This window comes from Nocardia sp. NPDC019395 (assembly GCF_040632335.1).
In the GTDB taxonomy this organism is placed as follows: Bacteria; Actinomycetota; Actinomycetes; order Mycobacteriales; family Mycobacteriaceae; genus Nocardia.
In genome coordinates, this window is the sequence record NZ_JBEYBT010000008.1 from 1 (window position 1) to 218,924 (window position 218,924).

Here is a 218,924-nt window from a genome sequence, read left to right on the forward strand (position 1 = left end):
CGGCGCTCAGTCGCTGCGCTCCTTCGCTCTGGTCGCTCCAGAACGAGACGGGCCCCGAACCACCAACGCGGACCGGCCGCATGCGGGAAACGGGGTGAGGTTGCATGCGGGCGGACTGGCGGTAGGGGATCAAACGCGCCTGCGGCGGCGGCGAGTTCGGGCGGTGGTGAGCACGGGGGCTTGGGGGCGCTCGCTGTGGTTGGGTGTTCACCTGGTGATTCCCATCTTTGGGAAGAAAGTTACGGGGGGTTTTCGGGGGCTGGGTATGGTCTCGGCGCAGGGGATCTCACCCGGTTTACCGGGACGAACCACTGTGGAGAGACAGCTTGACGCAAATCGCAGGACCGGGGATAGAACTCGTCCGCAGCGCCTTCTCGCTCATCGATATCGAGCCGTAATGAGCTCACATTCTTATACCGCTGGGACAGCCCGAATTCAGGAGCAAGAGTTTTGACCCGACCGCAGACCTCGATTATCGACAGCCCGTACCAGCAGTCCATCGCCCAATACTGGAATGCCGAAAAGAATCCGGTCAATCTGCGCCTGGGTGAAGTGGACGGCCTCTACCACCACCACTATGGGATCGGGGCGGTGGACTGGTCGGTCCTCGACGCAGCACCGGATGTCCGCGAGCAGCGGGTCGTCGAGGAGCTGCATCGGCTGGAGACGGCTCAGGCCGACTTCCTGCTCGACAATCTCGGCACCGTCGCGGGCGAGGACCGCCTGCTGGATTCCGGATGTGGTCGCGGCGGCAGCAGTGTGATGGCGCACCAGCGTTTCGGCTGCGAAGTCGACGGCGTATCCATTTCCCAGACTCAGGTTGATTTCGCGAACGAGCGGGCAGGCGAACTCGGCATTGCCGGAAATGTCCGGTACCACTTGAAGAACATGCTGGAAACCGGCTTCGACACCGGTACGTTCCAGGGGATCTGGAACAACGAGAGCACCATGTATGTGGACTTGTCGTTGCTGTTCGAGGAGTACCGGCGCCTGCTGCGCCGCGGGGGCAGATATGTGTGCATCACCGGGTGCTACAACGACACCTACGGTCTGCCGTCGCGGGCGGTGAGCACGATCAATGCCCATTACATCTGTGATATCCACCCGCGCAGCACGTATTTCAAAGAACTGGCGGCGAACAGAATGGTGCCCGTCAGTGTCGTCGATCTCACCGCGGCGACGATTCCCTATTGGGAGTTGCGAGCGAAGTCGTCACTGGCCACCGGTATCGAGCAGGCGTTCTTGGACGCCTACAAGGATGGCAGTTTCCAGTATTTGCTGATCGCGGCCGACCGCGTCTGACCATCAGGGGGCAGGCAACAAAATTCGGGCACGAATAGACAGGAATCGGCATGACAGCAATCACACGGTCGCATCTTTTCATCGGCGGGAAGTGGACCGGCCCGTCGTCGTCGCGACAGCTGACGGGCATCAACTCCACGACCGAAGAGGTCCTCGGCATCGTGCCGGAGGCGAACGAAGCCGATGGTGATGCGGCGGTCGCGGCGGCCAGGGAGGCGTTCGACCATTCGGGATGGGCGACAGCGGATCCGGCCGAGCGGGCCGCGACGATGCGGCGCTTCGCCGATGCCATCGACGCTCGTCAAGAAGAGATAGCCCGCCTGATAACTCAGCAGGTCGGGATGCCCATCGAGCTCGCCCGCCTGTTCGAGACATCCTTCCCGCCGACCCTCCTGCGTTACTACGCCGAGCTGGCGGCATCGACGAACTTCGAGGAACGCCGGCCGTCGCCCATGGGGTTCGATTCGCTGGTGCGCCGTGAGCCGGTGGGCGTCGTCGCGGCGATCACGCCGTGGAACTTCCCGGTTATCGCCGCGATGATGAAGATCGCCCCGGCGCTGGCGGCCGGCTGCACCATGGTTGTCAAACCTTCGCCGGACGCGGCGCTGGACTCGTTCCTGCTGGCCGAGGCCGCCGAGGAAGCCGGGTTCCCGCCCGGGGTCATCAATTGGGTCCCCGGCGGGTCCGAACTCGGCGCCCACCTGGTGAGCCATCCCGATGTCGACAAGGTCGCGTTCACCGGATCGTCCGCCATCGGGCGCAGTGTCGGCGAAGCGTGTGGCCGGCTTCTGCGGCCCGTGTCGTTGGAGCTCGGCGGCAAGGCGGCAGGCCTCGTCCTGGATGACGCGGATCTGGATATCGTCATCCGGGATCTGCCGCTCGTATCGATGGCCAACAGTGGGCAAGCATGCGCCGCGGTAACCCGGATCCTGGCCCCGCGCAGTCGTTATGACGAGGTGGTGGATGCCCTCGCGGGGTGGGCGTCCTCGCGAGTCATCGGCGATCCGCTGGATACCGACACACAGATCGGACCGGTCGCGACGGCCAGGCATCGGGACCGGATCGAAGCGCATATCGCCAAAGGGAAGGCCGAAGGCGGCCGGATCGTCGCCGGTGGCGGCCGGCCCGCTACGCGGCAACGCGGATGGTTCGTCGAGCCGACCGTGTTCGCCGATGTCGACGAGAACGCCACCATCGCCCAGGAGGAGATCTTCGGGCCGGTCCTGGCGATCCTGCCCTACGACGGGGACGACGAGGCCGTTCGTATCGCGAACAATTCCGAGTACGGCCTCGGCGGTGCCGTCTGGTCTGCCGACACCCAGCGCGCACAGGGCCTGGCCCAGCGGATGCGCACCGGCTCCGTCAGCCTCAACGGCACCCTCATCGATTTGAACGCCCCGTTCGGTGGCTGGAAGAACAGCGGTTTCGGGCGCGAGCTGGGCCCCGAGGGCATGGACAACTACCTGCATACCAAGTCCATCTTCCTGCCCTGATACCACCGGAGCGCGGGCAGACGCCGTCGCCCGGCCCGCGCTCCGGAAAAGGGGCAGCCTCCGCCATCTGCCTCATATCTGGAGGACCGACCTGTGGACACCTCACCACCGGCGAAAACGGATGTCTTCGTACCGGTGCCCTATCGGCGGGCAAGTGACCCGCCGTTCGATCCCGCGCCGGAATTGCTGCGGTTGCGGACCGAGGAAACCATTACTCAACAGCGCGCACCCAATGGAGACCCGGTGTGGGTGGTGGTTCGACCCGCCGATGTCCGTCAGGTGTTGAGCGACCCGCGTTTCAGCACAGCGAGGACCCCGCGCACTGTCACCCGCCCCCGGGCGACAGGAAAAGCGTCGATCGCGAGTCCGACCCGGCAGCCGGGCGCGATCGCGGGGATGGATCCTCCTGAGCACACCAAGTTCCGCCGTATGGTCAACTCCGCTTTTTCACCCCGCCGCACAGCGCTGATGCAGGCCCGGGTAGCGAAAATCGTGGAGCAGCGGCTGGATGCGATCGAACGGACGGCATCCCCGGTGGACCTCGTATCCACCTTCGCCCAGCCGGTCGCCTCCCAGACCGTCTGCGAGCTGGTCGGGCTCGGCGAAGAAGACCAGAGGCTGTTCGAGGAGATGGCCAACCAGGCTTTCGATCGAACGCTGAGCCAGGAAAAGATGGCGGGCATCTTCACCACGATGTGGGAACGCCTCGCGGCACTGGTCGCGCAACAGCGGAAGTCTCCGGATGACACGCTGCTCGGCGCTCTCGTCCGCGACCACAGCGACGACCTGACCGACGCCGAACTGATCGGGCTGGTCAACGCGGTGCTGATTGCGGGCCACGACACAACGGCGAGCATGCTCGGGCTGAGCGTTCTCCTGCTGCTCCGGCATCCAGCGGATCTCGCCAAGATCAGAGACGATCCACAGAGCGTGCCCGGTGTCGTCGAAGAGATGCTCCGATATCTGTCCGTGGTGCAGACCGGGCTGGTTCGAACGGCCACGGAAGATGTCGAACTCGGTGGCGCGAAGATCAAATCAGGCGACTACGTGATGACATCGCTCGTCATCGCCAACCGTGACGACAGCATGGGCGAAGACCCTGATCGGTTCGATACCACCCGCGGCTCCGCGAACCACCTGGCGTTCGGTCACGGAACCCACTTCTGCCTCGGGGCCACCCTGGCCCGGCACGAACTGGGTATCGCTCTTCCCGCCCTTTTCCGGCGCTTCCGCCGGCTGGAGCTCGCGGTCCCCTTCGAAAGCCTGGAATTCCGCACGTTCTCCACGGTGTACGCCGTGCAGGCATTGCCGGTGACGACGACGATCCCCGACGGAGAAAAATGACGAAGACCCCACGAATCGACAAATGGTTCTATCCGGACGAGCTGGAAATCGATCTCGAACCCTATGGGGTACAGCGCGAGAAGATCGCCGAGATAGTGACACAATCCTGGGAGTTGAACCGGTGCATCGTTCCGGAGTTCTCCAACTGGGATCGCTATATGGCGCTGACGCGGCTCGGGGTCATCGCCTATGTCGCCGATTACATCGGGCGAGCCATCGATGTCGTCGACGACGGCCCCTGGATCGGGTACGACATCGAAAGAGAATTCGACATCCTGTTCGGCGGGTCACCGATCCGCGACGAGATGGCGAGGGAATTCCGGTCCGCCGTTCTGGTTATGACCGAAAAGTCCAGTGAACGACGTTCTTCTACGCTCTACCGCCGCTACGCCGACGCGCTTTCTCATTCTGCCGCGGACTATTTCCGGCTTCGTGACTGCGACGGGATGATCAGGTTCTACCTGAACGCCGCCATAGCCTGCAACGACAGCGATCGCTGGCTGACCGAAGACGAGAACGCCATTATCGCGGAAATCGCGATCACCCTGTTCGATTCCATCTCCTTCTACAAGCATCGCGCGGAAGGGGAGATATGCAACTTGTTCGCATACGCCGATCCCGAACTCCGCGCTACGGCCTACAAGGCATGCCGGGAAACCCTGTGGGCCCTCGATCCCCATTGGTCGCAGACGGCCGACCGGCGATGCCTCATCAATTATTGCCGGTATCTCGGAGGCCCGGTTCATATGCTGATGCGCAGATATCGGTACGTCGAGGAGGGAATGACTCTCGGCATGCCGGAATCCGAGGCAATCGTCGACGACGCCCGACGCAATGTGAAACTCTGGTACCGCAACGACCCGGTGGCCGAGACGGTTTCCGACCAGCGTTACGAAGCAGTCATGGCCCGGCCTCATCTACTCTTCGACGGACTTGCCGATATCCTCGATCGCCCGGCGGCAGAGAAATGCCACGCATGCGAACGCAGCGAGTCCTACGGTATCGGCGATGTCGGCAAATTCTCCGGGGTAATACTCTGCGGACAATGCCGGAAGAACTGGGGCGCATACCTGGAGGCCTTCCCCGACCGGGCGAGAAATATCCTCCCGCTGGCAACCCCGAAACTCACGTGAGAAGCAGCCACATATGACCGACCTCAACTCGGCGCGAACGGACGCTGCCGATCCGGAATCCGGCACGCGACCCGAGGCATTCGGCGGATCAGCGAAAGCTCGAACATGGCATCTCGGACTGTATGCCCCCGCCCCGATGCGGGACGACGAAAGACTCGGCGCGGAAGTAAACGAACGCCTGGTCGAGTGGGCTCGGGAAGTCGGAATCTACGCCGAGAACCTCGACTACTTCCGGTCGTGCCAGTTCGGCCGCCTCGTTATGCTCACCTGTCCGTACACCGACGACCCCGACCGGCTACTGCTCGTCGCGCGCTGGATGGCGGCGCTGTTCGCCACCGACGACTATGTGGCCGACGACGAACGATTCGGCGCCGTCAACGAGCTCGTCGCCGAACGTCTCACCTTCGCCATGTCGGTTATGGACCCACCGCACTACGTGGGCGAATACGCGGCCGAGATCGAGGCGCATACACACGACCACCCTGTCCTGCGCGCGCTCTCGTCGAGCCTGGGGTATATCGCCCGGTACGCGACCCCCTCCCAGATGGCAAGGATCCGGCAGGAAACCCTCGCCTTGTTCTTCACCTGGACCGCCGAAGCGATGTGGCGAATTTCCGGCCGGACTCCACCCCTGTGGGAATTTCTCGCGGAAAGGCAGCACAACAGCTTCCTGGCGGCGATGTCGGCGATCGATGTCGTGAACGGATACGAACTTCCGGCCAACGTCTATTCGCACCCGCGGGTCCGGCACGCTGTCCGGCTGGCGGCCGACGCGGTGACGCTCGTCAACGATATCTACTCCGCACCCAAGGAATCGCAAACAGCGATCGGAGATTTCAACCTTCCGTCGATCATTGCCCGTGAGCGGCGCTGCTCCCTGCACGAAGCAATCGAGCGCAGCGTCGCGCACGACAACGAGATCGTGCGGGCATTCGAAGCCGCCCGCCGAGACCTGGAGCCCGGCGCCCCACCCGAACTGAAACGGTTCCTGGAAGAGCTGTGGGCGTGGATCGGGGGCAGCCGGGAATGGCACAGCAGAAGCGCCCGATACCGGGTCGCGACTGGCCGGGCGCAGGGGTGAGCTGAATTTTTGGCGCCGCCTGCGGCGTCGCGGGTTCGGGGCCCCCTTGGTCTCGTTCTTCACTCCCGACGCTCAGTCGCTGCGCTCCTTCGCTCTGGTCGCTCCAGAACGAGACGGGCCCCGAACCACCGAGGTCGACCGGCCGCATGCGGGAAACGGGGGTGGGGGTCGGATGCGGACCGACTGGCGGTAGGGGAACAAACGCGCCCCAGGGCGGCGGCGAGTGAGGGCGGGAGGTTCGCAGGGGTGAGCGCGGGTCTTGCGGGACAAGGTTGGCTCATCGTGGGGCGGGCTGTGTTTGGTGTGGTGAACCGTGGAGGTGGTAGGCGGGGCAGTTCGGGAAGGTGCTGTGTTTTTTGGCGCCGCCTGCGGCGTCGCGGGTTCGGGGCCCCCTTGGTCTCGTTCTTCACTCCCGACGGTCGGTCGCTGCGCTCCCTCCCTCTGGTCGCTCCAGAACGAGACGGGCCCCGAACCACCAAGGCGGACCGGCCGCATGCGGGAAACGGGGGTGGGGGTCGGATGCGGACCGACTGGCGGTAGGGGGACAAACGCGCCCCAGGGCGGCGGCGAGTGAGGGCGGGGAGGTTCGCAGGGGAAACGGGGTGAGGGTCGGGGCTGATCTGGCCGGTGGCTTTGCTGGTCGGGCACGGAGATCGGACTTCTGGTGCAGGCGCTCCGGGGGGTGGGGAGCCTATGGTTGTCGCCGTGCGGGTTCCCGAGGAGATCGATAAGCAGGCCTGGCGGGCGGTTATCCGGGGGCGGCGGGTACAGGTACCGGAATCCGTGCGGGCGGCGGAGGCCGCGGCGCTGGCCGATGCGGCCGGTCGGCTGGGCCCCGCGGAGTGGGTGTGTGCCTATGTTCCGGTGCGCGGTGAGCCGGGGTCGGTGGCGATCGCGGAGGCGTTGCGGGCGGCGGGCAGCCGGGTGTTGCTGCCGGTGACCCGGGAGCCCGGTCCGCTGTACTGGGGCGAGTACACCGGCGCGGACACCTTGCGCCCGGCGCGCTATGGGCTGCTCGAACCGGCCGGGGCGGTGTTGGCGCCGGAAACCGTGGCGTCCGCCCAGCTGATCTTGGTGCCGGCGCTGGCGGTGGATCGGCGCGGAGTTCGCCTCGGCCAGGGCGCCGGGTACTACGACCGGACGCTCGGCCTCGCCGACCCCACCGCGCGGCTGATGGTGGTGGTGCGCGACGACGAGGTGGTCGAGTGGCTTCCCGAGGAACCGCACGATATCCGCATGCAGTGGGTGCTCACCCCCGGGAGCGGGGCGAAGCCGCTGGATATGGCGCCGGACTGAGGCCGGATATGGTCCGGGACACATCCGGGGCCGCGCGGGAATCAATCGAGGATTGGCACTGTTGGCACTGTGGCCTGTAGAGTGCTAATTCACGAATACTGCGGAGGACCCTGTGCCAACCTATTCATACGCGTGCACCCAGTGCGACAACCGCTTCGATATCGTTCAGTCCTTTACCGATGACGCACTCACGGTCTGCTCGGAGTGCTCCGGGGCGTTGCGCAAGCTGTTCAACTCGGTGGGCATCGTCTTCAAGGGTAGTGGCTTCTACCGGACCGACAGCCGTAGCGGCTCGTCGACCGCCAGCGAGCCGGCGAAATCGGACAGCTCGAGCTCGTCGGGGTCGTCTTCCGGTTCCGGTTCGGACAGCGGCTCGTCCGGTACCTCCTCGGCGCCGGCCGCCGCCGCCAGCTGAGCCGGTAGCCCGGCACCTCGACAGGGTGCTTGCCGAGACTGATTCATCCACAGCCCGTGGGTTGTGCACAGCTGCCCACAGAGCCGCGCCCGGACCGAGATAGCACTCCTACGCTCGGTCCATGAGTCGCATACGCACTCGCCCCGGTGTGAATGCCAGGGGCCGGCTGGGTTCCGGGGATACCTGGCGCGAAGCATTCGACAACCGGCCCCCCTGGGCGGACGCGGTACTGTTACGGCGCGTTCTGGCTGCCTTGTGCGCCGTCGCGGCCGCGGTCCTGTTCCTCCGCGATGATCCCGAACGGGTCCGCGTCTCCGTCGTCGTCGCCGCCCGTGACCTCGCTCCGGGCCATCTACTGGAGCCCGCCGATCTACGGCTCACCGAGCTCTCCCCCGGCGCCGCCCCCGATGGCGCCGCCCGCGACCCCGGCGCACTGACGGGCGCGGTGCTCACCGCGGCTCTCCGGTCCGGTGAGGTGCTCACCGATGTGCGGATCGTCGGGCCACGCTTGGCCGAAGTCGCGACGGGTGCCCCGGATGCCCGGATCGTGCCGATCCGGCTGGCCGATACCGCGATCACCGGAATCCTGCGCGCCGGCGACAGGGTGGATGTCGTCGCCGCCGACACCACGGACCCGGTCCGTGCCACCACACTGGCCACCGATGCCGCGGTTGTCCTGGTATCCGGCTCGCCCACCGAACCCGGCGCGGGCCGGACAGAGCGCGTCGTACTGGTCGCTCTGGACGCGCGCCGAGCGGCAGCCGTCGCCGCGGCCTCGCTGAGCAGCGCGCTCACCGTGATCTTCCACTGACAACCGAAGAGGCCCGCCGCACGATGTGCGACAGGCCTCTCCAGGTACTCGGACCCCGGCCGCGAGGTGTCGGGCCGGGTCAGCGGAGCGAGATGTATCAGCCCAGACTGAAGGGCTGGCCCCACAGCGTCACGACGGACATGACGTTATCGGTCTCGACCTTGACCTTGACGAAGGACCGCGCCTGCGCGTACCCGCCGCAGCCGCTGAGGCCGATGGTGGTGTCGGACCAGGTGACCGAACCGCTGTTGCCCTTGAACTTGTTGTTGGTCGCGTGATCCTCGTTGCCGTAGTCGTCCGGCTTCTCGACATCGAGGACGTAGAAGGCCTTGGCCTGGCCGGGGCCGAGGGTCAGATCGCCGCCGACCTCACCGCTCGGGCTGACCTCACCGGACTCGCCGTCGATATCGGCGCTGGCACCGGCTTCGCCGCCGCCGCCGTCGATGTTGACCTGGCAGCCCACGACGTAGCCGGGGTAGATCTTGCCGCCCACATCCTCACCGCCGCCGGCGATCTCGACCTGCGCGCTACCGGAGGCCCAGGCGTTGCGGTGCACGGGGGTGGCGCCCATGGACGGGCTGATGTTGGCGGACTCGCCGACCATGCGGACCGTGACCACGGTGCCGTCGGAGAGCGTTTTGACGATTTCGCCGCCGGGCAGCGGGATGAAGGTGTCGGCATTGGCGGCGCCGGTGGAGAACAGGCCCAGCGCGACCGTGGCGGCCGCACCGACACCGGCGAGGCGCGCCAGATTCTTACGGTTGAACATGTGCAGATGCCCCTCTGGGGTTGAATTCGCTACAGCGAGAGTTGTGGTGGGTGAAGCGGTGTCAGCACGTCAGCCGATGCTGAACGGCTGCCCGTAGAGGGTGGTCTTCGAGTAGTGGTCACCGATGATCTCGACCACGGTGTAGGCCCGGGCCTGCGCATAGCCGGCGCAGCCCTGGATCTCCATCTCCACGTCCTGGTACTCGACGGAGTAGCGACCGGGCTTCTCGATGTCCTTGTAATCGACCTGGACGAACTTGACCTCGCCCGGTCCGAGCTCCAGGCCGATCGAACCGCCGACGCTGCCGCCGCCGACCTCGAGGCCACCGGATACGCCCAGGCCGATCGCGTCGTCGGCGATGCTGACCTGGCAGCCGACGATATAGCCGGTGTTGATCTGCGAAGCGCCGTGGGTCGACGAATTGTTGGTGCCGTCCTCGCCGGTCGGGCCGTTGTTCGGGCCGGCTTCGCCCTCGGGCGTCACCGAGACATCGGCGGCGGCGTTACCCGAGACCCACACGGTCCGGCCCGCGCCGTTGGCCGCCATGGACGGCGAGACGACTGCGTGCTCACCGGTGCGGGTGATCTTGACGCCGGGGCCCAGTTTCTCACCGTCCGGCAGCGGTACGAAGGTGTCCGCATTGGCGGCACCGGTGGAGAACAGACCCATGGCCACAGCGGCTACGGCGCCCACGCCCAAGGCGCGCGCGCCGTAGCGCAGACCGGTGGTGCGGTTCTTGCTCATATTTCCCCTCATCAAGGTTTACAGCGACACCCGACATCGCAGCGATCGACGTCGGGGCGGCCCAAGAACAGGCTTCATAGAGCTTGGGTTACGGCTGTAGCCACCAGATGAACCCGAAACCACACAACCGGTGAACACTTGCCTACCGTGCCACCGACTCGGTGTGGCATCAGGGTGATTCTCAGGTAACGGGAAGGTGACGGATGCTGGGAAAACGCAGCCCTGACACCGGATTTCCGGGAATGCCGAAATAAGAGACAGGCCCGCCGCGAGTGCGGCGGGCCTGTTTCCGTGCCAGTATGGCGGTTTGGTCTGCGATCAGCCGAGGCTGAACGGCTGACCCCACAGGGTCACGTAGCTGATCACGTTCGAGGTCTCCACCTCGACGCTGATGAACGACCGCGCCTGCGCGTAGCCGCCGCAACCGCTCAGGCCGATGGTCTGGTCGGACCAGGTCACCGAACCGCTGTTGCCGTCGAAGCTGTTGTTGGTGGCGTGATCCTCACTGCCGTAGTCGTCAGCCTTTTCGATATCGAGCACGTAGAACGACTTCGCCTGGCCGGGGCCTACAGTCAGGTTGCCGCCGGTTTCGGCGCTCGGGCTGACGGCGCCTTCCGTATCGACTTCGGCACTGGCACCGCCCTCGGCACCGCCGCCGTCGATATTGACCTGGCAGCCCACGACATAGCCGGGATAGATCTTGCCGCCCACATCCTCGCCGCCGGCGATCTCGACCTGCGCGCTACCGGAAACCCACGCATTGCGGTGCACCGGGGTGGCACCCATGGACGGGCTGATATTGGCGGACTCACCGACCATCCGCACGGTCACCGTCGTGCCGTCGGACAGCGTTTTGACGAGTTCGCCGCCGGGCAGCGGCACGAAGGTATCGGCATTGGCCGCTCCGGTCGAGAACAGACCCAGGGCGATGGTGGCGGCGGCGCCGACGCCGGCGAGGCGCGCCAGTTTCTTTCGGTTGATCATGGTTGGATCCTTCGAGGGGAAAGCTCGCGGATTACGCGAGATGAGGTTCGTTTCGATACGACGTGGACGCCCGGCTCAGCCGATGCTGAACGGCTGGCCGTACAGGGTCGTCTTCGAGTAGTGGTCGCCGATGATCTCGACCACCGTGTACGACCGCGCCTGCGCGTAACCCGCGCAACCCTGGATCTCGATCTCGGCATCCTGGTACTCGACCGAGTACCGGCCGGGCTTGGTGATGTCCTTGTAATCGATCTGGACGAACTTGACCTCACCCGGGCCCAGTTCCACGCCGACCGAGCCGCCGACGTTCCCGCCGTCCAAGCTGAGTCCGAGGGAACCACCCAGGCCGATCGCATCCTCACCGATACTCACCTGGCACCCGACGATGTAGCCGGTATTCAGCTGCGAAGCGCCGTGGGTCGACGAATTGTTGGTGCCGTCCTCGCCGGTCGGACCGTTGTTCGGGCCGGCTTCACCCTCGGGGGTCACCGCGACATCGGCGGCGGCGTTACCCGAAACCCAGACGACCCGGCCCGCGCCGTTGGCCGCCATGGAGGGCGAAACGACAGCGTGCTCTCCGGTGCGGGTGATGGTCACGCCCGGACCGGCTTTCTGGCCGTCCGGTAGCGGCACGAAGGTATCGGCATTGGCGGCGCCCACCGACAGTAGGCCTACGGCGACAGCGGCCGCGGCACCGATACCCGCGATCCTGGCACCTTTACGTACCCCGTCGGTGCGGTTCTCGCTCATATTTCCCCTCATCATTTTCGGACAAACTGCAGACCTTCGAGTCCCGACACAGGGATCTCCGGCTTCGACCAGTGTTTCGCTCGTTTGTTACCTGCAGATGACTCGTTGTTATTTCGATGCAACGTCACAAATCGGACATTGCACACGAAAGCGACCGACGGACCCCGAATCTTTGCCCGCCGGACCACCTTTGCGGTGGTCGACGCATCGAGGTTAAACGGTCGATAACAGATTCGACAAAGTTTGTTTTCGCTATACATTGATGTGATCTATTTCACATCTACGTATAGGCACGCGTGCATCCGCAGGCCAGATGCCGTATCAGATAACCGGAGTACGCACGTCAGGACGGAAAAAATCCGTAAATGGATCGCGCCAGCGACCGGCGGGCGCAATAAATGAACACTGTCCCGGCAGCCCGCCCGGAAATCTCGATGATCGGAGTACTGGACAATCCCGCTCCGACCGCGCCGTTACCCCTTCGAGATAGCGCATTCATACCGTATTAAAACGGAAAACCGTTAAGCGCCAACACAATTGCGGATCAGTCCGCACTGCCGTGATGCGGCGGGACCTGCGACCGCAGCCATTCGTCGCCATCGCGATCAGACGACGAACCGTCGTCCCACTCATCGCGTGTGGTACTCGGAAACACCTCGCCGAAAACCCGGTCCACACGCGCGAGGTCCCCCGCCCGGCGCCCTGCCCGGCGGGGGACCTCGGGGGTCTCACCCTCACTCATACTGCTCGCCCCGGCTCATTCCAGTAGGCCGGACAGCTCACCGATCACGCGACTCGCCAACGGACCCAGCGTCGCCATCCCGTCGCGTACCGCGGCCCGGGTGCCCGGCAGGTTCACCACCAGGGTGCTGCCGGAAATACCGGCCAGCCCCCGGGAGAGCCCGGCATCCAGCGAACCCGCCACGCGACCGGACGCCCGCAACGCCTCGCTGATTCCGGGCAGATCGCGGTCGAGCACCTCGGACGTCGCCTCCGGCGTGACATCGCGCGGCGACATCCCGGTGCCGCCGACCGAGATCACCAGGTCCACACCGCCGATAACGGCGGTATTCAAGGCGTTCCGGATGGCCACCTCGTCCGCCTCCACCGATACAGACGCATCGACCAGGAACCCCGCCTCGGTGAGCAGTTCGGTGACCAACGGCCCGAGCGAATCCTCACCACCGTGCGCCGTTCGGTCGTCGACGACCACCACCAGTGCGCGCCCCGCCACAGGAGCATCGATTTCCATACCGCTCACCGTAGCGTCGACATCCGGCCCCGCGTGGCCGCCCCCGGTCACCAGCTGCATCATCTTGCTCCTTCCACCGCGGCGGCGGCGAGAGTCACCTCGACAGTCTCGGATCTGCCGCCCTTCCCATCCGAATACGTCACTTTCACCTTGTCCCCGGGTTGTTTGGACCGCACCGCGGCGACGAGCGCGTCACCCGAATCGATCGTGCGATCATCCAGCCCGGTCACCACCGAACCCGCCGGAATACGGGCCTGCGCGGCGGGACCGTTCGGCGTGACATCGAGAACCTGGGCCCCGTGCACGGATTCGTCACGCGAGACCGTCATCCCGATCTGAGCGTACGTGGCATGACCCGTTTTGATCAGCTCATCGGCAACACGGCGGGCCTGATCCACCGGAATAGCGAAACCGAGCCCGATCGAACCGCTCTGCTGTCCGGCGGCCCCGGACGACCCGAGACTCGCGATCGCGGTGTTGATACCGATCAGCCGGCCCTGGCCGTCCACCAGGGCACCACCGGAGTTCCCGGGATTGATCGCGGCATCGGTCTGGACCGCGTCGATCACCGGATTCGCGCCGGTGGGGTCACTACCGCCCTCACCACTCGTGGACACCGGCCGGTTGAGCGCCGAAACGATACCGGTCGTCACGGTACCGGCCAGCCCCAGCGGCGAGCCGACGGCGACCACCGGCTGCCCGACCTGCAAACCGGCCGAACTGCCCAGCTCGATGGGTTTCAGATCTGTTTTCCCACGGGCCTGGATAACCGCCAGATCCGATACCGGATCGGCACCGACGAGGGTCGCCGGAGCGGTGCTGCCGTCGGCGAAGGTCACCTGCATATCGCCTTTGGCCCCGCCACCGGACGCCACATGGTTATTGGTCAAGATCAGGCCGTCCGAGGACAAGACCACCCCGGAGCCCTCCCCCTGCCCGCGGTTGCTCGCCACTTCGATCATCACGACGGCCGGGGTGACCTCCTGTGCGACGGCCTGCACGGAACCAGCGGGCGCGTTGGCGGCATCCTCGACCTTCGGCGCGGGCGCGTCCAGCGCGTTCGTCACGGCCGGACCGTCGCCGGAGTCGCTCACCAGGGCGCCCACCACGCCGCCTACACCGCCGCTGACCAGTGCGAGGGCGATCGCGCCCGCCACCAGGCCGGTACGGATCGAACTCTGCCGCGGGGCGGGCGGGGAGCCGGCGGCGAAGAACTGGCCGGTATCGCCCGGCGGGACACCACCGGGCGGTGGCCCATAAGGGTGGCCCACGGCGGTATATGAGGCTGTATCGGAGGGTGGAGCACCCGGAAAGGGCTGCCCACCTGGGTACGGAGCGCCGCTACCGTGCGGTGGTACGGCGGAGCCGTCCTCCGGCCCGGGCCCAGGCGCCGCGGGGGGCTGGGAAGGGGGCATCGAGGGTGGCACCGGTCCGTCTGCCGGCCGGTCCGGACGATTGGTGAAATCCTCGGTCATAGTCTCTCTATTCTGCTCATATTCGCTGTCCAGGGTGCAGAAGGCGACTGAGAACGCACTGAGATTGTGTTGTGTGTTTGCCGCGCTGGTTCGCGGAGGGGGGTCGACCGGGGGTGGGGGTGAGGGTGAGAAAGCCGATCGGTCGGTGAGGTGAAGAGCTGATGAGTTCGTGAAGGTGAGGAGCGGGGGCAGTTCGTGAAGGTGGTAAGCGGGCAGTCCGTGAAGGTTCTGTGTTTTTGGCGCCGCCTGCGGCGGCGCGGGTTCGGGGCCCCCTTGGTCTCGTTCTTCACTCCCGGCGCTCAGTCGCTGCGCTCCTTCGCTCTGGTCGCTCCAGAACGAGACGGGCCCCGAACCACCAAGGCGGACCGGCCGCATGCGGGAAACTGGGGTGGGTTCACATGCGGACAGACTGGCGGTAGGGGCATCAAACGCGCCAGGGGCGACGGCAGGAACAGGGCGGGGGCGGATGCGGGACAGACTGGCGGTAGGGAATCAAACGCGCCTGGCGGCGGCGGAGGGCTCGGCAATGAGGCCGGCCCTGATCAAACGCGCCGGGGGCGATGGCGGGAACAGAGTGGGGTCGCATGCCGGCTGGCCGGCGGGTAGGTGGATCAAACGCGCCGGGGGAGACGGCGGGAACAGAGTGGGGTCGCATGCCGGCTGGCCGGCGGGTAGGTGGATCAAACGCGCCGGGGGAGACGGCGGGGACGGGGTGTGGGGTTGTATGTGGACTAACTGGCGGTAGGGGGGCAAACGCGCCTGGCGGCGGCGGAGAGCTCGGTAATGAGGCTGGGCCTGATGAGACGCACTCGCCGGAGGCGCGCGAACTTACTGGCGGTATTCCTCCGGGGGTGGGTTTTCGCCTGGGAGGACGATGCGGATCAAGGCTCCGCCGCGGTCGGAGGTGTCGATGGCGATCGTGCCCCCGTGTTTGGTTACTACCTGTTTCACGATTGCCAGGCCCAGGCCCGAACCGGGCATGGAGCGGGACACCGTGGTGCGATAGAAGCGTTCGAAGACCAGTTCGCGTTCGGCGGGCGGAATTCCGGGGCCGGCGTCGTCGACTGATAATTCGAGCAGGCCGCGTCCGGTTTCGGACATCCGCACCCGGACTTGTTCGCCGGGCGGGTTCCATTTCGCCGCGTTGTCCAGCACATTCAGAATCGCGCGTTCGAGTGCCGCGTCGTGGCCGTATACGAACCAGGGCCGCAGTTCGGCGTCGAAGGCGACGGCGCCGCGGCGGCGGACCCGTTCCAGGGCCCGTTCGGTCACCTCACCGAGATCGACTCGCTCGTACACCGTTTCCGGGGCGTCCTCACGGGCCAGGTCCACCAGATCGCCGACCAGGTTCGACAGTTCCTCGATCTGGGCCATCACATCCGAGCGCAGTTCGGCCATATCCTCCTCGGGGATAGTCGGCGCGTCGGGACGGCTCGACGCGATGAGCAGTTCCGTATTGGTACGCAGCGATGTGAGCGGGGTGCGCAATTCGTGGCCGGCGTCGGCGACCAGCCGGCGCTGGCGGTCCCGGGATTCGGTCAGCGCCCGGAGCATTGTGTTGAAACTTTCGGTCAGCCGGGCGAGTTCGTCGTCGCCGGTGACCGGGATCGGGGTCAGATCGTCGGTGCGGGCGATCCGCTCGGTCGCGGCCGTGAGACGGGCGATCGGCCGCAAACCGGTGCGGCCGACTGTCGTCCCGGCGCCGGCGGCGAGCACCACGCCGCAGGCGCCGACCGCGAACAGCAGCCACGCCAGGCGGTCGAGCACCTCCCGGGTCGGTTCGAGTCGCTGCGAGATGACCAGGGTCACCCCGGAATCCATCCGTTCGGCGAGCACTCGCTGAGTGTTGTAGGTGCGCAGCGAGGAATCGCGCTTCCCCTGCGCCACCGCTACCTCCTCGGTGCCGATGGGAGGTGTGGTCGGCTGCGGTGGCAGGTATACGGGGATGCTCGCGGGCTTCTCCGCCTCCGAGGGCGCGACGGGATAGATCAGCGCGACGCCGATATCGTTGGAGAACAACGTCGCGACACCGAGTGACTGGAACGCCATATTGTCGATATCGCCGCTGATCATGGTGGCCGCGCGGGCATGCAACTGGGCGTCCACCTGACCGTAGAGGGCCCGGGCGACCATCGCGTAGGCGGCGATCGAGGTGATCGCCACGAAGATCGCCACCAGGGAAGCGGCCAGCAGGGTGACCCGCCACCGCAGGGAGACGGTGCGCGTCAACGGGGTCGGCGGACGCATGGGCGAGGGCTCGTCCGGCCGGGGCCCGCCGAGCGTAGCGACCGTATGCTTCTTGGCCGCGGAACGTGGAGTACGTGCCATATCCGCGCTTACGGAGGCGTTTCGCGCAGCACGTAGCCGACGCCGCGGACGGTATGGATGAGGCGGGGTTCGCCGTCGGCCTCGGTTTTGCGGCGCAGATAACCGATGTAGACCTCCAGCGCGTTACCGGAGGTCGGGAAGTCGTAACCCCATACCTCCTCGAGGATCCGGCCCCGGGTCAGCACTCGGCGCGGGTTGGCCATCAGCATTTCCAGCAGGGAGAACTCGGTCCGGGTCAGCGATATGGACCGCGTGCCACGCGATACCTCCCGGGTGACCGGGTCCAGGGAGAGATCGGCGAAAAGCATCGTCTCGGAGATCTCGCCGGGGTCGGGTGCGCGCCGGCGTAGCAGGGCGCGCAACCGGGCGAGCAGTTCTTCCAGCGCGAACGGTTTGGGTAGGTAGTCGTCGGCGCCGGCGTCCAGGCCGGCGACCCGTTCGGATACCGAATCGCGGGCGGTCAGCACCAGGATCGGCAGGTCGTCTCCGGTACTGCGCAGCCGGCGGCAGACTTCCAGTCCGTCGAGTCTGGGCATCATGACATCGAGTACCAATGCGTCCGGTCGGTCGGCGGTCGCCTTCTCGAGGGCATCGATACCGTCCACCGCCAGATCGACCGTGTAACCGTTGAAGGTCAGTGATCGGCGCAGCGATTCTCGCACCGCACGATCGTCGTCGACCACCAGAATGCGCATTGCACCAGTTTGACGGCAACGACTGAGAGGCTACTGAGAGGCCCCGCCGCGTGTCCTGATCACCGCGGCGACCTGGGAATTCATCCGGTTATCGGACCAGCGATTACCGATCTGTGATATGTCACGAAACCTGTTCCCCATGCGCTTTATTCGGGGTATAACCATCTGAACGCCCCGATTGCCGACGGCTACCATGCACGGTATGTTCCGAGCGGTAAAAACTAGACCTCTGGTCGGTTCGATGGCATTCAACCATAACTGAAACGGCCGCGCACCAAATAGAGGTCGAACGTGATGCGGAGGCGACAGAGGCGGATGGAAACACCGCGACCGTGGCAATTCAGCCTTTCCAACTGGTCGGTCACCCGCAAGGTCGGCATCGTCCTGGTGTTGCCGGTCGTCCTGGCAACTCTCTTCGCGGTGTTGCGGATCAACAACGAGCTGCGCACCCTCGAACAGCTCAATGCCGCGACCGAGCAGTCACGGATCATCGGGCCGATCGCCGACTACAACGCTGCCGCCGAGAACCTGGCGGTGAGTGCGACCACGCGCAGAAGCCCCGATATGGAAGCGCAGGCGACCGCGGCGCTCGCGCAGTTCGATTCGGCCCACCAAGCGCTGGAATCCGCGCTGGACGCCAACCAGATCCGCCCCGAGGTTTCCCGTGAGCTCGCCTCCGCGCTGACCCTCGGCGCGACCCTGCGCAGCGGACTCAGCACCGGGTCCGGCGCGATGATCGGCGACCAGGCCGATGAGATCGCCGTTCGTATCGGTAACGCGCTGGCGCAGTCGCCCACGGTCAACGATCTGTCGATCCAGCGTTACTTCCTGCAGGTGAGCGCCGTGCAGAACGCGCGCCGCTCGCTCACCGCACAGCGCCTGGTGATCAGTTCGCCCACCGCCGAGGACAATCCGACCATGCGCGCCCGCGTCCTCACCTCCGGTGGCGCCGAGCTGACCATGATCCAGCAGTACGGCCAGATCATGCCGGACGTGGCGGGCAATACGCGCCCCCTGCTGGACGCGGTCCAGACCCGGTTGGCGATTTTCAGCCAGGGCACCCAGGGCGCGCTCGCCGATCCGGCCGCCCGGGATTCGCTGGATACCAGTTCCCAGGCCTACGACCGCACCACAGATCAACTGACCGCCACCATCGCCGGCGCCCTGCACCATGCGACCGTCTCCGCGCAGAACAGCGCCCTGCGAGAGACCGCGCTGCTGATCGGCGCCCTGCTGGGCGGTCTCACCCTGGCCCTGGCCGTCGCCCGGACTCTGGTCGTTCCCGTCCGCCGGCTGCGTCGCGACGCGCTGGAAGTCGCCCATGTTCGCCTGCCCGAGGAACTCGAACAGGTGCGCGGCGGTGCCGAGACCCCGGAAATCGAACCGGTCGGCGTCCACGGCACCGAGGAGATCGGCCAGCTGGCACGCGCTGTCGACGAAATGCATCAGCAGGCGCTCAACCTGGCCGCCGATCAGGCCCGGCTGCGCGTGCAGATCGGCAATATGTTCGAAACCCTGTCCCGGCGTAGCCAGAATCTGGTCGAACAGCAACTCGGCATCATCGAGGAACTGGAACACGACGAGGACAATCCCGGGCGGCTGCAGAGCCTCTTCCGGCTCGACCACCTCGCCACCCGCATGCGACGTAACGGCGACAACCTGCTGGTTCTGGCCGGAACGGCGCTGCGCCGCGGGGCTCTCGAATCGGTCCCGCTCTCCGATATGCTGTGGAGTGCCGTTTCACAGGTCGAGGACTATCAGCGGGTCGAGATCGGGCATGTCCCCGAGGGTGTCGTGGCCGGTGAACCCGCCGTCGATATCGAGCATCTGCTCGCCGAGGTCATCGATAACGCGTTGCGTTATTCGCCGCCCAATACGCCGGTGGCGGTGACGGTCTCCCGCGCGGTCGACGGTGGCTATCTGATCGAGGTCACCGACCGCGGACTCGGTATGGCCACCGAGGACCTGCAGGCGGCCAACGCGCGGCTGGCATCCGGCGGTGAGATCAATATCGAAACCGCCCGCCGGATGGGCTTGTTCGTCGTCGGCCGGCTGGCCAAACGCCATCAGATCACGGTCGGCCTGCGCCGCACCTCGACAATGGCGCAGCAACCCGGGATCACGGCCAGCCTGCACCTGCCGGGCCTGCTGGTATCGCCCGACACCGGTGCGGACAACCTCAACACGCTCACCGCGGATTTGTCCCTGGCGCCCCCGCCCCGGCTGCAACAGCCACCGCCGCTACAGTCGCAGCCCTCCCAGCTCCAGCCACCCCCGCAGCCGCGACAGCTCATGCCGGTGCCCAGCCCGCCGGCCGCGGAGCCCTGGCCCCCGCAGCCGGAGCCCTCGGTACGGCCGTTGACCCCGGCCCCCACCGCGTCGGGGGTCGGCACGACCACGTCCGGGCTGCCGCAACGCCGCCCGGCCGCCGGCTATCCGGCCGGAGCCGGCGCGGGCAACGGCCGGTCCAACGGTAACGGCTCGGACGATACGTTCTCGGCGTTCGACCCCGTCCAGGAGCCGGAACCCGAACATGACGAAGCTCCGAGCGGATTGTGGTCGGAAACCTACAAAACCCAATCGTTCCCGGCACCGGTGGAGCCCGCCCGCACCGGATCCGGCCCGGCGAACGAAACCCCGTCATCGCTCACCGCACGATCGGGATTGCCGATCCGCCGCCCGGGAATGGATCATGAGGATACGTTCGGACGCTCCGAGCAACGCCTCGACGAAACAGTCTCGAGCACAACCACATCCTCTCGGCTGCAGCCGGTCGGCGCCGCGACGCCCACCCCGATCTACCAGCGCATGGTGTCGGAATGGCTGGTCGAGCCGGCGTCCACTCAGGAGCAGCCGCGCCAGGACTGGACTTCGCCGGCCGATCACGGCTGGCTGGCCGCCGAGGACGCGGCCACACCGAGTTCGGACTCCAGGACCGCGAACGGACTCCCGATCCGCCGGCCGGGCGCACAGCTCGTGCCCGGCGGGCTCGCCCCCGTCGAAGACGAGGCCCCGCGGAATCCGGCGGAGATCCGGAGCAATCTGACGAGACATCTGAGCGGGGTCCGCAGTGGGCGGGCCGACGCACAGCACAATGACGGAGGGCTTGCATGACCACCCCGAAGAGCAGCACGGACGAGAATTTGAACTGGCTGGTTGCCAGATTCACCCGCGACGTCCCGGGAGTCTCTCATGCGGTCCTGGTCTCCGCTGACGGCCTGCTGCAGGCCGTCAGCCCCCATCTTCCGGCGGACCGCGCCGAACAACTGGCCGCGGTCACCGCGGGTCTGGCAAGCCTGTCCACCGGTGCGGCCCAACTGTTCGACGGCGGCAAAGTGATGCAGTCGATCGTGGAGATGCAGCGCGGCTATCTGCTGGTGATGAGTGTCGGCAACGGGTCGCATATCGCGGTGCTCGCCAACAAGCAGCACGATATCGGCCGCATCGGCTACGAAATGGCTCTGCTGGTCGACCGTGTCGGCGCGGTGGTCAGCGCGACCGCCCGATCCACAGTCTGAACGCCATGTCCCAATTCGGCCAGGGTATGCCCCACTTCAACACCGGCGGGCCCGACTACGGGCCCGGTGCGAACAATTTCGGCCCGGGAGCGCAGCAGTACGGCCCTGGAGCGCAGCCGTACGGCCCCGGATCCGCGCAGTACAACACCGGTACTTATCGTTTCCACGGCGACCCGCAGCCGAACAATCCGGGCAATCCGCGGCGGGCCGGGCGAGTCCGCCCGTACGCCCTCACATCGGGCCGCACCCAGCCGGCTGTCGATCTGCCGATGGAGGCGGTTATCGAAACCATCTCCTATCATGCACAATTCGATTGGCCGTCCGGTGATATCCGGGCCGAGATCCTGCGGCTCGGAACCCACCAGCTGTCGGTCGCCGAAATCGCGGCACATCTCGACCGTTCGCTCGGTATGGTCCGTGTCGTTATCGGTGATCTCGTCGTGGACGGCAACCTGCGAGTGCATTCGACTTTGACCGAGCAGGCGAGCTACGACGAGCGCCGGTCGCTGATGGAGAGGACATTGCGTGGACTCCGAGCCCTTTAGCAAGACTCAGGGTGGTGCCGCGGCGGAATCCGACACCCGCGTCGCGTCGACCAAGATCGTGGTCGCGGGCGGCTTCGGCGCGGGAAAAACCACCTTCGTCGGCGCGGTTTCCGAGATCGTGCCGCTGCGCACCGAAGCCATGGTCACCAGCTTCTCCGACGGCGTCGACAATCTGGAGGATACGCCGGATAAGCAGACCACCACCGTCGCCATGGATTTCGGGCGGATCATCCTGCCCGGCAATCTGACGTTGTACCTGTTCGGCACGCCCGGCCAGCGCCGCTTCTGGTTCATGTGGGACGACCTGATCCGCGGCGCCATCGGCGCGGTGGTGTTGATCGACACCCGCCGCCTGGAAGACAGTTTCGCCGCCGTCGATTTCTTCGAAGCGCGCAATCTGCCGTTCCTGATCGCGGTCAACCGTTTCCCGAACGCACCGCGGTTCGCCATGGCCGAACTCCGGGAGGCGCTGTCGGTGCGCGAGGGTGTACCGATCGTCGATATCGACGCCCGCGACGCCAAGGAGGTCCGCCAGGCACTGGCGGCCGTTACCGAGTACGCGATCAACCGGTTGAAAACACAGGAGTACGAGGGAGTCGCCCGGCATGGCTGAGGTGCTGGCCGCGGAGACGGTCGCGACCGTCGATCTTTTCACCATGGGCTACTGGCTCACCCTGCTGACCGCGCTGGTTTCCGCCGTCGGCATGTTCGTCGGTTTGGCCTGCGCGATCAACGGACGCCGATCGGTGCGGTTCCGGCCGATCTGGGTGGCCGCGTCGGCCGTCTCTATCGGCGGTGTGGGAGTGTGGCTGGCCAGCACGGTTTCCCTGCTGGGAGTGTCGATTCCGGGCACCCTGCTGCGCTACGACGTCTCCGACCTGACACTGTCCCTGGTTTTCGCTGTGCTGGCGGTCTTCGTCGGACTGCTGCTCGCGGGCCGTGAATTCGATCTCAAGCGGATGGCAAGCGCCGCCGCGGCCCTCGGGGTCGGTTTCGGGATCATGTTGTGGCTGCAGTTGTCCTCTGCCGATATCCAGGGGTCGATCTCGGTGACCTGGTGGCTCTATCTGGTGGCTGTCGCGATCGGCGTGGTCGCCTCATCGCTGTGCGTCTGGCTGTTTCAGCGGTTCCGCTTCCCGGCCGCGCGGCTGGGCTCGATCGTGATGTTCGCCGCCGGCGTCGCCGCGTTCTACTTCACCGGTATCTCGAGCCTGGAGTTCCAGCCGGATACCGGGGCGCAGCCCGCCGAGGGGATGGAGTTGTTCGGCTATGCCTTCCCGATGCTGGTTATCGGGCTGCTCGCACTGGCCGTTCCGATCACCGCTGTTCTGGTAGCGCCCGAGCGGCGGGACGAACAGCCGGCACCGCGGGAACGGACGACCCCGCCGTCCGCGCCGGACGGCGGCCCGGCCGGGGGGAATTCGGGTGGTGCGGGACTCGGTGAGACGCCCCGCCCGTCCGCCACGGCCGCCCTGGCACAGCGTGCCCGCCCACTGCCCGAACCCGCTCACTGATCCGGCCGGGAACAGGTCACGTGCTCGTGGACCAGGACACGCTGCTGCGGGAGCTGTGGGCGCAGCTGAGTGCCCTGCGCACGGAGGTATCCGAGCTACGCGTCGAGATCAGCGAAATGGAGGCGACCGTAGCCGATCTCGCTACGCGAGTGGATCATCCTGATCGTGTCCGGTTGCCCTGGCCGGTTACGCTGATGCTGCTACCGGCCGCACTGACCCTCGCGCTGCTGCGGCAGCTGGACGAGCTGACCCGGGCGTTGTCGACGGAATGCGACGAGCAGCGGCGGGACGTATCGCCAGTGCGGGGCGAAAGCCCGTAAAAATGGCGATGAGCGGGTCTCCCATCTCTGGGAGACCCGCCCTCACGCACGAGGATAACCGGAACCGACCGGCGAATCAGCAGTCCGGCAAGTTTTTCTCCCCGTCACGGCGCCGAGGTACGGAATTGCCGGACCGGGCAGGCCACCGGTTCGCTATCGGTCAGCTAGCGATAATCACAGGTTGTGACCTTTGTCGAGATTGCCGATAGATTGCTGATAGTCGGCAAATTCGGACGTATACGACTGCTACAGCGGCGGATTCATATCCAGGGGGCATGACAATCTACCGGCGTTTCGGGTCGAACAGCCCGCGCCGCGCGGCCGCGGCCAGGCGACGCGGCACCCGGTGCACGACGCCGTCTACCGTCACCGGAACCAGATCCGGTGCGGTGGCTTTCCAATTCGACCGCCGGCTACGGGTATTCGACCGCGACATCCGCCGTTTGGGAACTGCCATCTCAACTCTCCTTCCGGGCACGCTCGCCCGTCTCGGTAACGCGCCCGTCACCGGCGGCGGGACGCCGCTCGTCCGGTTCACAAGGGTCCGCGTGCCACTCACCGAACGGATCCGGCCACTGGGCCACCAGGTGCGGAGCCCGTTCGACCTGCAGTAGTTCGGCGTCGTCCACCAGCGCCCAGTGCAGGGCCTGCCGGATCTCCTCCGGGTCGGCGGCATACACCAGGATCACCAGCGAAATATCGCGGTCGCCGAATCGCTCGTCCCAGCGCACCCCCGCCATGGCCAGGCGGTCGGGTTCGGCGGCGGCACATTCGTCCTCCGGCATTGCCGCCAGCCAGCGGCCCGCGCCGCCGATCCGGAGACCGCCGCCGGCCGATTCCAGCCACACCACTTCCTCCGGCTGAGTAGCCAGCCATACCCGGCCGCGGGCGGTGACCACACCGTCGAAGAGCATGTCCAGCGCGCCGTGCAGCCGTTCCGGATGGAAGGGCCGGCGTGCGGTGAACTCCATCAGTTCCACGCCGTACTCCGGCCCCAGCGGGGGCCGTCCGCGCAGGAGCGGAGCGTGCGCGTCGAAGACCCGCCCGCGGCGCGATTCCGCGGGAACAAGCGTCAGCAGCGCATCGACCGCGCCGGGAGTGACCGCGGCATCCGACTCCGCCCACAGCACCGGAGCCAAGGGGGCCAAGCGCGACAGCACCGCACCCAACCGGGCCCGCTCCAGCGATTCCACGGCCGCACCCCCGGTCACGACCAGCGCATCGGCGAAATCGACCTGCCCGACGGCCAATTGGGCTACCGTGCGATCGTCGTCGGCCCACGCCCAGCCGAGTTCCCCGAGCGTTTCGTCGCCGGTAGCGGCGGCCGGCCAGGTCCGCGCGTCGATCGCCGTCACCACGGCCGCCACCCGTACATCCCGGGCGGCCGGCCCGTCGACCCGGCCGATGATTCCGGCGACCGGGACACCGGCGATTCCCTCGCATACCGCCTCGGCCTCGAAGGCGGGATCCAGGGCGAGCACGATGCGGTGCACCGAATCCCGGGCGGCGAGGGTGCACAGCAGCGGCAGCAGATCCGCCTTCAGCGTGCACGACACACAGCCGTGGGCCAGTTCGTGTACCGATTCCGAGGTCGTACCACTGTCATGCACGGTACGGCGGACGATTCCCTGTCCGAGTTCGCTGAGATCGTGGCGGACGATCACAGTGCCGGCGGCCGTCCCGAGGGCACCCGCGACGCGATCGACGGTTCCGGCCGGATCGCCGTGCAGGCCGGCGACCAGCACGACCGGAGTGCGGCGGTCGCGGTGATCGTCAGCTTCTGATGGTTGTGCGGAGTTCGACACCACTACCCTTTCGGTAATGATTTTCATTTACGACTGGCTTCACGCTACAGTGTGGCCTCACCGTTGTCGAAAACGATTATCATCATGATTCGACACGGTTGCCATCTTCTCCGTCGAAGGGAACCTCGTGTCGGCACACTGTCAGGTCACCGGCCGCAGACCAGGATTCGGCAAATCCGTCTCGCATTCGCACACCCGGACCAGCCGCCGCTGGGACCCGAACATCCAGCGCAAGACCTACTACCTGCCCAGCGAAGGCCGCCGGATAACTCTGCACGTCTCGGCCAAGGGCATCAAAACCATCGACCGCGACGGTATAGAGGCCGTCGTGGCCCGTATCCGTGCCCGCGGCGAACGCATCTGAGGACCGCTATGGCATCGAAAGCGACCGAAATCCGTCCGTTGATCAAGCTGCGCTCTACTGCGGGCACCGGATACACCTACGTCACCCGTAAGAACCGCCGCAACGACCCGGACCGGATGGTCCTGAAGAAATACGACCCCGTGATCCGCAAACATGTCGACTTCCGGGAGGAGCGCTGATGGCGAAGAAGTCGAAGATCGCCCGCGACGCCCAACGCCGCGAGGTCGTGGCGCGATACGCCGAACGCCGAGCCGAACTGAAGGAACTGATCCGCAGACCGACCACCCCGGACGAGGATCGCCTGGCAGCTCAGGCCGCCCTGCGCAGCCTGCCGCGTAACGCCAGTCCGGTACGATTGCGCAATCGGGACACCGCTGACGGGCGACCGCGCGGTTACCTCCGGAAGTTCGGCCTCTCGCGTGTGCGCGTACGTGAGATGGCTCATCGGGGAGAGCTGCCCGGTGTGCACAAATCGAGCTGGTAGACCCACTGATCTCGTGAGTTAGGAGCCGATCGTATGGCAGTCAAACGAGGCCCGTCGAAGAAAGCCCGCGCCGAGCAGGCCCGCCGGCCGAAGAAGAACCCGCTCATCGCGGCGGGTATCGAGACCGTCGACTACAAGGACGTGAATCTGCTCCGCACGTTCATCTCCGAACGCGGCAAGATCCGCAGTCGGCGGGTCACCGGTCTGACACCGCAGCAGCAGCGGCAGGTCGCGATCGCGGTGAAGAACGCCCGCGAGATGGCCCTGCTCCCCTTCACCAGCCGCTGAGTTCCGACCCCCGCACCCGAGTGCCCGGGGCCGCACACCGCGGTCCCGGGCACTCGCACGTCGGGGCGACGACGCACGGGCCCGCGACGCCGGGCCCGGCCCACTAGAGTCGTGCCCATGAGCTCATCGCGCGGGATTCTGGCGCTTCTGGCCATCTGCACCGCGCTGTCGGTCACGGCCTGCGGCGATACCGATAAGACCGGCGCGGAGCCGGGGCCGACCCCGGGACCGTCGGCCGCCCCCAGCCCGGAACGGCAGCACAGCACCCCGACCGAGGACCCCGGCGCCGACCCCGGCCGGATCTTCACGGCCGACCCGTCGATCGTCGGTGCCCATCCCGTGCCGTTCACCTCGTGGACCCGGGTAGCCGAGGATCGGATCGCCATCCATTTCGAGACCGGTGTACCCGAGTGCTACGGGGTGGACGCCTCCGTCACCGAATCCGAAACCACCGTCACGGTGGAACTCCGCAGCGGCAGCCGCGCCGATTCCACCGACAAGATGTGCGTGATGGTGGCGGTATTCGGAACGCTGGAAGTCCAACTGGACGCCCCGCTGGGTAACCGCCAGGTACTCAGCGCGGTCTGAGCCGCAGCCCCCGGCAGCTGCCGACAACGCAATTCACCGAGGCGCCCGGAAGGTTTCGGCCCACACCCCGACCAAACACGCCCAGCCCGGAAACTCGGCCCACACCCGTCCCGAACGTGCCCAGCGGCGGCGCCGAGTCTTACGAGGCGCTCAAAGGTTTTGGCCGTCCCTGCCGTCCGTCCTCGAAGCGCATGCGGCGCAGCCGCGAGTCTCGAGGGCGGACGGCAGGGACCAGGGGGCCAAAACCCGCGCCGCCGCAGGCGGCGCCAAAAATACAGCTCAGTGAGCGAAGTGGCGGGCGCCCGTGAAATACATGGTGACCCCGGCCGCACGCGCGACATCGACGGTCTCCTGGTCCCGGACCGAGCCGCCGGGCTGCACGATCGCGCGAACACCCGCCTGGATGAGCGTTTCCGGGCCGTCCGGGAACGGGAAATACGCATCCGAAGCGGCAACCGACCCCTTGGCACGATCGCCGGCCCGCTGGACCGCGAGCCCGACCGCGTCGACCCGGTTGACCTGTCCCATCCCCACCCCGACCGACGCACCGTCGTGCGCGAGCAGAATGGCGTTCGATTTCACTGCCCGGCAGGCACGCCACGCGAACGCCAGATCGGCGAGGGTTTCCGCATCCGCCGGCTCACCGGCCGCCAGCGTCCAACCGGCGGGATCGTCGCCGTCGGCGTCCAGCACATCGCGCTGCTGGAGGAGAGCACCCCCGCTGATGGGGCGCAGTTCCGCGCCCGCGCGCCGCGGCGGTTCGGCGATCAGAATGCGCACGTTCTTCTTGCGCTGCAGTACCTCCACCGCGCCGTCGGCGTAGGAGGGCGCCACGATCACTTCGGTGAATATCTCCGCGACCTGCTGGGCCATCTCCACGGTGACTTCCAGGTTCGCCGCGATCACGCCCCCGTAGGCACTCACCGGGTCGCAGGCATGGGCCTTACGGTGCGCCTCGGCGATATCGGCGCCCACGGCGATTCCGCAGGGATTGGCGTGTTTGATGATGGCGACGGCGGGTCCGGTGTGGTCGTGCGCCGCGCGCCAGGCGGCATCGGCGTCAACGTAGTTGTTGTACGACATCTCCTTGCCGTGCAACTGCTGTGCCTGCGCCAGCCCACGATCCCCGGAACCGCTGGTGTAGAGAGCGGCCCGCTGATGCGGATTCTCGCCGTAGCGCAGCACCGACGAACGCTGCCGGGTCTCACCGATCCAGGCCGGGAATTCCGTTTCGCCGGAAGAACTTCCGGTCAGCGTCTCCGCCATCCAGGTCGCGACAGCCACGTCATAGCTCGCGGTGTGCTGGAAAGCCTTGGCGGCCAGCGCGGTACGTTCGGCCAGGGTGAACCCGCCGTCGGTGACCGCCTTACGCACCTGGTCGTAGTCGCCGCTGTCGACGACGACAGCCACCGACGGATGGTTCTTCGCCGCGGCCCGCACCATCGACGGCCCACCGATATCGATCTGCTCGACACACTCGTCAGGGGAGGCTCCACTGGCGACGGTCTCGCTGAACGGGTAGAGATTCACCACCACCAGCTGGAACGCCTCGACACCCAGATCGGCGAGCTGGGCCAGGTGTTCGGGTTTGCGGGTGTCGGCGAGAATTCCCGCATGCACCCGCGGATGCAGGGTCTTCACCCGGCCGTCCAGGGTTTCCGGGAAACCGGTCAGATCCTCGACCTTGGTCACCGGAACGCCGGCGTCGGCGATCCGCGCCGCCGTCGATCCGGTGGACACCAACTCGACCCCCGCCCCGTGCAGCGCGGTCGCCAGCTCCACGAGCCCGGTCTTGTCGTAGACGCTCACCAGCGCCCGGCGGATCGGCCTACGTTCACTCACCGGATAACTCGCTCATCTGGGATCACTGCCTTTCGTCCATCGGAGACAATTCCGCGGGTGGCGACGGCGGCGACAACCTCCACCAGTAACCGTCGCTCGACAACTTTGATGCGCTCGTGCAGGCCGGCCTCGTCATCGTCCGGATGCACGAGCACCGGTTCCTGAGCCAGGATCGGTCCCGTATCCACACCGGCATCCACCAGGTGCACGGTGCTACCGGTCACCCGGACCCCGTAGGCCAGCGCGTCGCGGACACCGTGCGCGCCCGGGAAGGCAGGAAGCAGCGCCGGATGGGTGTTGATGATCCGGCCGCCGAAACGATCCAGGAAAGCGGGACCGAGCAGCTTCATGAAACCCGCGCATACCACCAGATCGGGCGCATACCCGGCGACCGCGTCGGTGAACACCGTGTCCCAGGCGCCGCGATCGGCGTAGTCGCCGGTCGAGATCCGGAACACCGGGATACCGGCCGCCGCGGCGTGCTCGGTGGCGGCGCACTCCCGGTCCACGCCCACGGCCCGGATACGAGCCGGATATGCGGGATCCGCGGCCGCTTCGATCAGCGCGCGCAGCAACGACCCGGTTCCCGAAGCCAGTACAACCAGGCCGGCCGGGGCGGAATCGTTGGGTTCCGGGGCGGTCAGAGCTCTACTCCTGGAGTTCGAAGGGTCGGTGGGCGGTAGCTGCCCGGTGGCGGGGACTGGCCCGCGAGCACGGATAGAGCCTAGTAGACGCGGCCGAGGGCCGATCCGGCGGCAGTCGCTCGCCCACCGTTTCGCCTCGGTACCGCGTTAGCGGCGGTCCCGGGTCTCATCCTCCGAAGGATCCGGTTCGACCACTTCGGCATCCACGATCTCGGTATCGGAGTCCACGGAATCGGCCAGCGGGCTAGACCCGGACGCGTCCGGGTGCCCGTCGACAACTTCGACATCCAGCGGTGGTTGCGGACCGACCGGATCCTCGCGGGGACCGTCCAGCAGATCCGCGTAGCGGTCGGCGCCCGCCGCCCCGGTGTCCGCCGGAAGTTCGGGGAGCTGTCCGGACGGCAGCGCGGCCACCTGGTACCGGTAATCGTCGTCGTCGGTGTCGTCACCGTCGTCGGCGTCGTCTGGGTCGAACAGGGCATCGGGATGCCGCAGCAGCGGGGTCGGGAACGAGACGAGGAAGGTGCGCGCGTAGAGCAGGCCCGCATATCCGGGGACGGCCAGCCAGGCGAACACCGCGAGCGCGAAGACCGGCAGTTCCACTCCCAGCCGGCCGAAATTCCCCAGATCGCCGCCGGACAGGGCGGCCAGCGCGGTGAGCGCGGCACTTCCCATCCCCGCCGCGGCGAACAGGGCCCACGGGGCGGCCGGCCGGTCATAACTGACCCGGGCCGATTCCACCCCGGCGTACACACCGATCGCGGCCGGAACGATCAGCAGAACAGCCCACCAGATCGCCGCCGGTCCGGTCGGGAGCGCCGCCAGCACGGGGACCGCGGGTACCGGGCCGCCGACCACCGTGAACACCCCCGCGGAGGCGTCACCGAACTGGACTCCCGGGCCCACCAGCACTCCGACACCGGCGATCACCGCGTTCGGCAGATACAGCAGCGACAACAGAGTCAGGCCCAGTACATCCACGAAGTTCTCGGCCGCGCCGTAGGTATCGCCGACCCGGGACCAGTGCACCAGCAGGCCGAGCACGATCATGATCGCGGCGGCGGCGAGCAGTCGCAGCACCGCGCGGCCGGCGATATAGGCCGCGGCGATAGCGTCGTAGGGCAGCCGCTCGAAAATCCGTTCCCGGCAGCGGAAGACGACCCCGGCGCCCGCGGCGAGCGAATGCAGCAGAAATACCCACGCGAAAGCGGCCAGCGGGTTCGGACGTTGCAGCGCAATGGATCCCGAGGCATCCTCGGTCACCGCCAGGCATACCGCGGTGATGAGCAGCGGCCCCCCGGCAGCGGCCCCGAACAGCCAGCCGACCTCGGCGCGCGTGGGCTCGGAATCGGTGGCCGCCACCGCTTCCCGGGCGGCCGCCCCCAGGAGCAGAGCCGTGGGCAATACCGGCAGGAGGCTCAGGGCAGTGGTGCCGATGGTCAGCGGCACCTGATGTACCGCGAGCCAACCGGCGGCGACGGCACCGCTGAGACCGGTGAGGTCGCTGCCCGCGGTGAGCAGTGTCGCAAGCATCACGACCACGATGGCGGCGAGCGCGAAGGCCGCGGGCCGGAACGCGACGTAGAGCAACGCCCGGGCGCGATCGGGCGGAAGTGCGAGCGGACCCGGTTCACCAGCCTGCCGCGCCGCGTTTCGGCGCGCTCCCCGAAACGGTCCGGTCGACGAGGTACGCGGGGTACTCATGGATTTCAGCGTGGCAGCTGCCCCGGGGCGGGCGCCTCAGGCGCGCCGCACCGGAGCCTGCCGAGGGTCACTTCTGGTCGTCGGACTGACGGAACGCACGAGTGGCATCGGCCGCCGGATCGGAGGGCTGTTCCCCACCGAAGGGCGCAGCGGCCTGCTGCTGCGGCTGGCCGTAACCCGGCTGCTGTTGCGGCTGCTGCGCGTAGGGCGACTGCTGCTGACCACCGGCATACGGCGACTGCTGCTGCCCGTAACCCTGTTGCGGCTGCTGACCGTAGCCCGGCTGCTGACCGTAGCCCTGCTGACCCGGCTGCTGACCGTACGCCTGCTGCTGACCCGGCTGCTGGCCGTAGGACGGCTGCTGCTGCTGGCCACTGGTGTACTGCTGCTGCTGGCCATAAGCCTGCTGGCCCTGGTACTGCTGCTGCTGGCCGTAGCTCTGCTGCTGGCCGCTGGGATACCCGGTCGCGGCCGCCGGACGGGGCGCCGGGGCGGAGAGGATCCCGGACTCGAACAGCACGACGGCCACCGCGAGGCCGGCCTGCACCAACGCGAGGACCAGGATCAGATACAGCCCGATCTCGGCCTTGGCGCCCTCCGGCAGGCTGAACAGCTGGAAAAGAACGGTGAGGAACGTACCGGTGGCGACAGCCGCAGAAACACCCACCCAGTTCTGCTTCGGCAGCAGCGACAGACCCGCGAGCAGACCGGCGATCAGCAGCAGGCCGCCGATCGAAGCCTCCTGGTACTCCCACAGGTTCAGGCTGGTATCCGCCGACGACGGCAGATCCATAGAACTGTCCGCACCCACATAGGCCAGGAAGCCGAGCAGGAAGGCCAGGACGCCCACCGCGGCGACGCCGATGGTCAGGAAGAACGGCAGTCCTTTCCCGCCGGCCCCAGCGGCACTCGCACCACCGGCCGCCTGCTGGCCGGGATTGGGCGGAACGGAGGGCGGAACGGGTGCGTTGTACCCGGAGCCCCCGGTCGGGTATGACATGTCGTCATCTCCTAGGTCGAGTCATACGTACTTGACGGCTGATTTTCCCTTTGAACGCTACTGCACGCACGGGCGCAGGTCATCCTGTCCTGATTGCGCCTGTGTCTCCTTGCGCCGCCTGCGGCGTTGCCAATTGACGACCGGCCTGATGCGGGGAAGCTGGGTGGGGTCGCAAAGTGGCGGATACGGGATTGCGGGCAAGGTTGACCGGCCGTGAAGGTGAGAAGCGGGGCAGTTCGCGAAGGTGCTGTGTTTTTGGCGCCGCCTGCGGCGTCGCGGGTTCGGGGCCCCCTTGGTCTCGTTCTTCACTCCGCCGCTCCTCCGCTTCGCTCCCCCGCTCTGTCGCTCCAGAACGAGACGGGCCCCGAACCACCAAGGCCGACCGGCCGCATGCGGGGAAACGGGGCGGAGTCGCATGCGGAGAACTGGGGTGGAGTCGCATGCGGGTGTCCCCTGTTTCTGAACATGCGGTGGGTCGCATGCGGTGGTCGGGGCCCGCCCCGTGTCTGCAGCGACCAGAGGAAGGGAGCGCAGCGACCGACCGGCGGGAGTGAAGACACGGGGTTAATAGGGCCCCGACCCTGCGACGCCGGAGGCGGCGCCAAAAACACAGCAGCCTTGGCGGACCGCCCACTCTCTCACTTCCAAAGGCTAGGTCCACCACCCCAGATGCACCGCGCACCAGCACCGCACCAATGAGGCCGCCCGCGTAAACGCGGACGGCCCCTCGAGTACCGGTGGTTTCCCCGGTCAGGCGCTTACAGCAGCCTTCTCCAGGATCTCGCGCGCCAGTGCGGCGGTTTCGGACGGCGTCTTGCCGACCTTCACACCGGCGGCCTCCAGCGCGTCCTTCTTCGCCGCGGCGGTGCCCGACGAACCGGAGACGATGGCGCCCGCGTGGCCCATGGTCTTGCCTTCGGGCGCGGTGAACCCGGCGACGTAGCCGACGACCGGCTTGGTGACATTGGCCTGGATGTAGGCCGCGGCCCGCTCCTCGGCGTCGCCACCGATCTCACCGATCATCACGATCAGCTTGGTCTCGGGGTCCTTCTCGAACGCCTCGATGGCGTCGATATGGGTGGTGCCGATGACCGGGTCGCCGCCGATGCCGATGGAGGTCGAGAAACCGAAATCGCGCAGCTCGTACATCATCTGGTAGGTCAGGGTGCCGGATTTGGAGACCAGTCCGATCGGGCCCTTGCCGGTGATGTTGGCCGGGGTGATCCCGACCAGCGATTCGCCGGGGGTGATGATGCCGGGGCAGTTGGGGCCGATGATCCGGGTCTTGGAGCCCTTCTCGACGTTGTAGGCCCACGCGTAGGCGGTGTCCTGCACCGGGATGCCCTCGGTGATGACCACGAGCAGCGGGATCTCCGCGTCGATGGCCTCGATGATGGCGTCCTTGGAGAACTTCGGCGGCACGAACGCGATGGAGACATCGGCGCCGGTCTTCTCCATGGCCTCGGCCACGGTCCCGAACACGGGCAGCTCGATCGCGTTGCCGTCCTTGTCGGTGTGGGCGACGGTGGTGCCCGCCTTACGCGCGTTCACACCGCCGACGACCTGGGTACCGGCCTTCAGCATCAGCGCGGTGTGCTTGGTGCCCTCGCCGCCGGTGATGCCCTGGACGATGACCTTCGAATCCTTGTTGAGGAAGATTGACATAGTTCTGTGTGTCCTTTACTGGGCGTGCCCTAGTAGGTCGACTCAGCGGGCCGCGAGTTCGGCGGCCTTGTCGGCGCCTTCGTCCATGGTCTGCGCCAGCGTCACCAGCGGGTGCGCGGCCTCGGCGAGGATCTTGCGACCCTCTTCCACCCGGTTTCCGTCCAGGCGGACCACCAGCGGCTTGTTCGCCTCGTCGCCCAGGATCTCCAGCGCCTTCACGATGCCGTTGGCGACCGCGTCGCATGCGGTGATACCACCGAAGACGTTCACGAAAACGCTCTTCACCTGGGAATCGTTCAGGATGACGTCCAGGCCGTTGGCCATGACCTCCGCGGAGGCGCCGCCACCGATATCGAGGAAGTTGGCCGGCTTCACGCCCTTGTGGCTCTCGCCGGCGTAGGCGACGACGTCCAGGGTGGACATGACCAGACCGGCGCCGTTGCCGATGATGCCGACCTCGCCGTCGAGCTTGACGTAGTTGAGGTCGTTCTCCTTGGCCTTCAGCTCCAGCGGATCGGTCGCGTCGGTATCCGCGAACGCCGCATGGTCGGCGTGCCGGAAGTCGGCGTTCTCGTCCAGGGTGACCTTGCCGTCGAGCGCGAGGATTTCGTCCTGCGGGGTGCGCACCAGCGGGTTGACCTCGACCAGGGTGGCATCTTCGTTGACGAAGACCTCCCACAGCTTCTGAATGGTCACCGCGGCGGCGTCCAGCACGTCGGCGGGCAGATGGCCCTGTTCGGCGATCGAGCGTGCGAACGCGAGATCGACACCCTTGACCGCGTCGACCGGGACCTTGGCCAGCCGGTCCGGCTTGGTGGCGGCGACCTCTTCGATCTCCATACCGCCCTCGACCGAGCACATCGCCAGGTAGGTGCGGTTGGCGCGATCGAGCAGGAAGGAGATGTAGTATTCCTCGGCGATATCCTTCGCCTCGGCCACCAGGATCTTCTTGGTGATATGTCCCTTGATGTCCAGGCCGAGGATGTTCTGCGCGTGCGTGGTCGCGTCGTCCGGGGTGGCGGCGTACTTCACGCCACCCGCTTTACCGCGGCCACCGACCTTCACCTGCGACTTGATCATCACCGGTTTGCCGATTTCGGTCGCGATCGCTCGCGCGTCCTCGACCGTGTCCGTGACGCGGCCTTCCGACGAAGGCACTCCGTGCTTTACGAAGAGCTCCTTCGCCTGATATTCGAAGAGATCCATGTATTCACCGTCTCGTCTGCGTTGCTATGACAACGTCTTTGTTGGCGGCCCGACGTCGGTAGCGGGTCGTTCGGACTCTAACCACTCATAAGGACGGCCGATCGGGCACGTTCATCCTAAGTGGCACAGGTCACGGCCCCGGCCGCGGGGAGGCCAAACGCGCAGGCCATGACTACCGGCGAGTAGCTTTTCGCCCGATTCGCAGGCGGCGCGGGGAAGCGGTCGGCAAGACCCGCCCACTCGGAATCCGGGATCACCACACGAAGTTCGCGACGGTGAGCCGTTACGGGCCCCAAAAGTGATCAATGTCACAGCAACGTTTGAAATCGTCCTACCGCTTGCCGCGTCGCAATCGTTTCGTTACCGTCGAAGCCGTCGATGTCACAGCGCGATCACGAGCGGTGCCCAGGCGTGGTTGCTTGCGCATCCGGATATCGCGCGAGTAGAGATCTTCGTGATGTTGCTCCCGTGAGCAGGTTGAGAGAGGACGGCAGCTTGACGCAGCACACCGCTCCGCAGTCGCAGAGCCGTTCGGCATCGGTCTTCCCGGCACCCCGCCCCGCCACCGGCGGGCCGGCCTGCGGCACCTACCCCCGGATGTGGATCCGCTGATGAATCACCGCGGCACCCTGGATGCCCAGCACAACGGACACCGTCGCCGACCCTATGACGATCGTGCGCAGGCCCCGGAAAGCCCACAGTCCTTCAACGCCTTCGGCGTCCCCGGTGACAGCAGGTCCCGCAGGCGCCCGCTGAGCACCGCCGCGGCCTCCGCCGCCGCCGACTCGCAGCGCAGCACCGCCGACGATTTCTGGTCGGCCAATCAGGGCTGGGCAGATTCCGGCAACGGGAACGCCGGCCGGGCCTGGCCCGAGCCGCAGGCCAGCGGCTGGTCCGAACCACAACCGGCCAACTGGTCCGAGCCGCAGCCGGCCGATTGGTCCGAGCCGCAGAGTGCCAACTGGTCCGGCGGCAACTGGAACAACGACAACGGCTGGAACCGCGGCGATAAACCCGCCTGGCACAGCGATCCGAACTGGAACACCCACCAGAGCTGGACCGAGGCACAGAACTGGTCCGAGGAACCCGCCCCCCGCGACCACGCCGAACCCGCCCAGTCCCAGCAGCCGACCACCATCGCCGAGGCATTGGCGAACGGTCCCGCGGTCGCCGATCCTCCCGTCGATCCGCGGCAGCCCCGGTCCCGGGGCGCGCACCGGGTAGCGGCACCGCCGACCGCGCTCAAGGGCAGGGCCGCGGTGGTCGCGGTCGCCGCCGGAGCTGTCGTCGCGGCCGGACAGTGCGCCACCGCGGACCCCGGGAACCAGAAACAACAGCAGGCCACCGATTACGAGGCCGCCGGATCGGTGCACGAGATCGCCGCCCAGTCGGCATCCGCGGAGGTCCCGGCCGCACCCGGCGCCACTTCACCGCAGATGCTGAGCGGGGGCGCCCCGCTCGATACCGGCCGTTTCGGTGAGATGCTGGCCAACGGCGCCGAGTTCGCGCAGGATCTCGCGCGGGCCGAGGAAGCCAAGTACCGGCCGCTTTTCGCCAGTTTCGCCAGCGGCTCCTACACTTCCGGTTTCGGTGCCCGCTGGGGTGTACAGCATCTGGGCGTGGATGTGGCCGGGCCGATCGGTACCCCGATCTACGCGGTAGCCGACGGTGAAGTCATCGACGCCGGCCCGGCTTCGGGTTTCGGTATGTGGGTGCGACTTCAGCACGCCGACGGCACCATCACCGTCTACGGGCACGTCGACACGACCACGGTATCGGTCGGTGAGTACGTGCTCGCGGGCGATCAGATCGCGACCATGGGCAATCGCGGTTTCTCCACCGGGCCGCACTGCCATTTCGAGGTCTGGCTGGGTGGCAGCAACAAAGTCGATCCGATCCCCTGGCTCGCCACGCGCGGTATCAGCCTCGTCGGTCCCGGCGACTGACCGAGGTCCCGGTACCGGACAGCGGTCCGGCGTATTGGTTCATGGCCCGTTCAGGGCGCGGCGGCGATCGCCAGTCCGATCAACGCGATCACCTTGGCGACCTCCAGCCCGATGTACCAGTAGTGCGCGCCCGAACGAGGTAGCTCCTCACCGGCGAGCACTCGATCCGACCGGCGGGAAAGCGGTGGACGCACCACCGCTACCTGAAGCACCAGAATGCCGGCGGCGATTCCCAGCCACACCCATACCCCGACGGCCGGTCCGAGTACGGCCGCGGCCGCAATCAGCATCACCGCGAATACCGATTCCACGGTGTTCAACGCCCGGAACACCAACCGGCCGATACCCAGCCCGAGTTCGGTGGTCACGCCCGGCGCGCGGAACTTCAGCGGCGCCTCCAGAAACGAGATCGCCAGCACCATACCGAGCCAGAGCATCGGCAGGAACCACACCAGATGCTGCGCAACAGACTTCACAACCGAAATCTACCGCGCCACCCGGCCCGCCGGCCTAGAGCTTGGTGATGGTCTGGCTGAACTTCGGGATGAGCCGGATGGTGCCGTTGGAGCCGAAGTCGATCGTCACACTGGCCATATCCCCGACCCCGTCGGCCGCGACGACCCGGCCCAGACCGTACTTGTCGTCACTGACACGGTCGCCGACGGCCAGCGACAGCCCGATATTGTTGCGCGTGACCGCACGCCGGCTCTCCCGCGGCCCGGGCCGCGGTTCGCGTGATTGCGGCCAGCCACCGGTCCAGTCGTCCCCGGATTCCGCTGCCCGACGCCGGCCGTACTGCGTGGGAGCCGACGAACGCTTCGGTTCCAGCCGCTGCCAGTCGATGAGATGATCCGGAACCTCCTGCAGGAACCTGGACTCCGGATTGAACACCGGCTGTCCCCACCCCGAACGGACCACGGCCCGGGTGAGGTACAGCCGACGGCGCGCACGGGTTATCCCCACATATGCCAGGCGGCGCTCTTCGGCCAGTTCGGCCGGATCGCCGAGGGCCCGCAGATGCGGGAATTGACCGTCTTCCCAGCCGGTGACGAAAACGACCGGGAATTCCAGGCCCTTGGCCGTATGCAGGGTCATCAGGGTCACCATGCCCGAACCCTCATCGGGAATCTGGTCGGCATCGGCTACCAGTGACACCCGTTCCAGGAACGCGGCCAACGACCCGGGCTCCGGCTCACCCTCACCCGATTCCGGCACCAGCCCTTCGGCACGGGCCGCCTCGACGGCGTTGCGTGCCTCGGAGCTGAATTCGCGGGCCACGCTGACCAGTTCGTTCAGGTTGTCCAGCCGGGCGCCGTCCTGTGGGTCGTCGGAGGCTTCGAGCTCCGCCCGGTACCCGGTCCGATCCAGCACCGCCTCGACCACCGCGCCGACATCGGGAAAATCGAGTTCGTCCATCTCCCCCGCGGCCCGGATCTGCTCCAGCAGCTCGACGAACCCGGCGATGGCGTTACGCGCCCTGGTGTTCAGCAGCGCCACTTCGCCGGCGGCGGCGTCGCGCAGGGCGGCGGCGAAACCGATACCGCGCTGCTCGGCGTGTACCGCCACGCACGCCTCGGCGCGATCGCCGATACCGCGGCGCGGGGTGTTGAGGATGCGGCGCAAACTCACCGCATCGTCCGGGTTCTCGAGTACGCGCAGGTAGGCGACGATATCGCGTACCTCCTTGCGCTCGTAGAACCGGACACCGCCGACCACCTTGTACGGCAGGCCCATCCGGATGAAGATCTCTTCCAGGGCACGCGAATTGTTGTTGGTCCGGTAGAACACGGCGATATCGGAGTAGCCGACCTCGCCCGCATCCACCAGCCGGTCGATCTCACGGGCGACGAAAGCTGCCTCGTCGTGCTCGTTGTCCGCGACGTATCCGGTGATCAGCTCACCTTCACCGGCATCGGTCCACAAACGCTTGTCACGACGGTTGGTATTGCGGGCGATCACCGCGTTGGCGGCGGACAGAATGTTCTGGGTGGAGCGGTAGTTCTGCTCCAGCAGAATGGTTTCGGCATCGGGGAAATCACGTTCGAATTCCTCGATATTGCGGATCGTGGCACCGCGGAACGCATAGATGGACTGATCGGCGTCACCGACCACACAGAGTTCGCTGGGCGGTACGGACCGCGATCCCGGAGAGTCGGTATCCGATGCGGCCGCCGCGCCCGCATCGCTATCGGCCGCTTCGGTGGCGGCCGCCGAATCCGCGGCGCCGTGCCCGACCAGTTCCCGCACCAGCACATACTGCGCATGGTTCGTGTCCTGGTATTCGTCGACCAGCACATGCCGGAAACGGCGGCGGTAGTATTCGGCGACCTCGGGATGTTTCTGCAGTAGCCCGACGGTCTCACCGATGAGATCGTCGAAGTCCAGCGCATTCGCCGCCCGCAGCCGCCGCTGATATTCGGTGTAGACCCGGGCGATGACGCGGGGCAGGTCGGCATCGTCGAACTCGGCGTCCGAACTCGCCTGCTCCGGGCCGATGAGCTCGTTCTTCAGATTGGAGATACCGGTGGCCAGCATGCGCGCGGAGAACTTCTTCGGATCCAACTCCAGATCCCGGCCGATCATGGTGATCAGGCGGCGGGAATCGTCGGCGTCGTAGATGGAGAAGTTCGAGTTCATCCCGGGCAGCAGCGCCGACTGGGTGCGCAGAATGCGCACACAACTGGAATGGAACGTCGACACCCACATGCTCGCGGCCCGCGGACCGACCAGGTCGACCACCCGCTCCCGCATTTCCGCGGCGGCCTTGTTGGTGAAGGTGATAGCCAGAATCTGGCCGGTGGTGACCCCGCGCGCGGCCAGCAGATACGCGATCCGGCGGGTCAGCACGGCGGTTTTACCCGAACCGGCACCCGCCACGATCAACAGCGGGGATCCGGTGTGCAGAACGGCGGCACGCTGGTTCGGGTTGAGCCCCTCCAGTAATTCCGCGGTGTCCCCGGACCGGCGCTGCGCCGACTCGGCGCGCTGCGCGGCCTGCTCGGCCTGAACCCGCCGCTGCAATGCCGCCAGCCCGCCCTGTGCACCACTCTCCCGGCCGTCCTGCCGCCGGCCGGCCGGATCTTCCAGCCCGGGTAGCGTCGGCGCATCCTGGCCACGCTCGTTCGCGCCGGGCGCCGAACGGGCGACGCCGGAGACCTGAGCGCGAGAAGAATGCGAGTCCGAACGAGATGCTGCCGCCGTGGTATCCATCGTTTGTTCACGCTACCGCCGTGACCCGACTCTTTCGAACACTAGGCCGAAAAGCCCCGGATAACCCGTAGCCGCTCCTGGTCGGCCCGGCGGCGGCGGGACAGATCGGTTCGACGAGGCCGAACCCCGGAGGTGCCAGAGGTGGGGACCACAAAACTTTGCATACTTTCGGGGGCGTGGCAAACTGGCAGCATGGTTTGCCCTTCAGCGAGACAACCGCTCCGGCTGTGTGCGCAGCGGGACCACAGCCCGGGCACCTGAGGCCCATCGGGGCCAGGTAGGGGGTAACGGCACGACCAGGCCCACCAGGGCCTTTTCACTGTGTAAGGACTCTGGACCGGTAACAGGAAACAGCTCGCCTCCGATCCAGGTTCTGACACGAGGAGATGAACAATGAGCACACCCGCTACGACGACCGGCTCGGAATCGACGACCGGCTCGGAATCGGAGCTCCCTCGGACCGAAGCCGAGATCGAGAAGCTTCGTAAGGAAATCGACCAGCTCGACGCGCAGATCCTCGAGGCGATCAAACGCCGGACGGAGGTCTCGCGGGTCATCGGACGGACCCGGATGGCATCCGGCGGCACCCGGCTGGTGCACAGCCGGGAGATGAAGGTCCTGGAACGCTTCAGCGAACTGGGCCAGGAAGGTCATACGCTGGCGATGCTGCTGCTGCGCCTCGGCCGCGGCCGGCTCGGCCGGTAGAACCATACGCGGCGGCCCGCAGACCGCCGCATTCCCGCGAACCGCCCCGGGTGAGGATGCCCCGGGGCGGTCGTACGTCCAGGATCAGGTCATCGCGATGTACTTGGTCGACAGGTATTCCTCGATCCCCTCGATACCGCCTTCCCGGCCGAAACCGGAGGCCTTGACGCCGCCGAAGGGGGCCGCCGGATCCGAGATCACGCCACGGTTCACCCCGACCATGCCGCTCTCCAGTCCTTCCGCGACCCGCAGGGCCCGATCGAGGTCCCGGGTGTAGACGTAGCTGACCAGCCCGTACTCGGTGTCGTTGGCCGCGGCCAGGCCCTCTTCCTCGGTATCGAAGGCGATGATCGGGGCGACCGGCCCGAAAACCTCCTCGCGAAGAATCCGCGCGCCGGCGGGGATATCGGTCAGGATGGTCGCGGGATAGAACCAGCCCGGGCCACCCGGGGCCTTACCGCCGGAACGCACGGTCGCGCCGGCGCCGACCGCGTCGTCGACCAGGTCGGATACCGTGGTGAGCTGTTCTTCGCTGACCAGCGGGCCCAGCGTGGTATCCGAATCGGTACCGGGCCCCATCCGGACCTGTGTGTTCATCGCGGTAACGAATTTATCCGTGAACTCGGCCAGCACCCCGCGCTGCACATGGAAACGGTTCGCCGCCGTGCACGCCTCCCCGCCGTTGCGCAATTTCGCCAGCATGGCGCCTTCGACGGCGGCGTCGATATCGGCGTCGTCGAACACCACGAACGGCGCGTTCCCGCCGAGCTCCATCGATGTCCGCAGCAGGCCGTGGGCGGATTTCTCCACCAGCGTCCGGCCGACCTCGGTGGATCCGGTGAAGGTGAGTTTGCGCAAGCGGGGATCGTCGAGCAGCGGCTGGGTCACCGCACCGGACCGGCGGGAAGTGATCACCGAGAGCACCCCCTCGGGCAGCCCGGCCTCGGCGCAGAGTTTCGCCAGCAGCAGCATGGTGAGCGGGGTGGCCGATGCCGGTTTCACGATCATGGTGCAACCGGCGGCCAGGGCGGGACCGATTTTGCGGGTGCCCATGGCGAGCGGGAAATTCCACGGCGTGATGGCCAGACACGGGCCGACTGGTTGTTTGTGCACGAGGATCCGGCCGGTACCGGACGGGGCATGCAGATAGCGGCCGCTGATCCGCGCCGCCTCTTCACTGAACCAGCGGAAGAACTCGGCGCCGTAACGCACCTCGTTACGGCTCTCCGGCAGCGCCTTGCCCATCTCGAGGGTCATCAGCAGCGCGAAATCCTCCGCCCGGGCGGTGATCCGTTCGAACACCGCCCGCAGGATCTCGCCACGCTCCCGTGCCGGTGTCGCGGCCCAGCCGTCCTGTGCGGCGGCAGCGGCGTCCAGCGCACGAACGGCGTCCTCGGGGGTTGCGTCGGCCACCTCGGCTATCACGTCACCGTTGGCCGGATTGTGCACCGGAAAGGTGCCACCGCCGGTGGCGTCGGCGGGGCCGCCGATCCACAGCTGCTTCGGTACGGATTCGAGTACTTCGGTTTCTGAGGCCATAGACCTCAGCCTAGGCCGGGAATGCGCGGATATCGCTGGCTCGCAAAGACAACATCCGTGCCTGTGGAGCCGGCAGGTGGGGTCGGGGTGGTTGGGTATCGGGTGATCGTCCGTGAAGGTGGGAAGGCGATCAGTCCGCCAAGGTTCTGTGTTTTTGGCGCCGCCTGCGGCGTCGCGGGTTCGGGGCCCCCTTGGTCTCGTTCTTCACTCCGCCGCTCCTCCGCTTCGCTCCCCCGCTCTGTCGCTCCAGAACGAGACGGGCCCCGAACCACCAACGCTGACCAGCCGCATGCCGGGAAACGGGGCGGAGGACGGATGCGGACCGACCGGGGGTAGGGAAACAAACGCGCCCGAGGCGGCGGCGAGGTCGGGCGGGCGGCGCGGTCGGGGCCCTGCTCCCCCCTTCACGAACCGCCCCCCACTTCTCACCTTCCCGGCCCGACGGACCGAAAACCACTAGGCTCGACCAGTGTGAGCGTCGACATCACCGCATCGGCGGCATGGCGGAAATTGCAGGATCATCATGATGCGATCGCCGCCGTCCAGCTACGGGACCTGTTCGCCGAGGATCCGGCGCGGGGCCGTGACCTGACATTGACCGCCGGCGATCTGCTGATCGACTACAGCAAGCACCGGGTGAGCCGGGAAACCCTGCGGCTGCTGGTCGAGCTGGCGGAGGAGGCCGGGGTCGAGGCCCAGCGCGACCGGATGTTGCGGGGCGCGCATATCAACACCTCCGAGGATCGCGCCGTCGGGCATACCGCGTTGCGGCTGCCGGCGGGGATATCGGCGACCATCGACGGCGAGGATGCCGGGGCCGCGGTTCACGAAGTGCTCGACCGGATGGGTGGGTTCGCCGATTCGGTCCGTTCGGGTCAGTGGCGCGGGGCCACCGGGGAGCGGATCCGCACCGTGGTCAATATCGGTATCGGCGGTTCGGATCTCGGGCCGGTGATGGTGCATCAGGCGCTGCGGCACTACGCGGATGCCGGGATCGGCGCGCGTTTCGTATCCAATGTCGATCCGGCCGATCTGGTGGCGAAACTGGACGGCCTGGACCCCGCGACCACCTTGTTCGTCGTCGCCTCCAAAACCTTCTCCACCCTCGAAACCCTGACCAACGCGACGGCCGCCCGCCGCTGGCTGGTGGCTGCTCTCGGCGCGGACGCGGTAGCGAAACATTTCGTGGCGGTCTCCACGAACGCCGAACGGGTGGCCGAGTTCGGGATCGATACCGCCAATATGTTCGGTTTCTGGGATTGGGTGGGTGGCCGGTACTCGGTGGATTCGGCCATCGGGCTGTCGGTGATGGTGACGATCGGTCCCGACCGGTTCGCCGAATTCCTGGCCGGAATGCATACGATGGACCGCCATTTCGAGACCGCGCCGCCGGCGGCCAACGCGCCGGTACTGCTGGCCCTGCTCGGTGTGTGGTACTCGAACTTCTTCGGCGCCCAATCCCGGGCTGTGCTGCCGTATTCGAACGATCTGGCCCGGTTCCCGGCTTATCTTCAGCAGCTCACGATGGAATCGAACGGTAAGTCGGTGCGTGCCGACGGCACCCCGGTCACCACTTCCACCGGCGAGATCTTCTGGGGTGAGCCGGGTACCAACGGCCAGCATGCGTTCTATCAACTGCTCCACCAGGGGACCCGGCTGATTCCGGCCGATTTCATCGGATTCGCCCGCCCGACGGATGATCTGCCCACCCGCGACGGCACCGGCAGTATGCACGACATCCTGATGAGCAATCTGTTCGCGCAGACCAAGGTGCTGGCGTTCGGGAAATCCGCCGGCGAGATAGCGGCGGAAGGTACTCCCCCGGGGTTGGTACCGCACAAGGTTATGCCCGGTAACCGGCCCAGTACGACGATCCTCGCCCCGCAGTTGACTCCTGCCGTGCTGGGTCAGTTGATCGCACTCTACGAACATCAGGTGTTCGTGGCGGGGGCGATCTGGGGGATCGACAGTTTCGATCAGTGGGGTGTCGAGCTCGGTAAACAACAGGCGCTGGAGCTGGCGCCGCTGCTCACCGCGCCGGATGAGCCCGAACCGCAGGATGATTCGTCCACGGACGGCTTGATCCGCTGGTATCGCGCCAACCGCTGATCACCGCGGCGCTCCCGGGACCGGCCGCCCCGGTTGGCCGGCGTCTTCGTAGATCACGGGATCGGCGGCAAGCGAGGTTCGCCGCCCGCCCGGCTACCACGGAACGATGGGCAGACCCACGCGTCCCGCGGTGCGCTCCGCGAGCCGGTGGAGTCCGGCGGGATCGGGTATCCGCGCGGGGTCGAGGCTCATCAGTGTCAGCAGGTAGTCGTCACGGAATCGGCAGAGATATCCGGATATCCGGGTGCGCGGGCGACCGGCGTAGGTGAGGCCCGGATGGATGGCGCGGGTTGCGACACCGGTGCAATCGTGCGGCCCGAGGGCGTGCAGCGCGGGTGGTATGACGCCGATATTCGAGCACAGGATATCGCGCTCCCCGGCGCCTCGGGACAGCTGATACGCCGTGCGATCCGGTACGAGATGCAGGAATTCCTCCGGGAGACCCGCCGGACTCGATATCCGGCGCTCGTAGGCGGCCCGGCTCTTCACCCGGATATCCGCCGGGCTGTCTCCCGGCGCGACCACGATCTCCGTCATCGCGAGATCGTTACCCGTCCGGGGCTCGTCGCGGGTATCCACCGGCAGGCTTGCCACGATGCCGCGCTCGGGAAACCCCGCGGCCCACAATGTATTCGCCACGAACCAGATGAACAGGCTGTTGGCCGTGCCACCGCCCGTGGCCGCGATGCGCTCCCAGTCGCGGGCCGGACACCGCAGGACCACCCCTGACACCGGCAGTTCGACGCTCGGCTCGGACGGGCCGCCGAGCCCGGGTTCCTCCGTATGTCCGGGCCCTGTCGATATTTCGGCGCGGCCGGCTGCCGAGCCGGTTCGGCCGGGCCCCACCGATCCGGTGCTGCCCGTACCGGCCGGACGCCGGGCCCAGTTCCGAAGAGCGCGAACGGTACCGGATAAGACCGTGGCCCAGGTTTCGGCGGCATCGGCCCAATCGGAATCCGGACCCCCATCGGGATCCGGCGGTTCGAACGGATCGCCGGCCCGGCCCGGCCCGGTATCGGACGTGGTACGCGAACCACCGGATGCCCGCAGCGCTTGTTCGACCGCGATGATCAGGCCCTTCGCGTCGGCGAGGACATGCGAACAGGTCAGCGCGATGATCGTGCCGCCGTCGGTGAGCGGCGCTGCCGACAGCCGCCAACCGGGTCCGCGCCGCGGGTCCAGATCGGCACCCCGGCCATCCGCCCAGGACAGGATTTCGTCCGGGGCGAGCGCTACCGGGCCGAGGTCGAGCGGGTGAGCGCGGTCATTGGACTGCCAACGGTCCCGGGCTCCCGGGACCTTGCCCGGGAGCACCCGGCGGCCGAGCGAGCCCGTGCGCAGGGCATCGTGCAGCCGGCGCAGGTGCGCGGGATCGACCGCATCGGCTGTACGCCACAACCCCTGGAGCGCGATGGGCGTACCCATACCTTGATGAGTCCGCAGGAAGATACCGTCGATAACGGTCAGCCGGCGCATGTGCCCAGGCTAATCATCGGTCCGCGATTCCGTCCGGCCGCACGTCCGGGGATCGCACCAGCTCCAGCCTCCCACCTGCGACCGAAACCGGCCGGTCGCGATCCCGCGGACCCGTTGTCGTGATCTGGACCGCATAATCGATGGATGCCCACGCACGAAGTTCGCAACCAGGTACCGCCGATCACGCCGTTCGAGGTCTCCCGGGACCCGGGATTGCTGGCCGGACTGCACCGGGAAGGCGCCGGATGGGCCGAAGCCGAAGTACATGAGCTCGGGATGCTCGCCGGTAGCGAGCGGGTCCAGGAGTGGGGCCGGCTGGCCAACGAGAACCCGCCCGTCCTGCGCACCCACGACAGGTACGGCAACCGTATCGACGAGGTGGAGTTCCATCCGCACTGGCACGATCTGATGACGGTCGCGGTCGAGCACGGCCTGCAGGGCGCGCCGTGGGCCGATGGCCGGCCCGGGGCACATGTGGCGCGAGCCGCGAAATTCTATGTCTGGGGCGCGGCCGATGCCGGGCATATGTGCCCCATTTCCATGACCTACGCGGCGATTCCCGCGCTCCGGCACAACCCCGATCTGGCTGCGAAGTACGAACCGCTGCTCACCGCCCGCACCTACGATTTCGGGCTGCGTGAACCGTCCACCAAGGCGGGTCTCATCGCGGGTATGTCGATGACCGAGAAGCAGGGCGGCTCCGATGTCCGGTCCAACACCACCGCCGCGACCCCGCGCCCGGACGGTTCGTACCGGATCCTCGGACACAAATGGTTCACCTCGGCGCCGATGTCGGATATGTTCCTGACCCTCGCGCAGGCACCCGGCGGGCTGTCGTGTTTCCTGCTGCCCCGGGTGCTGCCGGACGGGTCCCGTAACCCCATCCGGTTGCAGCGGCTCAAGGACAAACTGGGCAACAAATCCAACGCGTCGGCCGAGATCGAATACGAGGACGCGACCGGCTGGCTGATCGGCGCGGAGGGCGCCGGGGTGAAAACCATCATCGAGATGGTGAACATGACGCGGTTGGACTGCGTGATCGGCTCCTCGATCGGGATGCGGCTGGCCGCGGTGCACGCGGTCCATCACGCCCGGTACCGCTCGGCCTTCGGTGCCGCCCTCGTCGACCAGCCCGCTATGCGCAATGTGCTGGCCGATCTGGTGATCGAATCCGAGGCCGCGACGACGGTCATGCTGCGGCTGGCCGGTGCGACCGATCGGGCGACGACCGATCCGGCCGAAGCGGCGCTACGCCGGATCGCGCTGGCGGTGACCAAGTACTGGGTGTGCAAACGCGCGCCGGTCCATGCGGCCGAGGCGCTGGAATGTCTCGGCGGCAACGGTTACGTCGAGGAATCCGGGATGCCGCGGCTGTACCGGGAGGCGCCGCTCATGTCGATCTGGGAGGGTTCGGGAAATGTCGCCGCGCTCGACGCGCTGCGCGCCATGGGCACGCAGCCGGAGACCGTGGAAGCGTACTTCGCCGAGGTGGCGAGCGCCCGGGGCGAGAACCCGCACCTGGACCACGCGATCGACCGCGTCGGGAAGGAATTGGCCGATCACAGCGATATCGAATACCGGGCACGCCGGGTGGTCGAGCTGATGGCGCTGGTATTGCAGGGCGCCCAGCTGGTCCGGCACGGCCATCGGGCGGTGGCGGACGCCTTCTGCGCGTCGCGGCTGGGCGAGGACTGGGGCGCCGCGTTCGGCACTCTGCCGGTGGGTGTGGATACGGGGGCGATCATCGAACGGGCTTTCGCCGGATAGGAGGCGAAACCGCGGCGCGGACACCCGTTAGGGTGGGCCGTCCGGGCAGGTCGGAGCTCAGCGAGTCGGCGGCGCGATCTGCCAGTGCTGTTCGAGGGCGGCCGCGATATCGGGCAGGACTGTCACCGGAATTTTCTTGTGCCGCAGGATATCCCGAACCTCATTGATCTGTTCGCGCTTGCGCAGATCATAGGCGCCCGATACCGGCCCCGATACCGGCGGAATGGACAGCAGGACCAATTCGCTGTGGGGTTCCGCCCCCGCGGTCAGATCGAGCGCGAGCGACCACCGCGACCGCTCGTCGAGACCGAAGCGACCGGCGACCACCCGGTCCCATTCGATATCCGTTACCGACCACGGCGTGCGCCGATGGATGGCCTGTTCGGTCAGCACGACGGCATCCCGTTTGAACAAAGCGACCAGAGCCGCGACGGCGAGGACCGCCCCGAGTACCGCCCCGGTGAACACTCGACCGAGCCCGAACAGCAGCACCGTCGGTACCGTGACGGCCACGACGACCGCCAGACCGGCCAGGCTGTAGCCCAGCGCTCGCTCGGTGGGCACCACACCCGCGTGCACCATTCGCATACCGACTCCGCTCACCCCTGGAACTGGTGTTATCGGCCACACCGTACCGGATGTCCGCACCGGCGCCGGGGCGCGCTCACCGGTCAGCGCAGGGCGACGGCAGCCTCGGCGGAGTTGACCTGGAAGGTCATGCTCTGCTGGAAGTACAGCTGCACGGTTTCGGCATCGTGGCCGAGGTAGCCGATGGACAGGTCCTGTCCGAGGGTCAGGTCGAAGTCGCCGCCGCGGGTGGTGAGCACGAACGCACCATCGATGGCCGGCGCCCAGATGATCTCCCCGTCGGGGACCAGGCGCTCGATATGGGTGCGCAGTGGGTGACCGTGATTCGAGGTCTCACTGACCTTGGTGTACAGGTCGGCGCTGAGCAGCACCGAATACGGCCCGTCGACGCCGGCGAGCCGCAGCTGGCTCACTGCCAGGGCGATCACCTCCGGCACCCCGAAGACATCTTCGGGGAGTGCGATGGCCCGGTTCGACGAGGCTTCCCGGATCCCGGTGATCCCGGCGGCGGCATAACCTTCGAAAACGGCCCGGTCCTCGGCGAAGGCGACTCGGCGGGCGGCATCCTTGACCGGGTCCAGGTCGGTGTCCTGAGCGCCGCGCTCGACATTGTCGAGCTCTTCCCGCGACAGTGTGAACGGCACCCGCAACTCGACCAGCGGCGCGACCACCCGCTGCCGGGCCGCGACCCCGTCGTGCGGGGCGGCGATCGGCGTGGTGTGGCCGAGACCGCGGGCCGAATAATCGGCGCCGTGCGGGCCGGACAGGTCGACCACCCGGCGGCCGGCATTGTGCCGTTTGAAGGTCCGCGCGGACTCCTCTTCGATAACGGCCCAGGCCGCGTCCGTGATCGGCGCGAGCTCGCGATGGAGATTGTTCATACGGTGCTGCTCCTTTTCAACGTGCCGATACCGAGGGAACCATCCGCGACCCGTGGTGGGTCCGGCTCCGCCGCTGCCCCGCCGACCGGCTCGGCCGCCGTTGCCTCGTCCGGCGGCGCGGGCAGATCGTCGAAGAAATCCTGCGGCGGAACGAAGAACAAGCCGCCGGTGACGGCGGTCGAGAAATCGAGGATCCGATCGTGGGTGGCCTCGTCGGTGCCGAGGAACATCCGTTCGAGCATGATCTCGGTGGTCCGGGGTGTCGCAGAATAGCCGACGAAATAAGTGCCGAACTCGCCGTCGCGGATACTGCCGAAGGGCATATTGGCGCGCAGGATCTCACGCTCGGTGCCGTCGGGCTCGATCACCTGGTTCACCGCGATATGTGAGTCGGCCGGCTTATCCGCCTCGTCGAGTTCGAAATCCTCGAGTTTGGTCCGGCCGATGACCCGCTCCTGCTCCTGTACCGGCAGGTCGCGCCACGCCGTCAGATCGTGCAGGTACTTCTGCACGATCACATAGCTGCCGCAGGTGAACTCCGGGTCGGCGGTGCCGATCAGCGCGGCCGCACCCGCCGGTGAATCCGGGAAGCCCCCTTCGGGGTTCTCGGTACCGTCGACGAAACCGAGCAGATCGCGCTGTTCGAAATAGCGGAATCCGACCGTCTCGTCGACGATCGTGCCCACCCCGGCCAACCTGTCACCGATGGCCATGGCCAGCTCGAAGCAGGCGTCGTGCGCTTGGGCACGGATATGGAAGAGCAGATCGCCCGGGGTGGCCGGAGCGTGATGGCGCGGCCCGTCGTATCCGGGGAATTCGTGCAGTTCGGCCGGGCGTGGTCCGCCGAACAGCCGATCCCACGCCGCCGATCCGATACCGGTGATACAGCCCAGGCCCGCGCCCGGCAGCCGGAACCCGATGGCCCGGCGCAGACCCGGTAGTTCGGCGAGAAGATCCCGCGCCGCCGCCTCGCCGCCGGGGTCGATGGTGGCGACGAGGAAATGCGCGGCCGGGGTGAGCGGTTCGAGGATCGGCTGCGGCTGCCCCATAGGCGATCACACTACCGGCGAACCGGCCCGGGCCCGGGAAAGCCGGGCGGCTACTTGGCCACGGTCAGCAGGAACGCGACATCGTCGATCGCCTGCACGCTGTGCCGCGCTTTCGGCACCACCAGCAGATCGCCGGTCGAACCCTTCCATTCGTTCGCGCCGCTGTGCAGAGTGAGACTGCCGGAGAGAACCAGCAGCGTGGCCTCCCCCTGGTTGTCGTGTTCGGCCAGGCTCTGGCCCGCGCACAGTCCCACCACCGTCTGCCGGAGCGAATTGGCGTGACCACCGTAGATGGTCTGGGAACTACGGCCACTGGTGACGGTCGCGGCCGTTTTCAGCTGCTGCCGGGCCACCGCTGTCAGCGATTTCTTGTCCATGAACCGCCTTTCGCCTGCGCCTACCCGCGACCGGGCTGATGATCACGGGTCGTATCGCCGAGTATGCCCGACCGGGCTCCGGCATTCCGGCGTTTCCCCGAGGCTGTGCCCCTATTGCCGCTCGAAGCGCCGGGTCCGGTAGCGCAGCCCGCTCTCGGATTCCAGCCAAGCCTCCGGGTCGGCGGAACGCCATTCGGGACCGAACTCGGGGGCATAGGCGTCACCGTGCACCTCGGTGTCCACCTCGGTGATCAGCAGCTCGGTCGCGTACGGCAGGGCGTGCCGGTAGATCTCGCCACCGCCCATCACCCAGGTGGTGGCGGGCGCGGCCAGATCGAGTGCGGCCTCCACCGACCCCGCGGTTTCGGCGCCCTCGGCCGACCAGTCCCGTTGCCGGGTCACCACGATATTTCGGCGCCCCGGCAGCGGACGGAATCGGGCCGGCAGTGACTCCCAGGTCCGGCGGCCCATCACGACGGTGTGGCCCGTGGTGATCTCCCGGAAGCGGGCCATATCCTCCGGGACCCGCCAGGGAATGGTGTTGTCCACACCGATCACACCGTCGGGTGTCTGCGCCCAGATCATGCCGATAACGCGCCCGGGGCCGGCCGAGGCGATCACACCGCCACCGGAGCCTTGATCGCCGGATGGTGCCGGTAATCCAGCACACGCACATCCTCGTACCGGTAGTCGAACAGGGATGCCGCGGGGGCGAGCTCCAGCGCCGGGAAGGGATACGGGGCCCGGGTCAGCTGTTCGGTGACCTGGTCGCGGTGGTTGTCGTAGATATGACAGTCACCGCCGGTCCAGATGAAATCGCCGGGTTCGAGTCCGGTCTGCCGAGCGACCATCACGGTGAGCAGGGCATAACTGGCGATATTGAACGGCACCCCGAGGAACAGGTCGGCACTGCGCTGATAGAGCTGGCAGGACAGCCGGCCGTCGGCGACGTAGAACTGGAACAGCGCGTGGCAGGGTGCCAGCGCCATCCGGTCCAGTTCGGCCACGTTCCAGGCCGAGACGAGCATCCGCCGGGAATCCGGATCGGTGCGCAGGGTGTGCAGTACCTGCGTGATCTGGTCGATATGCTGCCCGCCGGGGGTCGGCCAGGAGCGCCACTGCACCCCGTACACCGGCCCCAGCTCACCGTCGGCGTCGGCCCATTCGTCCCAGATGCTGACCCCGTGTTCCCGTAACCACTTCACATTGGAATCGCCGCGCAGGAACCACAGAAGTTCGTACACGATCGATTTGAGGTGCACCTTCTTGGTGGTGATCAGCGGGAAACCGGCCGCCAGGTCGTAGCGCAGTTGATGACCGAAGACGCTCCGGGTCCCGGTTCCGGTGCGGTCCGCCTTGGCGGCACCCGATTCCAGCACCCGCCGGAGCAGATCCTCGTACTGGGTGTCCGGAGCGCGACGCGGGTCCGGTACCTGGCTGTTCGCTGCGCTGACCACGCGCCGAGCTTACTTCCGCACCGGCCCGGGCACGAACGAGGACTGCCGGAGTGCCGCACTTCACCGCCCTGCGCCCCTCGATACGACGCTGAGCCGAACGACGGCCACCTGCCGGCGGCAGCCGCCCCGGGGACCGCCCGCCTGCCCGGCCTGCCAAGCTGACCGCATGCGGAAGCTGTATGTGATCGGTATCGGCGCCGGTGACCCCGACCAGGTCACGGTGCAAGCCGTCAAGGCCCTCCGGGAGGTCGACGTTTTCTTCGTCATGGGTAAGGGCGCGGAGAAACAGCAGCTCGTGGATGTGCGCACCGCGATCCTCGACGAGCACGCCGGTCACACCTACCGCATCGTCGAAATACCCGACCCGCCCCGCGACCGAACCCCGGACGACTATCGGGCGACCGTGCTCGACTGGCACGAACGCCGTTCGCTCCTGCTGGAGGACGCATTCGCCGGCGCCGAGGGCGTGGGAGCGATCCTGGTATGGGGTGATCCGGCCCTCTACGACAGCACTCTGCGCATGGTGGAACGGGTGCTGGCCCGCGGCGCGCTGGAATTCGACTACACCGTGATCCCCGGGGTGACCAGCGTGCACGCCCTCGCGGCCCGGCACCGGACAGTTCTGCACCGGATCGGCGAAGCCGTGCACATCACCACCGGCCGGCGACTGCGGGAAGAGGGCCTGGGCCACGGGTCGACAGTGGTGATGCTGGACGCCGATTGCGCGTTCACCACAACACCCGCCGATACCTACATCTGGTGGGGCGCCTACCTCGGGATGCCCGACGAGACCCTGATCCGCGGCTCGGTCGGTGAGGTGGCCGGCGAGATCGCCCGGCGACGTGCCGAGTTGCGCACCCGCAAGGGCTGGATCATGGATATCTACCTGCTGCGCCCCGCGGCATCACCCGAAACGGGCCACGGTGCCGAATGACCAGGTAAACGGGCCGGGGCCCGTAGCATGGTCGGCATGACCGAACAGGACATACTCGGGCGGATCCAGGAACTGGTCGACCACGAGCACGACCTGCGGTCGCGGGCCTCACGCGGGGAGCTCGATCCCGACGTGGAACGGCGCCGACTGGCCGAACTGGAGGTCATGCTGGACCAGTGCTGGGATCTGCTGCGTCAGCGGCGCGCCCGGATCGAGAGCGATAAATCACCGGATGAAGCGCAGCCGAGACCCCCGGGGCAGGTCGAGGGCTACCTACAGTAGGAGTCCAGATGACCGAAATAGTTTCCGGCGCAAGCGAATACGATGTCATCGTATTGGGTGGAGGCCCGGCCGGCGAGAATGCCGCCGCCTATGCGGTGGCGGGCAGCGATCGCACCGCGGCCATCGTCGAACGGGAACGGGTCGGCGGCGAATGCTCGTACTGGGCTTGTGTTCCCAGCAAGGCGCTGCTGCGGCCGGGACATGTACTCGCGGCCGCGCGCGGTCTGCCCGGTGTCGAGGGCCGCGGCCCCGATGTGGCCGCGGTACTGCGGCGGCGCGACGAGTTCGTCCACGCCCGCGACGGCGACCACGATGATTCGAGCCAGCTCGATTGGGCGGCACAGCAGGGTATCGACGTGATACGGGGCGCCGGCCGGCTCACCGGCGAACGCACGATCCGGATCGGCGAGCGCGAACTGCGCGCCCGCCGGGCCGTAGTTCTCGCGACCGGGACCCGGGCCGCCGTACCGGATATCCCCGGACTGCGCGACGCCTTGCCCTGGACCTCCCGTGACGTGACCAACCTGCACGAAATCCCCAAACGGGTCGTGGTGATCGGCGGCGGGGTGGTCGCCTGCGAGGCGGCGACCTGGTTGTCGGTACTCGGCGCCGAGGTCACCGTCCTGGTCCGCGGAGACGGGCTGCTCACCGGTGTCGAAGCCTTCGCCGGGGAAATGGTGGCCGCCGCGCTGACCGGCCGGGGGGTAACAGTCCAGTTCGGGACCAGCCCCGCCCGAGTCCAGCGACCCGCCGCCGCGAACCATGGGGAGGGCAGGATCCACGGCGGCCCGGTCACTGTGCACGCCGTAGGGCCCGACGGCGAATCGACCCTGCTCGCCGACGAGATAGTGGTGGCGGCCGGCCGCACCCCGAACTCCGGCGACCTGGGGCTCGAAACCGTGGGGCTGGACGCCGGTTATGTCGAGGTGGACGATCAGTTGACGGCGACGGGAGTCCCCGGCGAATGGCTGTATGCCGTCGGCGATATCAATCACCGTGCCGCGCTGACCCATATGGGCAAATACCAGGGGCGAGTATGCGGTGACGTGATCGCGGCCCGGGCCGAGGGCCGGTCGCTGACGGCCCCGCGACACCGGGCCAGTGCCGATCATCGCGCCGTCCCGCAGGTCGTTTTCACCGACCCCGAAGTCGCCGCGGTCGGTCTCACCGCCGCCGCGGCCCGGGCGGCCGGACACGATATCCGCAGCGTCGGACTGGATATCGAGGTCGCCGGGTCGGCACTGACCCGCGACGATTACCGCGGCCATGCGGCGCTGGTGATCGACAACACCACCGACACCGTGCTCGGCGCCACGTTCGTGGGGCCCGATATCGGGGAGCAGTTGCACGCCGCGACGATCGCCGTGGCCGGCCGGGTCCCGCTGGACGCGCTCTGGCACGCGGTACCCGCGTTTCCGGCGGTGAGTGAATTCTGGTTACGACTGTTGGAGACCGATCGGTCGTCGTTACCATCGGCAGATGAGCGTAACCGAACAGATCACGACCACTGACGGGGTCGTCCGGGGTGGCCGCGGGCGCCGCGTGAGGTATTGGCGGTCGCTCCCCTACGCCGCGCCGCCCGTCGGTGACCTGCGGTTCCGGGCGCCCCAGCCGGTGGCGCCGTGGAGCGATGTCCGCGACGCGACCTACTTCCGCGCGGCGGGGATCCAACCCCGGTTCGGCGTGCGGCTCGGCCCGCGCAAGCAGCAGGAGATGAGCGAGGATTCACTGACACTGAATGTCGTGGCTCCCGTTACTCCCGCGGTGCGGCCGCGACCGGTCATGGTGTTCATCCACGGCGGCGGCTATCTGTTCGGCACATCGGCGCTGCGTCTCTATTCCGGAGTACAGCTGGCGGCCGACGGCGATGTGATCGTGGTATCGATCAACTATCGGCTGGGCGCCTTCGGGTACGCCGATTTCTCCGGATTCTCCACGCCGGACAGTCCCTACGAGTCGAACCTGGGGCTGCGCGACCAGATCGCCGCGCTGCGCTGGGTTCAGCGCAATATCGCCGAATTCGGCGGTGATCCGGACAATGTCACGATCTTCGGCGAATCGGCGGGCGCGCACGCGGTATTGACACTGCTGGCCACGCCGTCGGCGGCCGGGCTCTTCCACCGCGGTATCGCGCAGAGCCCGCCCGCGGACTGGGGTCTGACGGTTTCCGAAGCCGGCGAATTCGCCCATCGGGTCCTCAACGAACTCGGTATCGCCCCGCAGAGTGCGAATCACGCACTACGCGAAGCGGATCCGCACGATATCCGCCGCGCCTTCAATCGGGCATCCAATGCGGTCATGGCCGAGTACCCGGGTTTCTTCCCGGCCGCTCCGGTGGCCGACGGAGATCTGCTGCCGCGCACCCCGATCGATGCGTTCGCCGAGGGGCATACGCACCGGGTCCCGCTCATCATCGGTACCTGCCGTAACGAGGGCGCGCTGTTCAACCGGTTCACCGATACGCTGCCCACCCGTCCCGAACGCCTCAAACGCGCACTCTCGGTGGCCGGGCCGGACCGCTATCCGCGGGTGTTCTACACCTACCCCGGTTTTCCGGGTGAGGCGGCGGCCATTCGCGCGGGTGGCGACTACTTCTTCTGGCGGCCTTCGCTCGAGGTCATGGAGGGTCACAGCCGCCATACTCCTACCTACGCCTATCGCTACGATTTCGCGCCGAGACTGCTGCAGTTGTACAAGCTGGGCGCGACCCACGCGACCGACCTGCTCCCCACCTTCGGCGCCGTCTACGAACCGTGGAGCCGCGCCCTCACGGTCGGCGGAAGCCGCCGCGGCCTGCTCGCGGTGACCCGCCAGTTCCAGGACAACTGGCTGAATTTCGCCCGGACCGGTGAACCCCTGCCCGCCTGGCCGCGCTATACCGAGCAGGATCGCAGCACGCTCATCATCGATGATCCCGGGCGAGTGGAGAACGACCCCGACAGCGCCCAGCGCGAACTGTGGGCGGGTGTGCGGGCTCCCCTGCTGGTGCCGGCGGGTGCCACGGCGGCAGGGGTATCCGCGGGCGGCGCCGCGCGGCCGGAAGAATCACCGGAGCGCGGCGGCGAGGACGACGGCTCGCTGCTGGGGAAGATCAGTTCGGCGAACGCCGAGGGCGCGGCCACCACGGCCGCGACCGCGATCGTGGAAAGATTCGCCGGCGGCGCCGAGGAACCCGGGTCCGACGCCGAACGGGAAGCCGAATCGGATACCGGCGACCCGAGAACCACCGACTGAACGGCCGCTACTTCAGCAGGCGTGACATCCGGCGATCGGCCAGGACCTTGCCGCCGGTCTGGCAGGTGGGGCAGTACTGGAACGACCGGTCCGTGAACGCGACCTCACGGACCGTATCCCCGCATACCGGGCAGGGCAGTCCGGTACGGCCGTGCACCCGCATACCCGAACGTTTCTCCCCCTTGAGACGTGCCGCGTCCTGACCGACCGACCGGGTGACAGCGTCCAGCAGAACCGTACGAAGGGCGTCGTACAGCGCCGATACCTTTGCCTCCGGCAAGGTTTTCGCGGTGGCGAACGGGGATATGCGCGCGGTGTGCAGTATCTCGTCGGAGTAGGCGTTACCGATACCGGCGAGCACCGATTGGTCGACCAGTACGTTCTTGATCCGGCCGGATGCCGCGCCCAGTAACGCGGCGAACTCCGCCTCGGTCACGGCGAGGGCGTCCGGTCCGAGCCGGGCGATTCCCGGTACGTCCGCCGGGTCGTGCACGATATAGACCGCCAGCCGCTTCTTGGTACCGGCTTCGGTGAGGTCGAAGGCTGGAGTCGCCCCTTCCGGAGTGAAGAAATGCACCCGCAACGCCAAGGGCCCCCGACCGGGTTTCGGCGGGCCGGCACTCGGATTATCGGTCCAGCGCAGCCACCCGGCCCGGGAGAGATGGGTGATCAGCCACAACCCTCCGCAGTCCATGCCGAGGAACTTCCCCCACCGCCCGGCGCCCGTGACATCCCGGCCCGACAGGGCCGTCACCGGCGGGTCGAAGGTTTTGATCGCGCTCAACGCCGCGATATCGATACGCCCCACCACGGCACCGGCCGCATGCTCCCGCAAGAACTGCGCCAGCGCCTCCACTTCCGGTAGTTCGGGCACGGGATCAGGCTACCGGGGTGGTGTGACATCCGCGGCGTCCAAACGCCGGGTGAGCCCGGTGCTCATCACCGTGACCAGGGTTCCGATGAACACCAGATCGAAGGCCATCTGCACCGTGGTGCCGATTCGGGCCGCCTGCCCGGCGGCGTGGATATCGCCGAACCCGACGGTTCCCAGGGTCGCGACGGTGTAATACAGCGCGTCGGTGCGGGTCCGCATCTCGGTGAACTGGCCGGGGTCGCGCAGTTCGAGCACGTAATAGAAGAGCGCGAAGAACACCACCACCAGCGAGACCAGGAAGAGCAGACCGTCGACCCGGTGCCCGGTGTCCCGGCTCGCGATCAGGAACTGACCGATCCGCCGGTACGCGAGCCACGCCAGCCCGGCCACACCGGCGGTGAACGCCAGCACCGTCACCACGCGCAGGGGCCAGTAACCGGGAAAATCGAACCCGACCGGAACGAAATAGTAGAACAGCAGAGCAGACACCACAGTGCCCGCGTTACGCCACAGATGCGCCCGGCCACTGATCCGTCGAGATGCCATGTCGTCATAATCGGCCGGAATCCCGGATTCGCCCGGCGGGCACGCCGGAGAGCGAAGGGATTCGTCGGGTGGGCCGACGCCACCTGATCAACCTCACGGATCGCGAAAACACAGGTCACCGGCTCGTGCAATACTGGTCGAGTCAGTCGATCACTGTGCGCAGAGCGAGGGGTTATATGACCGCCGACCCGATGCCGACGGAACACCAGCCGTCTCAGGGTTGGCCGGTGCCGCCACCCGAGGGCTACTTCGCCGAAGACCTCGACCGGCTACCCGATCTACCCTCGCATACCGAACTGATCGACGGGAGCCTCGTTTTCGTGAGCCCGCAAAAGAAGTTCCACAGGCGTGTCGTGGATTTTTTCCGCCTGGGACTCAGGCGCCAGGCACCGGAAGAATTCGAAGTAGACCGCGAAATGACCATTACGCTCAGCGACCGGCAGCGGCCGGAGCCCGATGTATTGGTCACAGCCGCGGCGGCGGACACCGGACTCGACCAAACGGACTATAAGCCCGCTGACGTTCTGCTCGTCATCGAGGTGGTCTCCCCCGACTCCGTCGAACGGGACCGCAAACGCAAACCGCAGCTCTACGCCGAAGCCGGTATCCCGCATTTCTGGCGGGTGGAGAACGTGGACGGCCGGGCCGTTGTCTACGTTTACGAACTGGATCCGGCCACCGCGGCGTATGCCCTTACAGGTATCCATCACGACAAACTGCAGATCACGGTGCCGTTCGAGATCGAACTGGACCTGACCAGGGCCACCGAGCCCTGATCGGCCGGCCCGCGATCGAGGGTCAGGGAAGCAGGGCTGCCGGGGCGATAGTGATCTCGAAAGGATCGTGGAGCGTCGCCGTATCGCCGGCAGTTACCCGATGGGTCTGTTCGTAGACCTGCTCGGAACCCAGTGTGTGAGCGAACAGGACCGGCAGCTCCTCGCCCGGTAACCGACCCTTGAACGAGTTGATCTCGAACCGCCAGTAGTGCGGAATTCCGGCTTCGGCGTATACCACCGGTTTGGTCATCCGATCCGCCAAGGTGGTGGATCTGGAAACCACTTCGACGGCCAGGTGCACCTGCTCCACCGGTATCCCGCGGTCGTCCCAGGAGATCGGCCCCTCGGCCACGATCAGGTCCGGGATGGGCTCATCATCTCCGATGAGCACGCCGACACCTTCGAGGACCACCCAGTTCACCGGTACAGCATCGTCCAAGATCCGGCCGAGCCGCCTGATGAGCCATTGGTGGCGTGGTTCGGGAGCAGCGTTCACGACGAGCTGACCGTTCAACACCTCGTATCGCAAGCCGTCTTCCGGCATACGGTCAAGATCGGCCGCAGTCCACCGGTCAAGTCCCGGGGGCATTGCCGTCGGACACCTCCAGGCTGATTCGAGACCGCGTCTCTCCGCGGGTACTACGTGGAGTCTATCCTGCGTTTTCGTGCGGATCCGACGGTCCGTTCTCCTTTCCGGACGGTTTACCGAGCCGGATCAGTAGCCGTGGAGCGATCACCGAGAACGCTTCCGCCGTAGTCATCTCCTCATGCGTGGCGGTTACCGCGTACTCGGCGACTTCACCGGATACGTAGGGCCGCCAGAGATCCGCTGTGGGTCCGGGCTGTTCTACGCCGGGGGTCGGTATATCGGCGCGGAAGAAGTCGACGACACCCTGGTAGATCCCCGGCCGGTGGTCGGCGATCAGTTCCGCGGACCGCACCGCCGTCCGGTACACCCCGCGAAGCCGGTCCACCGGCAACCGCAGCAGCTCCGGCGGGATCAGCTCGTGCAACCGGGCCAGTTCCGCATCACTGAGTTCACCGACGTCCTCACCTGTTTCTCCGGTGACGATGCCCTGCTCCACGAGCGCCGCGCGGACCGCGGACTCGAAGACGCCGGGATCGACGGCCGGGTGACTGTCGAGCATCGCCAGCATCTCGACCTGTTCGCCCGCCGCCTGCAGTTCGGTAGCGACGGCGTGGGCCAGGACCCCGCCCAGCGACCAGCCGAGCAGCCGGTAGGGGCCGGTCGGCTGAATCCGCCGGATCTCGGCCAGGTAGCGGGCCGCGATTTCCGCCAGCGAGGCCGGGGCGTAGCCGGTTTCGGAGTACGCGGGCGACTGCAGACCGTATATGGGCTGATCTTCCGGAAGCAGCCGGGTCAGCCCGGCGAAGCTCCATGCCAGCCCGTCCCGGGCGTGGATGGCGAAGATCGGGGTCGCGTCACCGGTTTCCCGGATGGGCAGGACCACCCGCAGCGCCGCCTCGGACAGTGCTTCGGCTTCGGCCGGTGCGGCGAGCCGGGCGGCGAGGCCGCCGACGGTCGCGTCGGTGAACAACCACTGCACGCTGATATCGATACCGGTCTCCACGGCGAGCCGGGCCACGACCTTGGTCGCGAGCAGCGAGTTGCCGCCGAGGGCGAAGAACGAATCGTCGACCCCGACCCGGTCCACGCCCAGGACATCGGCGAAGATCTCGGCGACCGTGTATTCCAGCGGCGACCTGGGTGCGCGGAAATCGGCAGCGTCGAATACCGGTTCGGGTAGCGCGCCGCGGTCCAGTTTCCCGGCCGGGGTCAACGGGATCCGATCGATCACCATGATCGACGACGGCACCATATACGAGGGCACCTGCCGCCCGGCGAACTCACGCAATTCGGTCGCATCGACCGAATACCCCGGCACGGTAACCACATACGAGACCAGCGATACGGCTCCCGCCGCGCTCTCGTGGCCGATCGTGACCGCGAAATCGACGGATTCGTGCACCGTGAGCGCGGCGTCGATCTCGCCGAGCTCGATCCGGAAACCGCGAACCTTGACCTGGAAGTCGTTGCGGCCCACGTACTCCACTGCCGGATCACCGGCACCGTCGCGCCGCCAGCGCACGATATCGCCGGTGCGGTACAACCGCGACCCGGGGCCGCCGAACGGATCGGCGACGAAACGCTGCGCGGTCAGACCCGTCCGGGCGTGATAGCCGCGGGCCAGTTGGATACCACCGACATACAGTTCGCCGACCACTCCTTCGGGCACCGGGTTCAGCCGGTCGTCGAGGATCAGGGCGCGCGTCCCGCGCACCGGACCGCCGATGGTCACCGGATCACCGATGGACAACGGACCACTGATATTCGTGGCGACGGTGGCCTCGGTCGGCCCGTACGCATTGTGGAACCGGCGCTCGACCCCACCGGCGGGCACCGTGGACCATTTCGCCACCAGATCCGCCGAAACGGCCTCACCACCGGCGATGATGACCCGCATCCCCGCCAGATCCGCGGGATCCAGCGACGCCAGCACCGACGGCGTGATCAACCCGACGGTGACACGCTCACGGGCGATCAACTCACCCAATTCGGCACCACCGTAGACGCCCGGCGCAACCACCACGAGAGCACCCGCCGAACCCACCGCGAGCAGCAATTCCAGGATCGACGCGTCGAACGACGGCGACGCGAACGCCAGCGCCCGCGAGCTCGAATCGAGCCGGTACCGCTCGACCTGCTCGGCACTGAAATTCGCCAGCCCGGCATGCGTGACCACCACGCCCTTGGGCAGACCCGTGGAACCCGAGGTGTAGATGACATAGGCGGTGTTCGCGGGAGTCAGCGGCCGCGCACGATCCACATCGGTGACGGGGCCGGCCGGATACTCCGCCAGCGGCATTTCGTCGAGTACCAGCCAGTCCACCGAATTCGGCAGATCCGGTCGCACCGCCGACACCGTCACACCGACCCGCGCGTTCGAATCGCTGAGCATATGCGCGATCCGGTCCGCCGGATACGTGGGATCGACCGGTACGAACGCCGCACCCGATTTCGAGACCGCCAATTCCACCAGCACCGAATCCGCCGACCGCGGCATCGCGACCGCCACCAGATCCTCGGTACCGGCGCCACGGCCGATCAGCGCCCGGGCCAACCGGTTCGAACGCTCGTCGACCTGACCGTAGGACAACCGCTCGTCCCGGAAGATCAGGGCCGGTGCGGCCGGATCCACCGCCACCGCCGCGGCGAACAGTTCCGGCAGAGTACCGGCCGGTACCGCGGGGCCACCGGAACGCGATCCCAGCTCCGCGCGCTCGGTGGGGCTCAGGAACTCCGCCTCCCCCACCGGCAGCCGCGGCGCGTCGACCAGGTGGTCGATCACCCGCAGCAGTCGCGCGGCCAGCGTTTCGACGACGGTCGCGTCGAACCGGCTGTGCAGGTACTTCAGCATGATCTGGACCGTGCTGTCGGCCGACACCACCAGGGTCAGCGGATAGTGGCTGTTATCGCGCGTCCCCACACCGGTGATCGACATACCGTCGATATCGCTGGTGGCGGCGACCGCGGCGGCGTCGGTGGGATAGGACTCGAAAACGAACAGGCTGTCGAACCGCACCGCGGTCCCGGCGGCCCGTTGGATATCGGTCAGCCCGAGGTAGTGGTGTTCCAGCAGCGCGGCTTGTTCCCGCTGCAGTTCGGTGAGCAGGTCGCTGGTGGATGCCCGATGATCGACCCGCACCCGCACCGGCAGGGTGTTGATGAACAGACCGACCATGGATTCGATCCCGGGCAGCTCCGCGGGACGGCCGGATACCGTCGCACCGAACACCACATCGTCACGACCGGTGATCCAGCCGAGCAGCACACCCCAGGCGGCCTGCAGCAGGGTGTTCATCGTGATCCCGAGATCGGCGGCGCGCGCGGCGAGTTGCCGGGTGCGGTCCTTGTCGATCTCCGCGAGGTAGGTGCCCATCTCGTAGTTCTCCGGCGACACCGGCTCGGGTGCCAGCACCGACGGTTCGGTGAACCCGGCCAGCGCGTCGCGCCAAGCCTGCTCGGACGCGGCCCGGTCCCGGGTGGCGAGCCAGGACAGGAAGTTCCGGTACGAGGCCACCCGCGGCAGGGCGGAGGTATCCCCGCGCAGCGCGTACAGCACCAGCAGCTCCCGCATGAGCAGCGGCATGGACCAGCCGTCGAGCAGGATGTGATGGGTGGTGATCGCCAGTTGCCAGGTGTCCTCGCCCAACCGGACGAGGTGGAACCGGATCATCGGCGGCGCCGACATATCGAAATGGTCCGCTTGATCGGCGGCCAGCAGCCGGCTCAGTTCGGCCGCGCGTTCGGGCTCCGGCAGGTCACGCAGATCGATATCGCGCCACGGCACCGAGACGGAGTCGAGGACCACCTGCACCCACTGGCCCTCGGTATCGGCGACGAACGCGGTCCGCAGGTTGGGGTAGCGGCCGACCATCGTTTCGGCGGCCCGGCGCAACCGGGCCGGGTCCACGATCCCGGCCAGATCGACCGTCGACTGCATGGTGTAGACATCGTGACCGTCGCCGACGAGCTGAGCGTGGAACAGCAGGCCCGATTGCAGCGGCGACAGCGGCCAGACCTCGGTCAGCGCCGGATAACCGCGCTCCCATCGTTCGATATCGGTTTGCGAAACCCGCACCAGCGACATATCGGACGGGGTGAAACCGCCCGCCTCCGGCCGGCGGATATGGCCGGCCAGCCCGGTGAGCGCGGCGACCCACAGATCCGCGAATTCGCGCGCCGCGGCCTCGGTGAGCAACCCGCTGGGGTAGGCGAACGAGGCACTCAGTACCGGGCCGTCCGCGCCGGAGTTGACGATGGCGTTGATATCCAGCACCCCGTTGGCGGGCATATCGCGGTCCATATCCGCGTCGACGGGGCCCAGATCGGCGGTCGGCATCCAGCCGAGTTCGGCCAGTTCTGGGGTGATCTCACCGGTGGAGACCCGGCCCAGATAGTTGAAACTGATCTGTCCCGGCACCGATTCCGGTAGCCGCGCACCGGTTTCGGGGTTCAGATAGCGCAGCAGTCCATAGCCGAGGCCCTTGTCCGGTACGGCGAGCAGTTGCTCCTTCACCGATTTCACCAGGGCGCCGAAGGCCGGCCCTCCCGCGAAGGCGTCGTCGAGATCGATTCCCGGCAGTTCCAAGCGCACCGGATGCACAGCGGTGAACCAGCCGACGGTGCGGGACAGATCGGCACCGGGCACCACGGTCTCTTCGCGGCCGTGGCCCTCGAGTTTGACCAGCGCCGCCGCGTCCGGACCGGCACCGCGCCAGCGGGCGAGGGCCAGTACGAGCGCGGACAACAACGCGTCGTTGGGGCCGCCGTGGTAGCGGGCACCGGTCGTCGTCAGCACCGCCTCGGTGATATCGGCGGGCAACGAGATCTCGAACCTTTCGACCGTCGCGTTGGTATCGACGGCCGGATCGAACGGGCGCCCGCCCAGCAGCGGGTCGGGGGTCGACGCGACCTTCTGCCAGTACGGCAGTTCCGCGACCCGGGCGGGATCGACAGCGGATTCGGCCAGCCCGTGCGACCAGCGCCGCAACGAGGTCCCCACCGCCGGCAACGCCACCGGCTGCCCGGCCGCGATCTGCGACCAGGCCGACGCCAGATCCGGGATGATGATGCGCCAGGACACACCGTCGACCACGAAGTGGTGCGCCACTAAGAGCAGCACATCCCGCCGCTGCCCGCGGAAGGAGAACCATACGAACTGGGCCATCACCGCGGCGGCCGGGTCCAGACGACCCAGCGCGGCGTCGAATTCGGCGGATGCGCGGCGGATGAGTTCGTCTTCCGCGATCGACTCGTCGAGTTCGACCTTCCGCACCAGTGCGTCGATATCGATCGCGCCCGGCGCGAGTGCCTCGAATGCCGGCGCCCCCTCGGTGGTCCACAGCCGGGTGCGCAGGGCGTCGTGATGGTCGAATACCGCGGCCAGCGTGCCGATCAGGGTCTCGCGGTCGATATCGGCCGGTAGCCGCAGCATCATCGGCTGCGAGAACCGCTGATAGGAGTTGTTTCCGCGCAGAATCTGGGACATGACCGGCAGTACCGGCATCGCACCGACCCCGCCGCCGGGCAGCTCCGCCGGCAGCTGTTCGTCCGCGCTACCGAGCGTGGCGATCTCGGCGAGCGCGGCCACGGTCCGCCGCTCGAATACATCGCGGGGTGTGAAGACCACGCCGCGGCCCTTGGCCCGCGACACCAGCTGGATCGAGAGGATGCTGTCGCCACCGAGCGCGAAGAACGAATCGTCCACCCCGACCCGGCCCATGCCCAGAACGTCGGCGAAAACCTCGCAGATGATCGTCTCGACCTCGCCGACCGGGGCCCGGAAGGACTGTGCCGCCAGCACCGGTTCCGGCAGGGCTTTACGGTCCAGCTTGCCCACCGGAGTCAGCGGGATCTCGTCCAGCATCATGATCACCGACGGCACCATATGCGCCGGCAGCCGATGCGAGACGAATTCGGTCAGGGCGCCGGTATCCACCGCACGGCCCGGCACCGTCAGCACATACGACACCAGAATCGTCGCGCCCGCGTCCGTTTCCCGGCCGAGTGTCACCGCGTAGTCGATATCCGGGTGCGCGGCCAGCGCCGTATCGACCTCACCCAGTTCCACCCGGAACCCGCGGATCTTGACCTGGAAGTCCGAGCGACCCACATAGTCCAGTTCCCAGTCCACGGTCGGCAACGCCTCGTTACCTGCCCGCTTACCCGGATCCGCGTACCACCGCACCACATCGCCGGTGCGATACATCCGCGAACCCTCGAAACTGAACGGGTTGGCGACGAACCGGTCGGCGGTCAGGCCGGGCCGGTTGTGATAGCCGCGGGCCAGCGCACCGCCGGCCAGATACAGTTCACCGGCTACGCCCGGCGGTACCGGATTCAACCGGGCGTCCAGGACCAGCGCGGACATCCCGTGCACCGGGTCGCCGATGGTGACGTGTTCGCCGGGAAGCAATTGCGCGTACGAGGAGATGATCGTCGTTTCGGTGGGCCCGTAACCGTTGAAGTACTTCCGTCCCGGTTCCCATTTCGCCAGCAGTTCCGGTGTGGTCACATCGCCACCGACCGATACCACTTCGAGCGCGTCGAGACCCGCCGGATCCATCGTTCCCAGTACCGCGGGCGTGATGATGGTGTGGGTGACCTCTTCGGTCCGCAGCAATTCGGCCAGGTCGGGGCCGCCGATGATCTCACCCGGAACCACCACCAGCGTCGCGCCGACAAAGCCGGTGCACACCCATTCCAGCACCGAGGGATCGAAACTCGGCGAACAGATATGCAGGAACCGGTGTCCCGGCTCGAGCTGATACAGATCGACGGCGACATCGGCGAGACCACCGATACCGGCATGGGTCACCACGACGCCCTTGGGCAGACCGGTCGAACCGGAGGTGTAGATGACATACGCCGGATGCCACATCATCAGCGGCGCGCTCCGCTCGGCATCGGTCACCCGGCTGTCCGGCTTCGCCGCCACCCGCGCCCGGAACTCCGGGTCGTCCAGCCGCAACCACTGCACCGCACCCGGCAACCGGTCGACGAACTCGTTACCGGTCAGGCCGAGAACAGCACCGGAGTCGGTGAGCATATGGCGTATCCGGTCGTCCGGATAATTCGGATCCACCGGAACATGCGCACCACCGGCCTTGGCTACCGCCCAGAACGCCAGCACCATTTCGTAGGACCGCGGGAACGACAGCGCCACAATCCGTTCCGGGCCGACACCGTGATCGATCAGCACCCGGGCCATCCGCGACGATTCCGCGTCCAGCTCCCGATACGTCACCGACCGGCCGCGGTAACGAACCGCCACACCGTCCGGATTCACCCGGGCACCGTGCGTGAGGATTTCCGGCAACAGGCCGGTCGCCATCACCGCGTCACCGTGGATATGGGTGAGCAAACGGTATTCGGAGTCGTCGATAACCGGCAGATCACCGATCGGCGCTTCCGGGTTCCGGCCGACGGCGGCCAGCAGGTGCAGGAACCGGCGGGCGAAGACCGCGACGGTGTCCTCCTCGAACAGATCACGCGCGAAGGAGAACTCCGCCGCCATTCCCGCACCCGTTTCGACAACGCGGAGCGAGAGATCGAATTTGGCGGTCTCGATATCGAAATCGACACCGGCGACGCGCAGCCCGGGCAGTTCGAAATCGGATACCGGCAGGTTCTCGAATGACAACGCCACCTGGAACAACGGATGCCGGGCGGTGGAACGCTCCACATCCACCGCCTCCACCAGCCGCTCGAACGGCACATCCGAATGCGCGAAGGCCTGGAGATCGGCTTCCTTGGTCGCCTCCAGGAACTCACCGAAACTCGATTCGCCCCGGACATGCGAACGCAACACCAGGGTGTTGACGAACATCCCGACCACATCATCGAGTTCGGCTTCACCACGCCCGGCGATCGGTGTCCCCACCGCCACATCATCGGTGGCAGATATACGCGCCAGGAACAGCGCCAGTACGGCATGCACCACCATGAACACCGTGGTGTTGTGTTCGGCGGCCAGCCGCTTCACGGCATCGTGCAACTCCGGGTCGATCGAGAACGGCACGGTGCCGCCGGCGAACGACTGAACATTCGGGCGCGGCCGGTCACCGGGCAGGTTCAGCTCATCCGGCAGACCGGCCAGCGTCTTACGCCAGTAGTCGACCTGCGCGCTGACCAGGCTGTCGGGATCGTCCTCGGAGCCGAGGATCTCGCGCTGCCACATGCTGTAATCGGCGTACTGCACCGGCAGCGGCGCCCAGCCGGGCGCGGAGCCGGCGGTGCGGGCGGCGTAAGCGGTCATCACATCACGTGTCAGCGGCGCCATCGACCAGCCGTCGGCGCTGATGTGATGGACGACGAACACCAGGACGTACTCGCCTTCGGCCGGACGGAACAGCGCCATCCGCAGTGGGAGTTCGGTCGTCACATCGAAGCCGGCGGCCACCATCTCCGAGATCCGATCGCGTAAATCGTCCGGCGCCACCGGAAGTGGTGCCAGGTCCGGAACCGCCTGTTCGACCGGTAACACCAGCTGGTACGGTCGCCCGTCCCGGGAGGGGTACACGGTTCGCAGGGTTTCGTGCCGCTGCGCCACATCCGCCACGGCCTGCCGCAATGCCGTCACGTCGAGATCTCCGGAGAGCCGGATCGCGACCGGAATATTGTAGGCCGCCGAATCGGTGTCGAACTGGTTGAGGAACCACATTCGCTGCTGCGCCAGCGACAACGGCACGAATTCCGGCCGCGGACCCGCGACCAATGCCGTGCGCCCGCCGGCACCCGCGTGCTGTTCGACCCGAACCGCCAGCGCACCGACCGTGGGCGCCTCGAACAGCACCCGGACCGGCACCCGCGTATCCAGCGCCTTACCCAGCCGGGCAACCACCTGGGTCGCGACCAGCGAGTTACCACCGATGGCGAAGAAGTCGTCGTCCACACCGGCCCGGTCCAACCCGAGCACTTCGGCGAAGACCCCGGCCACGATCTCCTCGATCGGCGTCGACGGCGCCCGGAACTCCCGCGATTCGAAAACGGGCTCCGGCAAGGCTTTACGATCCAGCTTCCCGTTGATGTTCAACGGCAAGGCCTCGAGCTCCACAAAAGCGGACGGCACCATATACGACGGCAACTGCCTGCCCAGCTCCGACTGGAGCAACGACTGATCCAGGCCCGACGCACCGTCCACCGGCACCACGTACCCGACCAGCCGGTCCCCGGTCCGCGGATCCGATTTCGCCACCACCGCGGCCTGACCGACCTCCGGCAACGCCAGTAGCGCGGCCTCGATCTCACCGAGCTCGATCCGGAAACCACGGATCTTGACCTGGAAATCGGTACGACCCCGATACTCCAGCTCACCGTCCCGATTCCACACCACGAGATCACCGGTGCGATACATCCGCTGCCCGGGCACGAACGGATCGGCGACGAACCGCTCCGCGCTCAGATCCGAGCGGCCGAAGTAACCCGCCGCGAGCTGCGCCCCCGCGAGATACAACTCCCCCGATACACCGTCGGGCACCGGCGCCAACCGGGAATCCAGCACATACACACGCGAATTCCATTGCGGCACACCGATCGGCACGGAAACCACATCAGCAGTGCTGACGCGGTGCGTGGTGATCGATACCGCGGCCTCGGTCGGACCGTACAAATTGAACAGCTCGGTCTCCGGGTGCTCGCTGCGCATCCGCTGCGCCGTCGCGGCGGGCAGTGCTTCACCGATCGCCAGCACCCGCCGCAACGAACCCGGCACCCCCGCTTCGGCGGCCGCCAGGGCATCCAGCATCGACGGCACCACCGTCAGCGTGGTCACCCGCTCCCGAGCCATCAACGCATTCAGATACGACGGATCCCGATGACCCTCCGGCGATGCGATAACCGTCCGGCCGCCACATACCGCCGCGAGCCAGAACTCCCATACCGACAAATCGAACGTCGCCGCCGTCTTCAGCAGCACCGCATCCGATGAATCCAGCACGAAATCGGCTGTGACATAACACAACTGATTAACGATCGCCGCGTGCGATACCGCCACGCCCTTCGGGCGCCCGGTCGAACCCGACGTGAAGATCACATACGCCGTGTTCGACGACCGCAACGGGATAACTCGTTCCACATCGGCAACCGCCGACGCGTCGAAGCCGGCGAGATCGAGGCTGTCCACAACCAGCACCGGCACATCGACCGCCGGGACATTGCCGTCGACGCCGAACCCGGTGGCGGTATCGGTCAGCACACAGACCGGTCCCGCGGCGGCCAGGATGTATTCGCTGCGCTCGGCAGCCTGGTCCGGATCGACCGGCACATAGACACCACCGGCAGCCGATACGGCATACATCGCGACGACCAGGTCCACCGACCGCCGCAACGCCAGCCCGACCCGAGCTTCGGGACCCACGCCCTGCCCGATCAGATACCGCGCCAACCGGTTGACCCGCGCACCCAGCTCCGCGTACGACACCGGAGAACCATCAGCAGCCACCAACGCCACCGCGTCCGGCGCCCCGGCCACCGAATCATCCAGCAGCGACACCAGCGTCGCAGCGGAATCCAGCTCCTGGACAGTCGAATTCCGCTCGTCCAGCAGCAGCGCCCGCTCGGCCGGACCCACGATTTCGAGGTCCCCGACCGGCACCCGCGGATCCGCCACGATCTCCGACAACAACCGGGTGAACCGGTCGGCGAATCCCTGCACCGTTGCCCGATCGAACAACGCTGTCGCGTAGGTGATCGAGCCGGCTATCCCCTGCGGCGTGCCCGCGTCGTCGTAGCCGTCACCGACGATGAGATGCAGATCGAACTGCGAGACCTCGGTATCGAAATCCACACCCGATACCGTCAGACCCGGCAACTCCAGGCTCGACTGCGCCAGGTTCTGGAACGAGAAACCCACCTGGAACAACGGATGCCGCGCCGTCGAACGAACCGGGTTCAGCACCTCCACCAAGCGCTCGAACGGCACGTCCGCGTTCGCGAACGCCGCGAGATCCACCTCCCGCTGACGACTCAGCAGACCGGTGAACGACTCCCCACGATCCAACTGCGTCCGGAACACCAGAGTGTTCACGAACATACCGATCAAATCGTCGAGGGCCTGCTCACCACGACCCGCCACCGGCGTACCGATAGTGATGTCGTCGGTACCCGACAACCGCGCCAGCAGTACGGCGAGCGCCGAATGCACCACCATGAACAATGTGGCACCCTGCGACTGCGCGAGCCGCAGCAAACCGGCATGGATCTCGGCATCGACCTCGACCGCCACACGGCCACCGGCATAGGACTGCACCGCCGGACGCGGCCGATCCGCCGGCAGATCCAGCTGATCCGGCACCCCGGCCAGCATCGACTGCCAGTACCCGATCTGCTGGGCCGCCAGCGACTCCGGATCCGATTCGTCGCCCAGCAGTTCCCGCTGCCAGATACTGAAATCGGCGTACTGCACCGGCAACGGCGCCCAGCCCGGCTCCCGGCCGTCCGCGCGCGCCGCGTACGCGGTCATCACATCGCGGGTCATCGGACCCACCGATACGCCGTCACCGGAAATGTGGTGCACCACCATGGCCAGTACGTATTCACCGGCCGCGTCGGCCACTTCGAACAACGCTACCCGCAACGGCACCTCGGCCGTCACGTCGAAACCGGTCGAAGCCAGCTCCGTAACCGCCGGGATCAACTCGCCGGTGCTCACCGACCGGATCTCCAGCCGCGGCGCGGCCTCACCGGCCGGCAGAACGACCTGCACCGGACCCGATTCGGTCTCGGGGTACACCGTGCGCAACACCTCGTGCCGCGCCACCACATCCGCGACCGCCGCGCGCAACGCTTCCACATCCAGCGCACCGGACAACCGGATCGCCAGCGGAATGTTGTACGCCGCCGAATCACCGTCGAACCGGTTCAGGAACCACATCCGCTGCTGCGCCAGCGACAACGGCACAGACTCCGGACGCGGACCGGCGGTGAGCGCGAGGCGGTCACCCGAATCCCCGATCTCGGCGAGCTGTTCGGCGAGGCCGGCCACGGTGGAGGCCTCGAAGATCATCCGGGCGGGGACCCGCGCGTCCACGATGACACCCAGCCGGGCCGCCGCCTGGGTGGCGATCAGCGAATTACCACCGAGATCGAAGAAATCGTCGTCGGCGCCGACCGGGTCCGCCGGCCGCAGCAGATCGGCGAAGACGGCAGCGACCTCTTTTTCCAACGGGCTCCCCGGCTCGCGGTACACCCTGGTGCGCAGCTGCGGTTCGGGCAGCGCGCGACGATCCAGCTTGCCGACCGGCGTGAGCGGAATCCGGTCCAGCACAGTGATACTCGCCGGAACCATATGCGCGGGCATCCGGCTCGCGGTCAGTGCGAGCAGTTCGTCGATATCGACGGTGGCGCCGCGGGCCGGATGCACATAGGCGGCGAGCACGGTGGCGCCACCGGCACGCTCGTAGCCGACGGTGACGGCGAAGTCCACCGATTCGTGTTCGGCCAGTACCGCGTCGATCTCGCCCAGTTCGATCCGGAAACCGCGGATCTTCACCTGGAAATCGTTACGGCCCAGGTACTCCAGTGAACCGTCGGCCGTCCAGCGGACCAGGTCGCCGGTGCGGTAGAGGCGGGAGCCGTCGTCCGCGAACGGGTTGGCGACGAAACGCTCCGCGGTCAGCCCCCGCCTGTCGTGGTAGCCGCGGGCCAGCTGGGCGCCCGCCACATACAGTTCGCCCGTGACTCCGGTGGGCAGCGGTGCCAGCCGTTCGTCCAGTACGTATTCGGTGGTGCCGCGGGTCGGCGTGCCGATGGTGACCGGTTCGTCGGGTTTCAGCGGCTCGCTGATATTGACCACAATGGTGGTCTCGGTCGGACCGTATCCGTTGTAGAACTCGCGAGAGCGACCGTCCGACAGGGTGCCGGCCCAGCGACGCACCAGTTCCGGCGGGCAGGCTTCGCCACCGACGATCACCACCCGCAGATCGTTCAGACCCGCCGGATCGACAGAGGCCAGCGCGGCGGGCGTGAAGACGGCATGGGTCACCTTCTCCTCGCGCATCAGGCCGGCCAATTCGTCACCGCCGTACACGGTGGGCGAGGCGACAACCATGGTCGCCGCCGCCCCCACCGCCAGCAGCAACTCGAAAACCGAGGCGTCGAAGGACAGGGAGACGAAGTGCAGGGTACGAGCGGTGGAGTCGACCCGGAAACGTTCCCGCTGTTCGGCGCAGAAACCGGCCAATCCGGCCTGGGTGACCACGACTCCCTTCGGAGTGCCGGTCGAGCCCGAGGTGTAGATGACATAGGCCGGGTGCTCGACGCGCAGCGGCCGCACCCGCTCGTCGAAGGACACCGGTTCGGCGGGGTACTGCGTGAGCCCGGCCGCGAATTCCGGATCGTCGATGGTGAGCCAGCCCACCTCGGCGGGCATCTCGGTGATGTATTCCCGCACGGTCAAGCCCAGGACGGCGCCGGAATCGGTGACCATGTACGTTTTGCGGTCGATCGGATAGTTCGGGTCCACCGGCAGGTATCCGGCGCCGGTCTTGGCGACGGCCCAGATCGCGACAACCGATTCGATCGAACGGGTCACCCCGATCGCGACCAGATCCTCCGGACCGATACCGCGGGCGATGAGCAGGCGGGCCAGGCGATTGGAACGTTCATCCAGTTCCGCGTAGGTGAGCCGCCCGAGGTTGCCGGTGGCATCCGCGTAGCTGACCGCGGTACCCGTCGGGTTGGTCTCGACCGCGGTGGCCATGAGCTGGGGCAGGGTGATCCCGCGAGGACGCCGGGTACGGGTGGGCCGGGTGCGCGCCGTTCGGGTCATTCCTGGATCTCTTCCTGCCGCTGGTCACACTGCTCACCGATAACCGAACCCATCAACCCTGCCTTGTCTGCCTTGCGCGCTTGCTGGGGGGTGCACCCGCGGCGGCGAACCGTGCCGGCCACCGCCGGACCGCGCGAAGAGCGCAGCCGTCCGCCGCCGGGTTCTCCGTCGTCCATCATTACATGGGTAGCCGACGCCGATCTGTTACCACCGACAGCTCGGAACCTCGCCGAGACGATCCCGACGCCCGGCGTCGTCCGCACCGGGCGTCGGGATCGCGGGGCCGCACCCCGCACCGCTCAGTCGAGTGACTCGGTCAGCTCGAGCACATGTTCCACCTGCGCCCACGACCCGTCCGGCCGCCCGGCCTCTTCGAGGACGAGCCCGGACAGATCCTCCAGGGCGTCCGGGTCCAGCGCCGCGAGACCCGCCCGGTCGATCCACAGGTGCGTGACCCACTCGTCGGCGAGCGCATCGCTGGTCACCTCGGGGACCAGTACCACGGCCGCCCCGGCGGCGCCCGCCGCCACGATCTCCACGACCGCGGCCGGACCGTCGGTACGCCCGAACCGGAAGGTCCGGGATTCGTAGGTCAGCTCGGTGGCCGTGTGCACCTCCGCGACCAGGGCCGCCAGCGCGTCGTAGGACACGATACGGCCGTCCGCCGCCGCGTACGCCGGATCGCCGCCCTGCAGCGGGCGGACCCGGTGCGCGTAGGTGACCGGACGCGGCGACTCGGCGGCGATCGCATCGGCGGTCGCCGGATCGTCGAGCACCAGCCAATCCACCGCGGGAGCCTCGGGCCGCGAGCCGTCGGCGATTCCCGCCGCGACCGTCAGGCCCGCCGCCGTCGCGGCCTCGACCGCATCGGCCGGGACCAGCGCGGCACCCGTTTTGAGCACCGCCCAGGTCGCGACCGCCGCGTCCACGCCACGCTCGAGCCCGACCACGATCCCGGTGCCGGGCCCGTAACCGCGCGCGATCAGGACGCGGGCCAGCCGGGACGATCGCGCGTCCAGCTCCTGATAGGTGACCTCGTTATCGCCCCATACGACAGCGGGGCCTTCGGGATCGTCCTCGACCGAGGTGCCCAGTGTCTGTGGCAGTGCCGTACCCGATGTGGCCACCGGCGCCACCTGCTGTGCGGGCGCGGCCATCCGGTCGCGTTCCGCGCTGTCGAGGATATCGATATCGCCCACCCGGATCTGTGGATCGGCGGCCACCGCGGCGAGGATGCGTTCGAACCTGCGGCCGAAGGACTGCACGGTCGACTCGTCGAACAGCTCCGCGGCGTAGGTGAACACGGTCAGCAACTCACCGAAGCCGCCGTCGGCGTCACGCCGGGGATCGATACCGATTCCCAGATCGAATTTCGCGGCGAGCACACCCCCGTCCAGCGCCTGCACGGTGAGTCCGGGCAGGTCCAGCGCGGCCTGCTCGGTGTTCTCGAACGACAGCACCACATTGAGGAGCTGGTTGTGCGCGGCCGCCCGGTCCGGCAGCACCGCCTGCACCACGCGCTCGAAGGGGACGTCACCGTTGGCGAAGGCCGACAGATCCGTTTCCCGGGTGTGGTCGAGCAACTCGGCGAAGGTCATCGTGGGCTCCACCCGGGTGCGCAGCGCCAGCGTGTTGACGAACATACCGACCAGATCGTCCAGCTCACGTTCACCGCGTCCGGCTATCGGGGTACCGACGAGGACATCGCCGGCGTTCGTGAGCCGGGACATCAGCACCGCCACCGCGGCATGCATCACCATGAACATCGTCACGCCGCTCGCCCGCGCGGACTCGTCCAGCGACCGGTGGATATCGGCGTCCACGGCGAACCCGGTGGCTCCACCACGCATCGACGGTATCGGCGGACGCGGCCGGTCCAGCGGCAATGCGACCTCACCGGTGACCCCGTCGAGCTGCTTCTGCCAGTACGCCAGCTGTGCGGCCGCGACCGAGTTCCCGTCGGCTTCGTCACCGACCACCGCGCGCTGCCAGATGGCGAAGTCCGCGTACTGCACCGGCAACGGTGCCCAGCTCGGCACCTCACCGCCGGACCGGGCCAGATAGGCCGTCGCCAGATCCCGTGCCAGCGGCGCCATCGACGCACCGTCGGCCGCGATATGGTGCGCGACCAATGCCAGCACATATTCGCTGGGGCCCGTGGTCAGCAGCAGCATCCGTACCGGTGCCCGGTCGGTGACGTCGAACCCGGACGACAGCAGCTCGGTGATCCGCGCCACCGGGTCATCGGTGGTCGCGATCTCCAGACCGCCCTCGAGTACCTGCCCGACCGGCAGGATGTCCTGGTAGGGCACCTCGTCCGGCCCGACCGGGTAGCGGGTACGCAGCGATTCGTGGCGTTCCAGCACATCCGCCACCGCCTGCCGCAACGCTTCCACGTCGAGGTCGCCGGTCAGCTGGATGGCCAGCGGGATGTTGTACGCGGCCGAACTCGGATCGAACTGGTTGATCAGCCACATCCGCTGCTGTGCCAGCGACAACGGGACGAACTCCGGCCGCGGACCGGCCACCAGCGCCCGGCGCCCACCCGAACCGGCCTGCTCCTGGATCCGCGCCGCCAGCGCGCTGACGGTGGAATCCTCGAACAGCGCCCGCACCGGCACCTGCGTATCCAGCGCCTTACCCAACCGCGCGGCCACCTGCGTCGCCACCAGCGAGTTACCGCCGAGTGCGAAGAAATCGTCATCCGCGCCGACGCGATCCACACCGAGCACCTCGGCGAATACACCCGCGACGATCTCCTCGATCGGCGTCGAGGCCGCCCGGAACTCCCGCGCCTCGAACACCGGTTCCGGCAACGCCTTACGATCCAGCTTGCCCGAGGTGTTCAACGGGAACGCGTCGAGCACGACCACCGCGGCCGGAACCATATAGACCGGCAGCACCTCGCGGACCGCATCGAGCAGCTCCGCCTGCGCGATCTGCCCGCCCGGCGCCGGCACCACATAGGCCACCAGCTGCTCGCCGAGCTGCGAACCCGCCACCGTGACCACGGCCTGGCTCACCTGCGGCTGCGCCAGGAACGCCGACGCGATCTCGTCCAGTTCGATCCGCTGGCCACGGAACTTCACCTGGAAGTCGGTACGACCCAGGTATTCCAGCACCGGTTGCGATACCTCGGAGCCGTCGGCCGAGGTGCCGGCCCGCCGCCACCGCACCAGGTCACCGGTGCGGTACATCCGCTGTGCGGGATCGAACGGGCTCGCCACGAAACGATCGGCACTCAGATCCGGGCGAGTGACATAGCCACGAGCCAACTGGTCACCCGCGAGATACAACTCACCGACAACGCCCTCGGGCACGGGCCGCAACCGCGAATCCAGCACGTACACACGCGAATTCCACTGCGGAACACCGATCGGCACACTGGTGGTCTCGTCACCGGTCGCCTGCCAATACGTGATCGACACCGCGGCCTCGGTCGGACCGTACAAGTTGTGCACCGCCGCATCCGAGATCGCCTGCATCGCGGTCACGGTCTCCGGCGGCAACGCCTCACCGATCACGAACACATGCTCCAGGCTCGGGATCGAACCCGCCTCGGTATGCGCCGCGAACACGGTCAGCATCGACGGCACGAAATCGGTCACCGTGACCTGCTGCTCGGCAATCGTGCGGGCGAGATACTCCGGATCCCGGTGACCGTCCGGCGTTGCGACGACGAGCCGGGCACCGGCCGCCAGCGGCAGGAAGTAGCCCCACAAAGAGACGTCGAACGTGGTCGCCGTCTTCTGCAGGTACACATCCGAGGTACCCAGCGGATACTGCGACAGCATCCACGCGACCTGATTCGCGATCGCCGAATGCGAAACCGCCACACCCTTCGGACGACCCGTCGAGCCCGACGTGAAGATCACATACGCCGTATTCGACGGCCGCAGCGACGCCGGCCGCTCGGCATCGGACACCCGCGAGGCGTCGAAACGACTCGTATCGAGAGTGTCCAGTACGAGCACCGGTATATCCGAGCCTTCGGGCACCGCGGCGGAATCCGCGGTCGTCGTCAGCACACACACGGGTGCGGCGGTATCGAGGATGTACCCGATCCGCTCCGCCGGATGCGCGGGATCCAGCGGCACATACGCACCACCGGCCGCCACCACGGCATACATGCCGACCAGCAGGTCGATCGACCGCGACACCATCAACCCGACCAGCGACTCCGGCCGCACACCACAGTCGATCAGATACCGCGCCAGCCGATTGACCCGCGCATCCAGCTCCGCATAGGTCAGATCCGTACCTTCGAACGACACCGCCACCCGGTCCGGGAACTCGGCCACCGCGCGGGCGAACCCATCGAGCAACAGCTCCGGCGCCAGCGCGTGCTCGGTCGCGTTCCACTCCGCCAGCACCCGCGACCGCTCGACGGGGCCCAGGATCTCCACGTCGCCCACCGGCACCGACGGGTCCGCCGCGATTTCGGACAGCAACCGCACGAACCGGTCGACGAACCCGGCCACCGTGGCCTGGTCGAACAGTGCGGTGGCGTAGGTGAAGTACCCTCCTACGCCCACAGCGGAGCCGGTCTCGTCGTAGTTGTCACCCAGGATCACGTTCAGATCGAACTGCGAGATCTCGGTATCGACATCCACAGCCGATACGGTCAATCCCGGCAGCTCCAGACTGGACTGCGCCAGGTTCTGGAACGAGAAGCCCACCTGGAACAACGGGTGCCGCGCCTGCGAACGCGCCGGATTCAGCACCTCCACCAAACGCTCGAACGGCACATCCGCATGCGCGAACGCCGCGATATCCACCTCACGCTGACGACCCAGCAGATCCGCGAACGATTCACCACGATCGAGCTCGGTCCGGAACACCAGCGTATTCACGAACATACCGATCAGATCATCCAGCGCCTGCTCACCACGACCCGCAACCGGCGTACCGATCGTGACGTCATCACTACCGGACAGCCGGGCCAGCAATACCGCCAGCGCCGAATGCACAACCATGAACAAAGTCGCATTGTGCTGCTGGGCCACCCGCAACAGACCGGCATGGGTCTCGGCGTCGATCGCTACCTGCACTCGGCCACCCGCGACCGACTGCACCGCCGGACGCGGCCGATCCACCGGCAGATCCAGCTGATCCGGCACACCCGCCAACGCCGACTGCCAGTACCCGATCTGCCCGGCCATCAACGACTCGGGATCGGATTCATCGCCCAGCAGTTCCCGCTGCCAGATGCTGTAATCCGCGTACTGCACCGGCAACGGCGCCCAGCCCGGGGCTTCACCTGCGGCACGCGCCGCGTAGGCGGTCATCACATCCCGGGCCAGCGGGCCCACCGACGAACCGTCGGCCGCGATGTGATGCACAACCATCGCGAGCACGAACTCGTCCGCCGGATCGTCGATCTGGAACAACCCGACCCGCAACGGCACCTGCTCGGTGACGTCGAAACCGGCCGACACCAACTCCGATACCGCCGACACCACATCCGCCGCGGCCACCGACCGTATCTCCAGCTGTGGCACCGCGTCACCGACCGGCAATACCACCTGCACCGCACCGGAGTCGGTGTCCGGATACACCGTCCGCAACACCTCGTGCCGTGCCACCACATCGGCGACCGCCGCACGCAACGCGTCCACATCCAGCGCACCCGTCAACCGGATGGCGAGCGGGATGTTGTAGGCCGTCGACTCCTGATCGAACCGGTTGAGGAACCACATCCGCTGCTGCGCCAGCGACAACGGCACAGACTCCGGACGCGGACCGGCGGTGAGCGCCAGACGCCCGCCGGAGCCGGCATGCCGCTCCACCCGAACCGCCAAACCAGCCACCGTCGACGCCTCGAACAACGCCCGCACCGGCACCGTCGTATCCAACGCCTTACCCAACCGAGCCGCCACCTGCGTCGCCACCAGCGAATTACCACCCAGCGCGAAGAAATCATCATCCGCACCGACCCGGTCCACACCGAGCACCTCACCGAACACCCCCGCCACGATCTCCTCGATCGGGGTCGACGGCGCCCGGAACACCCGAGCCTCGAACACCGGCTCCGGCAACGCTTTACGATCCAGCTTGCCATTCACATTCAACGGCAGCGCATCGAGTTCCACGAACGCCGACGGCACCATATACGACGGCAACCGCTCGCCCAGCTCCGTCTGGATACCGGCAATATCCAGATCGCCACCTGCGGCGGGCACGAGATAGCCCACGAGCCGATCCCCGGTCCGCGGATCCGACTTCGCCACCACCGCGGCCTGCGCGACCTCCGGCAACGCCAGCAACGCGGCCTCGATCTCACCCAGCTCGATACGGAAACCACGGATCTTGACCTGGAAATCGGTACGACCCCGATACTCCAGCTCACCGGCACGATTCCACACCACGAGATCACCCGTGCGATACATCCGCGCACCCGGCGCGAACGGATCGGCGACGAACCGCTCCGCACTCAAATCCGAGCGACCGAAGTAACCCGCCGCGAGCTGCACACCGGCCAGATACAACTCACCCGCAACACCGTCGGGCACCGGCGCCAACCGCGAATCCAGCACATAGACACGCGAATTCCATTGCGGCACACCGACAGGCACCGAAACTACGTCGGCAGTGGTGACGCGGTGCGTGGTGATCGACACCGCCGCCTCGGTCGGACCGTACAAATTGAACAACGCGATCCCGGAATGCTCCGACAGCATCCGCTGCGCCGTCGCCGCCGGCAGTGCTTCACCGATCGCCAGCACCCGCCGCAACGAACCGGCGATACCCGCATCGCTGCCGAGCAGGGCGTCCAGCATCGACGGCACCACCGTCAGAGTGGTCACCTGCTCCCGAGCCATCAACTCGTTCAGATACGACGGATCCCGATGACCCTCCGGCGAGGCGATAACCATCCGGCCGCCACACACCGCCGCGAGCCAGAACTCCCACACCGACAAATCGAACGTCGCCGCCGTCTTCAACAACACCGCATCCGAGGCATCCAACCCGAACTCCGCGGTGATATAGCGCAACTGATTCACGATCGCCGCATGCGGCACCGCCACACCCTTCGGGCGCCCGGTCGAACCCGACGTGAAGATCACATACGCCGTGTTCGACGACCGCAACGGCGCCGATCGCTCCACATCAGCAACCGCGGAAGCGTCGAATCCATCGAGGTCGGCAATATCCAGCGACACCAGCGGCACATCAGCGGCGGTGCTGAATCCGGTCTCGGTAGTCGTCAGCACACAGACCGGTGCCGCGGTATCCAGAATGTAGTCCGTGCGTTCGGCCGGCTGGTCCGGATCCAACGGCACATACACACCACCGGCAGCAGCCACCGCGTACATCGCGACAACCAGATCCACCGACCGGCGCAACGCCAGCCCGACCCGATCCTCCGGACCCACACCCTGACCGATCAGGAACCGCGCCAAACGATTGACCCGCGAACCCAACTCCGCATACGTGACCGGCGAACCATCAGCAGCCACCAACGCCACCGCATCCGGATCTCCGGATACCGAATCATCCAGCAACGACACCAGCGTCGCCGACGAATCCAGCTCCCGCACAGTCGCATTACGGGCCTCGAGCGCCTTGCGCTCGGCCGGAGCCAGAAGCTCCAGATCGCCCACCGGTACCGAGGGGTCGGCCACGATCTCGGCCAGCAGCCGGACGAACCGAGCCACGAACTCCTCCACCGTGGCCCGATCGAAAAGATCCGTCGAGTAGGTCAGCGACCCGCCGATACCCTGCGCCGCGCCTGCTTCGTCGTAGCTGTCCCCGACGATCAGATGCAGGTCGAACTGCGAGATCTCGGTATCGACCTCGAGACCCGAGACCGTCAGGTCCGGTAGCTCCAGGCTGGACTGCGCCAGGTTCTGGAACGAGAAGCCCACCTGGAACAGCGGGTGCCGCGCCGTCGAACGCGCCGGATTCAATACCTCGACCAGGCGCTCGAACGGCACATCCGCATTCGCGAACGCCGCGATATCGACCTCACGCTGACGGGCCAGCAGATCCGCGAACGATTCACCACGATCGAGTTCGGTCCGGAACACCAGCGTGTTCACGAACATACCGATCAGGTCATCCAGCGCTGCCTCACCACGACCCGCGACCGGAGTACCGATGGTGATGTCCTCGGTACCCGACAGCCGCGACAGCAGCACCGCGAGTGCCGAATGCACGACCATGAACAGGGTTGCGCCCTGCTGCTGCGCCACCCGCGCCAGTCCGGCATGGATATCGGCATCGATCAGCACCTCGACCCGGCCACCGGTGAACGACTGCACCGCCGGACGCGGACGGTCCGCCGGGAGGTCCAGCTGGTCGGGTATACCGGCCAGCGCCGATTGCCAGTATCCGACCTGTTTCGCCGCAAGCGATTCCGGATCGGACTCGTCGCCCAGCAGTTCCCGCTGCCAGATGCTGAAATCGGCGTACTGCACCGGCAACGGCGCCCAGCCCGGAGCCTCACCCGCGGTACGGGCCGCGTACGCGGTCATCACATCGCGGGTCAGCGGTCCCACCGAAGCGCCGTCACCGGCGATGTGATGGATCACCATCGCCAGGACGAACTCACCGGCTCCGGTCTCGGTATCCGCCGCGGAACCACCGGCCGCGTCTTCCACTCGGAGCAGCGCCACCCGCAGAGGCACCTCGCCGGTCACATCGAAACCGGTCGAAGCCAGCTCGGTGACCACCGGGATCAGCTCGTCGCCGGTCACCGACCGGACCTCCAGCCGCGGCACGGCCGCGCCGGCGGGCAGTACCACCTGTACCGGACCGGAATCGGTCTCCGGGTACACCGTCCGCAGCACCTCGTGCCGCGCGACCACATCGGCGACCGCGGCACGCAACGCGCCCACATCCAGTGCGCCCGAGAGCCGGATGGCCAGCGGAATGTTGTACGCCGCCGAATCACCGTCGAACCGGTTCAGGAACCACATCCGCTGCTGTGCCAGCGACAACGGCACCCGCTCCGGGCGCTCGCGCGCAGCGAGAACGGGCAGGTTACCGCGACCGGCGGCGGATTCCGCGGCAGCTGCCAGCGCGGTCACCGTGGACGCTTCGAACAGCATCCGTACCGGAACCTGCGTATCCAGCGCCGCACCCAGCCGCGCCGCGACCTGCGTCGCGATCAGCGAGTTACCACCCAGCGCGAAGAAATCATCGTCCGCACCGACACGCCGCACACCCAGCACATCGGCGAACACACCCGCCACGATCTCCTCGATCGGCGTCGAGGCCGCCCGGAACTCCCGCGCCTCGAACACCGGGGCGGGCAACGCCTTACGATCCAGCTTGCCCGACGTGTTCAACGGGAACGCATCCAGTTCCATGACCACCGCCGGGATCATGTACACCGGCAACACATCCCGCAGCGCATCCAGCACCGTCGAGGACACGATCTGTTCCCCGGGTGCGGGCACCACATAGGCGACCAGCTGCTCACCCAGATCCGACGCAGCCACCGTCACCACCGCCTGGCTCACCACCGGCTGCGCCAGCAACGCCGACTCGATCTCACCCAGCTCGATCCGCTGACCACGGAACTTCACCTGGAAATCGGTACGACCCAGATACTCCAGCACCGGTCGCGTCTCGACCCGGCCGTAAACCGAGGTTTCGGCCCGAGTCCACCGCACCAGGTCGCCCGTGCGGTACATCCGCTGCCCGGCATCGAACGGGCTCGCCACGAAACGATCCGAACTCAGATCCGGACGGGTCACATAGCCGCGAGCCAACTGGTCACCCGCCAGATACAACTCACCGACCACGCCCTCGGGTACCGGATGCAACCGCGAATCCAGCACATACACACGGCTGTTCCACTCCGGCACACCGATCGGCACACTATTGGTCTCGTCACCGGTCGCCTGCCAATACGTGATCGACACCGCGGCCTCGGTCGGACCGTACAAGTTGTGCACCGCCGCATCCGAGATCGCGTGCATCGCGGTCACGGTCTCCGGCGGCAACGCCTCACCGATCACGAACACGTGCTCGAGACTCCGGACAGCCTCGGCCGGCGTATGGGCAGCGAATACCGAAAGCATCGAGGGCACGAAGTCGGTGACCGTCACCCCCTGCTCGGCAATCGTGCGCGCCAGATACTCGGTATCGCGATGACCGTCCGGAGTAGCGACGACCAAATGCGCACCCGCTGCCAGCGGCAGGAAGTAGCCCCACAAAGAGACGTCGAACGTCGTCGCCGTCTTCTGCAGGTACACATCGTTGCGGCCCAGCGGATACTCGGCCAGCATCCACGCGACCTGATTCGCGATCGCCGAATGTGGCACCGCCACACCCTTCGGGCGACCCGTCGAGCCGGACGTGAAGATCACGTACGCCGTATTCGACGACCGCAACGGCGCCACCCGATCACCATCGGCAACCGGTGTGGATTCGTACGAATCGAGATCGAGGGTGTCGAGGGCCAGCACCGGCGCACTCGTGTCCCCGGGGACCGCCGCCGCGTCGGCGGTAGTCGTCAGTACACACAGCGGCGAAGCGGTATCCAGGATGTACCCGATCCGCTCCACCGGATGCGCCGGATCCAACGGCACATACGCACCACCCGCGGCCACCACCGCATACATCCCCACAACCAGATCCAGCGACCGCGACATCAGCAAACCGACCAACGTCTCCGGACCCACACCCTGCGCGACCAGATACCGCGCCAAACGATTCACCCGAGCCGAGAACTCCCCATACGACAGACTCGTCCCCTCGAACGACACCGCCACCCGATCCGGATGCGCAGCCGCCGCCGCAACAAATCCGTCCAGCAACAACTCCGCCTGGACCGCGTACTCGGTCGCATTCCACTCCGCCAGCACCTCGGTGCGCTCGACCGGAGCCAGGATCTCGAGATCACCGACAGCCGTCTCCGGCGCGGCCACGATCTCCCGCAGCAACCGCGCGAAACGATCCGCGAAGCCCTCGACGGTGGTGTGGTCGAACAACGCGGTGGCATAGGTCAGATAACCCGCCACCCCCAGCGGCGCGCCTGATTCGTCGTAGGTATCACCGAGCAGCAGGTTCAGATCGAACTGCGAGATCTCGGTATCGACCTCGACACCCGAGACCGTCAGGCCCGGCAGTTCCAGATTCGACTGTGTCAGGTTCTGGAAGGTAAGACCCACCTGGAACAGCGGATGCCGTGCCTGCGAACGGGCCGGGTTCAGGACCTCGACCAGGCGCTCGAACGGCACATCCGCATGCGCGAACGCCGCGATATCGACCTCACGCTGCCGGGCGAGCAGGTCGGCGAACGATTCACCGCGATCGAGTTGTGTCCGGAACACCAGGGTGTTCACGAACATACCGATCAGATCGTCCAGCGCCCGCTCACCGCGACCCGCCACCGGCGTACCGACGGTGATGTCATCGGTACCGGACAACCGCGACAGCAGCACGGCGAGAGCGGAATGCACCACCATGAACAGGGTCGCGTTCCGCTGCTGGGCGACACGCACCAATCCCGCGTGGGTTTCGGCATCGATCTCGACCCGGACCCGGCTGCCCGCGAAGGACTGCACCGCCGGACGCGGCCGGTCGGTCGGCAGATCCAGCTGATCCGGCACACCGGCCAATGCCGACTGCCAGTAGCCGACCTGCTGCGCGGCGAGCGACCCCGTATCGGCTTCGTCACCCAGCAGCTCGCGCTGCCAGATGCTGTAGTCCGCGTACTGCACCGGCAACGGTGCCCAGCCCGGGGCCTCCCCGGCGGTGCGCGCGGCGTAAGCGGTCATCAGGTCCCGGGTCAGCGGAGCCATCGACAACCCGTCACCGGCGATGTGATGGATCACCATCGCCAATACGAACTCGCCGGGCGTGCCGTCGATCTCGAACAGCGCGACCCGCAGCGGCACCTCGTCGGTCACATCGAAACCGGCCGATGCCAGCTCCGATACCGCCGCTACCACGTCACCGGCAGCGATCGAACGAACCTGCAACCGCGGCGCCGCACCGGCCGGCAGCACCACCTGCACCGGACCCGACTCGGTCTCCGGATACACCGTCCGCAACACCTCGTGGCGGCCCACCAGGTCGGTGACCGCGGCACGCAACGCGTCCACACCCAATGCGCCCGAGAGCCGGATCGCCATCGGCAGGTTGTAGGCCGCCGACTGCTGATCGAACCGGTTCAGGAACCACATCCGCTGCTGCGCCATCGACAACGGCGCCGCCTCGACACTCTCGCCCGAGACCAGGTTCCGGGTCGGACGCGGCTGCGGCACCAGGGCTATCCGGCCACCCGCGCCGGCCTGCTCCTGGATCCGCGCCGCCAACGCCGAAACAGTCGCGGCCTCGAACAGTGTCCGTACCGGGACCCGCGTATCCAGCGCGGCACCCAACCGGGCCGCGACCTGCGTCGCGATCAGCGAGTTACCACCCAGCGCGAAGAAATCATCATCCGCACCGACACGCCGCACACCCAGCACATCGGCGAACACACCCGCCACGATCTCCTCGATCGGCGTCGACGCCGCCCGGAACTCCCGCGCCTCGAACACCGGCGCCGGCAACGCCTTACGATCCAGCTTGCCCGACGTGTTCAACGGGAACTCGTCCAGTTCCATGACCACCGCCGGGATCATGTACACCGGCAACACATCCCGCAGCGCGTCCAGCACTGTCGAGGACACGATCTGTTCCCCGGGTGCGGGCACCACATAGGCGACCAGCTGCTCACCCAGATCCGACGCAGCCACCGTCACCACCGCCTGGCTCACCACCGGCTGCGCCAGCAACGCCGACTCGATCTCACCCAGCTCGATCCGCTGACCACGGAACTTCACCTGGAAATCGGTACGACCCAGATACTCCAGCACCGGCGAACCATCGACCTGCTGCCAGCGCACCAGGTCACCCGTGCGGTACATCCGCTGCCCGGCATCGAACGGGCTCGCGACGAACCGATCCGAACTCAGATCCGGACGGGTCACATAGCCGCGAGCCAGCTGATCACCCGCGAGATACAACTCACCCGTCACACCGGCAGGTACCGGCCGCAGTCGCGAATCCAGTACGTACACCCGTGAATTCCACTGCGGCACACCGATCGGCACGCTGGTGGTCTCGTCACCGGTGGCCTGCCAATACGTGATCGACACCGCGGCCTCGGTCGGACCGTACAAGTTGTGCACCGCGGCATCGGAAATCGCGTGCATCGCGGTCACGGTCTCCGGCGGCAAAGCCTCACCGATCACGAACACATGCTCGAGCGACGGAATCGAGCCCGCCACAGTCTGGGCGGCGAATACGCCCAGCATCGAGGGCACGAAGTCGGTGACCGTCACGCCCTGCTCGGCAATCGTGCGCGCCAGATACTCGGTATCGCGGTGACCGTCCGGAGTAGCGACGACCAGATGCGCACCAGCCGCCAACGGCAGGAAGTAACCCCACAAAGAGACGTCGAACGTCGTCGCCGTCTTCTGCAGATACACATCGTTACGGCCCAGCGGGTACTCGGCCAGCATCCACGCGACCTGATTCGCGATCGCCGAATGTGGCACCGCCACACCCTTCGGACGACCCGTCGAACCCGACGTGAAGATCACGTACGCCGTATTCGACGACCGCAAAGGCGCGCGCCGATCGGCATCGGTCACCGCGACCTCGGCATAGGCGGACACGTCGAGCGTATCCACCGTGACCACCGGGACGTCCGTGCTCAGGCCGGCACCGTCGGCCACTGCCGCCACATCAGCGGTAGTAGTCAGGACACACAGCGGCGAAGCGGTATCCAGGATGTACCCGATCCGCTCCACCGGATGCGCCGGATCCAACGGCACATACGCACCACCCGCGGCCACCACCGCATACATCCCCACAACCAGATCCAGCGACCGCGACATCAGCAAACCGACCAACGTCTCCGGACCCACACCCTGCGCGACCAGATACCGCGCCAAACGATTCACCCGAGCCGAGAACTCCCCATAAGACAGACTCGTCCCCTCGAACGACACCGCCACCCGATCCGGATGCGCAGCCGCCGCAGCAACAAATCCGTCCAGCAACAGCTCCGCCTGGACCGCGTACTCGGTCGCATTCCACTCGGCAAGCACACGAGTGCGTTCGACCGGCCCGAGTACGTCCAGGTCTCCCACTGCCTTCGCGGGGTCTGCCACGATCTCACGGAGCAACCGCGCGAAACGATCCGCGAACCCATGGATCGTGGCGGGATCGAAAAGGTCCGTCGCGTAGATGAAATTGCCCGTGACCCCGGCCGCTCCCCGGCCGGCCGGACCCATCCGCTCGCTCAGCTCGAGCTGCAGATCGAATTTCGCTGTCTCGATGGGTGATTCGAGACCGCTGATCGTCAGACCGGGTAGTTCACCGGCGATCTGCGGATTGTTGTTCTGCAGCGACAGCATCACCTGGAACAGCGGGTGCCGTGCCTGCGACCGGGCCGGGTTCAGGACCTCGACCAGGCGCTCGAACGGCAGATCCGCGTGCCCGAACGCGGCCACATCGCCGCTGCGCACCGTCTCCAGCAGTTCGGCGAAACCGGCGCCGGAATCGACCGGTGTCCGCAGCGCGAGGGTATTGACGAACATGCCGATCAGATCGTCGAGCGCGCGTTCACCACGCCCGGCCACCGGGGTGCCGACGACGATATCGGATTCACCGGACAACCGGGACAGCAGCACCGCGAAGGCGGCGTGCACGACCATGAAGAAGGTCACCCCGTGGGCTCGGGCGAGCTCCACCAGGTCGGCGTGCACGGCGGCGTCGATATCGAAGGCATAGCTGGCGCCCAGCCCGGAGGCCACCGCGGGGCGCGGCCGATCGGCCGGGAGATCCAGCTGCTCCGGAATACCGGCCAGCGCCTCGGACCAGTAGGTGACCTGCGAGGCGATCACCGACTTCGGATCGTCCTCCGAACCCAGTACCTGACGCTGCCACAGCGTGTAATCGGCGTACTGCACCTCGAGCGGCCGCCAGCCCGGTTCGCCCCCGTCCATCCGGGCGCTGTAGGCGGTGATCACATCGCGGGCCAGCGGTCCCATGGAGAAACCGTCCGCCGAAATATGGTGCACGACGAGAACCAGGACGTGCTCGGTCGGATTCACCTCGAACAGCCGGACCCGGAACGGCACATTCGCGGTCACATCGAAAGTGGCCGATACGAACTCGGCGACCCGCGCGGGCAGCTCGGCTTCGGCTACGTCCACCGGCGTCAGATCCGGGATGACCACCGAGGTCGGCACCACCTGCTGGAACGGTGTCCCGTCCGCCTCCGGGTAGAAGGTACGCAGCGATTCGTGCCGTGCGAGCACATCCGCGATCGCGATCTGCATGGCCTGCCGGTCCAGCAGGCCCGACAGGCGCACCGCGATCGGCAGATTGTCGGCGGCCGATTCCGGGTCGAAGCGGTTCAGGAACCACATCCGCTGCTGCGCCAGCGACAACGGCACCCGCTCCACGATCTCACCCGAGGCCAGCACCTGGGTCGGCCGCGGTTGCGGTACCAGCGCCACTCGCCCACCGGCACCGGCGTGGGTTTCCGCGCGGGCGGCCAGGGCGGCCACCGTCGATGCCTCGAACAGCACCCGCACCGCCAGATCGGTATCCAGCGCTTGCGACAACCGGGCCGCGACCCGGGTCGCGCTGAGCGAGTTACCGCCCAGAGCGAAGAAATCGTCGTCCGCGCCGACCCGCTCCGCACCGAGCACCTCGGCGAAGGTCGCCGCCACGATCTCCTCGACCGGGGTCGAGGGTGCCCGGAACGCCCGGGCCTCGAACACCGGCGCCGGCAGTGCCTTGCGGTCCAGCTTTCCGGACGCGTTGAGCGGCAGTTCACCGAGTACCACGAAGGCGGCCGGGACCATATAGGACGGCACCTGCGCGGACAGGTCCTCGCGGACGAGTTCGATATCCAGCTGCTGGCCCTCGGTCGGAACCAGGTAGCCGACGAGCTGGTCGCCGGTATGCGCATCACTACGCATCACCACCACGGCCTGGGCGACCTCGTCGATCGCGTGCAACGCGGTCTCGATCTCGCCCAGCTCGATCCGCAGACCACGCAGTTTCACCTGGAAGTCCGTGCGGCCCAGATACTCCAGCTCACCCGCCGCGGACCACCGGACCAGGTCGCCCGTGCGATACATCCGCTCGGCGGTCCCGAAGGGATCCGCCACGAACCGATCCGCGCTCAGGTCCGGACGTGCCACATAACCGCGTGCCAGCTGTGTACCCGCCAGATACAGCTCACCGGCCACGCCCACCGGTACCGGACGCAGACGACTGTCCAGCACGTAGACCCGGGTGTTGAACACCGGCGCACCGATCGGCACCGACACCGTGTCCGCGTCCGTCACCTCGTGGAACGTGACGTCCACCGCGGCCTCGGTCGGGCCGTAGAGGTTGTGCAGCGCGGTACCGGTCAGTTCCCGCAACCGCTGCGCCGGTTTCGGCGCCAGCGCCTCACCGGAGGAGAACACCATCCGCAGTGATTCACACCGCGACCCGCCACGCGCCGAATCGGACAACGCGGCCACGAATACCGACAGCATCGACGGCACGAAATGCGCCACCGTGACGCCTTCGGCCTCGATCACCTCGGCCAGATAGCCGGGATCCCGGTGGCCTTCGGGCTTGGCGACCATCAGCCGGGCACCGATCTGCAACGGCCAGAAGAACTCCCACACCGACACATCGAACGTCGCCGGCGTCTTCTGCAACACCACATCACGCGACCGCAACCCGTACTGCGACTGCATCCACACCAGACGATTCACGATCGCCGCATGCGAAACCGCCACACCCTTCGGCCGGCCCGTCGAACCCGACGTGAAGATCACATACGCCGTATTCGACGACCGCAACGGCGCCACCCGATCCGCATCGGTCACCGCGGTATCGAGGTAGCCGGAGAGATCCAGCTTGTCGATCCGCACCTGCGCGGTATCGATGGGCAGATCGTCGCCGGAGGTCAGCACGCAGACCGGATCCGCGGTGCCCAGAATGTATTCGGTGCGCTCGGCCGGATGATCCGGATCCACCGGCACATACGCGCCGCCGGCGACGGCGACCGCGTACATCCCGACGACCAGGTCGATCGAACGACGCATGCCCAAGGCCACGAACGATTCCGGGCCCACGCCACGGTCGATCAGCCAGCGCGCGAGCAGGTTCACCCGCGCCGAGAACTCGGCGTAGGACAGGGTCTCCTCGCCGAAGGTCAGCGCGGGCGCGTCCGGGGTGCGGGCGAGCTGCGCGTCGAACAGTGAAACCAGGGTCGCGGTGGAGTCGACGGCGTGCGCCGTATCGTTCCACCGGCGCAGCACGAGATCGCGTTCGCCGCTGTCCAGCAGGTCGATCTCGCTGATCGGCCGGTCCGGCGCGGCGGTGACCGCGGTGAGCACCCGCACCAGCCGGTCGGCGATGCGCCGCACGTCCGGTTCGCCGAATATGTCCCGCAGGTACCCGGCGCGGATCCGCAGGGTGCTGCCCAGCGTGGCGACCAGGGTCAGCGGATAGTGGGTGGCATCGACCGCGCTCAGCCCGGTCACCGCCATCCCGTCGATATCGGTGGCCTGGGCCTGGATACCGTCCGCGTCCACCGGATACGACTCGAATACCAGCAGGGTGTCGAACAGGGTCGCCATCCCGGCCGTGGCCTGGATATCCGCCAGACCCACATAGTGGTGATCCAGCAGATCGGCCTGTTCGGCCTGGGTCCGGGTGAGCAGCTCACGCGCGGGCTCACCCTGATCGAAGCGCACCCGGACCGGGACGGTGTTGATGAACAACCCGACCATGGTCTCGACACCGGTCAGCTGCGGCGGACGACCGGAGACGGTCGCGCCGAACAACACATCGTCACGGCTGGTCATACTGCCGACGAGAACCGCCCACGCCACCTGCAACACCGTGTTCGCGGTGATACCGAGTTCGGCGGCGAGCGCGGTGATCCGCGCCGTGGCCTCGGGGTCGAGTTCGAACACGTACTCGCCGGAGAGCGTGTCGATCTCGTGTGCGGAGTCCGCGCCCCCGGTTTCCGGCCGGGTGAGCAGCGTCGGTTCGCTCACCCCGGACAGCGCCTCGTTCCAGGCCGCGAGCGATGCCTCGTGATCCTGCCGATCGACCCATTCCAGGAAGTTCCGGTAGGAGCGGGCGGCCGGCAACGCGGTGGTGTCGGAGCGAACCGCGTACAGCGCCAGCAGATCCCGCATGAGCAAGGGCATGGACCAGCCGTCGAGCAGGATGTGATGGTTCGACACCGCGAACTGCCAGGTATCCGCCCCGGTCTTGATCAGGGTGAACCGGATGAGACCCGGTTCGGTGAGATCGAAGCGCCGCAACCGGTCGGCCTCGACGAGGTCGGCGGACTCACCGGTCGCGGAGCGGTCGTGCTCGGTCCAATCGATCCGCACCCCGTGCAGAACCACCTGCACCGGGTTGCCCGCACTGTCGGTGCGGAAGACCGTGCGCAGGATCTCGTAGCGATCGACCAGCGCCTGCGCGGCCGCTTGCAGGCGATCCGCGTCCACCCGGCCGGTCAGGGTGAGCACCGCCTGCGCGGTGTACACATCCACTGAGGTGGCGGCGACCTGCGCGTGGAACAACAGCCCGGCCTGCAGCGAGGACAGCGGCCACACATCGGCGACCGGCATCGGGTACCGCGCCTCGATACTGTCGATATCGCGCTGCGACAGCGCGACCATCGCGAAGTCGGACGGTGTGTGCCCGCCCGCACCCGCGGATCCGGCATGGTGGGCGACGGCTTCCAGCGCGCGCACCCACAGGTCGCCGAATTCCCGGGCCTCGTCCCGCGACAGCAGCGTGGACGGGTATCCGATCCGCGCGGTCAGCGCGTCACCGGCCACGACGGCGTTGATATCCAGCGGCGCCATGGCGGGCATATCCGGGTCGTAGGCGACGTTCAGTCCGGCCAGAGTGCCCGTCGGCAACCACCCGAAACCGTGCATCTCGTCGGGGATCTCGCCCCCGCCGACGCGGCCCAGGTAGTTGAAGTTCACCTGGCCGGGCATATCCCGCGGCAGGTCCGCCGCGGTCTCGCGGTTCATATAGCGCAGCAGGCCGTAGCCGACGCCCTTGTCCGGAACCTCGAGCAATTGCTCCTTCACGAGCTTCAGCGCGGCGCCGAGCTCCGGGCCGCCGGCGAGCGCGGCCTCGATATCGATTCCGGCGGGTTCGAACCGGACCGGGAACAGCGCGGTGAACCAGCCGACCGTACGGGACAGATCGGCCCCGGGCGCGACTTCCTCTTCACGGCCGTGACCCTCGAGCCGGATCAGCAGCGGGTCGTCGATCCGGGACCCGGGCACGCGCTGCGCCCGCCAGGCGGCGGTCGCCAGGACGAGGGCGGTGAGCAGGCCGTCGTTCACACCACCGTGGAACAGCGCCGGCACCGTGGTGAGCAGGGCCTGGGTGACCTCCGGGGATACCCGCACCGTGTGCGTATCGACAACACCGGCGGTATCCACCGACGGATCCATCCGGCGGCCGGTGAGCGACGGATCGGCAGTGCCGGCGACAGTCCGCCAGTACTCCAGTTCGGTCAGCCGCTCGGGGCTGTAGGCGTTGCGCTCGAGCGCGTGTGCCCAAGCCCGCATGGAGGTGACCGGCGCGGGCAGCTCGGGGATCTGCCCCGCACTGTGCGCGACGGCGGACAGAACGAAATCGGGTACCAGTACACGCCAGGACACACCGTCGACCACGAGGTGGTGCGCGATGACCACCAGATGACCCGGCCGGTCGCCGGTATCGGGTTCCAGCCAGACGAACCGGACCACGACACCGTTCGCGGGGTCGAGCCGGTCCAGCGCGGCATCGACGGCCGCCGCCGCGATCGCGAGCAGTTCCTCGTCGTCGGCGGAGCCGTCGAATACGGTGTGGTCGATCAGCTCGTTCACTTCGACGCTGCCCGGCTCGGTCGTCTCGACAACCCAATCGCCGTCCGCGGCATACAGTTTCGCGCGCAGCATATCGTGCCGGTCGAGCACCGGGCCGACGACAGCGGCGATGGTTTCCCGGTCGATACCGACCGGCAGTTCCAAGGCACTGAGCTGGTGGAACCGCCCGAAGGACCCGGACCGTTCGGCCATGAACCGCACGATCGGGGTCAGCGGCAGGGTGCCGATACCGCCGCCCGGCAGTTCGACGAGCGTGCGCACCTCGGTATCGGCTTCCGCGGATTCGGCGATCGAGGACAGCCCGGCCACCGTCCGCTGTTCGAAGACCTGCCGCGGCGTGAAGACCACACCGCGCGCCTTGGCCCGCGACACCAGCTGGATCGAGACGATACTGTCGCCGCCCAGGGCGAAGAACGAATCGTCCACACCCACCCGGTCCACGCCCAGCACCTCGGCAAAGACCTCGGCGATGGTCTGTTCGATCGGGGTGCGCGGACCGCGGAACGCGGTCTGCGCCTCGAAGACGGGCTCCGGAAGGGCCCGGCGGTCGAGCTTTCCGGCCGGGGTCAGCGGGATCGCGTCGAGCACCATGATCGCCGCCGGCACCATGTAATCCGGCAGAGTTTCGCCGGCGTGCGCGGTCAGCGCCGCGACGTCGACCGTCTGTCCGGGCGCGGCCACCACATACGACACCAGCGACGTCGCGCCCGCCGCGGTCTCATGACCGGTCGTGACCGCGAAATCGACAGCGGCGTGCGACGTGAGCGCGGCATCGATCTCGCCCAGTTCGATACGGAACCCGCGAACCTTGACCTGGAAATCGTTGCGGCCCACGTACTCCACCGCCGGATCACCGGCGGCGTCACGGCGCCACCGCACCACATCGCCGGTGCGGTACAGGCGCGAACCGGCCGCACCGTAGGGGTCGGCGACGAAGCGGTCCGCGGTCAGACCGGCTCGCGCGTGGTAACCGCGTGCCAGCTGCACACCACCGACATACAACTCACCGGCCACACCTTCCGGCACCGGATTGAGCCGGTCGTCCAATACCAGCGCCCGCATCCCCCGGACCGGACCACCTATGGTCACCCGATCACCGGGTCGCAGAACCCCGCTGATATTCGTGGCGATCGTCGCCTCGGTCGGACCGTAGGCGTTGTGGAACCGGCGCTCGGATCCGTCGCCGGGCGCGGTGGACCACCTCGCCACCAGATCGGCCGAGATCGCCTCGCCACCCGCGATGATGACCTGCATACCGGCCAGATCGGCCGGGTCGAGCGAGGCCAGCACCGACGGCGTGATCAAACCGGCGGTGACCCGCTCGCGGGCGATCAGCTCACCGAGCTCGGCGCCGCCGTAGGTACCGGTCGGCACCACCACCAGGGCTCCCGCCGACCCGACGGCGAGCAGCAGCTCCAGGATCGAGGCGTCGAAGCTCGGTGAGGCGAATGCCAGTGCCCGCGAGTTCGAATCGAGCCGGTACCGCTGTACCTGTTCGGCACTGAAGTTCGCCAGACCCGCATGGCTGACCACCACGCCCTTGGGCAGACCGGTGGAACCCGATGTGTAGATGACATACGCCGTATTCGCGGGAGTCAGCGGCCGCACCCGATCCGCGTCCGTGACGCGATCGGCCGCGTACGGGTCGAGATCGAGTTCGTCGAGCACCAGCCATTCCACCGAATCCGGCAGATCACCGCGCACCGCCGATACCGTGATACCCACCGGTGCACCCGAATCGGTGAGCATATGCTCGATCCGCTCCGCCGGGTACGCCGGATCGATCGGCAGGAACGCCGCACCGGATTTGGTGACCGCCCATTCGGCCAGCACCGAATCCGCCGACCGCGGCACCGCCACGGCCACCAGGTCCTCGGCACCGGAACCGCGCGAAATCAGCAGCCGCGCAAGTTGGTTCGACCGCGCGTCGAACTCGCCGTAGGAGAACCGCCGCCCCTCGAACACCACGGCGGGAGCCGCCGGATCGAGGGCCACGGCATCGGCCAGCAGGTCCGGCAACGTCCGCGCCGGCACCGCCGGACCGCCCGAACGGGCCAGGATCTCGGAACGTTCGGAGGTATCGAGCAGCTCGAGGTCACCCAGCACCACATCCGGATCGGCAGCGGCCGCCGACAGCAACCGCCGGAACCTGGCGATGAGCGTATGAGCCGTCGACTCGTCGAACAGTTCGGTGGCGTAGTTCAGCAGCAGGAACATACCGCCGGAACCGTTGTCGGTCAGCGTGAACTGCAGGTCGAAACGGGCGACGTCATCGGCGAAATCCAGTCCGGAGATCTCGAGCCCGGCCAGCTCCAGCACCGGCTGTTCGTTGTTGTGGAACGACAGCGCCACCTGGAACAGCGGATTCCGGGCCTGCGAACGTTGCGGAGCCAGCAGGTCCACCAGTCGTTCGAACGGCACCTCCGCGTGTCCGAACGCGTCCAGGTCCGCCTGCCGGGCCCGATCCACCAGTTCCGCGAACGTCGAACCCGAACCGACGTCGGTCCGCAACACCAGCGTGTTCACGAACATACCGACCAGATCGTCGAGCTCCCGCTCACCACGTCCGGCTATCGGCGTACCCACCGCGATATCGTCCGAACCGGACAACCGCGCCAGCAACGCCGCCAACCCAGCGTGCAGCACCATGAACATCGAGGCACCGCGAGTCCGCGCCAGCGCGTTCAGATTCCGCACCAGATCCGCGTCCAGCTCGCCGCGCACGGTGGCACCATGCATCGACGCCACCGCCGGACGCGGCCGGTCGGTCGGCAGAACCAGCTCGTCGGGCAGATCCGCCAGTGTGTCCTGCCAGAATTCGATCTGCCGGGCCATCGGCGAGGCAGGATCGTCCTCGGCGCCCAGTACCTGCCGTTGCCACAGGGTGAAGTCGGCGTACTGGACCGACAGCGGGGCCCAGCCCGGGATCTCGCCCTGGGCGCGGGCGGCGTAGGCGGTCATCACATCGCGCGCGAGCGGCGCCATCGAGAACCCGTCACCGGCGATGTGATGGACCACCACGACCAGCACGAATTCCTCCGGCGCGACGGCGAACAACCGCGCCCGCACCGGGACGGCCTCGGCCACGTCGAAACCGATCGCCACGAACTCGGTGACCTTCGCCGTCACCTGATCCGCCGGCACCTCCACCGGTTCCAGCGCCAGCTCCACCTGATCGGCGGGCAGGATCTGCTGCACCGGCCGGTCACCGTGCTGCGGATAGCGGGTCCGCAGCGACTCGTGCCGGGACACGACATCGCCCATCGCCGCATGCAGGGCCGTCACATCCAGCGCACCGGTGAGCCGGATCGCCATCGGCAGGTTGTAGGCCACCGACGCGGTGTCGTACTGGTTCAGGAACCACATCCGCTGCTGCGCGTACGACAGCGGCACCACATCCGGCCGCGGCCCGGCGACCAGCGGCGGCCGCGCATCCGTACCCGACTGTTCCACCCGCGCCGCCAGCGCGGCCACGGTCGGCGCCTCGAACAGGGCGCGCACCGGCACCTGGGTGCCGAGCGCCGCGCCGATCCGAGCCGCGACCTGCATACCGACCAGCGAGTTACCGCCCAGTTCGAAGAAGTCGTCGTCCGCGCCGACCCGATCGGCACCCAGGACGTCGGCGAACGTCGCCGCCACGATCTCCTCGACAGGTGTCGACGGCGCCCGGAACACCCGCGCCTCGATCACCGGCGCCGGCAGCGCGCGGCGGTCGAGTTTGCCGCTGGCGTTCACCGGCAGTTCGTCGAGCACCACGAACGCCGCCGGCACCATATACGACGGCAACTGCCCGGCCAGACCGCCGCGCAGCGCGTCGACATCGACCACGGCGCCGGCGACCGGCACCACATAGCCGACCAGCTGATCACCCGTCCGGGCATCACTACGCAGGACCACCACGGCCTGCGCGATCTCGTCCACATCGGTCAGGGCGGCCTCGATCTCACCGAGCTCGATCCGCAGGCCGCGCAGCTTCACCTGGAAATCGGTACGGCCCAGGTACTCCAGCTCACCACCGGCAGTCCAGCGCACCAGGTCACCGGTGCGATACATCCGCTCGGCCGTTTCCAGCGGGTCGGCGACGAACCGGTCGGCTGACAGGTCCGGCCGCGCCATATACCCGCGCGCCAACTGGGCGCCCGCGAGATACAGCTCACCCGCGACACCGACGGGTACCGGCCGCAACCGCGAATCCAGCACATACACCCGGGTGTTGAACACCGGCGCGCCGATCGGCACCGTGACGGTGTCCGCATCCGTCACCTCGTGGAACGTGACGTCGACGGCGGCTTCCGTCGGACCGTAGAGGTTGTGCACCGCGGTACCGGTCAGTTCCCGCAACCGCTGCGCCGGTTTCGGCGCCAGCGCCTCACCGGAGGAGAACACCATCCGCAGCGAACCGCACCGCGCGGAGTCCGTCCCGGCCAGCGCGCCGACGAATACCGTGAGCATCGACGGCACGAAGTGGGTAACCGTGACGCGTTCGGTATCGATGATCTCGGCCAGATAGACCGGATCACGATGACCGTCCGGCTTGGCGACCACCAGCCGGGCACCGATCTGCAACGGCCAGAAGAACTCCCACACCGACACATCGAACGTCGCCGGCGTCTTCTGCAACACCACATCACGCGACCGCAACCCGTACTGCGACTGCATCCACACCAGACGATTCACGATCGCCGCATGCGAAACCGCCACACCCTTCGGACGACCCGTCGAACCCGACGTGAAGATCACATACGCCGTATTCGACGACCGCAACGGCGCCACCCGATCCGCATCGGTCACCGCGGTATCGGCGTACCCGGACAGGTCGGTCCGGTCGACAACCACGACCGGACGTCCGGTCGTGCTGAATCCGTCGGCCGCACTGGTCAGTACGCACACCGGCTCCGCGGTAGCGAGCACATAGTCGATCCGCTCGGCCGGCTGCTCCAGATCCAGCGGCACATAGGCACCGCCGGCGGTGACGACCGCGTACATCGCGACCAGCAGATCCACCGACCGCCGGATACCCAGCGCCACCGGGACATCCGGGCCCACACCGAGTGAGATCAGATGCCGCGCCAGCCGGTTCACCCGCCCGGCGAACTCGGCGTAGGACAGAACTGTCCCCTCGAACGCCACCGCGGGCGCGTCCGGCGTGGCAACGGCCTGCTCGGCGAACAATCCGGCCAGTGTCGCCGCCGGATCGACGGCACGCCGCGGGCCGTACCCGTTGCGCAACACCGACGAGACTTCCAGCGCGTCCAGCAGCGGAAGGTCACCCAGCGGCCGCTCGGGAGTCTTGACGACAGCCCTGAGCATCCGGGCGAACCGGCGCCCGAACTGCGCCACCGTTTCGCTGTCGAACAGATCGGTCGCGTAGGTGAAGGTCGCCACCATCCCGGCGGCGCCTTCGGCCGCGACCCGCTCGCTCAGATCGAGCTGCAGATCGAACTTGGCCGTCTGCACCGGCATCTCGACGCCGCTCAGCGCCAGACCCGGCAGTTCCGCACCCGGAGCGGGTGTGTTCTGCAGGGAGAGCATCACCTGGAACAGCGGGTTGCGCGCCTGCGACCGCACCGGGTCCAGGATCTCCACCAACCGTTCGAACGGCAGGTCGGAATGTCCGAACGCGGCGATATCCGTACCCCGCACCGAGCTCAGCAGCTCGGTGAAACCGGCTCCGGAATCGACGGGTGTCCGCAGCACCAGCGTGTTGACGAACATCCCGATCACATCGTCGAGAGCGCGTTCACCACGACCCGCGATCGGGGTACCGATCACCACATCGGTCTCGCCCGACAACCGCGACAACAGCACCGCGAATGCCGCGTGCACGACCATGAACAGCGTCGCGCCTTCGTCCCGCGCCAGCTCGGTCAGCCCGGCATGGGTCTCCGCGTCGATCTCGAAGGTATGCGTCGCGCCCCGGCCCGAGGCCACGGCGGGCCGCGGCCGATCGGCCGGCAGATCCAGCTGGTCGGGGATACCGGCCAGTTCCGCGGACCAGAACGCGATCTGCGAGGCGATCACCGAACCGGGATCGTCCTCCGAGCCCAGCACCTGACGCTGCCACAGCGCGTAATCCGCGTACTGCACCTCCAGCGGGTGCCACCCGGGCGCATCACCTTCCACCCGCGCGATATACGCGGTGACCACATCGCGCAGCAGCGGCGCCATGGAGAAACCGTCGCCGGAGATGTGATGGGTGACGAACGCGAGCAGATGCTCGGCCGGGCCCGTCCGGAACAGCCGCGCCCGAAACGGTGCCGCCGACGTGACATCGAAACCGGCCAGCACCAGCCCGGACAGATGGCCGGCCAATTCGTCGTCCCCGACGTCCACCGGTGTCAGGTCCGGCACGACCTCGGTGACCGGCGCGATCTGCTGGAACGGTGTGCCGTCCACGTCCGGGTAGAACGTGCGCAGCGATTCGTGCCGCGCCAGCACATCGGTCACCGCGGCCTGCAATGCGGCGGTATCGAGCGTGCCCGACAGCCGTACCGCGACCGGAATGTTCTCCGCGGCCGATTCCGGATCGAACCGGTTGAGGAACCACATCCGCTGCTGCGCCAGCGACAGCGGCACCCGCTCCACGATCTCACCCGACGCCAGCACCTGTGTCGGACGCGGCTGCGGCACCAGGGCCACCCGCCCACCGGCACCGAACTGCGATTCCGCGCGCGCGGCCAGGGCAGCCACCGTGGGCGCTTCGAACAGCACGCGTACCGGGACATTCACGTCCAGCGCCTGTCCGACGCGGGCGGCGACCTGGGTCGCGATCAGCGAATTACCACCCAGGGCGAAGAAATCGTCGTCGGCACCGACGCGGTCCACCCCGAGGACATCGGCGTAGACACCGGCCACGATCTCCTCGATCGGCGTCGAGGGCGCCCGGAACTCGCGCGCCTCGAACACCGGTTCCGGCAGCGCCTTACGATCCAGCTTGCCCGAGGTGTTCAGCGGGAACGCGTCCAGCACCATCACAGCCGACGGCACCATATAGGTCGGCAGGACCTCGCGCACTGCCTCGAGCAGCTCCGCGGATTCGACCTGCGCGCCCGGGGCCGGCACGACATAAGCGACCAGCTGCTCGCCCAGCTGCGAGGGCGCGACCGTCACCACGGCCTGGCTCACCTGCGGCCGGGCCAGCACCGCCGATTCGATCTCACCCAGCTCGATCCGCTGTCCACGGAACTTCACCTGGAAATCGGTGCGGCCCAGATACTCCAGCACCGGCCGGCCGTCGGCCCGGCGCCAGCGCACCAGGTCACCCGTGCGGTACATCCGCTGCGCGGGATCGAACGGGTTCGCCACGAACCGGTCCGCGGTCAGATCCGGACGGGTGACGTAACCGCGGGCGAGCTGGTCGCCCGCGAGGTACAGCTCACCCACGAGACCTTCGGGAACCGGCCGCAGCCGCGAGTCGAGCACGAAGACCCGCGAGTTCCATTGCGGCACACCGATCGGGACACTGCCCGATTCGTCGCCGGTGGCCTGCCAGTAGGTGATGGATACGGCGGCCTCGGTCGGACCGTAGAGGTTGTGCAGTGCCGCATCCGAGATCGCGTGCATGGCGGTGACGGTTTCCGGCGGCAGGGCTTCACCGATCACGAACACATGCTCGAGCGACGGGATCGAACCCGCCTCGGTATGCGCCGCGAACACCGTCAGCATCGACGGCACGAAATCCGTCACCGTCACGTTCTGCTCGGCGATCACCCGGGCCAGGTATTCCGGATCACGGTGACCGTCGGGTGTGGCCACCACGAGCCGGGCGCCGGCGGCCGTCGGCAGGAAGTAACCCCACAGCGATACGTCGAATGTGGTCGCGGTCTTCTGCAGGTACACATCGTCGGCGCCCATCGGGTACTGCGACAGCATCCACGCGACCTGGTTCACGATCGCGCCGTGCGAAACAGCCACACCCTTCGGACGACCCGTCGAACCCGACGTGAAGATCACATACGCCGCATTACCCGGCCGCACCGGCGCGGACCGATCCGCGTCTGTCACAGGCGAACCGTCGAAACCGGACGTATCCACCACGTCCAGCTCCAGTACGGGCACACCTGTCCCCTCGGGAACGGATCCGGCGTCGGACGTAGTGGTCAGCACACACACCGGACGCGCGGTCTCGAGCACATACCCGATCCGCTCCGCCGGATGATCCGGATCCAACGGGACATACGCCCCACCCGCGGTGACCACCGCGTACATGCCGACGACCAGATCCAGCGACCGCCGGACCACCAGGCCGACAAGCGATTCCGGACCCACGCCTTCGGCGATGAGCATCCGGGCCAGACGGTTCACCCGCGCCGACAGCTCGGCGTAGGTCAGTTCACCGCCCTCGAAGGACACCGCCACCCGATCCGGATACTGCGCCACCGTCCGGGCGAACCCGTCGAGCAGCAGCCCCGGCTCGACCGCATGATCCGTGGCGTTCCACCGGCGCAGCACCGCTTCGCGCTCGGCCTCGTCGAGCAACTCGATATCACCGACCGCACCCGCGGGATCGGCGACGATCCCCTCGAGTACCCGCACCAGCCGATCGGCGATCAGCCGGACCCCGGCCTCGTCGAACATATCTCGCCGATAGCCCGCCCGGATCCGCAAGGTAGCGCCCAGCGAAGCGGACAGGGACAACGGGTAGTGCGTGGCATCGACCGCGTCCAGGCCGGCCACGGCCATACCGTCGATATCGGTGGCCTGCGCCTGGAGCCCGTCGGCATCCACCGGGTACGACTCGAATACCAGCAGGGTGTCGAACAACGCCGCCATACCGGCCGCGGCCTGGATATCGGCCAGGCCGACATAGTGATGATCCAGCAGATCGGCCTGTTCGACCTGGATCCGGGTCAGCAACGACGTCACGGATTCGTCCCGGCCGAATCGCACCCGCACGGGGATCGTGTTGATGAACAACCCGATCATCGACTCCACCCCGGGCAGCTGCGGCGGCCGGCCGGAGACGGTGGCACCGAACAGGACATCCTCCCGGCCGGTCAACCGCCCGAGCAGTACCGCCCACGCGACCTGCAGCACCGTGTTCGGAGTGACTCCGAGTTCGGCGGCCAGGCCGGTCATCCGGGCGGTGGCCGCCGTATCCAGCTCGAACTGGTACTCCGCCGACAGCGCGGTGATCTCACGCGCGGAACTGCCGCCCGCCCCGCCCGGGCGGATGAGCGACGGCTCTTCGACCCCTGACATCGCGGCTTCCCAGGCCGACAGCGATGCCCGGTGATCCTGGCGGGCCACCCAGTCGAGGAAGTTCCGGTAGGAGCGAACCGCCGGTAGCGCGCTGTTGTCGCCGTGTACCGCGTACAGCATGAGCAGGTCCTGCATGAGCAGCGGCATGGACCAGCCGTCGAGCACGATGTGATGGTTCGACACCACGAACTGCCAGGTATCGGCGGCGGTTTTGATCAATACGAACCGAATCAGCCGCGGTTCGCTCAGATCGAACCGCCACAACCGGCCCGCTTCGATCAGATCATCGGCATTACCGGTGGCGCTGCGATCGTGCTCGGTCCAATCGACCCGCACATCGTTCAGCACCACCTGCACCGAATTGCCCTCGTGATCGGTGACGAAGGCGGTGCGCAGGTTCTCGTACCGGTCCACCAGTGCCTGTGCCGCCGCATGCAATCGCGCGGCGTCCACCCGGCCGGTCAGTGTGAGCACCACTTGCGCGGTGTACACATCCACCGACTCCGCGGCCAGCTGCGCATGGAACCACATACCGGCCTGCATCGAGGACAGCGGCCACATATCGGCCACCGGCATCGGGAATCGCCGTTCGATTCCGTCGATATCGCGCTGCGACAGCGCGACCAGACCGAAATCGGACGGGGTATGCCCACCCGCACCCGCGGAGTTCGCGTACCGGGCGACGGCCTCCAGCGCCCGCACCCACAATTCACCGAACTCGCGAACCTCATCGGCCGCAAGCAATGTGGACGGGTACCCGATCCGCGCGGACAACGTGTCACCGGATACCGCGGCATTGATATCCAGCGGCGCCATGGCCGGCATATCCGCGTCGAGCGCCGCGTCCACGGCCAGGTCATCCGCCGGCAGCCAGCCGAAATCACGCATCCCCGCGGAGATCTCGCCCGCACCGTACCGGCCCAGGTAGTTGAAACTCACCTGTCCTGGCAGGGCCGCCGGCAACTCGCCCGCGGTCTCCCGGTTCATGTACCGCAGCAGACCGTAACCGATCCCCTTGTCCGGCACCGCGAGCTGCTGTTCCTTCACCGCCTTGAGCGCCGCGCCCAGTGCGGGGCCCCCGGCGAGCGCTTCCTCGATATCGATACCGGTCAGCGCGAACCGTACCGGGAAGATCGTGGTGAACCAGCCGACCGTGCGGGACAGATCGGCCCCGGGCACAACCTCTTCCTCACGGCCGTGTCCCTCGAACCGGATCAGCAGCGGATCATCGGACGCCGCCTCCGGGGCCCGCCGGGCCCGCCACGTGACCGTCGCCAGCACGAGTGCGGTGAGCAGGCCGTCGTTCACCCCACCGTGGAACAACTCCGGCACCGTGGTGAGCAGGGTCTGAGTGACCTCGGGTGATACCTCCACCGTATGGATATCGACCGCGCCGGCGGTATCGACCGCCGGATCCATCGCGCGGCTGGTCAGCAACGGATCCGGGGTCTCGGCCACGGACTGCCAGTACTCCAGTTCGGCGATCCGCTCCGCGCTGTGCGCCTTCTCCTCGATCGCATGTGCCCAGGTCCGCATCGAGGTGCTCGGCGCGGCCAGTTCCGGCTCCTGCCCGGCACTGTGCGCACCGGCGGAGAGCAGGAAATCGGAGGTCAGGATGCGCCACGACACACCGTCGACCGCCATATGGTGCGCGACGACGACCAGGTAGCCCGTCCGATCCGCCGTATCCGGTTCCAGCCATACGAACCGGACCACCACACCGTTCGCGGGGTCGAGCCGGTCGAGTGCGGAATCGACAGCCTCCGAAGCGGTTTCGAGTATCTGCTGTTGATCGGCGGTGGCGTCGAACACCGTGTGATCGATCAGCGCGGCCACGTCGACCGAGCCCGGCTCGGCCGTCTCCACGACCCATTCGCCGTCCACGACGATCAGCCGCGCACGCAACATATCGTGCCGGTCGAGCACCGGTCGCATCACCGCGGCGATGGTCGCCCGGGTAACGCCGACCGGCAGGCTCAATGTCGTCAATTGGTGGTAGCGCCCGAAGGAACCGGGCCGCTCGACCATGAACCGCACGATCGATGTGAGCGGCATCCGGCCGACACCGCCACCCGGCAGCTCGGCCAAGGTCAGCGCGCCTTCGGCGGCTTCCCCGACCTCGGCGACGGAGGCCAGCCCGGCCACCGTCCGCTGTTCGAACACCTGCCGCGGCGTGAACACCACACCGCGGGCCTTCGCCCGGGACACCAGCTGAATCGAGATGATGCTGTCGCCGCCGAGGGCGAAGAACGAATCATCGACCCCCACCTGGTCCACGCCCAGCACCTCGGCGAACACCTCGGCGATGACCTGCTCCACCGGATTACGTGTTCCACGGAACGCCGCGCCGGAGGCGAAAACCGGTTCCGGCAATGCCTTCCGGTCCAGTTTTCCGTTGATGGTCAGCGGAATCCGTTCCAGCACCACCACCGCGGACGGAACCATGTACGAGGGCAATCGCTCCGCCGTACCGTCACGCACGGTGTCCTGTTCGAGCGCGGTACCGGATTCGGGCACCACATAGGCGACGATCCGCTGATCGCCGGGGCGATCCTCCCGGACGATCACGGCGGCCTGCGCGACACCGGGCTGCGCGAGCACCACGGCCTCGATCTCACCGAGCTCGATCCGGAACCCGCGCACCTTCACCTGATCGTCCGCGCGACCCAGATACTCGAGTTCACCGGAACTGTTCCAGCGCGCCAGGTCACCGGACCGATACAGCCGGGCACCCGGCGCACCGAACGGATCGGCCACGAACCGCGCCGCGGACAGTTCCGCCCGGCCCAGATAACCGCGCGAGAGCTGCCCACCCGATACATACATCTCACCCGGCACCCCGACCGGGACCGGTTGCAGCCGGTTGTCCAGCACATAGGTCTTCAGCCCGGCCAGCGCCCGGCCGATAACACTTCCGGCCGCCTCGGCGACAACAGCCGCGTTCAGGGCACGGTAGGACACATGCACGGTGGTCTCGGTGATCCCGTACATGTTCACCAGCAACGGCGACGCGTTCTCCATGTCACCGGCGGTACCGTCACCGTGCCGGGCAACCCAATCGGAGAGCCGGCGCAACTCCAGCGCCTCGCCGCCGAAGACCACATAACGCAACGCGAGCGCGGCGGCATCGCCGGCCGCACTCCGATCGGCCTCGGCCAGCTGATAGAACGCGGACGGCGTCTGATTGAGCACCGTGACCCGCTCGGTCCGCAACAATTCCAGGAATTGCTCCGGCGAACGCGTGGTGAAGTAGTCCACCACCACCAGCGTGCCGCCGAACAGCAGCGGGCCCCACAGCTCCCACACCGAGAAATCGAAGGCGTAGGAGTGGAACAGCGTCCACACATCGTCGGGTCCGAAACCGAACTCACGATCGGTATCGGCGAACAACCGCACCACATTCCGGTGGGTCACCGCGACGCCCTTCGGGCGCCCGGTCGAACCGGAGGTGTAGATGACATAGGCCGTGTTGTCCGGACGCAACGGCGCGAGCCGATCGGCATCGGTCACCGGAGCATCGCTGATATCGCCACCGGACGCATCGGGGATCACCTGCGGCAGGTCCGCCGGGAGATCCACCGTTACCGTGGCGTCCCGCACCACGGCTTCCGGCCGCGCGTCGGCGAGCACATACGCGATCCGATCGGCCGGCGAGTCCGGGTCCACGGGCACATAGCCGGCACCGGACTTGATCACCGCGAGCAGCGCCACCACCAGGTCCAGTGAGCGCGGCAGCAACACCGCCACCAGTGATTCCGGTCCGGCGCCCGCGGCGATCAGCCGCCGCGCCAGCGCGTTCGCCCGCCGATCCAGTTCGGCATAGGTGAGCCGTTCGGATTCGAACTTCACCGCGGTCCGCTCCGCGTGCCGACCGACGATCGTATCGAAAAGACTTGCGAGAGTGATAGTTTCCGGATCGCCGACCGGAGCTCCGCCGAGGGCGAACACCTCCGGTTCGGCATCGGCACGCGTACTCACCCAGTGGCGCAGTACATTCGACCGCTCGATGTCGTCGAGCACATCGATATCACCGACCGCGATCTCCGGATCATCGGCGATCGCGCGCAGGATCCGCACGAACCGCTCGCCGAAGGTCTCGACAGTGGCCGTGTCGAACAGATCCGTGGCGAAGGTCAGATAGCCGCTCAAGCCGTCGGCGGCGCCCGCGGCCTCGTAGGTCTCACCCAGGGTCAGATTCAGATCGAACTGCGATACCTCGATATCGGCGTCCACACCCGATACGGTCAGCCCCGGCAACTCCAGGGACGACTGTGCCATGTTCTGGAACGTGAACCCGACCTGGAACAGCGGATGCCGCGCTGTCGACCGCTCCGGGTTCAGCGCCTCCACCAGACGCTCGAACGGCACGTCCGCGTGCGCGAAGGCCTGGATATCCACCTGCCGCTGCCGCGCCAGCAGATCCGTGAACGATTCACCACGATCCACTTCGGTCCGCAGCACCAGCGTGTTCACGAACATACCGATCAGATCGTCGAGCGCCTGTTCACCACGGCCCGCGACCGGTGTACCGATCGTGATGTCGTCGGTACCGGACAGTCGCGACATCAGCACCGCCCAGGCGGAATGCACCACCATGAACAGAGTCGTGCCCTGCTGTTGCGCCAACCGCGACAGCCCGGCATGGATCTCGGCGTCGATACCGATCGCTACGCGACCACCGGCATACGACTGCTCGTCCGGGCGCGGATGATCGGCCGGCAGGTCGAGCTGATCCGGAATATCGGCCAGCGCCGTGCGCCAGTACGCGATCTGCTCGGCCGCCAGCGAATTCGGATCGGCCTCGTCCCCGAGCAACTCGCGCTGCCAGATCGCGTAATCGGCGTATTGGACCGGCAACGGCGCCCAGTCCGGTGCCGTACCCGCGGCCCGCGCCGCGTACGCGGTCATCAGATCTCTCGTCAACGGCTGCATCGACACACCGTCGCCGGCGATATGGTGCACGACCGCGGCGAGCATGTATTCGTCTGTCGCACCGTCGATCCGCAGCAGCGTGATCCGCAACGGAACCTGCTCGGCGACATCGAACGACACCGTCATCAGCTCGAATACCGCGGCCTCGACCTCATCCGCGGCCACCGTACGCACATCCAGCTCCGGTATCGCACCGGAAACCGGCAGAACCACCTGCACCGGACCGGATTCGGTCTCCGGGTAGACGGTGCGCAGAACCTCGTGCCGGGCTGCCAGATCACCGACCGCCTGCCGCAACGCCGGAATATCCAGCCGCCCGGTCAACCGGATCACCATCGGGATGTTGTAGGCCTTCGAACCGGAATCGAACCAGTTCAGGAACCACATCCGCTGCTGCGCCAGCGATAGCGGGATCCGCTGCACGACCTCACCCGACGGCAGCACCCGCGTCGGGCGCGGTTGCGGAACCAGCGCCGCCCGGCCACCCGAACCCGCCTGTTCCTCGATCAGCGCGGCCAGCGCGGTGACAGTGGACGCCTCGAACAGCGTCCGCACCGGCACCTGCGTATCCAACGCCGCACCCAGACGGGCCGTGACCCGGGTGGCGATCAGCGAGTTACCACCGAGCTCGAAGAAATCGTCATCCGCGCCGATACGCTCGATCTCGAGTACTTCGGCGAAGATATTCGCCACGGTCTCCTCGGCCGGCGTCGACGGCGCCCGGAACTCCCGCGCCTCGAAAACCGGTTCCGGCAGGGCCTTACGGTCCAGTTTGCCGACCGGCGTCAACGGGATCTCGTCGAGCACCATGATGACCGACGGCACCATGTACCCGGGCAGCCGATCCTCGAGATGAGCGGTCAGCGCCGCGGTATCGACCGAATATCCGGGCGCGCCGACGACGTACGACACCAGCGAGACCACGCCCGCGGCACCCTCGTGACCGAGAGTTACGGCGAAATCGACGGTTTCGTAGGAGGTGAGAGCGTTGTCGATCTCGCCCAGTTCGATCCGGAAACCGCGGACCTTCACCTGGAAATCGGACCGGCCCACGTACTCGAGCCGGTATTCGGGTGCACCGGAGTCGAGTTCACGGGAGGTCCAGCGCACGACGTCACCGGTGCGGTACATCCGCTCGCCCGGCGCGTACGGGTCGGCCACGAACCGGTCCGCGGTGAGACCGGGGCGGTCGAAATACCCGCGGGTCACCTGGATACCGGAAACGTACAGCTCACCCGCGACACCGTCCGGTACCGGCTGCAGCCGGTCGTCCAGTACCAGCGAACGGATACCGCGGTTCGGCCCACCGATGGTGAGTGCCTCACCGGGAACGAGCGGTTCGCCGATATTGACCACGATGGTGGTCTCGGTGGGACCGTAGACATTGTGGAAGGCGCGGACCGGGCCGTCCGGGCCACCCAGCGGAATCGCCCATTTCGCCAGCAGTTCGGGCGAATACGCCTCACCACCGACAGCCAGCACCCGCAGGCTGTCCAGATCCGCCGGATCGAAGGTGGCCAGCGCGGCCGGGGTGATGAACAGATGGGTCACCTGTTCGTCCCGGATCAGCTGATAGAGCTCGGCACCGCCGTAGGTCCCCGGCGGCACCACGACCAGCGCGCCACCGGAACCGATCGCCAGCAGCAGCTCCATCATGGAGGCGTCGAAGCTCGGCGAGGAGAAGTGCAGGGTCCGGGTATCGGAATCCATCCGGTAACGCTGCACCTGTTCGGCGCTGAAGTTCGCCAGGCCGGCGTGCGGAACCACGACGCCCTTGGGCACACCGGTGGAACCGGAGGTGTAGATGACATAGGCGGTATTCGCCGGTGCCAACGGCCGCACCCGGTCGGCGTCGGTAACGGGTTCGGCCGGATACCGGTCGAGATCCAGCTCGTCGAGCACCAGCCAGTCCACCGAATCCGGCAGATCCGCACGTACCCGCGAGACCGTGACGCCCATCCGCGCACCCGAGTCGGTGAGCATATGGGCGATCCGCTCGGCAGGATAGGTCGGGTCGATCGGCACGAACGCCGCGCCGGATTTGGTCACCGCCCATTCGGCCAGTACCGAATCCGCCGACCGCGGCACGGCGATCGCCACCAGATCCTCGGCGCCGAGCCCGGCCGCGATCAGCACCCGCGCCAACCGGTTCGAGAACATATCGGCCTGGCCATAGGTCCAGCGTTGATCCGCGAACACCAGTGCCGGTGCCGACGGATCCACGGCCACCGCCGCGGCCAGCAACTCCGGCAGTGTACGAGCCGGCACCGCCGGACCACCGGTCCGCGTCACGGCCGCCGCACGTTCGGCCGGGTCCAGGATCTCGACCGCGCCCAGCACCACATCCGGGTCGGCGGCGATCGCCGACAGCAGCCGCTGCCAGCGGATCAGGAAGCTACGCGCGGTCGCCTCGTCGAACAGCTCGGTCGCGTAGTTGAGCGACAGATCCATTCCGCCCGCCGCGTTCTCGGCGAGCGTGAACTGCAGATCGAACCGTGCGATATCCTCCGCGAGTTCCAGCCCGGACACCTCGAGCCCGGCCAGATCCAGCACCGGCTGCTGCGCGTTCTGCAGCGACAGCGCGACCTGGAACAGCGGGTTGCGGGCCTGCGAACGCTCCGGCGCCAGCAGATCCACCAGCCGCTCGAACGGCACATCGGCATGACCGAACGCGTCGAGATCGGTGTTCTTGGCCCGATCCAGCAGATCGGTGAAGGTCTCCCCCGAATGGACAGCGGTCCGCAACACCAGTGTGTTGACGAACATACCGACCAGATCATCGAGAACCTGTTCGCCGCGACCCGCGATCGGCGTACCGACGGCGATATCGTCGCTGCCGGACAACCGCGCCAGCAACGCCGCGAGTGCCGCGTGCAGCACCATGAAGATCGAGGCGCCCCGCTCGCGGGCCAGCTCGTCCAGGGTCCGGGTCAGCTCGGCCGATAGTTCGTCGTGCACCGTGGCACCCCGCAGCGAGGCCACCGCGGGACGCGGCCGATCGGCCGGCAATGCCAGTTCGTCGGGCAGATCGGCGAGGGCACGCTGCCAGAACGCGACCTGGCGCGCCATCGGCGAATCGGGTTCGTCCTCGGCTCCCAGCACCTGCCGCTGCCAGAGCGTGAAGTCCGCGTACTGGACAGCCAGCGGTTCCCAGTTCGGCTCACTGCCCTGGGCGCGCGCCGCGTACGCGGCCATCACATCGCGGGCCAGCGGCGTCATCGAGAAACCGTCCGCGGCGATATGGTGCACGACCACGACCAGCACATGCGCGTCGGGTGCGGTTTCGAACAGCCGGATCCGCACCGGTACCGCGGCGGCCACATCGAAACCGGTGGCCACGAACTCGGTCACCGCCGACACCACATCGGCCGCGCCGACCACGACCGACGTGAGCGCCGGCGCCACCTGCTCGGCGGGCACGATCACCTGCACCGGGGTCCCGTCCAGCTCCGGGTACCGGGTGCGCAGCGATTCGTGCCGCCACATCACATCGGCCACGGCCGCACGCAACGCCGCGACATCCAAGGGCCCGGAGAGCCGGATCGCCATCGGCAGGTTGTAGGCCACCGACGAGGTGTCGTACTGGTTCAGGAACCACATGCGCTGCTGTGCGTACGACAGCGGAACCAGCTCCGGCCGCGGACCCGCGACCAGCGGCTGCCGCGCGCTCTCACCGGCCTGTTCGGCGCGGACGGCCAGCGCCGCGACCGTCGGCGCCTCGAACAGCGCGCGCACCGGCACACTCGTGTTCAGCGCCTTGCTCAGCCGGGCCGCCACCTGCGTCGCGACCAGCGAGTTACCGCCCAATTCGAAGAAATCATCGTCCGCGCCCACGCGTTCCACGCCGAGCACCTCGGCGTAGGTCGCGGCCACGACCTCCTCGATCGGAGTCGAGGGCGCCCGGAACACGCGCGCCTGGAACACGGGCGCCGGCAGCGCCTTACGATCCAGCTTGCCCGAGGCGTTCAGCGGGAATTCGTCGAGCACCACGAACACCGAGGGCACCATGTAGGACGGCAGCCGCTCCCGCAGATGGACCCGCAATTCCTCGGTATCGACGGTCCGGCCGGTATCGGGCACCACGTAGCCGACGAGCTGATCCCCGACCTGCGCGTCGCTGTGCACCACGACCAGGGCCTGTGCCACCGAGTCCGACTCGGTCAGCGCGTACTCGACCTCGCCCGGTTCGATCCGCAAACCGTGCAACTTCACCTGGAAGTCCGACCGGCCCAGATACTCCAGTTCACCCTCGGAGTTCCAGCGGACCACATCACCGGTCCGGTACATCCGCTCAGCGGCACCGAACGGGCTGGCGACGAACCGCGCCGTGGTCAGATCGGGGCGGCCCACATACCCGTGCGCCAACTGCGCACCGGTCAGATACAACTCACCGGGCACACCCGCCGGAACCGGCCGCAAGCGTTCGTCCAGTACGTAGGCCCGGGTGTTGAACACCGGCGAACCGATCGGCACCGCACCGGTATCGGCAGCGGTCACCTCGTAGTGGGTTGCGTCGATCGTGGTCTCGGTCGGGCCGTACAGATTGTGCAGGCGGGCCGGGGACCGCTCCGACAGACGCCGGGCGATATCGCCGGAGAGCAATTCGCCGCCGACGAAGACATTCCGCAATCCGGCCCACAGCTCGGGATCGGTCTCTGCGAGGAACACCGACAGCACCGACGGCACGAACTGGGCGGTTGTCACACCTTCCTCGGCGATCAGCCGGGCCAGATACACCGGATCCCGATGCCCCTCCGGCCGGGCGACGACAAGGCCGGCTCCGGCCTGCAGCGGCAGGAAGAATTCCCAGACCGAAGCGTCGAAGGTCGCGGGAGTGCGCTGCAACATCATGTCACCCGCGCCGATGCCGTACTGCCCGTGCGACCACACCAGGCAGTTCACGATCGCCCGGTGCGGCACCGCCACACCCTTCGGGCGCCCCGTCGAACCCGACGTGAAGATCACGTACGCCGTGTTCTCCGGGCGCAGCGGCCGGTGCCGATCGGAATCGGTCAGCGGCGCATCGGAGTATCCGGACAGGTCCAGGCGGTCGATCCGTACCTGATGCCCGATCGCCGAGTCCAGGTCGTCTCCGGAAGTGAGCACACATACCGGGCGCGCGATATCGAGGATGTGCTCGGTCCGGTCGGCCGGCTGATCCGGATCCAGCGGCACATAAGCACCGCCCGCGGCCACCACGGCATACATACCGACCACCAGGTCGACGGACCGGCGCATACCGAGGCCCACATACGATTCCGGGCCGACTCCCGCGTCACGCAGCCACCGGGCGAGCCGGTGCACGCGCAGCGCGAACTCGCCGTAGGACAGACGTGTCCCCTCGAAGATCACCGCGGTCGCGTCGGGCGTCCGGGCCACCTGCGCCTCGAACAGCGAGACCAGAGTCTTCGTCGCGTTGTCCGCGGCCTCGGCCAGCGCGGTTTCCACCGCGAACTCGGTGGCGTTCCACTGGTCCAGCACCAGCGACCGCTCGCTGCGGTCCATGATCTCGATATCGCCGACCGCCACTTCCGGGTGGTCGCTCACACCACGCAGCACCCGGATCAGGCGCCGGCCGAAATCGACCGCGAAACGCTCGTCGAAAAGGTCTGTGGCATAGACGATATCGACGTCCATGCCCGACCCGTCCGACGTGTCGTTCAAGGTCAGCTGCAGATCGTACTTCGTGGTGGACGAATCGAGCGCGAGGCCGGTCATGTTCAGGCCCGGCAGGTCCAGCTGCGAATCGCCGAGGTTCTGGAATGCCAGCATCACCTGGAACAGCGGCTGCCGCGACTGCGACCGCACCGGGTTCAGCACCTCGACGAGCCGCTCGAACGGCACATCGGCGTGCGCGAACGCGTGCAGATCGCGATCGCGCACATGCGCGAGCAGCTCCCGGAACGAAGCGCCGGTATCGATCTGGGTCCGCAACACCAGGGTGTTGACGAACATGCCGACCATATCGTCGAGCATGCGGTCACCACGCCCGGCGATCGGTATACCGATGGCGATATCGCTGGTTCCGCTGAGCCGCGCGAGCAGGGTGGCGAAACTGCTGTGCACCACCATGAACAACGTGGTGCCCTGGGCCTTGGCGAGCTCGTTGAGCTCGGCGACCAGATCTCCGGGGAGCACGAACCGGTGGGTCGCCGCTTGTTCGCTGGCCACCGCGGGCCGGGTGCGCGTGGACAACCGGAGTTCGTCGGGCAGACCGTCCAGCTCCGCGCGCCAGAAGTCGAGCTGCCGGGAGGCCAGCGACGCCGGATCGTCCTCGGAGCCGAGCAGTTCACGCTGCCAGATCGCGTAGTCGATGTACTGGACGGGCATCGGCAGCCAGTCCGGGGCCCGGCCGGCGCTACGCGCCTCGTACGCGAGCATCAGGTCACGGCTCAGGGGATGCATCGAGAAGCCGTCGGCCGCGATATGGTGCACCACCCCGACCAGGACATGGTCGTCGGCGCCGAGGCGGTAGACCCGCATCCGCACCGGCAGATCGACGGTCAGATCGAAGCCCAGGCAGACGAATTCGGCGATCGACGAGAGCAGTTCCTCGGCGAGCCCGTCCGCGACACCGGCGCCGACCGCTATCTTCTCCACATCCGGAACCGCCTCGGCGGGCGGCAGCACCTGCTGATAGCCCACCCCGTCGTGCGAGGGGTAAACCGTTCGCAGGGACTCGTGGCGCGCGATCACATCGCCGACCGCCTCGATCATCGCCGGGACATCGAGGGTGCCACGCAGCCGGAGCGCGATCGGGATATTGTCGACCGCCGACTCCGGTTCGAAGCGGTTGAGGAACCACATCCGCTGCTGCGCCTGCGACAGCGGCGGACGCTCGGTCCGGGGGCGGGGCGCGAGCACGGGGCGCCCGCCCGCACCGGCCTGCTGCTCCACCCGGGCCGCCAGTGCGGCCACGGTCGAATCCTCGAAGAGCATCCGCACGGGCACCTCGGTGTCGAGTGCGGCACCGATCCGGGCGGCTACCTGGGTCGCGATCAGCGAGTTACCGCCGAGCGCGAAGAAATCGTCGTCGGCGCCGACTCGTTCGGTGCCGAGCAGCTCGGCGAACACCTCGGCGACGATCTCCTCGATCGGCGTCGAGGCGGCCCGCGATCCCGCGGATTCGAATACCGGCGCGGGCAGCGCCCGGCGATCCAGTTTTCCGTTGATGGTCAGCGGAATCCGGTCCAGCACGACGAGCGCGGAGGGAACCATATAGGACGGCAGTCGCTGTCCCGCGCCCTCGCGGATCGCCTCGGTATCGAGATCGGCGGCGGTCTCCGGCACCACATAGCCGACGATCCGGTGATCGCCCGGCTTGTCCTCCCTGACGATGACCGCGGCCTGCGCGATACCCGGCTGCGCGAGTACCGCGGCCTCGATTTCGCCGAGCTCGATCCGGAATCCGCGCACCTTCACCTGGTCGTCGGCGCGACCCAGATATTCGAGTTCGCCGGAGCGGTTCCAGCGCGCCAGGTCACCGGAGCGGTACAGACGTGCCCCGGGTTCGCCCAGCGGGTCGGCCACGAACCGCGCCGCGGTGAGATCCGGGCGCTCCAGGTATCCGCGAGCCAGCTGCACACCGGAGACGTACAGCTCACCCGAGACACCCACCGGCGCCGGCCGCAGACGGTCGTCCAGCACATAGACCTTCAGCCCCGCCAGCGCGCGACCCACCACGCTGCCGGCCGCACCGGCGATGGTGGCCGCGTCGAGGGCGCGGTAGGACACGTGCACCGTGGTCTCGGTGATGCCGTACATATTCACCAGCAACGGCGACGCGGTCTCCCGGCCGTCGATCAGCTGCGTGCGCCCGGCCGTACCGTCACCGTGCCGTTCGACCCAGTCGGCGAGCCGGCGCAGTTCCAGTGCCTCGCCGCCGAACACCACATAGCGCAGGGCCAGCGGACGATCGTCGGCCGCGCTGCGATCGGCATCGGCCAGCTGATAGAACGCCGACGGCGTCTGGTTCAGCACCGTGACGCGTTCGGCGCGCAGCAGTTCCAGGAATTGCTGCGGCGAACGCGAGACGTAGTAGTCGACGACAACGAGGGTGCCGCCGAACAGCAGCGGTCCCCACAGTTCCCAGACCGAGAAATCGAACGCGTAGGAGTGGAACAGCGTCCAGACGTCCTCGGGCCCGAACCCGAACTCACGCTCGGTATTGGCGAACAACCGCACCACATTCCGGTGCGGTACCGCGACACCCTTGGGGCGGCCGGTGGAACCGGAGGTGTAGATGACGTAGGCGGTGTTGTCCGGCCGCAGCGGCGCGATCCGGTCGGCGTCGGTGATCGGGCCGTCGTCGGCGTCTTCGATATCACCGGCTTCCACCGCGAAACCGTCCACCGCGACCCGGGACACACCGGCCGGAAGGTCCACCTGCACAGCGGAATCCAGCATCACGGTCGCCGGGCGCGCGTCGTCCAGGATGTACGCGAGCCGCTCCGCCGGCGAATCGGGATCGACCGGAACATAGCCGGCGCCCGATTTGATCACCGCGAGCAGCGCGACGACCAGATCCAGCGAACGCGGTAGCAGAACCGCGACCAGTTTCTCCGGGCCGGCGCCCTCCGCGATCAAACGCCGTGCCAGCACGTTCGCCCGGCGATCCAGATCGGAGTAGGTGAGCCGATCGTCACCGAACTTCGCGGCGATCCGCTGCGGATGCTCGCCGGCGGCGGCCTCGAAGAGGCTCGCCAGAGTCGCTGTCGCGGGCAGATCGACCGGTCGGCCGTCGACGCTGAACACACCCGGAGCGGCGTCGGCACGCATACCGGTCCAGCGCTCGACCACGTTCGTACGCTCGGATTCGCCCAGCAGATCGATATCGCCGACCGCGATATCCGGATCCGCTACCACCGCGCGCAGGATCCGCACCAGCCGATCCGCGAATTCGGCGACGGTCTGCGGATCGAACAGATCGGTGGCATACGCCCACTGCATGAGCAGGCCACCGTCTGTTTCCGCCGCCGTTCCGACGGTGAGCTGCAGATCGAATTTCGCCAGACCCGGATCGAAATCGACGATATCGAGGTCGAGTCCCGGTAGTGCCAGGGTCTGCATATCGGCCGCCGACGCCGCTTCGAACGTCAGCGCCACCTGGAACAGCGGGTGATGCGCCTGCGAACGGCGCGGGTTGAGAATATCGACGAGCCGCTCGAACGGCACATCGGCATGTCCGAAGGCCTCCAGATCGGTGCGCTGGACTCCGGCCAGGAACTCCGTGAACGACGCGCCCGGGGAGACCTCGGTACGCAGCACGAGAGTATTGACGAACATACCGATGACATCGTCCAGCGCCTGCTCGCCGCGACCGGCGATCGGGCTTCCGATGGCGATATCGGCACTACCGGACATCCGGCTCGCCCAGGTCGCCAGCGCCGCGTGCATCACCATGAACAGGGTGGTGCCGTGCGCGCGGGCCAGCTCCTCGAGCGCCGCGCGCAAGGGTGCGTCGACGGTGAAATCGTGTACCGCGCCGATATTGGACGCGATTTCCGGACGCGGCCGGTCGGCGGGCAGCTCCAGCCGATCCGGCAGATCCCGCAACCGCTCGCTCCAGTAGGCGATCTGCCCGGCGGCAACGGATTCCGGATCGTCTTCCGAACCGAGCACCGCACGCTGCCACAGCGTGTAATCGGCGTACTGGATCGCCAGCGGTTCCCAGCCGGGGGCCAGGCCGCGGCAGCGGTTGCTGTAGGCGACAACCAGATCACGCAGCAGCGGACGGACCGAGAAACCGTCGGTGCTGATGTGGTTGGCGACGAAGACGACGACGTGCACATCGTCGGCCAGTCGCAACAGGGTCACCTGGAACGGCGGCGCGGTCGTGACATCGAAGAACACACCGGCCAGCTGCAGGATCCGGGCATCCAGCTCCGATTCCGAGACGGGCTCGGGGGTGAGATCGAAATCCACCTCGTCGACCGGCAGCACCCGCTGTACACCGACTCCGTCGATATCCGGGTAGACAGTGCGCAGGACCTCGTGCCGTTGCATCAGATCGACCACGGTCGCGGTCAACGCCTCGAGATCCAGTGCCCCCGTGAGCTTTACAGCCACCGGGATATTGTTGACCGCCGAACGGTTGTCGAAGCGGTTGAGGAACCACATGCGCTGCTGAGCCAGCGACAGCGGCACCCTCGTCACGACCTCGCCCGAGGGCAGAACCTCTGTCGGACGCGGCTGCGGCACCAGCTCCGCCCGTCCACCGGCGCCGATATGCTGCTCCACCCGGACAGCCAGACCGGCCACCGTCGAAGCGTCGAACAGCGCCCGCACGGGCACCGTGGTATTCAAAGCCTTACCCAATCGCGCCGCTACCTGCGTCGCGATCAGCGAGTTACCGCCGAGTGCGAAGAAGTCGTCGTCGGCGCCGACCCGCTCCACCCCTAGAACATCGCCGAACACACCCGCCACGATCTCCTCGACCGGAGTCGACGGCGCCCGGAACACCTGAGCCTCGAACTCCGGCTCCGGCAACGCTTTACGATCCAGCTTCCCGGACGCATTCAGCGGGAACTCGTCCAGCACCACGAACATGGCCGGAACCATGTAGGCCGGCAACCGGTCGGTCAGGTGCGCGCGGAGAGCATCGGTGTCGATGACCGCGTCCACGGCGGGCACCACGTAGCCGACGAGCCGATCACCGGTATTCGGATCCGATTTCGCCAGTACCACCGCACGCGCCACCGCGGCGTGCCCGGTCAGCGCGGCCTCGATCTCACCGAGCTCGATCCGCTGGCCACGCACCTTCACCTGGAAATCGGACCGGCCCACGTACACCAGATCGCCGGTGGCGGTCCGGCGCACCACATCGCCGGTGCGGTACATCCGCGACCCCGCGCCGTCGAACGGATCGGCCACGAAGCGGTCCGCGCTCAGATCCGGGCGTCCGACGTAACCGCGCGCCAGCTGCGCGCCCGCCAGATACAACTCGCCCGTGACACCCGCCGGTACCGGCCGCAACCGCGAATCCAGCACGTACGCCCGCGCGTTCCACACCGGGGCACCTATCGGGACCGCGCCGGCGATATCGCCGGCGACCGGGGCATGCGTGGCATGCACGGTGAACTCGGTCGGGCCGTAGAGGTTGTACAGCGCCACATCGGTCACCCGGCGCACCGCCGCGACCACATCACCGGTGAACGCCTCACCGGCCACGAACAGCATCCGCAGCGATGCCAGCGCACCCGGATCGACGGCCGCGCTCTCGGCGAACACCGACAGCATCGACGGGACGAACGAGGTTGCCGTCACCCCTTGTTCGGCGATCACGGCGGCCAGATAGACCGGGTCCCGGTGACCGTCCGGCGCGGCGATCACCATCCGCGCACCGGTCATCGACGGCGCGAACAACTCCCAGAGCGATACATCGAAGGTCGCGGGTGTCTTGAACAGCACCACATCGTCGCGATCGAGACCGTATTCTCCGGCGATCCAGGCGATCTGATTGGCGATCGCCGCATGCGATACCGCCACCCCCTTCGGCCGGCCCGTCGAACCCGACGTGAAGATCACGTAGGCGGTATTCGACGGCCGCACCGGTGCGATCCGGTCCGCATCCGTTACCGGCGCGGAATCGAAACCACTGGTATCGAGGGTGTCCAGCGCCAGTACCGGCACACCTGTCCCCTCGGGAACAGCCGCGACGTCATCGGCGGTGGTCAGCACACATACCGGTGCCGCGGCATCGAGGATGTAGCCGATCCGCTCGGCCGGATACGCCGGATCCAGCGGCACATACGCACCACCGGCGGCGACCACCGCGTACATCCCCGCGACGAGGTCGATCGAGCGCGATACCAGCAGGCCGACCAGCGTCTCCGGACCCACACCCCGCGAAATCAGCAGCCGGGCGAGCCGGTTCACCCGCTCGTCGAACTCGCGGTAGGTGAGCTCCTGCCCCTCGAACGACACCGCGACCCGGTCCGGATACGCCGCGACCGTCCGGGTGTAACCATCCAGCAGCAGCTGCGCGTCCACGACGGAATCGGTCGCGTTCCATTCGGTGAGCACCCGGGTCCGCTCGGCCGCGCCGAGCAACTCCAGATCGCCCACCGGTGCGGACGGATCGGCCACGATCTCGGTCAGCAACCGCACGAGCCGGTCCGCGAACGCTTCCGCGGTGGCGTGGTCGAACAGATCCGTGGCGTAGGTCAGCGTGCCACCGATACCCGCCGGCGCACCGCTGTCGTCGTAATCGTCCGCGACGACCAGGTTCACATCGAACTGCGAGATCCCGGTATCGATATCCATCCCGGATACCGTCAGCCCCGGCAATTCCAGATTCGACTGCGCCAGGTTCTGGAATGCCAGACCCACCTGGAACAACGGGTGGCGGGCCTGCGAACGGGCCGGGTTCAGCACCTCCACCAGACGTTCGAACGGCACATCCGCATGCGCGAACGCCTGGATATCGATCTGCCGCTGACGGTTCAGCAGCCCGGTGAACGACTCCCCGCGATCGACCTCGGTCCGGAACACCAGCGTGTTCACGAACATACCGATCAGATCGTCGAGGGCCCGCTCACCACGACCCGCCACCGGCGTACCGATCGCGATGTCATCGGTACCCGACAACCGGGACAGCAGCACCGCGAACGCCGTGTGCACCACCATGAACAGCGTCGCGCCCTCGGCGCGAGCCAAGGTGTTCAATGCCGTGTGCAGCTCGGCGTCGATCTCGATCGGAACCCGGCCGCCGACATACGATTGCACCGCCGGACGTGGCCGGTCGGCGGGCAGATCCAGCTGTTCCGGCAGTCCCGCCAGGGCCGAGGTCCAGTAGTCGATCTGCGCGGTCGCCAGCGATTCCGGATCGGCTTCGTCGCCCAGCAATTCGCGCTGCCAGATGCTGTAATCGGCGTACTGGACCGGCAACGGCGCCCATCCCGGCGTTTCACTCGCGGCCCGCGCGGCGTACGCGGTCATCACATCGCGCGCCAGCGGTCCCATCGACGAACCGTCCCCCGCGATGTGGTGTACCACCATCGCCAGCACGAATTCACCGCTGACGCGCTCGGCCGCGGCGATACCGTCGGCACCGTCGGCCGAGGCCGAATCGCGCACTTCGTACAGCGCCACACGTAGGGGCACCTCGGTGGTCACGTCGAAAGTGGCGGTCGCCAGTTCCGAAACCGCCGAAACCACATCGCCGGCGGCAATCGTCCGCATTTCCATCGTGGGCGTGGCCTGCCCGACCGGCAACACCAACTGCACCGGACCCGATTCGGTCTCCGGATACACCGTCCGCAGCACCTCGTGCCGTGACACCAGATCGAGGACGGCAGCCCGCAGCGCCGCCACATCCAGCGCACCGCTCAACCGGATCGCCAGCGGAATGTTGTAGGCCGCCGAATCACCGTCGAACCGGTTCAGGAACCACATCCGCTGCTGCGCCAGCGACAACGGCGCGGCCTCGACGGTCTCACCCGAATCCAGTACCCGTTCCGGACGCGGCTGCGGTACCAGGGCGGCTCGTCCGCCGGCACCGGCGTGTTCCTGGATCCGCGCGGCCAGCGCGCCGACAGTCGACACTTCGAACAGGGCCCGCACCGCGACATCGGTGTTCAACGCCTGCCCGAGCCGGGCGGCGACCTGCGTCGCGATCAGCGAGTTGCCGCCGAGCGCGAAGAAATCGTCATCCGCGCCGACCCGGTCCACACCGAGCACCTCGGCATAGACCCCGGCCACGATCTCCTCGACCGGTGTCGACGGCGCCCGGAACTCGCGGGCCTCGAACAACGGCTCGGGCAACGCTTTACGATCCAGCTTCCCGGAGGTATTCAACGGGAACGCGTCGAGTACCACGACCGCGGCGGGCACCATATACGACGGCAGAACCTCACGCACCGCATCCAGCAACGCGGTCTGCGCGATCTGCTCACCCGGCGCGGCCACCACATACGCCACCAACTGCTCACCCAGTTGGGTGGCCGCGACGGTGACGACAGCCTGACTGATCTGCGGCCGCGACAGGAACGCCGACTCGATCTCACCCAGCTCGATCCGCTGACCACGGAACTTCACCTGGAAATCGGTACGACCCAGATACTCCAGCACCGGCACACCATCGACCTGCGCCCAGCGCACCAGGTCACCCGTGCGGTACATCCGCTGCCCGGCATCGAACGGACTCGCCACGAAACGATCCGAACTCAGATCCGGACGGGTCACATAACCACGCGCCAGCTGATCACCCGCGAGATACAACTCACCCGTCACACCGGCAGGTACCGGATGCAACCGCGAATCCAGCACATACACACGGCTGTTCCACTCCGGAACACCGATCGGCACACTATTGGTCTCGTCACCGGTCGCCTGCCAATACGTGATCGACACCGCGGCCTCGGTCGGACCGTACAAGTTGTGCACCGCGGCATCGGAAATCGCGTGCATCGCCGAAACGGTCTCCGGCGGCAACGCCTCACCGATCACGAACACATGCTCGAGCGACGGGATCGAGCCCGCCACAGTCTGGGCGGCGAATACGCCCAGCATCGAGGGCACGAAGTCGGTGACCGTCACCCCCTGCTCGGCAATCGTGCGCGCCAGATACTCGGTATCGCGATGACCGTCCGGAGTAGCGACGACCAAATGCGCACCCGCCGCCAACGGCAGGAAGTAACCCCACAAAGAGACGTCGAACGTGGTCGCCGTCTTCTGCAGATACACATCGTCCGCGTCCAGCGGATACTGCGACAGCATCCACGCGACCTGGTTGTTGATCGCCGAATGCGAAACCGCCACACCCTTCGGACGGCCCGTCGAACCCGATGTGAAGATCACATACGCCGTATTCGACGGCCGCAGCGACGCCGGCCGCTCGGCATCGGACACCGGCGACTCGTCGTACCCGCTGACATCCAGCTCATCGAGTGCCAGTACCGGCACATCGGTACCCTCGGGCACCGCGGCGGAATCCGCGGTCGTCGTCAGCACACACACGGGTGCGGCGGTATCGAGGATGTACCCGATCCGCTCCGCCGGATGCGCGGGATCCAGCGGCACATACGCACCACCGGCCGCCACCACGGCATACATCCCGGCCACCAGGTCGATCGACCGCGACACCAGCAACCCGACCAGCGACTCCGGGCCCACGCCCTGAGCGATCAGATGCCGGGCCAGCCGATTCACCCTGGACGCGAACTCGCCATAGGTGACCTCGGCGCCCTCGAACACCACCGCGATACGGTCCGCGTGCTCCGCCGCGGTCCGGAAGAAACCGTCCAGCAGCAGCTGCGGCGGCAGCAGATGATCGGTGGCATTCCACTGCGCCAGCACTCGTGTGCGCTCGACCGGATCCAGGATCTCGAAATCGCCCACCGGCACCGAGGGGTCGGCCACGATATCGGCCAGCAACCGGACGAACCGGTCGACGAACCCTTGTACCGTGGCGCGATCGAACAGATCGGTGGCGTAGGTCAGCCGGCCGGCAACACCTGCCGGTATCCCGGCGGCGCTGTAGTCGTCGCCGAGGATCAGGTTCAGATCGAACTGCGAGATCTCGGTATCGAGATCCACGCCGGAGACCGTCAAACCCGGCAGCTCCAGCACGGAAGCAGAGAGGTTCTGGAAGGCCAGTCCGACCTGGAACAGCGGATGCCGCGCCTGCGAACGCGCCGGATTCAGCACCTCCACCAAACGCTCGAACGGCACATCCGCATGCGCGAACGCCGCGATATCCACCTCACGCTGACGACCCAGCAGATCCGCGAACGATTCACCACGATCGAGTTCGGTCCGGAACACCAGGGTGTTCACGAACATACCGATCAGATCATCCAGCGCCTGCTCACCACGACCCGCCACCGGCGTACCGATCGTGATGTCGTCGGCACCCGACAGGCGCGACAACAACACAGCCAGCGCCGAATGCACGACCATGAACAAAGTCGCATTGTGCTGCTGCGCGACCCGCATCAAGCCGGCATGGATCTCGGGATCGATACGCACTTCGACCCGGCCACCCACAAACGACTGCACGGCCGGTCGCGGCCGATCCGCCGGCAGATCCAGCTGATCCGGCACACCCGCCAGCGCCGACTGCCAATACTCGACCTGCCCGGCGGCCAGCGATTCCGGATCGGATTCGTCGCCCAGCAGTTCCCGCTGCCAGATGCTGTAATCCGCGTACTGCACCGGCAACGGCGCCCAGCCCGGAGCCTCACCCGCGGCGCGAGCCGCATAGGCGGTCATCACATCCCGCGTCAACGGACCCACCGATGAACCATCGGCCGCGATGTGGTGCACCACCATCGCCAGGACCCATTCATCCGGGCCCGTGCTCAGCAGCAGTACCCGCACCGGCGCCTGCTCGGTGACGGAGAACCCGACCGACATCAGCTCGGCGATCCGGGCCACCGCATCATCGGTGGTGACGACCTCCAGACCATCGGGCAGTACCTGCGCGACCGGCAGGACCTCCTGGTACGGAAGCTCATCGGGACCGACGGGGTACCGAGTCCGCAGCGATTCGTGCCGCTCCAGCACATCCGAGATCGCCCAGCGCAACGCTTCGACGTCGAGTTCGCCGGACAACTGGATGGCGAGCGGGATGTTGTAGGCCGTCGACTCCTGATCGAACCGGTTGAGGAACCACATCCGCTGCTGCGCCAGCGACAACGGCACAGCCGTCACAACCTCGCCCGATGCGGTGATCCGCGTCGGACGCGGCTGCGGCACCAGCGCACTACGCCCGCCGGAGCCGGCATGCCGCTCCACCCGAACAGCCAAACCAGCCACCGTCGACGCCTCGAACAGCGCCCGCACCGGCACCGTCGTATCCAACGCCTTACCCAACCGAGCCGCCACCTGCGTCGCCACCAGTGAGTTACCGCCCAGCGCGAAGAAATCATCATCCGCGCCGACCCGGTCCACACCGAGCACCTCACCGAACACCCCGGCCACGATCTCCTCGATCGGGGTCGACGGCGCCCGGAACACCCGAGCCTCGAACACCGGCTCCGGCAACGCCTTACGATCCAGCTTCCCGTTCACATTCAACGGCAACGCATCAAGCTCCACAAAAGCCGACGGCACCATATACGACGGCAACCGCTCACCCAGCTCCGCTTGGATCCGGGCAACGTCCAGCCCCGCACCGGCAGCAGCGGGGACCAAGTAGCCCACCAGCCGGTCCCCGGTCCGCGGATCCGACTTCGCCACCACCGCGGCCTGCGCAACCTCCGGCAACGCCAGCAACGCGGCTTCGATCTCACCCAGCTCGATCCGGAAACCACGAATCTTGACCTGGAAATCCGTACGACCACGATATTCGAGCTCACCCGCACGGTTCCACGCCACGAGATCACCCGTGCGATACATCCGCGCACCAGATGTGAACGGATCGGCGACGAAACGCTCCGCACTCAAATCGGAGCGACCGAAATACCCCACAGCGAGCTGCGCACCCGCCAGGTACAACTCACCCGCAACACCGTCAGCAACAGGGCGCAACCGGCTATCGAGCACATACACGCGCGAATTCCACTGCGGCGCACCGACCGGCACCGACACCCGATCCGCCTCGGTCACCCGGTGCGTCGTAATCGACACCGCGGCCTCGGTCGGACCGTACAGATTGAACAACCCGACCGCCGGATGCTCGGCGAGCATCCGCTGCGCTGTCGCGGCAGGCAATGCTTCACCGATAGCCAGCACCCGCCGCAACGAACCGGCGACGCCTTCATCGCTGCCGAGCAGGGCGTCCAGCATCGACGGCACCACCGTCAGAGTGGTCACCCGCTCCCGAGCCATGAACTCGTTCAGATACGACGGATCCCGATGACCCTCCGGCGAGGCGATAACCATCCGGCCACCACACACCGCCGCGAGCCAGAACTCCCACACCGACAAATCGAACGTCGCCGCCGTCTTCAACAACACCGCATCCGAAGCATCCAACCCGAACTCGGCGGTGATATAGCGCAACTGATTCACGATCGCCGCATGCGACACCGCCACACCCTTCGGGCGCCCGGTCGAACCCGACGTGAAGATCACATACGCCGTATTCGACGACCGCAACGGCGCCGCCCGCTCGGCATCGGTGACCGGCCCCTCGGCGAAACCACCGAGATCCAGATCGTCCAACGCCACCACCGGCATATCGCCGTCGGCACCGAACCCGGTAGCGGTATCGGTCAGCACACAGACCGGTGCCGCGGTGTCCAGAATGTATTCAGTGCGTTCGGCCGGCTGATCCGGATCCAACGGCACATACACACCACCGGCAGCAGCCACCGCATACATCGCGACAACCAGATCCACCGACCGGCGCAACGCCAGCCCCACCCGATCCTCCGGGCCCACACCCTCCGCAATCAGGAACCGCGCCAAACGATTGACCCGCGAACCCAACTCCGCATACGTGACCCGCGCACCATCAGAAGCGACCAACGCCACCGCATCCGGAGCCGCACCTACCGAATCATCCAGCAACGACACCAACGTCGCCGACGAATCCAGCTCCCGCGCAGTCGCATTACGGGCCTCGAGCGCCTTGCGCTCGGCCGGAGCCAGAAGCTCCAGATCACCCACCGCGGTACCCGGCGCCGCGACGATCTCACCCAGCAACCGGACGAACCGAGCCACGAACTCGTCCACCGTGCTCCGGTCGAACAACGCCGTGGCATAGGTCAGATGACCGGTCACGCCCTGCGGCGTACCCGTCTCGTCGTAGGAATCACCGATGATCAGGTGCAGATCGAACTGCGAGATCTCGGTATCGATATCGACACCCGAGACCGTCAGACCCGGCAACTCCAGGCTGGACTGCGCCAGGTTCTGGAACGAGAAACCCACCTGGAACAACGGATGCCGCGCCGTCGAACGAACCGGGTTCAATACCTCGACCAAGCGCTCGAACGGCACATCGGCATTCGCGAACGCCGCGATATCGACCTCACGCTGCCGGCCCAGCAGATCCGTGAACGGCTCCCCGGCGTCGAGCTGAGTCCGGAACACCAGGGTGTTCACGAACATACCGACCAAATCGTCGAGCGCCTGCTCACCACGACCCGCCACAGGTGTACCGACAGTGATGTCGTCAGCGCCCGACAGCCGCGACAGCAGCACCGCGAACGCCGAATGCACAACCATGAACAACGTGGCGCCCTGCTGCTGCGCCAACCGCATCAGCCCGGCATGGATCTCGGCATCGATCTCGACCTGCGCCCGGCCACCGGCATAGGACTGCACCGCCGGACGCGGCCGATCCGCCGGCAGATCCAGCTGATCCGGCACACCGGCCAGCATCGACTGCCAGTACCCGATCTGCTGGGCCGCCAGCGACTCCGGATCGGATTCGTCACCCAGCAGTTCCCGCTGCCAGATACTGAAATCGGCGTACTGCACCGGCAACGGCGCCCAGCCCGGCTCCAGTCCGGCCACCCGCGCCGTGTAGGCGGTCATCACGTCCCGCATCAACGGGACCGCCGACGAACCGTCGCCGGCGATATGGTGCGCCGCCATCGCCAGTACGAACTCGCCCGCGGCGTCCGCCCGGGTGGAATCGTTGATCTCGAACAACGCCATCCGCAACGGCACTTCGGCGGTTACGTCGAAACCGGTGGAGACCAGCTCCGCTACCGCCGGGACGATATCTTCCGCGGCGATCGAACGCACGACCAGCTCCGGTACCGATTCGGCTGCCGGAAGCACCACCTGCACCGGCCCGGATTCCGTCTCCGGGTACACGGTCCGCAGGACCTCGTGCCGGGCCACCACATCGCCGATGGCGGCATGCAGGGCGTCCACATCCAGATCGCCCGTCAACCGGATGGCCCACGGAATGTGGTAGGCAGCCGTCTGCTGGTCGAACCGGTTGAGGAACCACATCCGCTGCTGCGCCAGCGACAGCGGCACCCGCGCCGGACGCGGACCGGCCACCAGCGCCTTCCGCTCACCGGATCCGGCCTGCTGTTCCACCCGTACGGCCAGTGCCGCCACGGTGGAGGCCTCGAAGAGCATCCGCACCGGGACATGGGTGTTCAACGCGCGGCCGAGCCGGGCCGCGACCTGGGTGGCGATCAGCGAGTTACCGCCCAGGGTGAAGAAGTCGTCGTCCGCGCCGACGCGCTGGATTTCGAGGACATCGGCGAAGGTGCCCGCCACGATCTCCTCGATCGGGGTCGACGGTGCCCGGAACGCCCGGCTCTCGAAAACCGGTTCCGGCAGGGCCCGCCGGTCCAGCTTCCCGGCGGGTGTCAACGGGATCTCATCGATCACCACGATCGACGCCGGCACCATATGCGACGGCAACCGCTCGCCGGCGAACTCCCGCACCTGCGCCACATCGATCGAGGCATCCGGCGCGGCCACCACATACGACACCAGCGATACCGCGCCCGCGGCACCCTCGTGCCCGATCGTCACCGCGAAATCCACACTGCCGTGCGCGGTCAAGGCCGCGTCGATCTCGCCCAGCTCGATACGGAAACCGCGGACCTTCACCTGGAAGTCGTTGCGGCCCACATACTCCACCGCCGGATCACCGGCACCGTCACGCCGCCAGCGCACCACATCGCCCGTGCGATACAGCCGCGAGCCCGGCGCACCGTACGGATCGGCGACGAAGCGATCGGCGGTCAGCCCCGGCCGGGCGTGATAGCCACGCGCCAGCTGGATACCACCGACATACAGCTCACCTGTCACCCCTTCGGGTACCGGGTTGAGCCGGTCGTCGAGAACCAGGTTCCGCATACCGCGTACCGGACCGCCGATCGTCACCGGGTCGTCCGGCAACAGGGCACCACTGATGTTCGTGGCCACGGTCGCCTCGGTCGGACCGTAGGCATTGTGGAACCGGCGGACGGCTCCGCCCTCGGCGGCGGTCGACCACCGGGCCACCAGATCGGCCGAAACAGCTTCACCGCCGGCGATGATCACTTCCATACCCGCCAGATCCGCCGGATCCAGCGACGCCAGCACCGACGGCGTGATCAACCCGACCGTGACCTGCTCGCTCGCGATGAGCGCACCCAGTTCGGCACCGCCATAGGTACCGGTCGGCACCACCACCAGCGCACCCGCGGACCCGACCGCGAGCAGCAGCTCCAGGATCGAGGCGTCGAAGCTCGGCGATGCGAACGCCAGCGCCCGCGCGCCCGGCGTCAACCGGTACCGCTCCACCTGCTCGGCACTGAAATTCGCCAAACCGGCGTGACTGACGACCACGCCCTTGGGCAGACCCGTCGAACCCGAGGTGTAGATGACATACGCGGTATTCGCCGGAGACAGCGGACGCACCCGATCGGAATCGGTGATCCGATCGGCGGCGTATCCGTCCAGATCCAATTCGTCCAATACCAGCCAGTCCACCGAATCCGGCAGATCGGCCCGCGCCGCCGATACCGTAATACCCACCGGGGCACCGGAATCGGTCAGCATATGAGTGATCCGGTCGGCCGGATAGGTCGGATCGATGGGCAGGAACGCCGCACCCGACTTCGATACGGCCCATTCGGCCAGCACCGAATCGGCCGACCGCGGCACCGCCACCGCCACCAGGTCCTCCGGACCCACACCGGCCGAGATCAGTAGCCTGGCCAGCCGGTTCGACCGCTCATCGAACTCGCCGTAGGAGAACCGCTGTCCGTCGAACACGACAGCCGGCGCCGATGGGTCCACCGCTACCGCTTCCGCCAGCAGCTCCGGCAGGGTACGGGCGGGTACCGCCGGACCACCCGAACGGGACAGGATCTCGGCGCGCTCGGCCTCGTCCAGAATATCGACCGCACCCAATTGGTAGGTGGGGTCGGCGACCACCGCGGACAGCAACCGCACGAACCGATCCGCGAAGGCCCCCACCGTCGCATGATCGAAAAGATCCCGGGCGAAGGACAGTTCACCGAGGACACCGGTTCCGCTGTCCTCACCCATTCCCCGGAAAGCGAGCGACAGGTCGAATTTCTCGATACCGATCTCGAAATCGACCGGCGCGACCCGCAGGCCCGGCAATTCGAAATAGGTCAGTGGGAAATTCTCGAACGACAGCGCCACCTGGAAGAACGGATGCCGCGCCTGCGAGCGAGGGGGGTTCAAGACCTCCACCAAACGCTCGAACGGCACATCCGCGTGGGCGAACGCCTGCAGATCCGTTCGCCGGACCTGAGCCAGGAGATCGGCGAAGGTCATACCGGGCGCGACGCGGGTCCGCAACACCAGGGTGTTGACGAACATGCCGACCAGGTTCTCCACCGCAGCGTCACCACGTCCGGCGATCGGAGTACCCACGGCGATATCGGAACCGCCGGTAAGCCTGGCCAGCAGTACGGCCAGGGCACTGTGCATCACCATGAACGGCGAGGCGTTGTGCCGATGACCCAAATCGACTACGCGGCGCCAGATCTCGGGACTCACCACGAACGAATAGACGCCGCCACGGAACGACGAGACGGCCGGTCGCGGCCGATCCGCGGGCAGTGTCAGCTCATCCGGCAGATCGGCCAGTTCCCGCTTCCAATACTGGACCTGGCTGGAGATCAGCGAGTTCGGGTCGTCCTCGGAACCCAGCACTTCACGCTGCCACAGCGCGTAATCCGCGTACTGCACCGACAGATTCGCCCACGCGGGCGATTCCCAGCTGATACGCGCCGCGTAGGCGGCCATCACATCCCGCGCCAGCGGTCCCATGGACCAGCCGTCGGCGGAGATATGGTGCACCACGATACCGAGCACGTATTCGGAATCACTGATCTCGAAGAGCCGGGCATGCAGTGGCACATCATCGGTGACGTCGAAGGCCATCGTCGCCAGCTCGACCAGATGATCGATGAGACGGTCCTCGCGGGTCCGGTACGGAGTCAGGTCCGGGACGACCTGCGCGGCGTCCAGGATCACCTGGACGGGTGCGCTCCCGGTCTCCGGGAACACCGTGCGCAGCGATTCGTGCCGGTCGATCACATCGATGACCGCGACCTGCAACGCCGCCACGTCGAGTTCGCCGGACAGGCGGATCGCGACCGGGATGTTGTAGGCGGCCGAATCGGTATCGAACTGGTTGAGGAACCACATCCGCTGCTGCGACAGCGACAGCGGGATCTGCTCGGGCCGGCTGCGCGCCACCAACTCCTGGCGCGCACCCTGACCGACATGCGATTCCACCCGGACCGCCAAACCGGCCACCGTCGGTGCCTCGAACAGTGTCCGCACCGGAACAGTGGTATCGAGTGCCTTACCCAACCGGGCCGCGACCTGGGTCGCGACCAGCGAGTTACCGCCCAGCGCGAAGAAATCGTCATCCGCGCCGACCCGATCGATACCGAGTACCTCGGCGAAGATATCGGCGACGATCTCCTCGATCGGCGTCGATGCCGCGCGGAACTCCCGAGCCTCGAACACCGGCTCCGGCAACGCCTTACGATCCAGCTTGCCGTTCACGTTCAACGGCAACGCATCGAGCTCGACGAACGCCGACGGCACCATGTACGACGGCAACCGCTCGCCCAGCTCCGACTGCACACGGGCGAGATCCACACCCGCACCGGCGGCGGGCACGAGATAGCCGACCAGCCGGTCCCCGGTCCGCGGATCCGATTTCGCCACTACCGCGGTCTGCGCGATCTCCGGCAATGCCAGCAGCGCGGCTTCGATCTCCCCCAGCTCGATCCGGAAACCACGAATCTTGACCTGGAAATCGGTACGGCCCCGATACTCCAACTCACCGTTATGGTTCCAGGCCACGAGGTCGCCCGTGCGATACATCCGCACACCCGGTGTGAACGGATCAGCGACGAAACGTTCAGCGCTCAGATCAGCACGCCCGAAATATCCGTGCGCCAACTGAGCACCGGCCAGATACAACTCGCCCGCAACACCGTCAGCAACCGGACGCAACCGGCTATCGAGCACATACACGCGCGAATTCCACTGCGGCGCACCGACCGGCACCGACACCCGATCCGCCTCCGTCACCCGATGCGTCGTAATCGACACCGCCGCCTCGGTCGGACCGTACAAATTGAACAACGCGATCCCGGAATGCTCGGCGAGCATCCGCTGCGCCGTCGCCGCGGGCAGTGCCTCACCGATCGCCAGCACCCGCCGCAACGAACCGGACAGTCCCTCATCGCCACTGAGCAGCGCGTCCAGCATCGACGGCACCACCGTCAACGTCGTCACACTGTCCCGAGCCATCAACTCGTTCAGATACGACGGATCCCGGTGCCCCTCCGGATCAGCGATAACCATCCGCCCACCGGAAGCCACACCGGCCCAGAACTCCCACACCGACAAATCGAACGTCGCCGCGGTCTTCAACAACACCGCATCCGAGGCATCCAACCCGAACTCGGCGGTGATGTAGCGCAACTGATTCACGATCGCCGCATGCGGCACCGCGACACCCTTCGGGCGTCCGGTCGAACCCGACGTGAAGATCACATACGCCGTATTCCGGGCACGCAACGGTGCGACCCGCTCGGCGTCAGTGATCTGGTCCTCGGCGAAGAAGCCACTGAGATCCAGATCGTCCAGCACCACCAACCGCGCGATATCGCCCGTGATTTCGGCGTCACTCGTGGTCAGCACACAGACCGGTGCCGCGGTGTCCAGAATGTATTCGGTACGTTCGGCCGGCTGGTCCGGATCCAAGGGCACATACACACCACCGGCAGCAGCCACCGCGTACATCGCGACAACCAGATCCACCGAGCGCCGCAACGCCAGCCCGACCCGATCCTCCGGGCCCACACCCTGACCGATCAGGAACCGGGCCAAACGATTGACCCGCGAACCCAACTCCGCATACGTGACCTGCGCACCGTCAGCGGCCACCAACGCCACCGATTCCGGAGCCGCAGCTACGGCATCATCCAGCAACGTCACCAGCGTCGCCGACGAATCCAGTTCCCGCGCAGTCGCATTACGGGCCTCGAGCGCCTCGCGCTCGGCCGGGGCAAGAAGCTCCAGATCACCCACCGCGGTGCCCGGCGCCGCGACGATTTCGGACAGCAACCGGATGAACCGGTCGATGAACTCTTCCACCGTGGCCCGATCGAAAAGATCGGTGGCGTAGGTCAGATACCCGGACACACCCAGCGGCGCCCCGGTCGCGGTGTAGTTGTCCCCGATGATCAGGTGCAGATCGAACTGCGAGATCTCGGTATCGATATCGAGGCCCGAGACCGTCAGGCCCGGCAGCTCGAGCTGAGTGGCTTCCACGTTCTGGAACGAGAAGCCCACCTGGAACAGCGGATGCCGCGCCGTCGAACGCGCCGGATTCAACACCTCGACCAGGCGCTCGAACGGCACATCGGCATTCGCGAACGCGGCAATATCGATCTCACGCTGACGGGCCAGCAGATCCGCGAAGGATTCCCCGCGATCCAGCTGCGTCCGGAACACCAGCGTGTTCACGAACATACCGATCAGGTCGTCCAGCGCTGCCTCACCGCGACCCGCGATCGGGGTGCCCACCGTGATGTCATCGGTGCCGGACAGCCGCGACAGCAGCACCGCGAGTGCCGAATGTACGACCATGAACAGAGTCGCGTTGTGCTGCTGCGCAACCTGCAGCAGCGCGGCATGGGTCTCGGTATCGATCCGCACCTCGACCCGGCCACCCGCGAACGACTGCACCGCCGGCCGCGGACGGTCCGCCGGGAGATCCAGCTGATCCGGTATTCCCGCCAGCGCCGATTGCCAGTATCCGACCTGTTTCGCCGCAACCGATTCCGGATCCGATTCGTCACCGAGCAGTTCCCGCTGCCAGATGCTGTAGTCCGCGTACTGCACCGGCAGCGGCGCCCAACTGGGAACCTGCCCCGCGACCCGGGCCACATACGCGGTCATCATGTCCCGCATCAGCGGTCCCGCCGAAGACCCGTCACCGGCGATGTGGTGCACGACCATCGCCAGCACGAACTCACCGGGCGAATCGCTCACCTCGAGCAGCGCCACCCGCAGCGGCACCTCGACGGTCACATCGAACCTGGTCACGGCCAGCTCCGATACCGCCTGGATCAGTCCATCGCCGGTGACCGACCGCAACTCCGGCCGCGGCGCCGCGTCACCGGGCGGCAGGACCACCTGCACCGGCCCGGACTCGGTCTCCGGATACACCGTCCGCAGCACCTCGTGCCGCTCCAGCACATCACCGATGGCCATCTGCAACGCGTCCACGTCGAGATCACCCGACAGCCGGATGGCCAGCGGAATGTTGTAGGCCGCCGACTGCGCGTCGAAACGGTTCAGGAACCACATTCGCTGCTGCGCCAGCGACAGCGGGATCTGCTCCGGGCGCGGCTGCGGTACCAGCTCCCGGCGCGCACCGGCGCCGGCCTGCGACTCCACCTGCGCCGCCAAGGAGGCCACCGTCGGCGCCTCGAACAGCACCCGCACCGGCACCTGGGAATCCAGCGCCTTACCCAGCCGCGCGGCCACCTGGGTGGCCACCAGCGAGTTACCGCCGAGTGCGAAGAAATCGTCGTCCGCGCCGACGCGATCCACGCCGAGCACCTCGGCGAACACACCCGCGACGATCTCCTCGATCGGCGTCGACGGCGCCCGGAACTCGCGTGCCTCGAACACCGGTTCCGGCAACGCCTTACGATCCAGCTTCCCGGAAGTGTTCAACGGGAACGCGTCCAACTCGACCACCGCGGCCGGGACCATGTAGACCGGCAGCACCCCACGGACCGCGTCCAGCAGTGCTGTCTGCACGCTGCGCTGTCCCGGGGCGGGCACCACATAAGCGACCAGCTGCTCACCCAGCTGGGATCCCGCCACCGTGACCACGGCCTGGCTCACCTGCGGCTGCGCCAGGAACGCCGACTCGATCTCGCCGAGTTCGATCCGCTGGCCACGGAACTTCACCTGGAAATCGGTACGACCCAGATATTCCAGCACCGGCTGCGATACCCCGGAACCATCGGCCGAGGTGCCGGCCCGCTGCCACCGCACCAGGTCGCCCGTGCGATACATCCGCTGCCCGGCATCGAACGGGCTCGCCACGAACCGATCCGAACTCAGATCCGGCCGGGTCACATAACCACGCGCCAGCTGATCACCCGCGAGATACAACTCACCGACAACGCCCTCGGGTACCGGATGCAACCGCGAATCCAGCACATACACACGGCTGTTCCACTCCGGAACACCGATCGGCACACTATTGGTCTCATCACCGGTCGCCTGCCAATACGTGATCGACACCGCGGCCTCGGTCGGACCATACAAATTGTGCACCGCCGCATCCGAGATCGCCTGCATCGCGGTCACGGTCTCCGGCGGCAACGCCTCACCGATCACGAACACATGCTCGAGCGACGGGATCGAACCCGCCTCGATATGCGCGGCGAACACCGACAGCATCGACGGCACGAAGTCGGTCACCGTCACACGCTGCTCGGCGATCACCCGCGCCAGGTACTCCGGGTCCCGATGACCGTCTGGAGTAGCGACGACCAGATGCGCACCCGCTGCCAGCGGCAGGAAGTAACCCCACAAAGAGACGTCGAACGTCGTCGCCGTCTTCTGCAGATACACATCGTCCGCGTCCAGCGGATACTGCGCCAGCATCCACGCGACCTGATTCGCGATGGCCGAATGCGTAACCGCCACACCCTTCGGGCGACCGGTCGATCCGGACGTGAAGATCACATACGCGGTATTCGACGGCCGCACCGGCGACAGCCGATCCGCATCGGTCACCGGCGACGAGTCGTAACCACCGACATCGAGAGTGTCCAACGCCAGCACCGGCACCCCGGCGATCTGCGCCGCACCGCTGCCCTCGACCCCACCGTCACCCGCGGCGACGGCCTGCGCATCGGCAGTAGTGGACAGCAGACAGACCGGTCCCGCGGTATCGAGGATGTAACCGATCCGCTCGGCCGGATGCGCCGGGTCCAGCGGCACATACGCACCACCGGCCGCCACCACGGCGTACATACCGACCACCAGGTCGATCGAACGCGAAACCAGCAGTCCGACAAGGGATTCCGGCCCCACGCCCTGCTTGATCAGATGCCGCGCCAACCGGTTCACCCGGCCGGAGAACTCCGCATAGGTGAGCTCGGTGCCCTCGAACGAGATCGCCACCCGGTCCGCGTGATCAACCGCGGCCCGCTGGAACCCGTCCAGCAACAGTTCCGCCGCGACCGGGTGCTCGGTGGCATTCCACTCATCCAGCACCCGCGCCCGCTCGACGGGAGCGAGAACCTCCAGGTCACCCACCGGCACCGACGGCTCGGCGACGATATCCCCGAGCAGCCGGACCCACCGGTCCACGAACCCCTGCACCGTGCTCTGATCGAACAGATCGGTGGCGTAGGTCAGGAAACCCGCGACTCCCTCGGGTTCGCCCGCCGCACCGTACGAGTCGCCGAGGATCAAGTTGAGATCGAACTGCGAGATCGCGGTATCGATATCCAGACTCGATACCGTCAAGCCCGGCAATTCCAGCCCGGTCTGGGCCAGGTTCTGGAACGTGAAGCCGACCTGGAACAACGGATGCCGCGCCGTCGAACGCGCCGGGTTCAGCACCTCCACCAAACGCTCGAACGGCACATCCGCATGCGCGAACGCCGCGATATCCACCTCGCGCTGCCGCGACAGCAGATCCGCGAACGATTCACCGCGATCGAGTTCGGTCCGGAACACCAGCGTGTTCACGAACATACCGATCAGATCATCCAGCACCTGCTCACCGCGACCGGCGACCGGCGTACCGATCGTGACGTCGTCACTGCCCGACAGCCGCGCCAGCAATACCGCGAACGCGGTGTGCGCCACCATGAACAACGTGGCGCCCTGCGACTGCGCCAACCGCAGCATCCCCGCATGGGTCTCGGCGTCGATCTCGACCCGCACCCGGTTCCCGGCATAGGACTGCACCGCGGGACGCGGCCGGTCCGCCGGGAGGTCCAGCTGATCCGGCACACCCGCCAGTGCGGATTTCCAGTACTCGATCTGTGCGCTGACCAGGCTCTGTGGATCCTCCTCCGAGCCCAGAACCTCGCGCTGCCACATCGCGTAGTCGGCGTACTGCACGGGCAACGGCACCCAGCCCGGTACTTCTCGCCCGGCACGCGCGGAATACGCGGTCATCAGATCGCGGGTCAGCGGGCCGGCCGAAGATCCGTCACCGGCGATATGGTGCACCACCATCGCCAGCACGAACTCATCCGCGCTGCCGGCGTCGTTCACCTCGAACAACACCACCCGCAGCGGTACTTCGGCGGTGACGTCGAACCCGGTGGTGGCCAATGCGGTAACCGCCGCGGCCATATCCGCGGCGGCGACCGGGCGCACATCCAGTCGCGGCAGGGCCTCCGCCGCCGGTAGTACGACCTGCACCGGCCCGGACTCGGTCTCCGGATACACCGTCCGCAGCACCTCGTGCCGCGCCACCAGATCCGCGACCGCCGCACGCAACGCGTCGATATCCAGATCACCCGAGAGCCGGATGGCCAGCGGAATGTTGTAGGCCGCCGACTGCGCGTCGAAACGGTTCAGGAACCACATCCGCTGCTGCGCCAGCGACAGCGGCACCGCTTCCACGAGTTCACCGGACGGCAGTTCCCGGGTCGGCCGCGGCCGCGGCGCCAGGGCCGGGCGGCTACCGGAGCCGACCGCTGCCTGGATCCGGGCGGCCAGCGCGGAAACAGTGGATGCCTCGAACAGCATTCGCACCGGCACCCGGGTATCCAGGGCCGCGCCGAGGCGGGCCGCGACCTGGGTCGCGACCAGCGAGTTACCGCCGAGCGTGAAGAAATCGTCGTCGGCGCCGACCCGCTCGATATCGAGGACCTCGGCGTAGACGCCGGCCACGATCTCCTCGATCGGAGTCGACGGCGCACGGAACTCCCGGACCTCGAACACCGGCTCCGGCAACGCTTTACGGTCCAGCTTGCCGCTCACATTGAGCGGGAACTCGTCCAGCACCACGAAAGCGGACGGCACCATATAAGAGGGCAGCTTCGTCCCCAGGAACCGAGTGAGTTCCGCGGACTCGGCGCGGTGTCCCGAAGCCGGGACCACATATCCGACGAGATGCTGGCCGGTAGCGGTATCGACCACGAGCACCACAGCCTGTGCCACCGCGGGGTGGGCCAGCAGATCGGATTCGATCTCGCCGAGTTCGATCCGCTGACCACGGAACTTCACCTGGAAATCGGTACGTCCGAGGTATTCGAGGACACCGTCGGCACGCCAGCGCACGAGATCGCCGGTGCGATACATCCGCTCGCCCCGGCCACCGAACGGGCCCGCGACGAAACGGTCGGCGCTCAGGTCCGGCCGGCCGATATATCCCCAGGCCAATTGCCGGCCCGATAGATACAGCTCACCCGGTGCGCCGATCGCGGCGGGACGCAGGCGGGAATCCAGGACATGGACCCCGACATTCCATTCCGGTACACCCATCGGCACCGAACCCGTCGTGGCGCCGGTGGCCTCCCAATGGGTGACGGTGATCGCCGCCTCGGTGGGGCCGTACAGATTGTGGATCCGGGCCGTGGAGATCGCCTCCATGGCGGCGACGGTCTCACCCGGCAACGCCTCACCGGCCACGAACAGCAGGCGTAGCGATTCGACCTGTTCGGCAGCGGTATAGGACGCGAACACCGCCAGCATCGACGGTACGAAGTCGGTCACGGTGACCCGGTGCCGGGCGATGGTCTCGGCGACATAGACCGGGTCGCGGTGGCCGTCCGGGGTGGCGACGATCAAGGTGCCGCCGGACATCAGCGGCAGGAAGTAACCCCACAGCGATACGTCGAATGTGGTGGCGGTTTTCTGCAGGTAGACGTCATCGGCGGTGAAGCCGAATTCGTTCAGCATCCACAACTGCTGGTTGACGATGGCGCGATGGGTCACGGCGACGCCCTTGGGCCGGCCGGTGGAACCCGAGGTGTAGAGAACGTAGGCGGTGTTGTCCGGCCGCAGTGGCGCGCGCCGCTCCGCGTCGGTGATCGGGGCGTCGGAGTAACCGGAAGTGTCCAGGGTGTCGAGCGCGACGGCGCGCACCTGATCCGGAAGCACCACCTCGTCCGCGGTGACGGTCAGCACACAGACCGGTGCCGAACTCTCCAGCACATAGGCGGTGCGGTCGGCGGGATGATCCGGGTCGATCGGGACGTAGGCGCCACCGGCCCGCAGCACCGCGTTCATGGCGACGACCAGGTCGAGCGAACGGCGCATCCCCAGGGCGACCAGCGATTCCGGCCCGACACCGTCGTCGATCAGTTTGCGTGCCAGCCGGTTCACCCGGGCGCCGAACTCGCTGTAGGACAAGCTCGTTCCGGCGAACTCGACGGCCGTGTTCTCCGGCGTGCGCGCGAGCTGGGCGTCCAGCAACGCGGGCAGGGTCGTATCCGGGACGTCGTGGGCCGTATCGTTCCACGTCCGGGTCGTCTGCTCGGTTTCGGCGGCGGTGGTGATATCGAGCCCGCTCAGCGGTTGCGCGGGATCGGCGGTGAGGAACCGGTCGAAGAACTCGAGGAACCGGTGGTGGTGGGCCCGCGCTTCGGCGTCGGTGTACAGGTTCGGGTTGGTCTCGAAGTCGATATGCGAGCGCGTCCCGCCGACCGACTGGTAGAAGTTGACGCCCAGGTCTTCGACGCTGCCGGTGGACAGGAGCTGGATGCCGCCGACCATCTCGCCGAGCCGGACCTCGTCCTGGAACAACATGATGTTCACCCAGGGACCGAAGAACTGCGTGGTGACCATTCCGCCGTCGGCGGAATCACGGCGGATGTCCTCGTGCCGGTAGCGCTGATGGCGCAATGCGCCCGATACCTCGAGCTGTACCTGTTTGCGCAGATCGGCCACGGTGGTCTCGGGGCCGACGTGCAGCCGCAGCGGCACGATATTCGACGACGCCGCGCCGGAGCGGCGCATGAGCGCGGTGGTGCGGGCGGTCACCGGCAGGCTCAGGATCACATCCGACACACCGTTCCAATGCGCCAGATAGGTGGCGAACGCCGCCAGCAACTCCTGGGCGGGCGAGGAATCGTAACGCCGCACACACTCGGTGAGCAGCGCGTTGCGCTCCTCGCTGAGCGCCGCGTTCGAAACCCCGTTGCGGGCGGAGGGAGCGGCCGAGCGCCCGGCCAGGCTGATCCCTTCCTCCAGACCGGCGACCCGTTCGCGCCAGTACTGCTTATCCGATTCGAACCGGGCGCTGTCGCGGTAGGCGATCTCCTGGTCGTAGAACTTGGTCAGCTCCGCGGCCTTGGTCGGCGCCGGCTCGGTCCCGGTGCTGTAGGCGCTGTACAGCTCGGCGATCCGGTTCACGAAGTTCATCGCGCCGTAGCCGTCGAGCGCGATGTGATGGGCGCGCGTGTACCAGTACCAGTGGTCGTCGGCCAGTTGCAGCGCGGAGGAGTGGACGAGCCGGTCCTCGGTCAGTTCCAGTGGACGGCTGTATTCGGCGCGCATCCATTCCTGCGCGGCCGCCACCGGATCCTCGGCGTCCCGCAGATCGACATACGAGACCCCGTCGTACTCGTCGATGGAGTAGTCGACGAACTGCAGCGGTTCGCCGTCCTGTTCGACGATGCGCAGATAGCCGGACCCGAGGTCGCGCGAGGCACCCCGGCTCGCGCGGCTGAGCGTGTCGACATCCAGTTCACCGTGAAGTTCCACGTACTGCGCGATATTGACCGGTACCTGCGGATCGACGTGCTGGGCGTACCAGATACCCAGCTGTGCGGGCGACAGAGGGAACAGGTCCCCGCCGGCGGCTGCCGCGCCACTCTCCGTACCGTTCCCGCCGTTGTCCAGCCGGTCCAACCGTAACCTCGCTTCCGGAACGCACGCGTGCGCTTCCCGTCACCACCCGGATGCGACGCGCACCGCCGCTAGCACGACGTCCGCTGTTCCAGGCCCACTTCTCGTTCGATCAGGCAGAAATGTCCATCGGAAGTATCCGTTTATCGGGCCGAGGGTGTTACATCGGACGCCCGGTACCACCCGGCGGGTTCGATGCCGTATGACACCGCTTACCCGCACCCACGCGCCGATTCCTGACCACCGATCCAATCTACCGTCGCGCCGCCCCCGCACCAACCGTGCTCCGCAACGGCGGCCCTGCCCAGGCGCTATATCTCCGTACCGGCCGCGAGGGTCGCGCGCCGGTGCGCGAACCGCGCGTTACCCGTTCAGGTGCGCGCGATCGCGTGCCGGGTCGTACAGGTGTGATTGCGCACAATCCGTCCCCCGCTCGAGCGCCCAGCCGACCAGGATCACCGCCGCGCGCCGCAGCCCGGCCGCCTCGACCTGATCGGCGATCCCGGCCAGTGTGCCGCGCAGCACGAGCTCGTCCGGCTGGCTGGCGCGATAGACCACCGCGACGGGGCAGGCCGCACCGTAGTGCCCGGCCAGTTCCACCGCCAGCTCCCGGATGCGGGTAACGGCCAGATGCAACGCCAGCGTCGCCCGGGTACGTGCGAATCCGGACAGCGCCTCGGTGTCCGGCATCACCGTCGACCGGGCCTGGACCCGGGTCAGCACCACCGACTGCGCGATCTCGGGAACAGTCAGCTCCGCCCCCACCAACGCCGCCGCCGCGGCGTATGCCGGGACACCCGGGGTGATATCCCACGCCACCCCGGCAGCGTCGAGCCGGCGAGTCTGCTCGGTGAGCGCCGAATACAAGGAGGGATCACCGGAGCACAGCCGGGCCACCTCCGCGCCCGCGGCGTCCGCCCGCACCAGATGCTCGGTGATCTGGTCCAGATCGAGCCGCTGGGTGTCGATGAGTTCTGTGCCCGGAGCGCAGTGGGCGATCACCTCCGGGTCCAGGTAGGTCCCCGGGTACAGGCATACCGGACACCGCCGCAAGAGGTCGACCGCACGCACGGTCAGCAGATCGGCGGCCCCGGGCCCGGCACCGATGAAGTGGACCGTCATGGGTCGAGCATAGGACCGGCGACAGCCCGGCCGGCAGTCGACCGCACCTCACCCCGGGCCGGTCACCCGACGCTCGTCGGATTCGGCGACGTTGCCACCGCCGGTTCCGATGGCCGGGATCACCCGACGGCGTCGAAGAAAGCGATGACCTTGGTCGGCTGCACCCGGACCAGGAGTTCGCCGGGGACACCGTTACGGCGGCCGAACTCGTCGGCACGGGCCGTCCCCATATAACGGCCACCGATCGCGGTCGCGGAGCGCAGCAGCTCGGCCGGGTCCTCCGAGAAGGTGACCGTGCCCTGGATCTGCACCGCCCCGTAGGGCGGCTCCTCGAGATCCACCACCATCGCGATCCGGGGGTCCCGCCGCAGCGCCTTACCCTTCGCGGTGTCCTTACCCGTATTGAAGACGATCTCGTCCCCGTCGAGCAGGAACCACACCGGGGTCACCAGGGGCCGCCCGTCGGCGGCGGTGAAAGCCACCTTGGCGGTTCGGGTTCCGTAACTGAGGAATTCGCGTACCGCGGGATCGGAGAGTGAGGCCATAGCGCAACCCTAGGCCGGGTTCCGCTCCGCGCCCGGGAGTCACGCGGCGCGTCGGCCGGCCGGCCCTGTCTTCCGGAGACAAAAGCCCAGCTCCGCCCGACCGGGCCGGTAGAACCCGGCGGACAGCTCTTCCCACTGATCGGACACCACACGAACGAACCGGGCGGAATCGCCGATACCGCGCCCCCGGCCGCGCGATACTCCGAGTGGCCCCGATGCCGGTTTGCGGGCCGCAGCTTGTGAGGAGTTGGCGATGAGCGTGGTGGACGGGGCGAAGCGGGCCGACGGGACATCGCCGCCCGATCGGAGCGGATTGCGGCGAGTGGTCGCCGCGTCCATGGCGGGCACCGTGGTGGAGTGGTACGAGTTCTTCCTGTACGGCACCGCCGCGACGCTGGTGTTCAGCAAGATCTTCTTCCCGGAATCCGATAGCGAACTCGACGCGATCCTGAAGGCCTTCCTCACGTACGCGGTGGGTTTCGCTGCCCGGCCGCTGGGCGGGATCGTCTTCGGCCATTTCGGCGACAAGTACGGCCGCAAACGACTCCTGCAGTTCAGCTTGATCCTGGTGGGTGCGGCCACATTCCTGATGGGCTGCCTGCCCACCTACGGCCAGATCGGCTATCTGGCACCGGCACTCCTGGTCGTGCTGCGATTCCTGCAGGGTTTCGCGGTCGGCGGGGAATGGGGCGGCGCTGTTCTGCTGGTGGCCGAGCACAGCCCGAACAAGAGTCGCGGTTTCTGGGCCAGCTGGCCGCAGTCCGGTGTACCCGGCGGAAACCTGCTGGCCACGATCGTCCTGCTGGTCCTCACCACCATCCTGTCCGACGACGATTTCCTCTCCTGGGGCTGGCGGATCGCGTTCTGGCTGTCGGCCGTGGTGGTGCTGATCGGCTATTACATCCGCACCAAGGTGACCGACGCGCCGATCTTCACCGCGGCACAGAAGGAAGCCGAACAGGTACGGACCTCGTCCTTCAGCGCGATCGAAGTCCTGAAGCGGTATCCGCGGGGTGTCTTCACCGCGATGGGCCTGCGCTTCGGCGAGAACATCATGTACTACCTGGTGGTCACCTTCACCATCACGTATCTGAAGGTCCAGCACGATATGTCGACCAGCGACATCCTGTGGTGGCTGCTCGCCGCCCATGCCGTACATTTCGCGGCCGTCCCGCTGGTAGGCGCGCTCGCCGACCGGATCGGGCGGCGCCCGGTCTACCTGGCCGGCACGATCGGGGCGGGCATATGGGGTTTCGTCGCCTTCCCGATGATGGACACCGGAAACGGGTGGATCATCACCGCGGCGATCATGCTCGGCCTGATCGCGCACGCGTTCATGTACGCCCCGCAACCGGCGATCATGGCGGAGATGTTCCCGACCCGGATGCGGTACTCCGGCGTATCCCTCGGCTACCAGGTGACCTCGATCGTCGCCGGTTCCCTGGCCCCGGTGATCGCGGTGAAACTGCTGGACACTTTCGACTCCTCGGTCCCGATCGCCATCTACCTGGCGGCGGCGGCCGCGGTGACCGCGGTCGCAGTGCTGGCCGCACGGGAAACCAAGGGCTTCGACCTGGCCGATATCGACCGGGCGGACGCGGCCCGCGATACGGCGGCGGCCATCCGGCTGTAATTCGGTTCACCGCGGCGGCGGCACCGGAGATCACGTACCCACGTCGGCCGGACGTACCACCGGCCGCGGGAGTTCCGCGTCGAACAGACCTCGGGTCACCGGCCGACGAAGTGGTCGGCGACCCCCAGAGCACCACCGAACCCGACCGCCGCCGCGGTGAGCACACCGAAGATCCGCACCCAGATGTCGTGGCCGGTAACGGTGAATACGGGGACGCAGGTCGCGACCAAACCGAAGGCGCAGGATGCGACAAGGAGGATCCAGCCGCGACGGGTGGTGAGCAGATCGTGCCAGTCGAATTGCTCGAGCCAGTAGAGAACCGCGACCCCCGCCGCGACCCCGGCTCCCGCGGCCCCGGCCATAGGGCAGCCGCTCCCGCGCGCGACGATGCCGTAGACCAATCCGGCCAGTGTCGCTATCACGAACCATCCGAAACCCTTGGGGCTCACCAGGCCTGCGCCGCCGCTGACCCGAGCGGCACCCGTTCGGTCACTGCCGTTACCGGGATCCCGAGCACCGGGATCGGCCCCGGAGCCATTTGCCGTTGTCGTCATCGTTACGAAACGGATCCTTCTCGTTCGAGCGCCGTCCCGGCCCACGATCAGCAAGCCCTTGTGCGCACCTAGATCGTACAGCACCAACGGTTCTATGAATCACTACCGATTCGACGGGATGCGCGCGGCCGCCAGCACAAACCCGAACAGCCCGCGCCGCACGCGGACTCGACCCGAAAAGCAGAGGGTGGGACCACTTCCGTGGTCCCACCCTCCGGCGGTCGCGTACTCCGGCATCAGAGTTGCCGGGCGGTCACTCATCCCCCGACTGACCCTCGGCCGCTTCCCTTATCTCCTTGGCGTAGGCGAGCAAACGCTGCTTCTCCGCCTCCATCTCCCGCTCTATCTCCGCGGGGTCCAGGGCATTCCGTAGCCCGTCGAGGATGAACTCGCGCGCCAGCTCGGCGATCGAAATCTTGCGCAGGTTCGCGTAGCTCATCAATGTCCGGTAGTCCTTCGGGCGCAGCCGGATACTGAACGTGGTGTTCCCCGGGACGCCGTCTTGCGCTCCGGACGCTCTGGATCTTGCACTATCAGCCATCGAAGCTCCTATGAGAGAGGCAGAACGACGATTGCCGTTCTCACCGCAAAACACTTCGGTGCGCGAGTGACAATGGATGTGTCATAGGTTCCCCTCTATTCGTTTGAGATCGACGATTACAGCCACCGACAGATCCGATCCACAGAACCGTAGCACCTGTGCACCTTAAGTGGTCCCAGTATGGAGAAGCACAACAAACGGCCCTATACCGTGCGGAATACGGCTGGGGCCGCCCGCATGACGGCCCGGCAAATACGACATTCGACACGGCCGCACCGGAATCCGAATCCCGCCGAGCGTCGACCAGGTCCGTTTATGGGCACCGGAATCACGCCCGCCACGTGACGTAAGTCATGGCTGCCGCTGCGGCCACCACCTCCGGCCACCCAGCGACCGGTCGCGATTCGCATCGCACGTTTAACGCCGGCCGAGATTCCCGCCGAGCTGAAAAGTCATACCGTCTCTTCCTCGGAGATGATTTCGAAAACGAGGACCACCTCCGGCTCCTGATCATCGTTCGGATCATTGGTCGGAAAACATATATCGGCCATACCGGAAATACTTCCTTGAACGCCTCGGGGTAATTTCTCTGCTGTAGAACACGGCGTTTTATCGATTCCCCACCCCGAAGTCGATCGCCCGGCGAAATACAATTCGCCATATATTTGCCAATTGCATCTTGTCGAATGGGAACGAACCGCAATCCCACCGGATAGAGCGACCGCCCCAGCCCCGCCGCCGCATCGCCCGGGGCGGTAGCCCACGCCCAGAGCACCGGCGTACGTACCACAAAACAGGCCACTTGACATCGCTCGACCATATGTAAACCGGAGCCGTTCCTCCACCGCGCCGTTCATCACCTCTCCGGCCCGGCGATCCGGGCACCTACCTATTGGAGCTTTCAGCAGAGCCGATCGCAGCTGCAGGAAACGGGATGCGTCGAAGTTGCCCTACTACTCATCAGCAGTATGCCGGAGCCGGACGACATCTCCACGTGAACGGCCACCGGTACGGACCGCACCGGCTGAAGTAATCCATACCTAACCATCGGGAACCGTCCGCCGAACCATCTTCTGGCGTGATCGTTATATTTCGTAGATAACATCTGGGCATGCATGTTTCAAACCAGCGACCGCTCACGGGGGTTGTAACTCGTTCCAGAAAAAAGTTTCCAATATGGCAGTAAATGCCATTATTCGCATCGGAGCTGCGGATCGCGATTAACTTCCACCACGGAACCCGCAGGTAGCTACCGCAACCAGCAGCGATCCGACGAACCAGCGGAGCTCACATCGAGGTTCGGTGGAGCGATCCGGAGGCATCCGAATCGGCCGACCCACCGCCAGAGGAGTCAAAACCGACCTCAGGTATGTGAAAGGGTGTTGAAACCAACCCAACCGCCGCTCGGTTTCGGGGGCGCCACGGCGGGGCCGGTTCCGATCGCGACAAAACCTGGGAAGGAACACGTATGGAGCAAGACCCACGATCGTTCCGGCGCGACACCACCGAGAACGTATCCGTAGCCCCCGGTACCGATGAGATTGCCCCTGGCGCCGCCTCGGTCCAGTCCGCCGACTGCCCCGCGGACCGGACGGAGACCGACGACGACGTAGTGCTGAATTTCGTGGTCACCTGCCATCCCGAACAGCGGTGAGCACCGACCCGGCCGGACAGCCGATCATCCCGGGCGGATCGTCGTCCACTTCCCGCAGGCGGCATCCGCACGAGTCGGCGATGTCCGCGGGTGCCGGACCGCGACCGAGGGCACACCAGCCTGAGCCCCTCATATACCGGGGTACTCCGCGTGGACGTCGCCTTCGAACAGTCTCCAGTAGAAGGCGTTCATCTTCGCGGCGGCAGGTGCGTACCGGGTCAGGATCGCGGCCACCGCCGGTGGCACATCATCCGGGATGTGGCCGGCTGCGCACTGGCGTACGTACTCGTTGCGGGTGACCGGCCCGCCGCTGGACGGCATCGGTACCCCGCAGATATCGGTCACCAGCCAGTTGACCAGTCGCATGGCGGCGTAGCCCGCGTCGTGGGTGGCGTGGCGTTCGACGAAGTCACGCTCGGCGGCCGACAGGTCGAATCGCGGGGATGTGGCCAGACCGAAATCACTGAGATAGATCCGCTGCATATCGGTGCGCATATTGCCGAAATGCCCGTCCATATGCAGTAACTCCCGATCACGTAGGAACGTCACGACCTCGGAGAACTGGCGCTCGACTGTTGCGGCCTTGCCTGCCGGGTTTTCCCGCAGCCAGCCATCTATCGGGTATGGAATGTATTCGCAGAACAGCACGAGGCTGTGCGAGGCGGCGGCCAGCGCTTCGAGACGCGCACGCACGGCCGGGCAGCCGCCCTGAGCGGTGACCACCGCGTCGATATCGGCGTGTTCGGCCGCGACCGCCGAGCGACCCGGTAGCACCCGCCAGTGGTAGAGCACCGGGAAAGACTGTGTCTCACCGGCCAGTACGGCGTCGGTGACGACGATATTCGCGGCCAGCTCTCGCCACGCGTTGAAGCTGGGGCCGCCGACGCCGTACTGGCAGAACATCGGCAGATCGAACAGGTTCGCGGTGGAGCCCGGGTGGGCGAGCTCGAGGTCGGTCAGTGGGACGCGCTTGGCGAACACCGGCACGCTGTCCACGTCGATGAGCGCCGCGCCCCCACCCACACCCACGCTCACGACCCGACCGGCGTCGACGAGCTCAGCGAGCTCGAAATCGCCCCGGGAAGCCAGGAATTCCGAGACTCTTCGGTGGCGGGCAGTCCTGACAGCTGTCATCGCACGATTGTGTCACCGCCGACAGACCGGCGGTCAGAACACGAAATAGTCCGCCCTCGTTCACTTTTGATCGTTGATACTGCGACCACCCGATCGTCGTCCAGTTCGATCAGGCCCGCTGGAGAGAACTCAGGCAGGTCGAGTCAGGTGCGTGACCGCGCTGTACGGCCAGTCGCCGGGCCTGCGGGGGTCCGGTTGGGGACCGGTGGCTGCCGCTTGCATCTGCGGTGAGCTCAGCCGATCGAACCGGGCGGCGGCAGTCAGGATCGATTCCACGTATGCGGCGTGCCATCCGAGGTCTTCGAAGAAGGCGAGTCCGTTGGCGGGCAGGAAGGTCCACGGTGCGTGCCGCAACAATCCCTGGTTCCGGTCGGCCATCAGGGCCGCCACACCCGCAGTGCTGAAATCCAGGCACCAGCCCGCGACGGCGGGATGTCGCAGGGTCCGGGCCAGATCGATGACATTTTCCTCGCTCAGGTACATGACCAAGCCTTCGGTCACCACAAGAGCCTGCCGCGCGCCTTCGAGTGAATCGTCGAGGAAGGTGCTGAGCGCCTCGGCGTCGGTGATATCCAGGCTGGTGCGCACCAGCCGGCACCGGGGGTCGGCGTCGGCGAGCAGAGCAGTCTTCTCGGTGATCAACCCGGGCAGGTCGGCCTCGATCCACCGCAGGCCGGGCGGCAATGCCATGCGATAGGGGCGGGTATCGAGGCCGGCGCCGAGATTGACCACCACATCGCATCCCGCGGCGACGGCCGCGGTCACCCGATCGTCGACGAGCTTGGTACGCGAGACCAAGAACCAGTCGTCGGCGATGGATCGCGCTGCGGTGGCAGCGATCTCGTGTCCACGCGGGCCGGCCAGGCGGGCGGCGAACGGGTCCGCGAACAGAGCGTCGGGTCGCTTCGTTTCGGTGGCGCGGTGGACGGCGACCCAACGCGCAGTGTCGGAGACATGGCTTACCAGGGGTTGCTCAGTCATGGTTCGGCCTTCTTTCATCCGGCGCTCCAACACGGGGAGCATCCTCTATATTATTAGAGGATGGGACGGGCTACACGGAAGAGAAGTGGCCGACCACACTCTCCGACCGCCGAGTTCGTGGCAACCGCCCAAGGAGAACAGGCATGACCGAGCATGGAAGCAACGCGGAAACAGCCACACCCCGGGGAACAGCGAGGCGGACAGCAATCTGCGAAGCGGTGCTGGATCTGGCAGCGACCGGCGGTAGCCGAGCGGTGAGCCACCCCGCGATCGATCGAAGACTCGAGCTGCCACGAGGGTCGACGTCGTACTACTACCGCACTCGCCGGGAACTCCTCGATGCCGCGATCACCCATCTCACCGGCGCTTCGCGCGACGCCTTCCATACAGCCCTCGACCAGAAGCGGGATTTCAGCATCGAGAGCGCCACCGACCTCATCACCACCCAACTCGACCTGCTCCTGGGCCCCCGCCGCCGGGATGCGCTGGCCCGCTACGCGCTGTCCATCGACAGCGCCCTCGGCGACGACCTGCGCACCGCCCTCGCCGGATGCCTTTTCTCCCTACCCGCCGCACAATCACTGATGTCCGCATTCGGCGCCCCCGACCCCCACCGCGCCGCCCACGATCTGATCAGCCTGCTCGAAGGACTGCTCTTCGACCGCCTCCACGGCACCCGATCCCTGACCCATATCGAACCGGGAACCCCAGCCGGCCTCGCCGACCTGCGACCAGCCGTTCACCAGTGGCTGACCACCCTCACCTCGCATACCTGAACAGCCGCGCTTCGCGATTCGGCGGCGAGGACACGCGGTACGAGAGGAGCGACGGTGTCGGCGCGGACCGGGATAGAGCTTGAACGATGGACCGGCGAAGCGTACAGATCGATGCATGATCGGCGACCGGTGGGGCGTGAGCGACAGCGAGGTCACGCGCCCCTATCCGTGCGACGACTTCGTGAAGTCACCCGCGCTGGAGGTATGGCGGGGCGTGAGTGTCCGGGCGCCTTCCGAAGCGGTGTGGCCATGGGTCACACAAGTGCGGCTTGCGCCCTACTCGTACGACTGGATCGATAATCTGGGGCGCCGCTCACCTCGCGATCTCATCGATCTTCCCGAGCCGCAGGTCGGTGACAGGTTCACGGCCACCGGCGGACGCAGGCTGGGCCGGATCGTTTCGGTCGAGGCGGGAGAACAGCTGACCGGCAGCATCTCGAGCGCCGTCATGTCCTATGTCCTCGTGGCCGAGGGGCATGACACGACGCGCCTACTGTTCAAACTGGTTATGCGGACCAACCGCTTGGTGGCGCTCGGGCTGTCGGTCGGCGACCTGATCATGGCTCGGCGACAGCTGCTCAATCTGAAGCTACTCGCCGAGGGGCACCACGCCGGCCTGTGACGACGTGTTCTCAGCGAGCGCCGCGGCACCCCGGTTCAGGCAAGTAGCTCGTCGAGAGTGGTCGCGGTCAGTACTCGCACTGTCCAGATCCGCACCTGCTCGGGATCTGCTGAGCGGACCAGATGGGTGGAGGCGGCCGATAGCGGGCCGAATTTGGCGGTCATCAGCTCGAGCAGTGCTGCTGCCCGGCCGCGGGCTTCTCCGCGGGCCTCTCCGCGCGCTTCCCCGCGGGCTTCGATGGTTTCCGCTGTTGTCACGATCGCCTCCTTCGCTCGCGGACCGAGCCGCTCGAATACCGCCGCGAGGTCGGCCTCGGGGGTTTCGCCGACCCTCATGATGTAGGTCAGGACGGTCAGGTAATCGCCGAGGGGGTCCGGGCCGGACTCCAGTTCACGCAGGTCTTCGAGCCAGTCCAGCATATCGCGTCCCAGCGCCGGGTTCTTGGGTGCGATGCGCTGCAACACCAGCAAGACGCGGGTCGCGGGGGTTAGGTCGCGCTCACGAAGTGCCGTGAGATCTAGGGCGGCGATATCGTCGAGCAGAAACCGGAACCGGGGCAGGTACGGGCCCAGCGAGTCGCGGGCGTCGTCGTCGAGGTCGAGCAGGTCGGATAGTTCGGTGGGCGCGGACCAGGCCCTGCCCTCGGCGGTGTTGTGCACGACCAGCGGGATGATCGCGGGCAAGGTGGTCGCCTTGGTGACACCGGGGCGTTTGCGCCTACGGTCGCGGTAGTTGTCGGCCAGGTGCTGACGCCAGATGGCGACCATGTATTCGAGCATGCGGAAGGCCATGAACCGATCACTGCTGGATTGGTGTTCCATCAGGATGTAGATGTAGGCAGGGTGACCGTCGAGGCGGGTGCGGTAGAGCAGGTCGCTGTAGCGGTTGCGCAGGTCGGGGTGAACGAAGCTACCGGGTTGTAGCCGCAGTTCGGTCAGATCGAGACGGGAGATGAATGCCGCGGGCAGGGCGACGCGTATTTCGCAAGCGGCGTTGTCGCGGTGTGCCATGACTTTCCGGAAGTACGCATCGTGCGGGTTCGACCGCTGCGCTGATTCGCCTGTCATGGTCGTCAGGACCTCAGCCGTTGCTCTGCGACGGTGATCGCCTCACGGGTATCCGCGAGCTCGGCGGGCGACAGATCTACCGGGCAGTGGGTGAAGGTGTTGTCTTCCACGGTCTCCAAGGTCAGCCCGGCCGAGCCCATCAGTTCCCGGATCCGGCCCGCCGCGCGCAACAGCGAGGCCGCGGCCGCGGTTCCGGCGTCGAGGAGCTGATGCTGGTCGAAACTCGCGGCCAGTTCCCGGAAGGCAACCGCCAGTTCGGGATCCGCAAACGGGGTCGGTTCAGGAAGAGTGGATGCGCGATCGGGATAGCTCTCCCATGTCCAGCCGGGCCAGCGCACAGTAGCTTCGGCCACCAGAGAATCGGCGCTGTTGTCGAGTGACCACACCATGCCGGCCCGTTTTACGGGATCGAGGTCGATCCCCGACATGACCATAGCCGGGATACGTTTCGCCACGTCCCACCCGCTGACGGTCGCGACAAGAGCAGGGCCCTCGGCCAGCAGGGCGCCGGAATCGATCGGGGGCATGTAGAAGCGGGCGCGGCCCGTGGTGTCGGTGAGGGTGACCATGCATTCCGGCCATCGGCCCGCGCAGTAGTCGATCAGATCCAGCTCTCGATATTCCGCCCAATGCAGACGCCAGCCGGGCCATGTGATCGACATGACCTCGAATACCGCTTCCCGCAACGTGCTTTCCTCGCACGACGCCGAAAACCACAGCAGCATGCGCTGATCGAAGTCGATGACGGCTGCCGCTTCCAGGTCGGCAGTCCAGTTCTCGACCGGGCGCTGCGCAGTGGCGAACCGCAGCGCGGGCCCGGGGCCCGCCAACAGATCCAGGTGTAGTGACTGTCCACCCCATTGGGTGTAAAACCTTTGTTGTTTCCCCCGCTCGAGGGTAACGATCTCAGCTCGCGAACCCATGACCACAGCGTATAGACGCTGCGCATGAACAGGACCCTCTCGGCCCAAGCACGCCACCGGAGTTGCGGAACGGTCAGATGTGCAGGTCTCACATAAGCCACTCTCGCTGTCCGGCACGCCCCGAGCTCATCGGAGCAGTAGACGCGCCGGACCGAGCCGCGTAAACCCCCAGCGGCAGAGGAGGTTTGCCTCGGTCTCAGTTGTTTCCGGTTCGGGCAAGTCGATACCGGGGGACGGCGCAGGACCGGGGCGCATACCGCATCGCGATCAATTGGATACAAGTCCTGATTCACACCGGATGGGTGAGCGCGGCCAGGGCCATCGAGCGCAGAACCGACCGGGTGCGACCTCGGGCCGGGCCGGCGCTGTGGGGGGTGGAGTTGAGTAGACCGAAGATGGCGTGGGCGCGGACCCGGGCAGAGTCCTCGTCCAGGCCGGGGAGCAGTTCGCAGAGGATGCGCACCCAGATCTCCAGATAGCGGCGCTGGGTGCGGCGGATTTCGCGGCGCGCGGGTACCGGGACGTTGTCGAGGTCGCGGTCCTGGATGCGGATGAGTTCGGGTTCGCCGAGGGCGAAGTCGAGGTGGAAATCCACCAGTGCGGCCAGGGCTTGATCCGGGGTGGTGTCCGCAGCGACCGCGGTGCCACCCTCGAGCAGGCGGCGGCTGATCCCGACCAGCAGCTCCACCAGTAATGCCTCTTTGTTGGAGAAGTGCCGATAGACCGCGGGACCGCTGATACCGACCGCCGCGCCCAGGTCGTCGAGCCGCATGCCGAGGTAGCCGCGTTCGGCGATGAGCCGGGCGCCGGCGGCGAGCAGCTGGCCGCGGCGCTGCTGCTTCAACAGTTCGCGACGCGTGGGGGTGGCAGAATCAGGACTGGTCACCCGCACTACCTTCCCTTCCTCTGGACAACTCGGTTAGTCAAGATTAACCTCAATTCCAGTTATCAGCGACTAACTCAGATGGCAGGTTCATGTGATGACCCGCACCGCGAGCCCCTCGCCGACCATTCGGCCGGACACCGATAACCGGGCCGCCAATCTGGCCTTGGTCGACGAGTTGCGCCGCCGCCTCGCACTCACCGCCCGCGGCGGTCCGCAGAAGGCACGGGAGCGTCATATCGCCCGCGGCAAACTCCTGCCGCGCGACCGGGTGGACCAGCTGCTCGATCCCGGCAGCCCGTTCCTGGAGCTCTCGCCACTGGCCGCCGACGGGATGTACGGCGATGATTCGCCGGGCGCCGGAATCATCACCGGCATCGGGCGGGTGGCCGGTCGTGAATGCGTGATCGTCGCCAACGACGCCACGGTCAAGGGCGGCACCTACTACCCGATCACGGTCAAGAAACATCTGCGCGCCCAGGAAGTGGCGCTGCACAACAACCTGCCGTGCGTCTACCTCGTCGACTCCGGTGGCGCCTACCTGCCCGAACAGGACGAGGTGTTCCCCGACCGGGAACATTTCGGCCGCATCTTCTACAACCAGGCCACCATGAGCGCGCGGGGTATCGCGCAGATCGCGGCGGTCATGGGGTCGTGCACCGCGGGCGGCGCCTACGTTCCGGCGATGAGCGACGAGGCGGTGATCGTGCGGGATCAGGGCACGATCTTCCTCGGCGGGCCACCGCTGGTGAAGGCCGCGACCGGTGAGGTGGTGACCGCCGAGGAACTCGGTGGCGGCGCCCTGCATTCGCGCACCTCCGGGGTCACCGATCATCTGGCCGATGACGACCGGGACGCGCTGCGCACCGTGCGCCGCATTATCGGCACCCTCGGACCGCGCCCGGAACCGGCGTGGCAGGTCCGGCCCGCCCGTGAACCTGCCGCGGCAACCGGGGACCTGTACGACGTGGTCCCGGTCGATCTGCGCACCCCTTACGACGTGCACGAAGTAATCCACCGGATTGTCGACGCGGACGGCACCGGCGAGCCGGGGTTCCACGAATTCAAGGCCGAGTACGGCACCACCCTGGTCACCGGGTTCGCGCATATCCACGGCCACCCGGTGGGGATCGTCGCCAACAACGGTGTGCTGTTCGGCGAATCCGCCATGAAGGGCGCGCATTTCATCGAATTGTGCGATAAACGGGAGATCCCGCTGCTGTTCCTGCAGAACATCACCGGGTTCATGGTCGGGCGCGATTACGAGGCCTCCGGGATCGCCAAGCACGGCGCGAAGATGGTGACCGCGGTCGCGTGCGCGCGGGTTCCCAAGCTGACCGTGGTGATCGGCGGGTCCTACGGCGCGGGGAACTATTCGATGTGCGGGCGGGCCTACTCGCCGCGATTCCTGTGGATGTGGCCGAACGCCCGGATCTCGGTGATGGGCGGGGAGCAGGCGGCCTCGGTGCTGGCCACCGTGCGCGGTGACCAGCTCGACGGCAACGGTCAGCCGTGGAGCGAGGCCGATCAAGAGGCGTTCAAGGAGCCGATCCGCCGGCAGTACGAGGCGCAGGGCAACCCCTACTATTCGACCGCCCGGCTCTGGGACGACGGGGTCATCGATCCCGCCGATACCCGGACCGTGCTCGGACTGGCTCTCTCGGTGTGCTCGCAGGCACCGCTGGATCCGGTCTCCTACGGCGTCTTCAGGATGTGATCACCGTGCTGAACTCGAATCATCCCCTTCCTTTCGACACCGTCCTGGTGGCCAATCGCGGGGAGATCGCTGTGCGCGTCATCCGCACCCTGCGCACCATGGGTCTGCGGTCGGTAGCGGTCTACAGCGACGCGGACGCGGGCGCCCGGCATGTGCGCGAAGCCGATACGGCCGTGCGGCTCGGCCCCGCGGCGGCTCGGGAGAGCTACCTGGATATCGCGAAGGTCGTCGATGCCGCCCGGCGCACCGGGGCGGGCGCGGTGCATCCCGGTTACGGATTCCTTTCCGAGAACGCCGCTTTCGCCGCCGCGCTCGCCGAGGCCGGGATCGTTTTCCTGGGCCCGCCGGCCGCGGCGATCGAAATCATGGGCGACAAGATCACCGCGAAGACCACCGTATCGGCTTCCGGTGTGCCGGTGGTGCCGGGGGTCGCCGAACCCGGTCTCACCGACGCGGCGCTGATCGAAGCAGCCGAAAAGGTCGGCTATCCCGTGCTGGTGAAACCCTCCGCGGGGGGCGGCGGTAAGGGAATGCGCCGGGTCGACGATCCCGCGGACCTGCCTGCCGCATTGGTCAGCGCCCGCCGGGAGGCCGCCGCGTCCTTCGGAGACGACACCCTGTTCCTGGAGCGGTTCGTCACCCGGCCGCGGCATATCGAGGTGCAGATCCTGGCCGATACCCACGGCACCGTGCTGCATCTGGGCGAACGGGAATGCAGTCTGCAGCGCCGGCATCAGAAGGTGATCGAGGAAGCACCTTCTCCCCTGCTGGACGCCGCGACCCGTGCCCGCATCGGTGCCGCCGCCTGCGCCACCGCGCGCAGCGTGGACTATGTGGGCGCGGGGACGGTGGAGTTCATCGTCTCCGCCGACCGGCCGGACGAATTCTTCTTCATGGAGATGAACACCCGCCTGCAGGTCGAGCATCCGGTCACCGAAATGGTCACCGGGTTCGACCTGGTGGAATGCCAGGTCCGGATCGCGGCCGGGCAGCGGATCCGGCTGGCGCAGGACGATATCCGGCTGCACGGCCACGCCGTCGAGGCGCGGGTGTACGCCGAAGACCCGGCCCGGGATTTCCTGCCGACCGGCGGTACGGTCCTGGACCTGGTGGAACCGGGCGGGACGGGGGTCCGGGTGGATTCCGGGCTCGCGGTGGGCACGGTGGTGGGCAGCGATTACGACCCGATGCTCGCGAAGGTCATCGCACACGGCCCCGACCGCGCCGCCGCCCTGGCCGCACTCGACCGGGCCCTCGCCGATACGGTCGTGCTGGGGGTCCGGACGAATATCGACTTCCTGCGTTTCCTGCTGGCCGATCCCGATGTCGGGGCGGGCCGCCTGGATACCGCGCTCCTGGACCGGCGGGCCGGCGATTTCACGCCGGACCCGGTTGCCGACGATGTTTTCGCGGCCGCGGCCGTATACCGCTGGCTGCAGCGCTGGCCGGACGGGCCCGCCGATCCGTGGGCCTACCCCACCGGGTGGCGGGTGGGTGCGCCCGCGCCGACCCGGATCCGGCTGACCGGCGGCGACCGGACCGTACACGTCTTCCTAACCGGCACACCGGATTCCGGTGACCTGCGGGTCGAGGACGCCGATCCGGTATCCGTCACGGCCGCACTGGGCCGGGAAGCCGCGGTATCCGGGCCCGGTGATTCGGTCCGGACGGTGACTCTCACTCTCGACGGCCTCCGCCGCGATTACCGCGTGGCGGAATCCGGTGACCAACTGTGGGTCGCCGGACCGTCCGGCGCCGCCATGGTGCGGGAGTTGGCGGAGGAACCCGCCCGCGCCGACGATGCGGCCGTCCACGATGCCGAAATCCGCAGCCCCATGCCCGGAACCGTCCTCGCCGTCACCGCGACTTCCGGCGCCCCGGTGGCCGCGGGCGCACCGATCCTCGTTGTCGAGGCGATGAAGATGGAGCATTCCCTCACCGCGCCGCTCGCCGGCACGGTCGAGATCCTGGTGGCCCCCGGCGCCTCGGTGCGGCTGGACGAGGTACTCGCCCGGGTCCATCCCGAAGCGGCTGCCGATCCAGCGACGCCCACCCCCGCACCTCCCGAACCAGCAGCGCCCGGCCCGGCGACACCCGAAGCTGCGGGGTCCGTGTCCGCCCCCGAAACCTCACTGCGATAAGCGGCGAAACCACTACTCCGAGAAGAGGCTCTGGTGAGCGATTTCCTCTCCACCGGCACCCTGCCCGAGCACTACCGCGACCTGGCGCTGACCGTACGGGATTTCGCGAACCAGGTGGTCGCGCCCGTAGCCGCGAAACACGATGCCGAGCACAGCTTCCCGTACGAGGTCGTCGCGGGGATGGCGCGGATGGGTCTGTTCGGCTTGCCGTTCCCCGAGGAGTACGGCGGGATGGGGGGCGATTATTTCGCGCTGTGCCTGGCACTGGAGGAACTCGGAAAGGTCGACCAGAGTGTCGCGATCACCCTGGAAGCCGGCGTATCGCTCGGCGCCATGCCGATCTACCGGTTCGGCGACGATGAACAGAAGCAGGAGTGGCTGCCCCGCCTCGCGAGTGGCGAGAACCTCGGCGCGTTCGGACTCACCGAGCCGGGCGCGGGCAGCGATGCCGGCGGAACCCGCACCACCGCGGTCGAGGACGGCGACAGCTGGGTCATCAACGGCAGCAAACAGTTCATCACCAATTCCGGAACCGATATCACCGCATTGGTGACGGTGACCGCGGTGACCGGGGAGTCCGGCGGTAAGAAAGAGATCTCGACCATCATCGTGCCCGCCGGCACTCCCGGTTTCGTTGCCGAACCCGCCTACAACAAGGTCGGCTGGAATGCCTCGGATACTCATCCGCTGAGCTTCACCGATGTGCGGGTGCCGAAGGAGAACCTGCTCGGGGAGCGCGGGCGCGGCTACGCCAATTTCCTGCGCATCCTCGACGAGGGCCGGATCGCGATCGCCGCGCTGTCCGTGGGCTCCGCCCAGGGCTGTGTGGACGAATGTGTGCGCTACGCCGGGGAGCGGGAGGCCTTCGGTAGGACGATCGGCAGTAATCAGGCGATCGCGTTCAAGATCGCCCGGATGGAGGCGCGCGCACATACCGCCCGGACGGCCTACTACGACGCCGCGGCCCTGATGCTGTCCGGGAAACCGTTCAAGAAGCAGGCTTCCATCGCCAAACTGGTGGCTAGCGAGGCCGCGATGGACAATGCCCGCGATGCCACGCAGATATTCGGCGGCTACGGGTTCATGAACGAATATCCGGTGGCCCGGCATTACCGGGACAGCAAGATCCTCGAAATCGGCGAGGGCACCACGGAAGTACAACTCATGCTGATCGGACGGGAGCTCGGCCTGTGAGCGCGAACGGCGAGAACAAGATCACCAAGGATGTCGAGCACGACACCACCGGACTGAAACGGGTCGTACAGTCGGGCCTGTGGTTCGAAGAGCTGGAAACCGGTGTGCTGTACGAGCACCGGCCCGGCCGCACCATGACCGAAACCGACAATGTCCTGTTCAGCACCCTGACCATGAACAACCAGGGCCTGCATATCGACAAGGCCTACAGCGACGCCCAGGAACCCTTCCACGAGCGGCTGGTGAATTCGCTGTTCACCCTGGGCACCATGATCGGCTTGGCGGTCGCGCACCTCACCCAGGGCACCACCGTCGCCAATCTCGGATTCGACGAGGTGAAATTCCCGGCACCGCTGTTCCACGGCGACACCATCTACGTCGAAACGGTCGTGCTGAACAAGCGCGAATCGAAGAGCCGGCCCGGCCAGGGTGTCGTCACCTTCCGGCATGTGGCACGCAACCAGCACGGGACCATCGTGGGGATCGCCGTCCGGCACGCCATGATCCGGCTGCGGCCGGTGGAACAAGCGTGAGGTCCGTACCGGAGACATATAGGAGCACCTGGGCAGATCCGGCCCGCAGGAGGAAACACCAGTGACCGTTCCATCCACCGCGAATACCGAATGGCAGCCCGCCGGACCGGCCTGGTTGTTCTGCCCGGCCGACCGGCCCGAACGCTACCGCAAGGCCGCCGACGCCGCGGACGTCGTGATCCTCGATCTCGAAGACGGTGTCGCCCCCGCTGACAAACCCGCGGCGCGTAAAGCGCTCACCGAAACTCCGCTCGACCCCGACACCACGGTGGTGCGGGTCAACCCGGCCGGCACTCCCGATCACGAACTCGATCTGCAGGCCCTGCGCGACACCGGATACCGGCTGGTGATGCTGCCGAAAACCGAATCCGCCGAACAGGTCACCGGACTCACCGGCTACCAGGTGTTCGCCCTGATCGAATCGCCCGCGGGCGCGCTGGCGATCGAGCGGATAGCCGCCGCGCCCAACACCCTCGGCGTGATGTGCGGGGTAGAGGACCTGATCGCCGCGATGGGCGGCACCGGGACCCGGCGCCCCGACGGAAGCTACCGGGATGTGGCCTTGCATCTGCGGAACACCGGTCTGCTCGCCGCCAAGGCATACCGGCGGCTCGCGCTGGACATGGTGTACCTGAACATCCGCGACCTGGACGGATTACGGGCCGAAGCCGAAGACGCGGTGGCCGTGGGTTTCGAGATCAAGGTCGCGATCCATCCCAGCCAGATACCGGTGATCCGCGCGGCCTACGCCCCTTCACCGGACGAGATCGCGTGGGCGCGGGGAGTACTCGCCGCCGCACCGAATCACCGCGGTGTCTTCACCTACGAGGGCCGGATGGTGGACGCGCCCCTGCTCCGCCACGCCGAACAGATCGTCCACCGAGCCGGCCAACTCGGCTGACTCGACCCGCGCATACCGGCGCACCGATAATAATCACCGATAGAAACAGGAGGTCGCCGAAACACAGGAGGTCGCCGCGGTGGAACCACAGTGGGTCCCGAGCGAACGGGATATCGCCGACGCCCGGATCACCGATTTCGCCCACTTCGTCGCGTCTCGTTCCGGTGCCGAGCTATCGGACTATCACGCCCTGTGGCAGTGGTCGGTGGACAACCCCGCCGATTTCTGGCTGGCGCTGTGGGATTACTTCGACCTGGGCACTGTCGCGGGTGAGGTGCTGCCCGTTCCGGATATGCCCGGTGCACAGTGGTTTCCCGGAACCACGCTGAACTATGTGGACCGTGTCGTCGCTCAGGCCCGTACCGACCGGCCGGCGGTACTGCAGGTCACCGAGGGCGCCGATGAGGTCACCGAAACGTCCTGGGCCGACCTCCTGGCGGGAGTGGCCGCTTTCGCCGGCACACTGCGCGAACTCGGTGTCCGCCCCGGCGACCGGGTGATCGGTTATCTGCCGAATATCACCGAGACCGTGATCGCCTTCCTCGGCACCGCCGCCGTCGGCGCCGTGTGGAGCGCCTGCGGTCAGGACTATTCGGCCAAGGCCGCCCTGGATCGCCTGGGCCAGCTGGAACCCGCCGTGCTCGTTACTGCCGACGGCTACCGCTACGGCGGCAAGACGCACGACAAGAGCACGGATATCGCCGCGCTGCGCGCGGGCCTGGATACGCTCCGGGCCACCATCGTGGTCTCCCGGCTGGGGGCCGAGATCCCCGACAGCACACCGTGGTCCGCGGCCGCCGACCCGGCCGGTCACACCGTGCCCGAAACGGAGACGGTCGATTTCGCCCATCCCCTGTGGATCGTGTTCTCCTCCGGCACCACCGGACTGCCCAAAGGTATCGTGCACGGACACGGCGGAGTCGTCGTCGAGCACCTCAAAGCCGTCGCCCTGCAATCCGATATCGGACCTGACGATACGTTCCTCTGGTACACCAGCCCGAGCTGGATGATGTGGAACTTCCAGATCGCCGGCCTGCTGACCGGCGCGACCATCGTCTGCTACGACGGCAGCCCCGCCCATCCGCGGCCGGACACGCTGTGGGAGATCACCGCCCGCACCGGCACCACCGTGCTCGGTACCAGCCCGGGCTATGTCCTCGGCTGTATGAAAGCGGGGTCCGTCCCGGCGACCGACCATGACCTGTCCGCCCTGCGGCTCATCGGTATCACCGGTTCCTCGCTGCCGGCCGCATCCTCGCTGTGGCTGCACGAGAACGCGGGTGGAGTTCCGGTCGCGTCCATCAGCGGTGGCACCGATGTGGTCTCCGCGTTCGCCGGTGGGGTGCGCACGGTCCCGGTCTGGCCGGGCGAACTGTCGGCGCCCTACCTGGGTGTCGCGCTGGCGGCCTACGACGAGGTCGGGCAGCCGGTGGAAGGCGAGGTCGGCGAGCTGGTGGTCACGGCACCCCTGCCGTCCATGCCGCTCTACTTCTGGCGCGACCCCGGCGGCAACCGCTATCACGACGCCTACTTCGACACCTATCCCGGCGTCTGGCGGCACGGCGACTGGATAACGCGCACCGGCCGCGGCAGCGTGGTGGTCCACGGCCGCTCCGATTCCACCCTCAACCGCTACGGCATCCGGATGGGCAGCGCCGATATCTACCAGGCGGTGGAACGGTTGCCGGAGATCGCCGAAGCCCTGGTCATCGGTGCGGAACAACCCGACGGCGGCTACTGGATGCCGCTGTTCGTGGTACTGGCTCCCGGTGCCGAACTCACCGACCCCCTCCGCGACCGGATCAATGAGGTCATCCGCAACGAGGTCTCACCACGTCACGTTCCCGACGAGATCCTGGAAGCGCCCGCAGTACCGCATACCCGGACCGGCAAGAAACTCGAGGTCCCGATCAAACGCCTGTTCCAGGGCGCCGACCCGGCGCGGGTCGTGGAGCGCAGCGCCGTCGACGATCCCGCGCTGCTGGACTGGTACACGGGCATCCGGCCGCCGGACCGTCGCTGACTCCGCGAGTGCCCGGTCCCGGACCGGCGCGGTTCACGGAAGCTACCCCCGGGCAGTGCGCCGAGCAGCGGGTTTCGGGAACGCCGGCCCGATGACACCCGCGCCCCGGACACGGTCATTCCACAAGCTCAAGGGGGCGCCGCGACTACGCGGTGCGCAAAATCCGCCTGTCGGCGTGGTGCGCGAACTAGCCTGGTCCCAGCGGTTCCATCAGCACAGCAGTTTCCTCAGCAAGGTCGCTCGACCCGCACGCACCCAGTCGCTCCGCCCACGAGAGGACAGGCGCTATGAAGGCTCTGCAATACGTGACAGTCGGCGCGGAACCCGAGGTTCGCGAGATTCCGACACCCGAACCCGGCCCCGGTGAGGTACTGCTCCGGGTGACCGCGGCCGGGGTGTGTCATTCCGACGATTACGTCATGAACAACCCACCGGAAATGTTCGGTATCGAGCTCCCGCTGACTCTCGGGCACGAGGGCGCCGGACAGGTCGCCGCCGTCGGAGCCGGCGTCAAAGGTATCGATATCGGCACCAATGTCGTCGTCTACGGCCCGTGGGGCTGCGGAAACTGCTGGTCCTGCGCGCAGGGCCTGGAGAACTACTGCTCCCGGGCAGCCGAGCTGGGTATCTTCCCGCCGGGACTCGGGGCTCCCGGGGCCATCGCCGAGTACCTGATCGTCGATTCGGCCCGCCACCTGGTACCGATCGACGACCTGGACCCGGTGTCGACCGTGCCGCTCACCGACGCCGGCCTGACCCCGTACCACGCGATCAAACGCTCACTGGACAAACTCCGCGCCGGTTCCTGGACCGTGGTGATCGGTAGCGGCGGCCTCGGCCACGTCGCGATCCAGCTGCTGCGGCACCTGTCCGCGACCCGGGTCGTCGCCTTGGACGTCACCGAGGAGAAACTCGACTTCGCGCGTTCGGTGGGCGCCCACGAGGCCGTGCTCTCCGATGCGAACGCCGCCGAGAACGTCCGCAAGATCACCGGCCCGGCCGGGGCGAGCCTGGTCCTCGATTTCGTCGGCTTCCAGCCGACGATCGACACTGCCATGGCGGTCGCCGGGGTGGATTCCGATGTCACCATCGTCGGCGTCGGCGACGGTAAATCGGCGGCCCGGATCGGCTTCGGCGTCAGCCCGTACGAAGCGACCGCCACCACGCCGTACTGGGGCGCCCGCGCCGAACTCATCGAACTCATCGACCTGGCACACGCCGGAGTTCTCGATGTCGCGGTCGAACGCTTCTCCCTCGACGATGCCCCGGAGGCCTACCGCCGCCTCGCCGCCGGCACGCTCCGCGGACGGGCAGTCATAGTTCCGTAGGTCCGTCCCGGCCCGTTCGGAACTGATCAGACTTCCCCCTCCTTGGAAGCAAGGTACGTCTTTTCGTAGTACATGTACTATCGAAAGCAGTATCACTGCACCAACTGAGGAGGGCTCATGCCGAAGATCGGCAGATTCACCAGCGACGAAGCGAAGACCGACTACCTGCGCATCTACGACGCCTTCGCGGAGCAATGGCCGGTGCCCTCGACCGTGCTCGACGTCGACACGTCATTCGGGACGACGCGAGTACGCAAATCCGGAACCGGAGAAGGCGAACCGGTGCTACTACTCCCTGGCATCTCGGGCAACGGCTTGGTGTGGCACCGGTTCATCGAGAATTTCGCACGGGAGCGCGTGGTGTACACGCCGGACGTCATCGGATGGCCGGGACGCTGCGTGCAGACCGCACCCGTGCGCGATGGTGCCGACGCGGCGAAGTGGGTGGTCGAGACTCTCGACGCACTCGGGGAGGACCGAATCCATCTGGCCGGAAACTCCCTCGGCGCCTGGTTTGCCGCCATGGTCGGGGTCTATCACTCCGACCGTCTGGCGAGCCTGACCATGTTCGAACCCGGCGGCGCCACCTTCGCCAAGCCGAAATGGAGCCTGCTGCTGAAATTCCTTCTCGCCGGGATGCGGCCGACCCCAGAACGCATGCGGAAACTGAACGCCTGGCTGACGCCCCGCAGCGAACTCACCGAGGACGAGTTCGCGATGGTGATCGCGAGCTTGAAGTTCCGAACTGGGATGCCGTGGGATCGAGTGCTCACCGACGAGGAATTGGCGGCCATCACTGCGCCGGTACTGGTGCTGTTCGGCGCCGAAACGGTCGTCAACGATCCCGAACTCGGGGCAGCCCGCGCCCGGAAACACATCCCGACGGTAGAGGTCGAGATCTACCCGGGTATCGGGCACGATCTCCTGTGGGCGAACCAGGAAGAGACCATTCCTCGCTTCCTGGATTTCGCCGGCGATCACGATCAAATCCGGAATTGAAAACTGCGCCATCAGGATAGAGCCGGGCCATCGAATGGTTCCAGCGGCTGCGGTCCGGTTCAGCGGTAATCCTCGGGGTGGAGTAACGGTGGGTTCCGGCGAGCTCGAGGCCGGTGTCCAGTCGATTATCGCGGGCGCCGAAGAGGGAACAGCGAGCGCTTCGTCCCGGCTCACCGATCAACTGGCCGCGGCCCGCCGATCGGTCCGGCTGCGAGCACCGAAGTCGGAAGCGGCGCGAACGCTGGATCAGCATCTGGTCGCATTGCAGCTGGTCTGAATGCGGTGGACGGAATCCCGGTGTTGGATATCAAACCGTGGTTCGTCGAGTTCGGCCCGAGGGAGATATCCAGCAGGCCGCGTGGTCGGCCGAAGATGCTCCAAGACTACTTCTAGTTCAGCGGCGTTCCATACCGATTCAGACGAGGTGGCTATCATTCGCACTGGTCAAGAACCGCCGGGCGTGGTTTCGCTCCGTGAATACGAGGGGTCGAAGGAGACCGCGTATCTGCTCGGCACCCCCGCCAACGCCCGACACCTTCAACGCGGGCTGGAGGAGTTCGCGGCGGGCAAGTTCGTCCCTTGTGAACGCTTGGATGTGCCCGACGTACGATAATTCAGCGGGAGTAGCGTAAAACCGCAGTTCCACCGCGCGGCATGAGTTCTCCCGGTTCATGGGATCGGAGGAACTATGACCGCGGTAGCAAGATTCGGTGCGATTTCGCTCGACAGCGGGGATCCGCACCGGCTCGGGCAGTTCTATCGGGCGTTGCTGGATTTCGAGATCCGGTACGAATCCGACGAGTTGGTTGTGCTTCAGGGCGCGGGAGTGATGCTGACGATCGAGCACGTGGCGGACCATATATCGCCCGACTGGCCCGGCAACCAGGTGCCCAAGCAGATGCATCTCGATCTCTTCGTCTCCGATCTGGATACGGCCGAGACCGCGGCGATCGAATGCGGTGCCGTCAAAGCGGATTTTCAGCCCGCACCCGATCGCTGGCGGGTCCTCATCGACCCCTCGGGGCACCCCTTCTGCCTCACAGTCCCGGCCGGCCCTGGCATATGAGTGGTCGCGGAGGGCCGATCATTCGCGGCCCCATCGAGCATCGAAGGGTGCCGCTCGGTGTTCCGGAGAGTATTTGCCGACGAACAGCGAGATGAATTCGTCGACGGCTTGCACCGCGCGCTGAGTCACACCCGGCAGCTGGGCGCCGAGAGCCTGCCGGCCGCCGGCACCTGTGGCCGACCACACTGCGCGAAGGTTGGAAACCTCCTCGGTCAGTGCGTGTTCCAACGGGTCGAATGCGGCGCGCACCTCGGCCTGCCTTTCCGGGAACGAGTCGGCCATGGCACCTCCCTTGGTGATATCGAGCAAGTTCTGCATGGCCCACCAGTAACTTTCGGGCTCGAACCGGGATGGGGCCATCTGCTCCGGGGGCCGCGGGCGGACGGGCGCGGGGAGGGTCAGCCCGACGGGGATCCGGGGGTCGACCGTCGGGAAGATCGGGATATAGGCGCCGACACAGGGTGGCAGCGGTGTCCACCACAGCACGGTCAGATCGTCCGGTCCGGACGCCAATTCGGTGATGAAGGATGCCGCGGTGTTACCCCAGGTGAAGCCGGCGGGATGCTCGTGCATGCACAGGCTGAGGAAGTCGGGCACGGCCGGATTGAAGAACGGTCCCTGGAGAAATGAATCCTCGTAGTGGTCACGCAAGATTCTCTTCACCGTGTCGACGCCCGCTTTGCCGCCGCCGACCGCCTCGGTGAGGAGTTCGTGTGATCGTCGCTGGCGAATCTGGGAAACCTGCAGAGGTGTGCCAGGGTCGACCACCGCCCGGGCGAAGTCCACGGGGCCGCTACCGGGGCCTGAGATGTTGTCGAGTGTCGAACTGGCCGAGTCGTAGTCGGCCCTGATCGTCGGCTGGTTGCTGATGGTGAAGGGTTCGGCCGAGATTTCGCGGGCCGCCCAGTCGCGCCCGGCGGTTTCCAGGACGAAGGCGCGGTGCGGATCCGCGATGACGAAGGCGTTGTCGTAGGCACCGTCGGCTGCCGGTGTCCGCGCCCGCGCCGAACCCCACTGGCCGTATTCCTCGAGCAGGCTCGTGATCACCCCGAGCGCCTCGGAGGCGGTGGCACCCCGTTCGAGGCCGAGGCGCAGCAGTTCCATTCCGAGTATTCCGCTGGCGGGCGGGTTTCCGGACTTCGCGCCACGCACGCCGTCGGCCCACGCCCGGGTGAACAGGGCCTCGTTCCCGATCGCGACGTTTTTCTCGTTGATCCCGAACTCGTATCCCCAGCACCAATGCGGTGCGGATCCGAAGGTGGCCAGGGTGGGCTGGTCCTCGATGGTGAGATACGCGAGTTCGAGTGGGTCACGGCCGGACCGCGCCGGGTTCCGGCGCAGCGGCTGCGCCTCCCCGGTGGGGCGATCGCTGTTCTTGGCGATGATCGACTGGTTACGTGTCGTGTGGTGTGCCGGAACGTAGAGGGTGTCGCAACTCCACGAACGTTCGACAGCTGCCCTGGCGGGGGCGGTGCTCATCGAACCTCCTGGAGGGCCGGCTGCGGGTCCGGAGTGTAGAAGCGGCCGCGGGTGGCGACGGTCATGGCGATATGAATCACCGGTCCGACGAACATCGCGATGAACGACGCGTAGGCGACCGGGTACATGCCCACGATGCCGAGTGCTCCGATGAATACCGCGATACCGAGCGAGGTGAGGCCGCACGGGTTCCAGGCCCGCACTTCTTCCTCACGGAACTCGATATCCTCGCCGCGGCCCAGTTTCAGCCATTTCCGGCAGATGAAGTAGTCCGACAGGATGATCAGCACCCAGGTGTTGGTGAGGACACCGGTGACGGCCAGGAACGTGCCCAGATGGTTGATCACGTTGGTGGCGTAGAAGACAACGCCGATGATCCAGACCGCGAACATCCACCAGGGGCGGCCGGGGCGGAAGTGCGCGATCACATCGAATCCGCTGGACAGGGTGATGGAACCGCCGTACAGGTTCATCACATTGATCCGGATCTGGGTGATGACGACGAACAGCACACCGGCCCAGCCCATCAGCTCGACGAACATGAATCCCGGATCCTGTGCCTTCTCCGCACCGAACTCACCCAGCATGGTGGCCCCGATATAGGCGCCGAGGAAGATCACGATGAACATCGGGATCAACTCGAGCAGCATGATGGTGGCGGTCCCCCGGTAGCGGACGGTGCGGGCCGCGAACCGGCCGTAATCGGTCGCCATCAGGCCCTGGAAGATCATCTGGCCGTTCGCCAGACTCATCGCGCTCCACATCGCGGCACCACCGGAGAGCCCGGTCGCTTCCCAGCCGGATGGGCCGACCGGCGAATGGTTCGCCGAGAGCTGGATGATCGCGAAGATCAGCAATCCCACGAAGATCGGGAAACCCCAGGTCTGCAAGGCGGACATCGCATACATCCCGCGCCATACGAAGCCGATGGTGATCAGGCCGATCACGGCGAAGATGACGATGCCCCACAGCGAGTTGATCTCGATCCCGAAGTAGTAGGCGAGGGCGTGCGAGACGATCGTTCCTTCGAAGAGGAAGTAGTACACGAAGTTGATCGCGTAGATGAACGACGTCAACGCCGCGCCTCTGCTGCCGAACCCCAGACCGCGGGAGATCAGGCTCTGGGAAAGTCCTTCCCTGCTGGCCATGCGCATGGTCAGGGCGCCGATCGTGATCGCGCCGAAGAAGAAGTAGCCGATCGGCACCAGCATCATCGGCCAGCCCACCAGGAACGTCTGCTGCGCGCCGAACGAGAAGAAGAACATCGCGGTCGCGTTACCGAGGAGCACGAGGCTGATCGCCGGGATCGGCCACCGTTTGTTCGCCGGCACTCGATCGATCGCGAAGCTCTCGATCTGATCGTCCAGGGAGGCCTCGGGGCCCCGGAACTTACTGAGGATGGACATCATTCTCCGTATCGGTATTGCTGGAGTTCCTGCTGGTAGTGCTGGTCAGTGGGGAGATGCGCGCTCGGTCGCCGGGGACGAGCGGTATCGGTGGGCGATGGCCCGGCCGATATCGCGCAGGAGAGATTCGGTGAGCGCGGGATCGTCGGCGCAGCGGGGGTCGCGGCCTACCAGCTCGTACACGGCATCGAATCCGATGGCGTGAGCCTCGTCGTCGGTCAGCGTGCTGCTTCCGACGACGGCGACCACGGTGCATCCCGCTCGGACCGCGCGCTCCGTGACCACCTGTGGCACCTTGCCGCCCGCTGTCTGCGCGTCGAGCCTGCCTTCACCGGTGACGACGAGATCGGTATCGGTGAGATGCTCGTCGAATCGGAGCAGTTCGAGCATGACGTCCGCACCGGACTGCCGGTCGGCGCCGATGCACAGGGCGCCGAAGGCGATCCCGCCGGCGGCGCCGGAGCCCGGGGTGCCGGCAAGCGTGTGGGCGTCGATCGGGTTTTCCGGGCTCTGTGCCAGGACGTCGACGAAATGGGTGAGGCCGCGCTCGAGGGCTTCGACCTGGCCGGGGGTCGCGCCCTTCTGCGGACCGAAGATGCGGGCCGCACCGGCCGGGCCCAGCAGTGGATTGGATACGTCGCACAGCAGCGATAACCGCACTTCGGCCAGCCGGGGGTCGAGTCCGCTCCAGTCGACCGCCGCGATCCGCGCGAGAGTGGCGCCCGAAGGATTCACCACCTGCCCCGAGTCATCCCGGAAGACCACTCCCAGGGCCCCCAGCATTCCGCTACCGCCGTCGGTCGTCGCACTGCCGCCCAGTCCGATGATCACCGACCGTGCCCCGTGATCCAATGCCGCGGAAATCGCCTGCCCGACACCGGCGCTGCTGCCGTGCAGCGGGGCGGGTCTCGACATGGTCGCCATGCCACAGATCGACGCCGTTTCGATGAGTATCCGGTCGCCGTCACGGGCGAGTACTACTTCACGCGCGGCGCCGAGTGCGTCGACCGTCCGGATCGTCACCGGCGCGAATCCGGACTGCAGCGCCGCGTCCACAGTCCCGTCGCCACCGTCGGCGACAGGGAGCGCCGAGACCCGGAAGCTCAAACCGCTCGCTTCGATCCCGCGAGCGATAGCGCTGGTCACCGCGTCGGCAGTCATCGACCCTTTGAACTTGTCGGCCGCGATCAGCACCCGCGTCGGGGTACGTACCGGTGGCGCCGCGGTAGCCGGTCGGACTCTCTGCATCGGCAGATTGTTAGACAATAACCATTGATTGTCAATGGCCACCGGGCGTGCGGTATCTTCACCAGATGGTGGAGGGAAATATCCAGGGGCTGAATGTCCAGTCGGTCGCCGATGCCCTGAGCGAATCGCTGCGCACTCGAATCCTGCAGGGCGATCTACCCGCCGGGCAGAAGCTCACGGAGGCGCGGATAACGAGCGAATACCAGGTGGCACGAACGAACGCCAAGGCGGCGATCGAGCGGTTGACCGCGGAGGGACTACTGGAACGCGACGCGCACCGCAGTGCCCAGGTCGCGACGATCACCCCGCGCCGCATCCGCGATATCTACTTCACCCGCAACGTGATCGAATCCCAGGCCTACCGGATCCTGGCCCGGGACCGGGAGGTGCCGGCCGCGGCACGCGCCGCCAACCAGGAGCTCGCCGGCGCGACGGCGAGTGATCGATCCGAGCTCGTCGTCGACAGCGACGTCCGCTTCCACCGAGCGCTCGTCGACGCCCTGGGCAGCGAACGCACCACCGCCGCGCATATGAACCTGACCAACGAGATGCGCCTGTGCATGCGGCAGGTACAGCACCACCGGCTCCTGGGATCGGACGAGATAGCCGAGGAACACAACGCCATCCTCGCCGCCATCGAGGGCGGGCAGCCGGAACTGGCGGCTCGGCTCGGCACAGACCATCTGAGCCGGGCCGAGCAGATTCTGATCGCCAACCTGTGATCCTCGGACGGCCGATCCGGATCGGTTCGAACATTGCGGGTGCCGCGGGCCGGCCGAGAACCGGTGAGCGCATGTCCGCTGGGCCGATCGGTACAGCCGACTCCCGCTGACCGGGAAGGACCCGGCCCGGCCGCCCGTTCACCGGGAGGAACAGGACCGCCGGAGATACCGCGGACCTAGCGTCGGCCGCATGAATCCAGTTATGGCCGGAGACGCCCGATGACGCGGCTGCGGGACCGGGTCGCGGTGGTGACGGGCGCGGCAGGCGGGATGGGGCGCGCCCACTGCCGGCGGCTGGCCGAAGAAGGCGCCGATATCATCGCCGTCGACCTCGCGGAGACCGCGGACGCGCTCGCTGCCGTTGCCTACGAAGTCGAGGGCTGCGGACGTCGATGCGTCACCGGTTTCGCCGATATCCGTGACCCGCTGGCCCTCGAGGAAGCCGTCAACACGGGTGTCGTGCAGTTGGGACGTCTCGATATCGTCGTCGCCAATGCCGGGGTCTACGCGGATCTGGGGCCGGCCTGGGAACTGTCCGACGAGTCATGGCAGCGCGCTCTCGATATCAATCTGACCGGGGTCTGGCATACCGTGCGGGCCGGGGCCGGGCATCTGGGCGCGGGCGGTTCGATCGTGATCGTGGGTTCCACGAACGGCGTCAAGGGTGGCGCCAGGGCCACACATTATTCTGCGAGCAAACATGCGGTGGTCGGGCTGGCGCGCACCATGGCGAACGAATTGGGACCGCAGGGGATTCGCGTCAACACTGTGCATCCCGGGTCGGTGGCGACACCGATGATCCTGAACGACAGCGTCTACGCGAAACTGCGGCCCGATCTGCCGAACCCGACCCGCGAAGATGCGGCGCGCGTTTTGGCGGAACGGACCATCCTCCCGGTCCCCTGGGTGGAGCCGGTGGATATCAGCAATGCCGTGTTGTTCCTCGCGTCCGACGAATCCCGGTATGTCACCGGGATCGAACTCGTCGTCGACGCCGGACTTACTCAGAAGGTGTGAGAATGGGACGGGTTTCGGGCAAGACAGCGCTGGTCACCGGGGCGGCGCGGGGTATCGGCCGGGCGCAGGCGATACGGCTGGCCGAAGAGGGTGCCGATATCGTCGCGTTCGATATCTGCGGGCCGGTGGATACGGTGATCATCCCACCGGCGACCCCGGAGGATCTCGAACAGACCGTGCACGCTGTCGAGAAGACCGGGGCGAGAATCGTTTCCGCGATCGTCGACGTCCGCGACGGCGAGGCGTTACGCGAGGCCACCGACGCGGCGGTGAACGAACTCGGCGGCCTGGACGTGGTGTGCGCTACCGCGGGGATCACCTCCAGCGCACCCGGTCTCCAGCTGACCGAACAGCAGTGGCGGACAATGCTGGACGTCAACCTGACCGGTGTGTGGCAGACCTGCAAAGCGACCGCCCCGCATCTCATCGCACGCGGCAGCGGATCGATGGTCCTGACGAGTTCGATCGCGGGGCGGCGCGGACTGGTCGGCGTGGCCCACTACACAGCAGCGAAACACGGTGTAGTCGGTCTGATGCGTTCACTGGCACAGGAACTGGCACCCCACGGGATCCGGGTGAACTCGGTGCATCCGACGAATGTGGACACCCCGATGATCCAGAACGATATGGTCCGCAGATCGTTCCGTCCGGATCGTGAGCATCCCACCCGCGAGGAATTCGCCGAAGCCGCGAGAACCATGAATATGCTGCCGATTCCCTGGGTCGAACCCGTCGATATCGCCAACGCGGCACTGTTCCTGGCCTCCGAGGAGGCCCGCTACATCACCGCAGTCACGCTGCCCGTGGACGCCGGCAGCACCCAGCGTTAGCACAACCACAGATAGAAGGTCTCCAGGACCATGCTCACAAGAGCCCCGGCCTAGGAACTGTCAGGGCTCCCAAGCGCCTCGTTCGTGGCTCCATGTCACTTGGTCATGAGTCACGGGTAGTGCACTCAGAATTCGGTTGTAGCAGCGGCCGGCAGATTCTAGTGCGGAGTCGAGATCGTAGCGCTCAGCGGTCAGTGGACTCTTGCGCGCTGTGTCGGGCCAGTTGATCGGCCAGGTAGAGCCAGGGCTGTCGAGGGCAGCCGGCAGTGACGGTATGCCGCGCAGTTCTCTCTCACACTCGAGGGCTGCCACGGCGGATCGGAGGTCGATCGCCAAAAAGTCACTGATCAGGAGAAGATCTACCAGGTCACGATAGCGTCCTGACTCTGTACCGGCAGCGCCGTGGCGCTCGTACATCGCACATATCTGGTCGGCGAGGGGATAGAGCTGGGCGGAGGCTTCCTGCGGGAAGTCGTCGGTGTCCACCAGGCGTGGGATGGGGCGGCGTTCCACCACGCCGACGAGGTCGCGACGGCCGGCGACGAGGTCGATCGAGAAGGAGTCGAAGACCTTGCCTCCGAGCATTGCCTTGACCGGTACGATCACCCCCTTGCCGTTGCTCAGTTGGTTCGGGGGCCCGACCTCGAAGAGGAAATGGTCTATCTGGTGTTCGCGGCCGACGTGGCGCAAAGTCTCTACTGGTTCCGATATATCGGGAGCGACCAGTAGGTCGATATCCTTGCTGTAGCGCGCCTCGGGCAGGCGCACCATCATTCCGACCCCGCCCTTGAGAATCCATCCCTCGGGATCTGCGTCGAAGACGCGCGCGAGGAACCTCGCCATGACAAAGCGGCGACGCACGAGGTTGTGGTTCTTTCGTTCGCATTCGCGTAGCTGTTGAGCCGAGCGGTGATGCTCGTCCAAACGGCCTGGGGGAACGTCCTGACGGGGCCATCGGTCAGACCTACTCCTTCATCCGTGTCAGGCGCCCGATGGCTTCCAATATGCCGGGATCGACCTTGTGCAGATTCGCCACTGCCTGCTGTAGGGAATTCAGGGTTGCGGGATCGAGCGGTGATGCCGCGAGAGCCTGTGGCACAGGCTCCTGCGTAGAGTTCATACTTCGATCCGAGATCCCTGATTGTCGTCTCGCGATATCGGCCAGGGCCAAGGTATTGACCGGAACTCCCGCCTGCTCGATGAGTGCGTCGAGGAAAGCCTGCCCGTCCAGCGCTCGGTACCCGTAGGCGAACGCATGCGGTGCCAGAACTGCGAGGACATCCTCGGTAGTGGCCAAGTTGCGGATCAGCGCGTCACGGACGATCGAGGCGAGATGACCGGAGTCGAGGGACGCTGCAGCGAGATCCCCGATGGTGCGGACGGGAGTAGTTACCGGTAGTTCATCGACGATCTGCCAATCATCACGGGTGAGGGGACCCCGATGAATCGTGACATCGGACAGGGACAGCCGAATCCGCCGGGTCGCGGTCAACTCCACGACATCGGCAGCCAGGTCGCCCAGTTGGTGCAGCTCAGCAGCGGTGCGGTGGGACACGACCCCTGTCGGCACGTTTTGCCGCAGACGCTGCCACGCCACGGCGCCCGGATCGATCGCAAACCAAGCAACTCGCACGTCCATGTTCTCATCGTGCGGAATGCGAGCGAGCCGATAGAGGCCATGGTGGAGACGCTCCAGCACCCCCGAGTCAGTCAGGCGCTTGAGTTGTTGCGGAGTCACCGATGAGATTTCCCGTGCTTGGCGGCTAGTGACCAGCCCTCTCTGCTCTGCAGCCAGGGAAATCAGGTTGGCGACGAGAGTGTCCGTTGCCATTACACGATAATAGCTTATATAGGCTATTAACAAGACTCAGGATGTAATTTTCATGACTGAGCATGACTGATCCGATCGCACCAGTCGGGTGGGTGGCCTCAGTGCAGTCATATGAACCTCAGCCGCGGTTACACGCCATGCCGGGGCGAACAAGAAGTCCGGCGGAATTCTGGAGAAGACCCGCCAGCATCAGTCCTTGCGGGTGAGGAACGCCAGCACCGCGGATTCGAATGCGGCCTTCTGTTCGATCATCGCCCAGTGGCCGCAATCCGGGAATACGTGCAGTTCGGCCCGCGGGATCGTGCGCATCGGTACCAGGGCCATATCGAGGGGGCTCACCCGATCATCGCGACCCCAGGTCACCAGGGTCGGGGCCTTCACCTTGTGCAGCATCGCCCACGGCGGCGGGGCATCCGCGGCGTCCATGGCGCGGACCATCGCGGTGAACGCGGCCTTGCTGTACATGCGGCGGGCGCTGTCGAGCGTGGCCGGATCGGTGGCCTGGGCCCAGCGTTCCTCGATCATCTCCTCGGTGACCAGGGCCGGGTCGTACACCATCGAATGCAGCCAGGCGATCAGTCGTTCCCGGGTCGGGTTCTCGGTGAAATCCTGTAGCAGCCGGATCCCCTCGCCCGGCCCCGGGCTGAAGATGTTCTTGCCGATACCGCCGATGGTCACGATCTTGCCGACCCGGTCGGGGTGGGCGATCGCGTAGTTCAGCGCGACCCCGCCGCCCATCGAATTGCCGACGATATCGACCTGTTCGAGTCCGAGCGCGTCCACGAACCGGACTACCGAGTCGAGGGCGGTGATCATGGGGTGTCCCCCGAAATCGTCGCTGACACCGAAACCGGGGAATTCCAGGATCAGGCAGCGGAATCGCTCGGCGAAGAAGTCGATATTGCCGCGGAAGTTACGCCATCCGGTGACGCCGGGCCCGGAACCGTGCAACAGCAGCAGCGGCGAACCGGCCCCGGCCTCGTAATACCGCAGCACTCCGGCGTCGGTATGCACTTCCCGCAACTCGTGCGCGGCACTGGACTCCGATGTCATCGTCGACCTCCATCTCGGTTGGTTCTCCGGACCCACGCTGCCATCTCCGCGGCGACCGCTCACCGGGCGTTCCCGATGAGCGGTCGGCGGCCCGGTCAGCCGAGGCGGCCCGGCACCGGCTCCCGGCGGTGTTCGTCGGTGGGTAGATCGCCCTCGGCGACGGCCCGCTCGATCGAATCGCGCAGTGCGGCGCAGGTCGGGATCCAGTTGCTGGGCTCACCGAGCGCCGCCCGCCGGGCGAATTCCGGGCATGCGGATTCGGCGTCGTCGAGCCATTGGATGCTGGTGTGGCTGGGGCTGAACTTCTCCACCAGCACCCGGTTTCCGCAGTTGGCGCACTGTACGGGCTGCACGATCACTCCTTCGTCGGCCGGGCGGCGTGGCGGGCGGCGATATACCCGAACACCATGGCGGGCCCGATGGTGGCGCCGGCGCCCGCGTAGTCGGTACCCATCACCGCGGCGGAGGTGTTGCCGGTGGCGTACAGGCCGTCGATCACCGAACCGTCCGCGCGCAACACCTGCGCGTTCTCGTTGTACACCAGACCGCCCTTGGTCCCCAGGTCACCGATGCGAATCCGTAACGCGTAGAACGGGGCACGGTCGATCACGTCGAGGGTGGGATGCGGCAGGGACGGGTCGCCGTAGTAGTTGTCGTAGGCGCTTTCCCCACGCGCGAATTCGGTATCCCGGCCACTGCGGGCCGACTCGTTGTACCGGCGCAGGGTCGCTTCCAGCGAGGCGGCGGGCACACCGATCTCATCCGCGAGTTCGCCGATAGTGGCCGCGCTGCGCACCAGGCCGGTGGATATCCAATCGGCTGGGAACTTCTGACCGGGCATTATTCCGCCGATCGGGTAGCGGTTCTTGGCCTTCCCGTCGAACACCAGCCACGCGGGATCGTGACCGCCGGCCAGCTGCGCGTGCACGAAGGTGACATAGGGCGCGGCCTCGTTGGTGAACCGCGCGCCACCGCTGTCGACGATGATCGACCGCGGGATGGAGCGTTCCGATACCAGGACCTGGTTGATTCCCTCGGGCCGCTGGAAGGACGGCATCCACCACGCCTCGTCCATGAGATCCACCGCGGCGCCCACCTGCTCACCGGCCACGATCCCGTCACCGGTGTTATCGGCGGAGGCGGCGCTGAAGTTGTCGCGGCCGCCGGTGGGCAGATGCTGTTTGCGCATGACCTGGTTGTATTCGAAACCACCGGTCGCGAGCAGGACTCCGTGCCGGGCCCGGATACGCACCTCGCGACCGTCGCGTTCGGCCACCACCCCGGCCACCGCGCCCGACTCATCGGTGATCAGCGAGCGCATAGGGGTGTTCAGCCAGAGTGGCACCCCGGCGTCGCGCAGGGCCAGCCGCAGCCGGGTGATGAGGGCCCGGCCGAGGGTGTCCATATGCCGCCGGAGCAGTACGGCTTTCACTGCTCGCAGCCCGGTGAGCAGCGCGGTCCAGCGGGCCTTCCACGACCGGGTCACCATGTTCAGCTGCACGAAATCCTTGGAGGTGATGAACAAGCCCGGTGGTGTGGCGAGCGCGGCGGGTCGCAGGTACTCCTCGTCGGCGCCGAGCTTTTTCAGGTCCACCGGAAGGGGTTCGATCGAGCGCCCGGCCGGACGGCCGCCGGGGGCTTCCGGATGGTAGTCGGAATAGCCGGTGCACCACTGGAACCGCAGATGCGGACCGCTGCTCTCGAGGAACTCCAGCATCGCCGGGCCCTCGTCGATGAATGCGTCCAGATTCGCGGAGGGCACCCGATCGCCCACGACCGCGTCCAGATAGGCGCGGATATCGGCCCGGGAATCGCGCAGACCTTCGCGCAATAGCACCGGGTTGTTCGGCACCCAGATCCCGCCGCCGGACAGCGCCGTACTGCCGCCGAAGTACGCGGCCTTCTCGATGACCAGGGTGTCGGATCCCCGGCCGGCAGCGGCCAGCGCGCCGGTCAGGCCGCCGGCGCCGCTGCCCACGACCAGGAATTCCACCTCGTGATCCCAGTGCTGTTCGGTAGAGGACACGGATCTCTCTTTTCTCATGGAACCGAGGCTCAGCCGAAGCTGATGTCCTCGGCGGACCAGAACGCGCGCATACTGGTGATCCGCGCCTGTTCGTCGAAGGTCATGACATCGATGGGTTCGACAGTGATCGTGCGGTCACCGGTATCGGTGACCACCCGGAAACCGAACGCGGCACTGTCGCCGCTCACCCGCACGCTGAGCAGTTCGGTGCTGCGGCGCGATGTTTCGAGGTTCCCGTAGAACTTCTCGATGGCGGCGCGGCCGGTGTGCGCGGGCGTGCCGACAGGGTCTTCCAGGGTGGCGTTCTCGTCGTAGAGGGCGGCGATATCGGCCGCCGTTCCGGTGGCGACGGCGTCGAGGTAGCGGCGCACGGCCGCGCGGATCTGATCGGGTTCGGGCATCGGTGTATTCCTGTTCTGGTTCGGGGCCCGCTACCGGGCGAGCATGTCGCGAACTGCGAGGTGGCTGAACAGCATCGAAGCGCCGATGGGGTTACCACCGCCGGGATAGGCGGTGCCGCTGACCGCGGCCATGGTGTTACCCGCGGCGTACAGGCCGGGGATCGGCGCGCCGTCACGGCCGAGGACGCGGGCGGCGGTATCGGTCCGCAATCCACCCTTGGTACCCAGATCGGACAGACCGAACGCCGCCGCGTGGAAGGGCGGGCGCTCGATCGGGACCAGCGGCAGCTCGCCCTGGGAAAACGCCCGGTCGTAGGCTTCGTCGCCGCGGCCGAAATCGGTATCCGCACCCGCCGCGACCATCGCGTTGAAACGCTCCACGGTGGCGACCAGGTTCGCGGCCGGGACGCCGAGGGCGGCGGCCAGCTCTTCGAGCGTGTCGGCCGTATGCCACAGGCCGGCGGCTTCGTACTTCTCGGATTCGACCATCGAGACATTGGTGGCCTGTATCGGCGGGATGGCGCCGTCGCGGTCGTCGTAGATCATCCAGAACGGGAGGGTCAGGGTGCCGTCCCGCAACCGCTCGATCGCGGCCCGGCCGAGCCGGTCGTACGGGGTGGATTCGTTGACGAACCGGTTGCCGTCCTGGGCGACGAAGATCCCGCCGGTGAACCAGAGCGCGAAGGCCGACCGTCCGTCCGGATGGGTGAGGCCCGGCGACCACCATGCCTGATCCATGAGATCCGTATCGGCTCCCGCCGCGATACCCGCCTGATGCGCCCGGCCCTGGTTGCCGGGCGGGCCCATGGTGTCGCGGGTGTCGCCCGGTACCCCGTAGTGGCGGCGCATATCCTCGTTTCCCTCGAATCCGCCCGCTGCCAGGACCACCCCGCGCCACACCCGGATCGCCGTCGTTCCGGAGGGGCGTTCGACCCGCGCACCGACCACCGCACCGTCCTCGACGATCAACTCCACCAGTGCCGCGTTCCGATGCAGGCGGACCTGTGGATAGCCGGACAGCGCGCGCAGGAAGCGGCCGATCAGTGCCTGTCCGCCGATCAGGACGTCGGGTGGCGGGGCGCCCAGCCGGTCGGTGTCCAGCGGTCCGCGCAGATGTTCGCGCAGTTCGCCGAGCTCGGCCGCGGGCAGCGGGACGGGCACGATATGGCGCTGCCCGTCGAGCCGTGCCTTCGGTGCGGCACCGAAATAGTCGGGCCACGGGAACATCTGGAACTCGAAATGCTCGTCGCTCTCCAAGTATTCGATGAGATCGCGGCCGCCACGCACGTAGGTTTCCTGCAGTTCGCGCAGTGTCCGGTCGCCGACCACCGCGCGGAAATAGGTGAGCGCGTCGTCGAGGGTGTCGTCGGTTCCGGCCCGTTCCAGTACCGGGTTGCACGGAAACCACACGCCGCCGCCACCCGAATATGCCGTGGTACCACCGAATTTATCGGTCGCTTCCACCACCGCTACCGAAAGCCCCTCCCGCGCCGCGGTATAGGCACCGGCCAGCCCGCCGCCGGACCCCGCCACCAGCACATCCACTTCGTCGTCGAAGTCCACCACTTGTCCACCGCCTTCTCGCGCCACCGGCTCGTACCGAGGCCGACGGTATGGCCGGGCCGCGGTGCCGTCGAATGCTCCTCCCGGTGACCGGGAGAACCCGCGGACGCGGTGAATGTGCCGGTCAGCGGGAGAAGCATATTCCGGATGCTCCAGCGCTCCCTACCGTCGCTGCAGAGCATCGGATAGTCGAGCAGTTGGAGGCACTGTGAACCCCGGAAACCCCTCGCCAGCCCGGACACGAGTCGATGTGGCGGTCGTCGGCGCGGGTATCGCGGGACTGTACGCACTGCACCGGTTCCGGACCCAGGGGCTCACGGTGCGCGTTTTCGAGGCCGCCGACGGTGTGGGCGGAGTGTGGTACTGGAACCGCTATCCCGGTGCCCGCTGCGATGTGGAGAGCGTGGACTACTCGTACTCCTTCGACGAAGACCTCCAGCAGGAATGGGAATGGAGCGAGAAATACGCCGCCCAGCCGGAGATCCTGGCCTATCTCGAACACGTCGCCGACCGTTTCGAGCTACGGCGCGATATCGAATTCGGCACCCGGGTCACCGATATCTCGCTCGACGAAACCGCTCTCACCTGGCGGGTCGAAACCGATACCGGTACCGCCGTCACGGCTCGATTCGTGGTGCTGGCCACCGGGCCGCTGTCCAACGCGAACACCCCCGCGATCGATGGCCTCGATACCTTCGCCGGACAACTGCTGCACACCTCGGCCTGGCCGCACGAAGGGGTCGATCTGACCGGGCAGCGTATCGGGGTGATCGGTACCGGCTCCTCCGGTATCCAGGCGATCCCGGTCCTCGCCGAACAGGCCGCCCGGCTGCACGTGTTCCAGCGCACCGCCAACTACAGCGTGCCCGCCGGCAATATCCCACTCGACGACGCCACGCGATACGAACAGAAGGCCAACTATGCCGAGCGGCGCCGGCTGTCGATGTCCAGCGGCGGCGGATCGCCGCATCGCGCCCATCCGAATTCCGCGCTCGAGGTGAGCGAACAGGAGCGCCGCGCCGCCTATGAACAGCGCTGGCGGCTGGGCGGCGTGCTGTTCAGCAAAACCTTCCCCGACCAGCTCACCGACCTCGAAGCCAACGACACCGCCCGCCGGTTCTGGGAGGAGAAGATCCGCGCGGAGGTCGACGACCCACACGTGGCCGAGTTGCTGATCCCCCGCGACCATCCGATCGGCACCAAGCGCATCTGCACCGATACCGACTACTACCGGACCTTCAACCGGGACAACGTCGAACTGGTGGACCTGCGCGCCACACCGATCGAACGGATCGACGCGGGCGGCCTGCACACCAGCGGATCGTATTTCCCACTGGACACACTGGTGCTGGCCACCGGTTTCGACGCGATGACCGGATCGGTGGCCAAGATCGGGATCACCGGTCGCGGTGGAAGAACACTGAACGAGGCGTGGCGGGACGGGCCGCAGACCTACCTGGGCCTGGGCATCGCCGGTTTCCCCAATCTGTTCAACCTCACCGGCCCCGGCAGCCCGTCGGTACTGGCCAATATGGTGCTGCATTCGGAACTGCACGTCGACTGGGTTGCCGAGGCGATCCGGTTCGTCGACGAGCGCGGGGCGAAAGCACTCGAAGCCCGCGCCGACGCGGCGGCGGCTTGGGTGGCCGAATGCGCCCAGCGGGCGTCCGGGACCCTGATGACCCGGGCGAACTCCTGGTACCTCGGTGCGAACATCCCGGGCAAACCCCGGGTGTTCATGCCGTTCGTCAGCGGTTTCGGGGTATACGGCGAGATCATCGCCGAGGTGGCCGCCGCCGGGTACAAGGGTTTCGATCTGCTCGCCTGATGTGACTGCGTGATACGCCGGGCCACTCCCCTCCAGCGGTAGTCATATGCCGGACCGGCATATGATCACTGATAGCATTCAGCGGGTGACGACGAGCGAATCCGACCAGGCGCAGATCAACCTGCCGCCGACCAGCTGGGCGGTGCTCGCCATGCTCTCCTACGAGGAGGAGATCTCCGGGTACGACCTGAAGAAGTGGGCGGACTGGAGTATCCGCTACTTCTACTGGAGTCCGTCCTACAGCCAGATCTACTCGGAGCTGAAGAAGCTCGAGCGGCACGGTTTCGCGCATTCACGCGTAGACGCCGATAACGCCATGCGCGGTCGCCGCCTCTACCGGATCACTCCGGCGGGGCGGGCCGCCGTCACCGCCTGGAGCAACAGCACGCCGGTAGACCCGCCGATGCTGAAACATCATGTGATGCTGCGGATCATGTTCGGGCATCTGAGCTCGCCGGAGCGGCTCAAGGAGATCCTGCGCGACCATATCGCCGACGCGGAGCGGCTGGAACACAGCGCCGCCGTGGACGCCGCGGCAGCGAAATCCGAACCCGGCTGGGCATATTCGCAGATCGTTCTGCAGTGGGCCGAGCGGTACTACGCGTCCGAACGCGATCTCGCCCAGCAGCTGATCGACGATATCGACGCGGCCGAAAAGGCATTGGTGGCCGCCGAACGCGACGATCGGACCGACTATCCGCATCCGACCCCGGGCCGCTGGCGTGAAGTGGAGCAGCGGGTCAAGGAAGCGGACCCGGAGCGGCGCTGACACTGAGTACCGGCCGGGTACGGGCACAGAAACTGTGGCAGATCCGATCGCGGACGATCGACTCCGGGCATTCCGGGTCGAACCAGCGGTCCACCAGACCCCAGTGCACCGGATGCGCCAGGTAGGCGCCCGCCAGACCATCGAGGTCGGTGAACTCCTGCTCCCACACATGCGTCCATTCGGTGGCACCGACGGCCCGATCGACCCGGCTCAACCGCCAAGCGCGAATAGTGGGGATATAGCCGGGCATCCGCAGCAGATCAGCCTCGAATTCGGCCAGTGTGTGCGCGGGTGTCGCCGGGTTCGCGCGCAACAGCAGGGTACGGAACACCGTTCCGGAACTCCGCTGCTCGGCCGTCCCGCGCACGCCGGGACGGTGGTCGGCCCCGTCGACACGCAGCACCTCCCCTCGACCACACACCTCGGCGACCCGGTCGGTGACCGCGCGCCCCGATACCGCGTCGGTGCAGCTCAGGCGAAGCAGGACATCACCACCGTTGCGCACCCCGGGCAGAGTGGGTTCGACCAGCGCATGTGCCCCATCGACGGCGGCACGCAGTGCGGTCAGCAGGATATCGAGCACACCGGGACCGGTGTCCGGGGCGAGATGGATCAGGCGGGTGACCTCATACATCGGCTAGCACCTCGAGATCGGCCGCGGCGGCCGCCGATTCCCGAGTCCGGCGGGCGATCAGGTGCTCCACCCCGGCCCACCATCGGCCGAGTTCCGGATCGGGTCGACCTTTCCAGGTCATCTCCCACCACGCGGCCGGCCCGTCGAGTTCCCACGTCACGGTGACCGTATTGGACCGGTCGTCGAACCAGAGCGGCGGCGCCACCAGCACCTGCGCCAAGGTCATCCCGCGCCCGACCGCCCCCGGCACGTACTCGGCGAGGTAGCGGTCCACGAATTCCCGTGCGCGGCCGGGCATCGTCTCGATCCGGTCGACGATGTAGACCTTCGCTGCACCCATCGCCCCACCGTATGACCGCGCCGCGCTGTCCGACCGGGACCGGCCCACTCTCCGGGAGAAGCAGCTCCACCGGCTCTTCGACAGACCTACGGTGTTCCGAGCAGGGATAGGCCGGTGCGCTTCCGGCCACGAGGTCGAGGAGGCCGCACATGGAATCAGCAGCCGTACGCGCCGCAGCGCCCGAACTGCTTCCCGAGGTGGCCTCGATGCTGGCCACCCTCGACGAGGGTTTCCCCGACGTCACCGCCCTGACCGCCCCGGAACTGCGCGCGATCATCCGCTCGCGCCGGGCACCGCTGCAATGGCTACCGGCTATGCGCGATGTGCACAACCTGACGATTGCCGGTCCCGGCGGCGCACTGCCGATCCGGATCTACCGGCCGCGCCACAACGCGTCCGCGCTTCCGGTGATCGTCTTCGCGCACGGCGGCGGGTTCGTGTTCTGCGATCTGGACAGTCACGACGAGTTCTGCCGGTCGATGGCCGAGGGTATCGGCGCGGTCGTAGTGGCGGTGGATTACCGTCTCGCCCCGGAGCATCCGGCTCCCGCCGCGCACGACGATATGTACACCGCACTCGTCTGGGCGGCCGAGCACGCTGCCGAATACGGCGGCGACCCCTCGGTTCTCCTGGTCGCCGGGGACAGCGCCGGCGGTAACCTCGCCGCCACCGTAGCCTTGGCCGCCCGCGATCAAGCCGGTCCCGCGATCGCCGCGCAACTCCTGCTGTACCCGGTGATCGACGACGATTTCGATACCGAGTCCTACCGCCGATTCGGCAGCGGCTACTACAACAGCGCGGCAGCGATGCGCTGGTACTGGCAGCAATACGCCCCACACGGCACCGACGACCCCCGCGTGATCCCGACCCGCGCGCACACGCTGGCCGGACTGCCGCCCGCGGTGGTGATCACCGCCGAACTCGATCCCCCCTGCTCGGCCGGCGACACCTATGCACAGCTGCTCACCAAGGCCGGTGTACCGGTGCGCCATCGTCGCTACAACGGGTTGTTCCACGGGTTCCTGACGATCCCGGCGCTCTCGGCCGCCCGGACAGCACGCCAGGAGATCTGGAAAATGGTGCACACGGTACTTCCGCCGCGGTAGCTCGGCCCGCGACAACTGGTGCCGCGCCGATACGGGCGATGCCCCAGTTCGGCGACAACGCCCCGCCGGCCCTGACAGCAGGATCAGCGGGGCGTCCTTCCGCGTGTCATCTCAGACGTACTGCAAGGCCGGTGCCGGGCGCTGCCGGGGCACCGTTCCCAGCGGGCGGGCCTGCTGCAAGGTGGGATGCACCCGGACCCGGCCGTCCTCGACATTGCGCCAGATCCCCAGCGCGGTCATCCGGACCGGCGCGGCCAGGCGGTGATCGAAAGTCATCTTGTCGACCGGTCCGCAGATGGATACCGCTGCCACTGCCTGCCCGATCTCACCGATCGGGGCCGCCACACACCCGAATCCCTGGAGCGATTCCTCGCGTTCGAAGGCGATACCGTGCGCGTGGACCTTCGCCAGCTCGGCCCGCAGCTGCGCCGCTGTGGCGATCGAGTAGCGCGTTTTCGACCGGGCCGGGCCGGCGCCGAAGATATCGCTACGCTCGCCGTCGGCGTAGGCCAGCAGCGCTTTGCCCACCGCCGTGCAGTGCGCGGGCTGGCGTCCCCCGACCCGGGTCGGGACAGCGCCCGCCAGCCGCCCGCCGACCTTGTCCAGGTACACCACATCGGTGCCGTCGAGGACGGCCAGGTGCACCACGAATCCCGTGGTGCGGTGCAGCTCGTGCAGGAAGGGTACGGCGGCGCGGTGCAGCCGGTCCTGATGGACCGCCAGCGAGCCGAGTTCCATGAGTCGCAGGCCCAATTCGTAGTCGCGGCCGTCGCGGCGCAGCCAGCGCAGCTGCACCAATCGCTCCAGGATGCGGTGCGCCGAGGAACGGGGTAGTCCGGTGCGCCGGACGATCTGGGCGAGCGTGAGCCGCCCGGGCCCTTCGAATGCGTCGAGGACCAGTGAGACGCGATCGAGCACAGCGCTCGGGGTGGCGACGTCGGCCTGAATAGTCATAAGCCCTCCATTGGGTCTACGAGACGATGCCCAATCGAATATGCCGAATAGGTATATTCCTATTCGTACCATCAGCCTGTGGCTGGTGTCACATGAATCGCGAACATTGGCCGAAAATCACGAACGGCCCCCTGGACCGAGCACAAGGCTCGACCCAGGGGGCCGTTTGTCCCGAGGAACGCTGTTACATGGCTGCCAGGGGTTCGCTACCGGACCAGTCGTGGCCCCAGTAGCTGTCCGCGGTGATCTCCTCCGCCGTGTAGTACTTTTCGTCGACCCTCATGCCTTCGGTGCCGAATTCGATATCCCAGCCGCCGGGCGCGCGCACGTAGAACGACACCATCTTGTCGTTGGTATGCCGGCCCAGCGTCGAGGACACCGAGAAGCCGTCCGCGACCACCCGGTCCAGCGTCCGGCCCACCGCGTCCAGCGAATCGACCTCCACCATGATGTGGATGAGGCCGGGCGCGCCGCCGTGCGGCGCGGGGCACAGCGCCAGGCTGTGATGCCGCTCGTTCACTCCCAGGAAGCGGATCCGCAGCGGCCCGAACTCCGGTGGCGCCGGCACCCGGAACGCGCCGCGCGGCAGGAAACCCAGCACCTCGGTGTAGAAATCGAACGCACCGTTCAGGTCCATCGCCGGGAGCACCACATGCCCCAGACCTTGTGCGCCGGTGACGAATTGCGCGCCGAACGGGGTCACCACCGGGCTGTGGTCGAGCACCGGTCCGTGGAACACCTCCAGCGTGGCACCGGCCGGGTCGGTGAAGGTGATCGCCTCCTCCACCCGGCGGGCGTCGGCTTCGTCCTGCGATAGCGATTCCACCGTGATCCCGGCCTTCGAAACCGCCTCCCGCACCCGCCGCAGCGCCGCGCGGTCGCGGACCTCCCAGCCGATCCGCACCACTTCGTCCGTATCTCCGGGAGATACCACGATCCGCCCGGCCCGCTCGTCCATCCGCAGGTAGAGCGAGTCCTCGTCCGGTCCCGATCCCTCGGCGAAACCGAGTACGCCGAAGGCGAACTGCCGCCACCGCGCTATATCGGTCGTTTGGATCTGCACATAGCCGAGGCTCTTGATATCAGTCACTTCTCAGCGTCCTTCGTCGTTTCTGGTCGCAGTACGTCAGATCATCGAGCGCAGTTGCTCGGCCGGATCGAATCCCATCGAGCTCAGCGCCGAAGCGTGATACACCGTGCTCGGAACGTGGATTGCGTGGTTGAGGCCCGCATGGGCGTCCCGCCAGAACCGCTGCAGGGGTTTGTCCATCCGCAAGGCGTTACCGCCCGAACGAGCGAAGATCTGGTCCACGGCCATCACCGCCCGCCAGGCCGCCCGCACCTGGGTACGCCGCACGGCCGCCCGTTCGGCGAAATCCGCCTCGCCGCCGGAGTCGACGATGTCCCAGATCCGGTCGACATTGGCCAGCAGTTCCTGGCGCGCGGCATTGATATCCGCGGCGGCCTCGCTGATCGCGAACAGCACATACGGATCGTCCCTGACCGCCGTGCCCTGCGCGCCCACCCGATCACGCTGGTAGTCCAGGTGCGCGGCGAGCGCGCCCTCGGCGATCCCGATCACCGCGGCGGTGATACCCAGCGGGAACATGGTCGACCACGGCATCTTGTACAGCGTCTCGGTGACCCCCGATTCGCGCTGCGCGGTGCCGTCGATCACCTGATCGCCGTTCATCACCCGGTAGCCGGGAACGAAAGCGTCCCGGACGATGATGTCCTTGGATCCGGTCCCCTTCAACCCCACGACATTCCACGAATCCTCGACGATCTCGTAGTCGGCGCGCGGCAGGATCATATGCAGCATCGCGGGCGGGTCGGCGATACCGCCCTGCGCGTCGCCGAGCATGGCGCCGAGGAAGATCCAGTCGCAATGGTCGGTACCGGAGCTGAACTGCCAGCGGCCGTTGAAGATATAGCCGCCGTCCACCGGCCGGGCGATACCGGTCGGCGCGTACGGCGAGGCCATCCAGGTGTCGTGGTCGCCACCCCAGACCTCCTCCTGCACCTTCGGATCGGCGAAGGCGAGCTGCCAGGGATGGACACCGACGATCCCGCAGATCCATCCCGTCGCCGGGTCCAGCGCGGCCGCGGCCATCACCGATTCGGCGAATTCACGCGGATGCGCGGCGTACCCGCCGTACTTCTTCGGCTGCAGCAGCCGGATGGGCCCCGCGTTTTTCAGCAGTTCCGCGGTCGAATCCGGTAGCCGGCCGAGACGTTCGGCCTCCGGGCCCTGTTCCCGCAGTTGGTCGGCGATCGCCGCGAGATTATCGAGCACTCTGGTCATCGTTGAGGTCCTTCGTGAGGTGCGCACGCGGTGATCCGGCGCGAGGAGAAATGGGGTTCGGGTGTTCAGGCAGTGGTGTCGAGGACCGCGCCGCGGGCGATATTGTCGGCGACTTCGGCTTCCCAACTGGTGACAGCGCGTTCGGTATCGATCTCGAACTCGAACCGTTTCGTCATATCGTCCGTGATGTCCTCGACGTCGACGTAGAACTGCTGGTACCAGCGGCGTAGCTGGTAGACCGGCCCGTCCTCCTCGGAGAGCAGCGGATTGTCGATGGGCGCCTTGTTCTTCCAGATCTCGACGTCCTGTTCGAAACCCACCTCGACACCGCGGGCGAACTGCGCGGCCATCGCGTCGGCGTCCGCGTCGGACATCCCCTGCGGTTTCTTCACCATCGCGCCGTACTGCAGGACGAACGAATTCGCCGTGACCGGATAGTGGCAGTTGATCAGCACGGTTTCGATTGTCATGCCCTGTGCCTCGCTCCACAGCCAATCGATCATGTAGGAGGGGCCGAAATACGAGGCGTCCGAACGGAGAGTGGAATTCGGATCGTCGTAATTGCTCCCGACATTGATATCGCCGCGCGGGGTGGACCGCATGTACTGGGTCGCCGTATGACCTTCGAAAACATTCTTGAAATAGCGCGGGAAGGAATAGTGGACGTAGAAGAAGTGGGCCATATCGACCACGTTGTCCACGATCTCGCGGCAGTGCGATCCCTCGACCAGCAGGGAATTCCACGTCCAGTCGGTCCACTCCGCGGAGCCGTAGCCCTCGATCTGCGGAATGGTCACCTCGTCGGTGGGTTTACTGCCCTGCGGATCGTTCCAGACGAAAAGCTGACCGTTACGCTCCAGCGTCGGCCAGGCCCGGGTCCGGGCCAGCGGCGGTACGCGACGCGCGTACGGGATACCGGTGCATTTACCGTTACCGCCCCAGCGCCAGTCGTGGAACGGGCAGGCGATGGAATCGCCCTTGACCGTCCCCATGGCCAGGTTGCCGCCCAGGTGACGGCAGTACCCGTCGAGCACATTGAGTGTGCGATCGGTTTCGGACTCGAACACCACCAGCGTGGTGCCGAAGGCCTTCACTTCGTGCGGTCGGCCGTCCCGGAAGGACTTCGCCAGGCCGAGGCAGTGCCAGCCGCGCGCGAACCGGGCCGGGGCCGCGGCGGCTTCGATCTGCCGGTATTCGTCCGTACCTTGCTGGGTTTGCCCGTTCGATGCATGAGCCGGCATCGGAACCTCCATGTTCCAACGGAGTTGTGTGACTGTGCCCGATAGTGGCGCGGAAGCGGGGGTGACCAGGGGTCTGTTCCCGATCAGTGGACACGTTTCGGTGGACTGTCGAAGGCCGATGCTCGACTCCGCGGCCGGTCCGCCGCTGTCACGCTCGGTGCCCGGGCGGATCCGGCTCACTCGCTTTCCGGGGGGCGTCCCCGATCGGACCCCGTATCGCCGGTTTCCCGGCTCCACGGCGACGGGCGCGGCGGGGCGTCCGGAGCGGACGGCTGCTGCGAATCGTTGTCGGGGAGCCGGGCCTCATCCGACTCCTGCCGTGCCTCGCCCGGAGACGACTCTGCGGGATCCACAGCGATCGTCTCCGGGTCCGGCTCGGCAAGCTCGGCGTCCGATTCGGCCCGGTTCCTCCGGAAAATCCGACGGAGACCACGCTTGACCGAGTGAGCCACCTGGCGGGCGATTGTTCCCGCGGCCACGAGACCGACCGCGCCCGCACTCACCCAGCCGGCGGTCGCGACATCAGTGGCGGTGATGATGGATGCACTGATCGCGCCGCTGAATGTTGCGATCGCCATGGTCACCGTGCCCTGGGTGCCGAGGACCCGTTGGTTGATCTCATCGGGCACAGTCTGGCCCACGTAATCCCGGAAGCTTATGTTCGTCGCGACCCCGATAACAGAAACCCCGAAGGTTCCCGCCGCCAGTAGGAAGGGGTCGCCGCTCGCGGCCATGGCAACCGCGACACCGGTAGAGGCCACCAAGCTGTACGGAAGAGATCGACGGAGCGGGGCGTGCACCAACCGACTGGATATCTGCAGGCCCCCCACAATTCCACCCAGAGCCGTACCCCCCAAGACCATGCCTATTCCCAGCTCTCCGTATCCGTTTTCGGTGAGCACGACAAGGTTCCGCATGTTGAACATCTGGAACGCGGCGTTGGTGACCATCACGGTCGCAGTCCGCCAACGCATCAATGGGTCACGCCACAGGATCGGAAAGCCGCGTAACAGGTCGGCGAGGCGGCCGCGCAACTTTTCATCCTGTTTCCGCGGCGTCATCTCGACCTTGTCCCCCCATCGGCGCCATACCTCCAGGTTCAGCACAAACGACGCCGCATTCGCCAGGTACGGCAACACAAAGGAAACGCCCGCCATGGCCAGCCCCAAAGGCCTACCGAGTTCGGCGATATATTTCTCCGATTCGATCAGCCGATGCGATGCGGCCCGCTGGTCGGCTCTGATCCCTTCCTTCATCGCGAACCGCTCCGTCGCGGCGACGTAGAAGGTGGAGGCGACCCCTTCGACGCCCGCCACAATGATCAGTCCTATACCCGCACCGGTGCCGCCGATTCCGGCCAGGACGGCTCCGATGAGCGTGGCCCCCAACCCGATCCTTTGCCCGATCTTGATCGTCCGGCGCGGATCGAAGAAGTCGGCCGCATACGCGGCCGGAATCTTGAAAAAGAGCCCGGGAAGTTTGAGGGCCACCGCCGCCCAGCCGGCCAGCGTGACCGAACCGCTGGTGGTCAGCACTATGAACGGCAGTGCGGACTCCATCATCCCGTCCCCTGCCCTGGTGATCAGGTTGGACACGAAGATGGCCCGGTAGACCCGATTGTTGCGCAACAACCCGCTCACCGAGACGTCCGTGGTCTCGGCGGGAACCACGACAATCACGATCTCGTCCTCGGAAACCGGCGGTGCGGTTTCCTCGCTCTCGGGCACGGCCTCCCGGCGGCCGTCTGTCTCGGCGTCCGGTTCCGGTAGCGGCTTCCCCGAAGTCGCGGCCGGATCTTCGTCGTCGTGGTGGGATACCACGGCGCCACGGGGAACCCCCCGGGACACCGGGTAACCGGGCAATTCGGCCGTCATGCGGCGGTCGGCCGGCGTTACGGGCATATCCAGCGCCGCACGCTGCGCGTCCTCGGAATGGGGGGCCATGGCGCCGGCGGGCGCGTCCTCGTAGCGGAGAGGAATCCATGTCTTCGCCCGCGGTCGGGCTTCCGGTTGCTCGGTAACCGTGTCCGGATCCGCCGCGATATCGCGGGATCGATCGGCCCACGGCGTACTCGGCTGGTCCCGGTCCTCGACCGCGGCCGCGCGCGGCGCCGCGGGATCGCCGGAGTGGGTCACCGTCGATTCGTCGGTCCGCGTATCCGGTTCGTGCACGTCCGATGCTCGGGCGGGGTGCTGCCGGTCCGGGTTCGACGTTGCCTCCGGCGCTCGCATACCGGGAATCGGCGGCGGCTCCGCGCGCACCGCAAGTTCACGGGCAGGTGGAGGTCCCGGATCGGGTAGGTCGTGTTCGGGTAGATAGTCGAGGCTGTCGGGATCGAAAACTTTTGGTGCCATGGGGTTCTGCGGCGCTCCGGGAGGTTCCGGCGGAGTGCCGTCGCGCGATGGCATCGAGCCGTCCGGCTCCGGGGAGGGCGGGGTCGCCGGCAGGTGCGGAATCGGTGTCTCGGAGAGCCGGGGTGCGGGAAGCGGATCGGCCGGCGGTGCCTCGGGACCCGTCTGCTCGTATTCATCCGATACCCCGGGAGGCAACGGATTCCGGACCGGCGCTACCGCGGGCAGCTCCCGCGGCGGGTCGGCGGGCAACCGTGGCACCGGGGGGACAGCGTTGCCGGTGGACTCGTCCGCGGCGCCGGGAAGAACTACCCGATCGCCCGGCGGAGTCCGGTAATCCTCCGTGGTGCCGGAGGGATCGAGGGTGCCGTCGCGGGCAGGGTCGGGAATACGCCCGGGCACCGTATCCGGTGCGATATCGGGCCGCGGCAGGACGAATTCGCTCCCTTCGGTGGGCGCCTCCGTCGCATCGGCCCGCGCGACCGGGGGCGCCGGAACGGACGCGGCCGGACCGGGGGTGCGCTCCGCGGCGTGAGGGACCCCGTATGTGTCCGAGGAGAGTACGGGGGCTTCCGGTTCCCGGTTGACCGATATCGGATCCGCGACCTCCCCGTTTGCCGGATTGGCGGCAGCTGTTCCCACCCCACCGGCATCGGCACTTCGGTCACCGGTGGGCGTGAGCCCTCGTCCGCTACGGATCGGAGTCTGCTCGGTGGCCGGCCGCACCGGCGTTGCGGTCCCGTCGAAATCGATCCCGAAACGACCCAGGTCCCGATAGAACTCGGCTTCGAATGCGGCGCGTTCGGTGGCATCCGGCGGCGCCGGCCCGGCCGGCCGGTCGAGTACCGCACCGTCCAGCGTCCGATAGCCGATCTCGCGTTGCGGGGCATCACCCGCGGCCGGCTCCGGCGCCGGTCCGGTCAGCGGCAGTTCAGCACGCCCCTGGGCGTCGTAGACGATGGCGAAGGTCCCCTCCGAGTACTGCGACATCTCACGTAACCACTGTCCCAATGCAGCAGGATCGGCACGGAACTGCTTACTGCCGGGGTTGCCGTCGCTGTCCACCGTCCACTGCCACACCCCGTCCTCGTTGATCCGGCGGACAAGGTTGCCGACTCGTTCCTGGACCCATAACGGTTCGCCGGCGCTCTTGTTCCCCATGAAGGCGTGCGCGCCGGCGTCCCGGAACTGCACGGCCCCGGCGACACTGCCACCGTTGCGGTTCAAATAGGCCAGCAGAGCCTCGGGCGAGGCGAAGCCGCCGCGATGCCAACGCCCGTTCATCGCGGCGGAGTAGTCCCGGCTGGAATAACCCTCCATACCCGCCTGGCCCAGCCGCGCCGCATCGATTCCGGCGCCCGGATTGCGTACCGCCATCTCGCCGACGACCTCCGGCACACAATTTCGCAGGCCGTCGCCCATATCGATCGAGGACTGGAACAACGGATCCTGGCCAGCGGGGGGTTCGCCGGATGAACCCGTATGTGCGGGCGGGACTTCGCCCTGTGCGGGCGGGGTTTCGCCGCTGGATTGCACCGGTGCGGAATCGGTGCCGGGGGATGTCGTTGCGGCGGTATCCGGGATTCCATGGTGGTCACCGGCCGGGGCCCGGCCGGGCTCGCTTCCGGACAACCCGGTCGCCGTGGGACTTTCCCCGTTTCCGGCCGTCACCGATTGTCCGTCCTGGTGGGTGGGCACGGACTCGTGGGGAGTCCCGACGCCGCCGGCGGGCGGGTCACCCACCGCACCCCGAAGCCATGGATTTGCGCTGTCGGCGCGCGGCGTATTCATTTCCCCGGCAACGCGTTCCGGTCCTGCAATGCTGTTGGACCGCCCCGGGGCCGCGGCAGCGTCCGCAGTGACAGCCCGAGCGGAGGTTTGCTCCCCGCCGTGGACCGGTCGTGACAAACCGTCATGGCCGATCACCCGCGACGGCGATCCGTCCGGATGCGGCCGCCCCGGCACCGGTCCGCTGCCACCGGCCGAGGCCGAGCCGGGCGCTTCGGAGCCACCGCGCAGGAGACGCAGATGCTCGGCGTCGGCCATTCTCTGCAACTCTCCGACCTCGGGCCGACGCCAACGGCCACCACCATCGGGGCCGCCGACGTCGCGACCGGTTCCGGCTGCCGGTTCGGTCCGGGCGCTGACCAGTTGCCGTTCACCCGCCGGCACACCACGCCCGGACAGCGGCCGATCGGCCCGAGGAGCCGATATACGCCGGACCGGTTCCACGCCGGTGATACCGGAAGTACCGGTCCGCATCGACCTGATCATCCGCAACGATCCACCCGCGGCACCGACCAGGCCACCGCCGAACCCGGTCATCACCATGGTGGCCAGATCGCTTTCGCGCAGCGGGCCACCACTGAGCTGCCAGGCCAGCAGGCCGCCCGCGAGTCCGGCGGGGATACCCGCCGCCGCGCCCGTGACGACCACACGCGCGACCTGTGCGGTCACCCCGGATTGCACCGCCGCGGGAGCAGCGCCCCGGATGACTGCGGGAGCAACCGCCTGCCCGACTCGGGCGCCCACCTGCCCACCGACCACCCGCGCGGCTTCGGCACCCGCCAGCCCACCTGCCGCACCCGCGGCCGTCGCGATCCCGGCCGCCCGCCAGTCGACGTCCTTTTTATTGCCGTCGGCGACCTGTTTGTACTGGGCACCTATATGCACCACACCGTTCATCGCGGCCCCGAGGACCGTACTGCGCGCCGCGACCGACAGCCGCGACTGCCCGACCGCGAACATGCGCAGCAACTGCCAGAGGTTCTGGATCAGTTCACGCACGCTCAACTGCATCGCGATCTTGGCCTGCATACGGTCGTAGACGGCCTTGGGCGCATTGGCCATGGCCACATCCACCGCCAGCTGGATGAGCAGGGCCACGGCCGTTCCGTAAACGAGGTATTGCGCGAGCTCGATCTGGTTGGCAGCTTCGTAGAGCACCTTCGCGACCTGGCGATGGAACTCGATCTGAGAGCGCACATCAGTGATCTGCTGGTCCAGCTGAGCCCGGATACCGGTGCCGCCCGCCCCCTCGAAATGGCCGGCGGCCGCCTTGTGCCGCAATTCCTCCAGTCGCGTCAGCGTACGTTCGAGCCGGCGCGCCGAATCCGCCCAGGCATCCGCGCAGCGCCGGATCGCCTCCGGAGCTCCGTTCGGCATCGGGCCGAGCACCATATGCTGCAACCACAGCGGAAACACCGAGGTGTCGTAGGAGCTCATCGATCTCGCGAACGCTGTTCCGCGCTCTCCACCAGCAGCCGGTGCAACACCCGGGCCGGACCGCACGCGGTATCGCCGTGCACCTCGACCTCGGTGAAGGCACGCACCAGCGCGTCCTCCGGAGCGAAGGGCTCACCGGCCCCGCCCAGTTGATCTCGCCAGCCCCGATAACCGGCCACCACCGCCGCCAATGTGACCTCGGCGCCCCAGGGCCCGGTGATCCGCCGGTATTCGTCGATGAGAGCCCGCTGTGCACGCCGGGCGAGCCCGGGCCCGGCCGTGGTCGCGACGATCCGGCCCAGGTCGGCGACCACCATCGCGTAGAAACCGCCGTGGACACCGGCCGAGGGTTCCACCGGCTCGGCCACGGCGCCGCTGTCCAGCAGGATCCAGGCCGCGGCGGGCGCGTCCGCACCGATCCGTTCCCAGGCGGGCCGGGTCACCGAGCCGGCGCCCAGCTCGGTGATCTCGATACCCGTGAGCTGGAGGAAGGAGTGTCTACCCAGAATATCGTCGACGGCTGCTACCAGCTGCCGCACGGTTTCCGGTGCGGCCGGGTACCTCTCGAAACCGCCGGCGATCAAACCGTGCCGAGCCGCGAGCGCTCGCACGGCCGCCACAGCGGCCGTATCGATCTCTCCGGCAACCCCGGTGACACGCTTCTTCGCACCTTCTTCCCGGTCTCGTCGCCGCGGCGACAGGCCGGAGCCCGGCCGCGGCGGGCGATCGGTACGCGACGGCGGTTGCGCTCCCACGGCCGGCGGCGCCCACGGGGTGCCACCGGCCGGTGGCCGGTCGGCGATACGTGCCCACGGCGGCGATTGTGCCCCGGCCGGCCCGCGTGGGGCGCCGGCCTCGCGTGGGGCACCGGCCTCGGGACGGGCCGCGGCGGCACCACCGGCACCCCCGGCACTGGGCGCACTGGGCGCACTGGGCGCACTGGGCGCACTGGGCGCCGAGGGTCGTCCGGAGTTCTGCACGGGCGTAACGGCCTGTTGCATCGGCATCTGCGGACCACCGGGCGGGCCGGAACCCGGCACCGTGCCGTGAGCCGGGTTCGCCGTATCGCCGGTCGGATCGCCCGGTGTCGGCCCGGGCTCGGCTGACGGCCCGGACGTCGATGGAGCGGAATCGGGGAGTGCGGGTGTTCCTGGTTCCCGGTCGGACCAGGTCCCGGGGCGGCGGGCCATGCTGCCGTCCGCCGGCCGGCCGGCGGAAACGGGCTGCCGGATTCCGCCCGACCGATCACCTTGCGCCGGGATCACCGCGGCCGGCTCCGAGCCCGCTCCGTGGGACACCGGCTGTCCGGGAGGTGCGTAGTGTTCGGCAACCCCGGGCGTCCGCGCCGTGATCACACGACCGCCCGAACGATCCGCATCCTCGAAAGCTGCTGCGGCACCGGTTATTCCACGACCGAGTCCCGCGATGTTGTCAGCCAGGTTCCGGTAACCGGCCAACCCGCGTTCAGCTTCCGGCTCATAGACTTCGCCGATCATCCGGCCGGGTTCGTCGTCACCCCAGCAGGCGCCCTCCGCCTGGAGCACGCCACGCAACTCCGCGAGATCCTGCCGAGTACTTTCGGCGAGGGCGTCGAGCTCGGCCACCAACGCCATCGCTTGTGTGGAGTCGAAGTACAGAGAGTCGGTCATAGCCGTTGCGTATTGTGGTTGCCTGGGCTCAGAGTCCCGTTTCCGCATCTGCCCGGTCGCGTAGCGGCGAAGCGCCGGGCAGCAGATCGGGCAGGTCAGGGGATATCCCGGCGGCTTCGGCGAGCGGACCGATGAGCGCGTCGGCCTGTTCCCGGGCGTCGTGTACCGCCGCGGCGTAGGCCTCCAGGACGCGGAGCCGCAACTGGTCGAGGGATCGTCCCTGCGCCGCGGAAGCGAACTGCAGGTCCAGCAGCATTCCGGTGGAATCGACGGTGAGCTCGACCGCGCCGTCCGCGGAGCTGGCCCCGAACCGCGCCTCGGCGAGATCGGCACGGATCTCGGTCATCCGTTGTTGTTGCTCACTCAGGATGTCCAGCATCGAATCGAGTTGGTTGCGCATTCCGTAATTGGCCGAACGCAGCCCCGCCCGCTCCCAGTCGTCCACATCGAACACCGCCTCCGCCGTTACGACCGTAATCCTGACCAGGGGAAAACATTTCGTGAACACATTAAGCCCTCCCCATGGATGAGGACCTCGCAGCCGACGGCGACCGAACGCGTTCGCTGCCGCACCTCCGGCAACAGAGCCGCGGTTGTCCACTCGCGGCCCGAATCGACCGCTGAGCGGGGTGCGCGGCGTTGTCGCTGGTTAGCCGACGTTAGGATTACGGGATGAGCGTCGACAATCGCCGGGTCCGGTCGTCCGCGCCGCCGGTGCGCGCGAACGGGCGCGATGAGCCGGGTAACGACGCCGCCGGGAAGAACGAGAACGCCGCGGTGTCCCGGCCCGTCCGGCGCCGGCCCAAGAACCGGCGGGCCCAGATCGCGGCAGCGGCGGCCAACGCGTTCGGTTCGCTCGGCTACCACAGCGTGAGCATGGAGGATATCGCCGGCGGGCTCGGCATCAGCTCGGCCGCGCTGTACCGGCATTACCCCAGTAAGTACGCGTTGTTCCAGGAGGAATCGCTGCGCGTGGGCCAGGCGATGGCGGAATCGGTGCGACTGCCGGACGAGGCCGCCGGGCTACCTCCTCGGCAGCAGTTCCAGCAGGTGCTCGAATCGCTGAGTGCGGTCACCGTCGCCAATCGGGCCAGTGTCACTCTGGTGCGCTGGGAGGGCCGTTACCTGGAGCCGGCGGACCGGGAAATCCGCGCCGAACAGCAGACGGTTGTGCTGGACGCACTGGAGGGCCGGCTCGCCGCGTACAGCCCGGACCTGAGCAATTCCGATCGCAAGGTCCTCGCGATCTCGCTGCTGTCCGTTATCACCAGCATCGCCGACCACCATGCGGCGCTGCCCACGAAAGCCCTTGTCACCCTCCTGGTTTCGACTTGTTTCGCCCTCGCCGACACCGCCCTTCCGGCCCCGGGAGATATCGAGCCCACACCGCAGGTGGAGATACCGGAATCGTTCAAACACGAACTACTGCTCCGCAAGGGTGTGGAACTGTTCCATGCCCGCGGTTACCCCAATGTGAGCGTGGAGGATATCGCCACCGCGGCGGGACTCTCAGCGGCCTCCGCGGTGTACCGCTTCTATCGCGGGAAAAGTGATCTGCTGACCGCCGCCTTCCGTCGCGCGGCCGAACGGGTGTCCAGCGCCATCGGCCCGGCGGTCGCGGCCGCCGGCGGTCCGCGTGAGGCACTGGATTCGCTGGTCGAACAGTATGTCGCCGGTTCCTTCGCCGAACGGGAACTGACCTTCGTGTACTACACCGAGTTCCAGCACGTCCCCCCGGAGGAACGCGCGGCGCTGCGCAATGTGCAGCGGCTCAGCGTGGACGAATGGGCGCGGCTGGTGCGCCAGGTCCGGCCCGAACTATCCGGTCCGCAGGCCCGGTTCCTGGTCCATTCCGCGTTCGCCCTGGTCGTCGACCTGGGTCGGTCCTTCGGCACGGTCCCGATCGCGTCCCGGCAGCGGGTGACGCTGCTCATGCAGACCGTCTTGTACGGCCACCCCGCCGGTAACTGAACCCCGCGGCGGCGGCCGTACCGGTTCACGGCATAGGTGTGGCCATCGGCGAGGTCATCTGATCGACCAGCCAGCGCCCGTCGGTCTTCTGCATCCGCATCACCATGGCCAGCTGCCCCGGCGCGGGCTTTCCCTGGGTACCCAGGCTGCTGATGGTCTGCCCGATCACCACCACCACCTCCGCCGAGGTCGTATCGGCGGATTTCACCGCGCACTGGATATCGCCGGCGGTCGAGACGACCTGGCCGGCCGCGAGCGCCTCACGCAGTTCGGTGGTGGTGGTCTCGAATTCCTTCTTCCAGTCGCCGGTGGCTCCGGCCAGAACCGCCGAGAAATAGGGGTCCAGATTCTTCGCGTCGTAATTGGCCAGAACGGGCGCGTACCGGCAGGCCGCCTGCCGGACCTCGTCGTGCGCGGCCAGCATTTCGGCCTTGTCCCGCTCCTGCACGAACAGATACCCCGCGACACCGACGGCCCCGATCAACGCGACCACCGCCACCGCGAGAGCCGTGAGTAACACACGAGGGCGCCGACTGCCCGACCGCGACCCATCCGCTCCGGTACCGGGTCCATCGATACTCTTCTCGAGCAGGACGGCCTCGGGGCTACCCGAGTCCGATCGGGGCCGCTCGGCCGAATCCGCTCCAGGCTCCGCCGAACCGGGCTTTTCGTCCTGTGCGGCTTCCTCGGCCACCGCCGAATCCGTTTCAGGGCCGGATTCAGCCGATTCCGCGGTATCCCGTGATATTTCGCCGTTGGTCGCCTCCGCGGCGTCGGGAGCTGTCCCGCCGGCCACTTGTTTCGCGGTGTCTTCGGTATCGCCCGAACCGGTCTCGGCTGCCTTGTCGGTCATTCTCGCTTCTTCTCCTAACGACCCGGAACGGGGCGGGACAGTTCGTTACCGCTGACTCCGGGCGGCGGTCCGGCAGTATTGTCGGGCACATTCGGCCGGGGTGCGTTGGCCGAACCACGCACCTGCAGCGCCGGGTCGTCCGTGACGCAGTAGTTGTACAAGCGCACCCGGGTGTCGGTCACCGGTTCGGTCGGAACCAGCGGAATGGTGTCGTATTCGCAGGTGGGCCGCGGCCAGATATCCACCAGGGTGTGGAACATCCCGTCGTGCACCGGCACGTTCAGCGCCGCGGTACTGGACCTCAGCGCCGGGAACAGCGCCGCTATCGCGGGTTGGCGCAGTTTCGCCGCACGGGTGATGGCCACGAAATTGGTGACCAGATCGGTGATCGGGTCCTGGGTCTCGGAAACGAACCCGCCGAGCGTGGCCAGTTGCCCCGGTGCCAGATCCAATAGTTGACGAACTTCTTCGTCTGCCGCGGTCAGCTGCTGGAACAACGCGCTCCCCGAGCTGGTGAGGGTACCGAGGTCGGGCTGGGCGTACTGCGTGGTCTCGGCGATAACGGTCAGGTTCTCGATGAGTTGCCGGGTCTGCGGTAACAGATCTTCCAATCCGGCCATCGCCCGGCTGATCCCGGAGACCATATTGCGCAGCCGGCCCGGCCCCCCGGCCAGCGCCTTGTCCAGTTCGTCGACGATCACCGTGAGCCGATCCGGATTGAGGCCACTGATCATGGCGCTCATATTCGACAGCAGCGATTGCACCGTGACCGGGATCCGGGTACGTCCGGCATCGACCCGGTCACCGTCGCCCAGATATGGGCCCGTATCCGCGTCCGGGCGGAAATCCAGGTATTGCTCACCCACCGCGGACAGCCGTCCGACCACCACCGTGCCGCCGACCGGAATCTTTACCCCCGAATCGATTTCGGCGACCGCCTCGATACCGGTATCGGACACCCGGACATCGGCGACCCGTCCCACCCGGGTCCCGCGGAAGTTCACATCGTTATCGGCGAGCAGTCCGCCGGATCCGGTCAGTTCCACAGTCACCCGGTAGGTGCTGTCGGGTAGCAGATTGATCCGCAGCACTTCCGCGCCCAGATAGCCGCAGCCCACGATCAACACCATCACGAGCCCGATATTCGCGACGCCGATCCGATGCCGGACCAGCCAGTTCCACAGGGGAATATTCATCGCGGTCCTCCCTGCGGTGCCGGGACGGGCTGTGGCGGACTGGTCAACCGGCCCTGGATCTTCTGTAATACCTGCGCGAGACTGCCGATGAACGCCGGCACATCGGTTCCGTCGGGCAGCCGGCTCCGGCTGGGGTCGGTCAGCGCACCGATGCTCAGGTAGGAAACCCGTGCCGCGACCGCCAGCGTCGGCCCCTCGAACGACTGTTCCAGCGAGGGATACAGGGCATGCAAGCCGTCGAGGGTCTGCCGCAAGTTATCGCCCATCGCCGTAAAACCGCCCATGAGCCGGCGGATACTGTCGAACAGGCTGATGAATTGCGGACTGGTCGTATCAGTGAAATCACCCAGCGCGGACATGGTCACCGAGATCTTCTGGATCAGGCCGGTGATATCCCGGTTGTTCTCCGCCACCAGGGAGAGCAGATCGGGAAACGCGTCCGCCGCCTGCCCCAATTCCTGTTTACGAGCCGCCAGTTCACCGGTGAGCGTATTCACCCCGTGCAGCACACTGTCGATATCGGCCGTCCGCGCGTTCAACGCACCGAGCACCTGGGTCATCTCGCTGATCAGATGCGCCAATTGCGGTGCGCGCCCGGCGAACATCGAATCCATTTCCGCCGTTATCCGCGCCGCCTGATTCAACCCGCCCCCGTTGAGCAACAGCGATACCGACACCATGAGCTCCTCCACCGAGGCGCCCGCACCGGTGTGGTCGGTATCGATGACATCGCCCTCACCGAGCATCACCGCATTCGGATCCTCCCGGGGGAGGGTCATAGCGATGAACATATCGCCGAGCGGCGTGCCCTGCCGCAATTCGGCGGTGGTCCCGCGAGGCAACCGGATATCCTCGCGGATAAGCAGATTCACATCGGCCACGAAATCGGTGGCAGATATATCGGTCACCACCCCGATATCCGTACCACCGATTTTCACGTGCGCACGGTCAGGCAGATTGAGCGCATCCTCGAAACGAACCCGCACGGTATACCCCGGCCCCCCGATCCCCGGCTCGGGCATCGGCACATCCTGCACAGTGATCGCCCCACACCCCGACACCGCGAGTACCACCACCGCCACCACAACGGCCAGTCGCCGCCCACCCCGCTCCCGCAGCGACATACCAAAGTTCCTCAACGCCCAACCTGCGAACCTCAACCTCAGCTTCGATGCCCACCCCCACCACTTCCCCAGTCCGGTCAACTTTTGCGGGTGGGGCCCGCCCGGTTCTGGAGCGACCAGAGCGAAGGAGCGCAGCGACTGAGCGCCGGGAGTGAAGAACCGGGTTAATAGGGCCCCACCCTCGAGCCGCGGAGCGGCTCCAAAATTACAGCCCGCCCCTTCACGAACGGTCAACGCCGTTTTCACCACTCCAGCTTCCCCCCGCCCCCGACGGAGCAACCGAATCCACCTCATCGCGTCATCCCCAGCAGCGCGGCGGTGATCCCGAAATCCGGCCCGAAATCCTGAACCCGCCCCGTGCGACACCCGTCCGCCCGCAACTGAATCCGCTCACAAAAGGTAGACAGCACCTCATTGTCCAGCACCGCCTTGTCCAGCAGCCCGTGCACCCGGAAAGCCTGGTGCTCATAACTCACCCCGTTGGCCAGATTCTCGAAGAACAACGGCCCGACATCCACCAATTCGGTGAGACCTCTTGCATTGGTTCGCATCTGACCGGTGATATCGACAAACCGCTGCAGCGCGCCGGCCAGCTGATCCCGGTTCTCCCCCACCAGCGTCGAGGTGTTGGCGACAAAATCGTTCAACTGGACCAGTACCGCGTGCAGCCCCGGCGACTGTTCCCCCATCAGCTGCACCAATTCCGTCAGACGAGCACTGAAATCCCGCACCGTCTGATCGTTCTGCGCGACCACCTGAGTGATCTCGTTCAGCTTGATGATCGTGTTGGCGATCTGGTCCTTGTTGGCGAAACTCACCTCGAACGCCGCGGACAGATCGTCGAGAGTTTCCCGCAACCGGTCGCCGTTTCCCTCGAGTAGCGGAAACAGTACCCGGCTCGCCAGCGGGCCCACCTCGTTATCCCCCTTCAGCGCAGCCCCGAGCTGGTCGAAGTTCTCCAGAATCCGGTCCAGCTCCACCGGCACCCTGGTGCGTTCCAGCGGGATATGCGCACCGTCGGTCAACTTCGGCCCTTCGCCGCTGTAGGCGGGCGCGAGTTCGACGTGCCGGTTGGTGATCAGCTGTGGCGAGATCAGCGCCGCCATCGCGTCCGCGGGAACCTCGACATCACGGTCGAGGTTCATGGTGACCTCGACATAACTGCCGCGGGGAGTCACCGTCTCCACCCGCCCTACCGGCACCCCGAGCACCGCGACCTCGTTCCCGGCGTACAGCCCGGCCACATTCTCGAAATCGGCGCTGATCCGGATATTTTCTCCCAGGTACTGGTCGGGCAGTCCGGCGATACTGTCGGGCAGTACCGAGCAGCCCGCCGCGCACAGCCCGGCGATACCGGCCGCGAGTACCCGGGTGATCCTGCGCAGGTTCATTTGCCACACCCCTGAACGGCCTGTGCGAAGCACAGCCAGTTGTCCGGTAGGAACCAGGGCGCCCACACGTCGGCGTAGGGCCCGTTGCCGATCACATTGTTGAACTGCCGCAGGGTGACCGGCATGATCTCGTACAGCCGGTCCAGGTTGTCCCGGTTCTTCTCCAGGCCCTGTGTCATGGTGTCGAGGTTCTGGATCAGCGGGCCGAGCTGGCCGTTGTTCTCCAGCCCCATATCCCGCAGCAGCCCCGACAGCGCGGCCACATTGTCCAGCAGCCGGCGCAGCATGTCCTGGCGCATGGCCACCGCGTTGCCGATCGCCTCACCGCGGGTGAGCAGCGTGAGCACACTGTTCTGGTTGTCGGCGACAAGCTGCGATACCTGATCCATACTCTGCAGCAGCGTGTCGACCTCGTCGCGCCGGGAATTGATCACCGCGGCCAATGAGCCGATCGAATCGAGCGCGGTCACCGCCAGTTGCGGCGAATCACCCATCTGCCGCGCGAAAACATCCAGCGCCTCGCGCAGCTTGCCCGGGTCGATCCGTTCGATCCGCTCGAACGACGATTGGTACTTCGGATCCTGGATGACTTTCGCCAGGTTGTACGGCACCGCGGTATTGGCCAGCGGTATCCGATTATCCGCCGATTCGTCGCCCGCACCGGGCACCAGCTCGATATGCAACCGCCCGAGGATGGTCGACATCTTGATCGCGGCGCGCGCGTCGGTAGCCAGCCGGATATCCCGGCTGATCTTCATCACGACCTCGACCTTGTCTCCGGCCAGCCGCACCGCGCGCACCTCGCCGACCTCGATACCGGATACGTCCACCGTCGCGCCCGGGCGCATACCCGCGGCCTGCGCGAATTCCGCGGTCACGGTTTTATCGCCGAGCCGCAGCTGCGACACCACGCTGGACCCGACGAGCAGCAGCGCTACCGCCGCCGCGGCGAGCAGTCCCTGCCACAGGAAGCGGTTCTTCGCGAAAGGCACTCGTAGTTTCGCCATCAGCGGCACACCTCCGACTGCGAATTCCCGCCGATCTGGGAGAACAATCCGGGCGGCAGCAGAACACCCCACAACGAGACGTCCAGGTTGCAGATGTAGGCGTTGCCGTATGCGCCGTAGCCGGTGAACCGGGCCAGGCCGTTGAGCACCGTCGGCAGTTCGGTTGCCGCCTGATCGAGCGCGGCGCCGTTGAGCAGCAGCAGTTCCACCGCGGTGGTCGCCTCGTTCTGCGCCAGCACGATATCGGGTTTGACCGTCGTGATCAGGTTGGTCAGCGAATCGGTGGAGCGGGCCACCGTATCCACCGAACTCTTCAGGGTCTCGCCCTCGGCGTACAGCGCGTCCATCAGACCTCTGGTTTGGGTTATCAGGGTTTCCAGCTCGTGGCTGCGATTGGCCAGCCCGGCGATCACGCTGCTCAGGTTGGTGATCACCGCCCCCAGGATCTCGTCGCGCTGTCCGAAGGTGTTCGCCAGTTCCGCCGCCTGGGTGATGAGCGCGCTCAACGAGACCCCGTCCCCCTGTAATGCCTGGATCAGGGTGTCCGACAGCGAATTGACCTGGTCGGGCTGGAGCACGTTGAACAGCGGTTCGAATCCGGACAGCAGCGCCGAGACGTCGAACGAGGGCTCGGTGCGCTCCACCGGGATATGCGAACCCGGCGCGACCTCCGCACCTCTCACCTCGCCCGGTAGCAGCGCGATATATCGCTGCCCGATCAGGTTCTGGTATCGCACCAGCGCTTTCGTGGTGTCGGTGAGCCGCTGCCGTTCCTCGATCCGCAGTACCAGCCGGGCCTTGTAATCCGGTTCGAACTCGATCGAATCGACCCGGCCCACCCGCACCCCGGCCATCCGCACATCGTCACCGACCCGCACCCCCATCACGTCGGTGAACGTGGCCGAGTAGGTCTCGGACTCGCCCGGTACCGAACGCTGCAACGTGGACCAGATGGTGAAGGTCAGCACTATCGCGATCACGGCGAAAATACTGAAACCGGTAATTGTCCGCGCCAAGCGCATCAGGCGGCCCCCTCGGAGTAGACGTCGACCGTGCCACCCGCCAGAACCGGTGTGAGCAGGAGCAATTCGGATGTGGTGGGTGCCCGGCCGAGCAGGGCGGCGACGGCGGCATGCCCGCGCAACCGGCCGATCGGCTTACCGGCCGGGGCTGCCGCGGGAGCCGCTTGCCCCGGGGGTGCCGGTTGTCCCGCGGGGGCCGGTACGGCGCCCGGGAACAGCGGCACGGTGATACCCGGAATCGCGGGCAGACCGGGCAATGCCGGCAGCCCCGGGATCTGCGGGAGCGCGGGGCCCGGCGCGGGCGTCGCCGGAACCGGCAGTTGCGGTTTCGGACCCGCACCGTCGAGCCAGCCGGGCAGCAGGTTCGGTGGATACTGCTGCGGCGGAGCGGTCTCCGGAACCGAGGCACCACCGCAGCGCGGCCCGGCCATCTCACCGTAGCGAGGGCAGTCCTTCGCCGTGTACTGCTGGAACGGCGTGAACGACACATCCAGGCTCCAGCGCATCTGCCGCTGCGCGCCCCAGCCGAACGCCCCGGACAGCTTCCCGAGCGCGGCGTTGAGATTCGCGACAGCGGTCGGAATCGCCTCCGGGTCCTGTGCGAGGGCTCCGAACAGGCTGTCGACGCCGGGCACCAATTCCTTGGCCGCGTCCGGGCTCCGGGCGAACAGGCTGTTCACCGAATCCACCGCACCACTGGCATTGGCGAGCATCGTGATCAGGTTCTCGCGACGTTCGGTGAGAGTACGCGCGGTCGTCACCGATTCCGATAACACTCCCACCAGCTCCGGAGCCGATTGACTCAGTGCCGTGGTCGCCCGGCCCAGATCACCGAGCAGATCCCCCACACCCTCGATACGCCGCACCTCGGTGACCCAGGTGTCCAATCGTTCGATCGTCGATCCCGGCGCCCGCGCCCCCGGATCGAGCGCCTCGGAGAACGTGGCCAGTACCCTGCCCAGTTTCTCCGGCTGGATTTTGTTCAGCACATCGCGCAGCACAGTCAGCGTGGTCTGCAACTGGACGGTGCCCGCGCTGGTGTCCTCGGCGATCTCAGCACCCGCGGCCAGCCGCCCCGGGGCGGCACCGTTGTCCACGAGCTCGATCCCGGTGACACCGAAGAGGTTGTTCGGCACGACCCGCGCGGTGACATTGTCCGGAATAGCGGGTGCGATACGGGAATCCAGATCGATCCGGATCTGCTGCCGTTTCCCGGCAGCCACCACGTCCACGGCGGATACCGCACCGACGACCATCCCCCGGAATTTCACATCGGCACGCTCCGGCAATCCGTCACCGGTACTGGTGAGCACCGCCCGCACCTGGACGGCATCCTCGAACCGCCCCGTGTAGCGCAGTCCGAGCAGACCGAGCAGCACCGCCAGAACGGTCAGCATCACCAGGCCCGAGACGGTCATATGCCACGGTCGCGGCCCCCGGCCGCTGTGATCGATGATCATCGGCGCCTCACCCCGAAATCCGGAATCCGGGGTCGATTCCCCAGATCGCCAGTGTCAAGAACAGATTCGCGAACACCATGACCACGATCACCATCTTGATCGCCTGCCCGGCCGCCACCCCGACACCTTCCGGGCCGCCCGCCGCGAAAAAGCCGTAGTAGCACTGGATGAACGTGGCCAGCAGTACGAACACCACGACCTTCAGCAGGGAGAAGAACAGGTCCGGGCCGAGCAGGAACTGGAAGAAGTAGTGGTCGTAGGTTCCCGCGGAGGTGCCGCCCAGCAGCAGCACCGAGAGTTTGGTCGCCAGGTACGCCACCGCCAGCCCCACGCTGTAGAGCGGGATGATGGTGAGGGTTGCCGCGATCATCCGGGTGGTCACCAGATACGGCAGTGGCCGGATCGCGATGGATTCCAGCGCGTCGATCTCCTCGGCGATCCGCATGGACCCCAGTTGCGCGGTGAATCGGCAGCCAGCCTGGATCGCGAACGCCAGGGTCGCAAGAATCGGCGCTAACTCCCGGGTGGTCGCGAAACCGGAGATCGCACCGGTGAGCGGGCCCATGGTGAGCAGATTGAGCGCGCTGAAAGCCTCCATCCCCACGGTGATTCCGCCGAAGCCGCACAGGATGAGCACCACACCGACGGTGCCGCCGCCCACGACCAGCGAGCCGTTGCCCCAGCCGACGTCGGCGGTCAGTCGTAGCACTTCTTTGCGATAGTGCCTGAACACGAACGGTATCGCCGCCAGTGCCTGGACGAAGATGATGCCCTGGTGACCCATCCGGCGATTGATATCCACCGGTACCGCCGCCGCCGAGGCGACCATCCGGACGGGTTTGAGCGCCGGCGGGGTGTACGAAGTGCCCACCTCAGATCACCTTCGTCGGGAACACGGTGTTGTACACCTGCGTGATGATGATGTTGGTGGCGAACAACATCAGCGCCGAGGAAACGACCGCCGAGTTCACCGCGTTCGCCACCCCGCCCGGTCCGCCCTTGGCGTGCAGGCCGATATCGCAGGCGATGATCGCCGTCAGGACGCCGAAGATCGCCGATTTGACCAGCGCCACCGCCATATCGTTGGCGACCGCGAACGACGCGAACGAGCCGATGAACGAACCCGGCGTGCCCGACTGCGCGTAGACGTTGAACATATAGGCCGTCGCGAATCCGACGAATACGATGAATCCGCACAGCAGCATGCTCACCAGCACGGCCGCCACCAGTCGCGGCGCGACAAGTCTCCGAACGGGATCGACCCCCATCACCATCATCGCGTCGATCTCCTCGCGGATGGTCCGGGATCCGAGGTCGGCACAGATGGCCGATCCGACCGCGCCCGCGATCATCAGCGAGGTCACCAGCGGGGCACCCTGCCGGATGATCCCCAGCCCGGCGACCGCACCGATGAATGTGGTGGCGCCGACCTGATTGACCAGCGCACCGATCTGGATCGACACCACGACCGCGATCGGCATGGCGACGAATATGGTCGGCGCGGCAGATACGTTCGCCATGAACGCGCACTGTTTGGCGAATTCCGCGAACGGGAAACGGCGCGCGGCGATGGATTTCACCGTTTCGACCACGGCCTCCCGGCCCAGGGTCACCTGCCGGCCGAGGGTTTCCAGAGAACGCTGGGGGTGGCGCTGCCAGAGTCCTTTGAGGTCGTCGAGCGCCTGTTCGAGGTCGGTACGGTCTTCCGGTTCGGTCTTTCCGGTGCTCACCATGGCAATTCCAGTCCGGTCGTATCGAGATCACCGCTGAGGTACCGCTGGAGCAGCACCAGCCCGGCGCCGACGACCGCGATACCGGCGGCGAGCACACACAGCAGGGCGAGCCAGAGCCCGAAGCGCAGGATCGGGTTCACTTTCGTCCGCCCACCGAGGATCTCGAGGCCGATCACCACGATGTCGATGAGCCATACCAGAGCCATCATCAGGTCATATACACATTCGAGAAGGTGAGCACGGGCCAGCACACGATCGAACCGAGGAACGAGATGATCACGTCCAGACCCCGCATCTCCCGCAGATGCGAGGTGTGGGTGAGCGTCCAGACGATTCCGATGAGCCCGTACGGAATGCCGAGAATGATGAGGGTGCCGACGAATTCGGACACCTTCATCTCATAGCTGAACAGTCGATCCAGCTGCTTGAGCATGCTGCTGCGCTCCTTCCTTGGCCGACCACCGCGCGCCCTCCCCCGCGGGGAACGTCTGAGACGGTCGGATCGGAGCGCTATGTTACGCACGATTCACGTATTTACGGAAGGTTTTCACGAAGATCAGTACTCGACGACAGCACCTGGACACCTGTTCTAGGGATTCAACCCATCCAGATCCGGGTGCGTAAGTTAGCGGCAGTTCCGTTATACCCAGTGACTGTTGGAAGAATTTAGAGTAACTTAGACCACACCGGATCCCTGGGGAAGGACACTCATGACCGCCGCTGCACACTCCTGGCAAACCGATGGTTCGCGCGGCTCGCGACCGGCCGGAGGGCAACCGCTCACCACCGAGCAGACGCGTATCCGGATCAGCACCACCCACCGCCCCTTCACCAAACGCCCCCTGCGACTCACCGACGCCCTCGACTTCTGGCAGTTCGCCGGCGCCGCGGCCAACGTCATCATGCAGATGGCACACCCGGGCGTCGGATACGGTGTCGCCGAAAGCAAAGTGGAATCGGGCTCGCTGATGAAGCGCCCGTGGAAACGTGCCCGCACCACCACCCAGTACCTGGCCGTGGCCATCCTCGGCAACGACGAGGAGAAGAAGGCCTTCCGGGAAGCGGTGAACGGAGCCCACCGCCAGGTCCGCTCCGAACCGGGCGCCCCCGTCGAATACAACGCCTTCGACCGGAACCTGCAGCTGTGGGTCGCGGCCTGCCTCTACATCGGTTTCGAAGACACCTACCAGCTGCTCGCCGGCCGGATGAGCCCCGAACAGAACGAAGCGTTCTACCGGTCGTCCTCGTCGCTGGGCACGACTCTGCAGGTCACCGAGGAGATGTGGCCGGCCACCCGCGCGGAATTCGACGAATACTGGAACAAGGCCTGCGAACAGGCCGTCCTCGACGACTACGTCCGCTCCTACCTCGACGACCTACTGAACCTGCGGATGATCCACTGGTACCTGCGCATCCCGTTCCGCGGCCTGCTCCGATTCCTCACCATCGGTTTCCTCGGCCCCTATTTCCGCGACCAGATGCAGGTCGCATGGTCCGATGCCGATCAGCGCCGCTTCGAAAACCTCTTCCTCTTCGTCGGTTTCGTCAATCGCTTCATCCCCCGCTTCCTCCGCCACGGCGGCAGCCACGCCCTCATGGCCGACGTCCGCCGCCGCATCAAGAAGCAAAAACAGCTCATCTGAACCGCGCGGCATCCCGGGTGAGTCGCTGGGATCTATCCGCGCCGCGGCGTTGGACAATCGGCGGGTACCGGAACGGTCGTGACCTGCGGTCGGCGGAGCGGGCGAGCCCGAACGTCCGGTACAGATTCGCGGATCCGGACCGGACGATTCTGTGCGCGCGGGCTCGGCACGGGGACGAGGTGAATGCGGCGTGGATGAGCATGCAACGTGTATGGGACGCCGCGGGTTTCTGCGCGCGACCTGCGGCATCGGCGCGTCGCTGGCGGCGTCGGCGGCGGTCGGCTGCGGTAACGACGACGACGCGCTGACCTTCTTCTTCCAGGCCAATCCCGACGAGGCCGACGGACGCCGGCGCGTGATCGACGAATTCTCCCGCAGATACCCGGATATCAGGGTCCGCACCATATTGTCCGGCCCCGATCCGATACAGCAGATGCTGACCTTCTGCGCGGGCGGTAAATGCCCCGATGTGTTGATGGCGTGGGAACAGACCTTTGCCGGTCTCGCCGACCGAGGCATCCTGCTGGATCTGAACAGCATGCTCGACAGCGATCCGGGTTTCGCGGCCGAACTGAAGGCCGGCAGCGTCGCCGCACTGTACGACACCTTCGCGTTCAAAGGCGGGCAATACGCACTTCCGGAACAGTGGTCGGGCAATTTCCTCTTCTACAACAGAAAGTTGTTCGACGCGGCCGGAGTGTCCGCCCCCGGCCGTTGGGGCGACGCCTGGAGTTTCGGCGAATTCCTCGATATCAGCCGTGATCTCACCCGTCGCGACCGGTCGGGCAGGGTTGTTCAGTGGGGGTTCGTCGACACCTGGGTGCCGTACTATTCGGCCGGGTTGTTCGCCGTCAACAACGGCGCGGAATGGGCACGCCCGCGAACCGTCCCGGGTCGTTCGGCCTTCGCCGACGATGCCTTCGTCGAGGGTGTCCAGTTCTACGCCGACCTGGCCAACAAGTACGGCGTGGCGCCGAGTCCGGCGGATCAGCAGTCGATCTCGGCCATGGATGTCTTCGCGCAGGGTAAAGCCGCACTGGCCATGGGCGGGCATTGGCGGTACCGGACCTTCTCCGATGCCGACGACCTGGATTTCGATGTCACCGCATTACCGGCGAGATCGGGAAGCGCCGGCGCTCGATCGAATATCGGCACAACCGGTCTCGCCATATCCGCCGCCAGTACCAGGAAAGAGCAGGCGTGGGAGTTCCTGAAGTTTGCGGCCGGACCCATCGGCCAGGCCGTTATCGCGGAATCCGGCCTTTTCGTCCCGGTCTGGAAGTCCGCGGCGAAATCCGGTGGATTCTATGCGGCACACAGGAATATCGGCAACCTGGACATCCTCACCGAAGGACCGGCACACTCCGCGCCTATGCCGGTCACCGCCGCGTGGGCGCGGATCGATGCCCTGATGGACCGGTATATCGGCCCCGTTCTCCGCGGCGCCAGACCCGCGGCATCGCTGAAGGACCGACTCGCTCCCGAGGCCGATGAGGTGCTGCGTAATCAATGACTACCGTCGACGAGGACATTATCGAGAAAGCACCCGCACCGGATTCCGCTACTGCACGGGGCCGCTCGGGCCTGGAGAAACGGCGGGCTCGGGCGGGGCGACTGTTCATCGCGCCGAATCTGCTGGCGGTCGCGGTGTTCCTGGTTTTCCCCTTGGGGTTTTCGCTCTATCTGAGCTTCCAGGAGTGGGATCTCATCGGCCCTATCAGATTCACCGGGCTGGATAACTTCCATCGGCTGCTCACCACGGATCCACTGTTCTCCATCGCGTTGCGGAACACGATCGTTTTCACACTCGGGACCCTGATCCCGACCGTCGCGATAAGCCTTGTTGTCGCCGCGGCCCTGAACCGGAGAGTCAAGGGAATCGGCCTGTTCCGGACCGCCATGTTCCTTCCGCTGGCGGTATCGAGTGTGGTGATGGCGGTGATCTGGCGTTTCGTATTCGATACGAACAACGGGCCGCTCAATACGATGCTCGGCTGGGTCGGGATCGGTCCTGTCCCATGGTTGGTCGACCCCGGCTGGGCGATGGTATCGCTATGCCTCGTCAGCACCTGGAAAAGTGTCCCGTTCGCCACGGTCGTACTGCTCGCCGCGATGCAGGGCGTACCGGAGGACCTGTACGACGCGGCGAAGATCGACGGTGCGGGCGCGATACGACGATTCGTATCCGTCACCGTGCCCCTCATCCGGGGTGCGCTGTCTTTCGTCCTCGTTATCTCGATCATCAACTCGGTACAGGCATTCGACCAGGTCTACGTACTCACCGGCGGCAACGGTGGACCGGAGACCGGGACCTACGTCTTCGGCATCATGATCTTCCAGAATGCCTTCGCTTTCGGTGACGCCGGCTATGCCGCCGCGATCGCGTGGCTGGTCTTCGTTGCCCTGCTGGTGCTGACCGTCGCCCAACTGTGGTTCAGCCGCAGAAACTCCACGGAGGAATGATGCCGGCCCCTCGATGGAACAGCCGCGGCATTCTCCGGGCCGCCGCGCTCTATCTTGTACTCATCGCGATGGCATGGTGCTCACTGCTCCCCATCCTGTGGGCGCTGGCCGGTTCGCTGAAGAAACAATCCGAGGTGACCACACCGACCCTGATCCCGCGCAACCCGCAGTGGTCCAACTACGGCGCTGTTTTCGACCTGATGCCTCTCGGCCGGATGTTTCTCAACACGCTCGTGTACGCGGGATGTATCACCGCCGGTCAGGTTTTCTTCTGCTCGCTGGCCGGATACGCGTTCGCCCGGCTGCGCTTCCCCGGCCGGGATGTCCTGTTCGTGGCCTATCTGGCCACGCTCATGGTCCCGCTCACCGTGACAGTCGTTCCGCAGTTCGTCCTCATCCGCATCCTGGGCTGGACGGATACGCCCTGGGCGCTGATCGTCCCCGGATTGTTCGGCAACGCGTTCGGCACCTATCTGATGCGGCAGTTCTTCCGCACACTCCCGGCCGACCTCGAAGAAGCCGCCGTACTCGACGGCTGTTCCCCCTGGCAGATCTACTGGCGGGTGCTCCTGCCCAATGCCAAACCGGCGGTCATGGTGCTGGCGGTGCTCACCTGGGTGAATGTATGGAACGACTTCCTGTGGCCACTGGTGATGATCCAACGCGAGAACATCTCCACGGTCACACTGGGCCTGGTACGGATGCAGGGACAGTACGTCTCGGAGTGGCCGGTCTTGATGGCCGCGTCCATGCTGATCCTGCTACCGCTGCTGATCGTCTATGCCCTGGCGCAGAAAGCATTCGTGCGGGGGATCACCATGTCGGGCCTCGGTGGGCGGTAGCCAGGGGAAACCCGGAATTCCGCGATCGCGGGGAGTTCGCTGGGACCTTCCGCACCGGCGCCGTACCTTCCCCGGTGTTCGGCGCCGGGTGCGGATTCCCGGGGGCCGTATCACGTTGCCGTGACGGGCCTCCCGAGGGACCAGAGTACTTGCTCCGAGGGGGATAACCCGGGAGATCGGGCCGGGGTGTCGAAAATGGATATGCAATATTGCGTGGCGCCACTTGATATTTCGTATACCCACCCCGGTGAGCTGTATCCCCGACCGATACAGCTCACCTACCACGCCGGTTGTCCCAGCGCAGGTGGCCGGGGTGCGCCGAGAGCAGTCGGCCGCACCCGAGGGCGTGCGGTTCGTACCGGGCGCCGGGGGCCGTAGTGGATCATCGGATCCGGGCCACGGCGTACCCGACCGGCGTACCGCACCGGAGGAAAGTACCGTAGCGGAACCGGTCGCGCCAGCCGGAGGAGCCGGGCACCGGCGAGGGCAAGTGGACCGGCCCGCCACCCGTTAGCGAGACAGTAGCCGCTTTATGTCTTGAATAGCGTACGGCTATCGCTAAATAGCCTGTGGCCCGGGCATTCCCACTGTTCGATCAGCGCAGATCCGCCGTAGCCCGTTCGGCCAGCAGGACCACCGTCGCGTGTGGACCGCGGCTCAAAGGAACCGGGACGACCGAGAGATCGACCACCGACACTCCCTCGACCCCGTGGACGCGGCAGTGCTCGTCGACCACCGCCCGGGGATCGTCCGGCCCGCCCATCCGGCAGGTCCCCGCCAGATGCTGAGAGGTACCGAGCCGCTCGTACAACCACCGGTCCGAGATCGCGCCCTCATCGGTCCCGCCGGACCATTGCGCCGACATCACGTCCAGGATCTTGCCCGCCAGCCCCACCGCCGCGCGCAGGCGGGCGCGGTCGGAGCCCGTCGCGAGATAACCCTCCTCGATCAGCGGCGGTACGAGCGGATCCGGGGCGGCCAGCCGGAGCCGGCCGGAACTGGTCGGCCGCATCAGCGTCACACCCATCCGGTGCACCCCGGGCGCGAAGGCCACCGCGTAGGGCCGGATCTCGATATCGTCGAACTCCAGCACGTATTCGAGCGGCACCGCACCGGCCGCGGGAGCCGGATGCCGGTATTCGATCCCGATCTCCGGGTGGTCGGTCACCCACTGCCCGACCGGAGCCGGGGTGACAAGCGGTATTCCCAGGGCCGCGAGATGATCGGCGGGACCGATACCGGAACGCAGGAGCAGCGCGGCGGATTCGATCGCGCCCGCGCACAGCACCACCCGATCCGCCCGGATCGTCTCGAGCTGCCCACCGGACACACAGTCGGCTCCGACCACCCGGGTGCCGTCGAACCGCAGCCGCGTGACCAGCGTGTCACCCCGCACGGTCAGGTTCGGGCGGGACAGCGCGGGCAGCAGATAGGAGAGCGCGGGTCCGATCCGGTGATGCCGCCCGGCGGCGTCCGGCGGCCCGATCGTGCACGGCACCGGACCGACGCCTGTATCCGGTCCGCCGGGCATCGCATTCCAGTCGGGTACCTCGCCGAACCCGAGATCCAGGCAGGTGGCGGCGAATTCCTCGACCAATCGGGAGGGCCGGGCGATACGGCGCACGGGTACCGGACCTGTTCTGCTGTGCCCGGCGTAGTCGCCGAAGTCCGCGTCGTTCTCCAGCGAGCGGGCATACGGCAGCACGGCTTCGAAGTCCCACGCCGTGGAACCCGTCTCCCGGCTCCAAGCCGCGAAATCGCGGGCCGCGGCGCGGATGAAGTAGCAGCCGTTCACCGAGCCCGAACCGCCGATACCGCGACCGCGCACGATCCGGCCGGGCCGGTCCGGGGTGAGCGCCACGGGATAACGCCACAACCAGGGCGCCTGATCGTCCACGGGCAATGCGGCGCTGTCCGAGAGTTCGGGCGGGAAATCGGCCGCCGAATACCGATTGCCGCCGGCTTCCACGAGACGAACGGTGTGTCCGGGGTCCTCGCTCAGTCGTGCGGCGAGTACCGAACCGGCGCTCCCGCCACCGATGATCAGCGTGTCCACCATGGTGCCCGCTCCCGTTACCGGGGCGGGGCGGTCGGTCTCAACGCGGCCGGGCTGCCCGCCCGCCACGCGCCGAGCCACAGGCCGGTGCCGTAGCCGATATCGTCGATCCGGCGGAACGCGATATATCGCAGCGGGTCCAGACCTCCGGGCTCCCGATGGGTGTACCAGTCGACCGCGCCCTCGGCGAGCGCGAGAGTCAGCGCGGTCTGCCGGATCCGGCGGGAGAACACCATCGCCGCCAGGGTTATCGGCCAATAGTGGCGGAACATGGCCGAAGACAGCCGCCACAGCCCCGCGAAGAAACCCCGGGCCACATAGATCGCCGCGACTCCGGTCGGGTTGTCCACGCCCGCGAAGGCGATCCGCAACCGGCGTAGCGGGACCAGCAGGGTCAGCATCGCGGCCAGCAGACCCCAGCGGGTGCGGGTCGCCAGGAACAGCGCGGCCAGCCCCGTCCACTTGGGTATCTGCAGTGGCGAAACCTTCCCGGCGTGCCGTTGACTCAGCGGCGCGGCGCCGGTGCCGTAGAAGAGTTTGCGGCGGAACCACTCGCGGAACGAAACCCGATGGTCGTGCGCCACATGCGCGGCCGGTTCGTAGCGCAACCGCCAGCCCGCCCGTTCGAGCCGCCAGCACAGATCCACATCCTCGGCGACCTGCATACTTTCGTCGAATCCGCCCTCGGATTCGAGTACCTCGCGTCGCACCAGCAGCGCCGCGCTCGGCACGTACGAGACGACACCGCCGGATCGCACCGCGGATTCGCGGCGGCCGAGGTCCAGCGAGGAGCGGGTGTGCTCGTAGCGGGCGAGGGTGGTGGATTCCGGGTCCAGCGCGACGATCCGCGGGGCGACCAGCGCCACCTGCGGATCGCTGAAATGTCCCAGCATCACCTCGAGCCAGCCACTGCGCGGCACCACATCGGAGTCCAGGAACGCGACGAACTGTGTCGAGGCCTCCCGCAGCCCGGTATTGCGCGCGGCGGCGGGACCGCGCTGCTGATCGTGGCGCAACACCTTCACCTGGCCGCGGCGGCCGTGCTCGTCCGCCACCTGGACGGGCTCGTCGGATCCGTCGTCGACCACGATGACCGTATGCTGGCGCAGCGTGGCCAGGAGACGGTCCAAGCCGTCGGGGTTGTTGTGCAGCGGCACGATAACCGTCACGTCCTCCGGCGACGGCAGCAACCGCGGCCGCGGATTGGCGACACCGGAATCCAGTAGCCGTCTGGCTACCATCGCGGATTGCGGACTGTTCACTTCGAGGTAGCCGTCGCCGATCATCTGCGCGGCCTCGGGAGCAAGGCGCAGCAAACGAGCGGGTGAGCCACCGATCAGGATGCGTCCCCCCGAGTATGCGCGTACCCGTGGGTCGATCCGCACCCCGAATCCGTCGGGCAGGCGATCATGGCGCATTCCACGGATGGTAACTGCCGATTCGATACGAGACATCAGCAGTCCGGGAAAAAGTGTTTCGTTCCGAAGAAATTCCCGGAACGACGGTGGTCACGAGCATGAGAAAGGCCACCGGGACGGTTGCGCCGGTATGGCGAACCGCCCCGGGCAACGATTCGGCTATCGCTGTCCGGGGCGGTGTCACACAACATTTCTCACACGAGTGGACTCTCGTCACACGCACGCGCCGGCGGCTTCGACGGGGGCAGCAGCGTCAGCGGGATGGGACCGCTGGAACGCGACTTACGCGAGGTCGTCTTGCGCGAATGGTCCACCGCCGGACGCGGGATGACCCGCCCCGTGTTCGCCAATGCCGCTTCTCCGTAACCCTGAACGCATTCCGGGTCCGGACCGTCGGCGGGCAGCCCGGTGAAAAACTTCGCCGCCATACAGCCGCCACGGCAGGAGTCGTAATGCGCGCATTTCGTGCACGCACCGCCGTCGGTGGGCTCCCGCAACTCGTTGAACAGCTCCGAATCCCGCCAGACGGTGGCGAAACCGCCGTCGGTGACGACATTTCCGGCATGGAACCGATCGTGAATCGCGAACGGGCAGGCGTAGACGTCACCCAGCGGATCGACCAGGCAGACCACCCGGCCCGCCCCGCACATGTTCAGCCCGGGCAGCGCCTCACCATAGGCGGAGAGGTGGAAGAACGAATCGCCGGTCAGCACACCCTCGCCGTTACGTACGAGCCAGTCGTACAGCGTGCGCTGCTGTTCCGGCAGCGGATGCAGTTCGTCCCATACGTCCGCGCCACGGCCCGACGGCCGCAGCCGGGTGAGCCGCAGGGTGGCGCCGTACCGGTCGGCGATCTCCTTGAACTCGTCGAGTTGATCGATATTGTGCCGGGTCGCCACCACGGACAATTTCGCATCCCGGAAGCCGGCGTTCGCCAGATTCTCCAGCGCCCGGATCGCCGTATCGTAGGAACCCGGACCGCGTACCGCGTCGTTCACCTCGGCGTCGGCACCGTCCAGCGAGATCTGGACGTCGACATAGTCGCTGGCGGCCAGCCGCTGCGCGACCTCCGGCGTGATGCGCACACCGTTCGTCGAGAACTTCACCCCCACCTGGTGGGAGGTCGCGTAGTCCACGAGTTCCCAGAAGTCCGGGCGCACCGTGGGTTCACCGCCGCCGATGTTCACGTAGAACACCTGCATCTTCTGGAACTCGTCGATCAGTGCCTTGCACTGCTCGGTGCTGAGCTCGTTCGGATCCCGCCGGCCCGAGGAGGACAGGCAGTGCACGCACGAGAGGTTGCACGCGTAGGTGAGTTCCCAGGTGAGGCAAATCGGGGCCGCCAGCCCGGATTCGAACCGATCCACCAGCCGGACCGCCGGATCGGCCGGGCCGACACCGGTGAACGGCGCGGACTCGGTGAGCCCGGCCGTCTCCGGCGCCCGCTGAATCATGTCCGAATCGGCCAGATTCGCCAGCGCTTTCACATACGGATCGGCAGCGGAGTCCCCGATTCCGGCGGCCCGGATGGCCGCGCGGGCCGAGGTGTGCCCGGGCAGGGAGCGCACGATCTCGACGATCCGCGGATTCTTCAGAAAGGACAGTTTGCGGGTCCCGAAGTGATACAGCAGCGCACCGAAGGGTTCCGGGCGCAGCGCCACGCGGGGATGCAGCTGCCAGCGAGTTTCCAGATCGAGCATCTCTGGCTCCCGCCCGATCAGTAGACGCCGCACATACCGTCGATGGACACCTCTTCGATCAGAGTTTCCTCGACGACGGGAGCGTCCTCGGTCGCGTGCTTGTCGACTGTGCCGATCGGTCCGCGGTGATCGGTTTCGGCCGGTCCGAAGGAACGGTTGTCCGCCATGGCTACCTCCACTGATTGGCGCCTGCGCCGGCCGGGGGGCTGCCACGGCGCGAGCCGCGCGGCACCGCGTCGAGTACCGCCGGTGGGCCGTGGCACAGTGCCGGCGCTGCGATCGCCGGATGCGATCGCTGTCACACCATATCGTCATCCACTGACAAAATGGAACAGTTTTCCAGTAATGTGCGCGCTCACGCCATAACGCGACCTCTAGACTGCGGGGCAAAGCAGCTGAACAGAACGTAACGGGCGGGTACCGCCCAGCGTGTAGAGGTGGCAATGGGAGTCGTGCGGATGCAGACGAGCGGGGGCGGGGGCGGCAATGGCAGCACCCTCTCCGAAACCGAGATCGTCGAGGCGGCACTTCGGGTCGTACGCGCCGATGGAGTGGAGAAACTATCCATGCGCCGGCTCTCGCGCGAGCTCGGCGTTTCCCCCATGGCGCCCTACTACTACGTGGCCGATAAGCGAGAACTACTCGACCTGGTCGCTACGGCGGCGCTCACCGGTGTGCGGAAACCACCACCGGAATCGGGGCCGTGGCAGGACCGCCTGGTCGGCCTGCTCGCCCAGATCGATGAACGCTTGCGTCGCCATCCCGGCCTGGGTGACATCCTGATCGAGCAGATGCTCGGCAAACAGCTCGATCTGATCGCGGCGATCATGGAGATCCTCTACGAAGCGGGTTTCGACGATCGCAATGTGCTGGCCGGTTACGCGACCATCCACACCTACCTGTTCGGCCGTCGCCGGGTGAATCCACGCAACCTCGACACCCCGCCCGATGTCGTGATGCCGGAGCGAGTGGCCCGCGCAATGGAACACCTGCCGGATCTGCGCGGCAAGTATTCCTACGATTTCGGAGTCGGTGTACTGGTCTCCGGATTGGAGGGCCAGCTGACTCGCCAACAGGCGGCCGACATAGGGTAAAATTGGAACACGTTCTAGTTTTGCCGTAGGCTGGATGCCGTCGGCTACCAGGTGTCGAGAGGACGAGATGACCACCGTCGAAGTGCCCCATGGCTCGCGATCCGTCGTATTGCGGGTTGCCCAGGTCATCGCGGAAACCACCGACGCGAGCTCGCTGGTCTTCGAGGTCCCCGAGCAAGCGCGGGACAAATTCGCCTACCAGCCCGGCCAGTTCCTCACGCTGCGCATCCCCAGCGACCGGACCGGTTCGGTGGCACGCTGCTACTCGCTGGCCAGCTCCCCGTTCACCGACGACCTGCCCAAGGTCACGGTCAAACGGACCCAGGACGGCTACGGCTCCAACTGGCTCTGCGACAACGTGAAGCCGGGCGACCAACTCGAAGTACTACCGCCCTCCGGCGTGTTCACGCCGAAGGACCTCGACGACGATCTGCTGCTGTGCGCGGCCGGGAGCGGGATCACCCCGGTGATGTCGATTCTCAAATCCGCACTCGATCGCGGCACCGGGCGGATCGTGCTGTTCTACGCCAACCGGGACCCGGAATCCGTCATCTTCGCCGCGGAACTGCGTGAACTCGCGGAGAAGAACCCGCAGCGGCTCGTCGTGGTGCACTGGCTGGAGACGCTGCAGGGCCTGCCGACGGTCGCCGCGCTGGCCGAACTGCTCCGGCCCTACACCGGCCACGCCGCCTTCATGTGCGGGCCGAAGCCGTTCATGGACGGGGTGCACGACGCCCTCAACCAGCTCGGGGTCCCGCGTAACCGCACCCACGCCGAGATCTTCAACTCGCTGGCGGGCGATCCGTTCGCCGCGACGGCGCCCGCCGAGATCTCCGACGAGGAAGCCGCGGACGCGGCCACGGTGGAGGTGGAGCTGGACGGGGAGACGCACAACCTCAGCTGGCCGCGGAAACAGACGCTGGTCGACATCATGCTCGACAAAGGTATCGATGTGCCGTACTCGTGCCAGGAAGGCGAATGCGGATCCTGCGCCTGCACGGTGCTGGAGGGCAAGGTCGAGATGGAGAACTCCGAGATCCTCGATCCGGAGGATATCGAAAGCGGTTATATCCTGGGCTGCCAGGCGAGGCCGGTCACCGACCACTTGCGTATCCAGTTCTGAGATCTCGAGGCTCGGCGCCGGGGGCGGGCCGGAGGACCTGCGGTCTTCACACTCTGGGTGTCTTTGGCGGCGCTGGTCGGCGGGGCGAGTCGGGGTGCTGACCCTGATCTCGAGGTAGACCATCCGTGAAGGGGCGGGAGACAATCCATCCCAGAAGGGGCTCGGGATTGACCAGCTGTGAGGGGCTCGGGATGGACCGGCGCGGTGAAGCAGCGCGGGATAGACCATCCGTGAAGGGGCTCGGGATAGAACAGCGCGGTGAAGCAGCGCGGGATAGACCATCCGTGAAGGGGCT

At 66.9% G+C, this 218,924-nt stretch carries 131 protein-coding genes; 56 read left to right on the forward strand and 75 right to left on the reverse strand.

What is annotated here, in order from left to right:
- The first annotated feature begins 450 nt into the window (after window positions 1–450).
- The 8 genes from ABZ827_RS19625 to ABZ827_RS19660 all read left to right on the forward strand — a co-directional run bounded on the left by ABZ827_RS19625 (window position 451) and on the right by ABZ827_RS19660 (window position 8,875).
- Window positions 451–1,302, forward strand: a complete 852-nt coding sequence (locus ABZ827_RS19625; RefSeq protein ID WP_357238436.1) for a geranyl diphosphate 2-C-methyltransferase — start codon at window positions 451–453, stop codon at window positions 1,300–1,302.
- A 50-nt stretch (window positions 1,303–1,352) separates the two neighbouring features.
- The gene (locus ABZ827_RS19630; protein ID WP_357238438.1) at window positions 1,353–2,795 is read left to right on the forward strand and encodes an aldehyde dehydrogenase; all 1,443 of its coding nucleotides are present in this window, start codon (window positions 1,353–1,355) and stop codon (window positions 2,793–2,795) included.
- A 93-nt stretch (window positions 2,796–2,888) separates the two neighbouring features.
- The gene (locus ABZ827_RS19635; RefSeq protein WP_357238440.1) at window positions 2,889–4,139 is read left to right on the forward strand and encodes a cytochrome P450; all 1,251 of its coding nucleotides are present in this window, start codon (window positions 2,889–2,891) and stop codon (window positions 4,137–4,139) included.
- Window positions 4,136–5,272 carry a hypothetical protein gene (locus ABZ827_RS19640; RefSeq protein WP_357238442.1) on the forward strand — a complete coding sequence of 379 codons (1,137 nt, stop codon included), beginning with the start codon at window positions 4,136–4,138 and terminating at the stop codon, window positions 5,270–5,272. Before ABZ827_RS19635 ends, ABZ827_RS19640 begins: the two co-directional genes overlap by 4 nt.
- 13 nt (window positions 5,273–5,285) lie before the next feature.
- A complete protein-coding gene (locus tag ABZ827_RS19645) occupies window positions 5,286–6,353 on the forward strand; it encodes a terpene synthase (protein WP_357238443.1) in 1,068 nt (355 codons plus the stop codon).
- A gap of 693 nt (window positions 6,354–7,046) precedes the next feature.
- Entirely contained in the window at window positions 7,047–7,649 is a 603-nt protein-coding gene (locus ABZ827_RS19650) for a 5-formyltetrahydrofolate cyclo-ligase (RefSeq protein ID WP_357238445.1), read from the forward strand.
- A gap of 112 nt (window positions 7,650–7,761) precedes the next feature.
- Window positions 7,762–8,064 (forward strand): FmdB family zinc ribbon protein, encoded by a 303-nt coding sequence (locus ABZ827_RS19655; protein WP_357238447.1) that lies wholly within the window; start codon window positions 7,762–7,764, stop codon window positions 8,062–8,064.
- A gap of 121 nt (window positions 8,065–8,185) precedes the next feature.
- The gene (locus ABZ827_RS19660) at window positions 8,186–8,875 is read left to right on the forward strand and encodes an SAF domain-containing protein (protein WP_357238449.1); all 690 of its coding nucleotides are present in this window, start codon (window positions 8,186–8,188) and stop codon (window positions 8,873–8,875) included.
- A gap of 97 nt (window positions 8,876–8,972) precedes the next feature.
- Here the strand turns inward: ABZ827_RS19660 and ABZ827_RS19665 are convergent, their stop codons facing one another.
- The 8 genes from ABZ827_RS19665 to ABZ827_RS19700 form a co-directional block, all read right to left on the reverse strand.
- Window positions 8,973–9,644, reverse strand: a complete 672-nt coding sequence (locus tag ABZ827_RS19665) for an MspA family porin (protein WP_357238451.1) — start codon at window positions 9,642–9,644, stop codon at window positions 8,973–8,975.
- Window positions 9,645–9,713: 69 nt separating this feature from the next.
- Complete coding sequence (locus ABZ827_RS19670) at window positions 9,714–10,388, reverse strand: MspA family porin (RefSeq protein ID WP_357238453.1); 675 nt, start codon at window positions 10,386–10,388, stop codon at window positions 9,714–9,716.
- A gap of 318 nt (window positions 10,389–10,706) precedes the next feature.
- Window positions 10,707–11,372, reverse strand: coding sequence for an MspA family porin (locus ABZ827_RS19675; RefSeq protein ID WP_357238455.1), 666 nt, complete (start codon window positions 11,370–11,372; stop codon window positions 10,707–10,709).
- Window positions 11,373–11,447: 75 nt separating this feature from the next.
- Complete coding sequence (locus ABZ827_RS19680) at window positions 11,448–12,122, reverse strand: MspA family porin (protein ID WP_357238457.1); 675 nt, start codon at window positions 12,120–12,122, stop codon at window positions 11,448–11,450.
- 757 nt (window positions 12,123–12,879) lie between these two features.
- On the reverse strand, window positions 12,880–13,434 hold the full coding sequence (locus tag ABZ827_RS19685; RefSeq protein WP_357238708.1) for a MogA/MoaB family molybdenum cofactor biosynthesis protein: 555 nt from the start codon (window positions 13,432–13,434) through the stop codon (window positions 12,880–12,882).
- A complete protein-coding gene (locus ABZ827_RS19690) occupies window positions 13,434–14,849 on the reverse strand; it encodes a trypsin-like peptidase domain-containing protein (protein WP_357238459.1) in 1,416 nt (471 codons plus the stop codon). The genes ABZ827_RS19685 and ABZ827_RS19690 overlap by 1 nt, the downstream gene beginning before the upstream one ends.
- A gap of 828 nt (window positions 14,850–15,677) precedes the next feature.
- Window positions 15,678–17,096, reverse strand: coding sequence for a HAMP domain-containing sensor histidine kinase (locus tag ABZ827_RS19695; protein ID WP_357238710.1), 1,419 nt, complete (start codon window positions 17,094–17,096; stop codon window positions 15,678–15,680).
- Window positions 17,097–17,185: 89 nt separating this feature from the next.
- The gene (locus tag ABZ827_RS19700; RefSeq protein ID WP_357238461.1) at window positions 17,186–17,872 is read right to left on the reverse strand and encodes a response regulator transcription factor; all 687 of its coding nucleotides are present in this window, start codon (window positions 17,870–17,872) and stop codon (window positions 17,186–17,188) included.
- Between the two features lie 315 nt (window positions 17,873–18,187).
- Between ABZ827_RS19700 and ABZ827_RS19705 the strand changes: the two genes are divergently transcribed.
- From ABZ827_RS19705 to ABZ827_RS19730, 6 genes are all read left to right on the forward strand, one after another.
- Window positions 18,188–20,986 carry an ATP-binding protein gene (locus tag ABZ827_RS19705; protein ID WP_357238463.1) on the forward strand — a complete coding sequence of 933 codons (2,799 nt, stop codon included), beginning with the start codon at window positions 18,188–18,190 and terminating at the stop codon, window positions 20,984–20,986.
- Window positions 20,983–21,390 (forward strand): roadblock/LC7 domain-containing protein, encoded by a 408-nt coding sequence (locus tag ABZ827_RS19710; RefSeq protein ID WP_357238465.1) that lies wholly within the window; start codon window positions 20,983–20,985, stop codon window positions 21,388–21,390. Before ABZ827_RS19705 ends, ABZ827_RS19710 begins: the two co-directional genes overlap by 4 nt.
- 263 nt (window positions 21,391–21,653) lie before the next feature.
- Window positions 21,654–21,935 (forward strand): DUF742 domain-containing protein, encoded by a 282-nt coding sequence (locus ABZ827_RS19715; RefSeq protein WP_280398197.1) that lies wholly within the window; start codon window positions 21,654–21,656, stop codon window positions 21,933–21,935.
- Window positions 21,916–22,548 carry an ATP/GTP-binding protein gene (locus ABZ827_RS19720; protein WP_357238467.1) on the forward strand — a complete coding sequence of 211 codons (633 nt, stop codon included), beginning with the start codon at window positions 21,916–21,918 and terminating at the stop codon, window positions 22,546–22,548. The genes ABZ827_RS19715 and ABZ827_RS19720 overlap by 20 nt, the downstream gene beginning before the upstream one ends.
- Entirely contained in the window at window positions 22,541–23,449 is a 909-nt protein-coding gene (locus ABZ827_RS19725; RefSeq protein ID WP_357238469.1) for an MHYT domain-containing protein, read from the forward strand. Before ABZ827_RS19720 ends, ABZ827_RS19725 begins: the two co-directional genes overlap by 8 nt.
- Before the next feature lie 26 nt (window positions 23,450–23,475).
- Window positions 23,476–23,769, forward strand: a complete 294-nt coding sequence (locus tag ABZ827_RS19730) for a hypothetical protein (RefSeq protein ID WP_357238471.1) — start codon at window positions 23,476–23,478, stop codon at window positions 23,767–23,769.
- Window positions 23,770–24,052: 283 nt separating this feature from the next.
- On the opposite strand, the gene rpmF is transcribed toward ABZ827_RS19730, so the two are convergent.
- Entirely contained in the window at window positions 24,053–24,226 is a 174-nt protein-coding gene (gene rpmF / locus ABZ827_RS19735) for a 50S ribosomal protein L32 (protein WP_357238473.1), read from the reverse strand.
- A gap of 1 nt (window position 24,227) precedes the next feature.
- The gene (locus tag ABZ827_RS19740; RefSeq protein WP_357238475.1) at window positions 24,228–25,379 is read right to left on the reverse strand and encodes a GTP-binding protein; all 1,152 of its coding nucleotides are present in this window, start codon (window positions 25,377–25,379) and stop codon (window positions 24,228–24,230) included.
- Here ABZ827_RS19740 and ABZ827_RS19745 point away from each other — a divergent pair.
- From ABZ827_RS19745 to ABZ827_RS19770, 6 genes are all read left to right on the forward strand, one after another.
- Window positions 25,374–25,553: a hypothetical protein gene (locus ABZ827_RS19745; protein WP_357238477.1), complete on the forward strand. Its 180-nt coding sequence runs from the start codon at window positions 25,374–25,376 to the stop codon at window positions 25,551–25,553. The two genes, ABZ827_RS19740 and ABZ827_RS19745, sit on opposite strands and share 6 nt — an antisense overlap.
- Before the next feature lie 148 nt (window positions 25,554–25,701).
- Window positions 25,702–25,938, forward strand: coding sequence for a 50S ribosomal protein L28 (gene rpmB, locus ABZ827_RS19750; protein WP_357238479.1), 237 nt, complete (start codon window positions 25,702–25,704; stop codon window positions 25,936–25,938).
- 8 nt (window positions 25,939–25,946) lie between these two features.
- The gene (gene rpmG, locus ABZ827_RS19755; protein WP_357238481.1) at window positions 25,947–26,117 is read left to right on the forward strand and encodes a 50S ribosomal protein L33; all 171 of its coding nucleotides are present in this window, start codon (window positions 25,947–25,949) and stop codon (window positions 26,115–26,117) included.
- On the forward strand, window positions 26,117–26,422 hold the full coding sequence (gene rpsN / locus ABZ827_RS19760) for a 30S ribosomal protein S14 (protein ID WP_357238483.1): 306 nt from the start codon (window positions 26,117–26,119) through the stop codon (window positions 26,420–26,422). The genes rpmG and rpsN overlap by 1 nt, the downstream gene beginning before the upstream one ends.
- A gap of 33 nt (window positions 26,423–26,455) precedes the next feature.
- Window positions 26,456–26,710: a 30S ribosomal protein S18 gene (gene rpsR / locus ABZ827_RS19765; RefSeq protein ID WP_357238485.1), complete on the forward strand. Its 255-nt coding sequence runs from the start codon at window positions 26,456–26,458 to the stop codon at window positions 26,708–26,710.
- Window positions 26,711–26,827: 117 nt separating this feature from the next.
- Window positions 26,828–27,298 (forward strand): hypothetical protein, encoded by a 471-nt coding sequence (locus ABZ827_RS19770; RefSeq protein ID WP_357238487.1) that lies wholly within the window; start codon window positions 26,828–26,830, stop codon window positions 27,296–27,298.
- 279 nt (window positions 27,299–27,577) lie between these two features.
- Here ABZ827_RS19770 and purH read toward each other — a convergent pair whose 3' ends face one another.
- The 6 genes from purH to sucC all read right to left on the reverse strand — a co-directional run bounded on the left by purH (window position 27,578) and on the right by sucC (window position 35,359).
- Window positions 27,578–29,140, reverse strand: a complete 1,563-nt coding sequence (gene purH / locus ABZ827_RS19775; protein ID WP_357238489.1) for a bifunctional phosphoribosylaminoimidazolecarboxamide formyltransferase/IMP cyclohydrolase — start codon at window positions 29,138–29,140, stop codon at window positions 27,578–27,580.
- Window positions 29,137–29,784, reverse strand: a complete 648-nt coding sequence (purN, locus tag ABZ827_RS19780) for a phosphoribosylglycinamide formyltransferase (protein WP_357238713.1) — start codon at window positions 29,782–29,784, stop codon at window positions 29,137–29,139. The genes purH and purN overlap by 4 nt, the downstream gene beginning before the upstream one ends.
- 147 nt (window positions 29,785–29,931) lie before the next feature.
- Entirely contained in the window at window positions 29,932–31,488 is a 1,557-nt protein-coding gene (locus ABZ827_RS19785) for a DUF6350 family protein (RefSeq protein WP_357238491.1), read from the reverse strand.
- Between the two features lie 67 nt (window positions 31,489–31,555).
- Entirely contained in the window at window positions 31,556–32,488 is a 933-nt protein-coding gene (locus ABZ827_RS19790) for a DUF5336 domain-containing protein (protein ID WP_357238493.1), read from the reverse strand.
- 750 nt (window positions 32,489–33,238) lie between these two features.
- Window positions 33,239–34,153 carry a succinate--CoA ligase subunit alpha gene (sucD, locus tag ABZ827_RS19795; RefSeq protein ID WP_357238495.1) on the reverse strand — a complete coding sequence of 305 codons (915 nt, stop codon included), beginning with the start codon at window positions 34,151–34,153 and terminating at the stop codon, window positions 33,239–33,241.
- A 42-nt stretch (window positions 34,154–34,195) separates the two neighbouring features.
- Complete coding sequence (sucC, locus tag ABZ827_RS19800) at window positions 34,196–35,359, reverse strand: ADP-forming succinate--CoA ligase subunit beta (RefSeq protein WP_357238497.1); 1,164 nt, start codon at window positions 35,357–35,359, stop codon at window positions 34,196–34,198.
- A gap of 611 nt (window positions 35,360–35,970) precedes the next feature.
- Between sucC and ABZ827_RS19805 the strand changes: the two genes are divergently transcribed.
- Window positions 35,971–37,305 carry a peptidoglycan DD-metalloendopeptidase family protein gene (locus ABZ827_RS19805; protein ID WP_357238498.1) on the forward strand — a complete coding sequence of 445 codons (1,335 nt, stop codon included), beginning with the start codon at window positions 35,971–35,973 and terminating at the stop codon, window positions 37,303–37,305.
- A gap of 50 nt (window positions 37,306–37,355) precedes the next feature.
- Here ABZ827_RS19805 and ABZ827_RS19810 read toward each other — a convergent pair whose 3' ends face one another.
- Both ABZ827_RS19810 and pcrA read right to left on the reverse strand, forming a co-directional pair.
- Window positions 37,356–37,781: a hypothetical protein gene (locus tag ABZ827_RS19810; RefSeq protein WP_357238500.1), complete on the reverse strand. Its 426-nt coding sequence runs from the start codon at window positions 37,779–37,781 to the stop codon at window positions 37,356–37,358.
- Between the two features lie 34 nt (window positions 37,782–37,815).
- A complete protein-coding gene (gene pcrA, locus ABZ827_RS19815) occupies window positions 37,816–40,515 on the reverse strand; it encodes a DNA helicase PcrA (RefSeq protein ID WP_357238502.1) in 2,700 nt (899 codons plus the stop codon).
- Window positions 40,516–40,908: 393 nt separating this feature from the next.
- On the opposite strand from pcrA, the gene ABZ827_RS19820 reads away from it, so the two are divergent.
- Window positions 40,909–41,220, forward strand: coding sequence for a chorismate mutase (locus ABZ827_RS19820; protein WP_357238504.1), 312 nt, complete (start codon window positions 40,909–40,911; stop codon window positions 41,218–41,220).
- 84 nt (window positions 41,221–41,304) lie between these two features.
- On the opposite strand, the gene ABZ827_RS19825 is transcribed toward ABZ827_RS19820, so the two are convergent.
- Window positions 41,305–42,759, reverse strand: a complete 1,455-nt coding sequence (locus tag ABZ827_RS19825) for an NAD-dependent succinate-semialdehyde dehydrogenase (RefSeq protein ID WP_357238506.1) — start codon at window positions 42,757–42,759, stop codon at window positions 41,305–41,307.
- Window positions 42,760–43,230: 471 nt separating this feature from the next.
- Between ABZ827_RS19825 and pgi the strand changes: the two genes are divergently transcribed.
- Window positions 43,231–44,868, forward strand: a complete 1,638-nt coding sequence (gene pgi / locus ABZ827_RS19830) for a glucose-6-phosphate isomerase (protein ID WP_357238508.1) — start codon at window positions 43,231–43,233, stop codon at window positions 44,866–44,868.
- Between the two features lie 93 nt (window positions 44,869–44,961).
- On the opposite strand, the gene ABZ827_RS19835 is transcribed toward pgi, so the two are convergent.
- Entirely contained in the window at window positions 44,962–46,344 is a 1,383-nt protein-coding gene (locus tag ABZ827_RS19835) for a hypothetical protein (protein ID WP_357238510.1), read from the reverse strand.
- Window positions 46,345–46,488: 144 nt separating this feature from the next.
- Between ABZ827_RS19835 and ABZ827_RS19840 the strand changes: the two genes are divergently transcribed.
- A complete protein-coding gene (locus ABZ827_RS19840) occupies window positions 46,489–48,111 on the forward strand; it encodes an acyl-CoA dehydrogenase family protein (RefSeq protein WP_357238512.1) in 1,623 nt (540 codons plus the stop codon).
- Window positions 48,112–48,168: 57 nt separating this feature from the next.
- On the opposite strand, the gene ABZ827_RS19845 is transcribed toward ABZ827_RS19840, so the two are convergent.
- The 6 genes from ABZ827_RS19845 to ABZ827_RS19870 form a co-directional block, all read right to left on the reverse strand.
- The gene (locus ABZ827_RS19845) at window positions 48,169–48,699 is read right to left on the reverse strand and encodes a hypothetical protein (protein WP_357238513.1); all 531 of its coding nucleotides are present in this window, start codon (window positions 48,697–48,699) and stop codon (window positions 48,169–48,171) included.
- 83 nt (window positions 48,700–48,782) lie between these two features.
- Window positions 48,783–49,580 carry a family 1 encapsulin nanocompartment shell protein gene (locus ABZ827_RS19850; protein ID WP_357238515.1) on the reverse strand — a complete coding sequence of 266 codons (798 nt, stop codon included), beginning with the start codon at window positions 49,578–49,580 and terminating at the stop codon, window positions 48,783–48,785.
- Entirely contained in the window at window positions 49,577–50,629 is a 1,053-nt protein-coding gene (locus ABZ827_RS19855; RefSeq protein WP_357238517.1) for a Dyp-type peroxidase, read from the reverse strand. The genes ABZ827_RS19850 and ABZ827_RS19855 overlap by 4 nt, the downstream gene beginning before the upstream one ends.
- Before the next feature lie 50 nt (window positions 50,630–50,679).
- Window positions 50,680–51,006 (reverse strand): cupin domain-containing protein, encoded by a 327-nt coding sequence (locus tag ABZ827_RS19860; RefSeq protein ID WP_357238519.1) that lies wholly within the window; start codon window positions 51,004–51,006, stop codon window positions 50,680–50,682.
- A gap of 111 nt (window positions 51,007–51,117) precedes the next feature.
- On the reverse strand, window positions 51,118–51,591 hold the full coding sequence (locus tag ABZ827_RS19865; protein WP_357238715.1) for a dihydrofolate reductase: 474 nt from the start codon (window positions 51,589–51,591) through the stop codon (window positions 51,118–51,120).
- 32 nt (window positions 51,592–51,623) lie between these two features.
- A complete protein-coding gene (locus ABZ827_RS19870; protein ID WP_357238521.1) occupies window positions 51,624–52,463 on the reverse strand; it encodes a thymidylate synthase in 840 nt (279 codons plus the stop codon).
- Between the two features lie 166 nt (window positions 52,464–52,629).
- Between ABZ827_RS19870 and cobF the strand changes: the two genes are divergently transcribed.
- The 4 genes from cobF to ABZ827_RS19890 are packed head-to-tail and all read left to right on the forward strand — an operon-like array spanning window position 52,630 to window position 56,913.
- The gene (gene cobF, locus ABZ827_RS19875; RefSeq protein ID WP_357238523.1) at window positions 52,630–53,397 is read left to right on the forward strand and encodes a precorrin-6A synthase (deacetylating); all 768 of its coding nucleotides are present in this window, start codon (window positions 52,630–52,632) and stop codon (window positions 53,395–53,397) included.
- A 36-nt stretch (window positions 53,398–53,433) separates the two neighbouring features.
- A complete protein-coding gene (locus ABZ827_RS19880) occupies window positions 53,434–53,679 on the forward strand; it encodes a DUF2630 family protein (protein ID WP_357238525.1) in 246 nt (81 codons plus the stop codon).
- A gap of 8 nt (window positions 53,680–53,687) precedes the next feature.
- Window positions 53,688–55,190, forward strand: a complete 1,503-nt coding sequence (locus ABZ827_RS19885; protein ID WP_357238526.1) for an NAD(P)/FAD-dependent oxidoreductase — start codon at window positions 53,688–53,690, stop codon at window positions 55,188–55,190.
- A complete protein-coding gene (locus ABZ827_RS19890; RefSeq protein ID WP_357238528.1) occupies window positions 55,159–56,913 on the forward strand; it encodes a carboxylesterase/lipase family protein in 1,755 nt (584 codons plus the stop codon). Before ABZ827_RS19885 ends, ABZ827_RS19890 begins: the two co-directional genes overlap by 32 nt.
- A 7-nt stretch (window positions 56,914–56,920) precedes the next feature.
- Here ABZ827_RS19890 and ABZ827_RS19895 read toward each other — a convergent pair whose 3' ends face one another.
- Together ABZ827_RS19895 and ABZ827_RS19900 are read right to left on the reverse strand one after the other, a co-directional pair.
- Complete coding sequence (locus ABZ827_RS19895; RefSeq protein ID WP_357238530.1) at window positions 56,921–57,787, reverse strand: DNA-formamidopyrimidine glycosylase family protein; 867 nt, start codon at window positions 57,785–57,787, stop codon at window positions 56,921–56,923.
- A 9-nt stretch (window positions 57,788–57,796) separates the two neighbouring features.
- Window positions 57,797–58,333 (reverse strand): potassium channel family protein, encoded by a 537-nt coding sequence (locus tag ABZ827_RS19900; protein WP_357238532.1) that lies wholly within the window; start codon window positions 58,331–58,333, stop codon window positions 57,797–57,799.
- A gap of 227 nt (window positions 58,334–58,560) precedes the next feature.
- Between ABZ827_RS19900 and ABZ827_RS19905 the strand changes: the two genes are divergently transcribed.
- Window positions 58,561–59,109 (forward strand): Uma2 family endonuclease, encoded by a 549-nt coding sequence (locus ABZ827_RS19905; RefSeq protein WP_357238534.1) that lies wholly within the window; start codon window positions 58,561–58,563, stop codon window positions 59,107–59,109.
- 22 nt (window positions 59,110–59,131) lie between these two features.
- Here ABZ827_RS19905 and ABZ827_RS19910 read toward each other — a convergent pair whose 3' ends face one another.
- The 6 genes from ABZ827_RS19910 to ABZ827_RS19935 all read right to left on the reverse strand — a co-directional run bounded on the left by ABZ827_RS19910 (window position 59,132) and on the right by ABZ827_RS19935 (window position 141,885).
- On the reverse strand, window positions 59,132–59,698 hold the full coding sequence (locus tag ABZ827_RS19910; RefSeq protein WP_357238536.1) for a Uma2 family endonuclease: 567 nt from the start codon (window positions 59,696–59,698) through the stop codon (window positions 59,132–59,134).
- A 61-nt stretch (window positions 59,699–59,759) separates the two neighbouring features.
- The gene (locus ABZ827_RS19915) at window positions 59,760–73,463 is read right to left on the reverse strand and encodes an amino acid adenylation domain-containing protein (protein WP_357238538.1); all 13,704 of its coding nucleotides are present in this window, start codon (window positions 73,461–73,463) and stop codon (window positions 59,760–59,762) included.
- On the reverse strand, window positions 73,460–73,639 hold the full coding sequence (locus tag ABZ827_RS19920) for a hypothetical protein (RefSeq protein ID WP_357238540.1): 180 nt from the start codon (window positions 73,637–73,639) through the stop codon (window positions 73,460–73,462). Before ABZ827_RS19920 ends, ABZ827_RS19915 begins: the two co-directional genes overlap by 4 nt.
- A 123-nt stretch (window positions 73,640–73,762) precedes the next feature.
- Entirely contained in the window at window positions 73,763–140,221 is a 66,459-nt protein-coding gene (locus tag ABZ827_RS19925; RefSeq protein WP_357238542.1) for a non-ribosomal peptide synthase/polyketide synthase, read from the reverse strand.
- Window positions 140,222–140,581: 360 nt separating this feature from the next.
- Window positions 140,582–141,340, reverse strand: a complete 759-nt coding sequence (cobM, locus tag ABZ827_RS19930; protein ID WP_357238544.1) for a precorrin-4 C(11)-methyltransferase — start codon at window positions 141,338–141,340, stop codon at window positions 140,582–140,584.
- A 119-nt stretch (window positions 141,341–141,459) separates the two neighbouring features.
- A complete protein-coding gene (locus ABZ827_RS19935; RefSeq protein ID WP_357238546.1) occupies window positions 141,460–141,885 on the reverse strand; it encodes a PPOX class F420-dependent oxidoreductase in 426 nt (141 codons plus the stop codon).
- 253 nt (window positions 141,886–142,138) lie between these two features.
- Here ABZ827_RS19935 and ABZ827_RS19940 point away from each other — a divergent pair, with 253 nt between their 5' ends.
- Window positions 142,139–143,518, forward strand: a complete 1,380-nt coding sequence (locus ABZ827_RS19940; protein ID WP_357238548.1) for an MFS transporter — start codon at window positions 142,139–142,141, stop codon at window positions 143,516–143,518.
- Between the two features lie 95 nt (window positions 143,519–143,613).
- Here ABZ827_RS19940 and ABZ827_RS19945 read toward each other — a convergent pair whose 3' ends face one another.
- On the reverse strand, window positions 143,614–144,072 hold the full coding sequence (locus ABZ827_RS19945) for a hypothetical protein (RefSeq protein ID WP_357238550.1): 459 nt from the start codon (window positions 144,070–144,072) through the stop codon (window positions 143,614–143,616).
- 253 nt (window positions 144,073–144,325) lie between these two features.
- The gene (locus tag ABZ827_RS19950; protein ID WP_357238552.1) at window positions 144,326–144,613 is read right to left on the reverse strand and encodes a DUF6290 family protein; all 288 of its coding nucleotides are present in this window, start codon (window positions 144,611–144,613) and stop codon (window positions 144,326–144,328) included.
- A 1,468-nt stretch (window positions 144,614–146,081) separates the two neighbouring features.
- Between ABZ827_RS19950 and ABZ827_RS19955 the strand changes: the two genes are divergently transcribed.
- The gene (locus ABZ827_RS19955; protein ID WP_357238554.1) at window positions 146,082–146,267 is read left to right on the forward strand and encodes a hypothetical protein; all 186 of its coding nucleotides are present in this window, start codon (window positions 146,082–146,084) and stop codon (window positions 146,265–146,267) included.
- Between the two features lie 129 nt (window positions 146,268–146,396).
- Here ABZ827_RS19955 and ABZ827_RS19960 read toward each other — a convergent pair whose 3' ends face one another.
- Together ABZ827_RS19960 and ABZ827_RS19965 are read right to left on the reverse strand one after the other, a co-directional pair.
- A complete protein-coding gene (locus tag ABZ827_RS19960) occupies window positions 146,397–147,401 on the reverse strand; it encodes a serine/threonine protein phosphatase (protein WP_357238556.1) in 1,005 nt (334 codons plus the stop codon).
- 129 nt (window positions 147,402–147,530) lie between these two features.
- A complete protein-coding gene (locus tag ABZ827_RS19965; RefSeq protein WP_357238558.1) occupies window positions 147,531–148,382 on the reverse strand; it encodes an SAM-dependent methyltransferase in 852 nt (283 codons plus the stop codon).
- Between the two features lie 143 nt (window positions 148,383–148,525).
- Between ABZ827_RS19965 and ABZ827_RS19970 the strand changes: the two genes are divergently transcribed.
- Window positions 148,526–149,158, forward strand: a complete 633-nt coding sequence (locus ABZ827_RS19970; protein ID WP_357238560.1) for a TetR family transcriptional regulator — start codon at window positions 148,526–148,528, stop codon at window positions 149,156–149,158.
- Between the two features lie 115 nt (window positions 149,159–149,273).
- Window positions 149,274–149,780: a polyketide cyclase gene (locus tag ABZ827_RS19975; protein ID WP_357238562.1), complete on the forward strand. Its 507-nt coding sequence runs from the start codon at window positions 149,274–149,276 to the stop codon at window positions 149,778–149,780.
- 35 nt (window positions 149,781–149,815) lie between these two features.
- Here ABZ827_RS19975 and ABZ827_RS19980 read toward each other — a convergent pair whose 3' ends face one another.
- The 3 genes from ABZ827_RS19980 to ABZ827_RS19990 form a co-directional block, all read right to left on the reverse strand.
- A complete protein-coding gene (locus tag ABZ827_RS19980) occupies window positions 149,816–150,847 on the reverse strand; it encodes an Rpn family recombination-promoting nuclease/putative transposase (protein ID WP_357238564.1) in 1,032 nt (343 codons plus the stop codon).
- Between the two features lie 5 nt (window positions 150,848–150,852).
- The gene (locus tag ABZ827_RS19985) at window positions 150,853–151,770 is read right to left on the reverse strand and encodes a hypothetical protein (RefSeq protein WP_357238566.1); all 918 of its coding nucleotides are present in this window, start codon (window positions 151,768–151,770) and stop codon (window positions 150,853–150,855) included.
- A gap of 289 nt (window positions 151,771–152,059) precedes the next feature.
- Complete coding sequence (locus tag ABZ827_RS19990) at window positions 152,060–152,656, reverse strand: TetR/AcrR family transcriptional regulator (RefSeq protein ID WP_357238568.1); 597 nt, start codon at window positions 152,654–152,656, stop codon at window positions 152,060–152,062.
- Between the two features lie 94 nt (window positions 152,657–152,750).
- Between ABZ827_RS19990 and ABZ827_RS19995 the strand changes: the two genes are divergently transcribed.
- From ABZ827_RS19995 to ABZ827_RS20040, 10 genes are all read left to right on the forward strand, one after another.
- Window positions 152,751–154,370: a carboxyl transferase domain-containing protein gene (locus ABZ827_RS19995; protein WP_357238569.1), complete on the forward strand. Its 1,620-nt coding sequence runs from the start codon at window positions 152,751–152,753 to the stop codon at window positions 154,368–154,370.
- Window positions 154,371–154,375: 5 nt separating this feature from the next.
- On the forward strand, window positions 154,376–156,511 hold the full coding sequence (locus tag ABZ827_RS20000) for a biotin carboxylase N-terminal domain-containing protein (RefSeq protein WP_357238571.1): 2,136 nt from the start codon (window positions 154,376–154,378) through the stop codon (window positions 156,509–156,511).
- 33 nt (window positions 156,512–156,544) lie between these two features.
- Window positions 156,545–157,705 (forward strand): acyl-CoA dehydrogenase family protein, encoded by a 1,161-nt coding sequence (locus tag ABZ827_RS20005; protein ID WP_357238573.1) that lies wholly within the window; start codon window positions 156,545–156,547, stop codon window positions 157,703–157,705.
- A gap of 53 nt (window positions 157,706–157,758) precedes the next feature.
- Window positions 157,759–158,238: a MaoC family dehydratase gene (locus tag ABZ827_RS20010; protein WP_357238717.1), complete on the forward strand. Its 480-nt coding sequence runs from the start codon at window positions 157,759–157,761 to the stop codon at window positions 158,236–158,238.
- A 61-nt stretch (window positions 158,239–158,299) separates the two neighbouring features.
- Window positions 158,300–159,139, forward strand: coding sequence for a CoA ester lyase (locus ABZ827_RS20015; RefSeq protein WP_357238575.1), 840 nt, complete (start codon window positions 158,300–158,302; stop codon window positions 159,137–159,139).
- A 79-nt stretch (window positions 159,140–159,218) separates the two neighbouring features.
- Window positions 159,219–161,162 carry an acetoacetate--CoA ligase gene (locus tag ABZ827_RS20020; RefSeq protein ID WP_357238577.1) on the forward strand — a complete coding sequence of 648 codons (1,944 nt, stop codon included), beginning with the start codon at window positions 159,219–159,221 and terminating at the stop codon, window positions 161,160–161,162.
- A gap of 287 nt (window positions 161,163–161,449) precedes the next feature.
- Window positions 161,450–162,490, forward strand: coding sequence for an NAD(P)-dependent alcohol dehydrogenase (locus ABZ827_RS20025; protein WP_357238578.1), 1,041 nt, complete (start codon window positions 161,450–161,452; stop codon window positions 162,488–162,490).
- 117 nt (window positions 162,491–162,607) lie between these two features.
- Window positions 162,608–163,489 (forward strand): alpha/beta hydrolase, encoded by an 882-nt coding sequence (locus tag ABZ827_RS20030; protein WP_357238580.1) that lies wholly within the window; start codon window positions 162,608–162,610, stop codon window positions 163,487–163,489.
- A gap of 88 nt (window positions 163,490–163,577) precedes the next feature.
- Window positions 163,578–163,766: a hypothetical protein gene (locus ABZ827_RS20035; RefSeq protein WP_357238582.1), complete on the forward strand. Its 189-nt coding sequence runs from the start codon at window positions 163,578–163,580 to the stop codon at window positions 163,764–163,766.
- A gap of 411 nt (window positions 163,767–164,177) precedes the next feature.
- Window positions 164,178–164,555: a VOC family protein gene (locus ABZ827_RS20040; RefSeq protein WP_357238584.1), complete on the forward strand. Its 378-nt coding sequence runs from the start codon at window positions 164,178–164,180 to the stop codon at window positions 164,553–164,555.
- A gap of 18 nt (window positions 164,556–164,573) precedes the next feature.
- Here ABZ827_RS20040 and ABZ827_RS20045 read toward each other — a convergent pair whose 3' ends face one another.
- Genes ABZ827_RS20045 through ABZ827_RS20055 form a run of 3 tightly spaced genes read right to left on the reverse strand, consistent with a single transcriptional unit; the run spans window position 164,574 to window position 168,688 of the window.
- Complete coding sequence (locus ABZ827_RS20045; protein ID WP_357238586.1) at window positions 164,574–166,034, reverse strand: hypothetical protein; 1,461 nt, start codon at window positions 166,032–166,034, stop codon at window positions 164,574–164,576.
- A complete protein-coding gene (locus ABZ827_RS20050; protein WP_357238588.1) occupies window positions 166,031–167,440 on the reverse strand; it encodes an allantoin permease in 1,410 nt (469 codons plus the stop codon). Before ABZ827_RS20050 ends, ABZ827_RS20045 begins: the two co-directional genes overlap by 4 nt.
- Window positions 167,441–167,485: 45 nt before the next feature.
- Window positions 167,486–168,688, reverse strand: a complete 1,203-nt coding sequence (locus tag ABZ827_RS20055) for a glycerate kinase (protein WP_357238590.1) — start codon at window positions 168,686–168,688, stop codon at window positions 167,486–167,488.
- A 65-nt stretch (window positions 168,689–168,753) separates the two neighbouring features.
- Here ABZ827_RS20055 and ABZ827_RS20060 point away from each other — a divergent pair, with 65 nt between their 5' ends.
- The 3 genes from ABZ827_RS20060 to ABZ827_RS20070 all read left to right on the forward strand — a co-directional run bounded on the left by ABZ827_RS20060 (window position 168,754) and on the right by ABZ827_RS20070 (window position 171,257).
- Entirely contained in the window at window positions 168,754–169,410 is a 657-nt protein-coding gene (locus ABZ827_RS20060; RefSeq protein WP_357238592.1) for a GntR family transcriptional regulator, read from the forward strand.
- Between the two features lie 219 nt (window positions 169,411–169,629).
- Window positions 169,630–170,427: a mycofactocin-coupled SDR family oxidoreductase gene (locus ABZ827_RS20065; RefSeq protein ID WP_357238594.1), complete on the forward strand. Its 798-nt coding sequence runs from the start codon at window positions 169,630–169,632 to the stop codon at window positions 170,425–170,427.
- Window positions 170,428–170,429: 2 nt separating this feature from the next.
- Entirely contained in the window at window positions 170,430–171,257 is an 828-nt protein-coding gene (locus ABZ827_RS20070) for a mycofactocin-coupled SDR family oxidoreductase (protein ID WP_357238596.1), read from the forward strand.
- A 60-nt stretch (window positions 171,258–171,317) separates the two neighbouring features.
- Here ABZ827_RS20070 and ABZ827_RS20075 read toward each other — a convergent pair whose 3' ends face one another.
- From ABZ827_RS20075 to ABZ827_RS20105, 7 genes are all read right to left on the reverse strand, one after another.
- Window positions 171,318–172,181, reverse strand: a complete 864-nt coding sequence (locus tag ABZ827_RS20075; protein WP_357238598.1) for a nucleotidyl transferase AbiEii/AbiGii toxin family protein — start codon at window positions 172,179–172,181, stop codon at window positions 171,318–171,320.
- A 40-nt stretch (window positions 172,182–172,221) separates the two neighbouring features.
- Entirely contained in the window at window positions 172,222–173,088 is an 867-nt protein-coding gene (locus tag ABZ827_RS20080; protein ID WP_357238600.1) for a type IV toxin-antitoxin system AbiEi family antitoxin domain-containing protein, read from the reverse strand.
- Window positions 173,089–173,277: 189 nt separating this feature from the next.
- A complete protein-coding gene (locus ABZ827_RS20085; RefSeq protein WP_357238602.1) occupies window positions 173,278–174,141 on the reverse strand; it encodes an alpha/beta fold hydrolase in 864 nt (287 codons plus the stop codon).
- A gap of 95 nt (window positions 174,142–174,236) precedes the next feature.
- Window positions 174,237–174,494 carry a hypothetical protein gene (locus ABZ827_RS20090; RefSeq protein WP_357238604.1) on the reverse strand — a complete coding sequence of 86 codons (258 nt, stop codon included), beginning with the start codon at window positions 174,492–174,494 and terminating at the stop codon, window positions 174,237–174,239.
- Between the two features lie 2 nt (window positions 174,495–174,496).
- Window positions 174,497–176,185, reverse strand: coding sequence for an FAD-binding protein (locus ABZ827_RS20095; protein WP_357238606.1), 1,689 nt, complete (start codon window positions 176,183–176,185; stop codon window positions 174,497–174,499).
- 11 nt (window positions 176,186–176,196) lie between these two features.
- Entirely contained in the window at window positions 176,197–176,568 is a 372-nt protein-coding gene (locus ABZ827_RS20100; protein WP_357238608.1) for a nuclear transport factor 2 family protein, read from the reverse strand.
- A gap of 30 nt (window positions 176,569–176,598) precedes the next feature.
- Window positions 176,599–178,134 (reverse strand): FAD-binding protein, encoded by a 1,536-nt coding sequence (locus ABZ827_RS20105; protein WP_357238610.1) that lies wholly within the window; start codon window positions 178,132–178,134, stop codon window positions 176,599–176,601.
- A gap of 205 nt (window positions 178,135–178,339) precedes the next feature.
- Between ABZ827_RS20105 and ABZ827_RS20110 the strand changes: the two genes are divergently transcribed.
- On the forward strand, window positions 178,340–179,959 hold the full coding sequence (locus ABZ827_RS20110; protein ID WP_357238612.1) for an NAD(P)/FAD-dependent oxidoreductase: 1,620 nt from the start codon (window positions 178,340–178,342) through the stop codon (window positions 179,957–179,959).
- Window positions 179,960–180,110: 151 nt separating this feature from the next.
- Window positions 180,111–180,728 (forward strand): PadR family transcriptional regulator, encoded by a 618-nt coding sequence (locus ABZ827_RS20115; RefSeq protein ID WP_357238719.1) that lies wholly within the window; start codon window positions 180,111–180,113, stop codon window positions 180,726–180,728.
- Here the strand turns inward: ABZ827_RS20115 and ABZ827_RS20120 are convergent.
- Window positions 180,700–181,362, reverse strand: a complete 663-nt coding sequence (locus ABZ827_RS20120) for a Dabb family protein (RefSeq protein WP_357238614.1) — start codon at window positions 181,360–181,362, stop codon at window positions 180,700–180,702. The two genes, ABZ827_RS20115 and ABZ827_RS20120, sit on opposite strands and share 29 nt — an antisense overlap.
- Complete coding sequence (locus ABZ827_RS20125; RefSeq protein ID WP_357238616.1) at window positions 181,355–181,702, reverse strand: hypothetical protein; 348 nt, start codon at window positions 181,700–181,702, stop codon at window positions 181,355–181,357. Before ABZ827_RS20125 ends, ABZ827_RS20120 begins: the two co-directional genes overlap by 8 nt.
- Before the next feature lie 149 nt (window positions 181,703–181,851).
- On the opposite strand from ABZ827_RS20125, the gene ABZ827_RS20130 reads away from it, so the two are divergent.
- Window positions 181,852–182,808, forward strand: coding sequence for an alpha/beta hydrolase (locus ABZ827_RS20130; protein WP_357238618.1), 957 nt, complete (start codon window positions 181,852–181,854; stop codon window positions 182,806–182,808).
- Window positions 182,809–182,919: 111 nt separating this feature from the next.
- Here the strand turns inward: ABZ827_RS20130 and ABZ827_RS20135 are convergent, their stop codons facing one another.
- The 7 genes from ABZ827_RS20135 to ABZ827_RS20165 all read right to left on the reverse strand — a co-directional run bounded on the left by ABZ827_RS20135 (window position 182,920) and on the right by ABZ827_RS20165 (window position 194,987).
- Window positions 182,920–183,762: an IclR family transcriptional regulator gene (locus ABZ827_RS20135; protein WP_357238620.1), complete on the reverse strand. Its 843-nt coding sequence runs from the start codon at window positions 183,760–183,762 to the stop codon at window positions 182,920–182,922.
- Window positions 183,763–183,946: 184 nt separating this feature from the next.
- A complete protein-coding gene (bphC, locus tag ABZ827_RS20140) occupies window positions 183,947–184,852 on the reverse strand; it encodes a biphenyl-2,3-diol 1,2-dioxygenase (RefSeq protein WP_357238622.1) in 906 nt (301 codons plus the stop codon).
- A gap of 36 nt (window positions 184,853–184,888) precedes the next feature.
- Window positions 184,889–186,067 carry an acyl-CoA dehydrogenase family protein gene (locus ABZ827_RS20145; protein ID WP_357238624.1) on the reverse strand — a complete coding sequence of 393 codons (1,179 nt, stop codon included), beginning with the start codon at window positions 186,065–186,067 and terminating at the stop codon, window positions 184,889–184,891.
- Window positions 186,068–186,132: 65 nt separating this feature from the next.
- Window positions 186,133–187,320 carry a Rieske 2Fe-2S domain-containing protein gene (locus ABZ827_RS20150; RefSeq protein WP_357238626.1) on the reverse strand — a complete coding sequence of 396 codons (1,188 nt, stop codon included), beginning with the start codon at window positions 187,318–187,320 and terminating at the stop codon, window positions 186,133–186,135.
- 164 nt (window positions 187,321–187,484) lie between these two features.
- On the reverse strand, window positions 187,485–192,884 hold the full coding sequence (locus ABZ827_RS20155) for an MFS transporter (RefSeq protein WP_357238628.1): 5,400 nt from the start codon (window positions 192,882–192,884) through the stop codon (window positions 187,485–187,487).
- A complete protein-coding gene (locus ABZ827_RS20160) occupies window positions 192,881–194,533 on the reverse strand; it encodes a hypothetical protein (RefSeq protein WP_357238630.1) in 1,653 nt (550 codons plus the stop codon). The genes ABZ827_RS20155 and ABZ827_RS20160 overlap by 4 nt, the downstream gene beginning before the upstream one ends.
- Window positions 194,534–194,561: 28 nt before the next feature.
- Window positions 194,562–194,987 carry a YbaB/EbfC family nucleoid-associated protein gene (locus ABZ827_RS20165; RefSeq protein ID WP_357238631.1) on the reverse strand — a complete coding sequence of 142 codons (426 nt, stop codon included), beginning with the start codon at window positions 194,985–194,987 and terminating at the stop codon, window positions 194,562–194,564.
- A 218-nt stretch (window positions 194,988–195,205) separates the two neighbouring features.
- Between ABZ827_RS20165 and ABZ827_RS20170 the strand changes: the two genes are divergently transcribed.
- A complete protein-coding gene (locus ABZ827_RS20170; protein WP_357238633.1) occupies window positions 195,206–196,504 on the forward strand; it encodes a TetR/AcrR family transcriptional regulator in 1,299 nt (432 codons plus the stop codon).
- Window positions 196,505–196,529: 25 nt separating this feature from the next.
- Here the strand turns inward: ABZ827_RS20170 and ABZ827_RS20175 are convergent, their stop codons facing one another.
- From ABZ827_RS20175 to ABZ827_RS20225, 11 genes are all read right to left on the reverse strand, one after another.
- Window positions 196,530–197,357: a hypothetical protein gene (locus ABZ827_RS20175; RefSeq protein ID WP_357238635.1), complete on the reverse strand. Its 828-nt coding sequence runs from the start codon at window positions 197,355–197,357 to the stop codon at window positions 196,530–196,532.
- Between the two features lie 14 nt (window positions 197,358–197,371).
- Window positions 197,372–198,553, reverse strand: a complete 1,182-nt coding sequence (locus ABZ827_RS20180; protein ID WP_357238637.1) for an MCE family protein — start codon at window positions 198,551–198,553, stop codon at window positions 197,372–197,374.
- The gene (locus ABZ827_RS20185) at window positions 198,550–199,677 is read right to left on the reverse strand and encodes an MCE family protein (protein ID WP_357238639.1); all 1,128 of its coding nucleotides are present in this window, start codon (window positions 199,675–199,677) and stop codon (window positions 198,550–198,552) included. The genes ABZ827_RS20180 and ABZ827_RS20185 overlap by 4 nt, the downstream gene beginning before the upstream one ends.
- A 290-nt stretch (window positions 199,678–199,967) precedes the next feature.
- A complete protein-coding gene (locus tag ABZ827_RS20190) occupies window positions 199,968–201,068 on the reverse strand; it encodes an MCE family protein (protein ID WP_357238641.1) in 1,101 nt (366 codons plus the stop codon).
- The gene (locus ABZ827_RS20195; protein WP_357238643.1) at window positions 201,065–202,075 is read right to left on the reverse strand and encodes an MCE family protein; all 1,011 of its coding nucleotides are present in this window, start codon (window positions 202,073–202,075) and stop codon (window positions 201,065–201,067) included. The genes ABZ827_RS20190 and ABZ827_RS20195 overlap by 4 nt, the downstream gene beginning before the upstream one ends.
- Window positions 202,075–203,097, reverse strand: a complete 1,023-nt coding sequence (locus ABZ827_RS20200) for an MlaD family protein (RefSeq protein WP_357238645.1) — start codon at window positions 203,095–203,097, stop codon at window positions 202,075–202,077. The genes ABZ827_RS20195 and ABZ827_RS20200 overlap by 1 nt, the downstream gene beginning before the upstream one ends.
- Window positions 203,097–204,557 (reverse strand): MCE family protein, encoded by a 1,461-nt coding sequence (locus ABZ827_RS20205; RefSeq protein WP_357238647.1) that lies wholly within the window; start codon window positions 204,555–204,557, stop codon window positions 203,097–203,099. Before ABZ827_RS20205 ends, ABZ827_RS20200 begins: the two co-directional genes overlap by 1 nt.
- A gap of 7 nt (window positions 204,558–204,564) precedes the next feature.
- Window positions 204,565–205,428: an ABC transporter permease gene (locus ABZ827_RS20210; protein ID WP_357238649.1), complete on the reverse strand. Its 864-nt coding sequence runs from the start codon at window positions 205,426–205,428 to the stop codon at window positions 204,565–204,567.
- A 1-nt stretch (window position 205,429) separates the two neighbouring features.
- A complete protein-coding gene (locus ABZ827_RS20215) occupies window positions 205,430–206,290 on the reverse strand; it encodes an ABC transporter permease (protein ID WP_357238651.1) in 861 nt (286 codons plus the stop codon).
- On the reverse strand, window positions 206,284–206,499 hold the full coding sequence (locus tag ABZ827_RS20220) for a hypothetical protein (RefSeq protein WP_357238653.1): 216 nt from the start codon (window positions 206,497–206,499) through the stop codon (window positions 206,284–206,286). The genes ABZ827_RS20215 and ABZ827_RS20220 overlap by 7 nt, the downstream gene beginning before the upstream one ends.
- The gene (locus ABZ827_RS20225) at window positions 206,499–206,723 is read right to left on the reverse strand and encodes a hypothetical protein (RefSeq protein ID WP_357238655.1); all 225 of its coding nucleotides are present in this window, start codon (window positions 206,721–206,723) and stop codon (window positions 206,499–206,501) included. The genes ABZ827_RS20220 and ABZ827_RS20225 overlap by 1 nt, the downstream gene beginning before the upstream one ends.
- 277 nt (window positions 206,724–207,000) lie before the next feature.
- Between ABZ827_RS20225 and ABZ827_RS20230 the strand changes: the two genes are divergently transcribed.
- From ABZ827_RS20230 to ABZ827_RS20245, 4 genes are all read left to right on the forward strand, one after another.
- The gene (locus ABZ827_RS20230) at window positions 207,001–207,933 is read left to right on the forward strand and encodes an oxygenase MpaB family protein (RefSeq protein WP_357238657.1); all 933 of its coding nucleotides are present in this window, start codon (window positions 207,001–207,003) and stop codon (window positions 207,931–207,933) included.
- Between the two features lie 190 nt (window positions 207,934–208,123).
- Complete coding sequence (locus tag ABZ827_RS20235; protein ID WP_357238659.1) at window positions 208,124–209,446, forward strand: sugar ABC transporter substrate-binding protein; 1,323 nt, start codon at window positions 208,124–208,126, stop codon at window positions 209,444–209,446.
- Window positions 209,443–210,396 (forward strand): sugar ABC transporter permease, encoded by a 954-nt coding sequence (locus ABZ827_RS20240; protein WP_357238661.1) that lies wholly within the window; start codon window positions 209,443–209,445, stop codon window positions 210,394–210,396. The genes ABZ827_RS20235 and ABZ827_RS20240 overlap by 4 nt, the downstream gene beginning before the upstream one ends.
- Window positions 210,396–211,238: a carbohydrate ABC transporter permease gene (locus ABZ827_RS20245; RefSeq protein WP_357238663.1), complete on the forward strand. Its 843-nt coding sequence runs from the start codon at window positions 210,396–210,398 to the stop codon at window positions 211,236–211,238. The genes ABZ827_RS20240 and ABZ827_RS20245 overlap by 1 nt, the downstream gene beginning before the upstream one ends.
- Window positions 211,239–211,833: 595 nt before the next feature.
- Here ABZ827_RS20245 and mftG read toward each other — a convergent pair.
- The 4 genes from mftG to mftA form a co-directional block, all read right to left on the reverse strand.
- Window positions 211,834–213,297, reverse strand: coding sequence for a mycofactocin system GMC family oxidoreductase MftG (gene mftG / locus ABZ827_RS20250; protein ID WP_357238665.1), 1,464 nt, complete (start codon window positions 213,295–213,297; stop codon window positions 211,834–211,836).
- A 14-nt stretch (window positions 213,298–213,311) separates the two neighbouring features.
- Window positions 213,312–214,712, reverse strand: coding sequence for a mycofactocin biosynthesis glycosyltransferase MftF (gene mftF / locus ABZ827_RS20255; RefSeq protein ID WP_357238667.1), 1,401 nt, complete (start codon window positions 214,710–214,712; stop codon window positions 213,312–213,314).
- Window positions 214,713–214,906: 194 nt separating this feature from the next.
- A complete protein-coding gene (gene mftC, locus ABZ827_RS20260) occupies window positions 214,907–216,412 on the reverse strand; it encodes a mycofactocin radical SAM maturase (RefSeq protein WP_357238669.1) in 1,506 nt (501 codons plus the stop codon).
- Window positions 216,413–216,429: 17 nt separating this feature from the next.
- The gene (mftA, locus tag ABZ827_RS20265) at window positions 216,430–216,579 is read right to left on the reverse strand and encodes a mycofactocin precursor MftA (RefSeq protein ID WP_357238671.1); all 150 of its coding nucleotides are present in this window, start codon (window positions 216,577–216,579) and stop codon (window positions 216,430–216,432) included.
- A gap of 276 nt (window positions 216,580–216,855) precedes the next feature.
- Here mftA and mftR2 point away from each other — a divergent pair, with 276 nt between their 5' ends.
- Both mftR2 and ABZ827_RS20275 read left to right on the forward strand, forming a co-directional pair.
- On the forward strand, window positions 216,856–217,506 hold the full coding sequence (gene mftR2, locus ABZ827_RS20270; protein WP_357238721.1) for a mycofactocin system transcriptional regulator MftR2: 651 nt from the start codon (window positions 216,856–216,858) through the stop codon (window positions 217,504–217,506).
- A 67-nt stretch (window positions 217,507–217,573) separates the two neighbouring features.
- Window positions 217,574–218,629: a ferredoxin--NADP reductase gene (locus tag ABZ827_RS20275; protein ID WP_357238673.1), complete on the forward strand. Its 1,056-nt coding sequence runs from the start codon at window positions 217,574–217,576 to the stop codon at window positions 218,627–218,629.
- The last annotated feature ends 295 nt before the right edge of the window (window positions 218,630–218,924 follow it).

What these genes read in the sequence shown, in the direction of transcription:
- ABZ827_RS19630 (WP_357238438.1), top strand. Translation starts at nt 1,353, where the DNA reads ATGACAGCAATCACACGGTCGCATCTTTTCATCGGCGGGAAGTGGACC.
- ABZ827_RS19640 (WP_357238442.1), top strand. Translation starts at nt 4,136, where the DNA reads ATGACGAAGACCCCACGAATCGACAAATGGTTCTATCCGGACGAGCTG.
- ABZ827_RS19645 (WP_357238443.1), top strand. Translation starts at nt 5,286, where the DNA reads ATGACCGACCTCAACTCGGCGCGAACGGACGCTGCCGATCCGGAATCC.
- ABZ827_RS19650 (WP_357238445.1), top strand. Translation starts at nt 7,047, where the DNA reads ATGGTTGTCGCCGTGCGGGTTCCCGAGGAGATCGATAAGCAGGCCTGG.
- ABZ827_RS19660 (WP_357238449.1), top strand. Translation starts at nt 8,186, where the DNA reads ATGAGTCGCATACGCACTCGCCCCGGTGTGAATGCCAGGGGCCGGCTG.
- ABZ827_RS19665 (WP_357238451.1), bottom strand. Translation starts at nt 9,644, where the DNA reads ATGTTCAACCGTAAGAATCTGGCGCGCCTCGCCGGTGTCGGTGCGGCC.
- ABZ827_RS19670 (WP_357238453.1), bottom strand. Translation starts at nt 10,388, where the DNA reads ATGAGCAAGAACCGCACCACCGGTCTGCGCTACGGCGCGCGCGCCTTG.
- ABZ827_RS19675 (WP_357238455.1), bottom strand. Translation starts at nt 11,372, where the DNA reads ATGATCAACCGAAAGAAACTGGCGCGCCTCGCCGGCGTCGGCGCCGCC.
- ABZ827_RS19680 (WP_357238457.1), bottom strand. Translation starts at nt 12,122, where the DNA reads ATGAGCGAGAACCGCACCGACGGGGTACGTAAAGGTGCCAGGATCGCG.
- ABZ827_RS19685 (WP_357238708.1), bottom strand. Translation starts at nt 13,434, where the DNA reads ATGCAGCTGGTGACCGGGGGCGGCCACGCGGGGCCGGATGTCGACGCT.
- ABZ827_RS19690 (WP_357238459.1), bottom strand. Translation starts at nt 14,849, where the DNA reads ATGACCGAGGATTTCACCAATCGTCCGGACCGGCCGGCAGACGGACCG.
- ABZ827_RS19695 (WP_357238710.1), bottom strand. Translation starts at nt 17,096, where the DNA reads ATGCGTCCGCCGACCCCGTTGACGCGCACCGTCTCCCTGCGGTGGCGG.
- ABZ827_RS19700 (WP_357238461.1), bottom strand. Translation starts at nt 17,872, where the DNA reads ATGCGCATTCTGGTGGTCGACGACGATCGTGCGGTGCGAGAATCGCTG.
- ABZ827_RS19705 (WP_357238463.1), top strand. Translation starts at nt 18,188, where the DNA reads ATGGAAACACCGCGACCGTGGCAATTCAGCCTTTCCAACTGGTCGGTC.
- ABZ827_RS19710 (WP_357238465.1), top strand. Translation starts at nt 20,983, where the DNA reads ATGACCACCCCGAAGAGCAGCACGGACGAGAATTTGAACTGGCTGGTT.
- ABZ827_RS19725 (WP_357238469.1), top strand. Translation starts at nt 22,541, where the DNA reads ATGGCTGAGGTGCTGGCCGCGGAGACGGTCGCGACCGTCGATCTTTTC.
- rpmF (WP_357238473.1), bottom strand. Translation starts at nt 24,226, where the DNA reads ATGGCAGTTCCCAAACGGCGGATGTCGCGGTCGAATACCCGTAGCCGG.
- ABZ827_RS19745 (WP_357238477.1), top strand. Translation starts at nt 25,374, where the DNA reads ATGCACGGTACGGCGGACGATTCCCTGTCCGAGTTCGCTGAGATCGTG.
- rpmG (WP_357238481.1), top strand. Translation starts at nt 25,947, where the DNA reads ATGGCATCGAAAGCGACCGAAATCCGTCCGTTGATCAAGCTGCGCTCT.
- rpsN (WP_357238483.1), top strand. Translation starts at nt 26,117, where the DNA reads ATGGCGAAGAAGTCGAAGATCGCCCGCGACGCCCAACGCCGCGAGGTC.
- rpsR (WP_357238485.1), top strand. Translation starts at nt 26,456, where the DNA reads ATGGCAGTCAAACGAGGCCCGTCGAAGAAAGCCCGCGCCGAGCAGGCC.
- ABZ827_RS19770 (WP_357238487.1), top strand. Translation starts at nt 26,828, where the DNA reads ATGAGCTCATCGCGCGGGATTCTGGCGCTTCTGGCCATCTGCACCGCG.
- ABZ827_RS19785 (WP_357238491.1), bottom strand. Translation starts at nt 31,488, where the DNA reads ATGAGTACCCCGCGTACCTCGTCGACCGGACCGTTTCGGGGAGCGCGC.
- ABZ827_RS19790 (WP_357238493.1), bottom strand. Translation starts at nt 32,488, where the DNA reads ATGTCATACCCGACCGGGGGCTCCGGGTACAACGCACCCGTTCCGCCC.
- sucD (WP_357238495.1), bottom strand. Translation starts at nt 34,153, where the DNA reads ATGTCAATCTTCCTCAACAAGGATTCGAAGGTCATCGTCCAGGGCATC.
- sucC (WP_357238497.1), bottom strand. Translation starts at nt 35,359, where the DNA reads ATGGATCTCTTCGAATATCAGGCGAAGGAGCTCTTCGTAAAGCACGGA.
- ABZ827_RS19805 (WP_357238498.1), top strand. Translation starts at nt 35,971, where the DNA reads ATGAATCACCGCGGCACCCTGGATGCCCAGCACAACGGACACCGTCGC.
- pcrA (WP_357238502.1), bottom strand. Translation starts at nt 40,515, where the DNA reads ATGGATACCACGGCGGCAGCATCTCGTTCGGACTCGCATTCTTCTCGC.
- ABZ827_RS19820 (WP_357238504.1), top strand. Translation starts at nt 40,909, where the DNA reads ATGAGCACACCCGCTACGACGACCGGCTCGGAATCGACGACCGGCTCG.
- ABZ827_RS19825 (WP_357238506.1), bottom strand. Translation starts at nt 42,759, where the DNA reads ATGGCCTCAGAAACCGAAGTACTCGAATCCGTACCGAAGCAGCTGTGG.
- ABZ827_RS19835 (WP_357238510.1), bottom strand. Translation starts at nt 46,344, where the DNA reads ATGCGCCGGCTGACCGTTATCGACGGTATCTTCCTGCGGACTCATCAA.
- ABZ827_RS19840 (WP_357238512.1), top strand. Translation starts at nt 46,489, where the DNA reads ATGCCCACGCACGAAGTTCGCAACCAGGTACCGCCGATCACGCCGTTC.
- ABZ827_RS19845 (WP_357238513.1), bottom strand. Translation starts at nt 48,699, where the DNA reads ATGCGAATGGTGCACGCGGGTGTGGTGCCCACCGAGCGAGCGCTGGGC.
- ABZ827_RS19850 (WP_357238515.1), bottom strand. Translation starts at nt 49,580, where the DNA reads ATGAACAATCTCCATCGCGAGCTCGCGCCGATCACGGACGCGGCCTGG.
- ABZ827_RS19855 (WP_357238517.1), bottom strand. Translation starts at nt 50,629, where the DNA reads ATGGGGCAGCCGCAGCCGATCCTCGAACCGCTCACCCCGGCCGCGCAT.
- ABZ827_RS19860 (WP_357238519.1), bottom strand. Translation starts at nt 51,006, where the DNA reads ATGGACAAGAAATCGCTGACAGCGGTGGCCCGGCAGCAGCTGAAAACG.
- ABZ827_RS19865 (WP_357238715.1), bottom strand. Translation starts at nt 51,591, where the DNA reads ATGATCTGGGCGCAGACACCCGACGGTGTGATCGGTGTGGACAACACC.
- cobF (WP_357238523.1), top strand. Translation starts at nt 52,630, where the DNA reads ATGCGGAAGCTGTATGTGATCGGTATCGGCGCCGGTGACCCCGACCAG.
- ABZ827_RS19880 (WP_357238525.1), top strand. Translation starts at nt 53,434, where the DNA reads ATGACCGAACAGGACATACTCGGGCGGATCCAGGAACTGGTCGACCAC.
- ABZ827_RS19885 (WP_357238526.1), top strand. Translation starts at nt 53,688, where the DNA reads ATGACCGAAATAGTTTCCGGCGCAAGCGAATACGATGTCATCGTATTG.
- ABZ827_RS19890 (WP_357238528.1), top strand. Translation starts at nt 55,159, where the DNA reads ATGAGCGTAACCGAACAGATCACGACCACTGACGGGGTCGTCCGGGGT.
- ABZ827_RS19900 (WP_357238532.1), bottom strand. Translation starts at nt 58,333, where the DNA reads ATGGCATCTCGACGGATCAGTGGCCGGGCGCATCTGTGGCGTAACGCG.
- ABZ827_RS19910 (WP_357238536.1), bottom strand. Translation starts at nt 59,698, where the DNA reads ATGCCCCCGGGACTTGACCGGTGGACTGCGGCCGATCTTGACCGTATG.
- ABZ827_RS19915 (WP_357238538.1), bottom strand. Translation starts at nt 73,463, where the DNA reads ATGACCCGAACGGCGCGCACCCGGCCCACCCGTACCCGGCGTCCTCGC.
- ABZ827_RS19920 (WP_357238540.1), bottom strand. Translation starts at nt 73,639, where the DNA reads ATGGACGACGGAGAACCCGGCGGCGGACGGCTGCGCTCTTCGCGCGGT.
- cobM (WP_357238544.1), bottom strand. Translation starts at nt 141,340, where the DNA reads ATGACGGTCCACTTCATCGGTGCCGGGCCCGGGGCCGCCGATCTGCTG.
- ABZ827_RS19935 (WP_357238546.1), bottom strand. Translation starts at nt 141,885, where the DNA reads ATGGCCTCACTCTCCGATCCCGCGGTACGCGAATTCCTCAGTTACGGA.
- ABZ827_RS19940 (WP_357238548.1), top strand. Translation starts at nt 142,139, where the DNA reads ATGAGCGTGGTGGACGGGGCGAAGCGGGCCGACGGGACATCGCCGCCC.
- ABZ827_RS19945 (WP_357238550.1), bottom strand. Translation starts at nt 144,072, where the DNA reads ATGACGACAACGGCAAATGGCTCCGGGGCCGATCCCGGTGCTCGGGAT.
- ABZ827_RS19950 (WP_357238552.1), bottom strand. Translation starts at nt 144,613, where the DNA reads ATGGCTGATAGTGCAAGATCCAGAGCGTCCGGAGCGCAAGACGGCGTC.
- ABZ827_RS19955 (WP_357238554.1), top strand. Translation starts at nt 146,082, where the DNA reads ATGGAGCAAGACCCACGATCGTTCCGGCGCGACACCACCGAGAACGTA.
- ABZ827_RS19960 (WP_357238556.1), bottom strand. Translation starts at nt 147,401, where the DNA reads ATGACAGCTGTCAGGACTGCCCGCCACCGAAGAGTCTCGGAATTCCTG.
- ABZ827_RS19965 (WP_357238558.1), bottom strand. Translation starts at nt 148,382, where the DNA reads ATGACTGAGCAACCCCTGGTAAGCCATGTCTCCGACACTGCGCGTTGG.
- ABZ827_RS19970 (WP_357238560.1), top strand. Translation starts at nt 148,526, where the DNA reads ATGACCGAGCATGGAAGCAACGCGGAAACAGCCACACCCCGGGGAACA.
- ABZ827_RS19975 (WP_357238562.1), top strand. Translation starts at nt 149,274, where the DNA reads ATGATCGGCGACCGGTGGGGCGTGAGCGACAGCGAGGTCACGCGCCCC.
- ABZ827_RS19980 (WP_357238564.1), bottom strand. Translation starts at nt 150,847, where the DNA reads ATGACAGGCGAATCAGCGCAGCGGTCGAACCCGCACGATGCGTACTTC.
- ABZ827_RS19985 (WP_357238566.1), bottom strand. Translation starts at nt 151,770, where the DNA reads ATGGGTTCGCGAGCTGAGATCGTTACCCTCGAGCGGGGGAAACAACAA.
- ABZ827_RS19995 (WP_357238569.1), top strand. Translation starts at nt 152,751, where the DNA reads ATGACCCGCACCGCGAGCCCCTCGCCGACCATTCGGCCGGACACCGAT.
- ABZ827_RS20025 (WP_357238578.1), top strand. Translation starts at nt 161,450, where the DNA reads ATGAAGGCTCTGCAATACGTGACAGTCGGCGCGGAACCCGAGGTTCGC.
- ABZ827_RS20030 (WP_357238580.1), top strand. Translation starts at nt 162,608, where the DNA reads ATGCCGAAGATCGGCAGATTCACCAGCGACGAAGCGAAGACCGACTAC.
- ABZ827_RS20040 (WP_357238584.1), top strand. Translation starts at nt 164,178, where the DNA reads ATGACCGCGGTAGCAAGATTCGGTGCGATTTCGCTCGACAGCGGGGAT.
- ABZ827_RS20045 (WP_357238586.1), bottom strand. Translation starts at nt 166,034, where the DNA reads ATGAGCACCGCCCCCGCCAGGGCAGCTGTCGAACGTTCGTGGAGTTGC.
- ABZ827_RS20050 (WP_357238588.1), bottom strand. Translation starts at nt 167,440, where the DNA reads ATGTCCATCCTCAGTAAGTTCCGGGGCCCCGAGGCCTCCCTGGACGAT.
- ABZ827_RS20055 (WP_357238590.1), bottom strand. Translation starts at nt 168,688, where the DNA reads ATGCAGAGAGTCCGACCGGCTACCGCGGCGCCACCGGTACGTACCCCG.
- ABZ827_RS20060 (WP_357238592.1), top strand. Translation starts at nt 168,754, where the DNA reads ATGGTGGAGGGAAATATCCAGGGGCTGAATGTCCAGTCGGTCGCCGAT.
- ABZ827_RS20065 (WP_357238594.1), top strand. Translation starts at nt 169,630, where the DNA reads ATGACGCGGCTGCGGGACCGGGTCGCGGTGGTGACGGGCGCGGCAGGC.
- ABZ827_RS20070 (WP_357238596.1), top strand. Translation starts at nt 170,430, where the DNA reads ATGGGACGGGTTTCGGGCAAGACAGCGCTGGTCACCGGGGCGGCGCGG.
- ABZ827_RS20080 (WP_357238600.1), bottom strand. Translation starts at nt 173,088, where the DNA reads ATGGCAACGGACACTCTCGTCGCCAACCTGATTTCCCTGGCTGCAGAG.
- ABZ827_RS20085 (WP_357238602.1), bottom strand. Translation starts at nt 174,141, where the DNA reads ATGACATCGGAGTCCAGTGCCGCGCACGAGTTGCGGGAAGTGCATACC.
- ABZ827_RS20095 (WP_357238606.1), bottom strand. Translation starts at nt 176,185, where the DNA reads ATGAGAAAAGAGAGATCCGTGTCCTCTACCGAACAGCACTGGGATCAC.
- ABZ827_RS20100 (WP_357238608.1), bottom strand. Translation starts at nt 176,568, where the DNA reads ATGCCCGAACCCGATCAGATCCGCGCGGCCGTGCGCCGCTACCTCGAC.
- ABZ827_RS20115 (WP_357238719.1), top strand. Translation starts at nt 180,111, where the DNA reads ATGCTCTCCTACGAGGAGGAGATCTCCGGGTACGACCTGAAGAAGTGG.
- ABZ827_RS20120 (WP_357238614.1), bottom strand. Translation starts at nt 181,362, where the DNA reads ATGTATGAGGTCACCCGCCTGATCCATCTCGCCCCGGACACCGGTCCC.
- ABZ827_RS20125 (WP_357238616.1), bottom strand. Translation starts at nt 181,702, where the DNA reads ATGGGTGCAGCGAAGGTCTACATCGTCGACCGGATCGAGACGATGCCC.
- ABZ827_RS20130 (WP_357238618.1), top strand. Translation starts at nt 181,852, where the DNA reads ATGGAATCAGCAGCCGTACGCGCCGCAGCGCCCGAACTGCTTCCCGAG.
- ABZ827_RS20135 (WP_357238620.1), bottom strand. Translation starts at nt 183,762, where the DNA reads ATGACTATTCAGGCCGACGTCGCCACCCCGAGCGCTGTGCTCGATCGC.
- ABZ827_RS20145 (WP_357238624.1), bottom strand. Translation starts at nt 186,067, where the DNA reads ATGACCAGAGTGCTCGATAATCTCGCGGCGATCGCCGACCAACTGCGG.
- ABZ827_RS20150 (WP_357238626.1), bottom strand. Translation starts at nt 187,320, where the DNA reads ATGGAGGTTCCGATGCCGGCTCATGCATCGAACGGGCAAACCCAGCAA.
- ABZ827_RS20155 (WP_357238628.1), bottom strand. Translation starts at nt 192,884, where the DNA reads ATGAGCTCCTACGACACCTCGGTGTTTCCGCTGTGGTTGCAGCATATG.
- ABZ827_RS20160 (WP_357238630.1), bottom strand. Translation starts at nt 194,533, where the DNA reads ATGACCGACTCTCTGTACTTCGACTCCACACAAGCGATGGCGTTGGTG.
- ABZ827_RS20170 (WP_357238633.1), top strand. Translation starts at nt 195,206, where the DNA reads ATGAGCGTCGACAATCGCCGGGTCCGGTCGTCCGCGCCGCCGGTGCGC.
- ABZ827_RS20175 (WP_357238635.1), bottom strand. Translation starts at nt 197,357, where the DNA reads ATGACCGACAAGGCAGCCGAGACCGGTTCGGGCGATACCGAAGACACC.
- ABZ827_RS20180 (WP_357238637.1), bottom strand. Translation starts at nt 198,553, where the DNA reads ATGAATATTCCCCTGTGGAACTGGCTGGTCCGGCATCGGATCGGCGTC.
- ABZ827_RS20185 (WP_357238639.1), bottom strand. Translation starts at nt 199,677, where the DNA reads ATGTCGCTGCGGGAGCGGGGTGGGCGGCGACTGGCCGTTGTGGTGGCG.
- ABZ827_RS20190 (WP_357238641.1), bottom strand. Translation starts at nt 201,068, where the DNA reads ATGAACCTGCGCAGGATCACCCGGGTACTCGCGGCCGGTATCGCCGGG.
- ABZ827_RS20195 (WP_357238643.1), bottom strand. Translation starts at nt 202,075, where the DNA reads ATGGCGAAACTACGAGTGCCTTTCGCGAAGAACCGCTTCCTGTGGCAG.
- ABZ827_RS20200 (WP_357238645.1), bottom strand. Translation starts at nt 203,097, where the DNA reads ATGCGCTTGGCGCGGACAATTACCGGTTTCAGTATTTTCGCCGTGATC.
- ABZ827_RS20205 (WP_357238647.1), bottom strand. Translation starts at nt 204,557, where the DNA reads ATGATCATCGATCACAGCGGCCGGGGGCCGCGACCGTGGCATATGACC.
- ABZ827_RS20215 (WP_357238651.1), bottom strand. Translation starts at nt 206,290, where the DNA reads ATGGTGAGCACCGGAAAGACCGAACCGGAAGACCGTACCGACCTCGAA.
- ABZ827_RS20220 (WP_357238653.1), bottom strand. Translation starts at nt 206,499, where the DNA reads ATGATGGCTCTGGTATGGCTCATCGACATCGTGGTGATCGGCCTCGAG.
- ABZ827_RS20225 (WP_357238655.1), bottom strand. Translation starts at nt 206,723, where the DNA reads ATGCTCAAGCAGCTGGATCGACTGTTCAGCTATGAGATGAAGGTGTCC.
- ABZ827_RS20230 (WP_357238657.1), top strand. Translation starts at nt 207,001, where the DNA reads ATGACCGCCGCTGCACACTCCTGGCAAACCGATGGTTCGCGCGGCTCG.
- ABZ827_RS20240 (WP_357238661.1), top strand. Translation starts at nt 209,443, where the DNA reads ATGACTACCGTCGACGAGGACATTATCGAGAAAGCACCCGCACCGGAT.
- ABZ827_RS20245 (WP_357238663.1), top strand. Translation starts at nt 210,396, where the DNA reads ATGCCGGCCCCTCGATGGAACAGCCGCGGCATTCTCCGGGCCGCCGCG.
- mftG (WP_357238665.1), bottom strand. Translation starts at nt 213,297, where the DNA reads ATGGTGGACACGCTGATCATCGGTGGCGGGAGCGCCGGTTCGGTACTC.
- mftF (WP_357238667.1), bottom strand. Translation starts at nt 214,712, where the DNA reads ATGCGCCATGATCGCCTGCCCGACGGATTCGGGGTGCGGATCGACCCA.
- mftC (WP_357238669.1), bottom strand. Translation starts at nt 216,412, where the DNA reads ATGCTCGATCTGGAAACTCGCTGGCAGCTGCATCCCCGCGTGGCGCTG.
- mftA (WP_357238671.1), bottom strand. Translation starts at nt 216,579, where the DNA reads ATGGCGGACAACCGTTCCTTCGGACCGGCCGAAACCGATCACCGCGGA.
- mftR2 (WP_357238721.1), top strand. Translation starts at nt 216,856, where the DNA reads ATGGGAGTCGTGCGGATGCAGACGAGCGGGGGCGGGGGCGGCAATGGC.
- ABZ827_RS20275 (WP_357238673.1), top strand. Translation starts at nt 217,574, where the DNA reads ATGACCACCGTCGAAGTGCCCCATGGCTCGCGATCCGTCGTATTGCGG.